The sequence below is a fragment of the Catenuloplanes indicus genome, assembly GCF_030813715.1.
Classification (GTDB): domain Bacteria; phylum Actinomycetota; class Actinomycetes; order Mycobacteriales; family Micromonosporaceae; genus Catenuloplanes; species Catenuloplanes indicus.
In genome coordinates, this window is record NZ_JAUSUZ010000001.1 from 2736585 (window position 1) to 2967270 (window position 230686).

Annotated in this window: 198 protein-coding genes, 2 pseudogenes and 1 riboswitch (2 of these 201 only partly in view); of the genes and pseudogenes, 86 read left to right on the top strand and 114 right to left on the bottom strand. The window is 72.6% G+C overall.

Features of this window, described 5'->3' with window-relative positions; all coding sequences use genetic code 11:
- Window positions 1-4077: the 3' portion of a hypothetical protein gene (locus J2S42_RS12255; protein ID WP_307238658.1), read on the top strand. Its footprint begins 336 nt before the window's first position; only the last 4077 of its 4413 coding nucleotides appear in the window; its start codon lies beyond the left edge, outside the window; its stop codon occupies window positions 4075-4077.
- A gap of 75 nt (window positions 4078-4152) precedes the next feature.
- Here the strand turns inward: J2S42_RS12255 and J2S42_RS12260 are convergent, their stop codons facing one another.
- From J2S42_RS12260 to J2S42_RS12270, 3 genes are read right to left on the bottom strand one after another with little or no spacing between them, the layout of a single operon-like run.
- Window positions 4153-4896, bottom strand: coding sequence for a succinate dehydrogenase/fumarate reductase iron-sulfur subunit (locus tag J2S42_RS12260; protein ID WP_307238659.1), 744 nt, complete (start codon window positions 4894-4896; stop codon window positions 4153-4155).
- Window positions 4896-6833, bottom strand: coding sequence for a fumarate reductase/succinate dehydrogenase flavoprotein subunit (locus tag J2S42_RS12265; RefSeq protein ID WP_307238661.1), 1938 nt, complete (start codon window positions 6831-6833; stop codon window positions 4896-4898). The genes J2S42_RS12260 and J2S42_RS12265 overlap by 1 nt, the downstream gene beginning before the upstream one ends.
- Entirely contained in the window at window positions 6833-7477 is a 645-nt protein-coding gene (locus J2S42_RS12270; RefSeq protein WP_307238663.1) for a succinate dehydrogenase cytochrome b subunit, read from the bottom strand. The genes J2S42_RS12265 and J2S42_RS12270 overlap by 1 nt, the downstream gene beginning before the upstream one ends.
- A 191-nt stretch (window positions 7478-7668) precedes the next feature.
- Here J2S42_RS12270 and J2S42_RS12275 point away from each other — a divergent pair, with 191 nt between their 5' ends.
- Complete coding sequence (locus J2S42_RS12275; protein WP_307248717.1) at window positions 7669-8619, top strand: LysR family transcriptional regulator; 951 nt, start codon at window positions 7669-7671, stop codon at window positions 8617-8619.
- 86 nt (window positions 8620-8705) lie between these two features.
- Here the strand turns inward: J2S42_RS12275 and J2S42_RS12280 are convergent, their stop codons facing one another.
- The 4 genes from J2S42_RS12280 to J2S42_RS12295 form a co-directional block, all read right to left on the bottom strand.
- A complete protein-coding gene (locus tag J2S42_RS12280; RefSeq protein WP_307238665.1) occupies window positions 8706-9512 on the bottom strand; it encodes a class I SAM-dependent methyltransferase in 807 nt (268 codons plus the stop codon).
- Window positions 9513-9606: 94 nt separating this feature from the next.
- Entirely contained in the window at window positions 9607-10506 is a 900-nt protein-coding gene (locus J2S42_RS12285; protein ID WP_307238667.1) for an AraC family transcriptional regulator, read from the bottom strand.
- Between the two features lie 17 nt (window positions 10507-10523).
- Window positions 10524-11279, bottom strand: a complete 756-nt coding sequence (gene hisF / locus J2S42_RS12290; protein ID WP_307238669.1) for an imidazole glycerol phosphate synthase subunit HisF — start codon at window positions 11277-11279, stop codon at window positions 10524-10526.
- Window positions 11276-12172 carry an EamA family transporter gene (locus J2S42_RS12295; protein ID WP_307238672.1) on the bottom strand — a complete coding sequence of 299 codons (897 nt, stop codon included), beginning with the start codon at window positions 12170-12172 and terminating at the stop codon, window positions 11276-11278. Before J2S42_RS12295 ends, hisF begins: the two co-directional genes overlap by 4 nt.
- 72 nt (window positions 12173-12244) lie before the next feature.
- Here J2S42_RS12295 and J2S42_RS12300 point away from each other — a divergent pair, with 72 nt between their 5' ends.
- Window positions 12245-13150, top strand: a complete 906-nt coding sequence (locus J2S42_RS12300; RefSeq protein WP_307238674.1) for a LysR family transcriptional regulator — start codon at window positions 12245-12247, stop codon at window positions 13148-13150.
- A gap of 11 nt (window positions 13151-13161) precedes the next feature.
- On the opposite strand, the gene J2S42_RS12305 is transcribed toward J2S42_RS12300, so the two are convergent.
- Window positions 13162-13965 carry a zinc finger protein gene (locus J2S42_RS12305; protein WP_307238676.1) on the bottom strand — a complete coding sequence of 268 codons (804 nt, stop codon included), beginning with the start codon at window positions 13963-13965 and terminating at the stop codon, window positions 13162-13164.
- 259 nt (window positions 13966-14224) lie between these two features.
- Here J2S42_RS12305 and J2S42_RS12310 point away from each other — a divergent pair, with 259 nt between their 5' ends.
- Window positions 14225-15934 carry an AbeC-like domain-containing protein gene (locus J2S42_RS12310; RefSeq protein ID WP_307238678.1) on the top strand — a complete coding sequence of 570 codons (1710 nt, stop codon included), beginning with the start codon at window positions 14225-14227 and terminating at the stop codon, window positions 15932-15934.
- A complete protein-coding gene (locus J2S42_RS12315) occupies window positions 15934-16266 on the top strand; it encodes a hypothetical protein (RefSeq protein WP_307238680.1) in 333 nt (110 codons plus the stop codon). Before J2S42_RS12310 ends, J2S42_RS12315 begins: the two co-directional genes overlap by 1 nt.
- Window positions 16267-16440: 174 nt before the next feature.
- Here the strand turns inward: J2S42_RS12315 and J2S42_RS12320 are convergent, their stop codons facing one another.
- The 8 genes from J2S42_RS12320 to hisD all read right to left on the bottom strand — a co-directional run bounded on the left by J2S42_RS12320 (window position 16441) and on the right by hisD (window position 21956).
- Window positions 16441-16977, bottom strand: a complete 537-nt coding sequence (locus J2S42_RS12320) for a hypothetical protein (protein WP_370879165.1) — start codon at window positions 16975-16977, stop codon at window positions 16441-16443.
- Between the two features lie 135 nt (window positions 16978-17112).
- Window positions 17113-17838, bottom strand: coding sequence for a bifunctional 1-(5-phosphoribosyl)-5-((5-phosphoribosylamino)methylideneamino)imidazole-4-carboxamide isomerase/phosphoribosylanthranilate isomerase PriA (gene priA / locus J2S42_RS12325; protein ID WP_307238684.1), 726 nt, complete (start codon window positions 17836-17838; stop codon window positions 17113-17115).
- A gap of 13 nt (window positions 17839-17851) precedes the next feature.
- Complete coding sequence (locus tag J2S42_RS12330) at window positions 17852-18181, bottom strand: hypothetical protein (protein WP_307238686.1); 330 nt, start codon at window positions 18179-18181, stop codon at window positions 17852-17854.
- The gene (gene hisH, locus J2S42_RS12335; RefSeq protein ID WP_307238689.1) at window positions 18178-18795 is read right to left on the bottom strand and encodes an imidazole glycerol phosphate synthase subunit HisH; all 618 of its coding nucleotides are present in this window, start codon (window positions 18793-18795) and stop codon (window positions 18178-18180) included. Before hisH ends, J2S42_RS12330 begins: the two co-directional genes overlap by 4 nt.
- Window positions 18796-18806: 11 nt before the next feature.
- On the bottom strand, window positions 18807-18962 hold the full coding sequence (locus tag J2S42_RS12340) for a CG2302 family histidine operon protein (protein ID WP_307238690.1): 156 nt from the start codon (window positions 18960-18962) through the stop codon (window positions 18807-18809).
- A complete protein-coding gene (gene hisB, locus J2S42_RS12345; RefSeq protein WP_307238692.1) occupies window positions 18959-19570 on the bottom strand; it encodes an imidazoleglycerol-phosphate dehydratase HisB in 612 nt (203 codons plus the stop codon). Before hisB ends, J2S42_RS12340 begins: the two co-directional genes overlap by 4 nt.
- Window positions 19567-20634 (bottom strand): histidinol-phosphate transaminase, encoded by a 1068-nt coding sequence (locus J2S42_RS12350; RefSeq protein WP_307238694.1) that lies wholly within the window; start codon window positions 20632-20634, stop codon window positions 19567-19569. Before J2S42_RS12350 ends, hisB begins: the two co-directional genes overlap by 4 nt.
- Window positions 20631-21956 carry a histidinol dehydrogenase gene (hisD, locus tag J2S42_RS12355; RefSeq protein WP_307238696.1) on the bottom strand — a complete coding sequence of 442 codons (1326 nt, stop codon included), beginning with the start codon at window positions 21954-21956 and terminating at the stop codon, window positions 20631-20633. Before hisD ends, J2S42_RS12350 begins: the two co-directional genes overlap by 4 nt.
- A 164-nt stretch (window positions 21957-22120) precedes the next feature.
- Here hisD and J2S42_RS12360 point away from each other — a divergent pair, with 164 nt between their 5' ends.
- Window positions 22121-22822, top strand: a complete 702-nt coding sequence (locus tag J2S42_RS12360; protein WP_307238698.1) for an LON peptidase substrate-binding domain-containing protein — start codon at window positions 22121-22123, stop codon at window positions 22820-22822.
- 205 nt (window positions 22823-23027) lie between these two features.
- Here J2S42_RS12360 and J2S42_RS12365 read toward each other — a convergent pair whose 3' ends face one another.
- The 6 genes from J2S42_RS12365 to J2S42_RS12390 all read right to left on the bottom strand — a co-directional run bounded on the left by J2S42_RS12365 (window position 23028) and on the right by J2S42_RS12390 (window position 28743).
- Complete coding sequence (locus tag J2S42_RS12365) at window positions 23028-23828, bottom strand: DUF2567 domain-containing protein (RefSeq protein ID WP_307238700.1); 801 nt, start codon at window positions 23826-23828, stop codon at window positions 23028-23030.
- Between the two features lie 47 nt (window positions 23829-23875).
- Window positions 23876-25651 carry a MinD/ParA family ATP-binding protein gene (locus tag J2S42_RS12370; protein ID WP_307238701.1) on the bottom strand — a complete coding sequence of 592 codons (1776 nt, stop codon included), beginning with the start codon at window positions 25649-25651 and terminating at the stop codon, window positions 23876-23878.
- A 246-nt stretch (window positions 25652-25897) separates the two neighbouring features.
- A complete protein-coding gene (locus tag J2S42_RS12375) occupies window positions 25898-26743 on the bottom strand; it encodes a hypothetical protein (RefSeq protein WP_307238703.1) in 846 nt (281 codons plus the stop codon).
- Window positions 26740-27681 (bottom strand): RluA family pseudouridine synthase, encoded by a 942-nt coding sequence (locus J2S42_RS12380; RefSeq protein ID WP_307238705.1) that lies wholly within the window; start codon window positions 27679-27681, stop codon window positions 26740-26742. The genes J2S42_RS12375 and J2S42_RS12380 overlap by 4 nt, the downstream gene beginning before the upstream one ends.
- Window positions 27678-28292, bottom strand: a complete 615-nt coding sequence (gene lspA / locus J2S42_RS12385; RefSeq protein ID WP_370879167.1) for a signal peptidase II — start codon at window positions 28290-28292, stop codon at window positions 27678-27680. The genes J2S42_RS12380 and lspA overlap by 4 nt, the downstream gene beginning before the upstream one ends.
- Window positions 28293-28320: 28 nt before the next feature.
- A complete protein-coding gene (locus J2S42_RS12390) occupies window positions 28321-28743 on the bottom strand; it encodes a TraR/DksA family transcriptional regulator (RefSeq protein ID WP_307238707.1) in 423 nt (140 codons plus the stop codon).
- Here J2S42_RS12390 and J2S42_RS12395 point away from each other — a divergent pair.
- Window positions 28742-29980: a hypothetical protein gene (locus J2S42_RS12395; protein ID WP_307238710.1), complete on the top strand. Its 1239-nt coding sequence runs from the start codon at window positions 28742-28744 to the stop codon at window positions 29978-29980. The two genes, J2S42_RS12390 and J2S42_RS12395, sit on opposite strands and share 2 nt — an antisense overlap.
- 76 nt (window positions 29981-30056) lie before the next feature.
- Here J2S42_RS12395 and J2S42_RS12400 read toward each other — a convergent pair whose 3' ends face one another.
- From J2S42_RS12400 to J2S42_RS12490, 19 genes are all read right to left on the bottom strand, one after another.
- Window positions 30057-31598: a potassium/proton antiporter gene (locus tag J2S42_RS12400; protein WP_307238712.1), complete on the bottom strand. Its 1542-nt coding sequence runs from the start codon at window positions 31596-31598 to the stop codon at window positions 30057-30059.
- Window positions 31595-31891 (bottom strand): DUF167 domain-containing protein, encoded by a 297-nt coding sequence (locus J2S42_RS12405; RefSeq protein WP_370879168.1) that lies wholly within the window; start codon window positions 31889-31891, stop codon window positions 31595-31597. The genes J2S42_RS12400 and J2S42_RS12405 overlap by 4 nt, the downstream gene beginning before the upstream one ends.
- 45 nt (window positions 31892-31936) lie before the next feature.
- Window positions 31937-32593, bottom strand: a complete 657-nt coding sequence (locus J2S42_RS12410; RefSeq protein ID WP_307238715.1) for a hypothetical protein — start codon at window positions 32591-32593, stop codon at window positions 31937-31939.
- A 21-nt stretch (window positions 32594-32614) separates the two neighbouring features.
- Entirely contained in the window at window positions 32615-33445 is an 831-nt protein-coding gene (locus tag J2S42_RS12415) for a DivIVA domain-containing protein (RefSeq protein ID WP_307238717.1), read from the bottom strand.
- 70 nt (window positions 33446-33515) lie between these two features.
- Window positions 33516-33815 carry a YggT family protein gene (locus tag J2S42_RS12420; protein ID WP_306826902.1) on the bottom strand — a complete coding sequence of 100 codons (300 nt, stop codon included), beginning with the start codon at window positions 33813-33815 and terminating at the stop codon, window positions 33516-33518.
- A gap of 42 nt (window positions 33816-33857) precedes the next feature.
- Complete coding sequence (locus tag J2S42_RS12425) at window positions 33858-34613, bottom strand: cell division protein SepF (protein WP_307238718.1); 756 nt, start codon at window positions 34611-34613, stop codon at window positions 33858-33860.
- Window positions 34614-34902: 289 nt separating this feature from the next.
- Window positions 34903-35601, bottom strand: a complete 699-nt coding sequence (locus J2S42_RS12430) for a YggS family pyridoxal phosphate-dependent enzyme (RefSeq protein WP_307238720.1) — start codon at window positions 35599-35601, stop codon at window positions 34903-34905.
- A gap of 58 nt (window positions 35602-35659) precedes the next feature.
- Window positions 35660-36760 (bottom strand): cell division protein FtsZ, encoded by a 1101-nt coding sequence (ftsZ, locus tag J2S42_RS12435; protein WP_307238722.1) that lies wholly within the window; start codon window positions 36758-36760, stop codon window positions 35660-35662.
- 344 nt (window positions 36761-37104) lie between these two features.
- On the bottom strand, window positions 37105-37875 hold the full coding sequence (locus J2S42_RS12440; protein WP_307238724.1) for a cell division protein FtsQ/DivIB: 771 nt from the start codon (window positions 37873-37875) through the stop codon (window positions 37105-37107).
- Window positions 37872-39296, bottom strand: coding sequence for a UDP-N-acetylmuramate--L-alanine ligase (gene murC / locus J2S42_RS12445; RefSeq protein WP_307238726.1), 1425 nt, complete (start codon window positions 39294-39296; stop codon window positions 37872-37874). The genes J2S42_RS12440 and murC overlap by 4 nt, the downstream gene beginning before the upstream one ends.
- A gap of 48 nt (window positions 39297-39344) precedes the next feature.
- Window positions 39345-40820, bottom strand: a complete 1476-nt coding sequence (locus J2S42_RS12450) for an FtsW/RodA/SpoVE family cell cycle protein (protein WP_307238728.1) — start codon at window positions 40818-40820, stop codon at window positions 39345-39347.
- A gap of 129 nt (window positions 40821-40949) precedes the next feature.
- Complete coding sequence (gene mraY / locus J2S42_RS12455; RefSeq protein WP_307238730.1) at window positions 40950-42074, bottom strand: phospho-N-acetylmuramoyl-pentapeptide-transferase; 1125 nt, start codon at window positions 42072-42074, stop codon at window positions 40950-40952.
- Window positions 42071-43504 carry a UDP-N-acetylmuramoyl-tripeptide--D-alanyl-D-alanine ligase gene (locus tag J2S42_RS12460; protein WP_307238732.1) on the bottom strand — a complete coding sequence of 478 codons (1434 nt, stop codon included), beginning with the start codon at window positions 43502-43504 and terminating at the stop codon, window positions 42071-42073. Before J2S42_RS12460 ends, mraY begins: the two co-directional genes overlap by 4 nt.
- Window positions 43501-45045, bottom strand: coding sequence for a UDP-N-acetylmuramoyl-L-alanyl-D-glutamate--2,6-diaminopimelate ligase (locus tag J2S42_RS12465; protein ID WP_370879169.1), 1545 nt, complete (start codon window positions 45043-45045; stop codon window positions 43501-43503). The genes J2S42_RS12460 and J2S42_RS12465 overlap by 4 nt, the downstream gene beginning before the upstream one ends.
- A 117-nt stretch (window positions 45046-45162) precedes the next feature.
- On the bottom strand, window positions 45163-47400 hold the full coding sequence (locus tag J2S42_RS12470; RefSeq protein ID WP_370879170.1) for a peptidoglycan D,D-transpeptidase FtsI family protein: 2238 nt from the start codon (window positions 47398-47400) through the stop codon (window positions 45163-45165).
- Window positions 47401-47403: 3 nt separating this feature from the next.
- Window positions 47404-48558 carry a cell division protein FtsL gene (gene ftsL / locus J2S42_RS12475; RefSeq protein ID WP_307238738.1) on the bottom strand — a complete coding sequence of 385 codons (1155 nt, stop codon included), beginning with the start codon at window positions 48556-48558 and terminating at the stop codon, window positions 47404-47406.
- A gap of 81 nt (window positions 48559-48639) precedes the next feature.
- Window positions 48640-49704, bottom strand: coding sequence for a 16S rRNA (cytosine(1402)-N(4))-methyltransferase RsmH (gene rsmH / locus J2S42_RS12480; protein ID WP_307238740.1), 1065 nt, complete (start codon window positions 49702-49704; stop codon window positions 48640-48642).
- Between the two features lie 181 nt (window positions 49705-49885).
- Window positions 49886-50317: a division/cell wall cluster transcriptional repressor MraZ gene (mraZ, locus tag J2S42_RS12485; RefSeq protein WP_307238742.1), complete on the bottom strand. Its 432-nt coding sequence runs from the start codon at window positions 50315-50317 to the stop codon at window positions 49886-49888.
- Between the two features lie 457 nt (window positions 50318-50774).
- Window positions 50775-51317 (bottom strand): C40 family peptidase, encoded by a 543-nt coding sequence (locus J2S42_RS12490; protein ID WP_307238744.1) that lies wholly within the window; start codon window positions 51315-51317, stop codon window positions 50775-50777.
- 5 nt (window positions 51318-51322) lie between these two features.
- Window positions 51323-51482, bottom strand: a riboswitch (cyclic di-AMP (ydaO/yuaA leader).
- Window positions 51483-51861: 379 nt separating this feature from the next.
- Between J2S42_RS12490 and J2S42_RS12495 the strand changes: the two genes are divergently transcribed.
- The 5 genes from J2S42_RS12495 to J2S42_RS12515 all read left to right on the top strand — a co-directional run bounded on the left by J2S42_RS12495 (window position 51862) and on the right by J2S42_RS12515 (window position 57347).
- Complete coding sequence (locus J2S42_RS12495) at window positions 51862-53082, top strand: MurT ligase domain-containing protein (RefSeq protein WP_307248721.1); 1221 nt, start codon at window positions 51862-51864, stop codon at window positions 53080-53082.
- Window positions 53083-53344: 262 nt separating this feature from the next.
- Window positions 53345-54052: a type 1 glutamine amidotransferase gene (locus tag J2S42_RS12500; protein WP_307248723.1), complete on the top strand. Its 708-nt coding sequence runs from the start codon at window positions 53345-53347 to the stop codon at window positions 54050-54052.
- 112 nt (window positions 54053-54164) lie between these two features.
- The gene (locus J2S42_RS12505) at window positions 54165-54974 is read left to right on the top strand and encodes a TVP38/TMEM64 family protein (RefSeq protein WP_307238746.1); all 810 of its coding nucleotides are present in this window, start codon (window positions 54165-54167) and stop codon (window positions 54972-54974) included.
- A gap of 307 nt (window positions 54975-55281) precedes the next feature.
- Entirely contained in the window at window positions 55282-55863 is a 582-nt protein-coding gene (locus tag J2S42_RS12510; protein WP_307238748.1) for an ArsR/SmtB family transcription factor, read from the top strand.
- Window positions 55860-57347, top strand: coding sequence for an MFS transporter (locus J2S42_RS12515; RefSeq protein ID WP_307238750.1), 1488 nt, complete (start codon window positions 55860-55862; stop codon window positions 57345-57347). Before J2S42_RS12510 ends, J2S42_RS12515 begins: the two co-directional genes overlap by 4 nt.
- A gap of 277 nt (window positions 57348-57624) precedes the next feature.
- On the opposite strand, the gene leuS is transcribed toward J2S42_RS12515, so the two are convergent.
- Window positions 57625-60459 (bottom strand): leucine--tRNA ligase, encoded by a 2835-nt coding sequence (gene leuS / locus J2S42_RS12520; protein ID WP_307238752.1) that lies wholly within the window; start codon window positions 60457-60459, stop codon window positions 57625-57627.
- A 371-nt stretch (window positions 60460-60830) separates the two neighbouring features.
- Here leuS and J2S42_RS12525 point away from each other — a divergent pair, with 371 nt between their 5' ends.
- The 3 genes from J2S42_RS12525 to J2S42_RS12535 are packed head-to-tail and all read left to right on the top strand — an operon-like array spanning window position 60831 to window position 65659.
- A complete protein-coding gene (locus J2S42_RS12525) occupies window positions 60831-61889 on the top strand; it encodes an AAA family ATPase (protein WP_307238754.1) in 1059 nt (352 codons plus the stop codon).
- 3 nt (window positions 61890-61892) lie between these two features.
- On the top strand, window positions 61893-63188 hold the full coding sequence (locus J2S42_RS12530) for a DUF58 domain-containing protein (RefSeq protein ID WP_307238756.1): 1296 nt from the start codon (window positions 61893-61895) through the stop codon (window positions 63186-63188).
- A complete protein-coding gene (locus tag J2S42_RS12535) occupies window positions 63185-65659 on the top strand; it encodes a transglutaminase TgpA family protein (RefSeq protein WP_307238757.1) in 2475 nt (824 codons plus the stop codon). Before J2S42_RS12530 ends, J2S42_RS12535 begins: the two co-directional genes overlap by 4 nt.
- A gap of 1093 nt (window positions 65660-66752) precedes the next feature.
- Here the strand turns inward: J2S42_RS12535 and J2S42_RS12540 are convergent.
- Window positions 66753-67136, bottom strand: a complete 384-nt coding sequence (locus J2S42_RS12540; RefSeq protein WP_307238760.1) for an SCO2097 family morphological protein — start codon at window positions 67134-67136, stop codon at window positions 66753-66755.
- A gap of 118 nt (window positions 67137-67254) precedes the next feature.
- A complete protein-coding gene (locus J2S42_RS12545) occupies window positions 67255-68514 on the bottom strand; it encodes a DNA polymerase IV (RefSeq protein WP_307238762.1) in 1260 nt (419 codons plus the stop codon).
- 115 nt (window positions 68515-68629) lie between these two features.
- On the opposite strand from J2S42_RS12545, the gene J2S42_RS12550 reads away from it, so the two are divergent.
- Entirely contained in the window at window positions 68630-69289 is a 660-nt protein-coding gene (locus J2S42_RS12550; RefSeq protein ID WP_307238763.1) for a TetR/AcrR family transcriptional regulator, read from the top strand.
- The gene (locus tag J2S42_RS12555; RefSeq protein ID WP_307238766.1) at window positions 69286-70893 is read left to right on the top strand and encodes an MDR family MFS transporter; all 1608 of its coding nucleotides are present in this window, start codon (window positions 69286-69288) and stop codon (window positions 70891-70893) included. The genes J2S42_RS12550 and J2S42_RS12555 overlap by 4 nt, the downstream gene beginning before the upstream one ends.
- A gap of 36 nt (window positions 70894-70929) precedes the next feature.
- On the opposite strand, the gene J2S42_RS12560 is transcribed toward J2S42_RS12555, so the two are convergent.
- On the bottom strand, window positions 70930-72093 hold the full coding sequence (locus tag J2S42_RS12560; protein ID WP_307238767.1) for an alkaline phosphatase family protein: 1164 nt from the start codon (window positions 72091-72093) through the stop codon (window positions 70930-70932).
- Window positions 72090-72815, bottom strand: a complete 726-nt coding sequence (locus J2S42_RS12565) for a methyltransferase domain-containing protein (RefSeq protein ID WP_307238768.1) — start codon at window positions 72813-72815, stop codon at window positions 72090-72092. The genes J2S42_RS12560 and J2S42_RS12565 overlap by 4 nt, the downstream gene beginning before the upstream one ends.
- Before the next feature lie 34 nt (window positions 72816-72849).
- Between J2S42_RS12565 and J2S42_RS12570 the strand changes: the two genes are divergently transcribed.
- Both J2S42_RS12570 and J2S42_RS12575 read left to right on the top strand, forming a co-directional pair.
- Entirely contained in the window at window positions 72850-73263 is a 414-nt protein-coding gene (locus J2S42_RS12570; RefSeq protein WP_307238770.1) for a VOC family protein, read from the top strand.
- 84 nt (window positions 73264-73347) lie between these two features.
- Window positions 73348-75279 carry an FUSC family protein gene (locus J2S42_RS12575; RefSeq protein WP_307238771.1) on the top strand — a complete coding sequence of 644 codons (1932 nt, stop codon included), beginning with the start codon at window positions 73348-73350 and terminating at the stop codon, window positions 75277-75279.
- Here J2S42_RS12575 and J2S42_RS12580 read toward each other — a convergent pair.
- Window positions 75264-75902, bottom strand: coding sequence for a hypothetical protein (locus J2S42_RS12580; RefSeq protein WP_307238772.1), 639 nt, complete (start codon window positions 75900-75902; stop codon window positions 75264-75266). The two genes, J2S42_RS12575 and J2S42_RS12580, sit on opposite strands and share 16 nt — an antisense overlap.
- A gap of 92 nt (window positions 75903-75994) precedes the next feature.
- Here J2S42_RS12580 and J2S42_RS12585 point away from each other — a divergent pair, with 92 nt between their 5' ends.
- Window positions 75995-76636, top strand: coding sequence for a Pr6Pr family membrane protein (locus J2S42_RS12585; RefSeq protein WP_307238774.1), 642 nt, complete (start codon window positions 75995-75997; stop codon window positions 76634-76636).
- Window positions 76637-76640: 4 nt separating this feature from the next.
- Window positions 76641-77165 (top strand): riboflavin biosynthesis intermediates N-glycosidase, encoded by a 525-nt coding sequence (ybiA, locus tag J2S42_RS12590; protein WP_307238777.1) that lies wholly within the window; start codon window positions 76641-76643, stop codon window positions 77163-77165.
- Window positions 77166-77207: 42 nt separating this feature from the next.
- Here ybiA and J2S42_RS12595 read toward each other — a convergent pair whose 3' ends face one another.
- The 7 genes from J2S42_RS12595 to J2S42_RS12625 form a co-directional block, all read right to left on the bottom strand.
- Window positions 77208-80375 carry a S8 family serine peptidase gene (locus J2S42_RS12595; RefSeq protein WP_307238779.1) on the bottom strand — a complete coding sequence of 1056 codons (3168 nt, stop codon included), beginning with the start codon at window positions 80373-80375 and terminating at the stop codon, window positions 77208-77210.
- Window positions 80376-80476: 101 nt separating this feature from the next.
- Window positions 80477-83701: a S8 family serine peptidase gene (locus J2S42_RS12600; RefSeq protein ID WP_307238781.1), complete on the bottom strand. Its 3225-nt coding sequence runs from the start codon at window positions 83699-83701 to the stop codon at window positions 80477-80479.
- An 82-nt stretch (window positions 83702-83783) separates the two neighbouring features.
- Window positions 83784-87113, bottom strand: a complete 3330-nt coding sequence (locus J2S42_RS12605; protein ID WP_307238783.1) for an error-prone DNA polymerase — start codon at window positions 87111-87113, stop codon at window positions 83784-83786.
- Window positions 87114-87352: 239 nt separating this feature from the next.
- On the bottom strand, window positions 87353-89365 hold the full coding sequence (locus J2S42_RS12610; RefSeq protein ID WP_307238785.1) for a DNA polymerase Y family protein: 2013 nt from the start codon (window positions 89363-89365) through the stop codon (window positions 87353-87355).
- Window positions 89362-90126 (bottom strand): DnaE2-dependent mutagenesis accessory factor ImuA', encoded by a 765-nt coding sequence (gene imuA', locus J2S42_RS12615; protein ID WP_307238787.1) that lies wholly within the window; start codon window positions 90124-90126, stop codon window positions 89362-89364. The genes J2S42_RS12610 and imuA' overlap by 4 nt, the downstream gene beginning before the upstream one ends.
- Before the next feature lie 110 nt (window positions 90127-90236).
- Window positions 90237-90689 carry an SAV_6107 family HEPN domain-containing protein gene (locus tag J2S42_RS12620; protein ID WP_307238789.1) on the bottom strand — a complete coding sequence of 151 codons (453 nt, stop codon included), beginning with the start codon at window positions 90687-90689 and terminating at the stop codon, window positions 90237-90239.
- A gap of 361 nt (window positions 90690-91050) precedes the next feature.
- The gene (locus J2S42_RS12625; RefSeq protein ID WP_307238791.1) at window positions 91051-91410 is read right to left on the bottom strand and encodes an ArsR/SmtB family transcription factor; all 360 of its coding nucleotides are present in this window, start codon (window positions 91408-91410) and stop codon (window positions 91051-91053) included.
- A gap of 155 nt (window positions 91411-91565) precedes the next feature.
- On the opposite strand from J2S42_RS12625, the gene ppgK reads away from it, so the two are divergent.
- The 8 genes from ppgK to J2S42_RS12665 all read left to right on the top strand — a co-directional run bounded on the left by ppgK (window position 91566) and on the right by J2S42_RS12665 (window position 98569).
- A complete protein-coding gene (ppgK, locus tag J2S42_RS12630; RefSeq protein WP_307238793.1) occupies window positions 91566-92300 on the top strand; it encodes a polyphosphate--glucose phosphotransferase in 735 nt (244 codons plus the stop codon).
- Window positions 92301-92310: 10 nt separating this feature from the next.
- On the top strand, window positions 92311-93357 hold the full coding sequence (locus J2S42_RS12635; RefSeq protein WP_307238794.1) for a zinc-dependent alcohol dehydrogenase family protein: 1047 nt from the start codon (window positions 92311-92313) through the stop codon (window positions 93355-93357).
- Window positions 93358-93428: 71 nt separating this feature from the next.
- Window positions 93429-94475, top strand: coding sequence for a S1C family serine protease (locus J2S42_RS12640; RefSeq protein ID WP_307238795.1), 1047 nt, complete (start codon window positions 93429-93431; stop codon window positions 94473-94475).
- A gap of 62 nt (window positions 94476-94537) precedes the next feature.
- Window positions 94538-95365 (top strand): FAD:protein FMN transferase, encoded by an 828-nt coding sequence (locus J2S42_RS12645; protein WP_307238798.1) that lies wholly within the window; start codon window positions 94538-94540, stop codon window positions 95363-95365.
- 3 nt (window positions 95366-95368) lie between these two features.
- Entirely contained in the window at window positions 95369-96088 is a 720-nt protein-coding gene (locus tag J2S42_RS12650; protein WP_307238800.1) for a monooxygenase, read from the top strand.
- On the top strand, window positions 96085-96639 hold the full coding sequence (locus J2S42_RS12655; protein ID WP_307238801.1) for a GNAT family N-acetyltransferase: 555 nt from the start codon (window positions 96085-96087) through the stop codon (window positions 96637-96639). The genes J2S42_RS12650 and J2S42_RS12655 overlap by 4 nt, the downstream gene beginning before the upstream one ends.
- Window positions 96636-97433: a carotenoid biosynthesis protein gene (locus J2S42_RS12660; protein WP_307238803.1), complete on the top strand. Its 798-nt coding sequence runs from the start codon at window positions 96636-96638 to the stop codon at window positions 97431-97433. Before J2S42_RS12655 ends, J2S42_RS12660 begins: the two co-directional genes overlap by 4 nt.
- 8 nt (window positions 97434-97441) lie before the next feature.
- Entirely contained in the window at window positions 97442-98569 is a 1128-nt protein-coding gene (locus J2S42_RS12665) for a glycosyltransferase family 2 protein (RefSeq protein ID WP_307238805.1), read from the top strand.
- On the opposite strand, the gene J2S42_RS12670 is transcribed toward J2S42_RS12665, so the two are convergent.
- Window positions 98562-98900, bottom strand: coding sequence for a hypothetical protein (locus J2S42_RS12670; RefSeq protein ID WP_307238806.1), 339 nt, complete (start codon window positions 98898-98900; stop codon window positions 98562-98564). The two genes, J2S42_RS12665 and J2S42_RS12670, sit on opposite strands and share 8 nt — an antisense overlap.
- A 46-nt stretch (window positions 98901-98946) precedes the next feature.
- Between J2S42_RS12670 and J2S42_RS12675 the strand changes: the two genes are divergently transcribed.
- Together J2S42_RS12675 and J2S42_RS12680 are read left to right on the top strand one after the other, a co-directional pair.
- Window positions 98947-99243, top strand: coding sequence for a hypothetical protein (locus J2S42_RS12675; RefSeq protein WP_307238808.1), 297 nt, complete (start codon window positions 98947-98949; stop codon window positions 99241-99243).
- 22 nt (window positions 99244-99265) lie between these two features.
- Window positions 99266-100747, top strand: coding sequence for a phytoene desaturase family protein (locus tag J2S42_RS12680; protein WP_307238810.1), 1482 nt, complete (start codon window positions 99266-99268; stop codon window positions 100745-100747).
- Here J2S42_RS12680 and J2S42_RS12685 read toward each other — a convergent pair.
- The 3 genes from J2S42_RS12685 to J2S42_RS12695 all read right to left on the bottom strand — a co-directional run bounded on the left by J2S42_RS12685 (window position 100734) and on the right by J2S42_RS12695 (window position 103444).
- Window positions 100734-101723: a glycoside hydrolase family 6 protein gene (locus J2S42_RS12685; protein ID WP_307238813.1), complete on the bottom strand. Its 990-nt coding sequence runs from the start codon at window positions 101721-101723 to the stop codon at window positions 100734-100736. The two genes, J2S42_RS12680 and J2S42_RS12685, sit on opposite strands and share 14 nt — an antisense overlap.
- 25 nt (window positions 101724-101748) lie before the next feature.
- On the bottom strand, window positions 101749-102417 hold the full coding sequence (locus J2S42_RS12690; protein ID WP_307238815.1) for a CDP-alcohol phosphatidyltransferase family protein: 669 nt from the start codon (window positions 102415-102417) through the stop codon (window positions 101749-101751).
- Window positions 102418-102499: 82 nt separating this feature from the next.
- The gene (locus tag J2S42_RS12695) at window positions 102500-103444 is read right to left on the bottom strand and encodes a DNA adenine methylase (RefSeq protein WP_307238817.1); all 945 of its coding nucleotides are present in this window, start codon (window positions 103442-103444) and stop codon (window positions 102500-102502) included.
- A 205-nt stretch (window positions 103445-103649) separates the two neighbouring features.
- Between J2S42_RS12695 and J2S42_RS12700 the strand changes: the two genes are divergently transcribed.
- Together J2S42_RS12700 and J2S42_RS12705 are read left to right on the top strand one after the other, a co-directional pair.
- On the top strand, window positions 103650-105017 hold the full coding sequence (locus tag J2S42_RS12700; protein ID WP_307238819.1) for a helix-turn-helix domain-containing protein: 1368 nt from the start codon (window positions 103650-103652) through the stop codon (window positions 105015-105017).
- A gap of 206 nt (window positions 105018-105223) precedes the next feature.
- Window positions 105224-106306, top strand: a complete 1083-nt coding sequence (locus J2S42_RS12705; RefSeq protein ID WP_307248725.1) for a polyprenyl synthetase family protein — start codon at window positions 105224-105226, stop codon at window positions 106304-106306.
- 52 nt (window positions 106307-106358) lie between these two features.
- On the opposite strand, the gene J2S42_RS12710 is transcribed toward J2S42_RS12705, so the two are convergent.
- The gene (locus tag J2S42_RS12710; protein WP_307238820.1) at window positions 106359-106727 is read right to left on the bottom strand and encodes an Rv2175c family DNA-binding protein; all 369 of its coding nucleotides are present in this window, start codon (window positions 106725-106727) and stop codon (window positions 106359-106361) included.
- A 99-nt stretch (window positions 106728-106826) separates the two neighbouring features.
- Between J2S42_RS12710 and J2S42_RS12715 the strand changes: the two genes are divergently transcribed.
- From J2S42_RS12715 to bfr, 5 genes are all read left to right on the top strand, one after another.
- Window positions 106827-107708, top strand: a complete 882-nt coding sequence (locus tag J2S42_RS12715; RefSeq protein ID WP_307238822.1) for a hypothetical protein — start codon at window positions 106827-106829, stop codon at window positions 107706-107708.
- Between the two features lie 122 nt (window positions 107709-107830).
- The gene (gene pknB / locus J2S42_RS12720; protein ID WP_307238824.1) at window positions 107831-109867 is read left to right on the top strand and encodes a Stk1 family PASTA domain-containing Ser/Thr kinase; all 2037 of its coding nucleotides are present in this window, start codon (window positions 107831-107833) and stop codon (window positions 109865-109867) included.
- A complete protein-coding gene (locus tag J2S42_RS12725) occupies window positions 109858-110727 on the top strand; it encodes a deoxyribonuclease IV (protein ID WP_307238826.1) in 870 nt (289 codons plus the stop codon). The genes pknB and J2S42_RS12725 overlap by 10 nt, the downstream gene beginning before the upstream one ends.
- Before the next feature lie 101 nt (window positions 110728-110828).
- Window positions 110829-111017: a (2Fe-2S)-binding protein gene (locus tag J2S42_RS12730; RefSeq protein ID WP_307238829.1), complete on the top strand. Its 189-nt coding sequence runs from the start codon at window positions 110829-110831 to the stop codon at window positions 111015-111017.
- 94 nt (window positions 111018-111111) lie between these two features.
- Window positions 111112-111594 (top strand): bacterioferritin, encoded by a 483-nt coding sequence (gene bfr / locus J2S42_RS12735; RefSeq protein WP_307238830.1) that lies wholly within the window; start codon window positions 111112-111114, stop codon window positions 111592-111594.
- A 54-nt stretch (window positions 111595-111648) separates the two neighbouring features.
- On the opposite strand, the gene J2S42_RS12740 is transcribed toward bfr, so the two are convergent.
- On the bottom strand, window positions 111649-112584 hold the full coding sequence (locus J2S42_RS12740; RefSeq protein WP_307238832.1) for an FKBP-type peptidyl-prolyl cis-trans isomerase: 936 nt from the start codon (window positions 112582-112584) through the stop codon (window positions 111649-111651).
- 135 nt (window positions 112585-112719) lie between these two features.
- Between J2S42_RS12740 and J2S42_RS12745 the strand changes: the two genes are divergently transcribed.
- A complete protein-coding gene (locus J2S42_RS12745) occupies window positions 112720-113307 on the top strand; it encodes a hypothetical protein (RefSeq protein ID WP_307238834.1) in 588 nt (195 codons plus the stop codon).
- A gap of 12 nt (window positions 113308-113319) precedes the next feature.
- On the opposite strand, the gene J2S42_RS12750 is transcribed toward J2S42_RS12745, so the two are convergent.
- The 4 genes from J2S42_RS12750 to J2S42_RS12765 all read right to left on the bottom strand — a co-directional run bounded on the left by J2S42_RS12750 (window position 113320) and on the right by J2S42_RS12765 (window position 119019).
- Window positions 113320-114348 carry a threonine aldolase family protein gene (locus J2S42_RS12750; protein ID WP_307238836.1) on the bottom strand — a complete coding sequence of 343 codons (1029 nt, stop codon included), beginning with the start codon at window positions 114346-114348 and terminating at the stop codon, window positions 113320-113322.
- Window positions 114341-115747, bottom strand: coding sequence for a class II 3-deoxy-7-phosphoheptulonate synthase (locus tag J2S42_RS12755; RefSeq protein ID WP_307238838.1), 1407 nt, complete (start codon window positions 115745-115747; stop codon window positions 114341-114343). Before J2S42_RS12755 ends, J2S42_RS12750 begins: the two co-directional genes overlap by 8 nt.
- 84 nt (window positions 115748-115831) lie before the next feature.
- Complete coding sequence (gene tuf / locus J2S42_RS12760) at window positions 115832-117019, bottom strand: elongation factor Tu (protein WP_307238839.1); 1188 nt, start codon at window positions 117017-117019, stop codon at window positions 115832-115834.
- 386 nt (window positions 117020-117405) lie between these two features.
- On the bottom strand, window positions 117406-119019 hold the full coding sequence (locus J2S42_RS12765) for a glycosyl hydrolase family 18 protein (RefSeq protein WP_307238841.1): 1614 nt from the start codon (window positions 119017-119019) through the stop codon (window positions 117406-117408).
- Between the two features lie 140 nt (window positions 119020-119159).
- On the opposite strand from J2S42_RS12765, the gene J2S42_RS12770 reads away from it, so the two are divergent.
- The gene (locus J2S42_RS12770; RefSeq protein WP_307238843.1) at window positions 119160-119648 is read left to right on the top strand and encodes a glutathione peroxidase; all 489 of its coding nucleotides are present in this window, start codon (window positions 119160-119162) and stop codon (window positions 119646-119648) included.
- A gap of 1890 nt (window positions 119649-121538) precedes the next feature.
- On the opposite strand, the gene J2S42_RS12775 is transcribed toward J2S42_RS12770, so the two are convergent.
- On the bottom strand, window positions 121539-121889 hold the full coding sequence (locus tag J2S42_RS12775; protein ID WP_307238845.1) for a DUF2203 domain-containing protein: 351 nt from the start codon (window positions 121887-121889) through the stop codon (window positions 121539-121541).
- A gap of 75 nt (window positions 121890-121964) precedes the next feature.
- Here J2S42_RS12775 and J2S42_RS12780 point away from each other — a divergent pair, with 75 nt between their 5' ends.
- Window positions 121965-122411, top strand: coding sequence for a hypothetical protein (locus J2S42_RS12780; protein ID WP_307238847.1), 447 nt, complete (start codon window positions 121965-121967; stop codon window positions 122409-122411).
- A gap of 21 nt (window positions 122412-122432) precedes the next feature.
- Here the strand turns inward: J2S42_RS12780 and J2S42_RS12785 are convergent, their stop codons facing one another.
- The 4 genes from J2S42_RS12785 to J2S42_RS12800 form a co-directional block, all read right to left on the bottom strand.
- Window positions 122433-122825, bottom strand: a complete 393-nt coding sequence (locus J2S42_RS12785) for a hypothetical protein (protein WP_307238848.1) — start codon at window positions 122823-122825, stop codon at window positions 122433-122435.
- 152 nt (window positions 122826-122977) lie between these two features.
- Entirely contained in the window at window positions 122978-123790 is an 813-nt protein-coding gene (gene proC, locus J2S42_RS12790; protein WP_307238850.1) for a pyrroline-5-carboxylate reductase, read from the bottom strand.
- Between the two features lie 71 nt (window positions 123791-123861).
- Window positions 123862-124890: a 6-phosphofructokinase gene (locus J2S42_RS12795; RefSeq protein WP_307238852.1), complete on the bottom strand. Its 1029-nt coding sequence runs from the start codon at window positions 124888-124890 to the stop codon at window positions 123862-123864.
- 270 nt (window positions 124891-125160) lie between these two features.
- The gene (locus tag J2S42_RS12800; RefSeq protein WP_307238853.1) at window positions 125161-125664 is read right to left on the bottom strand and encodes a polyadenylate-specific 3'-exoribonuclease AS; all 504 of its coding nucleotides are present in this window, start codon (window positions 125662-125664) and stop codon (window positions 125161-125163) included.
- 175 nt (window positions 125665-125839) lie between these two features.
- Here J2S42_RS12800 and J2S42_RS12805 point away from each other — a divergent pair, with 175 nt between their 5' ends.
- The 3 genes from J2S42_RS12805 (at window position 125840) to J2S42_RS12815 (ending at window position 132277) form a co-directional block, all read left to right on the top strand.
- Entirely contained in the window at window positions 125840-128425 is a 2586-nt protein-coding gene (locus tag J2S42_RS12805) for a carboxylate--amine ligase/circularly permuted type 2 ATP-grasp protein (protein ID WP_307238855.1), read from the top strand.
- Between the two features lie 201 nt (window positions 128426-128626).
- Window positions 128627-130399 (top strand): N-acetylglutaminylglutamine amidotransferase, encoded by a 1773-nt coding sequence (locus J2S42_RS12810; RefSeq protein WP_307238857.1) that lies wholly within the window; start codon window positions 128627-128629, stop codon window positions 130397-130399.
- Entirely contained in the window at window positions 130400-132277 is a 1878-nt protein-coding gene (locus J2S42_RS12815) for a S9 family peptidase (RefSeq protein ID WP_307238859.1), read from the top strand.
- On the opposite strand, the gene J2S42_RS12820 is transcribed toward J2S42_RS12815, so the two are convergent.
- Entirely contained in the window at window positions 132272-133024 is a 753-nt protein-coding gene (locus J2S42_RS12820; protein ID WP_307238861.1) for a phosphotransferase enzyme family protein, read from the bottom strand. The two genes, J2S42_RS12815 and J2S42_RS12820, sit on opposite strands and share 6 nt — an antisense overlap.
- A gap of 378 nt (window positions 133025-133402) precedes the next feature.
- On the opposite strand from J2S42_RS12820, the gene J2S42_RS12825 reads away from it, so the two are divergent.
- Window positions 133403-134095: a Crp/Fnr family transcriptional regulator gene (locus J2S42_RS12825; protein WP_306826808.1), complete on the top strand. Its 693-nt coding sequence runs from the start codon at window positions 133403-133405 to the stop codon at window positions 134093-134095.
- 51 nt (window positions 134096-134146) lie between these two features.
- On the opposite strand, the gene J2S42_RS12830 is transcribed toward J2S42_RS12825, so the two are convergent.
- Window positions 134147-134431 carry a hypothetical protein gene (locus J2S42_RS12830; protein WP_307238863.1) on the bottom strand — a complete coding sequence of 95 codons (285 nt, stop codon included), beginning with the start codon at window positions 134429-134431 and terminating at the stop codon, window positions 134147-134149.
- 240 nt (window positions 134432-134671) lie between these two features.
- Between J2S42_RS12830 and J2S42_RS12835 the strand changes: the two genes are divergently transcribed.
- Complete coding sequence (locus J2S42_RS12835; RefSeq protein ID WP_370879386.1) at window positions 134672-138121, top strand: AAA family ATPase; 3450 nt, start codon at window positions 134672-134674, stop codon at window positions 138119-138121.
- 108 nt (window positions 138122-138229) lie between these two features.
- On the opposite strand, the gene J2S42_RS12840 is transcribed toward J2S42_RS12835, so the two are convergent.
- Window positions 138230-138931: a lysophospholipid acyltransferase family protein gene (locus J2S42_RS12840; protein WP_307238867.1), complete on the bottom strand. Its 702-nt coding sequence runs from the start codon at window positions 138929-138931 to the stop codon at window positions 138230-138232.
- A gap of 145 nt (window positions 138932-139076) precedes the next feature.
- On the opposite strand from J2S42_RS12840, the gene J2S42_RS12845 reads away from it, so the two are divergent.
- The gene (locus tag J2S42_RS12845) at window positions 139077-139922 is read left to right on the top strand and encodes a DUF308 domain-containing protein (protein ID WP_307238869.1); all 846 of its coding nucleotides are present in this window, start codon (window positions 139077-139079) and stop codon (window positions 139920-139922) included.
- A 172-nt stretch (window positions 139923-140094) separates the two neighbouring features.
- Window positions 140095-141507: an alpha,alpha-trehalose-phosphate synthase (UDP-forming) gene (locus J2S42_RS12850; RefSeq protein ID WP_307238871.1), complete on the top strand. Its 1413-nt coding sequence runs from the start codon at window positions 140095-140097 to the stop codon at window positions 141505-141507.
- Between the two features lies 1 nt (window position 141508).
- Here the strand turns inward: J2S42_RS12850 and J2S42_RS12855 are convergent, their stop codons facing one another.
- The 6 genes from J2S42_RS12855 to J2S42_RS12880 all read right to left on the bottom strand — a co-directional run bounded on the left by J2S42_RS12855 (window position 141509) and on the right by J2S42_RS12880 (window position 147160).
- Window positions 141509-142300, bottom strand: coding sequence for an alpha/beta hydrolase (locus J2S42_RS12855; RefSeq protein ID WP_307238873.1), 792 nt, complete (start codon window positions 142298-142300; stop codon window positions 141509-141511).
- A complete protein-coding gene (locus J2S42_RS12860; protein WP_307238876.1) occupies window positions 142297-143670 on the bottom strand; it encodes a flavin-containing monooxygenase in 1374 nt (457 codons plus the stop codon). The genes J2S42_RS12855 and J2S42_RS12860 overlap by 4 nt, the downstream gene beginning before the upstream one ends.
- A gap of 149 nt (window positions 143671-143819) precedes the next feature.
- Complete coding sequence (locus J2S42_RS12865; protein WP_307238878.1) at window positions 143820-144509, bottom strand: endonuclease/exonuclease/phosphatase family protein; 690 nt, start codon at window positions 144507-144509, stop codon at window positions 143820-143822.
- 84 nt (window positions 144510-144593) lie between these two features.
- Window positions 144594-145544: an ROK family glucokinase gene (locus tag J2S42_RS12870; protein WP_307238880.1), complete on the bottom strand. Its 951-nt coding sequence runs from the start codon at window positions 145542-145544 to the stop codon at window positions 144594-144596.
- A gap of 168 nt (window positions 145545-145712) precedes the next feature.
- Window positions 145713-146684, bottom strand: a complete 972-nt coding sequence (locus J2S42_RS12875; protein ID WP_307249319.1) for a hypothetical protein — start codon at window positions 146682-146684, stop codon at window positions 145713-145715.
- Between the two features lie 23 nt (window positions 146685-146707).
- Window positions 146708-147160 (bottom strand): SRPBCC family protein, encoded by a 453-nt coding sequence (locus J2S42_RS12880; RefSeq protein WP_307238882.1) that lies wholly within the window; start codon window positions 147158-147160, stop codon window positions 146708-146710.
- 142 nt (window positions 147161-147302) lie between these two features.
- Here J2S42_RS12880 and J2S42_RS12885 point away from each other — a divergent pair, with 142 nt between their 5' ends.
- From J2S42_RS12885 to J2S42_RS12905, 5 genes are all read left to right on the top strand, one after another.
- Complete coding sequence (locus J2S42_RS12885) at window positions 147303-149096, top strand: AMP-dependent synthetase/ligase (RefSeq protein WP_307238884.1); 1794 nt, start codon at window positions 147303-147305, stop codon at window positions 149094-149096.
- Window positions 149097-149193: 97 nt separating this feature from the next.
- A complete protein-coding gene (locus J2S42_RS12890; RefSeq protein WP_370879387.1) occupies window positions 149194-150825 on the top strand; it encodes a sensor histidine kinase in 1632 nt (543 codons plus the stop codon).
- A gap of 8 nt (window positions 150826-150833) precedes the next feature.
- Window positions 150834-151502, top strand: coding sequence for a response regulator transcription factor (locus tag J2S42_RS12895; RefSeq protein WP_033341223.1), 669 nt, complete (start codon window positions 150834-150836; stop codon window positions 151500-151502).
- Window positions 151503-151731: 229 nt separating this feature from the next.
- Window positions 151732-152535 carry an SAM-dependent methyltransferase gene (locus J2S42_RS12900; RefSeq protein ID WP_307238888.1) on the top strand — a complete coding sequence of 268 codons (804 nt, stop codon included), beginning with the start codon at window positions 151732-151734 and terminating at the stop codon, window positions 152533-152535.
- A gap of 74 nt (window positions 152536-152609) precedes the next feature.
- On the top strand, window positions 152610-154250 hold the full coding sequence (locus tag J2S42_RS12905) for a putative bifunctional diguanylate cyclase/phosphodiesterase (protein ID WP_307248727.1): 1641 nt from the start codon (window positions 152610-152612) through the stop codon (window positions 154248-154250).
- Here the strand turns inward: J2S42_RS12905 and J2S42_RS12910 are convergent.
- The 5 genes from J2S42_RS12910 to J2S42_RS12930 form a co-directional block, all read right to left on the bottom strand.
- On the bottom strand, window positions 154236-156125 hold the full coding sequence (locus J2S42_RS12910) for an ABC transporter ATP-binding protein (protein WP_307238890.1): 1890 nt from the start codon (window positions 156123-156125) through the stop codon (window positions 154236-154238). The genes J2S42_RS12905 and J2S42_RS12910 overlap by 15 nt on opposite strands.
- Window positions 156126-156267: 142 nt before the next feature.
- Complete coding sequence (locus J2S42_RS12915; protein ID WP_307238892.1) at window positions 156268-157392, bottom strand: glycosyltransferase family 4 protein; 1125 nt, start codon at window positions 157390-157392, stop codon at window positions 156268-156270.
- 5 nt (window positions 157393-157397) lie between these two features.
- Window positions 157398-158654 (bottom strand): M48 family metallopeptidase, encoded by a 1257-nt coding sequence (locus J2S42_RS12920; protein WP_307238894.1) that lies wholly within the window; start codon window positions 158652-158654, stop codon window positions 157398-157400.
- Between the two features lie 23 nt (window positions 158655-158677).
- Complete coding sequence (locus J2S42_RS12925) at window positions 158678-158911, bottom strand: hypothetical protein (RefSeq protein ID WP_307238896.1); 234 nt, start codon at window positions 158909-158911, stop codon at window positions 158678-158680.
- A 59-nt stretch (window positions 158912-158970) separates the two neighbouring features.
- A complete protein-coding gene (locus J2S42_RS12930; RefSeq protein ID WP_307238898.1) occupies window positions 158971-160380 on the bottom strand; it encodes an NYN domain-containing protein in 1410 nt (469 codons plus the stop codon).
- A 186-nt stretch (window positions 160381-160566) separates the two neighbouring features.
- Between J2S42_RS12930 and J2S42_RS12935 the strand changes: the two genes are divergently transcribed.
- The 5 genes from J2S42_RS12935 (at window position 160567) to J2S42_RS12955 (ending at window position 165847) form a co-directional block, all read left to right on the top strand.
- Window positions 160567-162267: a DEDD exonuclease domain-containing protein gene (locus tag J2S42_RS12935; RefSeq protein WP_307248729.1), complete on the top strand. Its 1701-nt coding sequence runs from the start codon at window positions 160567-160569 to the stop codon at window positions 162265-162267.
- Between the two features lie 105 nt (window positions 162268-162372).
- Window positions 162373-164145: a RelA/SpoT family protein gene (locus tag J2S42_RS12940; protein WP_307238900.1), complete on the top strand. Its 1773-nt coding sequence runs from the start codon at window positions 162373-162375 to the stop codon at window positions 164143-164145.
- 16 nt (window positions 164146-164161) lie between these two features.
- Entirely contained in the window at window positions 164162-164704 is a 543-nt protein-coding gene (locus tag J2S42_RS12945) for an NUDIX hydrolase (RefSeq protein WP_307238902.1), read from the top strand.
- The gene (locus J2S42_RS12950) at window positions 164701-165528 is read left to right on the top strand and encodes an NTP transferase domain-containing protein (protein WP_307238905.1); all 828 of its coding nucleotides are present in this window, start codon (window positions 164701-164703) and stop codon (window positions 165526-165528) included. The genes J2S42_RS12945 and J2S42_RS12950 overlap by 4 nt, the downstream gene beginning before the upstream one ends.
- A 31-nt stretch (window positions 165529-165559) precedes the next feature.
- Window positions 165560-165847: an Lrp/AsnC family transcriptional regulator gene (locus tag J2S42_RS12955; protein ID WP_307238906.1), complete on the top strand. Its 288-nt coding sequence runs from the start codon at window positions 165560-165562 to the stop codon at window positions 165845-165847.
- Window positions 165848-165886: 39 nt separating this feature from the next.
- On the opposite strand, the gene J2S42_RS12960 is transcribed toward J2S42_RS12955, so the two are convergent.
- The 5 genes from J2S42_RS12960 to ctaE form a co-directional block, all read right to left on the bottom strand.
- Entirely contained in the window at window positions 165887-167428 is a 1542-nt protein-coding gene (locus J2S42_RS12960) for an alpha/beta hydrolase (protein ID WP_307238908.1), read from the bottom strand.
- 151 nt (window positions 167429-167579) lie between these two features.
- Window positions 167580-169208, bottom strand: a complete 1629-nt coding sequence (qcrB, locus tag J2S42_RS12965; RefSeq protein WP_307238910.1) for a cytochrome bc1 complex cytochrome b subunit — start codon at window positions 169206-169208, stop codon at window positions 167580-167582.
- On the bottom strand, window positions 169205-170290 hold the full coding sequence (gene qcrA / locus J2S42_RS12970; protein WP_307238912.1) for a cytochrome bc1 complex Rieske iron-sulfur subunit: 1086 nt from the start codon (window positions 170288-170290) through the stop codon (window positions 169205-169207). Before qcrA ends, qcrB begins: the two co-directional genes overlap by 4 nt.
- Window positions 170287-171153, bottom strand: coding sequence for a cytochrome bc1 complex diheme cytochrome c subunit (gene qcrC, locus J2S42_RS12975; RefSeq protein ID WP_307238914.1), 867 nt, complete (start codon window positions 171151-171153; stop codon window positions 170287-170289). Before qcrC ends, qcrA begins: the two co-directional genes overlap by 4 nt.
- Window positions 171154-171231: 78 nt before the next feature.
- The gene (gene ctaE / locus J2S42_RS12980; protein WP_307238916.1) at window positions 171232-171828 is read right to left on the bottom strand and encodes an aa3-type cytochrome oxidase subunit III; all 597 of its coding nucleotides are present in this window, start codon (window positions 171826-171828) and stop codon (window positions 171232-171234) included.
- Window positions 171829-172004: 176 nt separating this feature from the next.
- Between ctaE and J2S42_RS12985 the strand changes: the two genes are divergently transcribed.
- From J2S42_RS12985 to J2S42_RS13000, 4 genes are all read left to right on the top strand, one after another.
- Window positions 172005-172946 carry a cytochrome c oxidase assembly protein gene (locus J2S42_RS12985; RefSeq protein WP_307238918.1) on the top strand — a complete coding sequence of 314 codons (942 nt, stop codon included), beginning with the start codon at window positions 172005-172007 and terminating at the stop codon, window positions 172944-172946.
- Between the two features lie 99 nt (window positions 172947-173045).
- Window positions 173046-173477 (top strand): hypothetical protein, encoded by a 432-nt coding sequence (locus J2S42_RS12990; RefSeq protein WP_307238920.1) that lies wholly within the window; start codon window positions 173046-173048, stop codon window positions 173475-173477.
- A 41-nt stretch (window positions 173478-173518) separates the two neighbouring features.
- Entirely contained in the window at window positions 173519-174577 is a 1059-nt protein-coding gene (gene trpD, locus J2S42_RS12995) for an anthranilate phosphoribosyltransferase (RefSeq protein WP_307248731.1), read from the top strand.
- Window positions 174578-174748: 171 nt separating this feature from the next.
- The gene (locus J2S42_RS13000) at window positions 174749-174952 is read left to right on the top strand and encodes a hypothetical protein (RefSeq protein ID WP_307238922.1); all 204 of its coding nucleotides are present in this window, start codon (window positions 174749-174751) and stop codon (window positions 174950-174952) included.
- 58 nt (window positions 174953-175010) lie between these two features.
- Here the strand turns inward: J2S42_RS13000 and J2S42_RS13005 are convergent, their stop codons facing one another.
- Complete coding sequence (locus tag J2S42_RS13005; RefSeq protein WP_307238924.1) at window positions 175011-175442, bottom strand: cytochrome c oxidase subunit 4; 432 nt, start codon at window positions 175440-175442, stop codon at window positions 175011-175013.
- Between the two features lie 9 nt (window positions 175443-175451).
- Window positions 175452-176429, bottom strand: a complete 978-nt coding sequence (ctaC, locus tag J2S42_RS13010; protein ID WP_370879388.1) for an aa3-type cytochrome oxidase subunit II — start codon at window positions 176427-176429, stop codon at window positions 175452-175454.
- A gap of 214 nt (window positions 176430-176643) precedes the next feature.
- On the opposite strand from ctaC, the gene J2S42_RS13015 reads away from it, so the two are divergent.
- Window positions 176644-177795, top strand: a complete 1152-nt coding sequence (locus J2S42_RS13015) for a cysteine desulfurase family protein (RefSeq protein WP_307238928.1) — start codon at window positions 176644-176646, stop codon at window positions 177793-177795.
- Between the two features lie 43 nt (window positions 177796-177838).
- On the opposite strand, the gene J2S42_RS13020 is transcribed toward J2S42_RS13015, so the two are convergent.
- Complete coding sequence (locus J2S42_RS13020) at window positions 177839-179065, bottom strand: outer membrane protein assembly factor BamB family protein (RefSeq protein WP_307238930.1); 1227 nt, start codon at window positions 179063-179065, stop codon at window positions 177839-177841.
- Window positions 179066-179188: 123 nt separating this feature from the next.
- Between J2S42_RS13020 and J2S42_RS13025 the strand changes: the two genes are divergently transcribed.
- The gene (locus J2S42_RS13025) at window positions 179189-179767 is read left to right on the top strand and encodes a winged helix-turn-helix domain-containing protein (RefSeq protein ID WP_307238932.1); all 579 of its coding nucleotides are present in this window, start codon (window positions 179189-179191) and stop codon (window positions 179765-179767) included.
- Window positions 179764-181089, top strand: a complete 1326-nt coding sequence (locus J2S42_RS13030) for an MFS transporter (protein WP_307238934.1) — start codon at window positions 179764-179766, stop codon at window positions 181087-181089. The genes J2S42_RS13025 and J2S42_RS13030 overlap by 4 nt, the downstream gene beginning before the upstream one ends.
- Window positions 181090-181275: 186 nt before the next feature.
- Here the strand turns inward: J2S42_RS13030 and J2S42_RS13035 are convergent, their stop codons facing one another.
- The 4 genes from J2S42_RS13035 to J2S42_RS13050 all read right to left on the bottom strand — a co-directional run bounded on the left by J2S42_RS13035 (window position 181276) and on the right by J2S42_RS13050 (window position 184690).
- Entirely contained in the window at window positions 181276-181770 is a 495-nt protein-coding gene (locus J2S42_RS13035; protein WP_307238936.1) for a P-loop nucleotide/nucleoside kinase family protein, read from the bottom strand.
- Window positions 181767-182744, bottom strand: a complete 978-nt coding sequence (locus J2S42_RS13040) for a carbohydrate kinase family protein (RefSeq protein ID WP_307238938.1) — start codon at window positions 182742-182744, stop codon at window positions 181767-181769. Before J2S42_RS13040 ends, J2S42_RS13035 begins: the two co-directional genes overlap by 4 nt.
- 171 nt (window positions 182745-182915) lie before the next feature.
- A complete protein-coding gene (locus J2S42_RS13045) occupies window positions 182916-183233 on the bottom strand; it encodes a HesB/IscA family protein (protein WP_307248733.1) in 318 nt (105 codons plus the stop codon).
- Between the two features lie 287 nt (window positions 183234-183520).
- Window positions 183521-184690, bottom strand: a complete 1170-nt coding sequence (locus J2S42_RS13050; protein ID WP_307238940.1) for a glycerate kinase family protein — start codon at window positions 184688-184690, stop codon at window positions 183521-183523.
- 43 nt (window positions 184691-184733) lie between these two features.
- On the opposite strand from J2S42_RS13050, the gene nadA reads away from it, so the two are divergent.
- From nadA to J2S42_RS13065, 3 genes are all read left to right on the top strand, one after another.
- Window positions 184734-185903 (top strand): quinolinate synthase NadA, encoded by a 1170-nt coding sequence (gene nadA, locus J2S42_RS13055; protein WP_307238942.1) that lies wholly within the window; start codon window positions 184734-184736, stop codon window positions 185901-185903.
- Window positions 185904-186105: 202 nt separating this feature from the next.
- Window positions 186106-187461, top strand: a complete 1356-nt coding sequence (gene murA / locus J2S42_RS13060) for a UDP-N-acetylglucosamine 1-carboxyvinyltransferase (protein ID WP_307238944.1) — start codon at window positions 186106-186108, stop codon at window positions 187459-187461.
- 118 nt (window positions 187462-187579) lie between these two features.
- Complete coding sequence (locus J2S42_RS13065; protein ID WP_307238946.1) at window positions 187580-188191, top strand: DUF3043 domain-containing protein; 612 nt, start codon at window positions 187580-187582, stop codon at window positions 188189-188191.
- Here J2S42_RS13065 and J2S42_RS13070 read toward each other — a convergent pair whose 3' ends face one another.
- On the bottom strand, window positions 188192-188752 hold the full coding sequence (locus J2S42_RS13070; protein WP_307238948.1) for a helix-turn-helix domain-containing protein: 561 nt from the start codon (window positions 188750-188752) through the stop codon (window positions 188192-188194).
- Between the two features lie 53 nt (window positions 188753-188805).
- Here J2S42_RS13070 and J2S42_RS13075 point away from each other — a divergent pair, with 53 nt between their 5' ends.
- The gene (locus J2S42_RS13075) at window positions 188806-189654 is read left to right on the top strand and encodes an AzlC family ABC transporter permease (protein WP_307238950.1); all 849 of its coding nucleotides are present in this window, start codon (window positions 188806-188808) and stop codon (window positions 189652-189654) included.
- Window positions 189648-189956 (top strand): AzlD domain-containing protein, encoded by a 309-nt coding sequence (locus J2S42_RS13080; RefSeq protein ID WP_307238951.1) that lies wholly within the window; start codon window positions 189648-189650, stop codon window positions 189954-189956. The genes J2S42_RS13075 and J2S42_RS13080 overlap by 7 nt, the downstream gene beginning before the upstream one ends.
- Before the next feature lie 243 nt (window positions 189957-190199).
- Here the strand turns inward: J2S42_RS13080 and J2S42_RS13085 are convergent, their stop codons facing one another.
- The 3 genes from J2S42_RS13085 to J2S42_RS13095 are packed head-to-tail and all read right to left on the bottom strand — an operon-like array spanning window position 190200 to window position 192671.
- On the bottom strand, window positions 190200-191156 hold the full coding sequence (locus J2S42_RS13085; RefSeq protein WP_307238953.1) for an ABC transporter ATP-binding protein: 957 nt from the start codon (window positions 191154-191156) through the stop codon (window positions 190200-190202).
- Window positions 191153-191953, bottom strand: a complete 801-nt coding sequence (locus J2S42_RS13090; protein WP_307238955.1) for an ABC transporter permease — start codon at window positions 191951-191953, stop codon at window positions 191153-191155. Before J2S42_RS13090 ends, J2S42_RS13085 begins: the two co-directional genes overlap by 4 nt.
- Window positions 191946-192671 (bottom strand): ABC transporter permease, encoded by a 726-nt coding sequence (locus tag J2S42_RS13095; RefSeq protein ID WP_307238957.1) that lies wholly within the window; start codon window positions 192669-192671, stop codon window positions 191946-191948. The genes J2S42_RS13090 and J2S42_RS13095 overlap by 8 nt, the downstream gene beginning before the upstream one ends.
- Window positions 192672-193043: 372 nt before the next feature.
- Between J2S42_RS13095 and J2S42_RS13100 the strand changes: the two genes are divergently transcribed.
- Together J2S42_RS13100 and J2S42_RS13105 are read left to right on the top strand one after the other, a co-directional pair.
- Window positions 193044-199238: a WG repeat-containing protein gene (locus tag J2S42_RS13100; RefSeq protein ID WP_307238959.1), complete on the top strand. Its 6195-nt coding sequence runs from the start codon at window positions 193044-193046 to the stop codon at window positions 199236-199238.
- Between the two features lie 104 nt (window positions 199239-199342).
- A complete protein-coding gene (locus J2S42_RS13105; RefSeq protein WP_307238961.1) occupies window positions 199343-200338 on the top strand; it encodes an aldo/keto reductase family protein in 996 nt (331 codons plus the stop codon).
- Window positions 200339-200388: 50 nt separating this feature from the next.
- Here the strand turns inward: J2S42_RS13105 and J2S42_RS13110 are convergent, their stop codons facing one another.
- Both J2S42_RS13110 and J2S42_RS13115 read right to left on the bottom strand, forming a co-directional pair.
- Window positions 200389-201159: a site-2 protease family protein gene (locus J2S42_RS13110; RefSeq protein WP_307248735.1), complete on the bottom strand. Its 771-nt coding sequence runs from the start codon at window positions 201157-201159 to the stop codon at window positions 200389-200391.
- A 29-nt stretch (window positions 201160-201188) separates the two neighbouring features.
- Window positions 201189-201386: a hypothetical protein gene (locus J2S42_RS13115; protein WP_307238963.1), complete on the bottom strand. Its 198-nt coding sequence runs from the start codon at window positions 201384-201386 to the stop codon at window positions 201189-201191.
- A gap of 86 nt (window positions 201387-201472) precedes the next feature.
- On the opposite strand from J2S42_RS13115, the pseudogene J2S42_RS13120 reads away from it, so the two are divergent.
- Both J2S42_RS13120 and J2S42_RS13125 read left to right on the top strand, forming a co-directional pair.
- Window positions 201473-203425, top strand: a pseudogene (locus J2S42_RS13120) (bifunctional adenosylcobinamide kinase/adenosylcobinamide-phosphate guanylyltransferase); the annotation flags it as partial.
- 799 nt (window positions 203426-204224) lie between these two features.
- Complete coding sequence (locus tag J2S42_RS13125; protein WP_370879389.1) at window positions 204225-204932, top strand: adenosylcobinamide-GDP ribazoletransferase; 708 nt, start codon at window positions 204225-204227, stop codon at window positions 204930-204932.
- Between the two features lie 108 nt (window positions 204933-205040).
- Here the strand turns inward: J2S42_RS13125 and gcvT are convergent, their stop codons facing one another.
- Complete coding sequence (gene gcvT / locus J2S42_RS13130; protein ID WP_370879171.1) at window positions 205041-206129, bottom strand: glycine cleavage system aminomethyltransferase GcvT; 1089 nt, start codon at window positions 206127-206129, stop codon at window positions 205041-205043.
- Window positions 206130-206262: 133 nt separating this feature from the next.
- Here gcvT and J2S42_RS13135 point away from each other — a divergent pair, with 133 nt between their 5' ends.
- Window positions 206263-207816: a leucyl aminopeptidase gene (locus tag J2S42_RS13135; protein WP_370879172.1), complete on the top strand. Its 1554-nt coding sequence runs from the start codon at window positions 206263-206265 to the stop codon at window positions 207814-207816.
- A gap of 69 nt (window positions 207817-207885) precedes the next feature.
- Here J2S42_RS13135 and J2S42_RS13140 read toward each other — a convergent pair whose 3' ends face one another.
- Entirely contained in the window at window positions 207886-208209 is a 324-nt protein-coding gene (locus J2S42_RS13140) for a hypothetical protein (RefSeq protein ID WP_307238968.1), read from the bottom strand.
- A 131-nt stretch (window positions 208210-208340) separates the two neighbouring features.
- Between J2S42_RS13140 and lpdA the strand changes: the two genes are divergently transcribed.
- The 3 genes from lpdA (at window position 208341) to J2S42_RS13155 (ending at window position 212583) form a co-directional block, all read left to right on the top strand.
- Window positions 208341-209768, top strand: coding sequence for a dihydrolipoyl dehydrogenase (gene lpdA / locus J2S42_RS13145; protein ID WP_307238970.1), 1428 nt, complete (start codon window positions 208341-208343; stop codon window positions 209766-209768).
- 44 nt (window positions 209769-209812) lie between these two features.
- Window positions 209813-211615: a 2-oxoglutarate dehydrogenase, E2 component, dihydrolipoamide succinyltransferase gene (sucB, locus tag J2S42_RS13150; RefSeq protein ID WP_307238972.1), complete on the top strand. Its 1803-nt coding sequence runs from the start codon at window positions 209813-209815 to the stop codon at window positions 211613-211615.
- Window positions 211616-211689: 74 nt separating this feature from the next.
- Window positions 211690-212583, top strand: coding sequence for a TIGR01777 family oxidoreductase (locus J2S42_RS13155; RefSeq protein WP_307238974.1), 894 nt, complete (start codon window positions 211690-211692; stop codon window positions 212581-212583).
- 125 nt (window positions 212584-212708) lie between these two features.
- On the opposite strand, the gene J2S42_RS13160 is transcribed toward J2S42_RS13155, so the two are convergent.
- The 3 genes from J2S42_RS13160 to J2S42_RS13170 are packed head-to-tail and all read right to left on the bottom strand — an operon-like array spanning window position 212709 to window position 215144.
- Window positions 212709-213728, bottom strand: coding sequence for an LLM class flavin-dependent oxidoreductase (locus J2S42_RS13160; RefSeq protein WP_307238976.1), 1020 nt, complete (start codon window positions 213726-213728; stop codon window positions 212709-212711).
- Entirely contained in the window at window positions 213728-214123 is a 396-nt protein-coding gene (locus tag J2S42_RS13165) for an SCO5389 family protein (RefSeq protein ID WP_307238978.1), read from the bottom strand. Before J2S42_RS13165 ends, J2S42_RS13160 begins: the two co-directional genes overlap by 1 nt.
- A gap of 49 nt (window positions 214124-214172) precedes the next feature.
- Window positions 214173-215144, bottom strand: coding sequence for an ATP-binding protein (locus J2S42_RS13170; RefSeq protein WP_307238980.1), 972 nt, complete (start codon window positions 215142-215144; stop codon window positions 214173-214175).
- 368 nt (window positions 215145-215512) lie between these two features.
- On the opposite strand from J2S42_RS13170, the gene lipA reads away from it, so the two are divergent.
- The gene (gene lipA / locus J2S42_RS13175; RefSeq protein ID WP_307238982.1) at window positions 215513-216499 is read left to right on the top strand and encodes a lipoyl synthase; all 987 of its coding nucleotides are present in this window, start codon (window positions 215513-215515) and stop codon (window positions 216497-216499) included.
- 4 nt (window positions 216500-216503) lie between these two features.
- Here the strand turns inward: lipA and J2S42_RS13180 are convergent, their stop codons facing one another.
- From J2S42_RS13180 to J2S42_RS13190, 3 genes are all read right to left on the bottom strand, one after another.
- Window positions 216504-217214 (bottom strand): DnaJ domain-containing protein, encoded by a 711-nt coding sequence (locus J2S42_RS13180; protein ID WP_307238984.1) that lies wholly within the window; start codon window positions 217212-217214, stop codon window positions 216504-216506.
- A 150-nt stretch (window positions 217215-217364) separates the two neighbouring features.
- On the bottom strand, window positions 217365-220466 hold the full coding sequence (locus J2S42_RS13185) for a helix-turn-helix transcriptional regulator (protein WP_307238987.1): 3102 nt from the start codon (window positions 220464-220466) through the stop codon (window positions 217365-217367).
- A gap of 160 nt (window positions 220467-220626) precedes the next feature.
- On the bottom strand, window positions 220627-220782 hold the full coding sequence (locus J2S42_RS13190) for a hypothetical protein (protein ID WP_307238989.1): 156 nt from the start codon (window positions 220780-220782) through the stop codon (window positions 220627-220629).
- A 220-nt stretch (window positions 220783-221002) separates the two neighbouring features.
- Here J2S42_RS13190 and J2S42_RS13195 point away from each other — a divergent pair, with 220 nt between their 5' ends.
- From J2S42_RS13195 to J2S42_RS13205, 3 genes and pseudogenes are all read left to right on the top strand, one after another.
- Entirely contained in the window at window positions 221003-221695 is a 693-nt protein-coding gene (locus tag J2S42_RS13195) for a DUF4191 domain-containing protein (RefSeq protein WP_307238991.1), read from the top strand.
- A gap of 20 nt (window positions 221696-221715) precedes the next feature.
- Window positions 221716-222066, top strand: a pseudogene (locus J2S42_RS13200) (helix-turn-helix domain-containing protein); the annotation flags it as partial.
- Between the two features lie 136 nt (window positions 222067-222202).
- Window positions 222203-222823 carry a ClpP family protease gene (locus J2S42_RS13205; RefSeq protein WP_307238993.1) on the top strand — a complete coding sequence of 207 codons (621 nt, stop codon included), beginning with the start codon at window positions 222203-222205 and terminating at the stop codon, window positions 222821-222823.
- A gap of 323 nt (window positions 222824-223146) precedes the next feature.
- Here the strand turns inward: J2S42_RS13205 and J2S42_RS13210 are convergent, their stop codons facing one another.
- The gene (locus J2S42_RS13210; protein WP_307248739.1) at window positions 223147-223548 is read right to left on the bottom strand and encodes an RDD family protein; all 402 of its coding nucleotides are present in this window, start codon (window positions 223546-223548) and stop codon (window positions 223147-223149) included.
- Between the two features lie 229 nt (window positions 223549-223777).
- Between J2S42_RS13210 and glnA the strand changes: the two genes are divergently transcribed.
- Entirely contained in the window at window positions 223778-225202 is a 1425-nt protein-coding gene (gene glnA, locus J2S42_RS13215) for a type I glutamate--ammonia ligase (protein ID WP_307238995.1), read from the top strand.
- Window positions 225203-225351: 149 nt separating this feature from the next.
- Here the strand turns inward: glnA and J2S42_RS13220 are convergent, their stop codons facing one another.
- A complete protein-coding gene (locus tag J2S42_RS13220; RefSeq protein ID WP_307238997.1) occupies window positions 225352-225753 on the bottom strand; it encodes a ComEA family DNA-binding protein in 402 nt (133 codons plus the stop codon).
- Between the two features lie 110 nt (window positions 225754-225863).
- Window positions 225864-227453: a Ycf46 family AAA ATPase gene (locus J2S42_RS13225; RefSeq protein WP_307238999.1), complete on the bottom strand. Its 1590-nt coding sequence runs from the start codon at window positions 227451-227453 to the stop codon at window positions 225864-225866.
- Window positions 227454-227587: 134 nt separating this feature from the next.
- Here J2S42_RS13225 and J2S42_RS13230 point away from each other — a divergent pair, with 134 nt between their 5' ends.
- The gene (locus tag J2S42_RS13230) at window positions 227588-227815 is read left to right on the top strand and encodes a TM2 domain-containing protein (RefSeq protein ID WP_307239000.1); all 228 of its coding nucleotides are present in this window, start codon (window positions 227588-227590) and stop codon (window positions 227813-227815) included.
- A gap of 104 nt (window positions 227816-227919) precedes the next feature.
- Window positions 227920-228951 (top strand): ROK family protein, encoded by a 1032-nt coding sequence (locus J2S42_RS13235; protein ID WP_307239002.1) that lies wholly within the window; start codon window positions 227920-227922, stop codon window positions 228949-228951.
- Window positions 228952-229070: 119 nt separating this feature from the next.
- On the opposite strand, the gene J2S42_RS13240 is transcribed toward J2S42_RS13235, so the two are convergent.
- Window positions 229071-229472 carry a RidA family protein gene (locus tag J2S42_RS13240; protein WP_307239004.1) on the bottom strand — a complete coding sequence of 134 codons (402 nt, stop codon included), beginning with the start codon at window positions 229470-229472 and terminating at the stop codon, window positions 229071-229073.
- Window positions 229473-229578: 106 nt separating this feature from the next.
- Between J2S42_RS13240 and J2S42_RS13245 the strand changes: the two genes are divergently transcribed.
- The gene (locus J2S42_RS13245) at window positions 229579-230541 is read left to right on the top strand and encodes a helix-turn-helix transcriptional regulator (protein WP_307239007.1); all 963 of its coding nucleotides are present in this window, start codon (window positions 229579-229581) and stop codon (window positions 230539-230541) included.
- A gap of 14 nt (window positions 230542-230555) precedes the next feature.
- Here J2S42_RS13245 and J2S42_RS13250 read toward each other — a convergent pair whose 3' ends face one another.
- On the bottom strand, window positions 230556-230686 hold the end of the coding sequence (locus J2S42_RS13250; protein ID WP_307239009.1) for an SgcJ/EcaC family oxidoreductase. The gene runs 307 nt beyond the window's last position; 131 of the gene's 438 nt are visible here — the last part of the coding sequence; its start codon lies off the right edge, out of view — the gene reads right to left on this strand; it ends in the stop codon at window positions 230556-230558.

A 230686-nucleotide genomic window follows, 5' to 3' on the forward strand; every position in this document is an offset into this window, starting at 1 on the left:
TTCGCCCAGCTGGTCCTGGAACAGCTGGCCGCGCTGCTCAACCAACCGCTGCCGGCCGGACTGACCCCGGTCAACCGGCCGGGCCTGCTCATGCGCATGCTCGCCGACGCCGCCGCGCACTGCCGCGGGCGCAACGAGCGACTGGTGCTCGTGGTCGACGGGCTGGACGAGGATCTGGGCAACGATGCCGCGGGCGAGCCGACCATCGCCGATCTGCTGCCCGCGACGCCGGCCGACGGGCTGCGGATTATCGTCTCCAGTCGCCCCAATCCCCCGGTCGACCAGCTCGTCTCCCGTCGTCACCCGCTGAACTCCCCCGGCGTGGTGCGGGAGCTCGCCCAGTCACCGCACGCGGAGGACATCGAACGGGTCGCGGTACGAGAACTGAACCGGATCGCGTGCGGCGAGCCGCCCGGAGCCGGGATCCTGAGCCTGATAACGGCCGCGCTGGGCGGGCTGGACCCGGACGACCTGGCCGACCTGGCCCAGGTCTCCCGCGCCGAGATCACCACGTTCCTCGACAGCGTGCGCGGACGCACCTTCCTGAGCCGGCCGAGCGTCTGGTTCGCCGGGACCCGTCCCGGCTCCTACGTGCTCGGTCACCAGGAGTTGCAGCGCATGGCGGAGAGACAGCTTCGCGACCGGTTGCCGGGCGACCGCCGCCGGTTGCACGACTGGTTCGACCGCTACCAGGCCCTGGGCTGGCCGGCGGAGACGCCCGAATACCTGCTGCGCGGCTACTTCCAGATGACCAGAGCCGTCGGCGATCACGCGCGGATGCTCGCGTGCGCGATCGATCCGGTGCGCCACGACCGGATGGACAGCGTCAGCGGCGGCGACACGGCCGCGCTGGGCGAGATCGCGGCGGCGCAGGCAGTGCTGCTCGGCCGGCCGGTGCCCGACCTGGCCGCGCTGGTCCGGCTGTCCATCGCCCGCGAGCGCCTGACCAGCCGGAACACCGGCACCCCGACAAAGCTACCGGTGGCCTGGGCGAAAGCCGGGGAGCTGGGTCGGGCGGAGTCGCTCGCCTACGCGATCACCGACGTGGAGGATCGCGCGCAGGCACTGGCTGAACTGGCGGCGCATGCGGAGTCGGTCGGCGACCGGATCCGTGCGGCGCGCATGGGCGGCGAGGCGATCCGGCTGGCAGCCGTACTACCGGCGGGCCGGCTTGCGACGCTGGCCGTGCAAGCGGACACGGCCGGGCTTCTCGACTATGCCGACGCTCTGACCCGGGCCATCGGCAGCGCGCGAGAACGCATTGAGGTCCTGGAAAGGCTGGCACTCAACGGCGCCGAACGGAGCGACGTCAATCGGCACCGCACGCTGATCCTCCAGGCGGTAGCGGCCACCGAGGACGTTGCGCAGGTGCACCCGCGCAGCACCCTGACGCGCAGGCTGGTCCTGGCGGCCGGTCTCGGCTCGAATGACTCTCTGGCAGCGGATGTCAGCCAGCGGATCACCGACCCGGCCGCTCGCGCCGAAGTTCTCGCCGAGCTGGCGGGCACCCTCCACCAAAGTGGGCACACGGACCGTGCCCTCGCCATCGCGTCGGCGCTGGAGCCGGGCTCGCACCAGTCCGATCTCCTGTCCACCATCGCCGAGACCATGGATGAATCCGGTAAGCACGACGACGCGATCAGGACAGCAGAGATGATCGTTGATCCGGAAGGACGGGAGGGTGCCATCGCCAACCTAGCCGAACTGGCTCTCAAGCACGGGGATCGGGTACGCGCGATCGATCTCATCGCCAGGGTCGTCGATCCGGAGCGGCAGGAGCGTGCCGTCCGCCGGATGATGTCTAAGGCCATCAAGCGCCGCACCTTCAACTACGCGCGAAAGTTGGCCCTCGCCGTCTCCGACGCCGACCGTCGCGACGACGCCCTGGCGAGGCTGGTCGAGGAGATGGAGGAACACGGTTGGGTAGAGGAAGCGCTACAGATCGCGTTGACGATCCCCGGTCCGAAAGCTCAGGCCCGCGCGCTTGAGCATCTGATCGACGCCATGCAGCGGGACGGCCACGATGTTGAGGCCGTCGAGCTGGCCGATCGGATCCGCGATGTGAACCTCCGCGCCGACCAGTTGACCAATCTCGCTACGTCGATCGGGTCCCGTGGTGACTACGAACGTGCGCTCGAGATCGTGAACCGGGTCCGCAGCGACGACCATTCGACGCATGCCCTGTCGCAGCTCGCCAGAATCGCGGCAGCCGCACGGGACCATGACCAGGCGATCAGATTCACCGGCGCCATCATAGATGAGGCAACCAGGTCCGAGGCCCTGGCCCGGCTGGTGAGTGCAGAGATCATCCGCCACGACCAAGATCAGGCTCTGGTCTACGCCACGATGATCGACGACGAGTACACCCGCACCGGCGCAATCATCGAGGTGGTCACCGCGCTGGTCCAAGCGGGCGAGTTGGCTCGGGCCGCCACGCTGGCGGGCGGCCTTCCGGCGGGACTGTCGAAGGCGAATGCCTTGGCCATGATCGCAGCGGACCCGGCCGTCGATCCGGAGCTCCGCACAGTCCTTGCCCAAGAGTCCGAAGAATTGGCACGGCTGACGGCACTGCCTTATGCGAACCGCACCGTATTGGCGGCCATGGCGTCGGTGGCGGCGTCACGCGGTGAACGAGAGCGGGCAGCCAGCCTTGTCGCACAGGCCCGGGAGACTCTTGAGCTGGTGGCGGACGTGACAGAACGGGTGGAGACGTTGGAACGGCTCGCTCGTGCCGCCCGCGAGATCCACGACGCGCAACTGGCCGCTGCACTGGTGGCCGAAGCGGAAACCACCGCCCGGAACGCCACAACGCCGGCGGAGCGCCGCGACGCCCTCGTCCATCTCGCCCTCACCGCGTGGGCCGACGGCGAGTGGGAGCGTGCCGGGAAGCTGGTCCAGGCCGTTGATCGGGACTGGCGGGACTTCGCGCTCGATCGGCTGTTCGAGCTGGTTCTGGGCGCGCAGAACGAGGAACGCGCGACCGAGATCGCCAGGTCCATGTCCGATCCGTTTCGACGTGCCGCTGCTTTGAGCCTTCTGGCGAAGACCTCGGTCGACCGCGGCGATGTCGACCATGCCAGAAAGCTGCTGTTCGAGATCGACGCCGAGCGGCGTGACCGCGAGGTCACCGACCTAGCAGAGGCCGTCCTCGATGCCGGCGACGAGGCATCCGCGGCCGCACTGACCAGCCTGATCGAGGACGGGGAGGACCGGGATCGGGCGCTGGACCTGCTCGTCGAACGGGCGATCCGTATTGGTGACTACCGGCGTGCCGACCTGCGTGCGCGAGACATGACCCTCGGCTGGACACGGTCGTCCGCCCGTACGAAGATCGTCAAGGCCGCGATCCGGGCCGTACAGCCCGACATCGCAGCCGAGATCGTCCTCGACCTCTCGCCCGCTGAACGGGAGTTCGAGTTGGACGAGATCGCGGAGCTCGCCGTAGATCATCATCAGACCGCGCTCGCCCAGGCATGCATCGACATGGGCGACTCGAACTACTGGACCACAGCACTGCTCATCAGGCTGAGTCGCGAGGCGGTCGAGGCCGGTGACATCAGGGGGGCGGTCGGCTTCGCGGCGCAGATCACCGACTGGCGGCAGTCGGACGCGCTGAAGGAGGCCGCCGACGCTGCCGTCCACGCCGGCCAGTTCGCGATCGCGATCGAGGCAGCCGAGGCCGTCGACGACGAGTCCGACCGGAACGCCCTGACGCTCAGGCTCGTGCAGGCCGCCGTTGGAGCGGGCCGGGCCGACGAGGTCACCACGTCGGCCGGCTCCCTCTCTGACCCGGAGGAACAGGCTGTGGCCGTCATGCACCTGGTCCGCGCGCTGTCCGAGGCCGGTGAACCGGCCCGCGCGACCGACATGGTCGCGCAGATCCTGGACCCGGCGGAGCAGGCGAAGGCCTACGCATTCCTGGCCGAGAACGCCGGGGATCGCGCCGAGGCGGACCGGCTGCTCGCGCGAGCGCTGGCCGTCGCTCCCTGGACGCTCTGCCTCGACACGCTGACCAGGCTGCGCCCGGACGTGCTGCTGGACGTCTCGGACGACTACCTGGCGTTCGGCAAAGGCTGAGGGCGGCGCTCCCCACCCGTACCCCCGGAAGGGTTTGATCTGGGAGCACCGCCCTCGGCGGCGGTCGGAGCGAGGTCAGCGGCCGGAGACGGCCTTCAGGTAGTCGGCGTTGAGGCGGCCGATCAGGTTGAGCGGGATGCCCTTCGGGCAGACCGTGGTGCACTCGCCGGCGTTGGTGCAGCCGCCGAAGCCGGCCTCGTCCTGGGCCTCGATCATGCTGACCACGCGGGAGGAGCGCTCCGGCTGGCCCTGCGGGAGCAGGCCCAGGTGGGCGACCTTGGCCGCGGTGAACAGCATGGACGAGCCGTTCGGGCAGGCGGCGACGCAGGCGCCGCAGCCGATGCAGGTGGCGGCCTCGAACGCGGCGTCCGCGTCCGCCTTCGGGACCGGCGTGGCGTGTGCGTCCGGCGCGGTGCCGGTCGGCGCGGTGATGTAGCCACCGGCCTGGATGATCGTGTCCAGCGCGCCGCGGTTGACCACCAGGTCCTTGATCACCGGGAACGGTGCGGCCCGCCACGGCTCGATGGTGATCGAGTCACCGTCGTTGAAGTGGCGCATGTGCAGCTGGCAGGTGGTAGTGGCCCGCTCCGGGCCGTGCGCCACGCCGTTGATCATCATGCCGCACATGCCGCAGATGCCCTCGCGGCAGTCGTGGTCGAACGCGATCGGGTCGTCGCCCTCGAGAATCAGGCGCTCGTTGAGGACGTCGAGCATCTCCAGGAAGGAGGCGTCCGGGGAGATGTCGGTGACCTCGTACGTCACCATCCGGCCCTTGTCCTCCGGGCCCTTCTGACGCCAGACGCGCAGCTTGAGGTTCATTACTTGTAGCTCCGCTGGGTGGGGTGGACGTACTCGAAGTTGAGGTCTTCCTTGTGCAGCGTGGGCGCCGAGCCGAAGCCGACGTGCTCCCAGGCCGCGACGTACGCGAACTCGTCGTCGTGCCGCAGCGCCTCGCCGTCCTCGGTCTGGCTCTCCGCCCGGAAGTGACCGCCGCAGGACTCGGCCCGGTGCAGCGCGTCGATGCACATCAGCTCGGCCAGCTCGAAGAAGTCGGCGACGCGGCCGGCCTTCTCCAGGTTCTGGTTCAGCTCGGCCCCGACGCCCGGCACCTTGACCCGGGTCCAGAACTCCTCGCGCAGCGAGCGGATCAGCCCGATCGCCTTGGTCAGGCCCTCCTCGGTGCGCTCCATGCCGCAGTACTCCCACATGATGTGGCCGAGCTCGCGGTGGAAGGAGTCGACGGTCCGGTCGCCGTTGATGGAGAGGAACTTGCTGATCCGCTCCTCGACGTCCCGGCGTGCCTCGACAACGGCCGGGTGATCCGCCGTGACCTTGGGGTACGGCCCCGACGCCAAGTAGTTGCCGAGCGTGTTCGGCAATACGAAGTACCCGTCCGCCAGGCCCTGCATCAGCGCGGACGCGCCGAGCCGGTTCGCACCGTGGTCGGAGAAGTTCGCCTCGCCGATCACGAACAGGCCGGGGATGTTGGACTGCAGGTCGTAGTCGACCCAGAGCCCGCCCATCGTGTAGTGCACCGCCGGGTAGATGCGCATCGGCGTGACGTACGGGTCCTCGCCGGTGATCCGGGAGTACATCTCGAACAGGTTGCCGTACTTCGCCTCGACCGCCGCCCTGCCCAGCCGCTGGATCGCGTCCGCGAAGTCCAGGTAGACGCCGAGCCCGCCGGGGCCGACGCCGCGGCCCTCGTCGCACACGTTCTTCGCGGCCCGGGACGCGATGTCGCGCGGCACCAGGTTGCCGAACGCCGGGTAGATGCGCTCCAGGTAGTAGTCGCGCTCGTCCTCCGGGATGTCCGCGGCCTCACGGTGGTCACCGGCCTTCTTCGGCACCCACACCCGGCCGTCGTTGCGCAGCGACTCCGACATCAGCGTGAGCTTGCTCTGGTGCGAGCCGGACTCCGGGATGCAGGTCGGGTGGATCTGCGTGTAACACGGGTTCGCGAAGTACGCGCCCTTGCGGTGCGCGCGCCAGGTCGCGGTGACGTTGCAGCCCTTGGCGTTGGTGGAGAGGAAGAAGACGTTGCCGTAGCCGCCGGAGGCGAGCACGACCGCGTCCGCGACCTCGGTGGTGATCTCGCCGGTCACCATGTCGCGGACCACGATGCCGCGCGCCTTGCCGTCCACGATGATCAGCTCGAGCATCTCGTGCCGCTCGTGCATCTCCACGTTGCCGGCCGCGATCTGCCGCTCCAGCGCCTGGTACGCACCGAGCAGCAGCTGCTGACCGGTCTGGCCCCGGGCGTAGAACGTGCGGGACACCTGGGTGCCGCCGAACGAGCGGTTGTCCAGCAGGCCGCCGTACTCACGGGCGAACGGCACGCCCTGCGCCACGCACTGGTCGATGATGTTAACGCTGACCTGGGCCAGGCGGTACACGTTCGACTCGCGGGCGCGGAAGTCGCCGCCCTTGACCGTGTCGTAGAACAGGCGGTAGATCGAGTCGCCGTCGTTGCGGTAGTTCTTGGCCGCGTTGATGCCGCCCTGGGCCGCGATCGAGTGCGCGCGCCGCGGGCTGTCCTGGTAGCAGTAGGACTTGACGTGGTAGCCGGCCTCGCCGAGCGTGGCCGCGGCGGAGCCACCGGCCAGGCCGGTGCCGACCACGATCACGGTGAGCTTGCGGCGGTTGGCCGGGTTGACCAGCTTGGCGGAGAACTGGCGCCGCTCCCAGCGGGTCTCGACCGGGCCGTCCGGGGCCGCGGTGTCGGCGATCGGCTCGCCCTGAGTCCAGAAAGTCATCAGCCCACCAGCCCGGTCGTCACGGCGAAGGGTACGGAGAGGAAGCCGGCGGTCAGCACCAGCGCGACCACCAGCGCGACGGCCCGGGCGACACGCTGCCCGCGCGCGGACTGCTGGCCCAGCGTACGGACCGCGCTCCAGATGCCGTGCCGCAGGTGGAAGCCGACCGCGATCACCGAGACCACGTAGAACAGCGTCACGTACCACCGCTCCGGCGCGAAGTCGGCGACCACGTTGTTGTAGACCTCGCCCTCGGCGAAGTCCGGGTGCACCGTGCCGGTGGTCAGGTCCAGGATGTGATAGATCACGAAGAGCAGGATGATCACGCCGCCCCAGCGCATCGTGCGCGCGGCGTAGCTGCCCTGCACCTTGGGCCGGTGCGCGTACTTGACCGGGCGTGCCTTACGGGCCCGGATCGTCAGCAGCGTCGCGGAGACGATGTGCGCGATCACCGCGACCGTCAGGCCGATCCGCACCATCCACAGACCCCACTGGTGGGGCAGCACCGGCGCACCGAGCTCGCGCAGCCAGTGCGCGTAGTGGTCGAAGTCCGCCGCACCCACGAAGATCTTGAGGTTGCCGACCATGTGCGCGAAGAGGTAAAGGACCAGGACGGCACCGCTGACCGCCATGATGATCTTCAACGCCACAGTGGAGCGGGCGCGCGAGCGCCCGGCTGCCGGCTTGCGGGCGCCTGCGGGGCGCCCGGGGCCGGCCTTCTGCCCCGTGGCCTTCTTGGCCGGGGCTGAGGTATCTACCGCCACAAACTCGACCGTAGGAACGGCGTCGGAATTCGTCCAATGCATGGGAACGATCAACTCGATAGACATAGGCTATTCGAGTGCAGCTACAGCAGCTCCGATACTTCGTCGCAGTGGCAGAACTCCGACATTTCACCCATGCGGCTGATCAGTTGGGCGTTTCACAGCCAACGCTCAGTAAGCAGATTCACACGTTGGAAATAGCACTCGGCGCACCGTTGTTCGACCGCCACCCGGGCAACGTCCGCCTCACCACGGTCGGCGAGACGCTGCTGCCGCTGGCTCGCCGCATCGTCACGGACGCGGACGCGGCCCGGCACGCGGTCCAGGAGATCGTCGGCCTGCGGCGCGGCCGGGTCCGGCTCGGCGCCACCCCCAGCCTGTGCACGTCGCTCGTCCCCGGCGTGCTCCGGAACTTCCGGGAGCACCACCCCGAGGTGGAGCTGCACGTCGACGAGGGCGGCTCACAGGACCTGGTCGTCGACCTGATCGCGCACTCGCTGGACCTGGCCCTGATCGTGCTGCCCGACCAGGGCAGCGACCCGGCGCTGCACACCGAGCAGATCCTGCGCGAGTCGCTGGTCGTCGCGTCCGTCGCCAGCGGCCCGCCGCCCACGCTCTCCGGCCGGCTCGCGCTCGCTGAGCTGCGCGACACCCCGCTGGTCATGTTCCGCGTCGGCTACGACCTGCGCACCGCCACCATCGAGGCATGCCGCCGGGCCGGTTTCACCCCCCGCTACGCGGTCGAGGGCGGCGAGATGGACGCGGTGCTCGCGTTCGTCGAGGCCGGCCTCGGCGTCGCCCTGGTCCCCGGCATGGTGCTGGCCAACCGCCCGCTGCTGCGCGCCACGCCGCTGGCCGCGCCGGGCGTGCACCGCACGATCGCGCTCGCCCGCCGCCGCGAGTCGGTCCTCCCGCACGCGGCCACCGCGCTCCGCGAGACGCTGCTCGACTTCATCGCGGCCGGTCCGCTCCCGGCGGGGGTCACGGTCATCCAGTCGCCGCCTGCGGCGCCGAATCCCTGACTCGTCGTCCCGCTTCCGGCGTGGCCGGAGCCCGCATGCTCCCGCGGGCTCCAGCCTCCGTGTGGTCACCACGAACCCCGGGCCCGTCAGCGGCGGCCCCACAGCAAGCGGCAGGTGATCGGAATCCGGTAGCCGCCGTCCGGTTCCGCGTGCACGGCGGCGCGGGCGGTGACGCGGTCCTCCACCGCGGCCCGGTCCGCCGCGCCGAGCGTGCCGACGAAGGGCCCGTACGGACTGGTGTGCAGCACGTCGAGCAGCGCCGCCCGGCCGGCGATCCGGTAGTCGAAGGTGAACGCGGCCTCCTCGACCACCGCGAACCCGGCCTCGCGCAGCAGCCGGGCCCGACGGCCCGGCGTCGCGAGCACGTCGTACGCGAACGGGTCCGGCAGCGCCGCCGCACCCGCCAGGTCACCGACCGCGCCGTGCAGCAGCGCGATCAGTGTGTTCAGCTCGGCCCGGTCCCACACCGCCAGCGAGAACGCGCCGCCGGGCCGCAGCACCCGGGCCGCCTCGGCCAGCGACGGCCGGACGTCCCGGTGCTCCTCGTAGAGGAGCGCGAAGCGGGAGACGAGCACGTCGACGGACGCCGGCCCGGCCCCGGTGTCGCTCATCGGCCGCGTCTCGAAGGAGACGTCGCCGAGCCGCCGGGCCTTCGACCGGGCGAGTGCGATCATCGGCTCGGAGATGTCGACGCCCAGCAGCCGGGACGCCGGATACCGCGCCTTCACCGTGAGGCCGGGCTCGCCGGTGCCGCACCCCATGTCCAGCACCAGCGCGCCGTCCGGTATCCCCGGCAGCCGCTCCATGATCGCCCCGGTCACCGGTTCGCGGAGATACTCGCGGTCGTCCCACTTCCGCGCGATGGTGTCGTAGTCAGGCCGTTCCACCGTCATTGCCGTGTCCTTCCGGAGGGGTCGCGTTGCACCCCCAACCCTTCCGCCGCCCGCGGCGCACGACCATGCCGGATCGGTACGGGAACATACGCGATCAGCCGGGCCGGCCGGCCGCGTTCTGCCGGTACCGCCCCGGCGCGATCCCGAACCGCCGCCGGAACGCGGCGGCGAACGCGAACTCACCGGCGTAGCCGACCTGCCGGGCGATGACCGCGAGCGGTTCCCCGGTCGTGCGCAGCAGACCGGCCGCGTGCCCCAGCCGCTGATGGATCACCCAGGTCATCGGCGGCTCCCCCACCAGTTCGGCGAACCGCCTGGCGAACGCGGCCCGGGGCAGACCCGCGACGGCGCTGAGCCGCCCGACCGTCCACGGCCGGTCCAGCCCTGCCCGCACCGCGCGCAGCACGGCCGCGATCGCCGCGTCCGTGACCGCCGGCACCTCGGGCCGGGCCAGCCGCTCCCGGACCCACTCCAGGCCGTGCACGAGCAACAGGTCGACGACCGCGGGCAGGACCACGGCGGCGGCCCGCCGGTCCCGATGCACGTCCGTACCCACCAGGTCCACCAGCGCGCGCAGCGCCGGATCCCGGTGCAGCTCCGGGGACGACATCACCACGACCTCGGGCAGCGTGCGCAGGTAGGGGTGCACCCGGCCACGGTTCAGCAGGTAGCCGCCGCAGACGAGCTCGACGTCGGCCGGACCGGGCTCACCGGGCTCGTTCGGGTCGGCGACCGGCAGCGAGCCGACCGGCCGCGGCGTGTCGGAGAACCCGTGCTCCGCGCCGTACGGGGAGAAGACGACGTCGCCGGGTCCCACCGGCACCGGGCGCCGGTCCGCCGCGACCAGCCAGCCGGTGCCGTGCCGGACCACGTGGAAGCCGGCGCCGTCGACGGCCGGGAACCGCAGGCCCCACGGTCCCGAACGGCGGAACAGGTGCCCACCGGCGGCGCCGCTCGCCCGCATGGTGCCGACGATGTCGGTGATCACGTCCACCGGTCGTGGGTCCCTGGCTATCGGACCGGGTGGCCGGCCTCGCGGAGCGCGGTCTTGACCTCGGGGATGGAGAGCTCGCCGAAGTGGAAGACGCTGGCGGCGAGCACCGCGTCCGCACCGGCCTCGACCGCGGGCGGGAAGTGGGCCACCGCACCGGCGCCGCCGCTGGCGATCACCGGGATGTCCACCACCTCGCGGACCCGGCCGATCAGCTCCAGGTCGAAGCCGGCCTTCGTACCGTCCGCGTCCATCGAGTTCAGCAGGATCTCGCCGGCGCCCAGCTCGGCCACCCGGCGTGCCCACTCGACCGCGTCCAGGCCGGTGCCGCGGCGGCCGCCGTGCGTGGTCACCTCGAAGCCGAGTTCGGGACTGCGGCGCACGTCCAGCGAGAGCACCAGGACCTGGTTGCCGAAGCGGTGCGCGATCTCGGAGATCAGCTCGGGGCGGGCGATCGCGGCGGTGTTCACGCCGACCTTGTCCGCACCGGCCCGGAGCAGCGTGTCCACGTTCTCCACCGAGCGCACGCCGCCGCCGACGGTCAGCGGGATGAAGACCGATTCGGCGGTCCGGCGCACCACGTCCAGCATCGTGCCGCGGTCGTCGGAGCTGGCCGTCACGTCCAGGAACGTCAGCTCGTCCGCACCGGCCGCGTCGTAGGCGGCGGCCAGCTCGACCGGGTCGCCCGCGTCCCGCAGGTCGGCGAAGTTCACACCCTTGACCACCCGCCCGGCGTCCACGTCCAGACACGGGATCACGCGCACCGCCACAGTCATGCCGACGAGCCTATCGGGGCCGCGGCGACCGTCTTCGCGCGAGGCGTGACCAGGAACGGCAGCAGCACGCCGCCGATCACCAGCAGCCCGCCGAGCACGTCCGCCGGGTGCACCGGCTCGCCGAGGAAGAGCGCGGCCGACCCCATCCCGAAGAACGGCACCAGCATGGAGAACGGCGCGACCGTGGACGCGCCGTACCGCTTGATCAGCGAGCCCCACGCGCCGAAGCCGCCGAGCGTGGCGACGAACGCGATGAACAGCACCGCGCCGATCGCGGGCAGGTCAGCGTCGCGCAGCGCCGCCAGGTCCGCGGCCGGGCCGTCGGCGATCAGCGACAGCGCGAACAGCGGCACCGCGCCGAGCGCGCTCACCCAGACCATGAACCGCAGGCTGTCCGGCGGCGACGCCTTCCGGGTCGCCACGTTGGACAGGCCCCACGCCACGGCCGCGCCGATGACCAGCGCGAACGCGGCCGGTGGCCGGTCCGGGCCGATCCGGGCGGCGACCACCGCGAGCCCGGCCGCCGCGACCGCCAGCCCGGCCAGTTGCACGCCGCGCGGGCGCTCGCGCAGCAGCAGCACCGCGAACAGCGTGGTGAACACGGCCTGGCTCTGCAGCACCAGCGAGGACAGCCCGGCCGGCATGCCCGCCTCGATGCCGAAGAACAGCAGCGAGAACTTGGTGACCGCGAGCGCCAGCGCGACCGCGATCACCCACCGCCACGGCACCCGCGGACGACCCACGAAGAACAGCGCGGGTACGGCCGCGAGCCCGAACCGCAACGCGGAGAAGAGCAGCGGCGGGAAGTGGTCGAGGCCGACCGCGATGACGACGAAGTTGACGCCCCATACCGCGGCCACGGCTACGGCCAGCGCGATGTCGCGAGGTCTCATGCTCCTCATCGTGTGCGGCTCGACGCTTAAGCAACAGCGAATTGTGCTGCATCGACGATGTACCGTCACTTCATGATGGATCTGGGCCGTCTCCGCGCGCTGCACGCCCTGGCCAGCTACGGCAGCGTGCTGGCCGCCAGTTCCGCGCTGCACTGCACGCCGTCCGCGGTCTCCCAGCAGATCGGCAAGCTGGAGCGGGAGACCGGGACCACACTCGTGGAGAAGGACGGCCGCGGCGTGCGGCTCACCGAGGCCGGTCACGTGCTGGCCCGGCACGCCGAGTCGGTGCTGTCCGCGGTCGACGAGGCCGAGGCCGCGCTCGCCGCCCACCGGGACACCGTCACCGGCCGGCTGACCGTGGCATCGTTCGCGACCGCGGCCCGCGCGCTGCTCCCGCACGCGCTGCACCGGCTCGCGGCCGACCACCCCGGCCTGGCCACCGGCATCGTCGAGGGCAACCCGCACGAGGGCCTGGACGCACTGCAACGCGGCCACGTCGACCTGTGCGTGCTGGACGACTGGCCGGAGGTCGCGCTCCGCTACCCGCCCGGCGTCGCGCACCTGGAGCTGGGCCTGGACGTCGCGGACCTGATCGTGCCGAGCGGGCACCGGCTGGCCGGCCGCTCCCGGGTGCGGCTCGCGCAGACCCGCGACGAGCGGTGGATCTCCGCGCCGGCCGGCGCGATCTGCCACCAGTGGCTGCTCCGCGTGCTGCCCGGCGTCCGGCCGGACTTCCTGGTGGGCGAGTTCGAGACGCAGCTGACGCTGGTCGCCGCGGGCCTCGGCGTCGCCATGGTGCCGCGCCTGGCCCGCACCGCACTGCCGGCCGGCGTGCGCGTGGTGACCGTGACGCCGCCGCCGACCCGCCGCGTGGTGCTGGCCTGGCGCGAGGCCTCCGCGGCCCGCCCGGCGATCGGCGCGGCCGTCACGGCGCTGCGCGAGGCCTGGGCCGGGTACGCGTCCCGCACCCCGGCCTGATCGGCCCGGCGTCAGGCGCAAGGGCTGGAGGCGGCGCCGGGGGCGGTGCCGAGGATCAGCGGGTCGCCGGTCAGCCGGAAGTCGAGACGCCAGTTCGTGCAGGTCTCGCCGGGCCGCTCGGGCGGGCCGAAGCCGGGCGCCTGGCTGCTGGTGAACGACACGGTCGCCACGTCACCGTCCACGGCCAGCAGCCACACGTCGAAGTCCTGCGTGGTGGCGGTGTCCGCGTTGAACGTCGCGACGTGGCCGGCGTCGCCCGGGTCGACCACGCCGCCGGGCGCGAAGACCCGGGTGGCGACCGTCGGGTCGTGCGTGTTGATACCGGTGAAGTACGTGTCGAACAGCGTGGCGATCTCCACCACCCGCGCGTCGCCGGCGGCCGCGGGCGCGATCGAGACGAGACCGATCCGGCCGGGCGCCGGCTCCGGGAGCCCTTCGTCGAACGGCACCGGCTCCGCCACCGCGGACGGCTCCGCCACGGAGAACGACTCCGGCTGATGGGAGATCTCCGGCTCGCCGAAGGGCTCGGTGGAGACGGCCTCCGGCGAACTCGTCGTCCCGGCGGCGGGCTCCGCGCCGGTGTCCACCAGCAGGTAGCCGGCTCCGAGCAGCCCGGCCAGCACCACCAGCGCGATCGCGGCCACTCGCCACCGCCCGGCCGGTGCCGCGGCCCGGCGGCGGCGTCCGCCCGGCACGAACGTCAGCACGGCCGGGGCGCTCTCCGCCGTCGCGGGCGCGGCGCCGTCGCAGACCAGGCAGCGCGGCGCGGACGCGTCATTCGCCGTACCGCATTCGGGGCATTGCCATTCGATCATCAATTGCCTCCGGGGACGCGCACTTTTCCCGACCATTTACCAACGCAGTGAATAGCGTGGTGAGGCCGCCGGGCAACGCATTACCCAGCGATTCACCGGACCCGGTACCGAATAGGCCCGGACCGACGGCGACGCGCACCGGTCGCCGCTCCACCCGGGCCGAAGGAACACCCCGGCAAGACGAAAAGCCCATGCCACACCGGGTGCCGCCGCCGTACCGTCGGGCTCCATAAACCACTGTCGGCACTGGTGGGAGCGTATGTACGTCGAGGAAGCCAGCACCGTCACGGCCTCGGTCCCGGCCGCGCGGTTCCATCACGGCGAGCCGGGGGCGGCGGCGCACCGGGGCCCGTTGTCCGCGATCACCCGATGCCTGAGCGGCGCGGTCTATACCGTTCCCGGATTCGCCGACCGGGTGATCACGGAATTGCTCAAGGATCGACATCGCGCTGTTTCTCCGGCCGTCGACTACGACGTGGAACCGGTGCTGCGGCACGCGTTCCGGGCACGCCGGCTGTGGCTCACCCAGCACGCCGCGGTGTGCGCGGTCCTGCTGCTCGCGTTCATCATCGCGCCCGGCCCGGTGCTCGGGCTGGTCTGCTTCGGCCTGCTGCTGACCGGTGCCGCGCGGTGGATCGGCGGCAAGCGCCCGAAGGCCTGGCAGCTGGTGCTGGCCGGCCTGGTCGCGCTGCCGCTGGTCTACGCGGTCATCGGGCCGACGCTCCTCGGCCCGACGGGATACGCGGAGCCGGAGGACGACGGCTCGCCGTACCTGATGATGCTGTTGACCGGTGGTGCGGTTCTGATCGTCACGGTAGCGGTGCGGCACACGATCCTGCGCGCGCTCACGGTCGAGCTGAGTCCCGGCCACGCGGACCGGGGCGCGATCGTGCCGAGCCCGCGGGTGGAGGACCGGATCGCGCGGCTGTCACTGGCCCAGCGCGGCAACATCCTGCTGCACTCCGGCGACAACCCGTTCCTCGGCGCGGGCGGTGTGCTGCGCGCCTGGTCGATGGCGATGGAGCTGAAGCCGGACGGGGACGGGGACGGGGACCGGCCGGTCGCGGTGGACCCGGTCGCGCTGAACCGGTACGTCAAGCGGCGGCTGGCCGCGTTGCGCGCCGGTGACCTGCGCGAGGCGGAACGGATGTCCGGGCTGACGCTGCGCGACCAGATCGTCTCCGCGGGCGTCGGCGGCGAGGGCTGGCCGCTGGTCGACACGGACGCGTTGGTGCCGTACTCGCACGCGACACCGGCCGCGATGGAGTCGGTGATCCGGCATCCGCAGGCCAGCGTGCGGCACTTCCTGCGGGCCACGGTCGGCGCGAACGTGACGCCGGTGCACTCCGCGGACGGGCGCATGCTGATCCCGGGCGAGCACCACAGCATCGCGGTCTCCACGTTCACGCACATCGCGGTGGAGGGCGGCATGCTCTACGTGGAGACGGTGTCGACCGTGCTCGGCCCGCTGGGTCACCGCTACCGCCGGATCGACGGCTACCCGGCCGGTGGCGGTGTCGGCGGACGGGCGGCGCTGGAGAGCCTGCGCGACTTCGGCGAGAACCTCGCGGTGGCACCGTTGCGGATGGCGGTCACGCTCTACCGGATGGCCGTGCTGGCCCGCGGGATGCGCCGGGCGGAGACCGAGGTGACCGAGGAGGAGCTCGGCGATTTCGGCGCGCGGTTCGACCTGCGGCAGGCGACGTCCGCGGCCCACCCGGTCACCTACCTGCAGCGGCTGGACGCGGAGAAGTACACGAAGCTGATCGAGCGCCGGATCAGCGAGGCGGTGATCGGATATCTGCGCGACGCCGGCATCGACACGTCCGAGTACGAGCGGCGGATGAACGTCTACAACAACAGCAGCGTCTTCATCAGCGGCGACAACTACGGTGCCGCGGCCGCCGGCGCGGAGGCACAGGCCACGAAGCACGACGGGGACGGGGCGAAGAAGGGGAAGGACGACTGATGGGCGGCGTGCACATCCACGGCGACAATCACGGTGCCGCCGCGGCCGGTGATCACGCGCGGGCGATCGTCGGCCGGTACCGGCCGGACCCGCTCGCGCCGGTGCTGTCCGCGGCCCGCCGGCTGCACGCCGCGATCGACGCGGTCCCGGAGGCGCTGCCCGACCCGGACGCGGCGCTGCGCGACGTGAACGCGATCGCGGCCGCGACGCAGACCGAGCCACCGGACACCGCGGCCGCGATGGCCGCGGCCCACCGGCTGCTGGACCGGGTCACCGAGGCGGGCGCGTTCGTCACCGCCACCGAGAAGCTGCGCGCCGCGCTGCGGTCCTGACTCGACCACGGCGAAACGCGCAGGGAGGAGCGCCGGCGACGACCGGTGCCCGCTCCGAACATGCGGGCAGCACCACGCCGGAAGCAGGAAAGACCAAGATCTGGATCTTCTTGCCGGTACGGCAACGCGACGGCCCCGAGAGTGGCAACTCTCCGGGGCCGTCGATCGGTGACGTCACTTGAGCCAGGGGGCTTTGCCGACCAGCGGGACCTTGGCCCAGGTGGCGGCCAGGCTGTAGCGGAGGCCGGCGCCGGTGGCCGCGAGGCCCGCGATGACCAGCGCGTAGATCAGGTGATCGTCGAGGAACGGGTTGGTCGCGATCGGCAGGCTGGCCGCCCACATCAGCACCATCATCAGCACACCGGAGACCGCGGCGATCCGCATCCCGATGCCGAGGATCAACGCGACACCGATGCCGGCCAGGCCGGCCATGAACAGCCAGTCGAGCAGCACGTTCCCGGACATCGCGTTGAAGACACCGGCGAACGGCCCCTCGACACCGGCCAGGAAGCCCTTGGTCGGCTGACCACCGTTCAGCCACGCCTTCTCGGCCGGCGTCGACTTGCCGAGGCCGAACAGCTTGTCCAGGAACGCCCACAGGAAGACGAAACCCAGCCCGACGCGGGTGACGGCCCAGGTGACCTCGCCGAACGCGTGGTCGGTGACGGTCTTCGAAGCAACGGCGGTCCTGGTGTGCGCAACGGTCACCACGGTGATCCCCTCCCGGATCAGCTGACGACCGGCGGAACTCCCTCGGCGTTCCCATCCCCTGTCGTCACATTCATGCTCGCCGCCGGGAGGGGGTGCGCAGCAGGGCCGATGGTCCCAAGACCATCGGGTCCCCGGTCAGCTCTCGAACAGGACCCGCAGTGCCTCGGACACCGTGAACGCACCCGCGTAGAGCGCCTTACCGGCGATGACGCCCTCGACGCCGACCGACTCCAGCGTGGCCAGCGCGCGCAGGTCGTCCAGCGTGGACACGCCACCGCTGGCGATCACCGGCGCGGACGTGGCGGCGCAGACCTCGCGGAGCAGGTCCAGGTTCGGCCCGCGCATGGTGCCGTCCTTGGTGATGTCCGTGACGACGTAGCGCGCCGCACCGGCCTTGTCCAGACGGGCCAGCACCTCGTAGAGGTCGCCGCCGTTCCGGGTCCAGCCGCGCGCGGACAGCGTGCGGCCGCGCACGTCCAGACCGATCGCGACGCGGTCGCCGTACTCCGCGGCGACCCGGTCGCACCACTCCGGGTTCTCCAGCGCGGCCGTGCCGATGTTGACCCGGGTGGCGCCGGTGGCCAGCGCGCGCTCCAGCGACTCGTCGTCCCGGATGCCGCCGGACAGCTCCACGTTGACGTCGAGCCGGCCGACCACCTCGGCGAGCAGCTCCGCGTTCGAGCCACGGCCGAACGCGGCGTCCAGATCGACCAGGTGAATCCAGGTGGCGCCGTCGGTCTGCCAGGCCAGCGCGGCCTCGAGCGGGTCGCCGTACGCGGTCTCGCTGCCGGCCGCGCCCTGCACCAGGCGGACGGCCTGACCGTCGGCGACGTCGACGGCGGGAAGCAGTTCGAGGGTCACGGATTCTCCTTGATCATGAGTTTCTTCGGCCCAGCGCGATCACGATCAGCGCTGGTAGGGCGAGGATCAGCACCAGAACGATGATCAGGCGCATCACCAGGTCGTCCACCAGGTACCAGGTCACCATCACGGCGAGCAAGCTGAGCATCACGATCGCGGCACGCTGGGTCGCGGTGCGCCGCGGCTGGAGCCGGCCGGTGCGCCGGTCCGGCAGCTTCGGCACGATCCTGTCCGTGATGTCCTTGCGCCGCTGGCGGCGGGACGCCACGGCCGCGCGGGCGGCGCGTTTCTGCTCCGCCTCCAGCAGCCGGGCGGCCCGCCGGATGGCCCGGTCCTTGCTCACAGCCCGTCGATCCAGTTCCGGAGCAGGCGCGCGCCGGTGTCGCCGGACTTCTCCGGGTGGAACTGCGCGACGGACAACGGGCCGTGCTCGACCACGGCCGCGAACGGCTCGTCGTGCGCGGCCGTGGTCACCACCGCGTCCCGCAGCGCGTCCAGGCCGCTGGCACCGTAGGAGTGCACGAAGTAGAACCGGGCGTCGTCCGGCATGCCGTCCATCAGGCGGCTCTCCGGCGGCGCGGTCACCGTGTTCCACCCCATGTGCGGGATGCGCTCGGCCGTGAGCCGGGTCACGCCGCCGGGCAGCAGGCCGAGGCCCTTGGTGACGGTGCCGTGCTCGTCACCGTACTCGAAGAAGATCTGCATGCCGACGCAGATGCCGAGCACCGGCCGGCCGGCCGCAACCCGCTCCGCGATCATCGGGCCGGCGTCGATCGCCTCCACCCCGGCCATGCACGCGGCGAACGCGCCGACGCCCGGCACCACCAGGCCGTCCGCGTCCGCGGCCGCGGTCAGGTCCGGCGTGACGGTCACGTCCGCACCGGCCCGCTCCAGCGCGCGCTCGGCGGAGCGCAGGTTGCCGGAGCCGTAGTCCAGGATCACCACACGCTTTGTCATTGATCGCTCCCCTATTCCGGGATGAGCCAGAGGATGCCGCCCGCCGCGGCCAGCGCGGCGAGGAGCCCGGTGACGGCTATCGAGAACGTGCTCGCCTCCTGCCGGTGGAGCGAGAACGCCCCACCGGCCAGCACGCCCGCGAGAGCCAGCAGCAGGATCGAAATCACAGGGTGCCCTTGGTGGACGGGATCGCGCCCGCGTTCCGCGGGTCGATCTCCACCGCCTCGCGCAGCGCCCGGGACACGGCCTTGAACTGCGCCTCCACCACGTGGTGCGCGTCCGGGTGGCCGCCCTCGCGCGCGCCGCGCAGCACCGAGACGTGCAGCGTCATCTTCGCGGTCTGCGCGAACGACTCCCAGATGTGCCGGGTCATGCTGGTCGGGTAGACCGGCCCGATGTACGGCGTGAGCAGTGGCTCGTCGTGCACCATGTACGGCCGGCCGGACAGGTCGAGCGCGGCCCGGACCAGCACCTCGTCCATCGGGATGGTGGCCGAACCGTACCGCCGGATGCCCGCCTTGTCGCCGAGCGCCTCCGCGAACGCGGTGCCCAGCGCGAGCGCGGTGTCCTCCATCGTGTGGTGCGCGTCGATCTCCAGGTCGCCCTCGGTGTGCACGGTCAGGTCGAAGCCGCCGTGCTTGGCGATCTGGTTGAGCATGTGGTCGAAGAAGCCCACGCCGGTGTTGATGTCGCCCTTGCCGGTCCCGTCCAGGTCCAGCTCGATGCGCACCTTGGTCTCGTTCGTGGTGCGGTCGATCCGCGCCCGTCGGCTCATCGGTCAAGCTCCTTCATCGCGTTCAGGAAAGCGTCGGTCTCGTCGGGGGTGCCGGCCGTCACGCGCAGCCAGCCGGGCAGTCCGACGTCCCGGACGAGGACACCACGGTCGAGCAGCGCGCGCCAGGCGGTCTTCTGGTCGCCGCCCACCTCGAAGAGCACGAAGTTGGCGTCGCTGTCGGCGACCGTGAGACCGGCGCCGCGCAGCGTCGACACGATCCGGTCCCGCTCGGTCTTGATCGCCTCGACCGTGCTCAGCAGCGCGGCCCGGTGCGACAGCGCGGCCCGCGCCGCGGCCTGGGTGAGCGCGGACAGGTGGTACGGCAACCGGACCAGCTGCACCGCGTCCACCACGGCCGGGTGCGCGGCCAGGTAGCCCAGGCGGCCACCGGCGAACCCGAACGCCTTGCTCATCGTGCGCGTCACCACCAGCCGCGGGTGGCCGGGCAGCACCTCCAGCGCGCTCGGCGTGCCGGGCCGGGCGAACTCCGCGTACGCCTCGTCCACGATCACCATGCCGGGCGCGGCGTCCAGCACGGCCGCGATCACGGCCGGGTCCAGCGCGGTGCCGGTCGGGTTGTTCGGCGAGCAGAGGAAGACCAGGTCCGGCTGATGCTCCCGGACCTGCGCGACCGCGTGCTCCGCGTCGAGCCCGAAGTCCTCGCCGCGCCGGCCGTCCACCCAGCGGGTGCCGGTACCGACCGCGAGCAGCGGGTGCATCGAGTAGGCCGGGGTGAAGCCGAGCGCGGTCCGCCCCGGGCCCGCGAACACCTGGAGCAACTGCTGCTGGACCTCGTTCGACCCGTTCGCCGCCCAGACGTGCGCGACGGTCAGGCCGTGCCCGAGGTAGTCGGCGAGCGCGGAGCGCAGCGCCACCGCGTCCCGGTCCGGGTACCGGTTGAGGTCGCGCAGCTCGGCCTGGAGCGCCTTGCCGATCGCCTCGACGACCTCGTCCGGCACCGGGTACGAGTTCTCGTTCGTGTTCAGCCGGACCGGCACGTCCAGCTGGGGTGCGCCGTACGGGCTCAGGCCGCGCAGGTCGTCCCGGATCGGAAGGTCGATCACGCCAGGCCCCCCGGGAAACGCGCGGACACGGCCTCGCCGTGCGCGGGCAGGTCCTCCGCCGTGGCGAGCGCGACCACGTGCGCCGCGACCTCGCGCAGCGCGGGCTCGTCGTACTCCACGATGTGCACGTTCTTCAGGAACGACTGCACGGACAGGCCGGACTGGTGCCGGGCGCAGCCGCCGGTCGGCAGCACGTGGTTGGAACCGGCGCAGTAGTCGCCCAGCGACACCGGCGCGAACGCGCCCACGAAGATCGCACCGGCGTTGCGCACCCGCATCGCCCAGCTCCGCGCATCCCGCGTCTGGATCTCCAAGTGCTCGGCCGCGTACGCGTCGACCACGCGCAGGCCCTGCTCCAGGTCCTTGACCAGCACGATGCCGGACTGCTCACCGGTCAGCGACGTGCTGACCCGCTCGGAGTGCTTGGTGGCCGTCACCATCCGGGCCAGCGCGTCCTCGACCGCGTCCGCCAGCTTCTCGGAGGGCGTGACCAGCACGCTCGCGGCCAGCGGGTCGTGCTCGGCCTGGCTGATCAGGTCGGCCGCGACGTGCACCGGGTCGGCGGTGTCATCGGCCAGGATCGCAATCTCGGTCGGCCCGGCCTCCGCGTCGATGCCGACCACGCCGCGCAGCAGCCGCTTCGCCGCGGTCACCCAGATGTTGCCCGGGCCGGTGATCACGTCGACCGGCGCGCAGCCGTCGCCGTCGACCGCGCCGGTCGATCCGTAGCCCAGCATCGCGATCGCCTGTGCCCCGCCTGCGGCGTAGACCTCGTCCACCCCGAGCAGCGCGCACGCGGCGAGAACCCGCGCGTCCGGCAGGCCGCCGTTCTCCTTCTGCGGCGGGCTGGCCACGACCAGCGCGTCCACGCCGGCGATCTGCGCGGGCACCACATTCATCACCACGGTCGACGGGTACACCGCCAGGCCGCCGGGCACGTAGAGACCCACCCGGGACACCGGCAGCCAGCGCTCGGTGACCGTGCCGCCGGCCGTGACCTGCGTGGTCACGTCCCGCCGGCGCTGGTCGGCGTGCACCTTGCGGGTGCGGGCGATCGCCTCCTCCAGCGCGGCACGCACCTCCGGCTCCAGCGCGGACAGCGACGCCGCGATCGCCTCGGCCGGCACCCGCAGCCGCTCCAGACGCACGCCGTCGAACCGCTCGGTCGCCTCGCGGATGGCCGGGAACCCATGCTCCCGGACCGCCTCCACGAGCGGGCGGATGGTCTCGGTCGCGACCGAGACGTCGAGCTGGGCACGGGGCAGCAGGCCACGCGGCACCGCGGCGTCCGCCGCGCTCCGCAGGTCGATCCGGTTCAACACCCTTGGGAGTCTATTCGGCCCGCTCCGGGCGGGCAGGGGCCAGTCCGGCTGCCGGGACGATAACGCAGCGGAACCGGCCCCCGGTGCGCCACGATGACGGGGTGGCCGATGATCGGAAGAGGCGCGGGGCTCACGGGCCAGGGCGGTTCCGCTACGCTCGTGGCGTGGTGACGCGGTTGCCGGTGTTCCCGTTGGGGACGGTGCTCTTCCCCGGCCTGGTGATGCCGCTGCACATCTTCGAGGAGCGCTATCGCGAGCTGGTCCGGGACCTGGTCGCCCGCCCCGAGGAGACGCCGCGCGAGTTCGGCGTCGTCGCGATCCGCAGCGGCTGGGAGGTGCTGCCCGCCGGACCGGGCGGTCCCGACTCCGCCGCCGCCCGGGTCACGCTGCACGAGATCGGCTGCACCGCCGAGGTGCGCCAGGTCACCGAGCTGCCCGACGGGCAGTACGATCTGCTCACCGTCGGCCGCCGCCGCTTCCGGATCACCGAGGTTATGCCGGACCCGGCGCCGTACCTGGTCGCCCAGGTCGAGTGGCTCCCGGAGCCGTCCGGCGCCGAGGACGTGGCCGACCTGCTGGCCCCGCGGGTGCTCGCGACGTTCCGCGAGTACCTACAGCTGATGCGCCCCGAGTCGCCGGATACGCCGGAACAGCTCCCGGACGACCCGACCACGCTCTCCCACCTGGTCGCGGCCACCGGCGCGTTCACGGTCGAGGACCGCCAGGCGCTGCTCGCCGCGACCGACACCGCGGCCCGCCTCCGCGCCGAACTCAAGCTGCTCACCCGCGAGGCCGCACTGTTCCGCACGGTCCGCGCGGTGCCGGTCCCGCTCTCCGAATACGCCACGCCGTCCAGCCAGAACTAGACTTTCGCGCCTGCGGGAATTCATGGTCCCGCTTCCGGCGTGGGCACGTTCCGAGTGCTCCGGCGAGCACCGGTCGGCCGCCGGCGGCCTCCCTGCCGGTCCCGCCGCGGTCCCGCAACCCGCCCGCGCCCCGTCGATGCAGCCCGCGAGCTCCTGAGCGATCAAGGGCTTGTGACGCTCCCGCCCCGCCGGGCGGAGCCGTCGGCTACCTGCCGGCTTCCGGTGGGCCCTCGGTCCCGGTCTCCTCCACGTACGCCGGCCCGGCCGGCAACGGCGTGCCGGCGCCGGACGGAGGAGGGGTGAGGGCGGGGTCGTCCGGCGGATAGGTGGGCAGCGGCTCGGGGCGCAGCGACGGCCACGGGGACCAGCCGGCCAGCAGCGTGTAGGTGGCGGCGGCGGCCAGCGGGCCGGCCAGCAGGTCGCCGCGGATGCCGGGCAGGAAGCCGAGGAACAGGTGCACCTCGCCGGCGCGCAGCTCGGCGGGCTTGGTGAAGTGCTCACCGACTGCCGCGGTGGCCTTGAGCCGCTCGTACTCGCTCAGCCCGACCCGGCTGCCCACCCAGGATGCGAGCAGCGCCGCGCCGATCGTGCCCAGCGTCACCGCGGTCAGCACGATCGCGCCCCGGTAGCGGCGCAGCACGTACCAGGCCGCCACCGTGATCAGGATGCCGAACGCGATGCCCAGAAACGTGAACCACCCGTCAGCGGCCACGAACTGCTCCGGCTGCGCGGACGTGAGCAGCGGCCCGTTCTCACCCTGCACGACCGGCACGTCCGGGGCCAGCACGGCCCACAGCAGCCCGAGCGGGACGCCGAGCGCCGCGATCACCAGCGCCGCACCGGTGGACCAGGCGATCTCCCGGCCGAGCGGCGGACCTGGTGTACCGAGCCGACCCGGCGGATCCTCGGGGGCCGGCAGCTCCGGTACGGACACCGGCGACGGCTCCGGGCCTTGATCCTCGGACGGGACACCGCTGACACCGGGCTGCCGACTGGACGCGCTCACGCCCCGATCCTCTCAGGCGCCGTACGGGCGTGCCGCCGGGACCCGGATCAGCGGGCGAACGGCTCCAGCATCATCGACGTCGCGCGCAGCCACGCGTTCCGCGTCTCCGGCTGGAGCTGGTGGTACTCGATGGACGCCCCGGTCTCCAGGGCCGGGTCGTACGGCACGATCGCGACCGCGCGGGTACGCGTCTTGAAGTGCTTCTCCAGGTCGTCGAGCAGCGGCGACTTGCCCGGCGTGGGACAGGAGATGAGCGTCACCGCGTTCGACACCAGGTCGCCCATGCCGACGTCGTCGAGCAGGTCGAGCATCCAGTCCGCGGTGAACGCGGCGTCCTCCCGCGGGACCGTGGTGACCACCAGCTGGTCCGCGGCCTGCAGTACGGTCTGCCAGTTCACGCTCTCCACGTTGTTGCCGGTGTCCACGCAGATCACGTCGTGGGTACGCCGCAGCAGCTCCAGCACGCGGCGGACCGTGTGCTGGTCGAGACGCTGGGCGAAGCGCGGGTTCTCCTCACCGGCGAGCACGTCGTACGACCCGTCGGAGGCGTGCCGGAGGAAGTCGTCGAGCCGGTCGAGCAGCTCGGCACCGTGCGCGATCTCGATCTGGGCCAGCTCCGCGATCAGATGCCGGACCGTGCGCGCGTGCCGGGCGCTGCCGGCCCGCAGGCCGAGCGTGCCGCGCAGCTCGTTGTCGTCCCAGGCGAGCACGCCCTTGCCGCGCACGCTGCCGACCGCGGCCGAGGCGAGCACGGTCGCGGTGGTCTTGTGCACGCCGCCCTTGGGGTTGGCGAACGCCATCACGCGCGGGCCGCCGAGGTCGCGCTTGAGCACGCTGATCGCGCGCTCGGTCTCCACGTCCGCCGCGGGGCGGGCCGCGGCCTCGGGCGCGGCGTTGCCGAGGAAGCCGACGTTCTTCGACTGGAACCGGCCCGGCGCGGCCTGCGGCGCGGGTGGTTCGGGCGTGGGCGGCGGGGGCGGCGGCACGTACCCGGGCGGGGACAGGATCGAGTAGCGCGACGGCTGCGGGTAGTCGCGCTCGGGCGCGGCGTAGGCCTGCGGCACGCCACCGTAGGCACCGGCCGAGGGCGCCGGAGCGGACGCGGGCGGTACCGGCGGGGCCTGCGGGACCGGTGGCGCCGGCGCGGCGGCCTGCGGCACCGGTGGGGGCGCCGGAGCGGCCGCCGGTGGCGTCGACGGGCCGGACGGGTAGCGACCGGGCTGGACCGGCGAGTAGCGCGGGTCCAGCGCGGCGTAGCGGGACTCGAAGGCGCCCTCGTCCGGCGCGACCGGTGGCGGCTGCACGGACTGCCCGCCGTAGGCACCGGCGGACGGCGGGTACGGCTGGCGGCGGCCCATGCCGGGACCGTCCGGACCGGGCCGCATCGGCGGCTGCTGCGCCGGTGGCGGCTGCACCGGGTCCGGGCGCCCGTTCACGGCCGCGCCGTAGGACGGGGACGCGGGGGTGCGTTGCGGCCGGCGCGGGAGCGGGCTGTCCGGCGGCGGCACGGGGCCGTCGAACGGGTTGCCGCCGGGCGGTGCGGACTCGAGGTAGCCACGGCGGGACGACTCCGCCTCGTACCGGTTTCCGCCCTCGGGGTAGCCGTTCGACTCGGGGTAGCCGTTCGACTCGGGATAGCCGTTCGCACCGGGATGACCGTTATGCCCGTTCGCCGGGTAGCCGGGCTCACCGCGGCCCGCCCGGTCCGCGTTCACCTGGGCATGCTCCCCGGTCCGGCCACCGAGCAGGGCACGGTCAAGAAGCGCGCGCCATCGCGGCGGCGGTTCCTGCGCCCGACCCCAGTCGGTCTCGGTGCCCTCCACGGATGCATCCTCCCAGCGCCAATGGTCTGCCTGACAGGCTACGAAGGAAACCCGCTTCAGGCCACACCCGCATCCTCATCCCAATCGTCCGGCCGTCTACCCGAAACCGGACTCCGCAGACCCTAACGATGCGTGCCTGATCGTGCGGCCACCGCCCCGATCGCCGAACCTGACCGTCGGTACGGGGCTGCCGCGCTGCCGGATGGTTCAACGCGTGGGGCCGCGCCGGGATGCTGCCATTCTCCCCTATCGGCCGCCCGGCGTCACGGGTGTGCCGTTCGGAGCCATGGATTCTGTGAGACCGTCCACAGGTGGTTTGACCACGTCGTCCTGTTCCGGCAGCGGCGGCAGGAGCACGGCCCGGTCGAGGCGGGACAGCTCGCGGGCCGGATCGACGACGCGCACCTCGGGCCGTCCGGCGAGCGCGGACAGCTCCGCCGGCGTGGCCCGAATCACGGCCGCGTAGAGACACGAACACCCGTCGCGGTACGCGGTCGCCTCCGCCGCGGCGACCGTGGCACCGCTGTCGTACACGGTCCGCAACTCCGACTCCGGCGCCGAGTCACCGGTCAGCTTCGCGCTCAGCCGGCGGTAGTCCGCCGCCTCCCGGTCCTTGCGCTCGGCGATCACGCGCATGCCGCCGATCAGGTCGGCCGGCAGCCGCTGCACCGCGATCCGGACGATCTCGGTCTGCGTGCCGGGCAGCGGCACCCGGCCGACCACCACCGCGACGGCACGGCCGTCCAGCGCGGCGGCCAGCCGGTCCGGCGCGAGATACTCGGTGAACGTGACCAGCGCGAACGCGCTGTCGGTGCCGCCGAGCGCGGCCAGCTCGGCGTCGGACTCCGCCGCGTACCCCGGGATCGAACCACCCTCGGCCACGCCGACGCGCACCACGTCACCCACGGTGTCGTCGCCGGCCGGCGGTGGCCGGTCCGCGGCCCAGACCGCGGTCAGCAGCACCGCGGTGGAGGCGGCCACGGCCGCGCCGGTCAGGAACCGCAACCGGCCGGGGGTACGGCCGGCGCGCGCGAGACCCCGGCCGAGCGGCGGCAGCACCCGCTGGTCCAGCCGGCGCAGCAGTCCGGTCAACTCGCGGCGCGCAGCACGTCGAGGGCGTGCTGCAGGTCGTCCGGGTAGGGGCTGACGAACCGCACCTCCTCGTACGTACCCGGGTGCGTGAAGCTCAGCTCGCGCGCGTGCAGCCACTGCCGGTGCAGGCCGGCCCGCTGCGCGAGCGTCGGGTCGGCGCCGTAGGTGAGGTCACCCACGCACGGGTGCCGCATCGCGGACATGTGCACCCGGATCTGGTGGGTGCGCCCGGTCTCCAGCCGGATGTCGACCAGGCTGGCCGAGCGGAACGCCTCGATCGTGTCGTAGTGCGTGACGCTCGGCTTGCCGCCGGTCATCACCGCCCACTTCCAGTCCGAGGACGGGTGCCGGTCGATCGGCGCGTCGATCGTGCCGCGCAGCGGGTCGAGATGCCCCTGCACGACCGCGTGATAGCGCTTCTCCACCTCGCGCTCCTTGAACGCGCGCTTGAGCACCGTGTACGCGTGCTCACTCTTCGCCACCACCATGAGCCCGGTGGTACCCACGTCGAGCCGGTGCACAACCCCCTGACGCTCGGCGGCGCCGCTGGTCGCGATGGTGTGGCCGAGCCCGGCGAGCCCGCCGATCACGGTCGGGCCGGTCCAGCCCGGGCTCGGGTGGGCCGCGACGCCGACCGGCTTGTCGACCACCACGATGTCGTCGTCGGAGTGAACGACCCGCAGGCCCTCCACCGTCTCCGCGACCACGGTGGGCGGCGCGGCCGGTGCGGGCAGCGTCACCTCCAGCCAGGCGCCGCCGGAGACCTTGTCGGACTTGCCGCGGCGGACGCCGTCGACGTACGCGTCACCGGCCTCGACGATCGAGGCGGCCGCGGTGCGGGAGAGCCCGAACAGGCGGGAGACGGCGGCGTCGAGACGCAGGCCGTCCAGGCCGTCGGGTACGGGGAGGGATCGGGTGTCACCGGGGGGTTGCGTCACGCGCTCGTGCTGTCCTTCTCGTCACTGCTGCCGGGGGCGGGCTTCTTGCCGCCGTCCGAGGATATCCGGGAGCCGTCGCGCTGCCGGCCGGTCAGCTCCAGCAGCACCGCCAGCACCACGCCGATGCTGAGCGAGCTGTCCGCCCAGTTGAAGATCGGAAACGCACCGCCGCCGGGCTGGAACACGCTGACGAAGTCCACCACGTGCCCCTGGAACGGGGACGGCTCGCGGAAGACCCGGTCGATCAGGTTGCCGACCGCGCCGCCCAGCACCAGGCCCAGCGAGATCGCCCACGGGATCGACCGCAGCGACCGCGCCATCCAGCCGATCCAGCCGGCCACCAGGATCGCGACGATCGGGAAGATCCAGGTGTAGTCCTCGCCGAGGCTGAACGCGGCGCCGCTGTTCCGGATCAGGCTCCAGTAGAGCACGCCCGGGATCACCGTCACGTCGTCGCGGTAGTTCAGCGTCGCGAGCGCGATCTCCTTGGTCGCGAAGTCCGCCGCGACCATCACCGACGCGACCGCACCGAGGACGGTGACCGCCCGCCGGACACTGCCGGGCCTGCTCGCCCCAGCTTCTGCGGGCGGCTGCTGCGCCTCCACCGTCACCGGTCCGTCCTCCCCGGCGGCGCGGAAGTCAGCGCCGCTCCTCCAGTTGCTTGCACTTCACACACCGGGTGGCGGACGGGAACGCGGCCAGCCGCTCGACCGGGATCGGGTTCCCGCACCGCTCGCACCACCCGTAGTGTCCTTCGTCCAGCCGCTCCAGCGCACGCTCGACCTGGTTGATCCGCTCCAGGAGGTTGTTCGCGAGCGTGATCTCCTGCTCGCGCTCGAACGTCTTGGTGCCGGTGTCCGCCTGGTCGTCGCCCGCCGAGTCCCCCAGCCTCTCGCGCTGCAGGCCGGCGATCTCGATCAGGGTCTGATCGTACTCGTGGCGCAGTTCGTCCCGGCGGCCCGCGAGGGCGGCCCGGATCTTCTCGGTCTCGGCCGCGCTGCGGGCGCCCTTCGCGGGCGCGGTCTTGCGGGTCGGCGTGCTGGTCTCGGCTGCCTTCGCCATGGTCGTCGCTCCCTCGGCCGCGCTCGTCGCGGCGGTCGGCGGTGCTGTGTCTGCCCGCGTCGTGTCGATCCGTGCCGCCCGGGTGGCGGTGGTGCCGGCCCGGTTCGTCGTCGTGTTCCCGGCCGGGGCGGCGCTTCTCCCCGGGGTGGTCTTCGTGGCTTTCCCGGCTCCGGCCCGTACCGTTTCGGTGGCCTTCGCCGTTTTTTCAGCTGGTGCCGTGATCGCGTGCTTCCCGGCCGGCGCGGTTGTGGCCGCGGTCTTCACCGGCGCGGCCTTGGCCGCGGCCCGCCCCGGTGCGGCCTTGGCCGTGGTCTTCACCGGCCCTGCCTTGGCCGCCGTTCGGACCGATGTCGTCCTGCCCGCCGCCGCCCTGGCCGGCGTCACCCTGGCTGCCGCGGCTCTGGCCGCCGCGACCCCGGTCTCCGCCGCACCGGCCACTGCCGTCCCGCCGGGTGCGGTGCCGGCCGACGGCCCGGCCTTGGCCCGCACGGCCGCGGTCCCGGTCGCCGCTGTCCCGGCCGAAGCGGTCCGGGCCGAAGCTACCTTGACCGGCGCTGCCTCGGCCTGGGTGACCTTGGCCGGGCCGGCCTTGACGGAATCCACCTTCGCCGCGTTCACCTTCGCCGTGTCGCCCTTGGCCCGGGTCACCTTGGCTGGAGTGACCTTGGCTTTGACGATCTCGGCCGATGCGGTTCCGGCCGGGGCGGCTTTCGCCGCACCCGCGCGGGTGACGGGCGTCGTCGCGGCGCCGGTGGATCGGCCCGTCGTGCCGGACCGGCCCGTCGTGCCGGATAGGGACGCCGCGCCGGCCGTTGTGCCCGTCGCGGACTTCCCACCGGACGCACCGGTCCCGCCGGTCGTCTTCTTCGCTGTGCTGTTCTTCGGCGCCGCGGGGGTGCTCGACCTCGCCCCGGCCCGGCCGGCGGCCGGACCACGGTTCGGCGAGCTGACCGCCCCCGTCGCGGCGGGTCCGGCCGGTTTCGCCGCGGTACCGGCGCGTCCCCGGTTTCCCGGTTTGGCGGCCGTCGCCGTGGTCGCGGCCGTGCCGGCCCGTCCCGACACCTTACGGCCAGTGCCCTCCTGGTCGCCAGTAGTAACTTTCTTAGCCATGTCCGCCCCGCCTGACCATGGCGCCCCCCACGTGCAAAAAACGGGCGCACGGCGGACGCCGTGCACTCCGGAGGTTCGCAAGAATACGGACCGTGAGCGAATCCGACAACAGGGCGCACCGTGGTGAACCATTTTCACCACATCTGTCCGGGTAATTTATCGCAAATCCGACACAGCCCTCCTAAGATCGATCAGAGCCTGTATCACCGGTCCGGAGCCCCGCCGTCCGCGCCGTACTCGTTGAACCAGCGCGCCAGCCGACCGCGCCGGCTCACCGCGCGCAACCGCCGCTCCGCGACCTCACGGACCTCCGCGGTCGCCACGATGAGCAGACTGTCGCCGGACCGCAGCCGGGTGTCCGGCGCCGGCACGAAACCGGAGCCGTCGCGCACCACCAGCGTCACCGACGCACCGACCGGCAGCCGCAACTCGTCCACGTGCACGCCGCCCAGCCGGGACCCGGCCGGGATCGCCAGCGTCAGCAGGTCCGCGCCCATCCGGTCCAGCGGCGCGGTCTCCACCGACAGTTCGGTGGGCTCCGCGTCGGCCACCACGCCGAGGCGGCGGGCCAGCGGCGCCAGCGTGCCGCCCTGCACCAGCGTGAAGATCACCACGAGCACGAAGACCACGTCGAAGAGCCGCCGCGCACCGGGTACGGACTCGGAGAGCGGGATCGTGGCCAGCACGATCGGCACCGCGCCGCGCAGCCCGGCCCACGACAGGAACGTCTGTTCCCGCCAGCCCAGCCGGATCCGCCGGCGCAACGGCCGGAGCAGCGTGTACGGCAGCGCGGACACCAGCACCGACAGCGGGCGTGCCAGCAGCACCAGCGCGAGACCGGCGACCAGCGCCTCGTCGATCGCGCCCGGCAGCCGGTCCGGCGCCGCTAGCAGGCCGAGCAGCACGAACAGGCCGATCTGCGCGGTCCAGGCCAGCCCGTCCGCGAAGCCGAGGATCGCGGCCCGGTGCGGCAGCCGCGCGTTGCCGAGCAGCACACCGGCGACGTAGACCGCGAGAAAGCCCGACGCGTGCGCGACCGCACCGGCCGCGTACGCCAGCACGGTCAGCGCCACCGCCGCGATCGGGTACAGCCCGGCGGACGGCAGCGCGGCGTGCCGGAGCAGCCAGCGGCCGGAGACGCCCACGGCCCAGCCGATCGCGGCGCCGGCCACCAGCTCGTACCCGACGATCAGCAGCTCGTACCACCAGGGATGGGCGCCGAAGCCGGTGGTGGAGAGCAGCACCACGACTATCACCACCGGTGCGTCGTTCATGCCGGACTCGGCCTCCAGCGTGGCGACCAGCCGCGATGGCAGCCGCAGGCGGCGCAGTGTGGCGAAGACCGCCGCCGCGTCCGTGGAGGAGAGCACCGCGCCGTAGAGCAGTGCGAGCCGCCAGTCCAGGCCGAGCAGCAGGTGCACGACCACGCCGACGGTGACGATGCTGACCGCGACGCCGGCCGTGGAGAGCAGCGCGGCCAGGCCGAGCACCGGGCGCAGCGTGCTGGCCCGCGCGGTCAGGCCGCCCTCCGCGATGATCACGATGAGCGCGCAGAAGCCGAGCACCCGGGTCAGCTCCGCGTCGTCGAACCGGATGCCCAAGCCGTCCTCACCGATCAGCAGACCGATGCCGAGGTAGATCAGCAGGCTGGGGAAGCCGAAGCGGGTGGAGATGCGGACCGCGGCGACCGCGATCAGCACGACGGCGGCGCCGAGCAGCAGTGCCAGGTCTATGTCGCCGCTCACCCGCCGTCCCGCAGCTCGGTCACGGCCGCGGCCAGCGCCTCGGGCGCGTCCGCGACCAGGAAGACCTTGTCGCGGCTGGCGGCGCCGAGCCTGAGCGTGACGGACGCGGGCCGCACGCCGAGCGCGGTCGCGAGGGCCCGGCGCGCGGCCTCGGTGGCGCGGCCGTCGACCGGCGGCGCGTTCACGGCGACGACCAGCGCCGGGCCGTGCGGCCCGTCGTGCCGGCCACCGACCCGCGCGCGCGATGCACCGGGCTTGACCCGGACGGGCACGGAAACGTCCATGCCCCTCATTCTGTCGAACGCAGCTGCGGGGGCCCGGTTACGCGACTGTGAAGATCACACTCGACGAGCGTCGGCGAGCAGCGCGCTGTCCGGCTCGCACAGGCCGCAGGGGGTGAAGCCGAGTTCGGCCGCCTCGTTGACCGGGAGCGGCTCCGCCTCCTTGTCCATCAGGTGGACGCAGCCGGCCAGGTGGTATCGCGGACGGCCGTCCACCACGTAGACGTCGGCGGTCATCCGGGCGACGCGCGCGGCCTCGGCGGCAGAGACCAGCTGCGGTTCCGGCTCGTCCTCCGGGTCGTCGGCCGGCTCGCGCGGCGGCGGGACGGTGGCCTCGCGGTAGGCCGGCGCCTCCGGCTCGGCGGCGCCGTACCCCGGGTAGGCCTCGTCCCGGAACTCGGTGGAGGTGACGGTCGACGGGGTGCCCTCCCGTCGCTGCCGGCGGCCCTCGTAACCGGCGAACTCCTCGTCGAGGTACTCCTCGGCGGGCGCACCGTACTCATCGCTCTTCGAGTCGGCCTCGGCCATCACGTCCGCGTTGTCGACCATCTCGGCGCGCGCGGCGGCCGCCTGCCGCATGCCGACCACCAGGGTCACGGCAGCGAGCAGACTGCCCACGATCGAGCCGATCAGGAGCAGGCTGGACGCGCTCATCAACCCGAGCACGAGCAGCGTGATCGCGACGAGGATGAGCAACAGGCTGATGACGATCATGGCTCACCCCCGTCGCGAGGACTAGCGGCCGGACTCGATCGAGGAGCCGCTGCGACCGCCGCCGTACGACGAGGCGAGACCCGCCGCGGCGAGACCGCCGGACCCGCCCACCGCGCGGTTGCCCTCGCTGCGGGTCAGCTCCGCCTCGAGCCCCTGGCCACGGCCGTCGAGGTCGCGGAGCTGGCTCTCGAGGTACGCCTTCAGGCGGGTGCGGTACTCCCGCTCGAACTGCTTGAGCTCCTCGATGTGCTTCTGCAGCGCCGACCGCTTCGCGTCCAGGCCGCCCATGGCCTCCTGGTGACGCTGGCGGGCGTCGCGCTCCAGCGCGTCCGCCTTGGCCCGCGCCTCGCGGGTGACCTCCTCCGCCTTGGTGCGGGCGTCGGTCAGCAGCTTGTCGGCCTCGCGGCGCGCGTCGGCGACGTGGTCGTCGGCGGTGCGCTGGGCCATCATCAGGACGCGGAGCGCCTGCTGCTCACCGTCCGGGTTGGCACCGGGGCCACCCAGGCCACCGGCCGGGCCACCCTGCGCGCGCACCTGGTCGAGCTCGGCCTGCATGGCGCGAGCGGCCTGGTCGGCGGCGGCCTTGTCCCGCTGGACACGGTCGAGCTGCGCCTTGAGGTCGTTGAGCTCGGCGGCCATCCGCGGGTCGGCGCCCGGACCGGCCGGGGCGACGGGGCGACCGCCACCACGCTCGACCTGAGCGCGGAGCTCGTTGTTCTCTTCGATCAGACGGGCGAGCTCGCGCTCGACCTCGTCAAGGAAGGCGTCGACCTCCTCCTCGTCGTACCCCCGCTTGCCGATGGGGGGTTTTTTGAAGGCGACGTTGTGGACGTCGGCCGGGGTCAGCGGCATCGAAACTCCTCGGGTCAGTTGCGGCCGCGTGGCGCGCTGGTCGTCAGGTTCTCAACCCTTTGCACGTTGTTCACCTGATGATCAACGGCCGTACCACGAGTTCCATCAGCACGATCAGGATAACCAGCAGCACAAGGGAGGCCAGGTCGAAGCTCACGGTACCAATTCGCAGTGGTGGGATCACACGCCTCAACGCCTTGAGGGGTGGATCAGTGACGCTCCACACCGACTCCAGTGCCGCGGCCGCACCCCGGCTCGGCTGCCATCGCCGCCCGTACTGCAGCACCGCGCCCAGCACGAATCGTGCCAGCAGTGTCAGGAAGAACACGTACAGCAGCAGGTAGAGGACTTGCAACACGATCGACAGCACGGCGAGCGGGGCCCCTAGTAGCTCAGGTAGGACAGCGTCGGGTCAGGTCTGACTGAAAAACCCGCCCTCGGCGATCTTGGCCTTGTCCTCCGCGGTGACCTGAACGTTGGCCGGCGAGAGCAGGAAAACCCGGTTGGTCACTCGCTCGATCGTACCCCGAAGACCGAACGCCAGTCCGGCCGCGAAGTCGACGAGACGGCGGGCGTCACCCTCATCCATCTCGGTGAGATTGATGATCACGGGTACGCCGTCCCGGAAGTGCTCGCCGATCGTCCGCGCCTCCCGGTACGTCGTCGGGTGCAGCGTGGTGATCTGGTAGCGCTGCTCCTCCTCCGGCACCGTGACCCGGCTCGGGGTGGGCAGCGGCGGCGCCAGCGCCAGACTCTCCTGCGTGGGGTAGGTGAGCGCGCCGGACACCCCGCCACCCGTTCGGGTGATCGGCCGTACCGTCGCGGTCTGCTGCTCCTGCTGCTCCCGCTCGCGCTCGGCGCGCTCGGCCTCGATGCGCTCCATCTCCTCGCGCACCGAGGAGCGGGACGGCCGCTCGTGCCGCTCCCGGTCGATGCGCGAGGTCCGGTCGCGGAGGTCGGACCGGCCGCGGGTGCGGGGCACCGCGGGCGGCTCGTCGATCTCCTCGTCCTCGTCCTCGAAGTCCTCGGTGTACCGCCGGCGGTCGTGGTCACGCCCGCGGTAGCTGGACCGGTAGCCGTCGTCGCTGTAGCGCGAGTCGTCGTAGCGGGGGTCGTCGTCCTCCTCGACGAGACCGAGCCAGACACCCGCTCGGCGCAGGGCGCTCATCCGATCACCTCCGCGCCACGGAGGCGGACAGCGTGACGCAGCACCGCGAGCCCCTCCCGCGTCCGCCGAGCGTGCTCGCCGAACCCCGTACCGTTACGCCCTCTCATGCCTGCCCCCACCTCGCCTCCGCCGTGACGGCACCGCCCCCTGCCGTGCCGCTGCCCTGCGGTGGAACCTCGACATCAGTCCCTCCCCGGACCGGCGAGGGCCGGTTGATACCCCCGCTGGACCTTCGTGAATCCCCCATCGCGGTTGAATCACACTCATGTAGTTCGGTTCCGCGGTCAGGCTACCGCAGCGGTGCGCGCAAGCCGAGCAACGCGCCGCCCACCCTCACGTGTGTCGCGCCGTGCGCGATCGCGGCCTCCAGATCGCCGCTCATGCCCGCGGAGACGAGCTCCGCGCCCGGGTGCGCGGCCCGCACGCGCGCCGCCACCGCGGCCAGCCGGGCGAACGCGGCGGCCGGTTCCCAGTCCTGCGGCGCCACCGCCATCACACCGCGCAGCGTCAGCTCCGGGCGGGCCGCGATCGCGTCCGCGACCCGCTCGACGTCGTCGTCCACGGCGCCGCCGCGGTGCGCTTCGCCGTCCAGGTTGACCTGGACCAGCGCCTCGATCGGGGTGTCCCGCTGCCGGGCGGCCGCGGTGGCCAGCGCCTCGGCGAGCCGCTCGCTGTCCACCGAGTGCACGACGTCCGCGTACCGGGCGACCGAGCGGGCCTTGTTGCGCTGCAACTGCCCGATGTAGTGCCAGCGGACCGGCGCGGTGACCGCCGCCGCCTTCGGGGCGGCCTCCTGGTCCCGGTTCTCTCCCACGTCCGTGACGCCGAGCGCAGCGAGGTGCTCGACGTCCGACGCCGGGTAGGTCTTGGTCACCGCGATCAGCGTCACGCCGGCCGGGTCCCGCCCGGCCGCCGCGCACGCCGCGTCGATGCGGGCGCGCACCACGGCAAGGTTGCCGGCGATCTCGTCCCGCCGCGCGTCACTCACTATTGTCCTCCGGAGACGAACCGGCCCGGGGAGTCCCCGGGCCGGTCAATGGCACTGCTCAGGAGCCGTTCTTCAGGAAGTCCGGCACGTCGACGTCGTCGAAGAGCACCTTGCGGCGCTCCTGCGGCGGCGGCGGGAGCGGGTTGGCCGGTGCGGTCGGCAGCGGCGCCGGCTGCGGCTTGCGCACCGACTCCACCGGCTTGTACGCCGGAGCGCCGCCGTCGAAGCCGGCCGCGATCACGGTCACCCGGACCTCGTCGCCGAGCGCGTCGTCGATCACCGCGCCGAAGATGATGTTGGCGTCCGGGTGGGCCGCGTCCGTGACCAGCTGCGCCGCGTCGTTGATCTCGAACAGGCCCAGGTCGGAACCGCCGGCGATGGAGAGCAGCACGCCGCGGGCGCCGTCCATGCTCTGCTCCAGCAGCGGGCTGGAGATCGCCGCCTCGGCCGCCTCGACCGCGCGGTTGTCACCGCGGGCGCTGCCGATGCCCATCAGCGCGCTGCCCGCGCCGGACATGACGCTCTTCACGTCCGCGAAGTCGAGGTTGATCAGACCCGGCGTGGTGATCAGGTCGGTGATGCCCTGGACACCGGAGAGCAGGACCTGGTCGGCCTGGCGGAACGCGTCCATCATGCTTATTCCGCGGTCACCGAGCGCGAGCAGCCGGTCGTTCGGGATCACGATCAGCGTGTCGCATTGGTTGCGCAGCTCGTCGATGCCGGACTCGGCCTGCACCTGGCGGCGCTTGCCCTCGAACGAGAACGGCCGGGTCACCACGCCGATGGTGAGCGCGCCGAGCTTGCGCGCGATGTTCGCCACGACGGGCGCGCCACCGGTGCCGGTGCCGCCGCCCTCGCCACAGGTCACGAACACCATGTCCGCGCCCTTGAGGACCTCTTCGATCTCGTCGCGGTGGTCCTCGGCCGCGTTCTTGCCGACGTCGGGATTCGCACCCGCGCCAAGACCGCGGGTCAGCTCGCGCCCCACGTCCAGCTTCACGTCGGCGTCACTCATCAACAGCGCCTGCGCGTCGGTATTGATCGCGATGAACTCGACACCCTTGAGCCCAACCTCGATCATCCGGTTGACGGCGTTGACGCCGCCGCCACCGATACCGACGACCTTGATAACCGCCAGGTAGTTGTGCGGAGGAGTCATCGGTCTGCCTTCCCTTCCCCGAGGTTGACGGGCATCGGCGACAAAGGCCCGGTCAGGCCGTGTCGACTTATGCGCCGGAACGTTGAGGTTGAGGCGGAACCCTCACCCTCTACTAGAGGTCGAGAGTTATGTCAACCACGCAACCTCTCCGGCAACGTATGCGGACGTGAGGCCTCAACCAAGAACCGACACGGCGTGTCGTGTTTCTGGTCGTCGCTCCGCTCCTCCGGCTCGGCGCCTCAGATCCGGCCTGTAGTGGAACATTTGGGGCAAAAGAAGACTGCTTTGTCCCAAATGTTCACTACGGTCGGCGGCGCCTCACACCGCGTGTGTCGAAAGTCGCCCTATCTGAGCGACACGACCTCGGGCGCGCTGACGTCGATCGTCTTCTCCTCGCGGCCCAGCAACGCCGTGGCCACGGAAGACTTGACCGGATTCTGCGAGGAGTCGCCCCAGATGATGGTGCGCTCGTCCGCCAGGTTGAGCCGGATCCGGGCCGGCGCCTCCACCGTGACGGAGATCAACTTTGCCTTCAGCTCGGCACTGAGTGCGGCCAGCACCTCCAGCCCGGCGCGCGTGTTGACGTCGTCGGGGCCGGGCTTCGCGACCTCCAGGCGGGGCAGCTCGGCCGGGCGCTCCGGCAGCGTCCGGAACGCCACGCCCTCGTCGTCCACGACCGCGAAGGCGTCGCCATGCGGCACCGCGGCCACGCCGGTGCGCTCGATCACCTCGATCAGCAGCGTGCCGGGCCAGCGGCGGGAGACCACCGCGCGGTCCACCGGCGCCAGCGCCTCCACCCGGGCCGCGACCGCGCCGGTGTCCACCCGGGCCAGCGGCGTCAGGTCGGCCACCGCGGCTGCGTCGCGCACCCGCGGTGGGTCGAGCAGCACCGCGCCGGTCACCTCGACCCGGCGCACGCCGAGCACGCTGGTGCCGTAGATCATCCAGCCGATGCCGGACGCGACCGCGAGGATCGCCACCGCGACCGCCCAGGGCAGCGCCGCGCGGATCCGGCGCTGGCGGGCCCGGCGCATGAAGCGCCGCACGGACGGCGGGACCGCGTCCCGGTCCGCCCGCACCAGCCGCCAGCGCCGCACACCGCCCTGATCGCTCATTCCGCCGCGGCTCCGAGCGCCGCGATCAGCTCGTCGCCCAGCATCGAACTCGGCGGCGCGCCCATGGTCACCACCACGTCGCCCGGCCGGGCCCGGCGGACCACCTCGGCGGCCACGCCGTCCCAGTCCGGCACGAACACCTTGCGCTCGGCCGGCAGGTCGATCGCGGCGGTCAGCGACACGCCGCCCTCGCCCGGCAGCCTGGTCTCGCCGGGGCCGAAGACCTCCATCACCACGGCCTCGTCGGCCAGCGACAACGCCTCGGCCAGCTCGGTCTGGAAGTCGCGGGTGCGGTAGACCCGGTAGGGCTGGAACACGACGATCAGCCGGCCGGTGCCGGCCACCTCGCGCAGCGTCTCGATCGCGGCCTTGACCGGCACCGGGTGGTACGCGTACTCGTCGTACACCATGATGCCGTTGACCACGCCCTTGCGCTCGAACCGGCGGCGCACCCCCGGGAACGAGGCCAGCGCCTCGACCACCTTCTCGATCGGCAGGCCGAGGCGCAGCGCGGTGAGCACCGCGGCGGAGCTGTTCAGCCCGAGCAGCCGGCCGGGCGTGGGGAGCAGGATCTCGCCGAGCGCGAGCCCGTCCAGTTCGGCGCGGTAGCGCACACCGGCCGCGGACGAGCGGATGTCGAAGATGCGCAGGTCCGCGTCGTCGGCCTCGCCGTACGTGTAGACCGTGTGCCCCTCCGCGCGGAGCTGCGCGGCCATCCGGCGGGTGCCCTCGTTGTCCGCGCAGGCCACCACGAAGCCGTCGCCCCGCCCGTTGACCGGCGAGTCGGCCAGCCGGGCGAACTCGCCGAACGCGGCCTCCAGCCCGGCCAGGTCGCCGTACGTGTTGAGGTGGTCCTCGTCGATGTTGGTGATCAGCGCGACGTGCGGCCGGTAGCGCAGGAACGACCGGTCGCTCTCGTCCGCCTCGACCACGAAGTACGGCCCGGAGCCGTGGTGCGCGTTCGACCCCACCTCGGAGATCTCGCCGCCGATCACGAACGACGGGTCCTCGCCCGCGTGCTGCAGGATCAGCGTGATCATCGACGTGGTAGTGGTCTTGCCGTGCGTGCCGGCCACCGCGATCGCCTGCCGGCCGGTCATCGCGGCGGCCAGCGCCTCGGACCGGTGCAGCACGCGCAGCCCGCGCTTGCGCGCCTCCACCATCTCCAGGTGGTCCTGCGGGATCGCGGTGGAGTAGACGACCGTGTCGACGCCGTCGAGGTTCGACTCGGTGTGCGTCATGTGGATCGTGCCGCCGAGCGCGCGGAGCGCCGCCAGGTACGGCCACTCGCGCAGCTCGCTGCCGCTGGTCTTGATGCCGCGGGTGAGCAGCAGGCGGGCCAGGCCGCTCATGCCGACGCCGCCGACCCCGATCAGGTGGACCGAGCCCAGCTGCTCGGCAGTGAGCTCCGCGGTGTTCATATCTCGATCAACCCTCTCGCGCGCAGCCATGGTCGTCAGGCAGCCTCATCATCCTCTGCGCTCCGGCCCTCCACGCAGCCGGGTGACCCGGTCCCGGGTCGCGGCCCGGGCCAGTCGCGCGGCCTGTCGTTCCTGGCCGGCCGGCACCCTGGTGGTGGCACGCCGGGCGACCGGCGCCTCCGGTTCCCGGGCCGCCGGCGGCAGCGGGGGCAGCGGCGCCCAGAGCAGCCGCACCCAGCGGGCCGGTGGGCGGGCGTTGAGCGCGCGGGCCGCGTCCGGCTCGGCGCGGGCGAACGAGGCCAGCACTCCTATCGCGGCCAGCGTCACCACCAGCGCGGAGCCGCCGTCGGAGATGAACGGCAGCGGCAGGCCGGTGATCGGCAGGAGGCCGACCACGCCGCCCACGTTGACGATGGTCTGGATGACCAGCCAGGTGGTGATGGACGCGGCCGCCAGCCGGCGGAACGGGTCCTGCACGCGGCGGGCGATCCGGTAGCCGGTGTAGGCCAGCACGGCGAACAGCGCCAGCACCACGGCACAGCCGACCACGCCCAGCTCCTCCGCGATGACCGCGAAGATGAAGTCGTTGTGCTCGGACGGCAGCCAGCCCCACTTGAGGCTGCTCTTGCCGAGCCCGGTGCCGAACCAGCCGCCGTCCGCGATCGCGTACCGGGCCTGCATCATCTGGTAGCAGCCGGCCTGCGCGCACTCCTCCGGCGAGGCCAGGAACGAGGTGATCCGGTCCAGCCGGTAGTTGGGCGCACCCGCCTCGCCGGAGCCGGCACCCTGCGACGCGGCCGCGATCAGCAGGCCGATGCCGCCCAGCCCGACCAGGGACAGCGCGGCGAAGACGCGCAGCCGCACGCCGGCCGTCCAGAGCAGGCCGACCACGATGCCGAGCAGCGGCAGCATGGTGCCGGTGTCGTTGTAGCCGACCAGCACGAAGAGCAGGCCGACCGCGGGGCCGAGCGGCATGGACAGCTCGCGCCACCAGCCCATCGCCGCGCCCTTCCGGGCGATCATGTCGGCGCCCCACAGCACCAGGCCGAACTTGGCCAGCTCGGACGGCTGGAACTGGACCGGCCCGATGTACAGCCAGAGCAGGTTCGCGGAGACCGGGCCGATCTTCGGGGACGCGATCACGCCGAAGCCGTCCAGCACCACCAGCAGGTCCAGGATCGCGAGCAGGATCAGCGAGACCACCATCACCGGGAATCCCACCTGGCGCAGGGTGGTGGCCGGCAGGCGCTGCACGGCCCAGAACGCGATCAGGCCGATCAGTGCGAACAGCGCCTGCTTGCTGATCATCGCGAACGCGTTGCCGTTCTCCGCGTAGGCCCGCACGCTGGTCGCCGAGAACACCATGGTCAAGCCGATCACCAGCAGCAGACCGGAGCTGGCCAGCAGCAGGTAGTAGGAGGCCAGCGGCCGGGCCAGCAGCCCGCGCAGCGCGGCCAGCCCGCCGCCGAGGTCCACGCCCGCCCGCGGCGCCGCCGCCTTCGCCTCGCTCACGCCGTCCGCCATGGCCCCATCATGTGCGCCCGGCACGCCGTGGACACGCTGCCCGCCGGGCGTGTCGAGCAGAGAAAAGCTCACAAAAAACATCCGGGGGTACGGGATCAACCCGTACCCCCGGATGGGGTTCAGCAGTTTCTACGACGTGGCCGCGAGGAACTCGCTGTAGAAGATACCCAGGCCGATGGCGACGCCGATGCCCGCGACGATCCAGAAGCGGACCACGATGTTGACCTCGGACCAGCCGGCCAGCTCGAAGTGGTGCTGCAACGGCGACATCCGGAACACGCGCTTACCGGTGGTCTTGAACGAGATGATCTGGATGACGACCGACATGGTGATGATCAGGAACAGGCCGCCCAGGATCAGCACCAGCAGCATGGTCCGGCTCGCCATGGCCAGGCCGCCGATCAGGCCGCCGAGGCCGAGCGCGCCGGTGTCGCCCATGAAGATCCGGGCCGGTGAGGTGTTCCACCACAGGAATCCCACACAGGCCCCGGCGGCGGCTCCGGCGATCATCGAGATCTCCAGTGGGTCGCGCACCGAGTAGCAGTAGTCCATGGTGTAGTTCGGGTCCGCGCACCAGTGCCGGTACTGCCAGAAGCCGATGATCGAGTACGCGCCGAGCACCATCACGGACGCGCCGGTGGCCAGGCCGTCGAGGCCGTCCGTCAGGTTCACCGCGTTCGACATCGACATGATCACGAAGATGAATATGATCACCGAGCCGGCCTTGCCGACCTGCGCCCACTCGATGTCCCGGATGAACGAGATCGTCTCGCTGCCGACCGTCTCGTCGCTGATCCGCTGCCCCTCCAGGCCGACCATCGTGCTCGGGAAGTAGAGCGCGATCACGCCGAAGATGCCGCCGACCAGCATCTGGCCGATCAGCTTGCCGCGGGCGGAGAGGCCGCCGCTGTTGCGCTTGCGGACCTTGATGAAGTCGTCCAGGAAGCCGACCGCGCCGCAGAACACGAACAGGCCGAGCAGCACCAGCGCGGTGATGGTCGGCCGGTCCTGCGCGATCTGCTGGGACGGCAGCGTGGTCAGCACGGCGTGCCCGGCCACGTAGGCGATCACGGTGGCGATGATGAAGACCACGCCGCCCATGGTCGGCGTGCCCTTCTTGCCCAGGTGCGTCTGCGGGCCGATGGTCCGGATCGGCTGCCCGGCCTTCAGCGCCGTGAAGACGCGGATGCCGACCGGCGTGAGGAAGAGCGAGACCAGGAACGCGACGCCGATCGCGACGATGACTGCCCTCATGCGCCGGCATCCCCCATGGTCAACGGCACGCCGTCAGCGTCCGCCGCGCGCAATGCGTCGGCCACCTTCCACGTCCGGTAGCGGGACGCCTTGACGAGCACCACGTCGCCGGGACGGAGATCGTCCCGCAGCGCCGCGATGGCCGCCGACTGGTCGGCTAGGAGCACCGACTCTCCCTTCCACATCTGTTCGGATCGGGCGCCGTCAGCGATCGGCGCGGCTTCGGGGTCGACGACGAGCAGCCGGTCCACGCCCAGCTCGGCCGCGATCCGGCCGACCTCGGCGTGCGCGTCGCGGGAGTGCTCGCCGAGCTCCCGCATCTGGCCGAGCACCGCGATCGACCGGCGGCGGCCGTCACCGGCCAGCGTGGCCAGCGCGCGCAGCGCCGCGGCGGTCGACGACGGGTTCGCGTTGTACGAGTCGTCGATCACGGTCACGCCGTCCGCGCGATCGAAGACGTCCATCCGCCGGGTGGAGACCGTGCGCATCGCGCCGAGCGCCTCGGCCAGCGCGGTGCCGGTCAGGCCCAGCTCGCGCGCGACCGCGGCGGCGGCCAGCGAGTTGGACACCATGTGCCGGCCGGTCATGCCGAGCGACACCGGCACCCGGCCGTCCGGCGTGACCAGCGTGTACGACGCGCGGCCGCGCTCGTCCAGCGACACGTCCTCGGCGCGCACCTCGGCACGGTCGCCCTCGCCGAAGAACACCACGCGCGCCTTGGTCCGGGACGCCATCGCGGCCACCCGGGGGTCGTCCGCGTTCAGCACCGCCACGCCACCGGCCGGGAGATCCTCGACCATCTCGCCCTTGGCCTGCGCGATGCCGTCCACCGAGTCGTACCCGCCGAGGTGCGACATGCTGACGTTGAGCACGACGCCGATCCGCGGCTGCACGATCTCGTTCAGGTACCGGATGTGGCCGTGACCGCTCGCGCCCATCTCCAGCACCAGGTACTTCGTCTCCGCGGTGGCGCGCAGCGCGGTCACCGGGAAGCCCAGCTCGTTGTTGAGCGAGCCGGCCGTGGCCACGGTGGGGCCGAGCGCCGCGGCCAGCTGCGCCACCATGTCCTTGGTGGTGGTCTTGCCGGACGAGCCGGTCAGCCCCACCACGGTCAGCCCGGCCTCGATCAGCCGGCGCCCGACCAGGCGGGCCAGCGGCGCGAGCGCGTCCTGCGCGTCGTCCACCAGGATCGCCGGTACGTCCGGGCCCATGTCCCGGGTCGCCAGCACCGCGGCCGCGCCGGACGCCACCGCGCGCGCGCCGAAGTCGTGGCCGTCCACGTGCTCGCCAGGGAACGCCACGAAGAGTCCACCCGCCACGATCTCGCGGGAGTCGTACTCGGCCGGGCCGGTCACCTGCGCGGCCGGGTCGGCGTGCATCAGCCGCCCGCCCACCGCCTCGGCGATCTCGGCCAGGGTGAGCGGGATCATGCGGCCGCCACCTTTCGCAGCGCGTCGGCCAGCTCGACCCGATCGTCGAACGGCAACACCTCGCCGTTCACCTCCTGACCACGTTCGTGTCCCTTGCCGAGCACCGCGACCACGTCGCCCGGGACGGCCCGCCGGACCGCCTCGTCGATCGCGGCACGCCGCCCGGCCACCTCGATGATCTCCACACCGGCGGCGCCCGCCGCGCACGCCCCGTCCCGGACGTGCGCGCGGATCACCGCCGGATCCTCGCTGCGTGGATTGTCGTCCGTCACCACCACCAGGTCCGCGCCGCGGGCCGCGGCCGCACCCATCAGTGGCCGCTTGCCACGGTCCCGGTCGCCACCGGCACCGAGCACGCAGATCAACCGGCCACCCTGTTCCTCGCTCAGCTCACGCAGCGCGTCCAGCGCCGCCACGATCGCGTCCGTCTTGTGGGCGTAGTCGACCACACCGACGATGCCGCACGGCGCGTCCACCCGCTCCAGCCGGCCGGGCACGCCCGTGCAGGACGCGATGCCGGCCGCCGCTTCCTTCACGTCCACCCCGGCGCCGGCCAGCGCCGCGATCGCGAGCAGCGCGTTCGCCACGTTGTGCCGGCCGGGCAGCGCCACCGTCATCTCGACCGGGCCGCCCGGCCCGACCGCGGTGAAGGACTGCCGGTAGCCGGCCGCGCGCACGCCGTCGGCACGCCAGGTGGCGACCGGGTCGCCGGCCGCGGAGAAGGTCACGGTGGCATCGTGGCGCAGCGGCGCCAGCGCCGGGTCGTCGTGGTTGAGCACGTCGACCGCGCAGCGCCCGTCGAACAGCCGCGCCTTGGCCGCGAAGTAGTCCGCCGCGGTGTCGTGGAAGTCCAGGTGATCGCGGCCGAAGTTGGTGAAGCCACCGGCCGCGAACCGCACGCCGCCGACCCGGCCCAGCGACAGCGCGTGGCTGGACACCTCCATCACCACCGCGGTCACGCCGCGCTCCCGCGCCACGGCCAGTATCGCGTGCAGGTCGGTCGCCTCCGGCGTGGTCCGGGTGCTCGGCAGGGTGAGGTCGCCGAGCCGGGTCTCCACGGTGCCGAACAGCGCGGTGGTGTGCCCGGCGGCCCGCAGCCCGGCCTCGGCCAGGTACGCCGTGGAGGTCTTCCCGGCCGTGCCGGTGATGCCGATGACCAGCATGGCGGCGGACGGGTGCCCGTAGATCGCGGAGGCCAGCGTGCCGAGCACCGCGCGCGGGTCGTCGACGACCAGCGCGGGCAGCCCGGCCTCGGCCACGGCGGCGGCACCGGCCGGGTCGGTCAGCGCGGCGGACGCGCCGGCCGCGGCCGCGCGCGCCGCGAACTCGGCGCCGTGCCGGGCCGCGCCGGGCAGCGCCGCGAAGAGATCACCCGGGTACAGCGCGGAGCTGTCGTGGGTGATCCCGGTGAGAATCGGATCGGACGTGGCACCGGACTGCCGCACCTCGGTCCGCAGCACCGCGGCCAGCGAGGACAGCGTTCGTCCGGTCGGCACGACGGGCCGCGGCGGCGAGGTCGGCGGGGACGTTTTGCCGGGCACGGCGTCAGACCCTACCCGGTCCACGGGACCCGTTTACATCGGCCACAAGATTCACTAATGCCATGACAGCGCGCACACCAGTCATAACTGAAGTGCGGCCATTCGGTGGTCCGCACACTACGGAAAGACCTTGAACTCCGGCGGTTCGGTACTGCTCGGCGGGACCTTGAAGTGCCGCAGCGCGAAGCCCATGATCTCCTTGAAGGCCGGCCCGGCCACGGCGCCGCCGCCGCCCTTCGGCGTGTGCGCGAAGACCGCCACCACGAACCGCGGGTTCTCCGCCGGCGCCATGCCGATGAACGACGCCACCTCACCGGGCAGGTAGGCGCCCTCCGCGAGCCGGCTGGACGTGCCGGTCTTGCCGGCCACCCGGTAGCCATTGACCCGCGCGTCCTTGCCGCTGCCGTCCGGGATCACCATCACGGACTCCAGCAGCGTACGCAGTTCCCGCGCGCTCTTCGCGCTGATCACCTGGTGCGTCTTCACGTCCGTGTTCGGCGTGACCGTGCCGTCCGGCGCGATCGTGTCCTTGATCAGGTGCGGCTGCACGTAGACGCCGTCGTTCGCGATCGCGCCGTACGCGGCCGCCATCTGCAGCAGCGTGGCGTCGACGCTGTGACCGATCGGGACCGAGCCGTAGCCGGACCCGCTCCACTCGCCCGCCTCCAGCACCTTGCCGGACGCCTCACCGGCCACGCCCTCGTTCACCGACTGCCCGAGACCGAACCGCTTCTGGTACTCCACCACCTTCTCCGGCCCGAGCTGGTCCGCGACCTGGATCGCGGCCACGTTGGACGAGTACGCCAGCGCGCCCGCCATGGTGATCCGCGTACCCTCCGGGTGCGGGTGGGTGTCCCGGAACGTGACACCACCCTTTCGGATGGTGGGCCCCACCTGAAGGATGGTGTCCGGCGTGATCACGCCCTCCTCCAGCGCGGCACCGTAGATCAGCGCCTTGTGCACCGAGCCGGGGTCGACCACCACCGCGGACGCCACGTCCTGCCGGTCCTCCGGGTCCGCCTTGGCGAACTCCACCGGGTCGTACGTCGGATAGCTGACCTGCGCGTACACCTCACCGGTCCGCGCGTCCAGGACGACCGCGGCGCCGATGCTGGCGTCCACCTTCGCCATCTGCTCGCCGATTATGCGCTGCGCCTCGTACTGCATGTCGCGGTCGATGGTCAGCGTCAAAGAGCTGCCGTCCTTGGCCGGGGTCTGCTGCGAGTACCCGCCGGGGATCTCCTTGGCCAGGTCCGTGCCGTCCACGTACTTGCCGACCTCGAACCGGCGCTCGCCGTTGACGCCGCGGAGCAGCTCGTCGTACCGAGCCTCGATGCCCTCCAGGCCGTTCATCTCGTTGCCGGTGAAGCCGATCAGGTTCGCGGCCAGGTCGCGGCCCGGCCACTCGCGCTTCTCGTCCCGGCCGATCACGATCTCCGGCAGTTCCAGCGCCTCGACCTTCTTCGCGTCGCTGGTGCTGACCGCGCGGGCCAGCCACTCGAACCGGGACGGCCGCCCGTCCGGCCGGATCCGCTTCTGCATACGGTCCAGCAGCTCGGACTTGGACAGGCCGAGGATCGGGGCGAGCAACGACGCGGTCTGGTTCGCGTCCTTCACCACCTCCGGGTCGACCGCGATGTACCGGGCCTCCACACTGTGCGCCAGCACCGCGCCGTTCTGGTCGTAGATCGCGCCCCGGGCCGCGGGCAGCGTGACCACCTGCAGCCGGTCGTTCAGGCCCTTCCGGGCCCACTCCGGCGTGTCGCCGAACTGCAGCACCACCAGCCGTACGCCGACCGTGGCCAGCATGACCATGGCCAGCAGCGACGCCACCCGCAGCCGCCGGCCCGGATCGCCGAGCTTCGGCGGCCGGCGCGGGTGCCGCGGCTTGCGGATCGGCGCCGGCCGGCTCCGGGCCGCCGCGGTGTTCCGGGCCGCCTTCCGGCGCGGCGCGGGCACGGTGTCCCGCGCGTCGTCCCGGTCCCGCTCGCGCGCGCCGGTCCCGCGCCCCCGGCCCGAGCCGCGCCGCTCGTCCTGGCGGCCGCCGTCGAGCACGCGCAGCGCGGGCCGGTCACCCCTCGATGCGGATCCGGACCCCGCGGGGGTACGCCGTGGGCGCGGCTCGTCGGCCGGACGCTGCGGGCGCGGCATGCCCTCGCGGACCGTGCGCCCGCGCGGCGTGTAGGCCCGCGCCTCGGACATCTTGCTGTGCGCACGCGACGAGGGGGACGACGGCTGCCCGTCGTCCCCCGTGTCCCGCGTCTGACGCCGGTCCCGCGCGCCGCCGCGGCCGGAGTCGCGGTCGTCCCGCGCACCCCGGCCGCGGCGGGCGGAAGGCTGATCCCGTGGCGGCACCGCTTACCGTCCGCTCTCCTGGCTGGTGATCGCGGGCTCGCCGCCGGCCGGCTTCGGCACTCCGATGATCTTGCCGTTCGGCAGCTCGATGAAGGCCGGTTCCTCCGCCTGGACCAGGCCCAGCTTCTTCGCGTGGGCGATCAGGTAGTTCGGGGACTCGTACTCCTCGATCTGCTTCTCCAGCTCCTGCTGCTGCACGTCCAGCGCGGCCTGCTGCTTCTGCAGCTCGTCCAGCCGGAACGCGTTCTGGTTCGTCTGCGTGTTGATCAGAAGGATGCCCACCACGCCGGCCACCACCGTGACCAGGATCCCGGCGATGAACGGCGCGCGCGGCACCGCCACCGGCCGGGGCGGCGTGACGCGCAGCCGGGGCGCCGGCGGCTCCTCGTGCACCGGCTCGGCCGGCTCCACCAGGACGTGGATCTCCTCGGGCTGCAGCGCGGCACTGCCCTCGGTCTCGAACCGGCGGCCCCGCGCCGCCGACAGGTCGACCGGCTCGGACGACGACGTCGCACCGGCGCTCCGGGCCGGCGGACCGGCCTGGACGCGCGGCGACTGACCGCGCGTGGACTGACCGCGCGCACCGGACGTGCGCGGACCGGTGCCACGTGCACCGGCGGCGCGGGAGCCACCCGCGTCCCGGCTCGTGGCCCGCTCTCCACGCGGCTCACGTGCTGCCCGCTCACCCCGTGCGTCACGCTCCGCCCGCTCGTCACGCTCCGCCCGCTCGTCACGCGCCGGACGCTCGCCCCGTGCGGGACGCTCCGCCCGCAGGTCGCGCGCTGCCCGCTCGTCGCGGGCCCGGCGTGCCGGATGGTCGATCGTGGACGGCGCGGCCGCTTCCGCCGCGGCGGCCCGCTCGCGCCGCTCGATGCGCTCCAGTGAGCTCAGACGCTCGATGCGCCGCGGACCCCCCTGGTCCACGGCGTCCCGGTCCGGAACGGACGGTGCGGCGGCCCCCCGGCCGCGTGCCCCGTTGAGGCGCTCCGCGCGTCGCCCGGCCCCGATGCCGCGCACGATCGCCTCCTGGCCGCCGGATCGCGGCGCGCTCTCCGCCGGTGCCCACTGCGCCGCGGTCCGGCCCCCCGACCGCGGTGCGCGCTGCACCGTCTCGCGCCCGGTGCCGAGGTCGCCCCGGTCGCGCTTGTTGACGTTCATGTCCCTCCCCCTTGATGTCTTCGTCCCGTCGTTCCCCTGCGACGGCGGGGGCCCTGCCCGGTCCCCGCCGCCTCCGCCGTCCTAGGACGACTCCGGCGCCCCCGCGCCGGGCCGGCGTGACCTCCTGGACCGTTCGCGGACGGTCCCGGTGTCCCCACCGGCGATGCGTTCCGCGGCGCGGAGCTTGACCGAGGCGGCCCGCGGGTTCTCCGCGACCTCGTCCTCGGTGGGCGGCTCCGCACCCCGGGTGATCAGTCGCAGCGTGGGCCCGGTGCCGGGCAGCTCGACCGGGAGGTCGATCGGTCCGGTGCTCCGGGCTCGCGCCGCGAACGCCTGCTTGACGATGCGGTCCTCGAGCGACTGGTAGGACATGACGACCACGCGTCCGCCCGGTGCCAGCGCGTCGAGAGCCGCCGGTAACGCCGCTTCGAGGGCGGCGAGTTCGCCATTTACCTCGATACGCAGTGCTTGAAACGTTCTTTTGGCTGGGTTTCCGCCGGTTCGTCGGGCTGGTGCCGGAATCGAGTCCCGGACCAGCTCGGCGAGCCGGGCCGTGGACGTGATCCGGGAGCGCCCCCGCTCCCGGACGATCGCGGAGACGATGCGAGTGGCGAACTTCTCCTCGCCGTACACCCGCAGCACCCGTACCAGCGCGCCCGGTTCGTAGTCGTTGACCACGTCCTCCGCGGTGATGCCACGGTCCTGGTCCATCCGCATGTCCAGCGGAGCGTCCTGGGCGTAGGCGAACCCGCGATCGGGCGCGTCGAGCTGCAACGAGGAGACGCCGAGATCGAACAGAGCGCCGTCGATCTGCTCGTATCCGAGCCGCTCGAGCACGTCGGGCAGCTCGCTGGAGACCGCGTGCACCAGGTGGGTGCGATCGGCGAACCGGTCCAGCCGGCGGCGCGAGTGCTCCAGCGCCTCCGTGTCCCGGTCCAGGCCGATCAGCGTCAGCCGTGGGTTCGCGGTCAGGATCGCCTCGGCGTGCCCGCCGAGACCCAGGGTCGTGTCCACATAGACCGGCGCGTCGCCGGTCAGCGCGGGGGCGAGCAGTGCCAGGCACCGCTCCAGCAGCACGGGCACATGTGTGCCCCGTGCCTGCCACTCGCGACCCTCGGCCACGAGCTCCGGCTCGGGCACCCCCATGTCGACCCCCATCACCTGGTGACGATTCGTTTCACGCAATGCCCGCCAGCAGTGCGACGAAGACCGTACCGCCAGATCCCCATCCGCCCTCCTGGCGTCACCACCGTCGCGCCTGACACCGGGGAAGGGGTGCCAGGAGCGCCGAGCGGCTGGAGATCTCGCAGTACGGGTTTCCCGTCGACTACAGCCCGCCGGGCAGCACCCCCTCCCCGATGTCGGCGAAGTCGTCCTCGCTCTCCGCGAGATACGTCTCCCAGGCCTGCTTGTCCCAGATCTCCACCCGGGTGCTGGCGCCGATCACGACGAGCTCCCGGTCGAGCTGCGCGTACTCTCGCAGGAGCACCGGGATGGTGACCCGGCCCTGCCGGTCCGGCACCTCGTCGTGCGCGCTGGCGAAGAAGACCCGGCTGTAGGCCCGCGCCGCCTTGTGCGTCATCGGTGCGGCCCGCAGCTCCTCCGAGATCCGCTGGAACTCGGGCATCGGGAAGACGTAGAGGCAGCGCTCCTGCCCTTTGGTGATCACGACACCTCCCGCCAGCTCGTCCCGGAACTTGGCCGGGAGGATCAGCCGGCCCTTGTCGTCCAGGCGCGGGGTGTGCGTGCCGAGGAACATCGCGGCGTCACCCCCTCGCCCTTGCCGGCGGCATTCGCGGTGCCGCTGATCACTCGGGCCGGCGGGCTCTCCACGACCCCGCCATGTGGCCCCACTTTACTCCACTTCCCTCCACCCGCAACCGGAAACGGCGCCTAGTCAAGGGGTACGGGAGTGCAAAACAGCACGTCACAGACGGTTGCGCGAGGTGGAGGGCTTTGGCCCCGACGGGCCGTCTTCTTTCCGACATCCGTTCGGATCGACACGCATCCCGCACGTTTTATCCGGACATTTCGGGTGGTTTTTCCGGGGTGTGCAGGCGTCTGGACGATTGCGTGGAGGGAAGTGGAGGGATTGGACGCACACATGCGGTCGCCAAACGATCTCCTGCCGTCAGCGCTGTGCGACGGCTGCGAGTGCGCTGCGAAAGCGCGAAAGGGCCCCGCCGGACATCGGCGGGGCCCTTTCCGGCGGAGCGTCAGACGACCCGGCGCACCACATAGGCACGGGACCAGATCTTGTGCTTGCCCACCCGCACGCCGGGACGCGGCGCGTCGTACATGTAGCCGCCGCCCGCGTAGATCGCCGCGTGATAGCCGTGCGCGCCCTTCCGGAAGATCAGCAGATCGCCCGGGCGGGCCTGGGCCTTGGACACGGCCACCCCGGCGCGCTGCTGGCGGTTCGCGTTGTGCGGCAGCTTCTTCCCGGCCGCGGTCCGGTAGACGTACATGGTGAAGCCGGAGCAGTCGAAGCCGCCGCCCGGGCTCGCACCGCCGGCCCGGTAGCGCTTGCCGGACAGGCTCTTGGCGAGCGCGACGACCGCGGCGGCCTTGCCCGGCGCCGGCGCGGCGCCGGCGGGTGCCGGGGTGGCCAGCTGACCGGCGGCGACGCAGATGCCGATCAGGGCGGCCAGGATCGAGGCGCGCGCGGGCAGAGTGGAACGCCTGGCCCGGAGCCGGAGCGTGCTGCCCGGTCTCGGCATCGCGTTCCGGACGTCCGGGTTCTGGCTGAGGTGCTGCACGAAAGGTGTCCTTCCGGCACGCCTGCGGGGTTAGCTGTCGGGTTCGGGCGCCGAGGATGCCCGGCCCGGCACACTGCCGGGCTTCACCCCAAGGCCCGCGAGCGAGCCGTCGTGCGGATTGCGAGTGGTTCCCCCGCCCCTGCCCTCGATTGCCATGTGCTGGGTGGAATGTCGCGTCGCCCGGGACGGGCAGGGTTCGGCGTGTCCCGTGGCCGGCGCGACCGGCGGGCGGATCGCGCACCGGCTCATCGTTTGTAGCGGACCTCGGGAGCACGCCCGCGCCATCGATCGGTCACTCTCCGAGGTTGGCATGCCCGGCCCTCGCCCCCGACGTGTCGGGTGCCCGATATTCCGGCACGGCACGGCCCCGCGCACTCACTCTCCGTATATCGAACCCGGTGAAGCTTCCCACACGGGCCGGCGTCACACCGCGGATAAGACCAGCGTGATCAACACGTACTCCCGGGCAGGCCGCAAGGGGCCGAACGAGCCGATGGTGAAGCGGTACCGGTCCGGTAACCTCGCTCGGGTGACGCAAGGCAACATGCCCCTCCGCGCCAAGGTCGCGACCCAGGTCTCCCGCACCGCCGCCGCGCTCTCCCGCGCGGCTGGGCGGGGCGACGGGTCCGTGATCGGTGGCTGGATCGGTCTCAAGATCGATCCTGACCTGCTCGAGCACCTCGCCGCCGGCCGCGCCATCGCGCTGGTCTCCGGCACCAACGGCAAGACCACGACCACCCGGCTGACCGCGGCCGCGCTGGGCGTGCTCGGCCCGGTGGCGACCAACTCCTTCGGTGCCAACATGCCCACCGGGCACACCTCCGCACTGGCCAAGGCCGGTGACACGCCGTACGCGGTGCTGGAGGTGGACGAGCACTACCTGCCTCAGGTGATCGAGGAGACCCGCCCCCGGGTCATCGCGCTGCTCAACCTCTCCCGGGACCAGCTGGACCGGGCCAAGGAGGTGGCGATGATGGCCCAGCTCTGGCGCACCACGCTGGCCAAGCACCCCGAGGTCGCGATCGTCGGCAACGCGGACGACCCGATGATCGTCTGGGCGGCCGGCAACTCCCCCACGGTCTCCTGGTTCAGCGCCGGTCAGCGCTGGCAGGACGACTCCTGGGTGTGCCCGGAGTGCGGCTCCACCATCGAGCGGCAGGACGGCCAGTGGTGGTGCACCGGCTGCCCGCTGCGCCGCCCCGCGCCGCAGTGGGTGGTCGAGGACGACGGCGTGCTGGATCCGTCCGGCGCCTGGCACCTGATCCGGCTCCAGCTGCCCGGCCGGGTCAACCTGGGCAACGCGGCCACCGCGCTCGCGGTCGCGGCCGCGTTCGGCATCCGCCCGCTGCAGGCCGTGCCGACGCTCTCCTCAGTGGCGTCGGTGGCCGGCCGCTACGCGCAGGTCGACCGGGACGGGCGCAACATCCGGCTGCTCCTGGCGAAGAACCCGGCCAGCTGGCTGGAGGCGTTCGACATGGCGGACAACGCGCCCACGCTGCTCTCGATCAACGCGCGTGACCCCGACGGGCTGGACACGTCCTGGCTCTTCGACGTCGACTTCTCGCCGCTGCGCGGGCGCCAGGTGCTGATCACCGGCGACCGGGCGTACGACCTCGCGGTCCGGCTCGACGTGAACGACGTGCCGTTCCGGCACGTACAGACCTTCGGGGAGGCGATCGCGAGCGTGCCGCCGGGACGCCTGGAGGTCATCGCGAACTACACCGCCTTCCAAGACATCCGAGCGGAGCTTGACCGTGTCAATTAACCCGGAGTGGAGCCAGCAGCCTCCGGCCTACGGACAACCCCAGCAGCCGGGGTACGGGCAGCAGCCGCCCGCGTACGGCCAGCCCCAGCAGCCGCCGGTCTACGGGCAGCCGCAGCCCGGCTACGGCCAGCCCCAGCAGCCGGGGTACGGTCAGCAGGCGCCGGTCTACGGGCAGCCGCAGCCCACGGCGTACCCGCAGCAGGGTCCCGGGGGTTTCGCGCCGGGCGGGCAGCCGGCGCCGCAGGCCGCGGGCGGCGACAGCGTGGTGCGCGTGGTGTGGGTCTACCCGGACCTGCTCTCCACCTACGGCGACCGCGGCAACATGCTGATCCTGGCCAAGCGGGCCCAGCAGCGCGGCATCCCGGTCGAGACCATCGAGGTCCGCTCCGACCAGCCGCTGCCCACGCACGCGGACATCTACCTGATCGGCGGCGGTGAGGACGGCCCGCAGGCGCTCGCGGCCCAGCGGCTGAACACCGACGGCGGCCTGCACCGCGCGGTCAACCAGGGCGCCGCGGTCTTCGCGGTCTGCGCCGGTTACCAATTGCTCGGCACGTCGTTCTTCGCCAAGGGTGCGAAGTGCCAGGGGCTGGAGCTGATCGACATCTACTCGGACCGGGGCGAGAGCCGCGCGGTCGGCGAGCTCGCCGGCGACGTGGACCCGCGCCTCGGCCTGCCGCGCCTGACCGGCTTCGAGAACCACGGCGGCCGCACCCACCTCGGCCCCACCGTCTCGCCGCTGGCCCGGGTCAGCGTCGGCATCGGCAACGACGGCCAGACCGAGGGCGCGTGGCGCGGCAAGATCCTCGGTACCTACTCGCACGGCCCGGCGCTGGCCCGCAACCCGGCCATCGCCGACCTGCTGTTGCGGTGGGCCACCGGTTACGACTCGCTGCCGCCGGTCGACGACAGCTGGCACGACAACCTGCGCAACGAGCGGTTCGCCGCCGCCCGGCCGAACCCGCAGTGACGTGCCGTCCGCCGGTCGCGGTTCCGCTCAGGTACCGCGACCGGCGGACGATGGGTCTGCTTTCCGGCCCCGACGCCCAGCCCAGCCCCCGGATCCACCGATCGGAGACTGCATGACGGACGCCGCCGCTCCACTGCTGATCTGCCCGCAGACCGGCCGACGCCTCACCATGCCGCTCCAGTCCGCCCGCTCACTCCCGGGCGTACCGTCCGGTCCCGCGGCCGGGCACGCGGATGCGCCGGCGTTCGACGCCGGGGTGCCGGTCGCGCCGCGGCGCAGCCGGAAGGCACGCCTCCTGCGAGTGGCCGCGCTGGTCACCGCGGTCGCCGCGCTCGGCACCGCGGCCGCCACGCTGCCGCTGCACGAGATCCAGGACGCCGCGCGCTCGCTCGGCTGGGCCGCCGCGTTGGTGATGGCCGGCGTCGGCGCGCTGCTGCTGGCCGTGCTGGTCCCGCGTACCGCGATCTCGCTGGCCTGCGGCGCGCTCCTCGGCCCCGCGCTCGGCTTCACCGCCGCGATCACCGCCGCGATGCTCGCCGCCACCATCACCTACTTCGCCGGCCGCTGGGCCGGTCACGGCCTCCTCGCCGCCCGCGTCGGCGGCCGCCTGCACCGCCTGGACGGCTGGCTCAGCCAGCGCGGCTTCTCCGCGGTCCTGCTGGTCCGGCTGCTGCCGCTCGCCCCGTTCGGCCTGATGGGCTACGCCTACGGCACCACGTCGGTGCGCCGCCACCACTACCTGCTCGGCACGCTGGTCGCCTCGACCCCGTCCGCCTTCAGCTACTCGATCCTCGGCGCGGCCGTGATGACCCCGGGCGACGTCAACCCGATCACGTTCATCCCCGCGGTCTGCGGCGTGGTCCTCACCTCCACGATCGTCTACCGCTGGCGCCGCGCCTCGCGCCGCACCGCGGCCGACTGACGCGCGGTCCCGCCCGGCCGGAACCCGGCCTCGGCGACTTGACCGTGCTCCAAGGACACGGTTTCCACTCGGAACAGCCCTGCCGATCCGAGCCCTGAGGAACCTCTCGATGGACGCACCACGCCCCGCCACGACCTCACCACCGGCCGTCGACGCCGCCCGGCCGTTCGGCGCGCATCAACGTCGCCATGCTGGTGCTCGTCCGGCTCCGTGACCGCCGGCGCTCCGCCGCGCGCTGACCAACTGCACAAGAGTTATTGCGCAATGACTATTGCACAATAACTCTTGTGCGTGTCACGGTGGGAACATGACGATCGATGGCGTACGGAGGATCGACGACCCACGGGTCCTCGCCGCGCTCTCCCATCCGCTGCGGCGGCGGCTGATGGACGTGCTGAAGGTGGACGGGCCGGCGACCGCGAGCGTCCTCGCGAGCGCGACGGACCAGGCCGTGGGGAACGTCAGCCACCACCTGAAGGTGCTGCGCGAGTGCGGACTGATCGAGGAGGCGCCGGAGCTGGCCAAGGACCGGCGGGAGCGCTGGTGGCGGCTGGTGAGCCGGGGCCTGCGGTGGAGCACGTCCGACTTCACGGACGACCCGGCCGCCGAGGCGGTCGCGGAGGCCGCGCTGTCGATGAACCTGGACTACCACGTCTCTCGCGTCCGGGCCTGGTACGCGGCCGGTGACGAGGAGCGGGCGCACTGGGGCGAGGCGCCGTTCAGCGGTGACCAGTGGCTGCGGCTGACACCCGCGGAGCTGGCCGAGCTGGAGGCGGACCTGCTCGCGGTGATCGAGCGCTGGCGCACCCGGGAGATCCCGGACGACGGTGCCGAGCGGCGCCCGGTCTACGTCTTCGCGCACGGCGTGCCGGGGCGGCCGGGCCGATGACCAGGGATTTCCGGCTGTACTGGATCGGCCAGACGACGAGCCGCGTCGGCGGTGCGGTGACCACGGTCGCGCTGCCGCTGGCCGCGATCACGGTGCTGCAGGCGAGCACGTTCCAGGTGGCGACGCTGGCGGCCGCGGTGTGGCTGCCGTGGCTGCTGGCCGGGCTGCCGGCCGGCGTGCTGGTCGACCGGTCCCGGTCGCGGCGGCACATCATGATCGCGTGTGACCTGGTGGCGGCCGCACTCTTCATCAGCGTGCCGGTCGCTGCCTGGCTGGGCACGCTCACGATCGCCCACCTGCTGGTCGTGGCGTTGCTGACCGGCCTGGTGTCGGTGTTCGTCGAGACCGCGGGCCAGGTCTACCTGGCCGAGCTGCTGCCCGCCGAGCGACTCGCCGCCGGCAACGCCCGCCTGGTCGGCGCGGACTCCGCCGCGAAGGTGGCCGGCCCCGGCCTCGGCGGCCTGATCGCGCAGGTGTTCGGCGCGGTCGCCGGCCTGCTGGTGGACGCGCTCACGTTCGTGATCTCGGCCGCCTGCATGATCGCGGTCCGCCACCGCGAGACGCCCACGGCGCCCGCCGGGACGGTCCGCAGCCACACGCCGGCCACCTCGGGAACGGACGGCAACCCGGCCACCGGCCACAGCGCGGCCCCGAGCGGTGACTCGGCCACCGGCCGCGGCCCGGGCACCGACCGCGAGGCGGCCACCGGCCACGCACCGGCCGCGGACGGCCAGCCGGCCGCCGGGACCGGCCGGGGACCGGCCGCAGCGCGCACGACGACGGCGGCGGTCGTGGAAGGGCTGCGGTTCGTGGCGCGGGATCCGCTGCTGCGGGTGATGACGCTCTACGGTGCCGCCGCGAACCTCGCGCTGAACGGCTACAGCGCGATCCAGGTGCTGTTCCTGGTCCGGGAGAACGGTGCCGATCCCGGCCTGGCCGGGCTGCTGATGGCGCTGATCGCCGCGGGCGGCATCGCCGGTGCCGCGATCGCCGGGCCGCTCGGCCGCCGATTCGGGACCGCCCGCACGATGCTCGCGGTCCAGCTGCTGACCGCACCGTTCGCGCTGCTGGTGCCACTGGCCCGGCCCGGTGCCGGACTGGCGCTGGTGGTTGCCGGTGGCGTGGTGATGACGACCGGCATCGTGGCGAACAACGTGATCAAGGGAGCGTTCCGGCAGGCGTACGTGCCCCGGCAGCTGCTCGGTCGCGTGATCAACAGCATGCAGCTGCTGAACTACGGCGCGATCCCGGTGGGCGCGCTGATCGGCGGCGCGCTCGGCACCGCGCTCGGCCTGCGCCCCACCATGTGGATCATGTCGATCGCGATCGTCGCCGCGAGCGGCCTGCTCTTCATCGGCCCGCTCAAGCGCCTGCGCGACCTGCCCACGACACCCGGGGCGGGCATGACGTCCGCCGCGAGCGAGCCGATCGCCGCGGCCGAGACGGACGGCGACACCGAGGCCGGCCGCCTCGCCCCGGTCTGAGTGCCGCGCGCCACGCCGCACTTCGGCCGAACGGCCCGCCACCAGCCTTCTCCGCGGCGTGCGCCCCTCGCACGGCCCGCCCGTGACGCCGCGCGGTGCTCGCGCGGGACGGCCCGCCGCTGACGCCGCGCGGCACCCCGGCCGAAGCGGTGCTTGCGCCGGACCGCCCGCCGGTAACGCCGCGCGGCGCCCTCGGCCGAGAACGTAGCGCGGCGCACCGCCGGCAAGAGTTGCGCGGTGCTCGCGCCGGACAGCCCGGCGCGAGCACCGCGAAGAACTACAGCACGACGCTGACCATGCGGCCCTTCACCACGATCACCTTGCGCGGCTCCCGGCCGCCCAGGTTCTCCGCGACCGCGGCCAGCGCGGTCGACCGTACCGTGGCCTCGTCCGCGTCAGCGGCGATCTCGATCTTGCCGCGGACCTTGCCGTTGATCTGGATCGGGTACGTGACCGTCTCCGCCACCAGCAGCGCCGGGTCCGCGACCGGGAAGTCCGCGTACGCCAGCGTGCCCTCGTGCCCCAGCCGGCCCCACAGCTCCTCGGCCATGTGCGGCGCGAACGGCGACATCATCAGCACCAGTGGCTCGACCGCCTCACGGGGCACGACGCTCAGGCCGGTCAGCCCGTTCGTCAGCTCGATCAGCTTGGCGATCGCGGTGTTGAAGCGCAGCTCCTCCATGTCGCCGCGGACGCCGTCGATCACCTTGTGCAGCAGCCGCCGGGTCTTCTCGTCGGCCGGCTCGTCGCCGACCCGGACCGCGCCGGTCTCCTCGTCGATCACCAGGCGCCAGGCGCGCTGCAGGAACCGCTGCGAGCCGACCACCGCGCGGGTCTCCCAGGGACGGGAGACGTCCAGCGGCCCCATCGCCATCTCGTAGACCCGGAACGTGTCGGCGCCGTACGTCTCGCACATCTCGTCCGGCGTGACCACGTTCTTCAGCGACTTGCCCATCTTGCCGTACTCGCGGGTGACCGGCTCGCCGTTGTAGAACCACTTCCCGTCCCGCTCGACGACCTCCTCCGCGGGCACCGCGATGCCGCGGGCGTCCCGGAACGCGTACGCCTGGATGTAGCCCTGGTTGTACAGCTTGCGGAACGGCTCGAACGACGAGACGTGGCCCAGGTCGAACAGCACCTTGTGCCAGAAGCGCGCGTACAGCAGGTGCAGCACCGCGTGCTCGACGCCGCCGACGTAGAGGTCGACTCCCCCCGGGTCGCCGTCGCGCTGCGGACCCATCCAGTACGCCTCGTTGGCCGGGTCGACCAGCGCCTTGTCATTCTTCGGGTCCAGGTAGCGCAGCTCGTACCAGCAGGAACCGGCCCACTGCGGCATGGTGTTGGTCTCGCGCTTGTAGCGCTTCGGGCCGTCGCCCAGGTCCAGCTCGACCTCGACCCACTCCCTGGCGCGGGACAGCGGCGTCTCCGGCTCGGTGTCCGCGTCGTCCGGGTCGAACGTGCGCGGGGAGAAGTCGTCCACGTCCGGCAGCGCGACCGGCAGCATCGACTCGGGCAGCGCCACCGGCAGACCGGTCTCGTCGTAGACGATCGGGAACGGCTCACCCCAGTACCGCTGGCGGCTGAACAGCCAGTCCCGCAGCCGGTACGTGGTGGCGCCGGCGCCGTGGCCGCGCTCCTCCAGCCAGGCGATCATGCGCGTCTTCGCGTCCGCGACACCCAGGCCGTTCAGGTCCAGATCGCCGTCGGTACGCGCGGAGTTGATCGCCGGGCCGTCGCCGGTGAACGCGCCGCCGTCCCAGCCCTCGGTTGGCTGCACGGTCCGGATGATCTCCAGGTCGAACGCCTCGGCGAACTCCCAGTCCCGGGTGTCCTGCGCCGGCACCGCCATGATCGCGCCGGTGCCGTACCCGGCCAGCACGTAGTCCGCGATGAAGACCGGGATCTCCGCGCCGTTCACCGGGTTGATCGCGAAGGAGCCGGTGAACACACCGGTCTTCTCCTTCGCGTCCGCCTGGCGTTCCTCGTCGGTCTTCGCCGCGGCCTTGGCCCGGTAGTCCGCGACCGCCTCGGCCGGGGTGGCGTGCCCGCCGGTCCACGCGTCCTTCGTGCCGGCCGGCCAGGACGCCGCGGTCAGCGCGGGGACCAGCTCGTGCTCCGGCGCCAGCACCATGTAGGTCGCGCCGAACAGCGTGTCCGGCCGGGTGGTGAAGACCGTGATCTCGTCGCCGGCGGGCGTGCCGAACGTGACGTGCGCGCCCTGCGAGCGGCCGATCCAGTTGCGCTGCATCAGCTTGACCGGCTCCGGCCAGTCCAGCGCGTCCAGGTCCTCGATCAGCCGGTCGCCGTACGCGGTGATCCGCATCATCCACTGCTTCAGGCTGCGTTTGAAGACCGGGAAGTTGCCGCGCTCGCTGCGCCCGTCCGGCGTGACCTCCTCGTTGGCCAGCACGGTGCCCAGGCCGGGACACCAGTTGACCGGGGCCTCCGACACGTACGCCAGGCGGTGGTCGTCGATGATCTTCCGCTTTTCGACCGGGCTCAGCGAGGACCAGTCCACCCCGCGCGCACCCGTCTCGAACTCGGTGATCAGCTCGGCGATCGGCCGCGCCTTCCGCTGCGCGGTGTCGTACCACGAGTTGAAGACCTGCAGGAAGATCCACTGCGTCCAGCGGTAGTACTCGACGTCCGTGGTCGCGATCGACCGGCGGTTGTCGTAGGCCAGGCCCAGCCGGCGCAGCTGCGCGCGGTACCGCTCGACGTTCGCCTCGGTGGTGACCCGCGGGTGTGTGCCGGTCTGCACCGCGTACTGCTCCGCGGGCAGGCCGAACGCGTCGAAGCCCATCGGGTGCAGCACGTTGAAGCCGGTCATCCGCTTGTAGCGGGTGTAGCAGTCGGTGCCGATGTAGCCCAGCGGGTGGCCGACGTGCAGGCCGGAGCCGGACGGGTACGGGAACATGTCCTGGACGTGCAGCTTGGGCGCACCGGCGCGCGGGTGCGACGCGTCGGCCAGCTCGCCCACCGGGTTCGGCGCGTCGAACGTGCCGTGCGATTCCCAGAAGTCCTGCCACCGCAGCTCGATCTCGCCGGCCATCGCGGCGGTGTACCGGAACGGGGGGGTATCCGCCGCCGTGGTCTCGGCTGGCTCACTCATCGTCAGTCACCTCAGAAGTCACGAATGTCGGGAGTCATCTTCCTCGGGGCATAAAAAAGCCCCTCACGCAGGAGGGGTGGCCGTGCGATCCGGTGGTCGGATCAGCACGGCTGAGTAAGGAGCAGGAAGGTCCCGGTCATAACCGGCAGTATAGCGCCGCGACTGCCGATAGCACGCTGTAATTACGGTGTCGGCTGGGAGTCCGATAACGGGGAGGTCTCGGCGATCCGCATCGACCGGGCTAGCCTGTGTGTTGCGGGCGGACCATGTCCTCGCTCCCGCGAACCGAAATTCTTCGCGACTGCGAACCAGATTGCGGGTCCGGTGACTCTTAGGGGTCGTACGGGGCCCGTCGTTGAGGAGGATTGCCCGTGTCCGCACCTACCTGGGACGAGCTCGGTGGTCCGCTGCCGAAGAACGAGTTCAAGATTGCCAGCGAGGCGATCGTCTCCAATATCGAGCAGGTGATCGAGGGCAAGACCGCGACCGTCCGGCTCGCCTTCGCCGTGCTGCTCGCCGAGGGTCACCTGCTGATCGAGGACGTCCCCGGTGTCGGCAAGACCAAGCTGGCCAAGACGCTGGCCCGCACGATCGACTCGTCGGTGCGCCGCATCCAGTTCACGCCGGACCTGCTGCCCAGTGACGTCACCGGTGTGAGCATCTACAACCAGGAGACGCACGACTTCGAGTTCAAGCCGGGTGCGGTGTTCGCGAACCTGGTGGTCGGCGACGAGATCAACCGGGCCTCGCCGAAGACGCAGTCCGCGCTGCTGGAGTGCATGGAGGAGCACCAGGTCACGGTCGACGGCGTCACGTACGAGCTGCAGACGCCGTTCATGGTCATCGCGACCCAGAACCCGATCGAGATGGAGGGCACCTACCCCCTCCCGGAGGCGCAGCGCGACCGGTTCACCGCCCGGATCGCGATGGGCTACCCGAACGCCAAGGCCGAGCTGGCCATGCTCGACGGCCACGGCGCCCGCGACCCGCTGACCGGGCTGAAGCCGGTGGCGGACGCGGCCACGATCCGCCGCATGATCGCCACGGTACGGAACATCCACGTGGCCGACGCGGTCAAGCAGTACGCGGTCGACCTGGTCAACGCGACCCGCGAGGCGCCGGACGTGCGCCTCGGCGCCTCCCCGCGCGCCACGCTCCAGCTGCTGCGCACGGCCCGCGCCGTGGCCGCGCTGGACGGCCGCGACTTCGTGCTGCCGGACGATCTGCAGGTGCTGGCCGTGCCGGTGCTCGCGCACCGGATCATCCCGACCGCGGACGCGCAGCTCGCCCGGCGTACCACCGACGCGATCCTGGCCGACCTGGTCCGCCGGCTTCCGCTGCCGCACGACCGGGGCCGCTCGCCGTACGACACGCGTCCCCAGGTCCCCGGCGGCGACGACCGCAGCCGGTACGAACCGCGGGGGCTGTAGCTTATGCGCGAAGCCCTGCGCGGACTGACCACGCGTGGCCGCTCGTTCCTGGCGGCCGGCCTGGCCGCGGCGCTCTCCGCCGTGGTGCTCGGCGAGCGGGACCTGCTGCGGGTGGCGATCCTGCTGATAGCCCTGCCGCTGATCGCGGCCATCTACGTGGGACGCAACCGCTACCGGCTGGCCTGCACCCGCTCGCTGGACCCACAGCGCACCCCGGTCGGCGGCAACGCCCGCGTGGTGCTGCGCCTGCAGAACATGTCCCGGCTGCCCACCGGCACGCTGCTGCTGGAGGACCGGCTGCCGTACGCGCTGGGCAGCCGGCCCCGGGTGGTGCTGGAGCGGCTCGCGGCCGGCCAGGCCAGCTCGGTCGGCTATACCGTGCGCGCCGACCTGCGCGGCCGCTACCAGGTCGGCCCGCTGATCGTGCGGCTCACCGACCCGTTCGGCCTGTGCGAACTGACCCGCGCGTTCCCCAGCACCGACCGGCTCACCGTGATCCCGCAGGTCACCCCGCTGCCCGCGGTGCGCCTGACCGGGGAGTACGCGGGCACCGGCGAGAGCCGCGCCCGGTCCGTCGCGGTGCACGGCGAGGACGACGCGGCCACGCGTGAGTACCGCCGCGGCGACGATCTGCGCCGCGTGCACTGGCGCTCCACCGCGCGCAAGGGCGAGCTGATGGTCCGCCGCGAGGAGCAGCCGTGGGACAGCCGGGCCACCGTCGTGCTGGACACGCGCGCCGGCGCGTACCGGGGCGAGGGCCCGACCGCGAGCTTCGAGTTCGCGGTGTCCGCGGCCGCCAGCATCGCGCTGCACCTGCGTCAGGCCGGCTACAAGCTGCGCCTGGTGACCGGCGCGGGCGCGGACATCGACGCGTCCGAGGCGTCCGGTGACGGCGTGCTGCTCGACCATCTGGCCGAGGTCAAGCCGCAGACCGGCGACATCGCCTCACTGATCGAGAACGTACGCGGCCGCTCCGACGGCGGCCTGGTCATCGCGCTGCTCGGCTCGCTGACCGCCGGTGAGGCGGAGGTGCTGGCCCGGCTCCGGGGCAGCAACGCCACCTGCATCGGCTTCCTGGTGGACAGCTCCACCTGGGTGAACCTGCCGCCGGAGGCACGGGCCGAGGCGGACACGGCGCAGAACTCCGCCGCGCTCAGCCTGACCCGCAGCGGCTGGCGGGTGGTCGGCGTGAACCACGGCGCCAAGCTCGCCGGGCTGTGGCCGCAGATCGGCCGCGGCACGCAGGGCTTCGCCTTCCGGGCGACGATGGCCGAGACCGTGGCGGGAGGACGGCGATGAGCGGTCGGCGACGACTCGGACTGGTGGCCGCGGCGGCGACGATGATGGCCGCCGCACCGATCTCCACCATCTACGCGTCCTGGACCTGGCTGATCCAGTGCATCATCGCGGTCGGCGTGGTGTGCGGCGCGGCCACGGCGGCCCGATCGCTGCGCGCACCGGTCTGGGTGCAGGCGCTGGCGATGGCGGCCGGCCTGCTGCTGGTCACCACGTGGCTGTTCCGCAGCGGCGACGAGTTCCTCGGCCTGCTGCCCTCGCCGGAGACGTTCACGCACTTCGGCGCGCTCAGCACCCAGGCCGTGGAGGACATGCGCGGGTACGGCATCCCGGTGCCGGACCGCGACGGCCTGCTGTTCTTCACCGTGCTCGGCGTCGGCGGCGTCGCGATCGTGGTCGACCTGCTCACGGTCGGTCTGCGCCGGCCGGCGCTGGCCGGTCTGCCGATGCTGGCGATCTACTCGGTGCCGGTCGCGATCTACCCGGAGAGCGTCCCCACGCTGCCGTTCGTGATCGGCGCGGTCGGCTACCTGTGGCTGCTGGTCGCGGACAACGTGGAGCGGGTCCGGCGGTTCGGCCGCCGGTTCACCGGCGACGGCCGGGACGTGGACGTCTGGGCGCCGTCCCCGCTGGCCGCGGCCGGTCGCCGGCTCGCGGTGGTGGGCGTGGTCGCGGCCGTGGCGATCCCGCTGGCCGTACCGACGTTCAGCAGCGGCCTGCTCACCAGACTGACCCAGACCACCGGTGCGGGCCCGGGCGACGGCCTCGGTGGCGCCGGCAGCGCGGGCAAGGTCGACCTGTTCTCCGCGCTCAGCGGCCAGTTGCAGAGCACCGAGACGGTGCCCTACCTGACCGTCACCACGAACGACCCGAACCCGTACTACCTGCGGTTCGGCGTGGCGGACAACCTGACGCCGGAGGGCTTCCGCAACCAGGCGCCGAACGGCCGGCCGGCGAACACGGAGATCCAGGCGCCTCCGGTGGCCGGCTCCCGGCTGCCGCAGAACACGTACTCGGCGAGCGTGCGGGTCACCGACCGGTTCGAGATGCCGATGCTGCCGGTCTACGCGAACACCACGACCATCGCGAACATCGACTCGGCCTGGTTCTACGACCCGTCGCTGCAGATCGTCTACTCCAACCGGCGCACGGCCGAGGAGGCGGAGTACTCGTTCACGTACATCGCGGCGGAGTACACCGCGGACGCGCTGCGCCAGGCGCCCGGCCTCGCGCCGGAGAACACGATCCGGCAGCAGTACACGCAGCGGCCGGATCTCACCGCGGACCAGCAGGCCGCGGTGGAGCGCATCGTCGACGACCGGACCGAGGGCGCGACGAACCAGTACGACGCGGTGCGCGCGCTCTACGAGTACTTCGCCAAGGAGAACGGCTTCTCCTACAGCGTGCAGACCGAGACCGGCTCGACCGGCTCCGACCTGCTGGATTTCCTGAACAACAAGACCGGCTACTGCCAGCAGTACGCCACCGCGCTCGCCTGGCTGGTGCGCGAGGCGGGCATCCCGGCCCGGGTCGCGTTCGGGTTCACCCGGGGCTCGGAGTCGTCCGAGCCGGGCACGTACACGCTGACGAACCAGAACCTGCACGCCTGGACCGAGGTGTACTTCGAGGGCTTCGGCTGGGTGCCGTTCGACGCCACACCCGCCTCCGGCGTGGCCGGAGCGGCGCGCGGCGACTGGGCACCGGACGTGGACGCCACCGAGGCGCCGACCGCGTCCGCCGCGCCGGCCACCAGCACGTCCGCCGGTCCCGCGTCGAGCACCGGGCCGGGCGAGCGCGGCGACCGGGACACCGACGAGCAGGTCCCCGGCGCCGCGCCGATCACGCCGCAGGGCCCGCGCTGGCCCTGGTACACGGCCGCGGCCGTGATCGTGCTGCTGGCGCTGCTCGCGGTGCCGGCGGTACTCCGCTCGTCCACCCGCCGCCGGCGCTCCGCACCGGCGTCCGCGGCCACGGTCGCGGCTGCCACCGCCGGCGAGCCGGAACCGGGCCGGATGTCGATCCTCGGCCCGTCGCCGGAGCTGGAGAAGTCCCGGCAGGACGCGCACGCGGCCTGGGCGGAGATGCTGGACACCATGATCGACTTCCGGGTCGAGGTGAACCCGGCCGAGACACCACGCAACACGGTCGACCGGCTGACCCGCAGCGAGTCGCTGTCCCCGGAGGCCGCCTCGGCCGCCGCCGTGCTCGGCAGCGCGGAGGAACACGCCCGCTACGCCCGGACGCCCCTGACCGGCAGCGATCTGGGCGGCGCACTGGCCCAGCTGCGGCAGGGCCTGTCCGTGCACGCGGGCCGACGGGTACGCCTACAGGCCGTCCTGATGCCACCCTCCGTGCTGCGCCACTGGAAGACCGCGATCGGCGACCGGTACGCCGCCGTGGTCGCGCTCTTCGGCCGCTGGCGCGACGCCGCCCTGCGGCTCAGCCCACGCCGGCTGCTCGTCCGCTCTCGCTGAGCGACCGCGAAAGAGGGCCCGGGTCTGTTCGGCTCGGGCCCTCTTTCGTATCCGGAACTTCAGCCGCCCGTCAGCCGCGATACGCCCCCGTCCGCCACGATGATCCCGACGCCCGGCGCTGGAACCACGAAAATTCCACAGAGGGTACGACAAGGGCTCCTTGGCCACACCCGCACTCGCGACGCGGCCACCACGCGGCACCATTTCGAGCCGCCCGGTGACGGGCGTCCGCTGCGCAAGCGGGCCGCCGCCTGCGAAGCCGGCCGCCGGTCCTGCTTGGTCGGCCCGCATGGGCGCCTGGGTCAGGTGGGCCGCCGGTCTCGCTGGCTGACCTGCGCGGTGGCTCAGCCTGCCAGACCGCCGGTTTCACCGGCTGGCCGGCCACACGCTCTGCCCGGTCGGCCGCCGGCCGCGCTCATCGACCTGCCCGGTCGGCCGCCGGCCGCACCATCATCGGCCGGCCCGCACGGCCATCAACCTGATTGGCCGCCGGTTTGCGGCGCGAGCCAACGATTGTCAGGCTATACGGCAGCATTTCCGATATCGGACGCTGGAGACCGAACACCGGGAGCCTGAGCCCCAGGACCGAAACACCAGGACGCGGAGCACCAGGACGCGGAGCACCAGGACGCGGAGCACCAGGCCCCGAAGCACATAGCCCAGGAGCGCCAGGACCGAAGCACCAGGACCGAAGCACCAGCGGAGCGCCAAGCCCCCGGACACCGAGGCGGCGAACGCCAAGCCCCGGAAACCAACGCGGAGAGCGCCGGGCTCCGGACGCTGGGGCACCGGATATGTCGCGATAGACCAGACGCTTTTATGCCGAAATTTCGGGCGGAACGGCCAAGCAACGCATGCAGGCCGAGCAGGAACAAGGTGCCGCGATCAGCGTGGTTGCAGCGGTTCGGGCGATGCACGCAGCACGACGCCGACACGCGAACATGCCACGATGAACGCGGGCGTGCCGATGCCGAGCGGCCCGCTCACGCCGGCAGACCGCCGGATCCACCCACGCGGAAGCGCCCGGACAGGCGTCCGGGCCGGTTCGCACCGGCCCGGTCTTCGGTCGCCTGTGGGCGTCGTCGGGTGTCGGTCAGCGATGCCCCTCGGGGCGCTGACGCCAGCGCTCCTCCAGCCGGTCGATGAACGACAGGCGTCGTTGTCTGGTGCGCCGGCTGGCGGTGCCGCCGACGACGTGCAGATCGGGCGATTGCGACTTACGGTACGACGTCATGGCGAACGCCGCGGCACCGAGCATGACCACAAAACCGGCCACGCCGAGCAGCGGAACTTTGCTCACCGCACCATAGACAAGCAAAGCGAGCCCGGCGATGATCGCGACAGCGGCGACGATCAGACGACGTCGCGCCTGAAAGCGCGGATCGCTGGCGCGCACCGCCGAGGCGAATTTCGGGTCCTCGGCCAGCGACCGCTCGATCTGATCGAACAGCCGCTGCTCGTGCTCCGAGAGCGGCACGGCACTCCTCCCCGGTCAGCTGTGCCGGCCCGGGGTGGGCCGACAGACCGTGGCAGCCCGGCAGGGCTGCTTACCCGCCAGTCTACGAGGGGTGTCGCGATGCGGAAAGCGGGACGACTCACGGTCGGGAGGGATTTTCCGGCCGTCGCTGATCCGGGCCGCCGAGAAGACTGGCCGGGCGGATCACCGCGCCGCCGAACCGGGCCGCGACCGCATCGATCGCGGTCTCGGCCTCTCGCCACCCGTGCTCGGGTGCACCCAGCTCCGGCTGCCGGGCCGCGGACGCGCCGTCGACCAGGCCTTCGACGCGCACGCCGATCAGCCGGAGCGGCCCGGTATGCGGCATAGCAGCGTAAAGCGCCCATGCGGTATCGAAGATTTCCCGGGCGACGTCCGTCGGTGAGGTGATCGTCCGGGAGCGGCTGAGCGTCTGGAAGTCGGCGCGGCGGATCTTGATGGAGACGGTCCGGCCCGCGTGCCCGGCCGCGCGCAGCCGCGACGCGACCTTGCCGGAGAGTTCCAGCAGCGTCCGCCGGATCCCGTCCGGGTCGACGAGATCAGTGTCGAACGTCACCTCGGCCCCGATCGACTTGTCCACGTGTTCGGGCTGCACGCCGCGCGGGTCCCGCCCCCAGGACAGCTCGTGCAGGTGGGCGGCGGCGGCCTCACCGACCCCGGAGCGGAGCAGCGAGACCGGCGCATGTGCGAGATCCCCGACCGTACGCAGGCCGAGTCTTTGCAGTGTCTCCGCGGACCGCTCCCCCACGCCCCAGAGCGCGGCGACGGGCAGCGGGTGCAGGAACTCCAGCACCAGCGCGGACGGGATGACCATCAGACCGTCCGGCTTGCCCCGGGTGGAGCCGAGCTTGGCCAGGAACTTCGTCGGCGCGACGCCGACCGTGCAGGTCAGCCCGAGCTCACCGGCGACCCGGGCGCGGATCTTCGCGGCGATCTCCGCCGGGCGGCCGAGCAGCCGCCGGGCGCCGCCGACGTCGAGGAACGCCTCGTCCAGCGACAGCGGCTCGACCAGCGGCGTCGTGTCGCGCAGGATCTGCATGACGGCGCGGGAGGCGGCGGTATATGCCTCGAAGTCGGGTGACAGGAACACCGCATGCGGGCAGAGCGCACGCGCGCGGGCCATCGGCATCGCGCTGCGCACGCCGAACTCGCGGGCCTCGTAGCTGGCGGAGCTGACCACGCCGCGGTTGCCGAGGCCGCCGACGATCACCGGCTGGCCGCGCAGCGCGGGACGCCGGCGGATCTCCACGGACGGGTAGAACGCGTCCATGTCGACGTGCAGGATCGGGCAGCCGGTGTCGTCCGCGTCCGCACCGAAACGCGGGTCCCGCTCCCGGCCCACGGCCTGACTTCGCCCCATGGGCGACACGCTATCCCCACCCCCTGACATTCTGCGGCACCGCGGAACGGAGCATGTGCTCCGGTTCACTCAAAAATGCGGAGCGCTTGCTCCGGTAGGCGGCTACCGTTCTCGCGTGACCGTCCCGACCACCCGGCCGCTGCGCCGGGACGCCGTGCGCAACCGCGAGCAGATCCTGTCCGCGGCCTCCGCGGCGTTCGCCGAGCGTGGTGCCAACGTCGACGTGCGGGAGATCGCCCGCGCCGCCGGCGTCGGCATGGGCACGCTCTACCGGCACTTCGCCACGAAGGACCAGCTGCTCGGTGCCGTGATCAAGGCCGACTTCGACGCCTGGATGGACGAGGCGCTACAGGCCGCGCGGGCGAGCGAGCCCTGGGCCGGGCTGGCCGCGTTCCTGGAGGACGCGCTGGCCCGGCAGAACGCGGACCGCGCGCTGATGGACGGCGTGTTCCGCGTGCTGGCCACCACGTCGTTGCTGGACGACTGCCGGTCCCGGATGAGCGAGGTGATCAACCTGCTGCTCGACCGCGCGCACGCGGCCGGGGAGCTGCGGCCGGACGTGGGCGAGGCGGACATCGCGCTCACCATGATGGCGATCGGCAAGATCATCGAACTCACCGAGGCCGGCCGCCCGGGCCTGTGGCGGCGCCAGCTGCGGATCACGCTGGACGGCCTGCGCGCCGCCGGTCACACCCCGATCACCGAACCCCCGATCACCATCGCCGACCTCGACGCCGCGGTCTGCCACTCGATTCCGCCCCTGGAGAATTCATGACCACCGCCCCACCGGGGCCGGTCGCCAAGACCGGCGACGTGCCCGCCCCGCGCATGACGAAGCGCCAGATCAACGAGGCCCTCACCGGCCTGATGATGGGCATCTTCGTCTCGATCCTCGCCTCGACGGTGGTGGCCAACGCGCTGCCGCGGGTCATCTCCGACCTCGGCGGCGGTCAGTCCGTCTACACCTGGGTGGTCACCGCGGAGCTGCTCGCGATGACCGCGACCGTCCCGCTCTGGGGCAAGCTCGCCGACCTCTACAACCAGAAACTGCTGATCCAGGCGAGCCTGGGCCTGTTCGTGGCCGGCTCGCTGCTGGCCGGCTTCGCACCGAACCCCGAGGTGCTGATCGCCAGCCGGGTCGTGCAGGGCATCGGCGCCGGTGGCCTGACCGCGCTGGTCCAGGTCGTGATGGCCGCGATCATCCCGCCGCGTGAGCTGGGCCGCTACTCCGGCATCTTCGGCGCGGTCTTCGCCACCGGCACGGTCGCCGGTCCACTGATCGGCGGCCTGCTGGTCGACACGGACTGGCTGGGCTGGCGCTGGACGTTCTACTTCGGCGTGCCGTTCGCGCTGCTGGCGATCTTCCTGCTGCAGAAGACGCTGCGGCTGCCCACGATCGGCCGCCAGGTCAAGGTCGACTACCTCGGCGCATTCCTGATCATGGCGGGCGTCTCCACGCTGCTCATCTGGGTCACGCTGGCCGGTAACAACTTCGAGTGGCTGTCCGCGTGGACCGCGGGCCTGGTCACCGGCGGCCTGGCGCTGATCGCGCTGGCGCTGGTGGTGGAGGCCAGGGTCGCCGAACCGATCATCCCGCTGGGCATCTTCCGGTCCCGCACGGTCAGCCTGGCCACGCTCGGCAGCCTGCTGGTCGGCGTCGCGATGTTCGGCAGCACGGTCTTCCTGTCGCAGTACTTCCAGCTCTCGCTCGGCAAGTCGCCGACCGAGGCCGGCCTGCTCAGTCTGCCGATGATCTTCGGGCTGATGATCTCGTCCACGATCGCGGGCGCGATGATCACGAAGACCGGCAAGTGGAAGATGTACCTGGTCGCCGGCGCCATCATCATGATCGCCGGCCTCGGGCTGCTCAGCACGATCGGCGCGGACACCAGCCTGTGGGTGCTCGGCGCGGAGATGGCCGTGCTCGGCATCGGCGTCGGCCTGCTCATGCAGAACCTGGTGCTCGCCGCGCAGAACGACGTGCCCGCGCACGAGCTCGGCGCCGCGACGTCGGTGATCTCGTTCTTCCGCAGCCTCGGCGGCTCGGTCGGCGTCAGCGTGCTCGGCGCGATCCTGGCGAACCGGGTGACCGCGAACATGGAGGACGCGCTCGGCCCGGCCGCGGCGGCCGCGCCCGGCGGTGGCGGGCACAGCGCGGTGCCGGACCTCTCCACGCTCCCGCCGCAGCTGGTGACGGTCATCCAGAACGCGTACGGCGACGCGATCGGCGACCTGTTCCTGGTCGCGGTCCCGTTCGCGGTGCTGACGCTGCTCACGGTGATCTTCATCAAGGAGGTGCCGCTGAAGACGACGAGCGGCCTGGACCGCCTGGCCGAGGAGGGCAACACCACGCCCGCCCCGCCGTCGATGACGCACTGACGTCTCTCACCGGGGGCCGGGCGATTCGCCCGGCCCCTACTTCTTCGTGATCACGAAGAGCGGGACGGACATCTCCGCCGCGGTGTTCGCGCCGTGGAACGCGATCAGGTCCGCGATCACGCGCGGCTCATGCGCGGTGGCCAGCACCACGGCGACGTCCCGCATCGTCACCACCACGTCGCCGACCCGGGCCAGGTGCGGCTCGGTCACCGGGCCGAACCACCCGTCCGCGACCGCCTCGGCCCGGGACACCACGTCCGCGTCCGAGCCGAGCACCGCGCGCCAGGCCGCGATCACGTCGGCCGCCGCGCCCGGCTCCACGTGCAGGTAGCGGACGCGGGGCTCACCGGCCACGTATCGCACACCGGCGGACAGGCGCGGGTCGGCGTCCAGGTCGTACCGGCGGTCCGGCGGCACGTCGATCTGGCCGTGGTCCGCGGTGACCAGCAGCGCCGCGTCGTCCGGCAGGCCGTCGGCCAGGCGGGTGATCAGCGCGTCCACGTCCACGGCCGCGGCGGCCCACTCCGGTGACGTCAGCCCGTGCCGGTGACCGGCCTTGTCCAGGTCCGCGAAGTAGCCGGAGACCAGCACCGGCGGCTCGTCGCCGGAGAGCGCGCCGAGGATCTCGGTGACCAGCTCGTCCACCTCAGCCGCGCCGCGGAACACGCCACCCCGGTTCGCGGCCGTGGTCAGGCCCGAGCCCCGGAACTCCGGCCGGGTCACCGACGTCACCCGCACCCCGGCCGCGGCCGCGCGCTCCAGCTGCGTCGGCACCGGCGCGAACGTCGCCGGGTCCGGGTCGTCCTCCCAGCGCAGCACCTGCAACACCCGATCGGTCCCGGGTACGTGCAGCGAGATGCCGAGCACGCCGTGCTCCCCGGGCGGCGTGCCGGTGCCGAGCGTGACCAGGCTGGCCGGGGTCGTCGACGGGAAACCCGAGGTCAGCTGGGTGTGCCGGCCGAGACGCCCGGTGCTCAGGTCCGCGATCGTGCCGCCGATCGCGGACGCGGCCGGGAGCTGGAACGTGCCGAAGCCGTCGACCAGAAGCACGGCGACCCGGCGTACCCCCGGAAGCTGGTCCTGGAGAGCGAGCCGGTCCGGCGTGCCCGGCACGCCCAGCACCGCGAGCGCGGACGGCAGCACGTCCGCGAGGCTGGCCCGGCCGTAGGCGGGCCGGACCACGCCGAGCGGGCCGGTCATTTCCGCGCGAAGAGGTGCAGCTGGGCCGCGAGATCCCGGTACGGCGCGTGCGCGGCCGCGGCCAGCTCCAGGTCGAGCAGCGCCTGCGGGTCCGCCTCCGCGACCGCGGCCGGCAGCAGGTCGGCGAAGACCCGTACCCCGTGGATCTGCTCGACCGTCAGCCCCGCGGCCTCCAGCAGCGCGGTCGCGCTCGCCGCGTCGTACCGCCGGCGCAGTTGGTCCTTGGGGCCGGCGCAGCCGGAAGGGTCGGCCAGCACGCGAGCCGCCGCGTCCAGATGACCGTTGATCGCACGCGCCAGCACGGCCGCGGCCCGGCCCGCGACCAGCAGACTCACCGCGCCACCCGGCCGCAGCGCCGCCGCGACCGCGGCCACCACGTCGGCCGGCTGGTCGACGACCTCCAGCACCGCGTGACAGAGCACCAGGTCGGCGGACTCGTCGGCGATCAGCGACGCCAGCGCGTCACCGTCGCCCTGCACCGCGCGCACCCGGTCGGCCACGCCCGCGTCGGTGGCCCGGCGGACCAGCGTGGCCAGCGCATCCGGGCTCGCGTCCACCACGGTCACCCGGTGGCCCAGCTCGGCCAGCGGCACCGCGAACCCGCCGGTGCCACCGCCCACGTCCAGCACGGTCAGCTCGCGGCCGTCGGCCCGGCCCAGCTCACGGCGCAGCGCCTCCCAGACGGCGGCGGTGCGAGGTGTGATCGTCGGTGTGCGCTCCACCTCACCGAGCCTAGGGCACGAATACTGTGGCCCGATGACCGACCGACAGCCCGTGCGCCAGCTCCGTCTCGTCGTCACCGCATCCGACTACCAGGCGGCGCTCCGCTTCTACCGGGACACGCTGGGCCTGCCCGAACAGGCCGCGTTCTCCTCCCCCGACGGCCACGTGACCATCCTGGACGCGGGCCGCGCCACACTGGAGATCATCGATCCGGGCCACGCGGCGTACATCGACGAGGTCGAGGTCGGCCGGCGGGTGGCCGGCCACATCCGGGTCGCCTTCGAGGTAACCGACACCACCACCACGACCACCACGCTGACCGACGCCGGCGCCGAGCTGATCGCACCACCCACGATCACCCCGTGGAATTCCCTGAACGCCCGTCTCTCCGGCCCCGCCGGCCTCCAGCTGACGCTGTTCGAGGAACTGTCCGAACCCGAAGAGTGATCGTCCCGGCGGCAGGCGGTGCGGCCGGCGACGACGTCCTGGCTAGGCTGGCCCGGTGTCGCTGAAGAACCGTCCGGAGCTGCCGTGACGTCCCCCGTGAGTCCGGTCGGTGCGGTGCTGCGGGAATCGGCGCGGCTGCGGGCGGCGGATGCGGCGTGGGCGTTCGCGTTCCGGGCCGGGCTGGCGGTGGCCGTACCGGTGGTCGTGCTGGTCGCGCTCGGCGAGCCGGCATGGGCGGCGACGGCGGCGTTCGGGTCGTTCGCCGCGCTCTACGCGCGGGACGAGCTGTACCGGCCGCGGGCCCGGCAGCTCGCGCTGATCGCGGCCGGCCTGGTCGCGGCCGTCACCGCCGGGACGGTCGCGGCCGTGCTCGGTGGCGTTGCGCCGATCGTGGTGGTGGCGCTGACCGGCGGCGTCGCGACCTGGCTCTGCACGGCCTACCGGGTCGGGCCGCCGGCCGGACTGATGTTCGCGTTCGCGGCGGCGGTGGCGAGCGCGCTGCCGGCCACCGCCGGTGCGGTCGGGCGCAACGCGGCGCTCGCGGCCGGCGCGGCGGCCTGGGCGTGGCTGGTCGCGATGGCCGGCGCGGTGATCGACCGGGACGCGCCCCGGCGTCTGGCGGTGGCCCGGGCGCTGCGGGCGGTCGCGGCACTGGAGGACGTCGCGCCGCGCACGTCCGGGCTGGTGCTGCGGCATCGCGCGGCGGTCGCGGTGGAACGGGCCTGGCGCGCGCTTCCGGCCCGGCCGCCGGCCGGAGCGCGGGGTGCGCTGATCGCGGACCTGGAGGCACTCGTCGCGCACGCGGAGAGCGCGTTCGGGTCGGTGCACGTGCGGGGCGAGGCCGCCCGCCGCGCACCGTCCTGGGCCCCTGGCGGGGCCGGATCACACACCCGCGCCGAGGGTACGGACCACAGCGGCACCTCCGATAACGCCCGGAACCGGCCGGGCCGGGCCGGAGTGCCGGCGAACCACACGGATCAGGCGGACACCACGGCGAGCCGGCCGGCCCGGGTCGACGCGCCGGCGGATCACGTGGATCCGACAGACCAGCCGGATCCGGCGGACGCGTCGGTGCCGCCGGCCGACAGCGTTCCGGCACCGGTCGACTGGGCCGAACTGCGGGCGCTCGCCGCCCGGGTGGGCCGCACCGGGCCGATCCCGCGGATCCGCCGCAGCCGCGCCGAGATCGCGGAGATCGCCGGGCGGCATCTGGCCGCGGAGCTGAGTCGCCGCCCGCACTTCCTGCGCCCCGACCCGGCCGACCCGGGCAAGACCTGGCTCGGCGGCCCGGCGATCCCGGTCGCCGCGCGGGTGATGCTGGGCGCGCTGCTGGCCGGTGCGCTCGCCGTGCTGCTGACCCGGGACGCCGGGCTCGGCCACGCCTACTGGGCCGCGGTCTCCGCCGTCGCCGTGCTGCAGACGCCGAACCTGCTCGGTTCCGTGCACCGCACCATGCAGCGCGCGGTCGGCACCGTGCTGGGCGTGGTGCTGGCCGCCGGTGCGGTCCTGCTGCTGCCCGGCCAGTGGTCGCTGGTCGCCGCGATCGTGCTGCTGCAGGTGGTGGCCGAGCTGCTGGTGGTCCGCAACTACGGGCTGGCGATGCTGGCGGTCACGCCGCTGGCGGTCCTGGTCGGCGAGCTGGCCCACCCGGCGCCGGCCGGTGCGCCGGTCCGCGACCGGCTGCTGCAGACCGTCCTCGGCGCCGTGATCGGGCTGCTCTGCGCCGTGCTGATCCGCAACCGCGCGGCCGTACGCCATCTGGAGTCCGTCACCGCGGCCTGCCGCACCGCGGTCGGCGAGCTGCGCGACCGCCTGGCCGACCCGGCCACCGACCCGCTGCCGGCCGCGCGCCGGGTGGCCACGCTGCTCACCGCGGTCCGTGAGGCGCACGACGTGGTCTCCGGCGAGCCCGGCCGCACGCCGACGGACGCGGAGATGGTGCTGCGCACGGAGCAGCGCGCCCGGCACGCGCTGACCGCCGCCGCGACCCGGCTCAGCGCTCAGTCGAACGGATAGTCGATCGACGTCCCGCCGCCGAACAGCCGCTTGGCGTGCTCCCGCATGCGCGTGCCGTACACCGGGTCGTTCCGGAACACGTCGTATCCGCGGCCGGCCGGTACCGGCACCAGTTCCGCGGTCGCGGCCAGGTAGACGTCGAACCCCGGGTACATCAGCACCGCGCACGGCAGATCGTCCACGTCGACCGCGAGAACCGGGTACTCACCGGCCGCGTCCGGCTCCGTCACCACCAGCACCCGCCGCGAGTCCGAGCCGCCCGGCAGCAGGAAGCACTCCGGGAACCGGTCCGCGATCGGCGCGAACAGCGAACCCCACGGCTCGCCCAGCTCGTCGCCGGCCAACTCCGCGAGGGTCCGCGGCGCGAGCCCGCCGTCCTCGTCGAACCAGTCGTTGCGCTCCATCAGGCTCGCGTCGAACGCCAGCCACGCCCGCAGGCTCGGCGACAGCGGCCGCCCGGACGGGAACGTCAGCGGATCCGTCACCGGCCGCGGTGCGCCGCCCGCCACCCACGGCACCGTACGGTAGCTCAGCATCGACCGCCCCGGATCCGCCCGGACCGATTCGATGACGCGTCCCACCAGCGCGACACCGTGCGCGTCGCCGATCTGCATCCCACTCATCGCCACATTATGTGATCACGACCGCCCCCGATGGCCTCCTCCCGACGGCTGATCTACCGTGCGTACCACCGTGATCCGGGAAGGCGGCGGTGATGACCCTCTGGATACGCCCCGAGCTGTGGCTGCGTGTGACGATCGTCCTGGCGGCGGCGTACGGCCTGTTCTTCATGGAGAACTCGCTCACCTACTTCACCGTGCAGAGCAACCTGCTCGCGCTCGGCTACTACGTGTGGGCCGTCCACCGCATGATCACCACGCGCACGGTGACGTCACCCGCTCCCCGCCTGCGCGGCCCGGTCGTCTACTGGCTGGCGATCACCGGCCTGGTCGCGCACTTCCTGCTCAACAACGGCGCGAACCCGTTCCCCGCGCTGGTCACCGGCGACGACCTGATCCGCGAGTGGTGCGCCTTCGCGCTGCACTACCTGGTCCCCGCGCTGGCCCTGGCCGACTGGCTGCTGGTCCGCCCGTTCCGCGCCACCCCGTGGTCCCAGCTCCCGCTCTGGCTGCTCTTCCCGCTCGGCTACGGTCTCTTCGCCGAGTTCCGCGCGTTCGTCTACCCCGCCTACCCCACCCCGTACCCGTACTTCTTCCTCGACCCCACGGCCAACGGCTACGGCTGGGTCGCCCAGCAGTTCGGCATCCTCGCGCTCGAGTTCGCGATCCTCGCGGTGCTTCTGCTGGGCCTGGACCGGCTCGTGCACAGAAACGGTTCGACGGTACGCGCAGAATGATCGTGTGATCGAGGAGCTGAAGCGTCGTACGGCCGCCGGGGAGCGGGTGAAGTACGTGTTCTTCTGGGGGCATCAGCCGCGCCGGGACGGGGCCGAGTGCCTGAGTCAGTGGGCGCCGTCGCCGTTCACCGTGGGTGACGTGCGGTTCGCGACGGCCGAGCATTACATGATGTGGCGCAAGGCGATGCTGTTCGGTGACGAGCGGACCGCGGCCCGGGTGCTGGACGCCACGCATCCGAAGCAGGCCAAGGATCTCGGCCGCCAGGTGCGCGGCTTCGCCGAGCAGGCCTGGCTGGACGCGCGCTACGGCATCGTCGTCGACGGGAACCTCGCCAAGTTCCGGCAGCACCCGGCCATGGGCGACTACCTGACCGGCACGAAGGACCGCGTCCTGGTCGAGGCCAGCCCGCTGGACCGGGTCTGGGGCATCGGCCTCGCCGCGGACGACCCGCGCGCACAGGACCCGCACACCTGGCGCGGCCTGAACCTGCTCGGCTTCGCGCTGATGGACGTCCGGCGGCAGCTCTGAACGGCGGGGGAGGGCCGGGCCGGCCCTCCCCCGCACCGGACATCAGCGGATCTCGTACGCCCGGATCATGGTCTGGCTGACCGTGTTACCGGCCTGGTCGACCGCGACCGCCCGAAGCGAGACGAAACCGGCCCGGTCCGGGTGCCGCAGCTGCACGGCGCCGTCCCGCACCGGCACCCGTGCCCACGTCCTCCCGTCGTCGAACGACGCCTCCACGGTCAGCGACCGGTTCGGGGCCGCGGCCGAGCCCTCCTGCCGGTCGACCCGCACCGGCACCGCGAACGCCCGGCCCTTCGGCGCCACGCTCTCGTCGTTCACCGCCGGGGTGAACACCACCGCGGACATGGGCAGCGCCGTGAAGCCGGCCGGGTCCGTGTGCGCGGACGGGAACGTCCAGGTCGCGGCCTGCGACGTGGAGAGCCGGCCCGGCGTGCCGAGCGTGCTGGTGATCTCCACGCGGTAGTCGGCCGCGTCCGGCGGCACCGTGAACGAGCCGCCGGTGTCGTCCACCGAGCCGACCAGCTCACCGTTGCGGTAGAGCGTGGTCTTCGACGCGGTGCGCACGGCCGAGTAGCCCTCGCGGCCCGCGCCGTCGCCGTACATCGGCGGGGCGATGAACATGTCGTCGCCCTGCCTGCCGGTCTGCGGGAACCCCATGTCCGGGAAGGACGGGCCGAACACTGCCTTGTTGAACTGCTCCGTGACGGTACGGCCCGGCCGGTACCCGACCGGCGGTCCGAACTGCAGGTAGTACGGGCTGACGAAGCCGTCCTCCACGACGGCCTCCTGGAAGAACGACCCCCACCGTACGCCGTGGTCCGCGTTGTAGAACTCGGTCCGGGTGAACGGCAGCGTCCGGTATTCCTGGGAGGTGGTGAAGCTGCCGGAGACCGCGTCGTGCCGCGGTGACGCGCCCTTGACCGCCGCGTCCGCGCCGGTGCCGTGCCGCGCGTGCCGGGCCGTGACCGTGGCCAGCTCGGACTGCCGGACCGCGTGCCGGTAGCCGGTGATCATGGTGTCCTCGATCAGGTACTGCACGTCGTAGGAGAACGGGCTGTCCGTGAACGAGCCGTCCGCGTGCCGCTTCGCGAAGCTGCCGTGGACGACCGCGTGGAAGCCGTCGTAGGAGACCTTCGGCGCGATGTTGAAGCTGTACAGCGCCGCGAAGCTGCCCGCGTCCACGGAGGCGCCGTACCCCTCCCGCCATTCCGCCCCGGCCTCGGCCAGCGCGGCCTCGGCCGCCGGGTTCGGCACGGTCACCGACACCGGCTCGGCGGCCCGCGCGTCGATCGTCACCGTCCCTGTCTCGCGCACGTCGAGCAGCGGGTGCGCGCCGAACGTGGTGTCCGCCGCGCCGTTGATCGTCGCGGTGAGCGCGTACCGGCCCTTGGGCAGGCGCACAGGCTCGGTGATCGGCAGGGGGTACTCCTGCGCGGTCCGTTTGTCCAGGTCGGCGAGTGTGAGGTACCCGTCCGCGGCCGGCGCACCGGCCCGGTCACGCACGTCGAGCGTCATGTCGTAGCTCTCCACCTCGCGGTCCACGCCGAACGGCGTGCGCACCACCAGGTCACCGGCCGTGGCCGTGACGTGCCCGGCGTAGAACCGGTCGGCCATCTCCGCGCTGGTGTCCGCGGTGACGGTCACGGTCGCGGTGCCGCCGGCCGGCACGGTCACGGTGGCGGCCGACAGCGTGATCAGCCCGGACGGCGTGTCCGACACGGACAGATCAAGATCAAGAGCCGAGGTGCCCGAATTACGGTACGTGAGCGTCTGTGCGGCCGGCGCGTCGTCGGAGTGCGGCCACCGCTGCCGGCCGTAGTTCAGCGTGGCCGGCGACGCGGACACGGTCTGGGTGATCGCGCGCGCCACGTCCACCCGGCCGGCGCCCTGCGCGCCGACCGGGATCTCCGGGTTCGGCTTCGCGGAGCCGACCAGCGTGGCCTTGAGCCGTTCGGCCGTCCAGTCGTCGTGCTGCCCGGCCAGGATCGCGGCGGCACCGGCCACGTGCGGGGTGGCCATCGACGTGCCGGACATGCCGACGTGCCCGGTCGTCCCGGCCTCGGCCGCGACGATGTCCACGCCCGGCGCGGTGATCTCCGGCTTGATCGCGAAGTCGCCCCGGCGCGGGCCCCGGCTGGAGAAGACCGCGAGGTTCTCCCGCTTGTCCACCGCACCGACGGTCAGCGCCGCGTCCGCGCTGCCCGGGCTCTCCACGGTCTGGTCGCCCAGCTCACCGGAGTTGCCGGCCGCGATCACGAAGAGCGTGCCGTACTCCTCGGTGAGCGTCTGCACGGCCTCCTCGAGCGGGTCGAGGCCGGGTGTGTCCCGGCCTCCGAGGCTCATGTTGACCACGTCCGCGCCCTGCTCGGCCGCCCACTGCATGCCGGCCAGGATCCATGAGTCGCTGCAGCCGAACGTCACGCAGACCTTGCCGCTGAGCAGCGACGCGCCGGGGGCGACGCCCTGCTTGCCGGCGATCGTGGACGCGACGTGGGTGCCGTGGCCGACATGGTCGGCGTCGTCCTCCTCTCCCTCGGTGAAGTTCTGCGCGCCGGCCACCTTCCCGGCCAGGTCCGGGTGGTTGCCGTCGACGCCGGTGTCCAGCACCGCGACGGTGGCACCGGTGCCGTCCAGTCCGGCCTGCCAGGCAGCCGGTGCGCCGATCTGCGGCACGCTCTCGGTCAGCGTGGGCGTGCGGATGCCGTCCAGCCAGATCTCCGGGTTGCCGGCCCGGCGCGCGGCAGCGGCGCCGGTCAGCGACTTCCAGGTGGCGCCGGTGCGGTCGGCCTCGATCGCGGACATCCCGCCGGGCAGTGCGCGCGCGGCCCGCGCGTTGCCGGTGCCGCCGCGCACGATCAGCGGCAGCCCGGCGCGGCGGTCGTCGTAGCCGAACTCGATCAGCGTGGTCACGTCGAACAGCCGCGGGTCGACCCGCCCGGTGCCGAGCAGCGGCGCCGCGTCCGACGGGATGACGGACACGCGCCCGTCGTGCCTGGTGGTGGCGAACCGGACGTGCTCGCGGCCGGGGCCGCGCCGCACCTCCACCGAGCCCTGGTGGACCGTGACCCGGTCACCGGTGATCAGCGTGACAGACCGGCCATTGTGGACCTGGAGAGGAGGCGGGGAGGCCGTCGCCGTGCCCGGGAGCAGGGCGACGGCCGCGGTGGACGCGGACAGCGCGGCGATCGCTCGCCGAATGTGTAGTCTCACGCCCGATAGACGCACCTGCCCGCATTCCGGTGACAAATTCCCATATGAAGATTTCTGCCACGGTACGGGAGGGGGCACGCCCCCTCCCGTACCGCGCGGTGTCAGCGGATCTCGTACGCCCGGATGATCGTCTCGGTCACCGCGTTGCCGGCCCGGTCGACCGCGGTGGCCCGCAGCGAGACGAAACCGGCCCGGTTCGGGTGCCGCAGCTGCGCGGCGCCGTCCCGGACCTGCACCCGCTGCCAGGTGACGCCGTCGTCGAACGACGCCTCCACGGTCAGCGACCGGTTGCGCGCCGCAGCCGACCCCTCCTGCGCGTCCACGGTCACCGGCACGGAGACCGTCCGGCCCTTCGGCGCCACGCTGGTGGCGTCGACCGGCGGCGTGAACACCACCGCGGAGAGCGGCAGCGGCACGATCACGTCCCCGGCCGTGTTCTCCGAGGTGAACGTCCAGCTCGCGACCACGGAGGTGGAGAGCCGGTGCGGCGTGCCGCGGCTGGCCGTGGCGTCCAGGCGGTAGACCGCCTTCTCCGGCGGCACCTGGAACTCGCCGTAGGTGTCGGCGACCTCACCGATCAGCTGCCCGTTCCGGTAGAGCTCGAGCGACACGTCGCCGAGGCCCGCCAGCGTGTACCCCTCGCGGCCGGCGCCGTCGCCGAACAGCGCCGGGCCCGCGAAGAGGATGTCCTGGAACCGGCCGGCGAACGTGAACCCCGAATCCGGGAACGCGGGCCCGAACACGGCCCGGTTCCACTGCTCGCGCACCGTACGGCCCGGCTTGTACATCGTCTGCGTGCCGTACTCCTGGAACGTGGGCGTCTCGCCACCCGCGGTGGACTCGGCGAAGACCGGGATCCACGCCACGCCGCTGTCCGCGTTGTAGTACTCGGTACGGTCGAACGGCAGCGTGGAGTACGGCGTCAGCACGAAGAGGCCGCCGAACGTCGACGGGTGCAGCGGGTACGCCCCCTTCGCACCGACGTCCGCGGTGGCGGCCTGCTTCCCGTGCGAGGCCCGCACGGTGGCCAGCTCACGCTGCCGCACGGTGCGGTCGTACCCGGTGAAGAACCCGCCCTCGGTCAGGTAGAACAGCGAGTAGCTGTACGGGCTGTCCACGAACGTGCCGTTCGCGTCCTTCCGCGCGAACGACGCGGCGATGTGCGAGTTGAAGCCCTCGACCCGCTCGTCCGGCCCGAGGTCCAGCGTGTAGTTGTTCGCGAACGTGTCCGCGCCGAGCCCGAAGCCGTAGGCCGGCCCGGCCACGACGAGTTCCACGCCGGTCTCCGCGGCCTGCCGCTCCGGCACCCGGATCGAGATCGGCTTCGCCTGCCGCGCGTCGATGGTCAGCGTCTCCGCGCCGTCCACCGTGAACCGCGCGTGCGTGGCCATCGTGGTGGCCCCGGTCTCCTCGAACAGCAGCGAGATGACCGAGTAGGTGCCCTTCGGCAGTCGCGCGTCCGTGGCCGGCAGCCCGACCTCGACGCCGGACCGCCCGTCCGCGGCGATGAAGATCAGCACGCCGCTGGTGGCGGCGGCGCCGGTCCGGTCCAGCACGCTCAGGTCGACGTCGTAGCTCTCCACCTCGCGGTCCACGCCGAACGGCGTCTGCACCACCACGTCGCCGGCGGTGGCGGTGATCTCGCCGCCGTGGAACCCGTCCGGCATCTCCCGCGCCGTGTCGACCGTGACGGTCACCGGCGCGGTGCCGCCGGCCGGCACGGTCACGGTGGTGGCGGACAGCGTGACCAGCCCGTCCGGGATCGCGCCGCCGACCGGCGTGACCGCGAGGTTCAGCGTGATCGCCGCGGTGCCGCCGTTGCGGTAGACGAGCGTCTCGGTCCGCACCTCGTCGTCCGCGTGCGGCCACAGCTGGAGGCCGAAGCTGAGCGCGGCCGGCGACGCGGTCACGGTCTGGGTGATCGCGCGGGCCACGTCCACCCGGCCGGCGCCCTGCGCGGTCACCGCGATCTCCGGGTTCGGCTCCGCGGACCCGATCAGCGTGGACTTGAGCAGCTCAGCGGTCCAGTCCGGGTGCTGCCCGGCGAGGATCGCGGCCGCGCCGGCCACGTGCGGCGTGGCCATCGAGGTGCCGGACAGCGACGTGTAACCGGCGACCGGTGCGGGACCGCCGATCGAGCCGTCCGCGCTCTTCGCCGCGATGATGTCCACGCCCGGCGCGGTGATCTCCGGCTTGATCGCGGAGTCGCCGGTGCGCGGCCCACGGCTGGAGAAGTCCGCGAGCGCGTCCGTCTTGTCCACCGCGCCGACCGCGAGCGCGGAGTCCGCGCTGGCCGGGCTGCCGACGGTGCGGTCACCACCGGCGTTGCCGGCCGCGATCACGAAGAGCGTGCCGTACTCCTCGGTGAGCGTCTGCACGGCCTGCTCCAGCGGGTCGACCGCGGTCGTGTCCGTGCCGCCGAGGCTCATGTTGACCACGTCGGCGCCCTGCTCGGCAGCCCACTGCATGCCGGCCAGGATCGACGACTCCGGGCAGCCGAACGTCATGCAGACCTTGCCGTCCAGCAGCTTCGCGCCGGGCGCCACACCCTTGTAGCGGCCGCCCGAGGCCGCGCCGGTGCCGGCGATCGTGGAGGCGACGTGGGTGCCGTGGCCGACCAGGTCCCGGTCGTCCTCGTCCTCGATGAAGTTCTGCGCCGCGGCGACCTGGCCGGACAGGTCCGGGTGGGTCTCGTCGACGCCGGTGTCCAGCACGGCCACGGTGGTGCCGGTGCCGTCCAGGCCCGCCTGCCACGCGGCCGGTGCGCCGATCTGCGGCACGCTCACGTCCAGCGACGGCCGGCGGAGCCCGTCCAGCCAGATCTTGCCGCCACCGCGGCGCGCACCCTGGTCACCCGCGGTGAGCGACTTCCAGGTCTGGCCGGCCCGGTCCGCGCGCACCGCGGACATGCCGCCGGGCAGCGCCCGCGCGGCGCGGGCACCGGCCGGGCTCGCGCCCTCGACGATCAGCGGCAGGTCGGCGCGCCGGTCGTCGTAGCCGAACTCGATCAGCGTGGTGATGTCGAACAGCCGCGGGTCGAGCCGGCCGGCGCCGAGCAGCGGCACCGCGTCGGACGGGATGACGGAGGTGCGCCCGTCGACGGTGCGGGTGGCGAAGCGGATGTGCTCGCGGCCGGCGCCGCGGGTCAGCTCCAGCCGGTCTCCCCGGTGAACGGTGACCCGGTCACCGGTGATGAGCGTGACGGCCGGTGCGGCCTGGCCGGCCGTGGCCCGGACCGGAACTGCGGCTGGCGCGGCCGTCGCCGTGCTGGGTAGCACGGCGACGAACGCGGCGGACACGGACAGCGCGGCGATTACACGTCGCATGCGGTCTCCCCCGGAAGGTGGGTGGATGAGGTGCACTCACCTATATAGACCGCTCAGAGTGCGATTGTGTTGCATGTGTCGATTAACGGAAATCCCGGGATGGCGGTGAGACCGGCGCCTCCACCGCCTCCAGACGGTCCGCGACCAGGTTGATGACGCCCTCGGCCTTCTCCAGGACGCCGCGCACGAGCAGCGCCGAACTGGTCCGTGCCACCTTCCGGTAGCGCACCCACAGCCCCGGCGAGCAGGTGACGTTGAGCATGCCGGTCTCGTCCTCCAGGTTGATGAACGTGACACCACCCGCGGTCGCCGGACGCTGCCGGTGGGTGACGATGCCGCCGGCCAGCACGCGGGTGCCGGCGTCGATCCGCTTGAGCCGCACGATCGGCACCGCACCGGCCGCGGCCAGCCGCTCCCGGATGAACCGCACCGGGTGGCTCTCCGGGGACAGGCCGGTGGCCCAGACGTCCGCGTAGAGCCGGTCGACCGCTTCCATGCCGGGCAGCGGTGGCGCCTCGGGCGCGCCCATCGGCAGCCGGTCCGGCCGGTCCTGCGCAGCGGCACCGGCGGCCCAGAGCGCGGCGCGGCGATCCATCCCGAACCCGGCGAACGCGTCCGCCGTGGCCAGCGCCTCCAGATGCCCGGCGCTGAGGCCCACCCGGCGCGACAGGTCCGCGATATCGAGATAGAGCCCGTTGCGGCGGCGCTCCTCCTCGATCGCGGTGGCCACCTCGGGCGAGATCGACCGCACGCCGGACAGCCCGAGACGTATCGCGGGGCCGCCCAGGCCCCAGGAGTGCGGCGGCGCCCCCGGGCCGCCCCCGCCCCAGACCGTGCGCGGCGTGGACTCCAGCGCCGCCATCGCGCCGCTGTGGTTGATGTCCGGCCGGCGCACCTCCACGCCGTGCCGCCGCGCGTCGTCGACCAGCGACTGCGGCGAGTAGAAGCCCATCGGCTGCGCGTTCAGCAGCGCGGCGCAGAACGCGGCCGGGTGGTACCGCTTCAGCCACGCGCTCGCGTACACCAGATAGGCGAAGCTCATCGCGTGGCTCTCCGGGAAGCCGAAGCTGGCGAACGCGGACAGCTTCACGTAGAGATCGTCGGCCAGTTCGCCACCGATCCCGCGCTCGGCCATCCCCGCGTACAGCCGGGCCTTCAGCCGTTCCATCCGCTCGGCTGAGCGCTTCGAGCCCATTGCGCGCCGCAGCTGGTCGGCCTCGCCGGCGTCGAACCCGGCCACGTCGATCGCCAGCTGCATCAGCTGCTCCTGGAACAGCGGCACGCCGAGCGTCTTCTCCAGCGCGTTCCGCATCAGCGGGTGCGGATACTCGATCTTCTCCCTACCGTTCTTGCGCCGGATGTACGGGTGCACCGACCCGCCCTGGATCGGGCCCGGCCGGATCAGCGCCACCTCGATCACCAGGTCGTAGAACGTGCGCGGCTTGAGCCTGGGCAGCGTGGCCATCTGCGCGCGGCTCTCCACCTGGAACACGCCCACCGAGTCCGCGCGGCACAGCATGTCGTAGACCTCGGGGTCGTCCAGCACCATCGCGCTCAAATCAAGATCAAGTTCGATCATGTCGTACGCGTAGTGCAGCGCGGACAGCATGCCGAGCCCGAGCAGGTCGAACTTGACCAGGCCGACGCTCGCGCAGTCGTCCTTGTCCCACTGGAGCACGCTGCGGCCGGCCATCCGCCCCCACTCGACCGGGCACACCTCGATCACCGGGCGGTCGCAGATGACCATGCCGCCGGAGTGGATGCCGAGGTGCCGGGGAAACGTCTGCAGCGCGTTCGCGTACTCCACGACGTGCTCCGGGATCTCCTCCACGTCCACCGCCGCGACCGAGCCCCACCGGTCGATCTGCCGGCTCCACGCGTCCTGCTGGCCCGGCGAGAACCCGAACGCCTTCGCGACGTCCCGCACCGCGGACCGCGGCCGGTACGAGATCACGTTCGCCACCTGGGCCGCGTGCTCCCGCCCGTACTGCCGGTAGATGTACTGGATGACCTCCTCGCGCCGGTCCGACTCGATGTCCACGTCGATGTCCGGCGGCCCGTCCCGCTCCGGCGCCAGGAACCGCTCGAACAGCAGCTGCCAGCGCACCGCGTCCACGTTCGTCACCCAGAGCGCGTAGCAGACCGCCGAGTTCGCCGCCGACCCGCGCCCCTGGCAGTAGATGCCGTTGCGCCGGCAGAAGTCCACGATGTCCCAGACGATCAGGAAGTAGCCGGGGAAGTCGAGCTGCTCGATCATGTCCAGCTCGCGGTGCAACTGCACGTACGCGTCCGGCGCGGCCTCCGGCGGCCCGTACCGCCGCAGCGCGCCGCGCCAGGTCAGCTCGCGCAGCCAGCTCATCTCCGAGTGCCCGTCCGGCACCGGGAAGTCCGGCAGCTCCGGCGCCACCAGGTTCAGGTCGAACGCGAGATCCCGGGCGAAGTCCACGGTCCGCGCGACCGCACCCGGGAAGTGCCGGAACCGCGCCGCCATCTCCGCGCCGCTGCGCAGGTGCGCGGTCGCGGCCGCGGGCAGCCAGCCGTCCATCTCGTCCAGGCTGCGCCGGGCCCGCACCGCCGCCAGCGCGGTCGCCAGCCGCCGCCGCCCCGGCGTCGCGTAGTGCACGTTGTTCGTCGCCACCGTCGGCAGGCCCATCTCCGCGGCCAGCTTCGCCAGCGCCTCGTTCCGCACGCCGTCGAACGGGTCGCCGTGGTCGATCAGCTCCACCGCCACGGTGTCCGCGCCGAAGTTGCCGACCAGCCGGTCCAGCTCCCGGCGGGCCGCGTCCTCGCCGTCGTACAGCAGCGCGGACGGCACCGTGCCCTTCCGGCACCCGGTCAGCACCAGCACGTTCCCGGCCAGCTCCGCCGCCACCGACTCCAGCGAGCCGTAGTCCGGCCGCCCCTTCTCGCCGCCGCGCAGGTGCGCCCGGCTGATCGAGGCGGCGAGGCGGGCGTACCCCTCCGGCCCGTGCGCCAGCACCAGCAGGTGCTCACCGGCCGGATCCGCCTCCCCGTTCTGCGGCCCGGGCAGGTCCAGCGACAGCTCCGCACCGAAAATCGTCGGCAGTCCCAGCTCCTTCGCCGCCTCCGCGAATCGCACCACACCGTAGAACCCGTCGTGATCGGTCACCGCGAGGCCGCTCAGCCCGAGCCGTACCGCCTCCTCGGCCAGCTCCTCCGGATGACTGGCCCCGTCCAGAAAACTGAAGTTCGTGTGACAGTGCAGCTCCGCGTACCCGACCTCACCGGCCCCGCGCTCGATCCGCTCCGGCGCCTCGTAACCGGGCCGCTTCCGCGTCCACGCCGGCGAGTCCCCGCCGTCCGGCTCCACGGCCAGCGGATCCACGACGTACCCGCCGGACAACTTCCGTTCCAGCTCCGCCCACGGCACGTCCGGATTACTGAACCCCACCCGCAATTCCCTTCAAGACCGAAACCGTTTTCCCGCTTCCGGCGTGGTCGCGTTCCCAGTGCTCCCGCGGGCACCGGTCGTCGCTGGCGCTCCTCCCTGCACGTTCCGCGGTGGTCCGGAGAACCCACCGCGACGTCCGTCGCCGCCCACCGGGTCCCGCGGCAGCAGGCCTGCCGGGCGCTCCACGCCCGGAATTTCGGCTCATCGCGGTGTTCGGGAAGAGGGGCACCTGCGGAAACTCAGTCATAGCGGGCCTCCACGAACCAGCGGCCGCCGGCCAGCGAGAGAAGTAGTGCGGCGCCACCGGCCAGCGTCACCTGGAAACGGACGCGGCGGTGTGCCTCGGCCGGCGCCCACCAGCGTTCGTCCACCGGCCACGGACCGGCCCAGCCGATGATGTCGGCCGGCTCGTCACCCTCGGCGAGCAACCGGGCCGGCTCGCCGCTGAGTTCCAGCCGCCCGCTGACCCGCACGTCCTCGCCGGCCGCGTCGAGGACCCGCGCCCGCCCGGGCCGCACTGGCACCAACGCCGGCGCCGGTGCCGGCAGACTCCCCGGCCAGCCCGGCCGCGTCCGGTCCCGCACGGCTCGCCGCCGCGGTCCGGCCCCACTCCCGGTACCGGCCGGCACCGCACCGCCTCGGGCACCGGCCGTGCTCACCCCCGACCCTGACTCGGCGTTCTCCGCTCCCGGCCGCACGGCGGTAAGAGCCACCGGCTCGGTGGCGGCAACCGGCTCCGCAGCGGTCCTGCGCCGGAGCGGCACGACCTCAGCCAGGCCCTCGCCGAAAACCGATGCCGTCTCCCGGTAGTTCGGCTGGCCGATGTCGGCGGCCGCCGTCGCGCGCGGCATCGCCGCCGGTTCATCTCCAGCCACCGGCGAGCTCGCGGGCGCGTTCGGGGACGAAAGTGGTGGTGGGTGCTGCGGCAGGAGGGACTCGGGAATCGGCTGGGGTGGTGGTTTGCGGGAGCGGCGGCGGGTCGCGGCCGGTGCGGGGGTGAGCGGGCCGGGGCGGGCCGGGGTACGTTCGTCGCCCCAGGGAATCAGGGTGACGGCGTCGGACGGGGAGCGCCCGCCGGCCAGCACCGGGGTGACGACGGACTCGGGGCCGAGCAGGCCCTGGACGCGGCTGAGCGCACGGTGGGCGCGGCGGCGTTCCTCGCCGGTCTCGCCCCAGAGGCCGGGCTGCAGGCCGGCGTGGGCGAGGATGCCCTCCGGGGTCAGCGTGAGCCGGATGATGCCGGAGGTCGGGCGCGGTGGTGCGGCGCGCAGGCCGGTAGCCGGGCGGCGGCCGGTGCCGGTGAGCCAGCCGTCGAGTTGCCAGCGGACGCGTTCGGCGAGCGCGGCCGTGGTGAGCAGCCCGTCGTGGCGCCAGACCCGGTGCAGGTCCTCGCCGCGTTCGGTGACCGCGGTGATGCCGAGGCGGGTGCAGGCCAGGCCGTGCGCGGCCAGCCGGTCGTGCAGGCGTTCGGCGAGCGTGCGGGCGGCGAACGCGGCCACGTCCACCCGGTCCAGCGGCTCCTCGTAGGTGTCGGTGACCGCCAGGCCGGGCGGCGGCTGCCGGACCGCGAGCGGGCGGTGGTCGCCGCCGGCGGCGAGCCGCTGCGCCAGCGCCGCGTCGAAGCCGAAGCGGGCCAGCACGTCCGAGGCGGGCAACGCGGCGAACGCGCCGAGCGTACGGATGCCGAGCCGGCGCAGCATGTCGGTGAGCTGCGGCCGGTCGAGCGCCTCCACGCCGAGCCCGGCCAGGAACTCCGGGGTGCCGCCGGGCGGGACGATGACGCCGCGCCGGGCCGCGAGACCGGCCGCGAACGTACCGTCGGCGATGCCGGCCTGTGCCTCCACCTCGCAGGACGCGGCGACGTGCTCGACGATGAGTTCCGCGGCCCGCTCCTCACCGCCGAAGTAGCGGGCCGGGCCGCGGGCGGCGAGCGCGGCGGCGCCCGGGCGCAGCACCTCGATCCCGGCCGCCTTCTCCTCGATCGCGGCGACGACCGGCTCGAACGCGCGCGCGTCCCGCGCCGGGTCCCACTCCACCACGGTCAGGCCCGGGCAGCGGCTCTCCGCCTCCCGTTTACGCAGCCCGCGGCGTACGCCGTCGACCCGCGCGGCCTCGCTGCACGCGACCACCCGGTTGGATCTCAGCACCGCCACCCGACCGCCCACGGCCACGCCCTCCGCGATCTCGGCCGCCACCACCGGCCAGTCCGGGCACCACAGCAGCAGTGTCCGGAGCGTGTCGGCGCCGCTCACGCCGGCTCGGCCGCCGGGCCGACCAGCGTGAGCGGCGCGCGGGGTACGGCCGTGTCGGGCGGGTCGACGAGCGTGACGGTGGTGGCGCCGGGGGTGCCGGCGACGACCGCGGTGAACCGGCCGGAGGCGGCGGGGAGCCAGACGCGGATCTCCCGGGGCCGGGTGGCGGCGCCACGGCCGCGGGCGGAGATGGTGAGGCGGCGGCGGGTGAGGCGGCCGTGGCCGGGCCCGAGACCGTCCCAGGCGCCGTCGGTGATCTGCAGCGTCACGTCCGCGCCGGTCCAGGCGCCGTACGGGACGAGCACGCTGCCACGCTGCCGGGCCCGTGCCGCGAGCCGGTCGGTGACCACGGTGGAGACACCGTCCGGCGCGGCCGCGACCACCACGTCGACGCCGTCGATCAGCGCGGCGACCACGGTCGGCCACTCCGCCCCGGGGTACGGCACGAGCGCCAGCCGGTCCAGCGCGATCCCGGCCTCGGCCGCCGCGAGCAGGCCCAGCGCCGGCACGCCGACCACCGCGCACCAGGACCCGGCCCGGGACGCCTCGGCGAGCAGCGCCAGCATCAGTGAGGTACCGCCGCTCGCGGACCGGGACGTGCCGACCGCGACCGTGCTACCCCGCCGCAGCCCACGATTCGGCAGCAATCCGCCCAATTCGGGCGCCACCGGCAACAGGCGGTGCGCGCCGGACCCGTCCATCTCGCTGGCCGGCCGCACCAGCTGCGCCAGGGCAGACCCGAGCACCATCCGGCCCGCCATGTCACCCTCAGCTGTTCTTCCGCGTCGTTCCCGGACCGCACCCCGCCGGCGGCCCGCCCATGTCACCCGTCCGCGCCCGCCGCGGCGGGCGCCACCCGCCCGGCGGCGCGTCAGGCGGCGGCCAGACCGTCGAGCGAGGGCTGGTGCGCGATGCCGAGCGCCGCCTCGATCACGGCCACGAACTGCTCGGCCGAGCGCAGCAGGTCGTCCGCCTCGCGGGCGGTCACCACCCGGGGGATGCCGGCCTCGGCGGCCGCGCGCTTGGACGCGCCGAGCGCGAAGTAGGTGGCCCACTCGCCGAGCTCCGGCGCGACCAGCACCAGCAGCTCCCACACGCTGGTCACCCGGTTGCGCCGGGAGGGTGCGGGGCGGGCGCGAGCCGCGAGCATGGCCGCGGCGGCGCGCAGAGCGGCGAGGTGGGCGGCCGCGTAACGCAAGCCGTCGGGCCGGGTCTGTGCCGCCTCCGCCAGCCCGCGCCGCGCCGTCGCCAGCAGCTGTGCGGGAGTGCGGTGCGGCAGCATGTGCGCCGGGACGGTGGGCACCTGGTCTGCGTTGCTCGCCATGGGTCTGACCTCCGCGTGTAGTGACGCGACCGCTCTGCCTGCTCTCGACTGCGCACTGCCCGGTCCGGCGAGCCGGCCGGACGCGTTGCTTCCCCACACCGCGTCCGGCCGGCACCCGCGTCGGCTGGTCCGCCGCCCGGCACCCGGGGGTCGAGGGTGCTGGGCGGCGGCCCTGCCTGTGCTGCGAACCCGGCTCGCGACTTCCGGGACCGCCGCGGTCTCCGCGGGACCGCGATCGGGATCGGCGCCGCGAATCGCCTCACCCGATCAAGTTAGAACGCTTGTTCTAACTCCTTGAGACAGTACACCCTGGGTCCGACAAAAACGCAACGGTGCGGCGCCGGGCTGTTCCGGGCCGTGATCAGGCGGAAGCGCCGGCGTCCGGCCCGGCTTCGCGGCGGCGGGTGCGGCGCCCGCGGGCCAGCTCGGTGCCGAGCGCGTCCAGCCGCTGCGCCCAGAAACCACGGAAGTGCTCCAGCCACGCGTCCACCTCGCGCAGCGGCGCCGGCTCGACCGCGTAGAGCCGGCGGGTCCCCTCCGAGCGCACCCGGGCGAAGCCGTGCTCGCGCAGCACCTTCAGGTGCTGGGAGACCGCCGGCTGACTGATCCCGAACTCGGCCTGCACCACCGCGCCGATCTCACCGGCGGCCCGCTCGCCGTCCGCGAGCAGCTCCAGGATCCGGCGGCGGACCGGATCACCCAGGATGTCGAACGCGTGCACGTACCGAAAGCTAGCAAAACGCTCTTATATAAGTCCAGGTTGAAACTAAGCGGCGGGCACCGGGCGAGGTGCCAGGGAGAACTAGGCTGTGGGTTCCAGACACCGCACGGCTCGGCCCGCGCGGACCACTGACGCATCGTGGGAGACGAGTCATCGTGATCTTGGGTATCGACATCGGCGGTTCCGGCATCAAGGGTGCGCCGGTCGACATCGAGGCCGGCGCGCTGCTGGCGGACCGTTTCCGGATCGAGACCCCACAGCCCGCCGACGTCCAGCGGGTGGCCGCCACGGTCTCCGAGGTCGCCGCGAAGTTCGGCGACATCGACCGGGTCGGCGTGACGTTCCCCGGCGTGGTGGTCCGCGGCGTCACCAAGACCGCGGCGAACGTGGACAAGTCCTGGATCGGCGCGGACGCGGCCGGGCTGTTCACCGAGGCGGTCGGCCGCCCGGTCACGGTGCTCAACGACGCGGACGCGGCCGGTGTGGCCGAGATGCGCTTCGGCGCCGGCCGCGGCGTGACCGGCACCGTGCTGATGCTGACGTTCGGCACCGGCATCGGCACCGCGCTCTTCGTCGACGGCACGCTGGTGCCGAACACCGAGCTCGGCCACCTGGAGCTGGACGGCGTGGACGCGGAGACCCGCGCCGCCGACCGGGCCCGCGAGGCCGAGGACCTGTCCTGGCCGGACTGGGCCGCCCGGGTCGAGCGCTACCTGCGGCACATCGACATGCTGCTGCAGCCCGGCCTGATCATCATCGGCGGCGGCGTCAGCAAGAAGGCGGAGAAGTTCCTGCCGCTGATCGACCTGCGCACCCCGGTGGTCCCGGCCCAGCTGCTCAACAACGCGGGAATCATCGGCGCGGCCGCGCTGGCCGCCGAGTCGGTCTGACGGCACGCGCGTGCGGGCGGTCGTCTTCGAGGAGTACGGCGCGCGGCCGGCGGTGCGCGAGGTCCCCGACCCCGCGCCCCCGGCCGGCGGCGTGGTGATCCGGGTCGAGGCCACCGGCCTGTGCCGCAGCGACTGGCACGGCTGGCGCGGGCACGACCCGGACGTCCGGCTGCCGCACGTGCCCGGTCACGAGTTCGCCGGCGTGATCGCGCGGACCGGCACCGGCGTGACCGGCTGGGCGCCGGGCGACCGGGTGACCGTGCCGTTCGTCTGCGCGTGCGGCCGGTGCGCGTCCTGCCTCACCGGCGACCAGCAGGTGTGTGAGCGGCAGACACAGCCCGGCTTCACCCACTGGGGCTCGTTCGCGGAGTTCGTCGCGATCGAGAACGCGGCGATCAACCTGATCCGGCTGCCGGACGAGCTGTCCGCGAGCGCGGCCGCGTCGCTGGGCTGCCGGTTCGCCACCGCGTTCCGGGCCGTGGTCGCACAGGGCCGAGTCGCGGCCGGTGAGTGGGTCGCGGTGCACGGCTGCGGCGGCGTGGGCCTGTCCGCCGTGATGATCGCGCACGCCGCGGGCGCGCGGGTGGTGGCCGTGGACACCTCGGCCGGCGCCCGCGACCTTGCCCGGCGGCACGGCGCGGACGTGGTGCTGGAGGCGATGGCCGGTGCGGACGCGGTGGCGGCCGCGATCCGCGACCTGACCGGCGGCGGCGCGCACCTGTCGATCGACGCGGTGGGCAGCGCCGCGACCTGCGCGAGCTCGGTGCGCAGTCTGCGCCGCCGGGGCCGGCACGTGCAGGTGGGACTATTGCCGGCCGCGACCGGCGTGCCCGTCGTACCGATGGATCTGGTCATCGCTCGTGAACTGGAGTTGCGGGGCAGCCACGGGATGGCCGCACACGCCTATCCGGCGCTGCTGGAGCTGGTGACGTCCGGCACGCTGCGGCCGGATCTGCTGGTGGCGGACACGATGGGGCTGGCCGCGGCCGCGGACGCGCTCACCACGATGGATCGCCCCGCGGTGCCCGGCATCCGGTTGATCGATCCGCGATCCTAGATCAACTTTCCTCAGATTACTCACAGCGAAGACCAAGCCGGGGCAGATCCTCCGGGCGCACCGTGAATGACATGACCGACGCGATGCACCGCCCAGAGCAGCAGATCAACATCCCTCAGCGGTACGAGGGGAACGCCCACTCCTACGGCAGCGGGCTCGCCGGCACGCCCGCCTACGCGCCCGCCGCGCTGTCGCCGCTCGGGCTGCCCGCCGTTCCCCCGGCCCCGCCCGCTCCCCCGGCTCCGCCGCTGTACCCGCCGATGGGCGGCGGTCCGATCGGCGGCAACGGGCGTCCGCGCCGGCGCCGGGGCAGGCTGGCCGCCGCCGCGCTCGCGCTGGCCCTGGCGGCCGGCACCACCGGCGGCGTGATCGGCAACGCGCTCGGCACCGACGGCACGCCCACCGGCACGTCCTCGGCCACCGCGGCCACCGTGACGGCCGCGAGCGCCGAAACGATCACCACGCTCAGCGGCGTGGTGCAGGCGGTCTCGCCCAGCATCGTGACGATCAACATCCAGAGCGGGCGCAGCGCCTCGCTCGGCTCCGGCGTGATCATCAGCACCGGCGGGCTGGTGCTGACGAACAACCACGTCGTCGCGGACGGCGGCACGATCACCGTGGACCTGGCGGACGGGCGTACCGTGCCCGCCACGCTGGTCGGCACGGACGCGTCGCACGACCTCGCGGTGATCCAGCTGGCGGACGCCGCCGGCCTGACCGCGGCCGTGCTCGGCGACAGCGACTCGCTGACCGCGGGGCAGACCGTGCTCGCGTTCGGCAGCCCGCTCGGCCTGGAGGGCACGGTCACCTCCGGCATCGTCTCCGCGCTGCACCGGGAGACCAGCGAGGACACCGGCGAGCAGGAGCCGCAGAGCCCGTTCGGTGGCGTGCAGAACCAGCAGCGGACCACCACGCTCTCCGACCTGATCCAGACGGACGCGGCGATCAACTCCGGCAACTCCGGTGGTGCGCTCGTCGACACGGCCGGCCGGGTGATCGGCATCAACGTGGCGATCGCCACCACCGGCGACTCCACCGGCAACATCGGTGTCGGCTTCGCGATCCCGGTGAACACCGCGAAGACCGTGATCGCCGAGATCACCGGCACCGCGGTCTGAGGTCGCCGGATCGTGGGCGGCCCCCTGTTGTGCGGACGCCCGTGGCGCATATCGTGTGCGGGATGAGCACCAGCACCCCTCCGCGCCGTGCCTGGGTGGAAGAGATCATGGGCATGCCCGTGAGCGTCCACCTGCGCGGCCCGGGAGTGGACTCCGACGAGGTCGCCCAGCACGTGGCCGGCGTCTTCGTGGAGCTGCGGGCCGTGGACGCGATGTTCAACCCGGCGCATCCGGACAGCCAGATCGCCCGGCTCAACCGTGGCGAGATCGACTTCTCCGGCTGCCACCCGGCGATCCGGACCGTGCACGGCCTCTGCGAGGAGGCGCACACCCGCACCGACGGTTTCTTCAACCCGTGGCTGCCCGACCCGGAGGCCAAGGGCGGTTACCGGTACGACCCGTCCGGCCTGGTCAAGGGCTGGGCGGTGCAGCGGATCGCGGACCGGCTGGCCGACCTCGACGGGCACGACCTCTGCCTGAACGCCGGCGGTGACGTGGTGCTGACCACGGTGCCGGGTCACCCGGTCTGGCGGGTCGGCATCGAGGACCCGGCCGAGCCGAACCGCATGCTCCGGGTCTGCGCGATCGCCACCGGCGCGGTCGCCACCGCCGGTGCCGCGCACCGGGGCGGGCTGGTGATCAATCCGTACACCGGGCAGGACGCCACCGCGCTGCGGTCGGTGACCGTGGCCGGGCCGTCGCTGCTCTGGGCGGACGTGTTCGCGATCGCGGCGGTCGCCCGCGGCGCCGAGGGCTTCGACTGGCTGATGCGCCTGGAGGAGTACGAGGCGCTGGTCGTGGACGAGGCCGGCGCGCTGCGGACCACCGGCGGCTGGGACCGGCTGGTGCTCTCCACCAGCGACCCGAACCTCTACCCGCAGACGGCCTGAGCCTTGTCCGCGCTGACCACGCTGCACGTCTGGCGGGTGCCCCGGCGGGCGCTCGGCGGCGTGCTGACCCGGATGGCCGTGGACCGGCGCCGGCTGCGCGCGCTGCCCGGCGTCCGCTTCGCGAAGCTGCTCGGCACCGGCACCGGCACCACGTTCGGGCCGGGTGACGCCGATCTCACCCGGTGGGCCGCGGTCACCGTCTGGGACGACCCGGCCGCCGCCGCGGCCTTCGACACGTCCGCGGTCGGCCGCGCGTGGGCCCGGGTGAGCGAGTCCGCGGTCCGGGCCGATCTGCGGCCGCTGCACAGCCGGGGTACGTGGTCCGGCCGTACCCCTTTCGAACCGGAAAATGGCTCTAGAACGGACGGCCCGGTGCTGGCCCTGACCCGCGCCCGGCTCGCCCCGGCCCGCGCGCTCACGTTCTGGCGCGCGATCCCGCCGGTCACCGCCGCGCTGCACGACGCGGACGGCGTGCTCAGCAGATTCGGCATCGGCGAGGCACCGATCGGGTGGCAGGGCACCATCAGCGTGTGGCGGAGCACGGCACATCTCCTGGAATTCGCGTACCGTCACCCGCAGCACCGCGCGGCGATCGCACGGACCCCCGAGGCCCGGTGGTATGCGGAGGAGCTGTTCGCCCGCTTCGCGGTGCTGGACCTGGCCGGCGACCCCGCGGTGCTGGGATGGGCGGACGACGGCGGGAAGGGAAGCGGGGGACGATGAGGCTCGTGCCGTGGACGCCGGACGACCTGCTTCGCCGGATCGACGACGTGATCACCGTGTACGGCGACGCGATGGGCTACCGGGCGGAGCTGCTCGCGGCCCGGCGCGGTTACGTGGCGACGCATGCGCGCCGCCCCGGCTTCCGCGCGGTGGCCACGCTCACCACGGACGGGCACCTCGCCGGATTCGGCTACGGCTACACGTCCGCGTCCGGCCAGTGGTGGCACGACCAGGTGCGCGGCGCGCTCGCCGACACCGACCGCAAGACCTGGCTGGGCGACTGCTTCGAGGTGGTGGAGCTGCACGTCAGCCCGCCCGCGCAGGGCCACGGCATCGGCGCTCGCCAGCTGCGCGCGCTGCTGACCATGGCGGAGGGCGGCACCACGCTGCTCTCCACGCCCGAGGCGCCGGAGGAGGCGTCGCGCGCGTGGCGGCTCTACCGCCGGTTCGGGTACGTGGACGTGCTGCGCGACTTCCACTTCCCCGGCGACGAGCGCGCGTTCGCGGTGCTCGGCCGGGAGCTGCCGCTACCCGCCGACCAGAAGCTGTGACAGCCCGCTGGCTGCCGGTGGCCGTCCTGGTCCTGGCACAGATCTGCTATCCGCTGACGCACGGCGACGCGCGCAACGGCCTGACCATCGCCACCGTGGTGCTCGGCTTCGCGATCTCCGTCGGGCACGCGGCCGCGACCCGGGGCGCGCGGACCGCGGTGGCTCTGATCGTGATCGCGGCCGGTGGCGGGTTCCTGATCGAGGCGACCGGCGTGCACACCGGGTTCCCGTTCGGCGGGTACGACTACTCCGGTCAGCTCGGCCCGAAGGTGCTCGGCGTACCTCTGATCATTCCGCTGGCCTGGGCCTGGATGACCTGGCCGGCGTGGCTGTCCGCGGGCCGGGTGGTCTCCCGGACGGTGCCGCGGGTGCTACTGGCCGCGGCCGGGCTGGCCGCGTGGGACCTGTTCCTCGACCCGCAGATGGTCGCGGAGGGGCACTGGTCCTGGCACGACACGTCACCGGCGCTGCCCGGCGTGCCCGGGATCCCGGTGACGAACTACCTGGGCTGGCTGCTGTTCGCGCTCGTCGTGGCCGCGCTGCTGGCCGTCTCCACCGACCGGCCGGTCACGGTCGCGGACGCGCCGATGTACGCGCTGTACCTGTGGACCTACGGGTCGTCGATCCTGGCGCACGCGGTCTTCCTCGGGCTGCCGGCCTCCGCGGTCTGGGGTGGCGCGGGCATGGCGGTCCTGGCCGTTCCGCTGGCGGTCACGCTGGTTCGCGGCCGGTCCACCGCGCGCGCGACCGGCGACCTGATCGGGGCCGGCGCCGGCCCGCGGCCCCGCCACTGACACCTGCCGTGCCCGACCCGCTGCTCGCGCTCGCCGCCGCACAGGCCGTCACGGCCGGTGCGCTGACGCTGCACACGCTGGTCAACGCGCGCCTCCTGCACCGGCCGGTCCCGGCCGAGACGGCGGCTGAGCCGATCGCCGTCCTGCTCCCGCTGCGGAACGAGGCGGACCGCGTCGAGCCCTGCCTGCGCGCGCTGCTCGCCCAGCGTGGCGTCGCCGAGATCGTGATCCTCGACGACGGTTCCACCGACGGCACCGCCGGCGTGGTCCGCGCGATCGCCGGTGACGACCCCCGCGTCCGCCTGCTCACCGGCGCGCCCCCGCCGCCCGGCTGGCTCGGCAAGCCGCACGCCTGCCACCGGCTCGCCGCCGCCACGGACGCGCCGATCATCGTGTTCATCGACGCGGACGTGGTCCTGGAGCACCCGCACGCGATCACCGGCGTCGCCGCGCTGCTCCGCCGGCTCCGGGTGGACCTGCTCAGCCCGTACCCGCGGCTGGAGGCGGTGAGCCCCGGCGAACGTCTCGTCCAGCCACTGCTGCAGTGGACCTGGCTCACGTTCCTGCCGCTGCGCGCGATGGAGCACTCGCGCCGCCCGTCGCTCGCCGCCGCCGGTGGTCAGCTGCTGGTCGCGGACGCGGCCGGGTACCGCCGGAGCGGCGGCCACGAGGCGGTGCGCGCGGCGATCCTGGAGGACATCGCGCTGGCCCGCGCGGTCAAGCGGGCCGGCGGGCGGATCGCGCTGGCGGACGGCACGCCGGTGGCCCGGTGCCGGATGTACACCGGCTGGCGGGACCTCGCCGACGGGTACGGCAAGTCGCTCTGGGCCTCGCTCGGGCCGCTGCCCACGGCCGTACCGGTGCTGCTGTTCCTGCTGTTCTGCTACACGCTGCCGCCGCTTACCGCGCTCGCGGCCGCGGCCACCGGTCACCTCACCGCCGCCGGGTGCGCGCTGCTCGCCACGCTGGCCGGCGTGGCCGGACGGGTGCGGTCCGCGCACGCGACCGGCGGCCGGGCGTGGCCGGACGCGCTCGCCCACCCGGTCTCGGTCGCGCTGCTGGCCTGGCTGACGCTCCGCTCGCACGCGCTGCGCCGCCGCGGCCGGCTGAGCTGGCGCGGCCGCGCCGTCAGCTGAACGTGTTGTGCTGGGTGTTGTGGTCGCCGACCTGCACGCCGCGCGAGTCGCTGATCCGCACGCCGCCCCCGCCGCCCTCGGTCAGCTCCAGCAGCCGCCGCGCGACGGCCAGGACCGCGGCGTCGGTCGCGGCGCCGCTGCTGACCAGCTCGTCACCGATCAGCGCACGCCAGCGGCCCGGTTCGCTCTCCACCGTCTCCAGCACCTCGGCGGACGCGGACAGATAGCCGCCGAGCAGGCTCTTCAGCGCGACCCCGGCGTGCACCGCGCCGGGCGCGACCGCCGTGGCCCCCGCCGCCAGCGCCGCGGTGATCACCTCTACCCCGGACATGCGTCCATTGTGGCATCGTGTTGCCCGCACACGCGATGATGACCTGATGAGCCGGACAGTCAAGGTGATCGTGGCAGTGGTGCTGCTCGCCGCCGGGATCACCGGCTTGGTGATCGTCCTCGGCGGCGAGGGCCTGGACCGCGCCGAGAAGTGGGTGTCGATCGGCGGCGTGATCGCGTCGGTCGTGCTGAGCGCGCTCGGCGTCGCGGTCTCCTGGCTGGCCTGGCGCCGTCCCGCCGCCGTCGCGCCCGCGCCGGCTCCCGCGCCGCACCCGGGCGTCGACGTGCGCGATGCGAAGGGCGTCCAGATCGGCGACCACAACACCCAGCACAACCGCTTCTAGCCCGATGCCCTATAAAGGGCAGGTGACGGCGGTAGCGGTGATCGGAGCGGGGGTCGGTGGCCTGGCGGCCGCGGCCCGGCTGGCAGCGGCGGGGCACTCCGTCACCGTCTACGAGCGGGCCGGTACGGTCGGCGGGAAGCTGGCCCGGTACTCCCGGGACGGGTTCACGTTCGACACCGGGCCGAGCCTGTTCACGCTTCCCCAGGTCTTCGAGGAGCTGTTCGCGGACGTCGGGGCTGACCTGCACGACCACCTCGACCTGGTGCGGCTCGACCCGATCGTGCGGCACCACTTCCCGGACGGGTCCACGCTGGACTCCTGCGCCGACCCGGCCGAGTTCACGAAGCGGATCGACACCGCGTTCGGCGCGCGGGCCGCCGCGGACTGGTCCCGGCTGTGGTCCCGCGCGGAGCGCGTCTGGCACGCGTCCTGGCGCGACGTGCTGCGCAGTCCGCTCGACGGCCCGGCCGACCTCGCGAGGCTCGCCTGGCATGTCCGCGACCTGGCCGCGATCGCGCCCGGCCGCACGCTGCGCGGGCTGGGCCGGGAATACCTGCACGACGCGCGGCTGCGGATGCTGCTCGACCGGTACGCCACGTACGCCGGTGCCGATCCCCGCCGCGCCCCGGCCGCGCTGGTCGCGGTGCCGTACGCGGAGCTGGCCTTCGGCGGCTGGTACCTGCGCGGCGGTCTGGGCCGGCTGGCCGACGCGCTGCTCACGCTGTGCCTGGACCTCGGCGTGGTGGTGGAGACCGGCGCGACCGTGACCCGGATCGAGGCGACCGGCGGCCGGGTGCAGGCGATCCGGGTACGCGGCGCGCGCGGCACCGCGCACCGGGTGCCGGTGTCCACCGTGGTGGCGAACGTGGACGCGCTCACGCTCTACCGCGACCTGCTGCCGTCGCCGCGCCGGCTGGCCGCGCTGACCGACCGCAGCCTGGCCGGTTTCGTGCTGCTGCTGGGCGTGCGCGGCGAGTCCGGGCTGGCGCACCACACGGTGTTCTTCCCGCGCGACTACGACGCGGAGTTCGACGCGGTCTTCGGTGCGCCGGGCCGCGGCGTGCCGGCCCGGCCACCGGCCGACCCGACCGTGTTCGTGACCGTGGCGGACGACCCGAGCACCCGGCCGGATCGGCACGAGGCATGGTTCGTGCTGGTCAACGCGCCCCGGCACGGACTGGCGGCGGACGCGGTGGACTGGCGGCGGCCCGGGCTGGCGGACGCGTACGCGGACCGGGTCCTGGATCTGCTGGCCGCGCGCGGCGCGGACGTGCGGGACCGGCTGGTGTTCCGGGAGGTCCGCACGCCCGCGGACCTGGCCGTGTCCGCGCACGCGCCGGGCGGCGCGATCTACGGCACCGCGAACCACGCGCTGCTGCGCCCGGCGAACCGCGGTCCGGTGGGCGGCCTGCACCTGGTCGGCGGTTCCGCGCACCCGGGCGGTGGCCTGCCGATGGTCGCGCTCTCCGCCCGGATCGCGGCGGAGCAGATCATTCGGGGCTGACCGGCCGGCCGGACAGCGCCAGCGCGTACTCCGGGAACCAGGCACCGGCGGGCGGGTCGCCGCGGTCGCACTCGCCGTCGGACTCGCCCGGCCGCTTCACCCAGAGCAGCGCGTCCAGCCGCGGCACGCCGGTGTCCGTGGTCGGGTCCGCGCCGATCGCCCGGCCGGGCGGGTTGCACCAGCGCGCGACGCCGGACGCCGCGTTCGGCCCGTTGCCGTTGCGGCTGGTGTCGATCACGAAGTGAGCGCCGCCGAGCGCCTCGGACAGCCGGGTGCCGTACGTGACCGACGCCTCCGTGGTCTCGAAGTTGGAGACGTTCAGCGCGAACCCGGCGGCCCGCGCGATCCCGGCCGCGCGCAGCGCCGACGCGAGCCGGTCGCGGTCGGCGATCCAGCTGGCGTTGCCCGCGTCCAGGTAGACGCGGGCCCGCTCGTTCGCCGCGAACGCGTCCACCGCGGCCGCGAGCAGCGCGTACCGCTCGGCGGGCGGGCCGGCGCAGCCGTCGACGGCCTGGGCGACCGCGTCCGGCTCCAGCACGATCAGCACCGGCTCGCCGGCCAGCGCGGCGGCGAGCGCGCGTACCCACGTCAGGTATTCCTCCCGGCCGGCGGCGCCACCGGCCGAGAACGACCCGCAGTCCCGGCCCGGGACGTTGTAGACGGTGATCACCGGCAGCCGCCCGGCCGTCCGCGCGTCCGCCACCAGCGTGGCCGCGCGGGTCACGGTGTCCGTGGACGCGCCGGTGAACCAGACCGCGGTGGGTTGCTCGCCGATGTGCCGGATCGCGTCCGCGTCCTCGGCACGCCCGGCCGCGGCGTACTCGTCGGCCTGCCGGGTGGCCACGTTCGGCGTGGCGGCGAAGAACCGCGCGCCGGCCAGCGGGTTGACCGGCTCCGGCTCCGGTTCCGCCCCGGACGTGCAGCCGGCCAGCGCGAGCAGGCCGGCCGTGAGCAGGCAGGCTCCGATGCGGCGCATCCGCGCCCTCCGTCCCGTGGGTGGTTCAGGCCAGCGCGCGGCGCACCACGGCCAGCAGCTGGCAGAGGCCGTAACCGGCGAGGAGCACCCAGACCACCATCGCGAGCGTGGCGGTGCCGGCCGCGAGCTCCGTGGTGATCAGCGCTCCCGCGCCGGTGAACAGCAGGCCGACCAGTGCCACCGAGACCCGGCTGGGCCGCTCGCCGACCGTGACCGCGCCGATCTCGCGCATGCCGGCGACGCTGGCCCGGGCCCGGACGTACTCGTGCAGCCAGGAGAGCGCACCGGCGACCACGACGAGCCAGCCGAACGCACCGGCCGCCCAGAACGCGGCCAGCCAGGCGGCCTCGCCGAGCCGGTCGGCGACCGAGTCGTAGAGGTGGCCGATCCGGGACGCGCGCCCGGACGTGACCGCGACCGCGCCGTCCACACTGTCGGCCACACCGGCCAGCAGCACCAGCGCGGCACCGGCGAGCGGGCCCGCGGTCCGGTCGGCGAGCACGACCAGCGGCACGCAGGCGCAGATCAGCAGCCCGACGACGGTGACCGCGGTGGGCGGCACACCGAGCCGGCCGAGCGGACGGCCGAGCACGAACGCCAGCCGCAGCCAGCCGCGCACCAGGAACGAGGCACGTCTCGGGTCGAAGCCTCCGTGCAACGCCGACCAGGCCGTCGCGTACTCGTCCCAGGTCATGTTTCGTCCCAGGTCATGTTTCGTCCCAGGTCATGCGCCCTCACCCCTGCACTTTACCGGCCGCTCAGGCCGCGGCGCCGGTTCAGGCCGGGTGAACCGGCGGTCGGCCACCCGACAACCGCTCCAGCACGCGTGCGGTGCCGCCGAGCCGGTCACGCAGTGCCGGTGAGACGTACAGCGATTCCACCGTGGGCAGCGGGCATCCGTTCAGCGTGGCCTGCGCGGACGTCCCGGCCGGCACGGCCAGGGCAAGAAGATCCAGATCCGGGGGTACGGCCGGACCGTACCGTTTCCCGCCGGTGCTGCCGTCGTAGGAGAGCAGGAACGACACGCCCGCGCCGACCGCGTCCCGGAGCGCGGCGTAGAACTCGTCCCGGTGCAGCCCCCGCATGTACCGATGGTCCTTGCTCGCCGAGACGCCCTGGTAGGGCGGGTCCAGGTAGACCACGTCCGCGGCGGCGGCACCGGTCAGCGGCGCGCGGTAGTCACCGGCCGTGACGTCCGCACCGGCCAGCGCGCGCGAGGTGGCTCGGATCCGGGCCCGCATCAGCGCCGGCCGGGCGCCGAGCCGCCGCCGGTCGGCCGCCTGGTTGAACTCGCCGTGCCGGTTGTAGCGCACCGACGCCTTCACACACCGGGCCAGCAGGTAGAGCAGCAGGTGCGGCGCGTGCCCGGCGTTGAAGTCGTCGCGCGCCCGGCGGTAGAACGCGTCCGGGTCCGGCCGCTGTGCCTCCCAGAGCGCCGCGTAGTCGTCGGCGAGCGCGTCCGGCTCGTCCAGGATCCGCCGCCAGAGCGCGATGAGTGGCTCGTTGACGTCCCGCAGCCGCACCCGGCGCGGGATGCCGAGGTGGCTCGCCGCGATCGAGACCGCGGCCGACCCGGCGAACGGCTCGATCAGGTCGGCGGTCCCCTCCGGCAGCAGCGGCACGATCGCGTGGGCCAGAACCCGCTTGCTCCCCTGGTACGGAATCGCGTGCGGAACACCACGCAGCGCAGCCAACCGGGGAGCAGCCGGTAACGGGTACATGAACGCAGTCTGCCCCACGCCGTCACCCCCGCAGAACCGTCGTACCCCCAGCGTATAAATCACGGTCGAACGCACCCCGTCACCACACGCGTTCCCGCACTGGTCACCGGCCCTCCGCGACGGGCCGGGCCGATGCGGCCGAGCCCGGGCACCCGCCCGGGCGGGGGTCAGCGCCATCGGTTCCGTCCGGCAAGGGAGTGTGCACATGTCCATGTTCGATCCCCCACCCGACACCCGTCCGCTGGGCCCGCTGCTGACCGCGCTGCGCCGCGGCCTCGGCTGGAGCCAGGACCGGGTGGCGGAGCAGCTCTGCGCCGCGTCCGGCCGGCACACGATCACCCGCAATGAGATCAGCCGCTGGGAGCGCGCCGAGCGCGTGCCCAGCGCGTTCTGGCGCCGCTGGCTGGCCACCGTCCTCGGCGCCGACCCGGCCGACCTGGCCCGGTCCGCCGCCGCGGTCCGCCGCGCGCTGCCCGCCCGGCCCGGCCCGGCCGCCGCGCTCCCCGGCCGCGCCGCCGCCCACCCGGCCGGGCCCGCCGCGGCACCGGCCGCGGAGACCGCCCGGCTGCGCCGCGCCGCGCATGCCTGGCTGGCCACGCCGTCCGGCGCGGACGTGCCGGCCGCCCGGGCCGCACCGGCGCTCACCCGGCGGTTGCTGCGGCTGGCCGGCACGGTGGTGACCGCGCCGGGCGCCGCCGGACCCGCCGGGCTGCCCGGCCTGCGCCGGCTGGACGACCTGGTCGGCGGCGCCGACCTGGCCGGCACGCTGGGCCGGCGGCTGATCACCGCGCACGCCGAACCCGGCCCGGCGGGGGTGGCCGGGCTGACGTCGGTCGCCGAGGGGGCACAGCTGCTCGGCTGGGTGGCCGCGGACGCCGGCCGGTGGCGCACCGCGGTCGCGGCGCACCGGGTGGCGCTGCAGGCCGCGCACGCGGCCGGGGCCCGGCCGCTCGCCGGTTACGTGCTGTCCTCCGCGAGCCACCTGCTCACCGAGGCCGGCGATCCGGCCACCGGTCTGCTGCTGGCCCGCACCGCCTGGTCCGGCGCGGCACGCTCCGGCGGCGCGACCGGCCGGGCGCTGCTGCTGCACCGCGCCGCGCTGGCCTGCGCGCTGTCCGGCCGGCACCGCGAGGCCGATGTCGCGCTCGCCGCGGCCCGGCGCGCGGCCGACCGGGCCGACCCCGGGCACGACCCCGCCTGGCTTTACTGGCTGACCCCCGAGGAGCTGGCCGGCATGACCGGTCGCTGCCAGGCCGCGCTGGGCCGGCCGATGCGGGCGGTGGGCCCGCTGCTCCTGGCCGCGCGGGCCGCGCCCGGCCCGCGCACCGCCGCGCTGCACCGCACCTGGCTGGCCCGCGCGCTCGCGGACGGCGGCGACGTGGAGCGCGCCTGCGCGGCCGGATCGGCCGCGCTGCACGATGCGATCCGGGCCGGTTCCGTGCGGGCCGCCATCCAGGTGCGCCGCCTGCAGTCCCGCCTCTGCGCACACGCGCCGCACCCGGCCGCCCGGCGGCACCGCGACGAGTTCGCGGCCGCCCACGACCTCCTCGCGGACGTCCGGCCGGCCGCGTGACGCGCACACCCGGCCACGGTGGGCCGCCCGGCACTCGACCGGGCCGCCCACCGGGCCGGGGCCGCACCCGTGCCGAGGTGAGCGGCCGGGGCGGGGCGAGATCCGGGCGTCACCCGGGCGCGGCGGCGCGGAGGCCGGCGTACCGGTGCCGCGTGCGGTCCGGCGGCGCCGCGGCCCGGCTCCCGTTTCGGCGCAGGCGCTAGCCTCTGGTGGTGACCAGCACCGTTTCCCCGGTCGACCGCCACGGTCTGCGCGCCCGCGTCGACAAGGCCCTCGCCGCTTTCCTCGCGCACCAGCGCACCCGCCTGCACGACATCGACGACGCGCTCGACGACGTGACCGAGGCGCTGGAGGCGTTCGTGCTGCGCGGCGGCAAGCGGCTGCGGCCCGCGTTCGGCTACTGGGGTTACCGCGGCGCCGGCGGCATCGACTCGGACGCGGTGGTCACCGGCCTGTCCGCGCTCGAGCTGGTGCAGGCCAGCGCGCTGATCCACGATGACCTGATCGACCGGTCGGACACCCGGCGCGGCGAGCCGTCGGTGCACCGCCGGTTCGCGGCCCGGCACCGCGCGGCCGGCTGGCACGGCGACCCGAACGACTTCGGCGCGTCCGCCGCGATCCTGCTCGGCGACCTGTGCCTGGCCTGGTCGGACGAGATGCTGCACGGCGCCGGGCTGGACCCGGAGGTGCTGACCCGGGCGCGCGGCGCGTTCGACGAGATGCGTACCGAGGTGATGGCCGGGCAATACCTGGACGTGCTGGCGCAGAACGACGGCGACGCGTCCGCGGAGCGGGCCGCCAAGATTGCCATCTACAAGTCCGCGAAATACACGGTCGAGCGACCGCTGCTGCTCGGCGCCGCGTTGGCCGGTGCGCCCGCGCCGGTGCTGGCCGCCTACTCCGCGTACGGTCTGCCGCTCGGCGAGGCGTTCCAGTTGCGCGACGACGTGCTCGGCGTGTTCGGCGACCCGGCGCAGACCGGCAAGCCGGCCGGCGACGACCTGCGCGAGGGCAAGCGCACGTTCCTGATCGCGGCCGCGCTGCGCGAGGCCGGCCCGGCGGACCGGGCGACGCTGCTGGCCGCGCTCGGCGATCCGGCGCTGGACACGGCCGGCGTGGACCGGCTGCGCACGATCATCACGGAGACCGGAGCGCTGGCCCGGACCGAGGAGCGGATCAGCACACTGACCTCGGCCGCGCTGGCCGCGCTGAGCGCAGTGCCGCTGGAGCCGGAGGCGCAGGACACGCTCACCGCGCTGGCGGCCGCGGCCACCCGCCGCACCATCTGAGTCACCGGTGTGAGGCGTCGTTCCCGGGGCGGGAACGACGCCTCACATCCCGTCAGAAACCGGCTGCCTGGGCACGCCGCTTGACCTCGGTCGCCCGCGGCCCGGCCAGCGCCGCAGCGGGCGAACCGGGCAAAGTGTCATCTTCGGTGTAGAGCCACTCCAAAGCCTCTTGGTCGTTGTACCCAGCGTCGTGCAGCAACGTGAGGACGCCGGGGAGGTGCTTGAGCACGGTGCTATTGGCCACCAGCTCAGCGGGCACCCGCATGATGCCGTCACGACGGACCGCCAGCAGCGCACGATCTCGGATCATCTGGTGCACCTTGCTGATGCCCAGATCCAGGCGCTCGGCGACGTCCGGCAGGGTCAGCCACTCGGCGGGACCCGGGGTTTCACCGGCATTCACATCACGGGGTTCGGTCACCGCCCCACCCTCGCATGCCGCGGTCGCGGCGAGCCAGCGGATCCCCCACCGGATCGGCCGGCCGGCTCGCCCTGCCCCGGCGAAAGGAAGCAACAACACGTGAGCATCTTGCGGATCGTCCGCGACGAGGCGGCGGGCGCTTGGCGATCGCTGCGGTACGACCTCGACCGGCGCGGCACGGAGGCGCCGCGCGCCCACTACGGCTACGGCCACGAGCCGGGCGCCGAGGACCTCTCCGGGTACGGCCGGCCGCCGCGCCGCCTGCTGGCCGCGGGCGCGTTCGGCGTGCTGGCACTGGTCGGCGCCGCGGGCACCTACGTCACCGTGGCGAACAGCCTGGACTCGGTGCTGAACACGGACGCGTCCGCGCAGCGGGACCGGCCGGAGATCCCCGGCCTGCCGGCACCGGCGCCGTCCCCCGGCCCGGGCCTGCTGCCGGCCGCGCCCGCGGCGCCGGACACCGCACAGCCGTGGACCACGTCGGCGAGCCGGCCGGTGCCACCGCCGGAGGCCACCACCGCGACCGCGACCGCGCGCGGCGTCGCACCGGTCACCGCCCGTCCGGGGCGCACGGTCGAAGCCGCGCCGACACCGGACGCACCGCCGCTGACCGGCTTTCCGGGCCTTCCGGGCTCGCCCGGCGTGCCGAGCCTCCCGGGCACGCCGAGCCTGCCGGGGTCGCCGTCGACGACCGGGTCGCCCGACACGCCCGGCCTGCCGGTGCCGACCCCGACCTCGCCCCCGGACGACCGGCCACCGCACTGGGACGGGCACGAACCGGATCAGATTCCCGACTGGCCCGAATGGCCGGAACCGCCGGATTTTCCGAGCGCGCCCACGGAGGTCCCCGAGTCGATGACGCCCGCCCCGGGCGCGGACGGCACCGGGCCGGGGAGCGCGACCACGGACGGGGGCCCGCCCGGCAGTTCCGGAAATATCACGAATCAGCGGGCGAATGTGACGGGCGGCACCGGATACTAGCGGGCCGACACCGGGCATAGCGGGTCATTAATCGGGCACTCTCCGTGCGGAGGGTGCCCGTGACGTATTCGCTATGGCATCCTGGTCTGCCGGTTATACAACGACACTTAGACTTCAGGCCGATGGATACTCAGGTCGCGGACGAACTTCTGGGCTCGCTTGTCGACGGGCGCTACCGCATTCGCGGTCGTGTCGCCCGTGGTGGCATGGCGACCGTGTACACCGCTACCGACGAGCGCCTCGAGCGCACGGTGGCGCTCAAGATCATCCATCCCTCGCAGAGCCGCGACCCGCGCTTCCTGGAGCGGTTCACCGACGAGGCCAAGACGATAGCGCGGCTGACCCACCCCAACGTGGTCGCCGTCTACGACCAGGGCGTCTACCGCGGCCTGCCCTACCTGGTGATGGAGTACGTACGCGGCCGCACGCTGCGCGACATACTCGCTCAGCGGCGCCGCCTGGAGCCGGGCGAGGCGCTCACCGTCCTGGACCAGATGCTGGCCGCGGTCGCCGCCGCGCATCGCGCCGGCCTGGTGCACCGCGACGTCAAGCCGGAGAACGTGCTGGTCGCGGAGCCGCCGAGCGGCGGGCTGATGGACGCGGTGGTCAAGGTCGCCGACTTCGGCCTGGCCCGCGCGGTCGAGGCGAGCGCGGAGGACGAGTCCGGCGGCGGCCAGCTGATGGCAACCGTGGCGTACGTGGCGCCCGAGCTGGTCTCCGAGGGCAAGGCGGACACACGCACCGACGTCTACGCGTCCGGCATCGTGCTGTTCGAGATGCTCACCGGCCGCGTGCCGTACGACGGCGACCAGCCCATCGAGATCGCCTGGGCACACGTCGACAACGACGTCCCGGCACCGTCCTCCCTGGTCCCGGGCCTGCCGGCGTCGGTGGACGCGCTGGTCCGGTCCGCCACCCGGCGCGATCCGGCGGCCCGCCCGCCGGACGCCGGCCGGCTGCTCACCGCGGTGCAGGCGGTGCGCGACGAGCTGGGCAGCACGCCACCCGCGCCACCGGCCACGCCGCACCGCTCCGGCGAGGCACCGACCGCGCGGATGCGCCCGGTCACCGAGCCGACCCAGATGGTCACCCAGGTCCAGCAGCCGGTGGCGGACGACCGCCCGTCCTGGTCCCGCCTGCCCGGTCAGCCGGAGCGGGCCCGGCCGCAGACGTACTCGGCGGGCAGTTATGCGTCCACCGGCACCTACTCCTCCGGCGCCGGTGCGGCGGGCACGCCTGGCGGCAGCGCGTACGGCACGCCGCGGCGCCCGGCGCCGGTCGACAACCAGCGCATGCGCATCGCGCTGATCGCCGGCGGCCTGGTCGTCCTGACCGTGCTGCTGGTCGGCGGCTGGTGGCTCGGCTTCGGCCGGTTCACCACCGTGCCGGACTCGACCAGCCTGACCCAGGCGGACGCGCAGACCAGGCTCACCCAAGCCGGTTTCGTGGTACAGATCGGCGAGGGCCGATACGACGACGCCGTGCCGAAGGACTCCGTGGTCGCCCAGGAGCCGCCGAGCGGCAGCCGGCTGACCCAGGGCTCGGTGGTCACGCTGATCCTCTCGCTCGGCCCGGAGCGGTTCACCGTGCCGGACGTGGTCGGCAAGGACTTCGACGTGGCCAAGCTGGAGCTGGAGAATCGCGGGCTGGCCGTCGACCGCGGCTCGGACAAGTTTGACAACGCGATTCCGGAGGGCTTCGTCGTCGCGATAGACCCGAAGGAGAACGCCGAGGTCAAGCCGGGCGACCGGGTGACGGTCACGGTCAGCAAGGGCCGTGCGCCGATCACCGTGCCCAGCCTGATCGGCAAGAACGTCAACCAGGCGCGCTCCGAGCTGGCCGCGCTCGGGCTGAACCTGCTGGAGGAGCGCAAGGACGACCCGAACCGGGCACGGGACGAGGTCATCGCGCAGGACCCGGCGGACGGCACCGGCGTCGAGGAGGGTGCGGACATCCGGGTAACCGTGAGCAACGGCCCACCGCAGCTCACGCTGCCCCGCGTGGTCGACCAGCCCTGCCCGGCCGCGAAGGCGCAGCTGGAGGCGCTGGGTCTGCGGGTGCGCACCGACGTCAACCCGAACGCGACCGTACGTTTCCAGAACCCGGGCGAGAACACCCCGGTTGATCCGAACACCGAGGTCGTGCTCACGTGCTTCTGACAGACCGCCCGATCGGCGCGCACTCCCCGACCGCCGGCGGGCTGGCCAAGGCCGCGCTGCCGCACCTTGACGCGATCGGCGGCGAGGCCGTCCAGGTCTACGTGTCGAACTCGCGCGGCTGGGCGCTGCCGGCCGGTAACCCGGCGCAGGACGAGCTGTTCCGCCACGGGTGCGCCGAGCGCGGCGTGCCGGTCTTCATCCACGCGGCGCTGCTGGTCAACCTGGGTTCGCCCACGGCCGCGACCGTGGAGAAGTCGGTCGCGACGCTGGATCACGCGCTGCTGCGCGGCCGGGCGATCGGCGCCTCCGGCGTGGTGTTCCACGCCGGCAGCGCGGTCGACGCGGAATACTCCGAGACCGCGCTCAAGCAGGTGCGCGAGTCGCTGCTGCCGCTGCTGGACGCGGCCGCGGAGGTGGGCGGGCCACGGCTGCTGGTCGAGCCGAGCGCGGGCGGCGGGCGCTCGCTCGCGGCCCGGGTGGAGGACCTCGGGCCGTACCTCGCGGCGGTCGACCACCACCCGTGGCTGGGCGTCTGTTTCGACACCTGCCACGCGTGGGCGGCCGGGCACGACGTGGCCGTGCCGGGCGGCATGACCGCGACGCTGGACGCGCTGGTCGCGACCGTGGGCCCAGACCGGCTGCGGCTGGTCCACGCGAACGACTCGAAGGACCCGTGCGGCTCCACCCGCGACCGGCACGAGTCGATCGGCAAGGGCACGATCGGCGAGGAGCCGTTCGCGGAGCTGCTCCGCCACCCGGCCACCGCGGGCGTTCCGGTGGTCGTGGAGACCGCGTCCGAGGGCACCGTCGGGCACGCCGCGGACGTGGCGACGCTCAAGCGCCTGCGTACCCCGGTGTGATCTTCAGGGAATTTGAGCGCTCTCCGGGTGGTGGGCCTTGTCTGGCCTCGGTGTTTAGGGCACCCTAACCAAGGCAAGGCTTACCAGACCGGAGGACGTACGTGTTCGCGTGCATATGTAAGCGGGTTCGCGAGTGCGAGGTCCGGTCCGTGATCCAGGGCGGCGCACGGACGAAGCGCTCCGTGGCCGAGGCGTGTGGTGCTGGCACCAGCTGCGGCACCTGCGTACGCCGGATCGGTCAGCTCATCGACGAGGAGACCGGCGCGCAGGCGCTCAGCCCGGCCTCGTAACCCTGTCCTAACATAGTGTTTCCTAATAAAATGCCCTAATCGGGCATATTGCTAGGCTCCCCTCCACGGCAACGAACGTGGGGGGTATGAAGCCATGCACGGCGACGCACGCGTCATCGAATTCCTGAACGAGCAGCTCACCGCGGAGCTCACCGCGATCAACCAGTACTTCCTGCACGCCAAGATGCAGGAGAACTGGGGCTACACGGTGCTGGCCAAGCACACCAAGGCAGAGTCGATCGACGAGATGCGGCACGCGGAGGTGCTGACCGACCGGATCCTCTTCCTGGAGGGCCTGCCGAACTACCAGAAGCTCTTCGCGCTGCGGATCGGCGAGACCGTCAAGGAGCAGTTCGACTGCGACATGAAGATCGAGCGCGAGGCCGTCGATCGGCTGCGCGAGGGGGCCGCATACATGCGCTCGATCGGCGACATCACGTCCGCCAAGATCTTCGAGGACATCCTCGCGGACGAGGAGCACCACATCGACTACCTCGAGACGCAGCTGCACCTGATCTCGACGTTCGGCGAGGCGCTCTACCTGCAGAACGTCACGGAGCACCCCGAGGCCGGCTGAGACCTCGTCAACGGGTACGGGCGGGGACTCGCGCAGTCCCCGCCCGTTCGCCGTCTACTGTCCCTGCGCGTTCAGCACGTCGACCACGAACCGGAGGTCGCCGGTCGGCCGGCCACTGCCGTCGTCCTTGTCGCCGTAGGCCAGGTCCGGCGGGAGGTCCAGGATGATCCGGCTACCCACCGGCACGTTCATCAGGCCTTGCTCCCAGCCGTCGATCAGCTGGCCCATGCCGATCGTGAACTCGATCGCCTCCTGCCGGCTCCACGACGAGTCGAACTCCTCGCCGGTGCCGTACAGCACGCCCACGTAGTTCGCGGTGATCAGGTCGCCTTCCTTGGTGGCCGGGCCGGTCCCCTTGATCACGTAGGTGATCTTCGGCTTGCCCGCCTCCAGCTTGCCCTGACCCTTCTCCACCACCGGCTTGGTGCTCAGCGCCGGGTCGGCACCGGCCGGGACCGGCGGGAACGGCACGGCCGGCGGCTGCGACGGCTCCTCGGCCGGCGCGGTCGGCGTGGCGGTCGCCTCGGCCACCGGGTCCTCGGAGCGGCTGTCCGCGAAGTAGACCGCGCCGACGATCACCGCGACCACGGCGAGACCGACCACGGCGAGACCGAACGCCTGCCGGCCGGCCTTGCGCGCCCGCGCCCGCTGCGTCTGTATGCGCAGCAGCTCGCGCTTCTCCGCCTTGGTCAGCGGACGCGCCTCCTCGGCCTTCTCCCCGCCGGCGCTCTCGGCCTCGTCACCGTCGGCGGCAGCCTCAGCCTTGCCCTCGGCGTCGTCGGCCTCGCCGCCGTCGACCGCGGAAGCCTCGCCGCCGTCGACCGTAGAAGCCTCGCCGCCGTCGGCCGTAGAAGCCTCGCCGGCGCCGGTCGCGGCCTTCGTCGTACCCTCGGCCTGGTCCTTGGTCTCGTCCTTGCCCGCCGTGTCGATGACGTCCGCCTTCTTCGGCGCCGTCGTCTCGGACTTCTCCGTTCCGACCGGATCGCTCATCTGTCTGTCGACTCCCGATGGACAAGGGCGCGGCTGCGGCCCGTACGGCGAATAGCTTGAATTTCTCGGTACACCGTAATGCCTGAACCTGGACGCGACCTACCCGGGAGCACGCGGATCGGTACGGTTGGTGGCATGAGCGACCAGACCATGGTCGGTTTCGGCGCGAAACAGGCCTGGCTGGCCGTGCGCGACGCCGAAGCCGCCGAGATCATCAATGCGATGGAGCTGCGCGACCTCGGTCCGGTCCCCTGGCGTGACGGCGTCGACCTCGCCTACCTGACGGACGACCGCCTGGTGATCACGCCACCGCTGCCCGGCGCGGACGCGGCCGTCTGGACGCTGGTCACCGGCCGATGGCTGCTCACCCCGGCCGCGCGCGCCGGGCTCGACCTGGCCGACCTGTCCGAGTCGCTGGGCACCGAGGTGCAGTCGTTCGCCACCCACCGGGTCGGCGAGGTGCACTCGTGGCGCCGCGCGGTCAAGGGCACGCTGATCCGCGCGTTCGGCTACATCGGCGAGTCCGGCGACGTCACGGCCTGGCACGGTACGCCGGACGAGGCCGAGCGCGCGGCCGGGCTCCCGGCCGAGCTGGACGACGACACCACCGTGATCGTCTCCGAGCGGGACGTGCTGCGCGTCGCCGCCGCCTGGAGCATCGACCCGACCGGCCTCACCGGCCGCCGCGCCGCCGGCCCGCTCCGCGCCGCCGCCGCACCGTAGCCGCTCCGGCCGTTACCTCAGCAGGTCGTAGAGGACCTCGGCCGCGCGGTCGACGCCGGCCGGGTCCACGTCCAGATGCGTGACCAGCCGCGCCGTGCGCGGCGTGACCTCGGAGATCAGCACGCCGCGGTCGCGCGCCGCCGCGGCGAGCCCGGCCGCGTCCAGCGCGGTCTTGGTCAGGTCCAGCGGCACGATGTTGGTGCGCACCGCGTCCGCGTCGACCACGCCGGCCGGGGCCAGCGCGGTCGCCAGCCGGGCCGCGTGCGCGTGGTCCTCGGCCAGCCGCGGGATGTGGTGGCGCAGCGCGTACAGGCCACCGGCCGCGATGATGCCGGCCTGGCGCATGCCGCCGCCGAGCCGCTTGCGGATGACCCGGCCGCGGGCGATCGCCGCCCGGTTCGACACCAGCACGGAACCGACCGGCGCGCCGAGGCCCTTGGACAGGCAGACCGAGACCGAGTCGAAGAGCCGGCCGTAGACGTCCAGCGGCACGCCGGTGGCGACGTGCGCGTTCCACAGCCGGGCGCCGTCGCAGTGCAGCCCCAGGCCGTAGCGGTCGCACAGCTCGCGCAGCTGCCGGAGCGTGTCCAGCGGGATGACCGTACCCCCGCTGCGATTGTGGGTCTGCTCCACCGCGATCGCGCGGGTCGCGTTCGTGTCGTAGCCGCCCGGCACCCTGATCAGGCTCTCGACCACCGCCGGGTCGAGCGCGCCGCCGACCGCCGGCCAGGTGCGGGACGAGATCCCGCCGTAGGCCGCGGCCGCGCCCATCTCGTAGATCAGCACGTGCGCGTTCGCGTCGGTCAGCAGCTCCTCGCCGGGCGGGACGAGCAGCTGGAGGCCGATCTGGTTGGCCATCGAGCCGGACGGCGTGAACAGCCCGGCCTCGTGCCCGAGCAGCGCGGCCACCTCGTCCTGCAGCGTGTTGACCGTCGGGTCCTCGCCGTAGACGTCGTCGCCGACCTCGGCCGCGGCCATCGCGGCCCGCATCTGGGGCGTGGGCTTGGTGAACGTGTCCGACCTCAGGTCGACGTCAGCCACGCAGCATCTCCGCCACCAGGAACGCCAGCTCCAGCGACTGCTGGGTGTTCAGCCGCGGGTCGCAGGCGGTCTCGTACCGGCTGGGCAGGTCCAGGTCCGCGATGCCCTGCGCGCCGCCGAGGCACTCGGTGACGTCCTCGCCGGTCAGCTCCACGTGGATGCCGCCCGGGTGGGTGCCGAGCTGGCGGTGCACCTCGAAGTAGCCGAGCACCTCGTCGACGATCCGGTCGAACTGCCGGGTCTTGTAGCCGTTCGACGACTCGATCGTGTTGCCGTGCATCGGGTCGCACTGCCAGACGACCTTCGCGCCGGACGCGGTCACCTTGTCCACGATCGCGGGCAGCGCGTCCCGCACCTTGTGGTTGCCCATCCGGCTGATCAGCGTGAGCTTGCCGGGCACGTTGTCCGGGTTGAGCCGCTCGCACAGCTCGATCGCGGTCTCCGGCGAGGTGGTCGGGCCGAGCTTGACGCCGACCGGGTTCGCGATCCGGGAGATGAAGTCGATGTGCGCGTGGTCGAGCTGGCGGGTGCGCTCGCCGACCCAGAGGAAGTGGCCGGAGAGACAGTACGCCTTGCCGTCCGAGACGCGGGTGAGCGCGCGGTCGTACTCCAGTGCCAGCGCCTCGTGCGAACAGGCCAGGTTGACCGTGCGCAGGGCCTCGTCGTCACGCAGGCCGCAGGCGCGGATGAACGACATGGCCCGGTCGATCTCGCGGGCGATCGCCTCGTACCGCTCGCCGGCCGCGGACGACTTGACGAAGTCCTTGTTCCAGTCGTGCACCGCGTGCAGGTCGGCGAGCCCGCCGCTGAGGTAGGCGCGCAACATGTTCATCGCGGCGGCCGAGTTCGCGTACGCCCGGATCATCCGCTGCGGGTCGGCGACGCGCGCCTCCGGCGTCGCCTCCAGTGAGTTGATCATGTCGCCGCGGTAGGCCGGGAGGCCCAGCGAGTCCAGCGCGGCGGAGCGGGGCTTGGTGTACTGCCCGGCGACCCGGGCGACCTTGATCACCGGCAGCGACGCGCCGTAGGTGAGCACGACCGCCATCTGCAGCAGCGTCCGCGCGTTGGCCAGCAGGTGCGCCTCGGTGTTGTCGGAGAACGTCTCCGCGCAGTCGCCACCCTGGAGCAGGAACGCCTTGCCCTCGGCGACCAGCGCGAGCCGGGCGCGCAGGTCGTCCACCTCGTACGGCGCGACGATCGGCGGCACGGTGTCGAGGACCTTGCAGACCTCGGCGACCTCGTCCATGTCCGGCCACGGCGGCATCTGCACGCGCGGCAGCGCGCGCCAGTGGTCGAGGCCCAGCGCCTCGGCCTCCTCCGCGTCGGTGGTGGGGCGGCTGGTCTGCAGGGCGACCGAGCCGACGGCGGGATGACTGAGCTGATGCCACTCCTGGCGCATGACGACCACATTACGGCGGCCGGTTGATCATCGGAAAACGGAGGGCCGCGCTTCCTGTTGACTGGGAAGCGCGGCCCCGGCCCGCTAATCCAGCAGCTCAGTCACGGTCCCCGCGGCCACCGTCCGGTTGCCCTCGCGCACCGCGAAGCCGAGCCCGGTCGCCATCGCGACCGGCCGGTCCAGCACCACGCCGAGCGACACCGTGTCGCCCGGCATGACCATCTGCACGTCGCCGAGGTCCATCGCACCGGCCACGTCCGCGGTCCGGAAGTAGAACTGCGGGCGATAGTTGGCCAGGAACGGCGTGTGCCGTCCACCCTCGGCCGCGGTCAGCGCGTACAGCTCGGCCCGGAACCGCCGGTGCGCCCGCACCGAGCCGGGCACGGTCAGCACCTGGCCGCGGGCGACCTGGTCCCGCTTGACGCCGCGCAGCAGCACGGCCGCGTTGTCCCCGGCCTCGGCTGCGAGCAGGCTCTTTCCGAACGTCTCCATGCCGGTCGCGACCGTCTGGATCGGCTCGCCCAGCCCGACCACCTCGACCGGCTCGCCGAGGCGCAACGTGCCGCGCTCGACCGCGCCGGTGACCACGGTGCCGCGCCCGGAGATGGTGAGCACGTTCTCGATCGGCATCAGGAACGGCTCCGCCAGGTCCCGCGGTGGCTCCGGCACGTAGCCGTCGACCGCGGCCAGCAGGTCCGCGATCGACTGCGTCCAGCGCGGGTCGCCCGCAAGCGCCTGCAGCGCGGAGACGCGGACCACCGGCACCTCGTCGCCCGGGAAGCCGTACTCGGACAGCAGCTCCCGCACCTCCAGCTCGACCAGGTCCAGCAGTTCCTCGTCCTGCACCGCGTCCGCCTTGTTGATGGCGACCACCAGGTGCGGCACGCCGACCCGCCGGGCCAGCAGCACGTGCTCGCGCGTCTGCGGCATCGACCCGTCCTGCGCGGACACCACCAGGATCGCGCCGTCCACCTGCGCCGCCCCCGTGATCATGTTCTTCACGTAGTCGGCGTGGCCCGGCATGTCCACGTGCGCGTAGTGCCGCGTGGCCGTCTCGTACTCCACGTGCGCGATGTTGATGGTGATCCCGCGCTGCACCTCCTCCGGCGCCCGGTCGATCCCGTCGAACGACACGTAGCTGTTGACCTGCGGGTACCGCTCGGCCAGCACCTTCGTGATCGCCGCGGTCAGCGTGGTCTTCCCGTGGTCGACGTGGCCCATCGTCCCGATGTTGAGGTGCGGCTTCGTCCGCACGAACTGGCTCTTCGCCATGACCTTTCCCAATTCATTGGAATGCTTTTCGAAGGCGGACAGCAAAACGCGGGCGGACGCCACTCCGCGGCCATTGTGAAATAGCATGGCTCCGCGCCAGAACCGCGCGACAGAACCCCCAGGGAATCAACACCACACGGGGGTACGACGAGAGCACCCTTCTCCTCCGGTCCTGCTGGAGCGGGAGAAGGGTCAGCTATCCAGTCGTCCGGGCACGGCGGCGAGCGCGCCGGACCGGCAACCGCCGGTGCGCACCTCAAGCCCATTCATGCCGAACATGAGCAACACGATAGCGCGCGGAATCGCGCGCTGCCACCCGATAAAAGGGCCTGCCCTCACCACCGGGTGGACGGTGGTGAGGGCAGGCGTCCTTGCGAAGGGAATACCTAGTTGAGACCGTTCTTCACGGCGGTGATGAGTTCGCCGTTGGTGGTGTCGCCGGACAACTCCCAGAAGAACGCGCCACCGAGACCCTGCTGCTTCGCGTAGGTCATCTTGCCGGTCATCGTGGCCGGGGTGTCGTAGCTCCACCAGTTGCCGCCGCAGTACGCGTAGGCCGTGCCGCCGACCGTGCCCGTCGCCGGGCAGGAGTTCTTCAGCACCTTGTAGTCGTCGATGCCGGGCTCGTACTTGCCGGGCGCCGGGCCGGTCGCGGAGCCGCCGGGTGCGGCCTGGGTCACGCCGGTCCAGCCGCGACCGTAGAAGCCCACGCCGAGCAGCAGCTTGTCGGCCGGGATGCCCTTGGCCTTGAGCTTCTGGATGGCGGCGTCCGAGTTGAAGCCCGCGGTCGGGATGCCGTTGTACGCGGTCAGCGGCGAGTGCGGGGCGGTCGGGCCCTGCGCGTTGAACGCGCCGAAGTAGTCGTACGTCATCGGCATCAGCCAGTTGAGGTTGTTGATCGCGCCGGCGTAGTCGGTGGCGTCGATCTTGCCGCCGTTGCTGCCGTCCGCCGTGATCGCCGAGGTGATCAGCGCGTTCGGGCCGAACTTCGCCCGCAGCGCCGCGATCACGTTCTTGTACGCGTTCGGCCCGCTGGAGTCACAGGTGAGACCGCAGGCGTTCGGGTACTCCCAGTCGATGTCGATGCCGTCGAACACGTCCGCCCAGCGCGGGTCCTCGACCACGTTGTAGCAGGACTCGGCGAACGCGGTGGGGTTCTGCGCGGCCTGGGTGAAGCCGCCGGACCAGGTCCAGCCGCCGAACGAGTAGATCACCTTGAGGTGCGGGTACTTCGCCTTGAGCTGGCGCAGCTGGTTGAAGCTGCCGCGCAGCGGCTGGTCCCACGTGTCCGCCACGCCGCTGACGCTCTGGTCCGCGGTGTAGGACTTCTCGTACGCCGGGAACGTCTCGCCGACCGAGCAGCGGCCGCCGGTGGTGTTGCCGAACGCGTAGAGGATGTGGGTCAGCTTGGCCGCCGACCCGCTGGTGTCGATGTTCTTCACGTGGTACTGCCGGTCGTACACGCCCCACTCGGCGAAGTACCCGACGACCTTCTTGCCACCCGGGTTCGGCGGTGGCGTCGTGGGCGGCGGGGTGGTCGGCGGCTGCGTGGTCGGCGGCACGGTGGTGGGTGGCGCCGTGGTCGGCGGCGTCGTGCCACCACCGCACGACACGCCGTTGATCGTGCAGCTGGTCGGCGCCGCGAACGTGCCGGTGCCCACGTAACCCCAGGTCACCGATGCGCCGGGGGCAAGACTGCCGGCCCAGCTCTTCTTGACGGCGGTGTAGGTGTTGCCGCTCCGGGTCACGTCCGCGTCCCAGGAGCTGCTGATGGAGGTACTCGCCGGAAGCGTGAACGTGATGCTCCAGGTGGCGACGGCGGCATCGGAGCCGTTCGTCACCTTGACGGCGACCTCGTGGCCGGTCCCCCAGTCGGAGCTGGCGGTGAAGGTGGCGGCAATGCTGCCCGCGGCCATCGCGTTGACGGCCGGGACTGCGGTGGCGGCCAGGGCCGCAACGACCGCACCCGCCAGCAGCCCACGGCGGACGGATCTTCTCATGGCGTCTCCAGATCGATTAGGAAACTTTCCTAAGAGTGAAGGCCGGTGTCAGGTTTCCGTCAAGATGCCGATACATGGATTTATCAATTTCTTAGGGCAACGGACGTTCCGGACGCCTACTCGGCGTAATGTCCAGTTCCATGACCGTCTTCGACGTGGAGATCAACTCGCTCTCCGGCGACCCCGCCAACCTCGCCCGCTTCCGCGGAAGCGCCCTGCTCATCGTCAACGTCGCCTCCAAGTGCGGCTCCACCCCGCAGTACAGCGCCCTGGAGTCCCTCGCCGAGGAGTACGCCAGCCGCGGCCTGGTCGTCCTCGGCGCCCCGTGCAACCAGTTCGGCGGCCAGGAACCCGGCACCGCCGAGGAGATCGCCGAATTCTGCGCCACCACCTACGGCGTCACGTTCCCGATGACGGAGAAGGTCGAGGTCAACGGCCCCCACCGCCACCCCCTCTTCGCCGAGCTGGTCCCGGCCCCCGACCCCGACGGCGAGGCCGGCGACGTCCGCTGGAACTTCGAGAAGTTCCTCGTCACCCCCGACGGCACGGTCGCCGCCCGCTTCCGCACCGCCACCCAGCCGGACGCCCCCGAGGTCCGCGAGGCCATCGAGAAGGCACTCCCTCGCTAGCCCCGGGCGTCACCTGCCGCGCAATCGAGACGTCAGCGGCCCGCGTCGAGAATGGCAACCGCCCTGAATCCACCCTTTCGAGGACCGTTCAGGGCGGCCACGCCACCCCGACATAATGCGATACCGGCCGTCGTGACGCTACTGAAGCATCATGTGGAATTCCGCAAGGCGATCCCACGCCGGGCCCTTCTCGCCTATGACCGCTCTTACGGTAGCACTTCATCACTGCCGATATTCTCCGGCGGCAGATCGTGCCTTTCGGCGAGTTGTCGATCCCGGCGCGGCTGCGAATGGCCGATTCTCGGAATGCCCTCGTTCGGAATCACTTCCGGCAACGACGGCGGCCCGCGAGCCGGAATTACTTTCGGCAGCGGCGGCGGCCTGCGAGCAGGGCCGGGCAGCAGGAATTCCGCGCTGGCGCCGCCGATCAGGATTTGCCGAGGACTCGGCGAAGACACTGGAGGCCTTCCGGCGCCCGGAGGGCATGTGATCGCCGGCGACAAACGCGCGGCCACACGAAGACACCGGCGAAGCAGCAGCCACGCGACCATCCGAAAACACCGGCGACGCCGCCGGTGGGTGATCATCCCGAGATTCTGACGGCGTGGCAGACACGTGATCGTCCCAGGACGCCGGCGGTCTCACGGAAACGCAATCCCCAGGCGGCACCGGCAACGCGGCAAGCAGGTGATCGCTCCGGGACGCCGGCCGTTCCGCAGAAACACGACCACCGGGCGACACCGCCGGTGAGGCGTGATCACCTCGGGACACCGACGGCTTCGTAGGCAGAGGACCGCCCAGCGACACCGGCGGCGCAGGCCGCAGCTGATCCTCCCGGGACACCGGCGGATCCGCACACACACGACCACCCAGCGACACCGGCGGCACGGTCAGCAGAATGTTCCGTGAAGCGTTTCGATCCCGCATCACGGCCAATTCTGCCGACGTGAACAGCTGCATCTGGCGCACAGGGAAAGCTTTCCACGGAATAGCGATCATTGCAGACCCAGATACGGCGTCCGGCCTACATGCGATCGTGCACCATTCGCAATACGAGACCTTCCCGCCTCGCCAGGCATTTCCAGCGGCACCAGCCCGTCACTTCGACAGAATCGTTAGCGACTACAAATAGAACACAACTCACGGAAACGGCGACGGTATCGATTTTCGCTTTCGTGCACCAGCACAGACCGGCACCGCCGGGATGCACCGTCTGCCGTCGACCACCCCTGGGGTGCAGATCTTCGGCAGAGCCGCCGCACACGACGCAGCCGCAACGAAGGCACGGACGGCGCGTAGCGACGACCCTGCCGACCTAGACCAAAGCCGGCGGCCCTGCCGAAGATCTGCTCGGCTTCGCCCGGGCGACGGCAGGCGGTGCATCCCGGCCCACAGACGCAACCCATCCCACCCACGAAAAAACAGCCGGCCCCACGGACCCCGCACCCGCCGAAAGCCCCGCCATGCACCGGAGCCCGAGACCCGCCGGAGGCACCGCACTACAACGCAACCCACCACACCACAGCACCCCACGGACGCCACCGATATACCGAAATATCGGGCGCGCAGCGCCCGATCACGCCCAGCGTGAACGAGACCAAGCCGACCGCCGCTCCGGATCAAGCAATGCTGCGCAACGCACGAGAAGCAGCACGACCAGAGGAACGAGCGACGCGGAAGCAACCAGCGACGCGGAAGCAACCAGCGACGCGGAAGCAACCGGTTGACGCAGCCCGAGCCAGCCGCCGCCAAGACAAGCGGGCCACGTCAGAGAAGCCGGGCACCGCACGGCAGGACGCCCTTGTCGCCTCGGACCCCGCAGGGAGGAGCGCCGGCGACGACCGTTGCCCGCGGGAGCATGCGGAACTCACCCGGCCGGAAGCGGGCACATCACGTCGGCCGGCGGCCGGCGAAGCCGCACTCCAGCCGGTGGTACCAGTCGATGCTGCGGTCGCCTTCGAGCCAGCACCAGAGGATCGGCCGGCCGTCCAGTTCGCCAGGGAAGTCCAGTAGAACCGGGGCCAGGTTCTTGATCTGGATGCCGTGTTGTTCGAGGAGTTCGACCGTGGCGTAGATCCGGGCGTCGAGTGCCTTGATCTCGGCGACGCCGCCGAACGGGCTTTCCAGACCGTCGGCCAGGTCGGCCTTCAGCTCCGCCAGGTCGGCGCGGAGCGTGATCAGTTCGTCGATGCGGGGACGCAGGGTGGCGATCAGCTGCCGGGCCTCGGCCAGTGTGAACACGACCCTCAGTATGGGGCATTCGTTGATCAGGACATGCTCCTGCCCGATCTATCCCTCTTCTCGCCGCATCGTGTCGTGGCGGACGCGGACCTCGACGGCGTGGTCGTGCCGGGTCTGCGGGCCGAGTTTCACCGGCGGGCGGGCGCGGATGGGATCGAGTCGGTCGGCGTCTACAGCTACGCGGGCGAGACGATCTTCATGGCCTGGGGGTTCGTCGGTGAGGCGCACTGCCGGTTCACCGCGCTGCGGGACCGGTCCGGCCGGTGGGGTGTGCCGGCGCCGGGATGTCCGCCGGTTCGGGAGCACCGGGACGGCGGGCGGGTCACTGCCCTCACGGTCGGGGATCACGTGCTCCCCATGGACCTCAGTGACTCGCCCGCCGCCGACCCGTGCGGTTCCGGTCCGGATGTGCCGCCGCCGGCCACAGAGGATGTCGGCCAGTCGATGCCCAGGGACTGGCCGGCCTCCGCAGCCGACAGCGGGGTTCACTCCGGGACCCTCAATCCCGGAATTCGCCGGTGAGTGCCGGTGGCAGCCGGTCACTCACCCACGGGACGGTTCGGTCGCGGCCGCGGGGGAAGGGACGGATCCGCGCACGAACCTGATGGAACCGATGGTGAGGCCGACCGCGACGCCGAACAGCAGCAGGTGTACGGCGGGCGGCACGATCGGCAGGAACGCGATGACGGCGACCGGGATCTGGACCAGGCCGGCCAGGGCCATCAGCAGGCCCCGGCGCCGGGCACCCCAGAGGTACGCCGAGACGACGGGCGAGATCACGACGGCCAGGCTCAGCACGTCCAGCAGTGCGTGGAGGTAGGGGTTCGTGACCTTGTCGTGAGCGAACGCGGAGGCGGGGGTGGCCACCCAGAGCATCGCGGTCGTCGCGCCAAGGGCCGCCCCACCGAGGGTCAGGCTTCGTCCGGTTGCTCGCATGGTGCACCTCCCCGGTCAGCAGTCAATTACTCGCTGTCATTTGACCGTAACGGGGAGGAGTGAGGGTGCGATAGCCCTACCTGGATGAATGAATAAACGGCCCGGTGAATGGCCGTGCATCTTTCCGGTGTGCAGCTTCCACACCTACCTGATCAGGTGTTTTGCTGCGCCAGCGCGGTCGCCCGGTCACGGGCCGCACCAAGAGCATCCAGCACCGCGGCGCGCAGCCCATGGCGTTCCAGCTCGGCCAGCGCGGCGGCCGTGGTGCCGCCCGGCGACGTAACCGCCTCGCGCAGCGTGACCGGATGCTCGCCGGACTCCCGCAGCATGGTGGCGGAGCCGAGCGCGGTCTGCACGGCCAGCTCGCGTGCGGTCGCCCGAGGCAGGCCGAGCAGCACACCGGCCTCGATCATCGCCTCGACGAAGAGGTAGACGTACGCGGGACCGGAGCCGGAGACGGCGGTGACCGCGTCCTGCTGCTTCTCCGGCACCCGGAGCACGGCGCCGAGCGGCCGGAACAGCTCCTCGGCCAGCGCCACGTGCGCGTCGGCCGCATGGACACCCGGCGAGATCGCCGAGATAGCGGCACCGGCCAGCGCGGGGGTGTTGGTCATGACCCGGACCACCGGCGTGCCCTCGGGCAGTCGACGCGCGAAGAACGCGGTGGTCAGACCGGCGCAGAGGGACACGACGAGCGTGCCGGGCCGCACCGCGCCGGCGATCTCGGCCAGCAGCGCGGCCGCGTCCTGCGGTTTCACGCCGATGACCAGGACCTCGGCCTCGGCCGCGGCGGTGGCGTTGTCCACCACCCGGACGCCGTGCCGGGCGCGCAGTTCATCGGCGCGTTCCGGGCGGCGCGCGGTGGCCAGCGCACGATCGGCCGGGTGGCCGCCGCGCAGCAGGCCGGCCAGCACCAGCCCGCCCATCGTCCCGGTGCCCAGCACCGCGATGGTCCGCTCGCTCATCGGTCGCTCCCCGCAGACGGGCGTCCCCCGTGCCGGCGGACGGCACGGGGGACGCCTGAACAGATGGACAATCAGCTGCCGAAGAAGACCTCGGCCTCGGTGTAGCGCTCCAGCGGGACGGTCTTGAGCTCGCCGGTGCCCTCGATCAGCGGGATGCGCACGATGTCGGTGCCGCGCAGCGCGACCATCTTGCCGAAGTCGCCCTCGTTGACCGCGTCGATCGCGGAGAGGCCGAAGCGGGTGGAGAGCACCCGGTCGAACGCGGTCGGCGTGCCACCGCGCTGGATGTGACCGAGCACGACCGTGCGGGCCTCCTTGCCGGTCTTCGCCTCCAGCTGCTCGGCGAGCCACTGGCCGATGCCGCCGAGACGGACATGGCCGAAGCTGTCCAGCTCCTGGTTCTGCAGCACCATCTGGCCCGCGAGCGGCTGGGCGCCCTCGGCGACGACCACGATCGGCGCGTACTCGTGCTGGAAGCGCTTCTCCACGTACGCCGCTACCTGGTCGACGTCGAACTCGCGCTCCGGCAGCAGGATGACGTTGGCGCCACCGGCGAGACCGGCGTGCAGCGCGATCCAGCCCGCGTGGCGGCCCATGACCTCGACGATCAGCGTGCGGTGGTGCGACTCGGCGGTGGTGTGCAGCCGGTCGATCGCCTCCATCGCGATGTTGACCGCGGTGTCGAAGCCGAACGTGTAGTCCGTGCCGTTCAGGTCGTTGTCGATCGTCTTCGGCACGCCGACGACGTTCACGCCCAGGTCGGCCAGCTTGGTGGCGACGCCGAGCGTGTCCTCGCCGCCGATCGCGATCAGCGCGTCCACGCCGAGGTTGGCCAGGTTCTCCTTGACCCGCTCGACACCGTTCTCGATCTTGAACAGGTTGGTCCGGGACGAGCCGAGGATGGTGCCGCCGCGCGGCAGGATGCCACGGACCTGCGGGATGCCGAGCGGCATGGTCAGACCCTCGAGCGGGCCCTTCCAGCCGTCACGGAAACCCACGAACTCGTGGCCGTAGACCGTGACGCCCTTACGGACCACGCCGCGGATGACCGCGTTCAGGCCGGGGCAGTCGCCGCCACCGGTGAGCACGCCGATACGCATATTGGCTCGTCCCTCCACACAACGTGCAAGCTTTTCGGCACCGAACCCCGGAAGCCACGTTGCCGGCCGGGGGCGGGCCGTCATCGCAGACTGTAGTCGGCGTCACTTCGCACCCCCGCAGCAGACCCCGGCTACACCCCGATGTCACGCGCGCTACGCCTTTGCTTCAGCCAAAACCCGGACGCCCGGAACGCGATGCCAAAACCGGGCATCACGTCAGAAACCAAGACCAAAACCCGGACGCCCGGAACGCGATGCCAAAACCGGGCATCACGTTCCGGGCTTGGTCATCGCTCTCCACCGCGCAAGGTTGTGGCGCGCGTCGACCAGGGCGTCGTGGCGGTCGGCCTCGGCGTCGGGCAGCGGTGGGCGGCCCCTGTCGTCCCACAGCTGGCGCAGGTCCTTGGTGAAGCGCGGGATCGCTCGCGGCAGCGCCGGCATCGCGCCCCAGAGCTGGGCCAGGACCACGTGGTCGTACGCGGCGAACCAGGCCCACAGGTCGAGCTGCTCGCCGGTGCGGCCGCGGATCGGCTGGACCAGGAACTCGTAGAGCTCGTCGCGGATCCGTTCGCGTGACTTCCAGGCGGGGTCACCCGGAGAGGGGAGGCGGTCGAGGACGTTGCGGCGCACCCACGGCGTGGCCCGCGTACCGTCGAATTCCGTGGAGATCGCGTAGAACTCCCGGCCGTTCTCGTCCACCACGCCGATCGAGACCAGGTCGATCGTTCGACCATCCTCGATGAATTCACAGTCATAGAAGTAGCGGTATGTCATCGCGCACCATCCTCACCCATGCTGATGGTGGCGCCCCATCCAGGGGGTGCGTGCGGCGACCCATGATCGGGTAAAGAGGGCCAGCGGGTCGCGCACCTTAACCGGCCCGAAACACAGTCGGCATGTGCCCTGGGAACAGTTCCCGAACAGTCGGCACCACGAGGTGGGAACGAGAATGGTCGATACTCCGCAAGACGCCACGACGCTTGCCCTGCCGGACCCGAAACCGGGTTCGAACGCCCTCACGCTCGGGGTCGAGGAGGAGTTCCACGTCATCGACCTGGAGACGCGGGAGTTGGTGCCACGTGCCGGTGAACTGCTGGACCGGCTGCCGTCCGACTCCTTCACGGCCGAGCTGCAGCGCTCCGTGGTGGAGACGAACACCGCGGTCACCGGTACGCTCGACGACCTCCGCGAGGAGATCGTCCGGTTGCGCCGGCTCGCGGTCGGCGTGGCGGACGCGGCCGGCCTGGGCATCGCCGCGGCCGGCACCGTACCGCTGCTGAACGGCGACGACCTGGACATCACGCCCACCGCGCGTTTCCGGCACATGCTCGACGAGTACCAGATGCTCGCCCGCGAGCAACTGATCTGCGGCGCCCAGGTGCACGTCGGCATCGACGACCGCGACCTGGCCGTGGCCGTGGCGCAGCGGGTCCAGCCGGTGCTGCCGTCGCTGCTCGCGCTCTCCGCCAGCTCGCCGTACTGGATGGGTCAGGACAGCGGGTACGCGAGCGTGCGCTCGCTGGTCTGGCAGCGCTGGCCCACGGCCGGCGACCCCGGGCAGGTGACCAGCGCGGCCGACCACGACGCGCTGGTCCGCGAGCTGATCGCGACCGAGACGATCAGCGACCCGGCGATGATCTACTTCGACGTACGGCCGTCCGCGCACGTGCCCACGGTCGAGCTGCGGATCACCGACGCCAGCTCGGACGTGGAGACCGTGGTGCTGCTGGCCGGCCTGTTCCGGGCCGTGGTCCGGCAGGAGATCGACCGGGTGCGCGCGGGTACGCCGTACACGCCGGCCCGGCCGCCGGTGCTGCGCGCCGCGCTCTGGCGGGCCGCGCGCTCCGGCCTGGAGGGCGACCTGATCGACCTGCCGCGCGGACCGAAGCCGGTGCCCGCGGCCGAGGCGCTACGCCGGCTGACCGCCGGTCTGCGGCCCTACCTGGAGGAGACCGGCGACTGGGACCAGGTCACCCATCTGCTGGAGCGCGCGCTGCGGCAGAGCAGCGCGGCGGCCCGGCAGCGGCGCGCGTTCACCCGTCGCGGACGGCTGGCGGACGTGGTCGATCTGGTCCTGGCGGAGACGCGCGGCGGCGAGCCGGTACGCGAGGCCAGCGGCCCGGGCGCCCGGCTGGCCGACTACGCCAGCGCGGCCGACGAGATGTTCCCGGACACCGGGCCGCCCGCGGCGTACCGCGAGATCGTCGGCGCGCTGGACCGGCTCGGCGCGCAGGAGCTGCGGCAGCGCGAACAGCTGCGGGACGAGGAGCAGCGGGCGCGCGGCGTGACGTTCAGCGTGGCCGGTGAGGCCAGCACCCGGCTGTTCCCGTTCGACCTGGTGCCACGGCTGGTCGCCGCGGACGAGTGGGCGACGCTGCGCGCCGGGCTCACCCAGCGCGCCCGCGCGCTGGACGCGTTCCTGCGCGACGTCTACGACGAGCGGTGGGTGGTCAAGGACGGCATCATCCCGGCCTGGGTGGTGGACGGCTCCCCCGGCCTGAAGCCGACCGGCGCGCTGATGCGGCGGCAGTCCACCCGCGTCCAGGTGGCCGGCATGGACCTGGTCAAGGACCGGCAGACCGGCTGGCACGTGCTGGAGGACAACCTGCGGGTGCCGTCCGGCATCGGGTACGCGATCCAGAACCGCCGCCTGACCCTCTCCGTGCTGCCGGAGCTGCCGCTGCCGGACAACCTGCTGCCGGTCGACGACACACCGGCCATGCTGCGCCGCGCGCTGGTCGCGGCCGCGCCACCGGCCGCGGGCAACGACCCGTCGATCGTGGTGCTGAGCCGGGGCCCGGAGGATTCGGCCTGGTTCGAGCACCGGCTGCTGGCGCTGGAGATGGGCGTGCCCGCCGCGGTCAGCACGGACCTCCAGGTCGAGGACGGCGCGGTGTTCCTGGTCCAGCACGGCCGGCGGCAGCGGGTGGACGTGATCTACCTGCGGATGGACGAGGACGAGCTGTTGCACGCGCCCGGCGCGGACGGCATGCCGCTGGGCTGGCCGATCCTCTCCGCGGTGCACACCGGCCGGGTGGCGGTGGCGAACGCGCTGGGCAACGGCGTCGGCGACGACAAGGCGATCTACGCATACGTGCCGAAGTTCATCGAGTATTACCTGAGCGAGAAGCCGCTGCTCGCGGACGTGCCCACCTACCTGGGCGGCGTGCCGGAGCAGTGCGAGGAGATCCTCGGCCGGCTCGGCGAGCTGGTGGTCAAGCCGGTCGACGGATACGGCGGCGACCGCGTCGTGATCGGTCCGTACGCGTCGGACAGCGAGCTCACCGCGCTGCGCCGGCAGATCACGGCCGCGCCGCACCGGTGGATCGCGCAGGAGGTGGTCTCGCTCTCCACGCACCCGGTCTTCGACGGTCACCGGCTCACACCGCGCCACGTGGACCTGCGCGCGTTCGTCTTCCTCGGCGACGGCGCCGAGGTGGGCTCGGCCGCGCTGACCCGGGTGGCGCCGGAGGACAGCCTGATCGTCAACTCGTCCCGCGGCGGCGGCGCGAAGGACACCTGGCTGCTCGGATAACCATCGAGCCGGGGAGGAACAGCTCACACACCGGACTGCCGGAGCCCGGTCACGGGTAGACGAACCGTTCTGAACAGCGACAACGCTGCGCTGCGTGTTCGACCATTTACGGCACCGTCATATTCCGGTAATGCGGTCTACCCAGTCTGAACAGGTCGGCCGCACCATGACGGTGCCCATCGCTCGCATGGGAGGTCTGTCATGTGCGGAATAGGTGGCGAGTTCAGATACGACGGCACCGCGCCGGACCCCGAGGCGGTCCGGCGCATGCTGCCGTGCCTGGAGTCCCGGGGCCCGGACGGGGCGGGCCTCTGGGCCGAGGGCCCCGCCGCGCTCGGCCACCGCCGCCTCGCCATCATCGACCTGTCCGACGAGGGCGCGCAGCCGATGGTCGACGACGAGCTCGGCCTGGCCATGGTGTTCAACGGCTGCGTCTACAACTACCGGCAGCTGCGCACCGAGCTGCAGCAGGCCGGCTACACGTTCCGCTCCACCTCGGACACCGAGGTGATCATGAAGGCGTACCACCGGTGGGGTGTGCGCTGCGTCGAGCGCTTCTACGGCATGTTCGCGTTCGCGATCGTCGAGCGGGAGACCGGCACGCTGGTGCTCGGCCGCGACCGGCTCGGCATCAAGCCGCTCTACTACGCGGAGACCGCGCGCGGCCTGCGGTTCGCCTCCACGCTTCCGGCGCTGCTCGCGGCCGGTGGCGTGGACACCGAGCTGGACCCGGTGGCGCTGCACCACTACATGACGTTCCACTCGGTGGTGCCGGCGCCGATGACCATCCTGCGCGGCGTCCGGAAGCTGCCGCCGGCCACGGTCCGGGTGATCACCTCGGACGGGCGGCGCACGGACACGGTCTACTGGGAGCCGGTGCACGCCCGGACCTCGATCATGACGCCGGACGAGTGGCAGGACGCGCTGATGTCACGCCTGCGCACCGCGGTCGAGCGCCGGATGGTCGCGGACGTGCCGGTCGGCGTGCTGCTCTCCGGCGGCCTCGACTCCAGCCTGATCGTCGCGCTGCTGGCCGAGCAGGGCCAGACCGGGCTGACCACGTTCAGCATCGGCTTCGAATCGGCCGGCGGCGAGAGCGGCGACGAGTTCTTCTACTCCGACCTGATGGCACGCCGGTTCGGCACCACGCACCACAAGATCAAGATAGGTGCGGACCGGTTCCAGCCCGCGGTCCACGACACCATCGCGGCCATGAGCGAGCCGATGGTCAGCCACGACTGCGTCGCGTTCTTCCTGCTCAGCCAGGAGGTCGCGAAGCACATCAAGGTGGTCCAGTCCGGGCAGGGCGCGGACGAGATCCTGGCCGGCTACGACTGGTACCCGCCGCTCGCCGGCGTGCCCCGGGGGCAGGCCGCCGAGGCGTACGCGCGGGTGTTCTTCGACCGGCGGCACACCGAGCTGATGGAACAGCTGTCCCCCGAATGGGCGCTGGGTGCGGACGCCAGCCTGGAGTTCGTACGGTCGCACTTCGCCCGGCCCGGCGCGGAGACCGCGCTGGACGCGGCGTTGCGCCAGGACAGCACGGTCATGCTGGTGGACGATCCGGTCAAACGGGTCGACAACATGACTATGGCGTGGGGGCTGGAGGCCCGCGTACCCTTCCTGGATCACGAGGTGGTCGAACTCGCGGCGGCCATGCCGGGAGAGCTCAAGCTGGCCGACGGCGGCAAGGGCATCCTGAAGGCCGCTGCCCGGGGCGTGGTCCCGGACGAGGTGATCGACCGGCCGAAGGGTTATTTCCCGGTGCCGGCGATCCGCCACCTCTCGGGCCCCCTGCTCGACGACGTGCGGGACGCCCTCTCCGCGCCGGCCGCGCGCCAGCGGGGACTCTTCCGCAAGGAATACGTGACCGAGCTGCTCGACGCGCCGAACGAGACGCGCACGACGCTCGGCTCGAACGCGCTGTGGCAACTGGGATTGCTGGAGCTATGGCTCCAGCGGATCGGGGTGTAGATGACCGCTGAGCTCGGGGGCGCGACCACGCTGCCCGGACCCGTCGTTCCCGCATTGGCAGTGCCGCCGCCCGGCGGTCCCGCGCCGATGCCGCCCGGCTGGTCCCCGACGACCTGTGACAGCTGGTCACCGAGCCCGGCGCCGGACGGCGGCCGGGTGGTGTTCGTCTCCGATCTCAGCGGTGCGCCGCGGGTCTGGGTGCGGGACACCCGGACCGTGGGCGCGGGCCCGACACTCCTGCCCACCGGCGACGAACCCGTCGCCCGGGTCACCTGGTCGCCGGACGGCGCGTGGATCGTCTACGTGTCGAACCCGGGCGGGGCGCCGCGCGCGGAAGCGTGGGCGATCCGCCCGGACGGCAGTGACAACCACCAGATCGCCGGATTCGACGGTACGACCGTGCTGCTCGGCGACTGGGTCCCCGGCTCGTCGCGGCTGGCCGTCACGGAGACCGGCGCCACCGCGTGCGCGATGGTGCTGGACGTGGCCACCGGCGCGCGGCACGAGCTGTGCACCGGCGAGATGCTCTACCTGCTGGACGTGACCGCGGACGGGTCCCGGGCGCTGCTGCGCCGTGGGCCGCGCAGTGCCCGCTGGCTGGAGGTGCTGGACGTCGCGACCGGCAAGGCCGAGCCGCTGCCGCTGACCGGCGGCAACACCGACCGCGGGTGGTTCGCGGACGGCGGCGCGACCGTGCTGGCCCGTACCGACGCGAACTCCGATCTGGCGACGCTGGTCGCGGTGACCGGCGGCGAGGTGGTCGAGCTGGCCCGGCGCCCGGACGCGGAACTGGAGGACTTCGCGGTCACCCAGGACCGGAGCGCGGTCGCGCTCCTCTGGAACCGGTACGGCGGCGTGAGCGAGCTGGCACTGCTGGACCTGGCCACCCGTGAGCAGCGGGCGCTGCCGTCTCCGGCCGGCGACGTCTTCGAGGGCTGCGCGTTCGCCGGGGACGGCCGGCTGCTGGCGCTGGTGGTGCAGAGCGCGATCCAGCCGCGGACGATCTGGCTGCTCGACCCGGCGCTCGGCGAGGGCCACGCGCTCGGCGACGACCCGACCGCACCGGCCACGCCGGTGCCGGGCGAGCCGAGCTGGCCGGTGGTGATCGCGCCGCAGCTGTGCGACCTGCGCTCCGGCGACGGGCTGGCGATCTCCGGGTGGCTCTACCGGCCGGACGGCGACCACGACGGGCCGTGGCCGACCGTGATCAGCCTGCACGGCGGGCCGGAGTGGCAGTGGCGGCCCGGCCACAACCCGCTGTTCCAGGCGCTGCTGGCGCGCGGGCTGGCCGTGTTCGCGCCGAACGTGCGCGGGTCGACCGGGTTCGGGCGCAGCTTCGTGGACGCGGACAACCGGGCCGGCCGGTACGGCGCGATCGCGGACGTCGCGGCCTGTGTGGAGTACCTGGTGAGCAGCGGGATCGCGGACCCGGACCGGATCGGGTGCATCGGCCGGTCGTACGGCGGCTATCTCACGCTGGCCGCGCTGACCACGTTCCCGGAGCTGTTCGCGGCCGGGGTGAGCGAGTGCGGGATGTCCGACTTCGCGTCGTTCTACGAGCGCACCGAGCCGTGGATCGCGGCCGCCGCGGTCAGCAAGTACGGGCACCCGGAGCACGACCGGGAACTGCTGCGCGACCTGTCGCCGCTGCACCGGATGGACCGGCTGCGCGCGCCGCTGCTGCTGGTGCACGGCGCGAACGACACGAACGTCCCGGTGTACGAGTCGGAGCAGGTGCTGGAGGCGCTGCGCGGGCGCGACGACGTGCCGCACGACTACCTGCTGCTGCCCGGTGAGGGCCACGACTTCCTGGCCCGCACGTCCCGGTGGACCGCGATCGACGCGACGGCCCAGTGGCTGTCGACGCACCTCTCATGAGGCGCGGATGACCGGGCGCCGGGCGGCCAGCACGGCCCGGCGCAGCTCGATCAGCACCGGCAGCGCGATCTCGATCTCGTCGCGGTGCACCGGGCCGGCTCGCGCGTACGCATCGATCAGCTCGGCCCTGGCCTCCGGGCCGTCCGCGGAGAGGACCGCGGCGGCCAGGTCGTAGACGAGCGGGCCGGTGCCGGCCGGGCCCCAACCGAGCACGCCGGTCCGGCCGGTCGCCGGGTCGATCAGGAACAGCGGCGCGGACGGGTCCCGGTGCAGCACGCCGTAGGTCAGCCGGTCGGTGACACACAGACGGGTGACGGCCGCGACCGCGCGGGCCACCGCGTCCCGGGTTGCCGGTGGCAGGTGCGGCGCGCCCGGGTCCAGCCCGTGCCAGCCGGCCGGGTGGTGTTGCAGGCCGGGGTGGTCGAAGCCGTCCAGCGCCCGGTGCGCGGCGCCGAGCAGGCCGCCCCACCAGCGAGCGTCGACCGGATCGGCCGGGTGCAGCGGCCGGCCCTCGGCGCGGCGGGCCAACGCCAGCACGGTGATCGCGTTCTCGCTGGTCAGCCCGCCGTGCACGGTGCGCTCGGCCGGCCCGGTGCCGATCCCCCACTCGGCCAGCCGGTCCAGTGCGCCCAGACCGGCCTCCAGCGCGGCGCGGGCGTGCGCCGGTGCGCGGGTCAGCGTGAACCGTTCTCCCCCGGCGGTCACCTCCCAGCGGCTCGCGTGCGCACCGCGGCAGATCGCGCGCATGTCGTCGACCGGGTGGTGCCACGCACGGCGTACCGTCGTGATAAGGACTTTCGGTTTTGGCATTGCCCGCCGATCGTCCGAGGCTGCATTGGAGAATGGCACTGCGCGATTGTGTCGGCGACTGTCCTGGTTTCGACCTGAATCGCCGGGAGGTTCCCACTAAGGGGTCGTTACACACGGCGACGACGAATGCGTATACCATCCGGCGTCGACTGTGACAGCACAGTCACGAACACGGGCACAGGGGTGTACAGAGCGCGACACACAGGCCATGATCTGGGTGGCAGCGCAGCGGAAGCGTTGACCGTTTATGTCACGTCGGTCCGGCCGAGCGCGGGGTGGGCGCGACGCCGGTGCCGACCGGGGAGGGGTTGGACCGTGGAGGTTCGCCTGCCGGATCCCGGCGATGCGCTCACGGGCGTCGAGATGTTCGCCGGCCTGGAGCAGGAGGTACGACAGCGGGTGATCGCCGCGGCGGTCCCACGCACGTACCGTAAGGGTCAGATTCTGTTCGTGGAGAACGACCCCGGAGAGTCACTCATAGTGCTCAAGCGGGGCGCCGTCGCGGTCTTCCGGACCGCACCGACCGGCGAGCGGGCCGTGCTGACCGTGGTGCGGCCGCCCGACGTGCTCGGCGAGCTGTCGCTGCTGGACGGCTCGGGGCGTTCCGCCTCCGCGGAGGCGATCGAGGACTGCACCGCACTGGCGCTGTCCCGGGCCGCGTTCATGGAGCTGGTGCATTCCAATCCACGAATTCTGGACGCGGTGATGCGGGCGCTGGGGGCGTTGATCCGCCGGCTCACCGAGCAGAACGCGGATCACGTCTTCCTCGACCTGCCCGGGCGGGTGGCGAAGACGCTGGTCCGGCTGGCCGGTGAGAGCCAGGCACCGATGATCACGATCGAGCTCAACCAGAGCCAGCTGGCCGAGATGGCCGGCGGGTCGCGGCAGAGCGTGAACCAGGCGATCGGGTCCTTCGCCAGCCGGGGGTGGCTGCGCACCGAGGGGCGCCGGATCGTGGTGACCGACGTGGCCGCGCTGCGCCGCCGCGCCGGGATGGTCGACAAGTAACGCGTACGGCCCCCGTGCCCGAGGAGGGCACGGGGGCCGTAGCGTGCGATGTCACTCCACCTTGCCCGGGCCGATGTAGTCGCCCTGCGTGGCGGGCTGCTCGTCCCTGTCGACCTTGCCGGGACCGATGTAGCCGTCCTCGGCCTTCTCCGTCTTGCCAGGCCCGATGTAGCCGTCCTGCGCGGTCGCGCCCTTGCCGTCCGTCGTCTGCTCCGGGTCCACCATCTGGTGCTCCTCCAGCTCGGCGAGCGTGATCGGGTCGACGTCGACGACGTCGCCGGCACTGTGCCGTACCCCCGCTCGATCGACCCACGCGACCGTCAGCTTCACATCCACCGTCGGTCCTCCCACTCGCGTCCGTATGACTGGCGCCGACTCTAATCGGCCGGCGAGTCCTGTCAGGACAGTTGTCGCCATCTGTACAGGTCGGACAATCCGCTGGTGACGGCGGCGGATGACGGCCGGTCGGGGGTCACGTGAGGCACGGCATCCGCCACGCCCTTGCACCTCCGGACGACCGTCCGTGACGATGGGTTGCGTCGATAGCTGGAAGCATTCACGACTCGGGAGCACCCCATCGGACCCGTATGCCTCGCCTGTGGACGGGCCGCCGCGCCCGACGACCGATTCTGTGGCGGTTGCGGGGCGAGCCTTCAGACCTCCTGCGTGCACTGCGGGCGGGCGCACCAGTCCGGCGTGCTCTACTGCACCGGCTGCGGGCGGCCGCTGACCGACGCGCAGCCGGTCGTGCAGGAGGAGCGACGCCGGATCAGCGTGCTGTTCATCGACCTGGTCGGGTTCACGCCGTACACCGAGCGGATCGACCCGGAACAGGTCCGGATCATGCAGAACGACTACTTCAGCTCCGTGCGGCGGATCGTCCGGCAGTACGGCGGCGTGGTGGAGAAGTACATCGGCGACGCGGTCATGGTGCTGTTCGGCGCGCCGGTCGCCACCGAGGCCGACCCGCTGCGCAGCGTGCGCGCCGGGCTGGAGCTGCAGCGCGTGCTGCCGAAACAGGGCCGCGCCCAGCAGGCCGGCCTGCGCTTCCGGGTCGGCATCACCACCGGCGAGGCGCTGGTCAACCTGACCGCCGCGCACGACGGCGGCCAGGCGATCGTGGCCGGTGACCTGGTCAACACCGCGTCCCGGCTACAGGCCGCCGCGCCGGTCGACGGCGTGCTCACCGACGACGAGACCTACCAGGCCACCAAGAACGAGATCGAGTACGTGTCGCAGCCGACCACCACGCTGCGCGGCCGCTCCCGGCCGAGTGACGTGTGGCTGGCCGTGGCGCCGCGCCCGCCCCGCCCGGCCGGTGCGGAACGCGAGCAGACCCCGATGGTCGACCGAGAGCACGAGCTGGCGCTGCTGGTCAACGCGCTGCGGCGGACCGTGAGCAGCCGTACCCCGCAGCTGGTGACGATTTTCGGCTCGGCCGGGATCGGAAAGTCCCGGCTGCTGCGCGAACTGGCCCGGCACGCCGGGCGGATCACCGGCGAGCAGGTGTGCTGGCGGGTCGGTCAGTGCCGGCCGTTCGGCGAGAACGTCACGTACGCCGCGCTCGCCGACATCGTCAAGGCGCAGGCCGGCATCCTGGACACCGACGACGAGGCGACCGCGCGGCGGCGGCTCGGCGACGCGCTGGCCGGCCTGACCAGCACGGAGGACGCGCAGCGGCTCGCCGACGCACTCGGCCCGCTGCTCGGCCTGCCCGGCACCCGGCTCACGCCCGGCGAGTCCGAGTCCGCGTGGCGGCGGTTCATCGTCCGGTTCAGCTCCGGGCAGGCGACCGTGCTGGTCTTCGAGGACCTGCACTGGGCGGACGCGCCGATGCTCCGGTTCATCGAGTCGCTCGGCGCGGCCACCCGGCGCATCCCGCTGCTGATCGTCTGCACCGCCCGTCCCGAGCTGCGCGAACGGTACCCGCAATGGACCAGCGCGATGACCGGCACCACGTCGATCTCGCTGCCGCCGATGCGGGAGAGCGACATCAGCACGATGTACTCGCTGATGTTCGGCAAGGCCGCGTTCACGCCCGACCTGCTCGCGCCGCTGGTCGAGCTGGCCGACGGCAACCCGCTCTACGCACACGAGTACGTGCGGATGCTGGTCGACCACGGCAGCCTCCGGCCGACCGGCGGCCCCGGCTGGCGGCTCGACGCGCACGAGGCACCGCCGATGCCGGACAACGTGCGCGCCGTCATCGCGAACCGGCTCGACCTCCTCGACCCCGCGGACCGGGCCGTGCTCCAGGCCGCGGCCGTGGTCGGCATGCAGTTCTGGCCCGGCGCGGTCGCCACCGCGGTCGGCCAGCCGGTCGAGGAGGTCGAGCGCACGCTGCTCCGGCTCGAACAGCGCGACCTGGTCGAGGAGCGCGGCAACTCGAGCATGGCCGGGCAGCTGGAGTACGCGTTCCGGCACGTGCTGGTCCGCGACGTCTGCTACCAGCGGCTGCCCCGCGCCGAACGGGTCGCCCGGCACGAGCGCACCGCGGACTGGCTGGAACGCGTCTCGGCCGGCCGGCAGACCGACCTGGCCGAGGTGCTGGCCAACCACCGGTGGGCCGCGCACGAGATCGCCCGCACGCTCGGGCTCGACCCGGCGCCGTACGCCGCACCCGCGCGGGAGGCGCTGCTGCGGGCCGCGCGCCGGGCGTACTCACTGCACGCGCTGGACGCCGCGCAGGAACTGGTCCGGCGTGCCAGCTCGCTGCTGGCCGCGCCGGACCCGGCCGTCGAGCTGTTCGCGTCCGAGCTCGCGTTCTTCCGCGACGCGGACGCGTTCCTGGACGGCGGGGGCGAAGAACGGCTCACCGCCCTCGCACACGTGCTGCAGGACTCCGGCCGGCTGGACGGCGCCGGACGCGCCTGGACGCTGCTCGGCAGCGCCGCGCTGTCCCGCGCCGACCGGCCCGCCTGCCTGGCGTACCTCGCCCGGGCGATCGCGCTGTACGAGAAGCTGCCGCCGAGCGAGGAGGCCGCGCTCGCGCTGCTCGAGTACGCCCGCGTTCACATGATCGACTACGAGACCGCGACCGCGATCGCCGCGGCCGAGACCGCGGCGGAGGCGGCGAACCGGCTCGGGCTGACCGAGGTCCGGGCCAACGCGCTGATCACCTCCGCCGTGGCGCAGTACCTGCAGGGCGAGCAGGAGGGCCTGCGCCGGCTCCAGGAGATCACCCAGCACTGCCGTGAACAGCAGCTGACCAGCCTCCGGCGGGCGATCCACAACCTGGGCTTCGTCATGCAGGAGGAGGGCGACATCACCGGCTCGCAGAAGCTGATCGACGAGTTCACGCCGCTCGAGGCGGCCAGCGGGCTCACGCTCGCCACGAACTTCGTCGACGGCGCGGCCCGGGCGTACTTCGCCGGCGACTGGGCCGCGATGCTGCGCGCCGCGGACGACCACATGCGGCTGCCGACGATCGAGTGGGACCTGCACTGGGTCGCCCAGACCGGGTGGATGGGCGTGCTCCGCGAGGACTCCCCGCCGGTCGAGGACCCGGTGGAGGAGGCGGTCCGCACCGCGCGGCGCAGTGGCTTCCACAAGGTGCTGCGCTCCACGCTGGCGCACGCGGCGCTGTGCCGGGCCGTCCAGGGCCGCACGGCGGAGGCCGGCGCACTGCTGGACGAGCTGGCGGCGGACTACGGTGACTCGCGGACGCTGGCGTTCGCCGAGTGGGTGTTCGCGGCGGCGTACGCGGCGTGGCTGCTCGGCCCGGACCGTTCCCGGCAGATCCGCACACTGCTGGAACGCTCACCACGCCGGACCCCGTGGGTGGACGCCGCCATCCTGACCTGCACCGGCACGTCCGCGGCCCACCGGGCGGCACTGACCGTCCTCGACGGCATCGGCGCGGTCAGCGACCAGGCCCTGTCCCGGGCCGCCCTGGTCCGCGCGCTCCGGGCGGAGGGCGACGCGGACGGGGCCGCGGAGGCAATGGTCGCATTGACCGCTTTCAGCGATCGCAACGGCGCCCCCGGCCTGCTGCGGCTCGCCTCACCACCGTCCTCCGCCACGTGACCGGTGGAAGCCGGTGCCGGGCGCGCAGCGCCCGGTGTGCAGCCACGCCGGAACCGGTGCCCGCGGGAGCACGCCCGACGCGACCACGCCGGAAGCGGGAAGAGGAATTCAGGCTTTGATCTCCGGCGCCGCGGGCTCGGGGGTGGTCTTCAGTTTGGAGGCGTACACGTCGACGTATTCGCGGCCGCTCAGTTCCATGATCCGGTACATGATCTGGTCGGTGATGGCGCGCTCGACGTACCGGTCCCCGGCCATCCCGGCGTAGCGGGAGAACTCCAGCGGCTCGCCCACGTTGATCCTTACCCGGCGGACCTTCCACATCAGTTTGCCGGTCGGCTGGATGTCGTCCGTGTTCAGCATGGCGATCGGGATGACCGGTGCGCCGCTCTCCAGGGCCAGCCGGGCCACGCCGGTCTTGCCGCGGTAGAGGCGGCCGTCCGGGGAGCGCGTGCCCTCCGGGTAGATGCCGGCGATGTTGCCGGCCCGGAGCACGCGCAGCTGGGTGTCGAGCGCGGCACGCGCGGCGCGGCCGCCGGAGCGGTCGACCGGGATGGTGCCGGTGCCGGCGAAGAAGGCCTTCATGAACCAGCCCTTGATGCCCTTGCCGGTGAAGTATTCCGCCTTGGCGACGAACGTCACTTTCCGGCGCATGATCAGTGGCATGAAGATCGAGTCGGAGAAGGACAGGTGATTGCTCGCCAGGATGACCGGGCCGGTGGCGGGCACGTTGGCCAGTCCCTGGACGCGCGGGCGGAACACGACGCGCAGCAGCGGGCCGAGGAAGACCCATTTGAGCAGCCAGTAGAGCACCGAGGTCCTTCCGAGGGGTGCCGGCGCCGACGGTCGGTGCCGGTGCCGAGCCTACGAAGCGCGAGCGGCACGCCACAACGCACTCCCCGAACCGGCCTGCGTCGTGTCACCATTCAGAGCACGGTGAGAACAGGGGGTGAGTCTAATGTCAGCGGGTGGTGCCCGTCGCGGGCGGCGGGACAACGGACTGCACGTGGCGGAGTACGCCGTCGCGGGCGACGTCGACCCTCGGGTCGGTGAGCACCTGCTGGACGTACTCGCCGCCGGTGGCATCGCCGCCTACCTGCAGCCCTCCGCGGATCTTGATCCGGTGACGCGGACCACGAACCTGCCGTCCCGGCCGACGGACCGGCTGTTCGTGGACCGGGCTCACCTGGACCTCGCGCGGGAGTACCTGGCGAAGCTGTCCGCGGAGGCGGGCGGCGAGTCGATCACGCCGGAGGAGCCGGTCCGGAAGAAGGAGCCGGACGTCGACGCGGAGTGGGCGCGGATCGTGGCCGGCTTCGACACCGCGGTGGATCCGGCGTCGACCCCGTGGCCGGAGTCGGAGAACGTCACCGACAAGCCGCAGGAGCACAACCGCCGCAAGACGGACAAGGTGAACGGGCACGACCCGATGGCGCCGCCGCCGGAGAAGCGGCGCGGGCTGGCCTCGGCGACCGAGTTCAGCGGCGTGACCGTGCCGCGGGAGGAACCGTCGCTGCTGGACGGCCTGGACACGTTCGGCGCGGACCTGCCGGTCGACGACGACGAGCGGTACGTGCCGCCGCCCCCACCGCCGATGCCGCGCATCTCGACGCCGGCACTGCTCGGCGTACTGGGGATCTTCGCCGGTTTCGTGCTGTTCGTCTTCCCGGGCGTGCTGCCGATCCAGCGGAACTACGCGATGCTGATCGGCTTCGGCGCGATCATCGCTGGCTTCGTGACGCTGGTCTGGCGGCTGCGGACCGGCGACGACGATGACGCGCCGGGAGACGGCGCCGTCGTCTGAGTGACACAACTCACCGGCCCTTTTGCCCGGGATTCGCCGGATAGACATTGATGTCGATCAGCGTCCGGCAATAGACATGTAACCTTGCGTCAGTAGAAATACTGACACCCCTAGATCCATGCGCACAATCCGCACAGCTCCCGCGACAGTGAACGCGAAACGAGGCTCCCGGATGCGTCAAAGCTCGCTCGTGGTGGTGGCCAACCGGCTGCCGGTCGACGACAACATCGCCCCGGACGGGGCCTGCGAGTGGCGGCGAAGTCCGGGCGGGCTGGTCAGTGCGCTGCACGCGATCCTCGAGCACACGACCGCGACCTGGGTGGGCTGGGCCGGCACGACCGGCCCGGCGCCGGAGCTGCCGGACATCGGCGGTATCAGCATGCGCCCGGTCCCGCTCAGCGAGGACGATTTCGCGCACTTCTACGAGGGCTTCGCGAACTCGACGCTCTGGCCGCTGTTCCACGACGCGGTGGAGCAGCCGACCTACCACCGCAGCTGGTGGGATGCGTACCAGCGGGTCAATCGGCGCTTCGCGGAGGCCGCGGCCGAGGTCGCGGCGGAGAACGCGGTGGTCTGGGTGCAGGACTACCACCTGCAGCTGGTGCCGGCGCTGCTCCGCGAGCTGCGGCCGGACCTGCTGATCGGGTTCTTCATGCACGTGCCGTTCCCGCCGCCGGAGCTGTTCATGCAGCTGCCGCGCCGCGCGGAGCTGCTGCGCGGGCTGCTCGGCGCGGACCTGGTGGGCTTCCAGCGCGCGCAGGCCGCGCACAACTTCGCGCAGCTCTGCACGAAGGTGCTGGGCCTGCCGGCCACCGACCGGCGGATCGCGGTCGGCGAGCGTTTCGTGCGGACCGGCGCGTTCCCGGTCTCGATCGACGTGGCCGAGATGGAGGCGCTGTCCGGCCGGCCGGACGTGCAGGCCCGGGCCCGGCAGATCCGCACCGACCTGGGCGATCCGAAGTACGTGCTGCTCAGCGTGGACCGGCTGGACTACACCAAGGGTATCGAGCACCGGCTCAAGGCGTACAGCGAGCTGCTGGAGGACGGCCTGGTCAAGGTGCGGGACACCGTGATGGTGCAGGTCGCGGTGCCGAGCCGGGAGCGGGTCGAGCACTACGCGATCCTGCGCGACCGGGTGGAGCGCGAGGTCGGCCGGATCAACGGCGAGTTCGGCCGGGTCGGCGAGCCCGCGATCCACTACCTGAACCAGCAGTTCGACCGGTCCGAGCTGGCCGCGCTCTACCAGGCCGCGGACGTGATGGTGGTGACGCCGCTGCGCGACGGGATGAACCTGGTCGCGAAGGAGTACGTGGCCGCCCGGGTGGACGGCGGCGGCGTGCTGGTGCTCTCCGAGTTCGCCGGTGCGGCCGACGAACTGGACCGCGCGTTCCTGGTCAACCCGCACGACCTGGAGGGGTTGAAGCGGTCGCTGATCGACGCGATCGACTGCCCGAAGCCGGAACTGGCCGAGCGGATGAGCGCGATGCGCACCCACCTCCGCGACCACGACATCCGCGACTGGGCGCGCAACTACCTGACCGCGCTGGAGAACACCGGCACGCTGGCCGACCGGCTCACCGCCTGAACTAGTTCTTCTCCAGCCAGTCCAGGATCGCGTCGATCGGCTCGCGCCAGCGGGTGTCCAGCATCAGGTCGTGGCCCATGCCGGGGAAGAGCAGCGGTGCGCCGCCGAAACGCTGGGCGGCGCGGTTCAGCGCGGCCGGGGAGACGATCCCGTCGTGCTGACTGCCGATCACCAGCACCGGCGGCGCACCGGCCGGTGGTTCCGGCGCTCGGTGCGTGATCAGCTGGTACTGCGCGCGGCGGCTGGTGAAGCGCACCCGGGAGGCGTACTCCCGCGCGGTGGCGTCCGGCAGCTCCCGGCCGAACAGCTGGCGGCGGCTGACCCGCAGCCGGGCACCGGCCAGCGCCGGGATCGTGCCGCCCGGATTGCGGCGCAGCGCCTCGCCCAGCGTGCCCCAGCCGCCGAGCACCGGCGCGACCAGCACCGCGGCCCGCGCGGCGTAGCGGGCCAGCGCGTGCGCGACGACCAGCGCACCGGCGCCGTGCCCGATCAGCACGGCCTGGCGCGGCAGCGACGCCGCGACCTGCACCACGTCGTGGGCGTAGGCGCGCAGCCCGGCACCGGGCGCGTCGCCGGACCGGCCGTGCCCGCGCAGGCTGAGCGCGTGCGCGCCGAAGCCGCGACCGGCCGCGTGCTCCAGCCAGTGCTCGGCGAAGAGCCAGGCGCCGTGGCCGTAGCCGGGCACGAAGAGCAGCGGCGGGCGGCCCTCGTCGGTCTCCGGCGTGGCGCTGAGCACCTCGCGCCGTACCGGCGGGATCGGGTCCGCCCAGTCCGCCGAGCGGTCGATCCTCACGCCGGCACCTCCGTCTCGTCCAGCAGCCGTTGCAGGGCCGTCAGGTAGTTGCGGTAGCCGACCTCGAACCAGTGCCGCGGCGAGCCGGTGACCCGGGTCGCGGTGAGCGGCCGGTCCGCCTCGGCCTGCAGGCGCTGCCACACGCGGGCGGCCCGGTCCGGGTCGGCGGCGCGCAACCGGAGCCAGCGCGCGAACGCCACCGCCTGCCAGTGCACCAGTGGGCCCAGGCCGGAGTCCGGCTGGAGCAGCCCGGCCACCGCGAGCGTGGGATGCCGCGGCGCGAACGCGTGCAGCAGCAGGTGCGGGCGGCCGTCCGCGTCCGTGCCGGTCAGCGCCGGGTCCAGGAACTCGAACCGGGGCTGGTAGCCGGTCGCGAACACCACCAGATCCGGGTCGATCGTCCTGCCGTCGGTCAGCTCGACCTCGGTGCGGTGGAACCGGGCCACGTCCGGCACCGGCGTGATGTCGCCGTGCCCGATCGCGGGCAGCAGCTGGCCGTTGAGCACCGGGTGCGACTCGTAGGGCCGGTGGTCCGGCACCGGCAGCCCGAACCGGGCCGGGTCACCGGCCGTCTTCGTGACCAGCAGCCGGTGCAGCCACTGCCGCACCCGCAGCGGCAGGCCCTGGGTGCGCGCGTGCAGCTGGTCGGCCGGGCGGCCGAGCAGGTACTTCGGCGTGTACCAGTACCCGCGCCGGGTCGAGTGCCACGTGCGGGCGGCCTGCGCGCCGGCCTCGACCGCAAGGTCCGCGCCGGTGTTGCCGCCGCCGACCACCAGTACCTTCCGCCCGCGCAGCTCCGCCGGATCCTTGTAGCCGGACGCGTGGATGACCTTGCCGCGGTAGTCGTCCAGGCCGTCGATCCGCGGCATGCGCGGCGCCCAGTTGTGCCCGTTCGCCACCACGACCGCGAGGTAGCGGTGGGTGCGGGTGCCGCCGGCCCGGCCGGTGCTCTGTGTGGTCACGTCCCAGCGGCCGGCCTCGTCGGCGGGCCGTACGGAGACGACCTCGGTGCCGAACCAGACGTGCGGACGCAGGCCGAAGTGGTCGGCGTAGCGCTCCAGATAGGTCAGGTAGCGGGCGTGGTCCGGGTAGTCCGGCCAGTCGTCCGGCATCGGGAAGTCCGGGAACTCCGTGGTCGTCCGGGACGAGATCAGGTGCGTGCTGGCGAACATCGGGCTGCGGTCGTTCCGCCAGTTCCATGCGCCGCCGACGGTGGTCTCCCGCTCGTAGCAGTCGACGCCGAAACCGTGCTCCTTCAGGTTCTTCACGGCCGCGAGACCGCTCAGCCCGGCACCGATCACGCAGACCGTGTCGTCCCCCCGGTCGTAGACGGGACTGGACGCGCTGTCGAACTCGGTGGAGCTGGGCACCGCGAAATCCTCTCGATTTCCGCTATACCTGTCCACCCCAGGAGCAAAAAATCAAAACCATCAGCGGGTACGTCGTGCGCGTCCCTGGATGCACGGGGCGCGGCTTCGCCGCGGTCCGGTGCCTTCTGCTCGGCCGGGCGCGGTGCGGCTCACTCTGGGATGATCAGGTCCGCGATCACCGGGAAGTGGTCGCTCGCGCGCCGGGTGAGCGGCGTGTCCACCACGTCGTAGCGGGCCACCTCGATCCGCGGATCGGTGAAGATCCCGTCGATCCGGCCGGTCGGGCCGTGCAACGGGAACGTGCAGCGGTCCGTCGCGTCCGCCGCCACCGCCGCGTCGGTCAGGCCGTCCGCCAGCGTGCGCCAGGCCGCGCCGCCGGACGTCTCGTTCACGTCCGCACCGATGACGACCGGCGTCTCCACCGCGGCCAGCGCCGCGCGCAGCAGCTCGGCCTGACTGGCCCGCTCCGCCGCGTCCAGCGACAGGTGGGTGCCGGCCACCGTGAACCGCCGCCGGCCCACCGAGCACTCCGCGAACGCGGCGCCGCGCATGTGCCGGCCGGGCACCAGTGGGAACCGTGTCACCCAGGTGCGGTGCACGTGGACGCGCATGTCGGTCAGGATCAGGTTGCCCAGCGACGGCAGACCGCCGACGGCCAGCACCGCGCCGAACGCGCGGGCCAGGTTCGCGGTCCTGTTCCGCCAGCCGAACCGGCGCGGGCCCTCCTGCACGATCACCACGTCCGCGGCGACGGCCCGGACCACCTCGGCCAGCGCGGCCCGGTCGTCCCGCTGCCCGTGCACGTTGTAGGTGAGCACGCGCAGTGCGCCCTCCGTCATCGCCGACCCCTCCCTGCTGCGTTCGCTGCCTGGCACTCCGGTGATCGAGGCGGCACCGACGCCTCGATCATGGTCCGGTGCGCGCTACTCGGCCAGGCGGGCGAGGTCCGCGGCGCCGATCACACCGGCGGTGTTGCCCATCTCGGCCGGGCGCAGCTCCGCGACCGGGAAGCGGCCGCGCTGGCCGAGCGACTCCGCGTACGCCTTGCGGACCGGTGCCATCAGCAGGTCACCGGCGTCGGCCACGCCGCCGCCGACCACCAGCACCTGCGGGTCCAGCATCTGCACCAGGTCGGTCATCACGGTCCCGAGCCAGTAGCCGATCTGGCCGAACGCCTCACCGGCGACCGGGTCACCGGCCTGCGCGGCCCGGGTGACCATCGGGCCGGTGATCCGGTCGGCGTCGCCACCCGCCAGCGCGAGCAGCGCCTCCGCGCGGTGCGGGTCCTGCCGCGCGCCGGACCGGGCGAACCGGACCAGCGCGGTGCCGCTCGCGTACTGCTCGATGCAGCCGAGCCGGCCGCAGCCGCACGGGTGGCCGTCCGGGACCGCGGTCATGTGGCCCAGCTCGGCCGCGATGCCGTGGGTGCCGCGGACCAGCCGGCCGCCGGTGACCAGGCCTCCGCCGATGCCGGTGCCGACCGTGAACATCACCATCGAGGCGTCCGCGTGCCGGGCCGCGCCGAACCGGAACTCGGCCCAGGCCGCCACGTTCGCGTCGTTCTCCACCACCACGGGAAGGCCGGTCGCGTCCGAGATGTACTTCTGCAGCGGCTCGTCCCGCCAGGCCAGGTTCGGCGCGAACAGCACGGTCGAGCGGCCCGCGTCCACGAATCCGGCCGCACCGATCCCGACCGCGGTGATCGCGTGACCGGCGGCCAGCTCGCGCACCACGTCGATGATCACGTCGCGGGTCTTGGCGACGTCGTCCGCCGGCGTGTCCCGGCGCGTCTGGGCCAGCACCTCGCCGTGGGGATCGACGACCCCACCGGCCACCTTCGTGCCGCCGATGTCGACTCCGATGGTCAGCGTCACCGCCGCCGCTCCCCTCATAACCGTCCGTACCGGGTGTATTACCCAGTACGCGCTCGCGCCATCCCGGACACGTGCGACCGGCGGACGCCCCTCGGCGCCCGCTTGATCACTACCTGACCCCATCCTCCGCCGACGCGCGGCGCGCCGGGTTGAGACCGCGTCATCCCGTCAGACGCCGTCGCGGGACTCCCGCTCATGATCGCCGGTGCCCCGCGCGCCACTGCTGCCGGGGTCACCACCGCCGTTGCCCGCGGCTGCGGCGCGGGTCGCGGCGGACCACGGGTCCTCCCCCGGCCAGCCGGTGCCGGAGTCCTCGTGCGGCGCCTTCTCCCCGGACTTCGCCGCGGTCCCCGCGCTGGCGCGGGTCGCGGTACCGGCGGCAGCGGACCGGGCCGGGCCGGACCAGGTGGCGGGGTCGGCCGCGGCGGTGGAGAACGCGCGGAGCAGGCCGGCGACACCGGCGGCGAGGTCACCCGCGCTGGTGGCCAGCTGCTCGGCGAACTCGGGCGTGGGGTTGCGGACCATGGTGATCGCGCGGCAGACCGGGCAGACGCAGCACTCCGCGCTGCCGGTGGCCCACCCGGCGTGCGCGGCACCGCCCTGCGAGTCGCCGGCCGAGAATCCGCGGCCGTCCCGCACGCCGCCGGGCACGAAGTCGCGGTCCGCCCGCGGGCCGCCGTCCGGGAACGCGCGGCCGTCGCCGGCCGGGGAGTCGTGGTCGTCGCCCGGCCGGTCAGTGGCCGATCCCGGGTCGGCCTGAGGCCCGTCGCCGGGCGTGGCGGGCCGCGTGCCGGGCGCGTCGGCCCGAGGAGCTGCCGCGGTCGTGGCCGGGCCGGAGGGGCCGGCGGGTTCCCGCGGTGGCCGGGCCGCGGGGCGGGCGCCGGCCGTACCCTCGGAATGTCTGTGCAGGTCCTCGCTGAAGCCGGAGGCGGTCTTCGCGACGCCGCGCAACGCGTCGCCGAGCAGGCCGAGGCCCGCACCGGTGGTCTCGTGGCCGGAGGCGCGGGCGGCGAACTTCGCGCCCTGCGCCATCCACGCGGCCTGGCTCGCGCCCTGCGACGCGCGGGCGAGCACGGCCGCGACCAGGCGCTCCGCCTCCTCGCGTGCCGAGCCGGTGCCGGACGGGTCCGGAGTCGCCATGATCAAGCCCCCTGTGCGGTGTGTCAGCCGGCCGGCAGGCTCTCCACCCGCCGCTTGAGCTCCTTGAGCGCCGTATCCATGATGCGCTTCTCCGCCTTGCGCCGGATCATGCCGATCGTGGTGATCGACAGATCCACCTCCAGCGTGTACGTCACGGTGGTGCCGCCGTCCGCGTTCGGCGTGATGTCGTAGGAGCCGCGCTGTGCCTTCTGCATCTTCGACGGTGCGACCAGGTGCCACTCGATGCGGGACAGGTCGTCGGCGTACTCGTACTGCAGGGTGTACTCGTCGGCCAGCACGCCCGCGTCGATGACGAACCGGACCTGGCTGGCATATCCGTCCTCGTACTCCTCGAGGACCTCGACCTGCTTGAACGCGTCGGCCCACTCGGGGTAGCTGCCGAAGTCGGAGACGACCTCGGCCACACGCTCGGCCGGCGCGGCGATAACGATCGACTGGGTGGAGGAGTCCGCCATGCGGGCAGGCTACCGCGCGGGTGCGACAGTCCCGGCGGGGGTTGGCGACGGGGACCGGATGTGTCGGCGAACCGTCACGGGCGGTACGTTTCTGCTGTATCAGGGCCGTGACACGGGGCCCCACAGTCCGAGGAGCTGTCAGGTGCGCGAGTTCTCCGTCCCTCCGGTCGTCACGATCGCCGACACCACGACCCTTACCGATGCGATCTGGGACAACGCGCGCATCGCACCGCAGAACGTGTCGTTCCTCCGCCGCACCGACGCCACCACCTGGTCGCCGGTGACCGCGGCCGAGTTCCACGCCGAGGTGGTCGCGGTGGCCCGGGGCCTGATCGGCGCCGGTGTCCAGCCCGGCGACCGGGTCGCCCTGATGAGCCGGACGCGGTACGAGTGGACCCTGATCGACTACGCCATCTGGGCGGCCGGCGCGGTCACCGTGCCGATCTACGAGACGTCCAGCGCGGAGCAGGTCTCCTGGATCCTCTCCGACTCCGGCGCGGTCGCCGTGTTCGTCGAGACGAACGCGCACGCGCTGCTCGTGTCCGGCCTGCGCGAGGACCTGGCGGACCTGCGCGAGCTGTGGCAGATCGACGCCGGCGGCCTGGCCACGGTGACCGCCGCGGGCGAGCCGGTCGGCGCGGAGGCGGTCGAGGAGCGCCGCCGGGCCGCTCGCGCCGCGGACGTCGCCACGATCATCTACACCAGCGGCACCACCGGGCGGCCGAAGGGCTGCTCGCTGACCCACCGCAACCTGCTGGCCGAGGTGCTGAACGCGGTGGTCGCGTTCGACCACATGTTCAAGGGCGAGTCCCGCACGCTGCTGTTCCTGCCGCTGGCGCACGCGTTCGCCCGGCTGATCCAGATCGCGGTGGTGACCACCCGGGCCACGCTGGCGCACTCGCCGGACACCCGCACGCTGCTGCCCGACCTGGCCGCGGTGAAGCCGACGTTCCTGCTCTCCGTGCCGCGCGTGTTCGAGAAGGTCTACACCGGCGCGAAGACGAAGGCGGAGGCCGGCGGCAAGGGCGCGATCTTCACACGCGCCGAGGCGACCGCGATCGCGTACAGCGAGGCGCTCGACAACGGCGGCCCGGGCCTGCTGCTGCGTGCCCGGCACGCGCTGTTCGACCGGCTGGTCTACGGCAAGCTGCGCGCCGCGATGGGCGGCCGGTGCACGGACGCGGTCTCCGGCGGCGCGCCGCTCGGCGCCCGGCTGGCGCACTTCTTCCGCGGCGTCGGCGTGCTGGTGATGGAGGGCTACGGCCTGACCGAGACGTCGCCGGCCGTGGCGGCGAACATCCCGAGCGCGATCCGGATCGGCTCGGTCGGGCGGCCGCTGCCCGGCGTCACGATCCGGATCGCGGACGACGGCGAGATCCTGGTGCAGGGCGACATCGTGTTCGGCGGGTACTGGAACAACCCGGACGCGTCCCGCGAGGTGCTGGAGGACGGCTGGTTCCGCACCGGCGACCTGGGCGCGCTGGACGACGACGGCTACCTGACGATCACCGGCCGGAAGAAGGAGATCATCGTGACCGCGGGCGGCAAGAACGTCGCCCCGGCCGTGCTCGAGGACCGGCTCCGCGCGCACCCGCTGGTCAGCCAGAGCGTGCTGGTCGGCGACCGGCAGCCGTTCATCGCCGCGCTGATCACGATCGACGAGGAGGCCTGGCCGGGCTGGCTCGCGGCGAACGGTCGGGATGCCGACAGCACGGTGGCCGCGCTGGCCGCCGACCCGGCGCTGCGGGCCGAGATCCAGAAGGCGGTGGACGAGGCGAACAAGGCCGTGTCCAGCGCGGAGGCCATCAAGGTGTTCCGGATCCTGGGCCGCGACTTCACCGAGGCGACCGGCGAGCTGACCCCGTCGCTCAAGGTCAAGCGCAACGTGGTGCACAAGACGTACGCGGACGACATCGCTGCCATCTACACCAAGTGACGGCGGGACTCCGGGCAGGCGATAGCATCCCGGAGTGGCCGCCTCACCCCCCGTCGCACCACGTCCGCACCCGTTGGCGGTCGCGGCTCGCTTCGTGATGCTGGCGCTCGTCGCGCTGCTCACGCTCATCGCGACCCGGGACCCGGACCGCCTCTGGTGGATCGTGGTCCTGCTGTTCCTGAGCATCCCGGGCGTGGTCGCGCCCCGGCATCCGGTCCTCGCGCCCGCCGCCCGGTTCGCCGAGGTGGTCGTGGTCGGCCTGGCCGCCAGCGACGTGGCCGCGGCGGCCAGCGCGGTCGGCAGCCTGGGGCTGGGCGTCGGGGCCGAGGTGATCCTGCCGTACCTGGCGGTGCCGCTCACGGTCGCGGCGCTGCAACGGCGGTCCCGCGAGGGCGCGGTGCTGCTCGGCGCGGCCGCGGGCACGCTGCTGGCCAGCGGCGCGGTCACCATGACGTCGGGCGGCCCGCAGATCATGCAGATCGGGTACCTCGCGGTGTGCGCGCAGTGGCTGATCCTGGGCGGGCTCGGCACGTTCGCGGCGGACACGCTGCGGCGATGGATGCTGGTGCGGGAGACGAAACCCCAGCCGTACGCGGAGGCGACGCGCCTGCTCACCCAGCTGCGCAGCGTCGCCCGTCAGCTGCCCGGTGCCACGCTGGACCCGGGCGGCATCGCGGAGCACCTGCTGGAGGAGCTGCGCGCGGTCGCACCGGCGGACCGCGCCGCGGTGCTCACCGCCAGCGGCGGCGGGCGGCTGGTGGTGCTGGCCCAATCCGCGATGGAGCGCGTCGACTGGGAGACCACGCTGGACGCGGACTCCGCGATCGCGGACGCGTGGGCCAGCCAGCAGCCGGCCACGGCCAGCCGCTCGCAGTCCCGTTCGCACCGTGGCGCGGAGGTGTCCGCGCTGGTGGTGCCGCTGGTCGCGGGCGTGCGGTCGATCGGGCTGGTGGTGGTGGAGAGCAACACCAGCCTGGCGTACCCGGCGCCGGTGGTGGCGAAGGTGACCTCGGTGACCGGCCCGGCCGCGCTGCGGCTGGAGGCCGCGCTGCTGTTCGACGAGGTGCGCTCGCTGGCCACCAACGAGGAGCGGCAGCGCCTGGCCCGGGAGATCCACGACGGCGTCGCGCAGGAGCTGGTGATGGTCGGCTACGGCATCGACAATGCGCTGGCCACGCTGCCGGAGGACGCGAAGGAGACCGCGGAGGAGCTGCGCACGCTGCGCGGCGAGGTCACCCGCGTGATCACCGAGCTACGGTTGTCCCTGTTCGAGCTGCGTTCCGAGGTCGACCGGCACGGCGGCCTGGCCGGTGCGATCGCGGAGTACGCGCGGACCGTCGGCTCGGCCGCGGGCCTGCGCGTGCACTACACGCTGGACGAGTCCACGGCCCGGCTGCCGGCCGCGACCGAGGCGGAGCTGCTGCGCATCGCGCAGGAGGCGATCACGAACGCGCGCAAGCACGCCGGCGCCTCGAACCTGTGGGTCACCTGCGAGGTGGACCCCCCTTACGCCCGCATCGAGGTGACGGACGATGGTCAGGGAATGGCGGATAAGCGACCGGATGGCCGTTACGGTCTTGCGATCATGAATGAGAGAGCGGAACGTATCCGTGGCCGCCTGGAGATTAGGCCGCGGAATCCGAGTGGAACGACGGTGGCGGTGGTGCTCGGAGCCTCGCCCCGACGCGATAGCGTGCGCGATAGCGGCAACGCATTAGAAGGGGAGTAAACCGAGCTATGTCGACCAGCCCTGCGCCGACGACGCGCACCAAGGTCCTTCTTGTCGACGATCACGACCTGATCCGAAAGGGACTGCGGCACGCATTCGAGCGCGACCGGCAGTTCGAGGTGGTCGGTGAGGCCGCCACGGCCGCCGAGGCGGTCCGTCAGGCCGGCGCGCTCCAGCCCGACGTGGTGATCATGGATCTTCGCCTGCCGGACGGCAGCGGCCTGGAGGCCACCCGGGCACTGCGGAAGAACAGCTCCACCATGGGCATCGTGGTCCTGACCATGTATGCGGGGGACGACCAGCTGTTCGGCGCGCTGGAGGCGGGCGCCTCCGCGTTCGTGCCGAAGACCGCACCGGCCGACGAGGTGGTGGCCGCCGCGCGGCACGCCGCGTCCGCGCCGAGCGCGTTCACCGCGGCCGATCTGGCCGAGGCGATGAAGCGGCGGCTCGCGCCGTCCGGCCCACAGCTGTCTCCGCGCGAGGGTCAGGTGCTGCGCCTCCTGGCGGACGGCATGAGCGTCGCCGGCATCGCGAAGCAGCTGTTCGTCAGCGAGTCCACGGCCAAGACGCACATTTCCAAGCTGTACGAGAAGCTCGGCGCGGCAAATCGCGCCCAGGCACTGATGACCGCGCTCCGGCTCGGCCTTCTCGAGGCGCCGGACGCACCGAAGTTCTGACCATTCTCTTTCCGGCGGGCGCTCCTTTCCCATGAGGAGCGCTCGCCTTTTTGGTGCCACCTTTCAGCCGATCGGTGGATGTCCTTTGTGTTCACCCGCGCCGACCTGCCCCCGGGCGCACCGTGTTGATCTTCGCTGGAAGGGATATTCCGTACGGTCTGGATAGCCGGGCACGGAACGGGCAGAATAGCAGCGGCCTTGACCCAGCCATCGTCATTGAGGGGCGTGCATGCATCGGCCCGAGTGGGCACCGGAGACCATCGACATCGAACGGCCCAGCGTCGCCCGGATGTACGACTACTACCTCGGCGGGTCGCACAACTTCGCGGTGGACCGCTCCGCCGCGCAGGCGATGATCGCGGCCGTTCCCGAGGCGCCGCTGATGGCCCAGGCGAACCGCGCGTTCATGCGCCGCGCCGTGCGCTACCTGGCCGCCCAGGGCGTGCGGCAGTTCCTGGACATCGGCTCCGGCATCCCGACCGTGGGCAACGTGCACGAGATCGCGCCGGCCGGTGCCCGGGTGGCCTACGTGGACATCGACCCGATCGCGGTGGCGCACGCACGGGAGATCCTGGCCGGCAACGACCGCACCGTGGTCGTCCAGGCCGACCTGCGCGAGCCGGAGAGGATCGTGCACGACCCGGGCATCCGCGCGCTGCTCGACTTCGACGCGCCGATCGCGGTGCTGATCGTCGCGGTCACCCACTTCATCCCGGACACGGACGACCCCGCCGGCCTGATCGCCCGGCTCCGGGACGCACTCGCACCCGGCAGTTACCTGGTGCTCTCCCAGGCCAGCGACGAGGGCCGCACGGACGAGGAGCGGGCCGAGGGCCAGGCGGTCTACCGGCAGACCGACAACCCGCTGAGCGCGCGCGACCGGGCCACGCTGCTGCCCTGGTTCGACGGCTTCGAGCTGATCCACCCGGGGCTGGTCTGGGTGCCGCTGTGGCGCCCCGACCCGACGGACGACATCGAGGACGCGGAGCGCGTGGTCTTCCTCGGCGGCGTGGGCAGACTGGGGCCCGCGTGACCGAGCCGGACAGGGGGGTCGCCGCGTTCGCCCGCGCCTGGGCCAAGGCGATCTCCGGGACGAGTTACATCCCGATGAGCCAGGGCGAGCTGGAGGAGCGCCTCTGCGCGCTCACGCTGGAGCTGCGCGACGCGCTGCTGGCCGAGCCGTTCAGCCTGCGGCGCGGCTACCGGGTCGGCGGCGCGCTGGTCCGCGCGCACGTGGTCTCCGCGGAAGGGCTCGGCCGTACCGTCGAGGTCCTCGAACAGCGCTTCGTGCGCGACCTCGGCCTGACCGACACCGGCGGGCGGCTGGCCCGGCTGCTCGGCACGGTCGCGACCGGCTACGCCCGCGCCCTGCGCGACCGCACACTGGACGAGCAGGAGTCGATACGGCGGGCCGCGATGGTCTCCCGGGAGGAGGCCGAGGCCGCGCTGCGGGAGAGCGAGTCACGGTTCCGGCACCAGGCCACGCACGACTCGCTGACCAGCCTGCCGAACCGGGCGCTGTTCACCGACCGGCTGCACACCGCGTTCGCCGGTGCGCCGCAACGGCTGGCGGTCTGCTTCGTGGACCTGGACGGCTTCAAGATGGTCAACGACTCGCTCGGCCATCACGCCGGCGACCTGCTGCTGGTCGAGGTGGCCCGGCGGTTGCGGCGCAGCGTCGCCGAGCACCTGGTGGCGCGGCTGGGCGGCGACGAGTTCGTCATCCTGGTCGAGGGCACCACCTGCACCGAGGACGCGGTCAAGGTCGCGGACGCGGCGCTGAACGCGATCAACGAGCCGGTCGAGGTGGACGGCCAGCGGCTGGCCGTCTCCGCCAGCATCGGCATCGTGGAACGGGAGACCGGCGGCTCCTCCCCCAGCGACGTGATGCGCGCGGCCGACATCACGCTGCACTGGGCCAAGGAGAGCGGCAAGCGGCGCTGGGCGCTCTACGACGAGGACCGCAACGCCACCGAGATCGCGCGGTACACGCTGGCCGCGTCGATGCCGGCCGCGCTGGAACGCGGCGAGTTCTTCGTCGACTACCAGCCGCTGGTCGCGCTGGACGGCGGCCGGCTGCGTGGCGTGGAGGCGCTGGTCCGGTGGCGGCACCCGAGCCTCGGCGTGCTGCGGCCGGACCGGTTCGTCGGGCTCGCCGAGGAGACCGGGCTGATCGTCCGGCTCGGCGCCTGGGTGCTCGGCGAGGCGTGCGCGCAGGCCCGCCGCTGGCTGGACGCCAGCCCGGACGCGCCGTTCGTCAGCGTCAACCTGGCCGTCCGGCAGGTCGGCGATCCCGGCCTGATCGCCGAGGTGGCCGAGATCCTGGAGCGCACCGGGCTACCGCCGGACCGGTTGCAGCTGGAGATCACCGAGAGCGACGCGATGGCCGGTGTGGACGTCGGCGTGCTCGACGCGCTCGCCTCGATGGGCGTCCGGCTGGCGATCGACGACTTCGGCACCGGCTACTCCAACCTGGCCTACCTGCGGCACCTGCCGGTGCGCGAGCTGAAGGTGGCCGGCGCGTTCGTCGAGGGGCTGCGCACCGGCGACTCCCCGGTCGACGAGAAGATCATGGCGACGCTGGTGACGCTGGCGCACACGCTGGACCTGACCGTCACCGCGGAGAACGTGGAGACCGCCGGTCAGGCCGCCCGGCTGCGCGCGATCGGCTGCGACTCCGCGCAGGGCTGGCACTTCGGCCACCCCGGCCCGCCCTCCGCGATCGACGACCATCTAGGAGCGGCGTGAGTACGCCTCCGCCTGCAGCGTGAACAGCTCCGCGTAACGGCCGGCGCGGGCCATCAGCTCGTCGTGGTCGCCCTGCTCGGCCAGCGCGCCGTGATCGAAGACCAGGATCAGGTCGGCGTTGCGGACGCTGGCCAGGCGGTGGGTGATCAGCACGACCGTGCGCCCCTCGGCCAGCTCGCGCAGCCGCTGATACACGTCGTGTTCCGCGCGCGCGTCCAGGTTCGCCGTGGGCTCGTCGCAGATCAGCAGCGACGCGTCGCGGAAGAACGCGCGGCTCACCGCGAGCCGCTGCCACTGGCCGCCGGACAGATCCACGCCGTCCGTGAAGTGCCGGGACAGCAGCGTCCCGTACTTCCGCGGCAGCTCGACGATGAACTCGTGCGCGTCACCGGCCCGGGCGGCTCGCTCCACGTCCTCCGGGCCGGCCCGCCGGTCGTACCGTCCGATGGTGATGTTCTCCCGCGCGGTCAGCGGCCAGTGCGTCGGCTCCTGCATCACCACCGCGACTCCCTCCCGCACGCTGTCCGTCCGGTAGTCGTCGAGCACCACGCCGTCCCAGCTCACCGTGCCGCTCTCCGGCCGGTAGAGGCCGGCCAGGATCTTCGCCAGCGTGGACTTGCCGGAGCCGTTCTCGCCGACCAGCGCGACCGTCTGGCCGCGCTTGACGGTCAGGCTGACGCGGTCGACCGCGAGCTTGTCCGCGCCCGGGTATCGGAAGCTCACGTTCTCCAGCCGCAATTCCTCGAAGCCGCGCGGCGCCGCCCGGGCGCGCTCCGGCTCCGCGTGCTCCCGGGCCAGCGCGCAGAACGCCTGGTAGTCCGCGAAGTACAGGCCCTCCTCGTAGAGGTGCCGGACGGTGAACGCGACCTGGGAGAGCGCGCCGATCCCGGTGCCGATCGCGTAGGCCGCGGCACCACCGACCGCCAGCTCCATCCGGCCGGTCATCAACAGCCAGATCATCACCGCGTACGTGACACCGGTGGCCGCGGCGCCGAGCGCGGTGCCGAGGAGCGTGGTCCACACCTGCCGTTCCATCACCCGGATGTGCGCCCGGGTCTCCGCGTCGAGTAGCCGCCGCACCTCGGCCAGCAGGAACTCGCGCAGCGTGAACGCGCGCAGCTCCGGCGCCGCGTCCCGGTCGGCGAGCAGGTCGGACAGCATGTACCGGCGACGGTAGAGCGAGGTCAGCCTCAGCCGCTGCCGGTAGCCCAGCCGGGCCGAGCGGACCGCGGCCCACGCGGTCGGCACCACGGCCAGCACCAGCAGCGGCAGCAGCACCGGGTGCAGCACGGCCAGCACACCGGCCGCGGCGACCAGCGAGATCACGTTCGTGCCGAGCGTGATCGCCTGATCCACCAGCGACTGGGACGCGAACGTGCCCCGGTCCCGCGCCCGGTACATGGTGTCCCGCCAGGCCGCGTCGTCGAACACGGCCAGGTCCGCGCGCGTGGTCAGCTCCAGTAAGCGCAGCTCCGCGGCGCGGCTGACCAGCGGCGACAGCCGGCCGTGCGCGGCCGTGGCGGCGGACGACAGCAGCGTGCGGGCCGCGCTCGCGCCCGCGAACACCAGCACGGACGGGATCGCGGCCCGGACCCGTTCCGGGGTCGGGCCGGCCGCCAGCAGCCCGTCCAGCACGCCGACCACGCTGACCAGCCCGACCGCGCCGACCGCGCCGCCGGCGAGCTGGAGGAACACCACGGCCAGCGTGATCCGCGGGCTGCTCTCCCAGGCCAGCCGCCAGGCCTGCGCGAGCAGGCTCGGCAGCCGGCGCAGCATGCGCCAGAAACCGGCGCTGGCCGCCTCGGCGCTGCTCTTCAGCCAGTAGGGGACGTCGAGTTCCGGCTCGGTCTCATCGGAGTCATCGGCGCTCGCCACGCTTACCAGTACGACACATGGACATGCGTCGCGCCATGGCGCTCACCTACCCGTTCACGCAGCCCGCTCGGCCACCGCGACACCGGTGCCCGCTCCGAGCAGCCCGAACGTGACCTCGCCGGACGCGGGAAAGAGAGGGTTTCTAGGGTTCGAGCAGTGCGCTCAGGCGGGCGGCCTGCTGCTCCCAGCGCCACTCCTTCGCCACCCAGTCGCGGCCCGCGGTGCCGAGCCGGCGTGCGAGGTCGCGGTCGGTCAGCAGCGTGACCGCGCGCTCGGTCAGCGCGGTGACGTCCAGGCCGGGCACGACGTAGCCGGTCTCGCCCTGGAGCACCGCGTCCGGCGCGCCCCCGGAGTCACCCGCGATGACCGGCAGGCCGGTGGCGGACGCCTCCAGGTAGACGATGCCGAGGCCCTCCACGTCGAGCCCGCGGTTGCGGGTGCGGCACGGCATGGCGTAGACGTCACCGGCCGCGTAGTGCGCGGGCAGCTCCGCCCAGGACACGCTGCCGGTGAAGACCACGTCCCGCGCGACGCCGTGCTCGCGGGCGAGCCGTTCCAGCACCGGCCGGTACGGCCCGCCGCCGACCAGCAGCAGCGCCGCGTCCGGCACCCGGCGGCGGATCTCGGGGAACGCGCGGATCAGCGTGTCCTGCCCCTTGCGCGCGACCAGCCGGGACACGCAGACCAGCACCGGGCGGCCGGTGAGCCCGTGCCGGGCGCGGATCTCGTCGCCGCCGGCCTCCGGGTGGTAGGCGTCGACGTCGACGCCGGGCGCGAGCCGCTGCAGGTCGGTGAGGCCGTGCAACGCGCGGTTCAGCCGGGTGCGGGTGTACTCCCCCAGATAGGTGATCACGTCGTTGCCGCGGGCGATGCGGCGGAGCAGGCCCCGCGCGCCGGGCAGCGCGGCCCAGCCGACCTCGTGGCCGTGGGTCAGCGCGACCGCGCGGCCGATCCCGGCCCGGCGGCGCAGCCCGTCGGCGAGCAGGCCGAGCGGTGCCGCCGCGCCGAACCAGACCGTGTCGCAGTCGTGCGCGCGGGCCAGCTCGGCGGCGCGGCGCGCGACCGCGGGCGTGGGCAGCAGCACGGACGTGTCCTCGCGGATCACCGGGAACGGCTGGGCGGCGTCGAACTCGGGCGTGCCCTTCCACCGGGACGCGTAGACGACCACGCTGCCGGCCGGCTGGCGGACCGCGAGATTGTGCACGAACGACTGGATGCCGCCCGGCCGGGGCGGGAAGTCGTTCGTGATCAGCAGGGTCCTGGTCAACGCGGTCAGCGCTCCCCTCGTGCGTACGCGCGGGCCGCGGCCATCCGCTCCACGGTGGAAGGATGGGTGGCGCCGTAGAGATATTCCCAGCGTGGCGGGTCCGGGTCGCCGAGGTTGACCGTGGACAGCCGGGCCTGCATGGCCTCGAACGTGGCCGGGTCGCCGGTGAGCGCGAGCGCGTGCGCGTCCGCCCGGGCCTCGATGCGCCGGCTGACGAACGCCTGGAACGGCGACGTGACCAGGCCGGCGACCGCGACCACGGCCAGCACCAGCGCGATCGCGCGCGGCTCACCGATGTCACCGGCACCGGCCGCGCGGAGCAGGCCGGTCCACGCGCCGAGCAGGTAGAGCGCGACGACCGCGGCGGCGGTGCCGAGCGCGCCCAGCGCGGTGCCGATCAGGACGTCGTTGTCCCTGGCGTGACCGAGCTCGTGGGCGACGACGGAGGTGACCTCGCCGGGCGTGGCCTCCTCGAGCAGCGTGTCGTAGACCACGATGCGACGGGTCGGGCCGAGACCGGACACGTACGCGTTCACCGCGCGGGTACGCCGGGATGCGTCCGCGACCAGCACCTCCCGCACCGGGACACCGTCGCGCGCGGCGAGCTGCATCAGCTCGGTGCGCAGCGGGCCGCCGGCCATCGGGGTGAACCGGTTGAAGACCGGCTCGACCAGCACCGGCACCACGAACGAGAGCAGCACGACGAGTGTGGCCGCACCGGCCGCGCCGAACGCCCACCACCACTGCGGCGCGAACCGGGTCAGCGCGTAGAAGCCGAGCAGCACCAGGCCGCCGATCACGGCGCTCACCGCGTACGACCTCGCGAGGTCGGCGGCCCAGCCGGCCCAGCCCTGGGTGGAGAGGCCGTAGCGGACCAGCACGGTGTGCCGCCAGGCCGCGATCGGCAGCGTGAACACGTCGGCGACCAGGACCACGGCGAAGCCGCCGAGCAGCGCCTGCGCGACCCAGTGACCGTCGAACGGGCGGCCGCACAGCTCGACCAGGCGGGCGCCGAGCGGGGTCAGGCCGAGCAGCAGCGCCACGACCAGGCCCAGCGCCAGGCCGCCCCAGGTGGCCGGGCGCAGCGTGGACCGGAACTCACGGGCCTGCGCCACCCGGTCCTGGGGCAGCGTGGCGAGCGCGTCGACCTGGTCGGCGCGCGGCGCGGGCGGGCGCTGCCACGGGATCACCAGCAGCGCGACGGCGAGCAGTGCCACGGCGAGGACGCCGAGCGTGAGCACGGCCCACCAGCGAGGGGTCATGGCGACCCATCCTAGGCGGGTGGTCAGGCCACGTCGCGGCGGAGCGGGACCAGGCGCAGCGGCGTGCGTGGGACGACGGCCTCGTCCGGCACCTCGACGACCTCGGGCTCGAGGCCGGCGCGGGCGAACATCTCGATGGCGTTGATCTCGTCGGGGGTGAGCCGCTCGATCTCCGGCGGGGTGTGGAACAGGACGTGGATGGCGCAGTCGGCACAGCCGGTGCCACGGACGGCACAGGTGTCGCAGTCGACGATCATCGCTCCTCCTCACGGATACCACGTACACGCTAGGTGAGGGGTATGACAAAAACCGGCGTCTATGATCTCGAGAGGCGTCGCAGCAGCGAATCCGCAGCCAGCGGGTAGGCGCCGTGCCGCCGGACGCCGTCCGCCACCTCCCGGTCCGAGGAGATGACGATCACCGGGCGTCCGGACGGCTCCGCCCGGACCAGGCGGCGGATCACCTCGTCCGCGGTCTCGCCCTTGCGGGAGAAGAGCACGCGCACGCCGCGCGGCGCCGGTGGCAGCCCGTGCTGCCGCTCCGCGCCGTCGAAGACGCAGGTGACCTCGTCGCCGGTCTGCGCCGCTATCCCGCCGAGGCCGGTGATGAGGCGTTTGCGCTGGTGTTCCAGCGACATCTCGGACCAGCCGCGCTTGGTGACGTTGTAACCGTCCACGATCAGGTGCGCCTTCGGCAGCGCGAGCAGCTGGTCGAGGCGGGCCGGGTCATCGTTGTCGGTGGCGCGCGCGCCGACCCGGTCCGGCGCCTCCGGACGGTCCGCGGTGGCGTCCGCGACCAGGTCGGCCGGGAGCCGGTCGGCCGGGCCGATCGCCAGCTCGCGGCGCAGCCCGTTGGCGGCCTGCCCGATCGTCTCCAGCAGCAGCCAGAGCCGGGCGTCGTCGGCCGTGCGGGAGTCGCGGACCGCGGACCGGGCGCCGCTCGCCGCCGCCTCCGCGTCGGCCAGCTTGGACCGGAGTTTGCGCAGCTCCTGGTCGTGCCGGTCGGCCGCGCTCTTGGCCCGGCCCTTCTCGGTGGCGAGCATCTCCGCCGCCTTCCGCTCGCGGGCCTGCGTCTCGCGCAGTGCGCGGGCCGTGGTGCGGTGCTCCTCGCGGAGCTGGCCGAGCTCCTCACGGACCCGGGCCAGCTCGTCGCGAAGCTTGTCCGCCTCGACGCGGGCGACCGCGCGATCGTGCTCGGCGCGGGCCGCACGCTGCTCGGCCGCGCGCACGGCCTCGCTGACCGCGGCGCTGTCCGCCTCCGCCCGGACCGCCTCGCCGGCGGCCGCGACCAGGTCGAACCAGCCGGCCGGGCGGACCAGGTAGGCCAGCGCGGCCACTTCGACCGGGTCGGCCGCGCCCACGGCCGTGCCCTCGGCGATCGCGGTGCCCAGGTCACCGGCCTCGGCCGAGGCCTTGCGGCCGATCCGCTGGCGGAACAGCGGGTCCGCGGCGAGCTGGGTGGCTATCGCGGTGCCGCCGAGCCGGGCACGCCGGTTCGGCGCGAACCGGGCCACCTTGCGCAGCACGTCGGGGATCTCGTCGTACGGCAGCCCCGGCAGCAGCGCGGCGGTGAGCTGGATCACCCGCTGGCGGACCTGCTCCGGCAGGATCGGCTCGGCCGATTCGCCCAGGTCATGGGACTCGACGGAGTCGGGGAGCCGAATGATCGCAGGGTACGGCGCCGCTTCCCCGGGGGAGCGGTCGTCGGGCGGCGCCGGTACGGACATACGTCAAGTCTCCCACTGTCCGGCCCCCGACCGCGCGACAGCGGCTTTTGATCTCTCCTGGTCCGCCCAGGCTACTCCTGGGTCACCCGGTGCAGAAGTGTCGGACCCTCCGCCTACCGTGCCCTGGTGGCACAAACCGAAAACTTCGTCCAGGGCCTGCTGCTCGACGACGACGACCCCGGGTCCATGCCGCTGTCCGGGGTGACGTTCGTGGTGGTGGACCTGGAGACGACCGGCGGCGCCCCGGCCAAGCCGGACGGCAGCAACGCCATCGGCATCACCGAGATCGGCGCGGTGAAGGTGCGTGGCGGCGAGGAGCTGGGCGTCTTCGGCACGCTGGTCAACCCGGGCGAGGCGATCCCGCCGTTCATCACGGTGCTGACCGGCATCACCGAGGCGATGCTGGCACCGGCGCCGCCGATCGAGGAGGTGCTGCCCGCGTTCCTGGAGTTCGTCCGGGGCGCCGTGCTGGTCGCGCACAACGCGCCGTACGACGTGGGTTTCCTGAAGGCCGCCTGCGCCCGGCTCGGCTACGACTGGCCGCCGGTGAAGGTGCTGGACACGGCCGCACTGGCCCGGCGCGCGCTGACCCGCGACGAGGTGCCGAACCGGAAACTCGGCACGCTGGCCGCGTTCTTCCGTGCGCAGACCACGCCGACGCACCGTGCGCTGGACGACGCACGCGCCACCGTGGAGGTCCTGCACGGCCTGTTCGACCGGATGGGCAGCCACAACGTGTCCACGCTGGGCGAGGCGATCGAGTTCGGGAAGGCGGTGACGCCCACCCAGCGCCGCAAGAAGCATCTGGCCGAGGACCTGCCCAAGGTCCCGGGGGTGTACGTGTTCCGCGCCGCCGACGACCGCCCGCTCTACGTCGGCACCTCGGTGGACATCGCGACCCGGGTGCGCAGCTACTTCACGGCCGCGGAGAAGCGTGCGCGGATGTCCGAGATGCTCAACGCGGCGGTCCGGGTCGAGGCGATCGAGTGCGCGCACGGGCTGGAGGCGGAGGTGCGCGAGCTGCGGCTGATCGCGGCGCACGCCCCGCCGTACAACCGGCGGTCGAAGTTCCCCGAACGGGTGGTCTGGCTGAAGCTGACCACGGAGGTGTTCCCGCGGCTGTCCATGGTCCGCGCGCTGGCCGACGACGGCGGCACCTACCTCGGCCCGTTCTCGTCACGGCGGGCCGCGGAGCTGGCCGCGTCCGGCGTCTACGACGCGATCCCGGTCCGGCAGTGCGGGCACAAGCTCTCGGTGCGCGTCCCGATGCCCGCCTGCGCGCTGGCCGAGCTGGGCAAATGCCCGGCGCCGTGCGAGCACCGGGTCACCGTGGACGAGTACGACGCGATGGCCGCCACGCCGTTCCGGACCGCGGTCACCGGCGACCCCGGCCCGCTGATCACCGCGCTGATGACCAGGATCGAGAATTTCTCCAGCGCCCAGCGGTACGAGGAGGCCGCCGTGCTGCGGGGCCGGATGGCCGCGCTGCTGCGCGCGCTGATCCGCATGCAGCGGCTGTCCGGCCTCACCTCGCAGGCCGAGCTGGTCGCGGCCCGGCCGCACGCCGGCGGCGGCTGGGACCTGGCGATCGTCCGGCACGGACGGCTGGCCGCGGCCGGGGTGTCGCCGCCCCGGGTGCACCCGCGGCCGACGATCGAGTCGTTGCGGCTGACCGCGGAGACGGTGCTGCCCGGCCCGGGGCCGACCCCGGCCGCGACCGCCGAGGAGTCGGAGCGCATCCTTGCGTGGCTGGAACGCCCGGAGACCCGGTTGGTGGAGATGACGGACACGTGGTCGTCTCCGGTACGGGGCGCCGCGCGCTTCGGCGAGCTCCTGGCCAGGGCGGAAGGGGCCTTGTCGGCAAATAACTCAGCCGTTCGGTCATAGGCAAGTAACCATTCGCATGACGAAGCCTCGCATAGGCTGTAGAGCAACACTGTTCCGGGCCGCGCTCGTTTTAGGGCAGAAGCGGCTTATTGAGGAGGTGTCCGGGTGGACGTCGACGCCGGCCACGGCGCCGCACTGGGACGTGCACTGCCCTCCCCCGACGTGCCCTTGACCCGGAGGCTGCGTGCGCTGCTCTCCTGGCAGCCACCGGAGAACGACCCGGTCACCAAGCTGGTCAAGTTGCACAAGTCGGTCCATCCGTCCGGCGACATCGCGGTTCTGCGGCACGCCTACCGGGTCGCGGACAACTGTCACCGGGGGCAGATGCGCAAGAGCGGCGATCCGTACATCACGCATCCGCTCGCGGTCGCGGAGATCCTGGCCGAGATGGGCATGGACACGACCACGCTGATCGCGGCGCTGCTGCACGACACGGTCGAGGACACGTCGTACACGCTGGAGGCGCTGCGGGGTGACTTCGGCGACGAGGTGGCCCATCTGGTCGACGGCGTGACCAAGTTCGACAAGTCGTTCTACGGCAAGGCCGCGGAGTCGGAGACGATCCGCAAGATGATCGTGGCGGCCGGCAAGGACGTCCGGGTGCTGATCATCAAGCTGGCCGACCGGGTGCACAACATGCGCACGCTGGGCGCGCGCTCCAACGCGTCCCGCGAGCGGATCGCCAAGGCCACGCTGGACGTGCTGGTACCGCTCTGCGACAAGCTCGGCATCCAGTGGCTCAAGCGCGAGCTGGACGACGTGGTGCTGCTGCACCTCCAGCCGGACGCGCACGAGCGCATCTCGGCGTACGTGGCCAACCGCCGCGGCTGGGACGACTACCTCGACGACGTGGTCAAGCAGTCCCGGACCGCGCTGCGCCGGCAGCGGGTGACCGCCTCGGTCTCGCCCCGGCCCCGGCATCTCTACTCGATCTGGAAGGACACGGTCCGCGGGGAGTACGCGGAGCCGTTCGACCTGCCCCGGATCGCGATCGTGGTGGACGGCACGGACACCGACTGCTACATGGCGCTCGGCGCGATCCACACGAAGTGGCGCCCGGTGGCCGGCCGGTTCAAGGACTTCATCGCCTCGCCGAAGAACAACCTCTACCGCTCGCTGCACACCACGGTCACCGGGCCGCACGGGCGCACGGTGGAGGTACTGATCCGGACCGAGGCGATGCACCGGCTGGCCGAGTTCGGCGTGGCCGCGCCGTACCGGTTCCCCAAGCTCGTCGCGCACGGCGAGGGGGCGGAGCAGCTGGACTGGCTGCATCGCGTGCTCGACTGGGAGCCCGAGGCGAAGGACGCCGCGGTCTTCCTCGACTCGCTCCGATGTGAGCTGGCCGAGTCACAGATCCAGGTTTTCTGCGAGGGGCGGCCGGTGGTGCTGCCCCTCGGTGCTACCTCCGTCGACCTGGCCTACGAGGTGGGCACGGACGCGGGCGAGCGCTGCGTGGCCGTGACGATCAACGGGCGTACCGCGCCGATGCTCTCCGAGCTGGCCGAGGGCGACGTGGTCGAGCTGTTCCTCGACGACGACGGCGACTCCGACCCGCTGCACCGCGGCCCGCACCGCGACTGGTTGCAGTACGTCAAGACGTCGCACGCGCAGTTGCAGCTCAACCGCCGGTTCGCGGAGAAGGACGCGCCCGGCATGACGATCACGGACAAGGTACGGCTGGGCCGCGCCACGATCGGGCTGACGCTGCTGCGCAAGCACAACCGCGGGCTGGCCAGCGAGCGCCCGCTGCTGCGCCTGGCCGAGCAGCTCGGCTACCCCGACCTGGAGACGCTGCTGGTGGCGGTCTTCGATCGGACGCTCGACCCGGACGACCTCGCACAGAAGCTGGTCGCCTCGGTCGATCATCCTGACTGAGGCTAGCCTTGCAAATGTGAATCTCCGCCACTCCACCGCGCTCCGTGCCGTCGCCTACGGCACGTTCTACCGGCTGCCGCTGGTCCTCCGACGCCGCATCGTGCGCGCGGTCGTGCCGAAGTACGTCGTCGGTTCCGTGGTGTTCGTGCACGACTCCGAGGCGCCCGCACCCGGCCGCCTGCTGCTGCTCCGCCAGCCCCCAGGCGTGAGCTGGACGCTGCCGGCCGGCCTGTTGCAGCGGAGGGAGGCGCCGATCGACGGCGCGCTGCGCGAGCTGCACGAGGAGACCGGCCTGAAGCTCTCCCGTGCCGACCTGGTCCCGGCCACGCCGAACGCGATCGTGCACGCGAAGGGCTGGGTGGACATGTGCTACCACGCGTTCGTGCCCGCCTCGACCGCGCCGGTGCGCGCGGACGGCGCGGAGGTGCTGGAACTGCGCTGGTTCGCGCTGGACGACCTGCCGAAGCTCTCCCCCGCGACCGGCCGGCTGCTCGGCATGTTCGGCATCGGCCCGGCCGCCGCGCCCGGCGCGGTCCCGGCGATCCCGGCCCGCGGATGAGCGACATAGCCGCGGTCATCCTGGCCGCCGGAGAGGGACAGCGCCTGCGCCCGCTGACGCTGAACGTGCCGAAGGCGCTCTGCCCGGTCGGCAACGTCCCGCTGCTGGACCGTGCGCTGGCCCGGGTGGACGCGCTCGGCCTGCCGGCCGCCGTGAACGCCGCATACCTGGGCGAGGCGGTGGCCCGGCACGCGGAGGGCCGCGCACACGTCTCGGTGGAGCCGGACGGCCCGCTCGGCACCGGCGGCGGCCTGGCCCGGCTGCGGTCCTGGGTGGACGGCCGTGGCGTGCTGCTCGGCAACGCGGACGCGTACCTGCACGATCCGGTGCTGGGCCCGGGGCCGGACATCGCCGCGCTGATCGACGGCTGGGACGGCACGTCCGTGCGCATGCTGGGCCGCCCGGCCGCGTCCGGCAAGGGCGAGTTCGGGGACTACGACTTCGCCGGCTTCTCGCTGATCCCGTGGCGGTTCGTGGCGTCGCTGCCGGACGAGAAGCACGAGGTGGTGCGCTCGGTGTGGCGCCCGGCCGAGCGAGAGGGCGCGCTCACCGTGGTGCCCTACGCCGGAACGTACCTGGACACCGGTACGCCGTCGCTCTACCTGGCCGCGAACCTGCACGCGGCCGGCGGCGCGAGCCTCGTCGCACCGGACGCGACCGTGCGCGGCACGGTGGAACGCGCGGTCGTCGGCGCCGGCGCGCGCATCGACGGCGATGTCCGCGACGCCGTGGTCTGGCCGGGCGGGCGGGTGCACGCCGGTGAGACGCTGACGTCCGCGATCCGGGTCGGCGACGACCTCACCGTCCCGGCTAGCATGAGCTGACCCGATTTCCGCTGATCAAGGGAGCCGTCCGGTGATCACCGCGATCGTCCTCATCGACTGTGCCACCGACTCGATCCCGGAGGTGGCCGAGACGCTGGCCGCGCTGCCGGGCGTCAGCGAGGTCTACTCCACCGCCGGCCACGTCGACCTGATCGCGATCATCCGCGTCCGGCAGTTCGAGCAGATCGCCGAGGTGATCGCGGGCGGCATCTCCAAGGTCCCCGGCGTGCTCAACACGGAGTCGCACATCGCCTTCCGGGCCTACTCCCAGCACGACCTCGAGGAGGCGTTCGCGATCGGCCTGCCGGAGACGGACTGAGCACGGGGTGGGCGGCCGGGCCGCCCACCCCGCGGCCCGTCAGCGCGGGGAAGAGAGCGGGTAGGACAGCCGGTCGAGCGTGTCCGCCCGGCGCTGCTGCGACCGCGCGTCCAGCGCCCGCGCACCGGCACCGCAGTGCGTGTCCCGGGGCAGAACACCGCTGATCAGGTACTCGGTGGCCACGGTCAGCGCGCAGGCGTTGTCGCCGTAGACGTAGACGCCGTGGCCGCTGCCGTCCACGGTCAGCAGCGACGAGCGCTTGCCGAAGTCGGACCGGATCATCTCGCCGCCCCGGAGCGGCGTGGCCGGGTCACGCTCGTTCTGAATGACCAGCACGTTGCGCGGGCCGTTACGGTTGATCTTCACGGTCGGCTCGGACTGCTCGTACGGCCAGAACGCGCACGGCGTGATGTTGGCGGACGCGGCGCCGAACAGCGGGTACCGCTTCCGGTCCTGCGCCACCGCCCGCCGGTACGTCGCCACATCCTCGGCCCAGTCGGTGTCGTTGCAGGTCACGGCCAGGAACGCGGAGAAGAAGTTGTCGCTCGGGATCGGTTCCGCGGCGGTGGCCGCCAGCCGGGTGACCGCGGCCTCGTCCGCGTTCTGCAGCGCCTGCCACAGCTGAGCGGCCGCCGCGTAGCGGGCCTCGGTGTAGAGCGTGCCGAAGATGACCGCCCGGAACATCCAGCCGCTGAAGCCGTCCACCGGTGTCGCGTCGAGCCGCTCCGCCAGCGTGACGTAGTTCCGCCGCACCTCCGCCGCGGTCCGCCCGATGCCGTAGGCGCCGTGCCGCGCCGCCGCCCAGGTCGCGAAGTCCGGGAATGTCTGCTCCATGCCCAGGCCGAACCGCCGGAGCGCGTCCCGGTCGATCGCGGTGGTGCCGAGGTTGCTGTCGATGATGATCCGGTCCGTGGTGTGCGGGAACATCGATGCGTACGCCGCGCCCAGTGCGGTGCCGTAGGACAGGCCGAAGAAGCTGGCCTTGGTCTCGCCGAGCGCGGCCCGGATCGAGTCCAGGTCGCGTGACGTGTTCGCGGTGGTCATGTGCGCCATCCGGCCGTCCGGGTCGTTGGCCGCGCACCGCTCCGCGACCGACCGCGCAACCGCGGCGTGTGCGTCGACCGCGGCCTCGTCCACCGCGTACGGCGGGATGTTCGACAGGTAGCCCAGGTCCGCCGTGATCCCGCAGTGCACCGGTGCGGAATGGCCGACGCCACGCGGATCCATGCCGATGATGTCGTACATGTCCAGCAGCGACGACGGGATGCCCAGGTTGGCCAGGTCCGCCGGCATGGACAGCCCGGAGCCGCCCGGACCGCCCGGATTGGTCAGCAGGATGCCGTGCCGCTTCGCCGGGGCCGTGCTGGCCAGGCGGGACACCATGATCTCGATCTGGGTGCCCTCGGGGTCGCGGTAGTCCAGCGGCACCGGCACGGTCCCGCACTCCAGCACGACCGGCGCGGTCACCGCGCCCACGTCGTCCGGGCAGTCCGCCCACGCCACCCGGGACACGGGCGCCGCCACCCCGGCCGGCGCCGCCAGCAGCGACGCGGTCACCGCGGTGACGAGCGACAGGGCCACCAGACCCAGGCTCCGACTTCGATTCATACCGACCCTCCCGGTTGGTGAGTTTCACCCCCATCCCAAACCGTGTGCTTACGGCACAGTCAACCCGGAGGACGAAAAGCCCGCCGGCCTCCACAGAGACCGGCGGGCTTTCGGGACGCGTACGTCAGTGGCTGCTGCCGACTTCCTCGCGCTTGGCGGCGGGGTCGACCGGCGGGTGACCGGGCGAGACCGGGGCCTCGACCGGCTTCTCGATCGGGAAGAAGAAGCCCTTGATCGCCGGCCCGAGCGCGCCGACCCGGTTCATCTTCTTCGGCACGACCCAGCCCGTGTACTCCAGGTGGGTGTGGCCGTGCTCGTCCGGCGCCGCCAGCGGCTGGTGCACCTCGACGAACCGGCCGTCCGGCAGGCGCTTGATGATGCCGGTCTCGACACCGTGCGCCAGCACCTCGCGGTCGTGCTGCTGGAGGCCCAGGCAGATGCGGTACGTCACCCAGTACGCGATCGGCGGGACGATCAGCAGACCGATGCGGCCCACCCAGGTCATCGCGTTCAGGCTGATGTGGAACTTGTCCGCCACCACGTCGTTGCCGCCGGAGATGGTGGCGATGATGTAGAACGAGACCGCCATCATGCCGAGCGCGGTGCGGTGCGGGTTGTCGCGCGGGCGCTCCAGCAGATTGTGGATGCGCTTGTCGCCGGTCAGCCGCGCCTCGATCGCCGGGTACAGCATCGGCAGCACGATCAGCACGCCGAGCAGCACACCGGCCGGCCAGAACATCGGCGGGATGACGTAGCCCTCACCACCGCCGATCTTCAGCGGGATGAAGATGTCCCAGTCCGGCATCAGGCGGACCAGGCCGTCCATGAACATGACGTACCAGTCCGGCTGGGAGGCCGAGGAGACCTCGGACGCCCGGTACGGCCCGAACAGCCAGATCGGGTTGATCTGGAAGGCACCGGCCATGAACGCGATGACACCGAAGACGGCCATGAAGAAGCCGCCCTGCTTCATCGCGTAGCGCGGGAACATCCGCTCGCCGACCACGTTCTCGTTGGTCCGGCCCGGGCCCGGCCACTGCGTGTGCTTCTGCGCGAAGACCAGGCCGAGGTGCGCGGCGATCAGGCCGAGCAGCAGCGCCGGGATGATCAGCACGTGCGCGATGAAGAACCGCGGGATGATCAGCATGCCCGGGAACTCGCCGCCGAACACGGAGCTGGACAGCCACGAGCCGATGACCGGGAAGGACAGCATGATCGCCGAGGCGATGCGGAGACCGGTGCCGGAGAGGCCGTCGTCCGGGAGCGAGTAGCCGGTGAAGCCGGCGAAGAAGCCCAGGAGGAACAGCGTCACGCCGATGACCCAGTTGGTCTCGCGCGGCTTGCGGAACGCACCGGTGAAGAACACCCGGAACATGTGGATGACGATCGCGGCCATGAACATGAGCGCGGCCCAGTGGTGCATCTGCCGCATGATCAGGCCACCGCGGACGTCGAACGAGATGTCCAGCGACGACGCGTACGCCGCGGACATCATCTGCCCGCGCAGGCCCGGGTAGGAGCCGTTGTAGACGACCTCGCGCATCGACGGGTCGAAGAAGAGGGTCAGGAACACGCCGGTCAGCAGCAGGACGACGAACGAGAACAGCGCGATCTCGCCCAGCAGGAACGACCAGTGGTCCGGGAAGACCTTGTTCAGCAGGCCGCGCAGAGGCGTGGAGGCCTGCAGGCGCTCATCGGCACCGCGTGCCACGTTGCCGGGCACGGCGCCGAGGTCAAGCTTCCGGCGTTTCATGGCCGCTCCCAGAAGTCCGGCCCGACGGTCTCCTTGTAGTCCGACTTCGCCACGAAGAAGCCCTCGCTGTCGACGTCGATCGGCAGCATCGCGAGCCGCTTGTGCGCGGGGCCGAACACTGGCCGGGCGTTGTCAATGATAAGGAACTGCGACTGGTGGCAGGGGCACAGCAGCCGATTTGTCTGCTGCTCGTAGAGGCTGGCAGGGCAGCCGGCGTGCGAACAGATCTTGGTAAAAGCGACATAGTTCCCGTAGTACGCACCACGGTTGATCTCGTCGGCGTCGGCCGCGGCCGCCGCCTTCCGCGCGTCGTCCTCACGCAGGTGGATCAGCAGCGTGGGCGAGTCGGCCCACTCGTTCGTGTTGCCGTGCGCGATGCCCGGGAAGACCGTGATCTGACCGCCGGCGCTGACGTCCTCCGGGCGGACCGGCGAGCCGTCCAGCTGGACCAGCCGGACCAGGTTGCCGTCGTTGTAGACCGGGTTGAACCCGGTCTTGTACATCGACTGGCGCTCCTCGCCGTGCGGGTCCTTGATCAGGCCGCCGATCAGCGGCGCGGCCGCGACCACGGCGACCGGTGCGAGACCGAGCCCGATCGCGCCCTTCAGCAGCGGGCGGCGCTTGAGACCCAGCTCGTCGAGCATGTAGAGCGCGGTCTCGCCGGTCAGCTTCTGCGACTCCGGGTCCGTGCCGACGTGCCGGTCCTGCACCGAGATCTCGTGCGGGAGCAGCTTCTTGGCCCAGGTCAGGATGCCGAAGCCGATGCCGAGCAGTGCGATGCCGAGCGTGACGCCGAGCAGCGGCGTGTAGAACTTGCTCAGCGTGTACGCGCCGTGCTCGTACTCCCAGGGCCAGAAGATGAAGACGCCGAGGAACGCGAGCGAGGCGACACCGGTGATCAGGAAGAACGTGGCGACGATCCGGACCATCCGCTTCTCGGCCTTGCTGCCGGGCGGAAACTGCGGCTCGTAGTGCACGATCTCGATGTCGTCCCGCCGTGCACCCTCTCGGATGATCTCGAAGCGGGAGAGCTTCGGGTCGTTGATGTCCACCGCTTCCGTGGACGGAGTCTTAGTGCTCACGACTTACCCGCAATCCAGAGGCACGTGAAGACCAGCGCCGTGATGCCGACCAGGAAGATGGCCAGCCCCTCGGTGATCGGGCCGAAGCGGCCGAGGTTGAAGCCGCCCGGGTCGCCGCCGTCCTGCAGCTGGCCGGTGATGTAGGTGATGATGTCCCGCTTCTCGTCCGGCGTCAGCTGGTTGTCACCGAAGACCGGCATGTTCTGCGGGCCGGAGAGCATGGCCGCGTAGATGTGCCGCTCACTGACGTCGGTGAGCGCCGGCGCGAACTTGCCGGACGAGAGCGCTCCGCCACCGCCGCCGAAGCCGTGGCAGGAGGTGCAGTTGAGCCGGAACAGCTCGCCACCGCGGGAGAGCGCGTCCGGGTCCGCGTCGATGTCGTGGGTCAGCGGGCCGTCCGGGATCTCCGGACCGCCGCCGAGCTCCTGGATGTACTGCGCGAGCTGCTGCGCCTGCTCGTCGTTGAACTGCGGCATCTTCTCCTCGGCCTGCGCCTCCTGGCGGACCATGGGCATGCGCCCGGTCTCCACCTGGAACTCGACGGAGGCGGAGCCGACGCCGATCAGGCTCGGGCCGCGGCCCTCGATGCCCTGGGCGTTGCGGCCGTGGCAGGTGATGCAGCTGTTGTCGAAGATCTCCTTGCCCTGCGCAGCCGCGGTGGAGAGCGCGACGTCCTCCTGCGCCTGGGCGCTCGGCGCGAGAAGCGTGTACACGCCTCCGGCCAGCATCAGCGCGGCGACCATCCGCACCGCGGCACCGGCGCGGCGCCGGAGCTTGCTCGGCGGCGAGTTACGCCCACGGCGCCACCGCGAGCGGAAGCCGCCGCCGCGGCCCGCACGCCGGGCGGGGGAATCAGAAGTCATGGCAAGGAGTCCTTACGCGGTGGTAGACCGTTCGTGCTCAAGGGACGGGGCGGTGGCCCGGAATGTGACGCTGGAGATCTACTGGATCCAGTAGATCATCCCGAACAGGGCGATCCACACGACGTCGACGAAGTGCCAGTAGTAGGACACGACGATCGCGGCGGTGGCCTGCGCGGGGGTGAAGCGGCCCATGGTGGTGCGGATCATGAAGATGATGAACGCGATCAGACCGCCGGTGACGTGCAGGCCGTGGAAGCCCGTGGTCAGGTAGAACATCGAGCCGTACCCGTCAGCGTTGATCTTGATGCCGTGGCCGACGAGCGTGATGTACTCGTTCACCTGGCCGAGCACGAAGACCAGGCCCATCACAAAGGTAATGGTGAACCAGCGCCGCAGCGAGTGCACGTCGCCCCGCTCCGCCGCGAACACGCCCATCTGGCACGTGATCGACGACAGGACCAGGATCACGGTGAACGTCGTCGCGTACGGGATGTTCAGCTCCGCGGTGTGGTGTTCCCACTGCTCGGGCGCCGCGGCCCGGATGGAGAAGTACATCGCGAAGAGGGCCGCGAAGAACATCAGTTCGCTGGAGAGCCACACGATCGTGCCGACGCTGACCATGTTGGGTCGGGTCAGCGAATGGATCCGGCTCTTGTCAATGGCTGCCGCAGTCACGCCGTCATTATTGCCCTATACGTGGGGCGAAGAACGCCGGGGTGGCAATCTTGGGGCGTGTCGACCAGTTCCCCGGGCCGGAGGACGCTGCTCAGAGCGCTGGGCATAGCCTCGATGACGTGCCTGGAGTCGATCGGAATCCCCTCGCCACCTCGGCTTCCCCGATAGCATCGGGTGTGGAGCCGCTGACCGGGAGCAAGTTCTTCACCGAGGCCAGCGTGGACAGCTGGCTCGCCGCGGGCCTGGTCGTGGGCGCGGCGCTCTACCTCTACGGCGTGTACCGGCTGCGCCTGCGCGGCGACCACTGGCCGGCGCTGCGTACGTTCTGCTTCCTCGTGCTCGGCTTCGGCTCGGTCGCGGTGGTGACGCTGAGCGGCCTGCACGCGTACGACACCTCGGTCATCTCGGTCCACATGATTCAGCACATGGTGCTGTCGATGGTGGCGCCGATCTTCCTGGCGCTGGGCGCGCCGGTCACGCTGGCGCTGCGGGTGCTGCCCAAGCGGCCCAAGGCCACGCTGCTGTCCGTGCTGCACAGCCGGTTCGCGAGGGTGGTGACGCACCCGCTCTACGCGTACGCGATCTTCGTGATCAACCCGTTCGTCCTGTACTTCACCGGGCTCTACCGGGTCAGCCTGGAGAACTCGTTCGTCCACGAGCTGGTCCACCTGCACTTCCTGGCGACCGGCTGCCTTTTCTTCTGGCCGCTGCTGGGGCTGGACCCGCTGCCGAACCGCTGGCCGTACCCGGGACGCGCGCTGCTGATGCTGCTCTCCGTGCCGTTCCACACCGTGCTCGGGCTGACGATCATGCAGAGCACCACGCTGCTGGGCGGCGACTGGTACCCGAACCGGGGCCTGACCTGGATCGATCCGTACACGGACCAGAAGACGGCCGGCGGCATCCTGTGGGCCGGCGGCGAGATCGTCAGCGTCACCATGCTCGGCGTGCTGATCCTGCAGTGGATCCGCCAGCAGGAGCGTGAGGCCCGCCGAGTGGACCGGCAGCTCGACCGCGAGGAGGCCGCGGCGGCCCGGGCCGGCCAAGATCAAGATCAGGAACCGGCCGAGGGTACGGGCGAGATCAGGCGTGCCGGGGCATCCCCTTCCGGCGGCTGACGAGTAGCATCCGCACGACGGCTGCGACGCACCTCACAGGCGCCGCCGCCGCAGTGCACCTGCACCCGGACCATGGCACGGAGCGGAGCGGAGCGGATCATGAGTAGTGGCGAGAGCAACCCGCAGGCGGGCACCTACACGGTGCTGCTCTACAGCGACGACCAGAAGGTGCGCGACCACATGCGCCTCGCGATCGGCACCCGCCCCGCGCCCGGCCTGACCGTCGAGTTCGCGGACGCGGCCAGCTGGGAGGAGTGCCGCCGGCTGGTCGACGACTACGAGATCAGCCTGATGGTGCTGGACGGCGAGGCCAGCCCGGCCGGTGGTCTCGGCATCGCCCGGCAGGTCAAGGACGAGTACAAGACTCCCCCGCCGGTGATCGTCGTGATCGCCCGCGCGGCGGACCGATGGCTGGCCGCGTTCGCCGAGGTGGACGCCACCCTGGTGCACCCGCTCGACCCGGTGGAGACCGGCCGGGCCGTGGCGGCGATGCTCCGCTCCGGCAAGGCGCCGCAGGTCACCAGCGCGTAAGAACCGACATAACCCCCTAGATGACCCTCGGGAGGCCCACGATGGGCGAACGGACCTGGCCGAATCTGCTCTCCGCACTGCTGCGAGCCGACGAGCTGTCCACCGAGGACACCTGGTGGGCGATGAACGAGATCGTCACGGGGAACGCGACGCCCGCGCAGGTGGCCGGCTTCGCCGTGGCGCTGCGGGCCAAGGGTGAGACGCCGGCCGAGCTGTCCGGCCTGGTCGACGCGATGCTGGCGAACGCGGTGCCGGTGACGCTGCCGGAGGAGATCAGGACCGGCGCGGTGGATATCGTCGGCACCGGCGGCGACCGCGCGCACACGGTGAACATCTCGACGATGGCCGCGGTCGTGGTGGCCGCGGCCGGTGTGCCGGTGGTCAAGCACGGCAACCGGGCCGCCTCCTCCTCGTGCGGCGCGGCCGACCTGCTGGAACACCTCGGCATCCCGCTCGACCTGGGGCCGGCCGGCGTGGCCCGGACCGTGCGCGAGGCCGGCATCGGCTTCTGCTTCGCGGCCCGGTTCCACCCCGGTTTCCGGTTCGTCGGCCCGCCGCGGCGTGAGCTGGGCGTGCCGACCGCGTTCAACTTCCTCGGCCCGCTGACCAACCCGGCGCGGCCGACCGCGGGCGCGGTGGGCTGCTTCGACACCCGGATGGCGCCGGTGATGGCCGGGGTGTTCGCCGCACGCGGCGACTCGGTGCTGGTCATGCGCGGCGAGGACGGGCTGGACGAGTTCAGCACCGCCGCGCCGACCCGGGTCTGGGTCGCGGCCGGCGGCACCGTCACCGAGCAGGTCATCGACGCGGTGGAGCTGGGCCTGCCCCGCTCCGGCCCGGGCGACCTGCGCGGCGGCGACGTGGCGTTCAACGGTGCGGCCGCGCGGCGCTTCTTCGCCGGTGAGACCGGCCCGGTCAGGGACGCCGTGCTGCTCAACGCGGCCGCGGGCCTGGCCGCCCGCACCGTGGGGGCCGGTGACGTGCGGGAGGCGCTCAGCGAGGGCCTGAAGCGGGCCGCCGAGGCCGTCGACTCCGGCGCCACCGAGTCCTTGCTGGCCAAGTGGGTCGACGCCGCCACCACTGCCAAGGCCGCCGAATAAACCTCACAGAATCAAAATCACACGGGGGTACGGCGTGAGATACGTCGTACCCCCGCCTTTTTGTCCGTTTTGTTGTGACACGCCGGGCGGATGTCCCACTCTTTCGTGACCGGCAGTGGCACTTTGGAATCACATTCGGGTAATTCCCCACCCTTCCCCGAGGAGGTACCCGTGGAGGACCGTGAGATGCACTGCGTCATCTGCCAGCGAGAGATGACGTTCGAGGTCCCGCCGTGCGAGGACGATCACGAGGACTGCCCCGAGCTGGTCTGCACCGGCTGCGGGGCCGCCATCGTGCTCCAGCCGATCACCATGCGGGTCTGGCGGCGGACACCCGGCAACCGGGTCGCGCCCATGCAGCGCCGCGCTGCCTGAGTCAGGAGACAGCGAAGCGCCGCACCCCGGCGGGGTGCGGCGCTCGCTCGTGCGAAACCTAGAACTCGACCGGCCGGCGGGTACCGGAGTAGTACTCGAACAGCAGGCCGCACGCGGAGAAGATCACCGCGATCAGGCCGATGCCGATCAGCCACCACATGAAGAAGACCAGGCCCAGCGCGGTCAGCGCGCAGGAGAGCGCCAGGCCGAACGGCCAGTAGCTGCCCGGGCTGAAGAAGCCGACCTCGCCCGCGCCCTCGGCGATCTCCGCGTCCGCCCGGTCCTCCGGGCGCGGGTCGATGCGCCGCGAGACGAACCAGAAGAAGCCGGCGCACATCGAGCAGAGCAGGCCGGAGAGGATCAGCGCGACCGTGCCGACCCACTCCAGCTGGCCCGCGTCCGAGTCGCCCTGGGTCCAGAACCCGTAGAGCGCGGCCGCGAAGAAGAGGAAGAGGGCGACACCGCCGAACATCCGATATTCAGCCTTCATGGCTTACCCCTACCTTCCTTCGCCCTCGGCCTGCGAGCCGTTGAAGTTGTTGTTGTCGCGCTTGGTCTCGAACGGGAACGTCGTGATCGCGAACCGGTCGTCCCCGGTGAAGCCGATCGTGGCCATCGCCTCGGGCGTCGACTGACCGGCCTGCTTCGCGGCCAGGAACTGCTGGTAGCGCTCGGGCGAGACGGAGACCAGCTCGAAGTTCATCATCGAGTGGTACGTGCCGCACAGCTCGGCGCACCGGCCGACGTACCGGCCCTCGGTGTCGATCGTGACCTCGAAGACGTTGCGCGCGCTGCCCGGGAGCACGTCGCGCTTGAACAGCAGCTCCGGCACCCAGAACGAGTGGATCACGTCGCGGCTGGTCTCCTCGAACCGGATCTTCTGCCCGGTCGGCAGGACCAGCAGCGGGATCTCGTCGGTCGAGCCGATCGTGGAGGCGAGCACCTCGGCGTCCTCACCCGGCTCGGCCAGGTAGTTGAACTGCCAGTTCCACTTGAACGCGACGACCTCGACGGTGACGTCCGGGTCCTTGGAGAGCCGGTCCACATCGGTCTGCACGATGGCGGTGTAGTAGAAGAGCACGCACACCACGAGCACCGGCGTGACCGTGTAGAGCACCTCCATCGGCATGTTGAACCGCGTCTGCGGAGGCAGCTCCTCGCCACGCTTCCGGTAACGAATGACGCACCAGAAGATCAGGCCCCACACGAAGACGCCGACCACCAGGGCCGCGACCACGGAACCGATCCACAGGTCGTACATCCGCTCGCTCTGGGGCGTGATCCCGCCCTGCGGCCAGCCGAAGCCGCCGAAGGCCGCACCGACGTCACAGCCGCTCAGCAGGGCGACCAGCAACACGCCGCCGAAGCCGAGTCCGGCGATCCGCCGGTTGCGGGAGCCGTTGTCCCGTCCCGTGTCCGAGGCGCGCACGCCCGAACCCTTTGCGACCACTGCTCCTGCCTCTCCTTCGCGGTACATGTTGCTCATTCGCGCACCATGCCTCACCGCCGTGTGATACAACCGGCCGCGTCGGTCTGTTAGGCCCCGTGGCCGGTCCCGCATGTCAGGTGCCACCGTTGAGGCCGCACCATCGACCGCAGATTACTCGACCTGGCCTCGGTGCAAGCCCCAGGGGTCCGCGTGTCCGGCGCTTTGTGATCACGGCGAACATCTGGACGATACCGTTTGGCACGTGTCCTCAACCGCGCAACCCGGACCTTCGACGGCATACCTCGACGCCGCCTCCGCGGTTCCCCTGCATCCGGTCGCCAAACAGGCGATGATGGCCGCGCTCGCCGACGGCTGGGCCGACCCCGGCAAGCTCTACAGCCAGTCCCGCAAGGCCCGGCAGCTGGTGGAGGCCGCGCGCGCCACCGTCGCGGAGTGCCTCTCGGTCCGCCGCGAGGAACTCTTCTTCACCTCCAGCGGTACGACCGCGGCGCACGCGGCCGTGCTGGGCGGCCTGGCCGGGCGGCGCCGGGCCGGGCAGACCTTTGTGCACTCCGCGATCGAGCACTCCGCGGTGCTGCACGCCGCGACGTCCGCGGGCGCGCCCACGTCGAGCGTCGGCGTCTCGATGACCGGCCGGCTGGACCTGGCCGCCTGGGAGGCCGCGGTGCGCGCACCGGGCGTGGCGCTGGCCGCGCTGATCAGCGCCTCGCACGAGGCCGGGACCGTGCAGCCGGTCTCCGCGGCCGCGGAGATCTGCGCGGAGTCGGGCGTGCCGCTCTACGTGGACGCGGCGCAGTCGATCGGGCGGATGGGCGTGCCGCCGGGCTGGTCGCTGCTGTCCGGCAGCGCGCGCAAGTGGGGCGGGCCGTCCGGCGTGGGCGTGCTGGCGATCCGGAAGAGCATGCGCTGGGTGTCGCCCTATCCGGAGGACGAGCGGGCCTATGCCCGTACCCCCGGCGCCATTGATCTTCCGGCCATCGTCGGTGCCGCGGCCGCGCTGCGCGCGGTGACCACGGACGCGACCGCGGAGGCGAAGCGGCAGTCCGCGCTGGTCGACCGGATCCGGACCGAGGTGCCGCGGCTGGTGCCGGACGTGGAGGTGGTCGGCGACCCGGTCGAGCGGCTGCCCCACCTGGTCACGTTCTCCTGTCTCTACGTGGACGGTGAGGCGCTGCTGCACGCGCTGGACCGGCGCGGCTTCGCGGTCTCGTCCGGCTCGTCGTGCACCTCGTCCACGCTGCGGCCGAGCCACGTCCTGGAGGCGATGGGCGTGCTGTCGCACGGCAACGTGCGGGTGTCGCTGCACCGCGACACCACCGCGGCGGACGTGGACCGCTTCCTGGCCGAGTTGCCCGGCATCATCGCCGGCCTGCGCGCGGAGACCGGCCTATGACCGCCGGCGACCGGGTCTCCGGTCACCGGCGGTGCGGGCGGGCTCAGCGGAACGCGGCGACCGTGTCGCTGCCGCGGAGCAGGAAGACGCGGCCGACGCCGAGCGCGACCGCGCCGGCGCTGAACTCGCCGAGCGGCAGCCGGCGCAGCTCACGGCCGTCGCCGGCGCGCAGCCCGAGCAGGTACGTGACCGGCATGTCGGTGTTGCTCTGCAGCCAGACGACGCCGTTGCCGACCGTGATCGGGCCGTACGGGTGCGCCCCCGGCGCGGTCCACAGCCGCCGGCCGGTCCGCGCGTCGAACGCCGCGACGCGGTGGTCGTCCGGCACCGTCAGGTCGTCGACGCCCGCGTAGACCCGGCCGTCCACCGCGGTCAGATGGTGGTGACGGTGGGTCTTCGGCGCGCACCAGAGCCGCTTGCCGTCCCGGGTCCGGTAGGCGCAGAACCGCTCACCCGCCACGTGCACCGCCCGCGCGTCCGCGGCCAGGTCGCCGCCGTCCCGGACCGGCTTCTGCCAGACCCGCCGGCCGGCCGGCGTGAGCACGGTGACCAGCGACGGTGAGTCGTCGACGAAGGACGGCGCCTCCTGCCCGGGCGGGACGACGTCGTCGCCGTAGAGGTCGTCGTCGTCCTGCCGGGTGCGGATCGCGATCCGGTTCCCGGCCACGGCCGAGGCCGGGCTGCCGCCGGCGATCTCGCTGGTCCAGGCCGGGCGGCCGGTACCGGCCCGGAACGCGTGCAGCACGGTCCGCTCGCACACGTCACCCTCGTGGTGACCGCACCGGAACTCGGCCGCGGCCAGCACCAGGCCGCCGGTCGCCAGCACCCAGGAGGCGCGCTGGTCTCCGGGGAGCGCCGCGGTCCACCGTGGCCGGCCGTCCGGGCGGTAGGCGCGCACCGTACCGTCGCCCGGCGTGATCGTGAAGACCGAGTCGCCGTCGGTCACCGGTGTGGCGATGTCGAAGCCGGGCACGGCCCGGCCCGCGAACGGCAGCCGCCGGCCGGTGCCGGTGTCCCGGCGGACCAGGCCGACCCGGTCCGCGCCGCCGACCCGCGTCTCCGCGTGGTAGACCGCGCCGGCGAAGTAGAGCGCGTCGCCGGTGACGGTGCCGGCCGGCACGGTCCAGGCGGGCACGAGCCGCGCGGCCTGGGCCACGGTCGGGCCGTCCGTGTCGCTGACCGGCGGCGGCAGCGGCGGCGGCACCGGGTCGACCGGCACGGCGGCCGCGGGACCGGCGGGCAGCACCACGAGCGCGGCTGCGAGCACCATCTTTCGCATTGAGAGCCTTTCGTCGGATTTGCGGCCTCAGTATCCGCCCCTTCGGCCGCCGAATCCGGCCTTCTCGTACACAGAAATTGTGCATAGGTCTTGTGCACATTTACTGTGCAAGGCATGACCGAAGCTTCCTGGACCGGCGTCCGGATCGACGCGCGGCAGCTGAAGGTGCTGGCTCACCCGCTGCGCGCCCGGCTGCTCGCGGCGCTGCGCGTGGACGGCGCCGCGACCGCGACCCGGCTCGCCGAGCGGCTCGGCACGAACACCGGCGCCACCAGCTACCACCTGCGGCAACTCGCCGGGGCCGGGCTGGTGTTCGAGGAGGACCGGCCCGGCTCCGGCAAGCAGCGCTGGTGGCGGGCCGCGCAGGACCGGCACAGCATCATCGCCGGCGACTTCCGGCCGGACGACGCGGACGCACAGGCCGCGCTGGAGTGGCTGGGCGAGTTCTACCGCACCGAGCACGCCCGGTGGACCGCGCGCTGGCGGGCCGAGGAGAAGCAGTGGCCGGCCGCCTGGCGGGACGCGGTCACCACCAACGACTACCTGCTCGAGCTGACGCCGGATCAGGTCCGCGCACTGAACCGTGAGGTCGACGACCTGATGGCGCGATACCGGTCGCTGCCGGCCGAGGCGGGCGCGGAGACCGTGGTCGTCCTCTACGAGAACCACCCGATGCCGCGGGACCGGCGATGACGGTCACCACGCGCTACCTCGTCCTCGGCGCCCTGCGCTGGCTGCCGGCCGGGCTGATGATCCCGGTGACCGTGCTGCTGGCGCAGCAGCGCGGGCTGTCGCTCGCCCAGATCGGCATGGTCACGGCCGTGCAGGGGTTCGTCGTACTGGGGCTGGAACTGCCCACCGGCGGCCTGGCCGACACGGCCGGCCGCCGCCCGGTGCTGCTGGCCGCCGCCGTGCTCCACCTGGCCTCGCTGCTGCTGCTCGTGGGCGCGACCTCATTCTGGATGTTCGCGCTGGTCTTCGCGCTCCAAGGGGTGTTCCGCGCGCTGGACAGCGGCCCGCTCGACTCCTGGTACGTGGACGCCGCGCTGGCCGCGGACCCGGACGCACGCTACGAGGCCGGGCTGAGCCGGTCCGGCGTGGTGGCCGGCTGCGCGATCGGCGGCGGCGCGCTGCTGGCCGGTGGGCTGGTCGCGCTGGACCCGTTCCCGGCGGTGAGCGCGCTCACCGCGCCGCTGGTCACGGCCGCGGCGCTGCAGGCGGTGACCGTGCTCGCCATCGCGGTACTGCTCCGCGAGCCCCGGACGCCCACGGCGCACCGGCCGCGCCTCGCCGCCACGCTCCGCGGCGTACCCGCCGTGATCGCGGACGCGGCCCGCCTGCTGCGCCGTTCCCGCGTGCTGGCCGCGCTGGTCGCGGTCGAACTGTTCTGGGCGTTCGGGATGATGACCTTCGAACTTCTCTTCCCGGTACGGCTGGCCGAGCTGATCGGCTCCCCGGACACGGCCGGCACGATCATGGGGCCGGTGGGCTCGGTCGCCTGGCTCGCGTCCGCGGCCGGGGCCGCGTTGGTGCCGATGCTGGTCCGGCGGCTCGGCCCGGCCCGGTCCGGCGTGACGCTGCAACTCGGGCAGGCGCTCGCGGTGGTGGCGATGGGGCTGTTCGCCGGGCCGGCCGGGGCGGTCATGGCCTTCCTGGTCTGCTACGCGCTGCACGGTGCGGTGAATCCGGTCTACAAGGGCCTGCTGCACCGGCAGTCACACGCCGGCAACCGGACCACGGTGGCGTCGCTCGCGTCGATGGCGGCGCAGCCGGCGGGCGCGGCCGGCAGCATCGTGCTGACCTCGATCGCGGACGCGGCCGGTGTGCGGACCGCGATCCTGGTCGGCGCGATCCCGCTGGCGGTGGCGGCGTTCTTCTACCTGGCGGCCCGCCGTACTCCCCCGGCCACCGCACCGGGTCACTCGGACGAGCCGGCGGGCACCTCCGGCGGGCCGGCGGACACGTCGAGCGAGCCGGAGCGGGCGGTGGGAACGCCGGCGGCAGCCATGCCGTGACAAGCGGAGATGTCGGGCACGGAGTGTCCGGTCAGCGGCCGACCCGCGGCAACGGCTGATTTCGGGGACGGACGGGCCCGGGGGAACGGCCAACCCGCGGGCACGGCCGCCCACACGGAGACGGCCGGTTCCGGAGACGGCCGAGCGCACGAGGCCGGATTCGGCCACGCCTGCTCCGGTCGGCGGTCAGGGGCTCAGGTAGTCGAGCAGCGACTGGAGCGGGTCGCCCGGGACCGTGGTGTCGACCACCACGCGGCGGCCGACGTAGGGCTGGTACTCCGCGCGGCGCTCCAGCACCCGGACCCAGTCGACGTCCGCGTACGCCGGGTCGGCGGTGCGGCGGGCCTCGATCCGGCGGCGGTGTTCCGCCTCGTCCGCGCACCAGACCTCGATCACGCGCAGCGGGACCTTGGCGCGGTCCGCCAGGTCGAGCCACAGCTCGCGGGACTCGGCGACCGGGTTGACCGCGTCCACGATCACCGACAGGCCGAGGTCCAGCTGCAGCTCGGCCAGACCGGCCACGGCCCGGTAGGCCTGCGGGCCGGTGGAGCCGTAGGCGCGCTCGATCGGATCGACCGGAAGGACCGGGGCCGGCAGCGCGGCGCCCACCCGGCGGGCGAGCGTGCTCTTGCCGACCCCCGGCAGCCCGGCGAAGACGATCAGCACCGGGCCGGTGCTCACGGGATCAGGTGCGGGCGCACGTCCTCGGCCGCCGCGTCGCCGTAGGCCTCGCCGAGCGCCTTGACGAACTGGTCGGGACGGATCTCGTACTCCTGGGTGCCGACGGTCTCCAGCACGTACGTCGCGACCAGCGAGCCGATCTGCGCGGACCGCTCCAGGCCGAGACCCCAGGTGAGGCCCGCGAAGAAGCCGGACCGGAACGCGTCGCCGCCGCCGGTCGGGTCGTACGCCGCGACCTCACGGGCGACCGGCACGTGGATCGGCTCGATGTCGCGGCCGGTGATCCGGGCGCCGTCCTTGCCGAGCGTGGTGACCTGGATCGCGACCCGGTCCAGCACCTGCGCCTCGGTCAGCCCGGTCTTGCTCTCCAGCAGCGACTTCTCGTACTCGTTGGTGAACAGGAACTCGGCGCCGTCGATCAGTTTCAGCACGTCGGCACCCTCGACCCGGGCGAGCTGCTGCGACGGGTCCGCGGCGAACCGGATGCCGCGCTCCCGGCACTCCTCGGAGTGACGGACCATGGCGGCCGGGTCGTTCGCGCCGACCAGCACCAGGTCGATGCCGTCGTGGCGCTCCGCGACCGGGGCCAGCTCGATGTTGCGGGCCTCGGCCATCGCGCCCGCGTAGAACGACGCGATCTGGTTCATCTCGGTGTCGGTGGTGCAGACGAAGCGCGCGGTGTGCGCGACCTCGCTGATGTAGACGGAGCCGCAGTCGACGCCGTGCCGCTCCAGCCACGAGCGGTAGTCGGCGAAATCCGCACCGACCGCGCCGACCAGGATCGGGCGCAGGCCCAGCTGGCCCATGCCGAACGCGATGTTGGCGGCCACACCACCGCGGCGCACCACGAGGTCGTCCACCAGGAACGACAGCGACACCTTGTGCAGCTGGTCGGCCAGGAGCTGGTCGGCGAACCGTCCCGGGAAGTGCATCAGATGGTCGGTGGCGATCGAGCCGGTAACGGCGATCTTCATGTCGGCCCTCAGGTGGTCGGCGGCATAAGCGCGAACAGCCTACCGGCAGTCCGGCGGCTGGAAGCTCTCCCGTCAGGTCGGCTTCACCTGACGGTAACGCCGCACCCCCCGGCGCACAAAAACACAGCAGCGGGGGTACGCCGTGCGTACCCCCGCTGCTGTGCAGATCTCTCAGTGGAAGCTGTCGCCGCAGGCGCAGGAACCGCCCGCGTTCGGGTTGTCGATGGTGAAGCCCTGGGCGTCGATGCGGTCGGCGAAGTCGATGGTCGCGCCGGTCAGGTACGGCGCGCTCATCCGGTCGACCACGACCTCGACGCCGCCGAAGTCGTCGACGATGTCACCGTCGAGCGAGCGCTCGTCGAAGAAGAGCTGGTAGCGGAGGCCGGAGCAGCCGCCGGGCTGCACCGCCACGCGCAGCCGCAGGTCGTCACGGCCCTCCTGCTCAAGCAGGTTCTTCACCTTCACGGCAGCCACGTCCGTCAGGAGAATCGTGGTCGCGGCCTTGGCCGGCGCCGACTCGGTGCCGGACTCGTAGCCCTCGTCGACGAAATCGGTGGCGCCCTGCGCTGAAGTCGCGGCCTTGGCCGGCGCCGACTCGGTATCGGACTCGTAGCCCTCGTCGATCAGATCGGTGGCGCCCTGCGCTGAAGTGGTCACTTGGAAGTCTCCCTGCGCTGTGCGGATTTTATTCCGACTGTGGCCAACGCATGTCCGCTGACCGTGCATTCCCACCCAGTCTAAAACTTCTCCCGGTCAGCGGCCGTGCGCCGTTGGTCTCACCGGCTGTACTGCCCGGCCAGCCGCCCGGCGAGCGCGGCCAGCCCGTCCGCCGGCCGGGCCATCGCCGCCTGCTCGTCGCCGTCGAAGAAGTCCACCAGCGAGTACGTCTCGGTGACCCCGGCCGCCGCCGCCTCCCGGCGCCCGGTGCTGACCCGGCCGGCCAGCACCACACACGGCAGGCCGCGGTCGCGGGCACCGGCGGCGACGCCCGCGACCACCTTGCCGCGCAGCGACTGGTGGTCGAACGAGCCCTCGCCGGTGACCACCAGTTCGGCCGCGTCCAGCGCCTCGGGCAGGCCGGTGAGGCGCGTCACCAGCCCGATGCCGGACTCGCAGTGGCCGCCGAGCGCGAGGATCGCGGCGCCGATCCCGCCGGCCGCGCCCGCACCGGGCAACGCGGCCAGGCCCGGCGGCGCGGTGGGCAGGCCCTGGAGCAGCGTGCCGAACCGTTCCAGCGCGCGGTCGAGCAGGAACACGTCCTCGCGGTCGGCGCCCTTCTGCGGGCCGTAGACCGCGGACGCGCCGTGCAGGCCGGTGAGCGGGTTGTCGACGTCGGTGGCCGCGATCAGCTCGGCACCTCGGATCCGGGGCGTGCCGGTGAGGCCCTCGGCCGCGGTGAGCGCGGCGCCGCCGTACGGGAGCGCGTAGCCGGCCGCGTCCAGCGGGGCGGCGTCCAGCGCGGCCAGCATGCCGGCGCCGGCGTCGTTGACGGCGGAGCCGCCGAGGCCGATCACCACGCGGGTGGCGCCGTGCTCGATCGCGGCGAGGATCAACAGGCCGAGACCGTACGAGGTGGTGCGCTTCGGATCACGGTCGGACGGGGCGAGGAGGTGCAGGCCGCACGCGTGCGCGCTCTCCACGTACCCGGTGGAGCCTTTGACGTGGATTGTGGCTTTTGCCGGGCGGCCGAGTGGATCGACCGTGTCGACAATCACGTCGCGGCCGTTCAGGGCGGACGCGAGCACGTCGACGAACCCGGGGCCTCCGTCCGACAGCGGCCGCTCGACCAGGTCGTCCGCCGGGTTCGTGGCCCGCCAGCCGGACGCGATGGCCCGGGCGGCCGGCACCGCGTCGATGCTCCCGGCAAACTTATCCGGACAAATCAGGATTCGCACCGCTGTGTACCTCCCACTATTCCCCTGTCCGGACCATTCTCGGGGATGCATGGATCACATCTGCGGGCCGGTCTCACTGTGAGACAATCTTGCTGTGACATCGACCTGGGTAGAGCCGTCCAACACCGCAACCGCCCTGCTTCTGCTGGGCAGGGGCACCGACCCGGCCTCCGAGGCCGGCGTCGACTGTCCCGGAGATCTTCCGTCGCCGAGCGACCCGGACCTGGTCGCCCGCGCGATGGCCGCCAAGCTCGCGCTGGGCGATCGCGTCTTCGTCCTCGGGCACCACTACCAGCGGGACGAGGTGATCCAGTTCGCCGACGTGACCGGCGACTCGTTCAAGCTCGCCCGCGAGGCCGCGGCCCGGCCGGACGCGGAGTTCATCGTGTTCTGCGGCGTGCACTTCATGGCCGAGAGCGCGGACATCCTCACCACCGACGCGCAGAAGGTCATCCTGCCGGACCTCGCGGCCGGCTGCTCGATGGCGGACATGGCCGTGCTGTCGCAGGTCGAGACCGCGTGGGAGCTGTTCGAGGACCTGGGCATCGCCGGTGACGTGGTACCGGTCACGTACATGAACTCGTCCGCCGACATCAAGGGCTTCGTCGGGCGCAACAAGGGCGTGGTGTGCACCTCGTCCAACGCCAAGCGCGCGCTGGACTGGGCGTTCGAGCAGGGCTCCAAGGTGTTCTTCCTGCCCGACCAGCACCTCGGCCGGAACACGGCGGTGCTGGAGATGGGCTACTCGCTGGACGACTGCGTGCTCTACGACCCGCACAAGCCGCACGGCGGGCTCACCCCGGAGCAGTTGCGGGACGCCAAGATGATCCTCTGGCGCGGGCACTGCTCGGTGCACGGGCGGTTCACGCTGTCCTGTGTGGAGGAGGTTCGCGAGCGGGTTCCCGGGGTAAACGTGCTCGTGCACCCGGAATGCCGGCACGAGGTGGTGACGGCGGCCGACTACGTGGGCTCGACGGAGTACATCATCAAGACCGTCGAGGCCGCTCCGGCCGGGTCCGCGTGGGCGATCGGCACCGAGCTGAACCTCGTGCGCCGGCTCGCGAACGCGCACCCGGACAAGCAGATCATGTTCCTCGACCGTACTGTGTGTTACTGCTCGACTATGAATCGCATCGATCTGCCGCATCTGGTCTGGGCTCTGGAAGAACTTGTCGCCGGCCGGACACCGAACCAGATTACGGTCGATCCGGACACTTCGGCATATGCACGATCCGCGCTCGATCAGATGCTTGCGCTGCCATAACAGGCTTCCGAGGCATCCGTAAGATCCCCGACAGAACCACCGCCGCTCCTCCCGGTTTCGCGCCAGGACGAGCGGTGTGTGGGTTCTTGTCTTGGTAACCGAGCGCTATGCTTCCCCGGCGACAAGCGCCAGCCCCCCGCTCGTTGATTCGCACGAACGAGAACCGGCGCCCATCCCCCTTACGCAAGCGCTGGAGGTTGCGTTGACCGACGACGTGCTGGCCGTACACGGTGGTACACCGCTGAACGGCCGGGTCCGGGTCCGCGGCGCCAAGAACCTCGTCTCCAAGGCGATGGTGGCGTCCCTGCTCGGCGACAGCCCGAGCACGCTCTACGACGTCCCCGCCATCCGCGACGTGGAGGTCGTCACCGGCCTGCTGGAACTGCACGGCGTCCGGGTCAGCCGGGGCGAGTCCGACGGCGAGCTCATCTTCGACCCGTCGAACGTCGAGTCCGCCTCGACCGACGAGATCAACGTGCACGCCGGGTCCAGCCGGATCCCGATCCTGTTCTGCGGCCCGCTGCTCCACCGGCTGGGCCACGCGTTCATCCCCGACCTGGGCGGCTGCCACATCGGCCCGCGCCCGATCGACTTCCACATCCAGGCGCTGCGCCAGTTCGGCGCGATCGTGGACAAGGCGCCCGAGGGCATGCACCTCACCGCGCCGAACGGGCTGCACGGCACGAAGTTCGAGCTGCCGTACCCGAGCGTCGGCGCCACCGAGCAGGTGCTGCTCACCGCGGTGCTGGCCGAGGGCGTCACCGAGCTGCGCAACGCCGCGGTCGAGCCGGAGATCATGGACCTCATCTGCGTGCTGCAGAAGATGGGCGCGATCATCACGGTGCACACCGACCGGGTCATCGAGATCAAGGGCGTGAAGCGGCTCGGCGGCTACTCGCACCGGCCGATCCCGGACCGGATCGAGGCGGCGTCCTGGGCCGCGGCCGCGCTGGCCACCCGCGGCGACATCACGGTGCTCGGCGCGCAGCAGGCCGACATGGGCACGTTCCTGAACGTGTTCCGGTCGATCGGCGGCCAGTTCGAGGTCACCGACACACTCCCGCCGAACGAGACCCGGCCTGGTCGCGAGGGCGGCATCCGGTTCTGGCACCCCGGCACCGAGCTGACCGCGGTCGCGCTGGAGACGGACGTGCACCCGGGCTTCGCCACCGACTGGCAGCAGCCGCTGGTGGTCGCGCTCACCCAGGCGCGCGGCATCTCGATCGTCCACGAGACCGTGTACGAGCAGCGGCTCGGCTACACGGAGGCGCTCAACAGCATGGGTGCGACGATCCAGACGTACCGCGACTGCCTCGGCGGTACGCCGTGCCGCTTCGGCCGGCGTAACTTCCACCACTCCGCGGTCATCGCCGGCCCGTCCAAGCTGCACGCGGCCGACCTGGTCATCCCGGACCTGCGGGCCGGGTTCAGCCACCTGATCGCGGCGCTGGCGGCCGAGGGCACCTCCCGGGTGTACGGCGTGAACCTGATCAAGCGCGGTTACGAGAACTTCGAGACGAAGCTGGCCGAGCTCGGCGCGAACGTCGAGCGCGTCTGATCTCCCGATCGTCCTGCGAGGCCGGAACCTTAACGGTTCCGGCCTCGTTCTTTCGGGTGAGTGTCTTGCGGACGGTGGCCGGTTTCGTCGCGTGTCGTCGTTTGGCTACCCTTGCCACGTGCCGCTGTTTCGTCGTAAGTCCGCCGATCTCGTCGAGGACCAGGTCTCCGAGGTCGAGACGCCCGAGGGCGTGACCACCGCCACCCGGGGTCACACCCCGAGCAAGCGTGAGCTGGGTGTCACCACGCCGAAGCGGCCGAGCACCCAGCGGCGGCCCGGTGGCGCCGCGGTGGTCAGCAAGACGCCGCTGACCAAGCAGGAGGCGAAGGAGCAGCGCCGGCTGGCGCGGCAGCGCGAGTCCGAGCGGTTCCGCCGCGAGGGCGGCCCGCGTGACCGCGGCCCGGAGCGTCAGCTGGTCCGCAACATCATCGACTCCCGGCGTACCGTCGGGTCGTTCTTCCTGGGCGGCGCGTTCGTGGTGCTGATCGGCGCCAGCGTGCCGGACACCCGGGTGCAGGCGATCGCGAACATCCTGTGGCTGGCGCTCGCGCTCGCCGTGATCGTGGACAGCTTCCTGATCAGCCGCCGAATCAGGAAGCTGGTCCAGGAGCGCTTCCCGAAGACGTCGGAGCGGATGGGCTCGCTGTACTTCTACGGCATCTCCCGCTCGCTCAGCTTCCGCCGCATGCGGGTGCCGACGCCCGCGATCGGGGTCGGCGACAAGTTCTGATCATGGGTGCTCCATGATCAGAACAGCCCAGCTGCCGGGCTCCAGCCCCTCGTAGACGTGCGGTGCGTCGCCCGGGTAGGACACGTAGTCGCCCGGGTGCAGCTCCACCGGCTCGTCCGCCGGGCCGATCCGGACCCGGCCGGCCGCCACGATCGCGTGCTCCACCGTGCCGGGCAGGTGCGGTTCCGCCCGCCGGACCGCGCCCGGCTCGGACTCGATGATGTAGACGTCCCGCCGTGCGCGGCCGTCACCGGCCGTGAGCAGCGACCCGGAGTAGAACGCCTGCTCGCTCGTGACGCGCGGGTTCTCCCCCGCCCTAATCACCCGCACCTTCGGCGCCGGCGGCTCGATCAGCCTGCTCAGCGGCACGTCCAGCGCGTTGCCCAGCGACCAGAGCGTCTCCACGCTGGGGTTCCCGCTGCCCGCCTCCAGCTGCGAGAGCGTGGACTTGGCCACGCCGGCGCGGCGGGCCAGCTCGGCCAGGGACAGGCCGGCGCGCTCCCGCTCCCGCTTGAGGGCGGCGGCGATAACGGCGATCGGCGGCTCAGGCGTTCGTTTCATCGGACCCTTCGTTCGATTTGACATACCCGGCGGTACGTTCGATATTCCATGACGTGCGTTCATTAAATCGAACGATCCTGCGGGACGCGTTCGCGATCGCGGTGGCGACCGGTGCCGTCGCGATCTCGTTCGGCGCGATCGCCGCCGGAAGCGGCCTCCCGCCCTGGTCGGTGGTGGTCATGTCGGTCTTCATCTTCGCGGGCGGCGCCCAATTCATGGCGGTAGGGCTGCTCGCCGCCGGAAACCCGCTGGCCGCGCTCCTCGGCGGCCTGCTGATCAACGCCCGCCACCTGCCGTTCGGCCTGGTGGTGTCGGACGCGATCGGCACCCGGTGGTGGCAACGGCTGCTCGGCAGCCACCTGGTGATCGACGAGTCGGTGGCGTTCGCGCTCGCCCGCACCGACCCGCGGGAACGCCGCGAGGCGTTCTGGGCCACCGGCGCGATGCTCTTCGTCTGCTGGAACCTCGGCACGGTGGCCGGCATCGCACTCGGCACCGCGGTCGGTGACCCGGCCGTGCTGGGCCTGGACGCGGCGTTCCCGGCCGGCCTGATCGCGCTGATCCTGCCGTCGCTGACCGACCGCGCAACCCGCGAGGTCACGCTGACCGGCGCCGCCCTGGCCGTCCTCACCACCCCGTTCCTCCCGGCCGGCCTCCCGGTCCTGCTGTCCCTCGCCGGCCTCCTGACCCTGCTCCTCCCCCGCCGCCGGACCCCATCGCCCGGCATCGCCACCGGGGCCACCGGAGACAGCGCGTCGAACATCACCGGCCCCGGCACCACGGACACCGCCGCCGGCAGAGCCGGTGGCGTGGGAAGAGCAGGGGCGGCGCACGCGGGCGACGCCGGCGAGCGGCCGGAGAACGGCCGTCGCTCCGGCCGGACCGAGGAGGCGACATGCTGATCGCGGTGATCGTGGGGCTGGCCATGGGGACCTACGGTTTCCGGGTCGCCGGTGTGGTGCTGCGCGACCGGCTGGAGATGCCGGCAAGCGTCCGCCGGCTCCTGCCGCTTGCCGCGGCGGCGCTGCTCGGCTCGCTCGCAGCCACGGCCGCGCTGACCGAGGGCGGCGCGCTGACCGGCGTGGCACGGCCGGTCGGCGTCCTGGCCGGTGTGCTGCTGGCCTGGCGCCGAGCGCCGTTCATCCTGGTGGTGGTCGCCGCCGCGGCAACCACCGCCCTCCTCCGCCTGCTCGGTGTTCCCTGAGTCCGGGCGGAGCGCGCCGGCTACGCCGGAGTCGGCCGGCCTCGGCGGGCCGGCAACGCCCGCAGCTCGCGCCGCCGCCTCACGGCGACATCTCGGCGCGAAGAGGGCGGCAGGGGTTGTGGTGGCCGGGACCGGCTCCGTCGCGACGGGCGAACGGAGCGCTAGCGGAGTTGAGCCCGGCGGCGCGGTTGGCCCGCGGGAGCACGCCCGGAGTGACCACGCCGGAAGCGGGAATATCCGCCTTTATCGGTTCTTGTAGAGCCTGGCGATCACGTCCTCGATCTCGGGTTCGAGGACGGAGATGTCGCGGATCGCGGCGGTGCGGGCGATCTGGATGACGAGTTCGCCCGCGGTGGCGGTGGTGAGGCGGTAGGTGAGGCGGCGGCCGTCGAGGTCGGTGGCGTCCAGGTCGGCGCCGGTGACGGTGAGCGGTGTGGCCGAGGGTTCGTCGAGGTCGACGACGACGCGGCGGCGGGAGTCGAAGCGGGCGTGCAGCGCGTCGAGGGTGCCGTCGTGGACGACGTGGCCGTGGTCGATGACGACGAGGCGGCGGCAGAGGCGCTCGATGTCGGCGAGGTCGTGCGTGGTGAGCATGACGGTGGTGTCGCCGCGGGCGCCCAGTTCGGTGAGGAACGCACGGACCGCCTGCTTGCTGACCACGTCCAGGCCGATCGTGGGCTCGTCCAGGAACAGGACCTCGGGGCCGTGCAGCAGCGCGGCGGTGAGCTCGCCGCGCATGCGCTGACCGAGCGAGAGCTGGCGGACCGGCGTGTCCACGAACTCGTCGAGCTCCAGCATGGCGCGGCAGCGGGTCAGGCGGGCGCCGTGGTCGGCGGGCGGGACCCGGTAGATGTGCCGGAGCAGGTCGAACGACTCGCGCAGCGGCAGGTCCCACCAGAGCTGGGAACGCTGGCCGAAGACCACGCCGATCCGCAGCGCGAGCCGGATGCGCTGCTTGACCGGGACCAGGCCGCAGACGGTGACCGTACCGCCGGACGGCATCAGTACACCGGTCATCATCTTGAGCGTGGTGGACTTGCCGGCGCCGTTCGGGCCGATGTAACCGACCATCTCGCCGCGCGCCACGGTGAGGTCGACGCCGTCGACCGCGGCGGTCTCCCGGCGCTCTCGGCGGAACCGGCCCTTCTTGACCGAGACCGTGAAGGTCTTGCTGAGATCGCGGGCCTCGATGACGTTCATGATCCGGTGCTCCGGTAGTGGCGGATGCCGGTGCGCCAGATCAGGCCGGCGACGAGCGCGGCCGGGACGCACACGAGCGGGGCGGCCCAGCCGGCCCAGGCGGGCAGGCCGAGCGGGTCGGCGCGGCCGAGCAGGGCCAGCGCCGGCTGGTAGGCGACGAAACCGAAGCCGAGACCGTACGCGAAGAGATGCCGGAACGCGCCGTCGAAGACCGTGATCGGGTACGTGGTGAAGTCGCGCCCGCCGTAGGTGAACGCGTTGCCGATCTCGCCGGACTCGATCCACCAGAACGCCACGGACGCGGTCCCGATGAAGATCGACGCGAAGAACGCGGTGCCGCCGATCAGCGTGGCGGCGACCAGCGCGGCCCGGCCCGGGGTCCAGTCGATGCCGGCCCGGGCCAGCGCGACGGTCAGCACCAGCACGGCGAGCAGGACCCGGGAGAGCTTGCGCAGCGGTACGTCCATGGCGAGCAGCTGGCCGAGCGGCCCGAGCGGCCGGATCAGCACGGTGTCCAGCAGGCCGGTCCGGACGTAGACGCGGATCCGCTCGATGTAGCCGACCAGCATGTCCGCCAGCGTGAACGCGACCTGGGCCAGACCGACCATGACCATCGTCTCGCCGAGCCGGAAGCCACCGATCGCGGTGGTCACGCCGTAGAGCACGAAGACGGTGAGCACGTCCAGCGCGGTGGCGCCGATGTTGCTGACCAGGTCGATCGCGAACGACACCCGGTAGCTGAGCTGGGACCGGGCCTGGGCGCGGAGCAGATGCCCGTACGCGCGGAGCTCACCCACCCTGGATCACCAGCCGCCGTTCGGCGCGGGTCTGCACGTACCGGCAGAGCAGCAGCATGATCACCGTCCAGGCCGCCTGGACGCCGACGATGCCGAGCTGGACCGGCGTGGCGTCCCGCTCGATCAGCACGTCCAGCGGCGCCTGGAACAGGCTGGGCAGCGGCGTGAGCAGCCAGAGCGCCAGCAGCGCGGGCTCGGGCAGGAAACGCAGCGGGAAGTAGAGGCCGGAGATCACGCCGGAGCCGAGCGTCCACAGCATGATCGGGCCGCGGACGTCGAGCAGCCAATAGCCGGTCGCGTTGATCAGGAAGCGGCAGCAGAACGTGATGACGATCGCAAAAAGGACGGAGAGGACGAACAGCGGCCCGGTGTGCCAGCGGACCGGGAGATAGGGCTCAAAGAAGATCAAACCGGTGAGTACGGGAGGAACGCACCTGGTCAGCACCGCGTGCCAGGCACGGCCGAGGTCGGTGGCGAGCATGCTGGTGACCGGGTGGACAGGGCGCAGCAGGTCGGCGACGACCTCGCCGGTGCGGATCCGGTCGGCCAGCTCGGGCGGGCCCCAGAGCAGCACCACGGCGAGCAGACCCTGGGCCACCCAGACGTACGTGACCAGCTGTTCCGGGGTGTAACCGGCCACCGCCGCACCGCCGGCGACGGCCAGGAAGAGGTAGCAGCGGAGGAAGCCGAAAACCGTGTTGGTGAACGCCCCGGCCACGGTCGCCTGGCGGTAGGTGGAGTACCGACGGAAACCTGAAACCGCTATAACCCAGAATGTCGTGATTTGTCCGACGAGTTTTTGTTGCGGCATGGTGTGCACGGTGGCGTCGAACAAGGCCACGCCGTTACCCTCCTTTCCGCGGACTCTGCTGCGCCGAGCCGGGTGACTTTACCCGGGGACCACGGCTGCCCAGCGATAGATTTCCCATGAGGTGAGCCGGCGTGACCATGCGACGCCCGTCAGCGTTTCCGCTGGCACGCGTCACAGTCCGCCGCCGCCGGGCCCAGGGCGGGAGCGCACAGCGAAATGGGGTGAACCGTGGCGCCGGAACGTAGGGATCGACGCGGTTCACAGCTGCCCGCATGGGCGGTGGAGACCACCGACGAGTGGATGGAGGTCCCGGGGCAGGCGTACCCCGGAGACCCCGGCCCGTCCGTGCAGGCGCGCAGCAGCGCGGTGTACCGCTCCTCCGTGCGTCCGGACCCGGACGGGGACGTCGCGCCGACACCGGCCAGCGGGCGCCCGGCCCGGCCGGCCTCCGGGCGTGCCAGGCCACCGGCGCCGGGGCGGCGGGGGAACGACGGGTTCGACTACGAGGAGGACCACTTCCGGGACGACGCCCGGACACGCGGGCGCGAGGTCCGGGTCTACGGGGCCCCGGCGCGCGCGACCGGGGACGATCGCGGGCGTGGGCCGGCGGACGAGTGGGACGACGAGCCGCGCGGGCCGGGGCGGTCGCGGGACGGTGACTTCGACGCGCGGGTGACTCGCGGAGGCGCCACGGCGGGGCGGGGTGGGCAGCGGGCCGACTTCGACTACGAGCCGCGGGGGCGCGGTGGGCGCGATCCGGATCTCGATCTCGATCTCGACCTCGACGAGGGTGAATCGTGGGACGGAGACCCGCGCGGGCGGCGTGGCGGGGATGCGCGCGGCCGGGTGGCGGATCCGCGGGAGCGGGGTGGGCGCGGTAACGGCCTGAATCCGCGCGAGCGGGTGGGGCGTGATGCCGACCCGCGCGACGCCGACCCCCGTGGGCGCGGCGCCGGGTCTCGTGATCTTGACCCGCGTGACCGTGGTGGACGGGGTGCTGATCCGCGTGAGCGGGGCATCGGCCCGCGGGACGCCGGCCCGCGGGACGCCGACCCGCGTGGCACCGGTCCGCGTGACGCGTACGCGCGTGACGCTGCCCCGCGTGAGCGGGGCGGGCGGGGTGCGGGACCGCGCGACGCCGGTCCGCGTGGGCGCGGTGCGGATCCGCGCGACCCGGATTCGCGTGGCTACGACCCGCGCGACGCGGACCAGCGGGAGCGGAACGGGCGCGGAGCTGGCCGGCGCGACTTCGATCCGCGCGACGCGGACCCGCGCGAGCGTGGCGGGCGTGCGGGCGGTCCACGCGACCGTGATCCACGCGACCTGGACCCGCGGAACCTGGATGGGCGTGACAGCGACAGGCGTGCGGCCGGTCCGCGCGATCTGGATCCACGCGAGCGCGGTGGGCGCGACCTCGACCCGCGCGACCTCGACCCGCGCGACCTCGACCCGCGCGACCTCGACCCGCGCGACCTCGACCCGCGCGACGCCGGCTCGCGGGAACGCGGTGGGCGCGGCGGCGATCCGCGGGACTTCGATCCTCGGGACGTGGACCCGCGGGACCGGGTCCGCCGGGGTGCCGATCCGCGCGACGGCGACTTCGACGACGACCCGCGTGCGCGTGGCGACCGTGGCCGCGAGGGTGGCCGCTACGGCGGTGGACGACCCGCGGAGCAGGACTGGCGCACCGGGGATCCCGGCCGTCAGCCGCGCCGGCCGGCACGCCACCCGGACGCCGCCCCCGGCGACGTGCGCCCGGCCGCCCAGGCCGGAGGGCCCGACCGTGGCCGCCGGCCCGGCTGGGACCAGGAGGCCGACTGGCAGCAGGCCCGCACCGGCCGCCGCGACGTGCCGCGCGGCGACCAGCCGTGGCGCCGCCGCGAGGTGGTCCAGGACTGGAGCGAGCCGCTGCCCGCGGACGCCGGCTACGACGACGCCCAGCCCGGCCACCGCGGCGAGCCCGGCCGCGGACCGGCCCGCCCCGGCGACCGCCCGGACCAGCAGGGACGCCCACCGGTACGCGAGAGCGACCCGGCCCGCCGGGAGCAGCCCGACGACGTGCGGAGCGGCGACCCGTGGCGGCCCGCACCGCCCGACCGCCCCGCCGATCCGGCCGCCGGTGGCGATCCGGCACGCCGTGGCGAGCGCACCTGGATCAAGCCCGGCCAGCGCAACGTGCCCCACCCCGACCCGACCCGCCCGGACGAGCCCACCCGCGGCGACGAGGCCGCACGCCGCGGCGAACCGGTCCGCGGGGACGAGCCCGGGCGTACCCGGGAGCCGGTTCGCGGTGACGAGCCGGTACGCCGGGGCGAGCCCGGCCGGGGCGACCAGCCGCCGCTGGCGCCGGTGGTGCCGATCCGCCGTGAGACGGAACGACGCGACGAGCCGCGGCGTGAGCGAGAGCCGGCGGCGGCCTGGGATCCGGACTCCGGCGATGTGGCCCATGGCGAGCCGCGGACGGCGGGCGAGCCCGCGCGCCGCGACGCCGGGCCGGGTCGCCTCACGCCCGTGGCGGCCGGGACGGCCCCCGTGTTCACGGCCGGGACGGCCCCCGGACTCACGGCCGGGACGGCGCCCGGGTTCGACGACGCGGAGCGGTCCGGATATCCGCGTCGCGACGTGCCCGGGGCGGAGCCGCGCCCCGGCTGGGACGGCGACCGTGGACGGACGGCCGGACAGCCGGTGGCGCCCGCCGCGTCGGCGGGCGCGCCGGTGGCACCGCCGCGTCCGGGATACGCGGACGGTCCCGGCAGCTCCGGTGGACACGTGCGTCCCGGCGTGGCGCGCCCGGACGTGCCCGGACGATCCGGTCCGGTCCGGGGCGGCGGTTCGTCACAGCCGCCGTCCGCACCGCCACGTCCCGGTCAGGTACCGTCCGAAGGCCCGTGGGGGCCGCAGGACCGGCCGGTCAGCCCGGCTGCCTCCTACCCGCCGGGGGTGGGCGCTCCGGCGCGTCCAGGGCCGCTGGACCCGGCGTGGGCGGATGCCACGGACCAGACCCGGCAGCTCGGTGACCCGTCCGAGCAGACCCGTCGCCTCGGTGGCGAAGCGCTGGATCCGTCGCGGCCGGTCAGCGCGGCTCCGTTCGACCGGACCCAGCCGGTCAGCGGCGTGCCGTTCGACCGGACCCAGCCGATCGACGGTGGACCCGGCCGGGCGCGGTCCGACGAGGAATTCGATCAGGCGCGGCCGGCCAGTGCCGCCCGCTACGACCAGAACCAGCCGGTCAGCGGCATCCCGACGGACCGCACCCAGCCGATCAACGGTGGCTTCGATCGGGGGCGGCCGGTCAGCGGGGTGCCCTATGGGCACGAGTGGGCGCCGGGGGCGTCCGCGCCGACCAGCGGGGCGCCCTACGGGCCGGCTCGGCCGGGACCGGCGCCGGAGCCGCAGCGGCCGGCGGCCGGGCCTGCCCGTGGGCAGGAGTGGGCGCCGGGGGCGGCACAGCCGGGTGGCCGGGTTCCGCAGGAGCCGTCACGGCCGGACGTGGGCAACGACACGCAGCGACCGGTCAGTGGCGTGCCCTACGGTCACGAATGGGCGCCGGGGGCGAGCGGGCCGGTCAGCGGCGCTCCCACCGACCCGCGGACCGGCACGCCGGTTGACCCGCGCAGCATCGATCCGCGTAGCGGCACGCCGGCTGGACCCCGTGGCATCGATCCGCGGACCGGTGCTCCCGTTGATCCGCGTGGTGGGGTGCCCACGGGCGAGCGGCGTGGCGTGCCGCCGGAGGCGGTCGGGCCGCAGACCAGCGGGGCGTTTCCGCAGGCGCGTCCGGATATTCCGGTCATGCCCGGTCAGGGGCCGGACGAGCGCACCGCGCGGCCGGACCAGCCGGCGGCACGAGACCAGCAGCGGCAGGACACGCGTCCGGTCAGCGGCGTGCCGTATCCCCAGGATCGCCCGGTCAGCGCCGCGCCCTACGCAGCGGACCGCCCGGTCAGCGCCACGCCCTACTCGCACGACCACCCGGTCAGCGCGGCGCCGTACACGCAGGATCAACCGGTCAGCGCGGCGCCCTATCAGGGTGATCATCCTTACCGGGATGCCGATGGTGGGCAGATCGCTGCCACCGCCGACCGGCGTGGACTGGAGGAGGCGGACTCCGCGGACGCCGGTTACCGGCGGCCGGGCGGGTCGGTGCAGCCGCCGCCGGTCGAGCCGGCGCCGTTCGACCTCCGTCCGCAGCAGCCGACGCAGCGGGAGCGGCCGCGCGAAGAGCAACCGGCGCACCCACCGGCAGCGCAGACGCCGGCCGCACAGACGCCGGCAGCACATACACCGGCAGCACAGACACCGGCAGCACAGCCACCGCTTGCGCAGACCCCGGCGGCACAGCCGCCAGCAGCGCAGACGCCCACAGCGCAGTCCGCGCCCCGGACGGCGACGCAGACGCCCGCGGCACAGACGGCGGGGGCCGAGGCGGCGGCGCAGGCGTCGGCGGCGCAGCCGGTCGATGAGCAAGCGCGGCAGGGTGAGCGGCGTGAGGTGGGCGAGGCGGTCGGCGTACCCGCTGATGATCGTCCTTCGCTCGGTGAGCTGCTCAAGGCGAGCGGTGCCGAGACGCGATCGGTGCCGTCGCCCGCCGAGAATCTGGCGGAGAAGCAGGGCGTGCCGTCGCGGCCGGATTCCGGCTGGTTCGGTTCGTCCGCCAAGCCGGCCGCCCCCCAGCCCGCCGAGCCTCAGCCCGCCGAGTCTCAGTCCGCCGAGTCTCAGTCCGCCGAGCCTCAGCCCGCCGAGCCCGGCGCGACCCAGCCCACCGCGGCCGAGCCGAACACAGCCGCACCCACGTCGGCCGCCCGCACGTCGGCCGGCTCCGCGCGGGGCAAGAAGGCGGGCGACGAAGAACTGGGCGACGAAAACCGGACGGACGCAACGGCCTCGGACGAAGAGCCGGCGGACGAGACGCAGCCCTCCGCGCCGGAGCCCACGCCCGGCGACGACACCCCGGCGGAGCCGCCCGTCACGGCCAGCCCGGACACCGTGCTCCCAGGCCCCGCCGGGCCGGCCGCCGGCGCGGCGACCGCGTTGCGCGCGCCCACGATGATCACGCCGATCGTCACCCCCGACGAGGCGGCCGCCGAGGAGCAGCACGCACCCGAGGACGAGCAGCACCCCGACCGGACCGCACCGGTCGAGGAGGAGCCGCAGCGCCCGGCCGATCCGGAGCAGGTGCTCGCCACCTACCACTGGCGGTTCCACCACGAGACGCTGCGTGAGCTGGTCGACGATCCGGACGAGCTGCGGCAGGTGCGCGAGCGCCTGACCGAGAAACTGGCCGGCGCCACCGACAACGCCACCCGCGCCCGCCTGCTGAGCCTCCGCGCGGTCGTCTCCCGGATCCTCGGCGATCTCGGCCCGGCGCTGCACGACGGCCGGATGGGTCTGGAGCACGCGGAGCTGACCGGCCACTTCCGGCGGATCGCGATCGCCCAGGCGCGGCTGGCGCACGTGCTGCAGTGGCGCGGCGACTTCATCGAGGCGGACCGGCTGTTCGCGGAGGCGAACTCGTCGGAGCTGCCGGATCGGCTGCGGGCCACGATGCACGAGCACGCCGGGCGGTCCGCGTACGACCAGGGCCGGTTCATGGAGGCGCTGCACCACTTCGAGCGGGCGCTGGAACTGCGCAAGGTGGAGGACCCGGATCTGATCTCGCGTACCGAGCTCGCGCTGGACGCCGTGTTCGCGAAGGTGGCGGCGAACGGCTGGGGGCCGTACCCGCGGAGCGAGGACGAGATCCGGCAGGTGCACCGCCCGCCGCAGCCGATGTTCTCCGAGCGTGTGCAGCGCTGGGGTTACGAGGACGCCGGGAACGAACCGGTGATCGCGGCCAGCTACGCGGACGTGCAGCCGTTCCGGGACGGTGTGGCGTGGGTGCGGCGGCCGGAGGCGCAGCACTGGGAGCTGATCGACGAGTCCGGTGAGCTGCTGATCCCGGCGGACGCGGGCTACTACGGCGTGGGCTCGTTCTCGGACGGGCTGGCCTGGGTGTCCCGGGACGGCAACGGCGGCTGGGTCGCGATCGACAAGGCCAACAGGGTCGTGATCGGCCAGCCGTACGAGGACGTGCGCCCGTTCCGGCGCGGCATCGCGGCGGTCCGGCGGAAGAGCGGCTGGGGCGCGGTGGACACGTCCGGGACCGTGGTGGTGCCGACGCAGTACAGCGGTTTCGCGACCGCGCTGACCGACGGCCGGTACGTGGACGGTTTCACCGACGAGGGCCTGGCGATCGTGGACCTGAACGGCCGCAAGGGCGTGGTGGACCGGTCCGGCACCGTGGTGGTGGCGCCCACGTACCCGGCGATGGTGATCCACCCGGTGGCGTTCCTGATCGGGGCGGGCGCGGGCACCGGACGGTGGGGTGCGGTGGACCGCCGCGGCGAGCCGCTGATCGACCCGGTGCACGCGTCCCGCGCGGACGTGATGGACGAGATCGACCGCCTGCTCGCGGACACCAAACCGGTGCTGTAGCGGGAAGGACCGGCCCGGAGAAGCGGACGGCAAACCGGGCCGGCTCCCCACACCATAGGCCCCGAACCACAGGGGCAGCTCGGGAAACCGGTTAGGGTCGGCGGATGGAATATCGTCACCTCGGCCGTTCCGGCCTGCTGGTCAGTGAGATCTCCTACGGCAACTGGATCACCCACGGGTCCCAGGTGGAGGAGGACGCCGCGGTCGCCTGTGTGCGCGCCGCGCTGGAGGTGGGGATCAGCACGTTCGACACCGCGGACGCATACGCGGGCGGCCGTGCCGAGGAGGTGCTCGGCCGCGCGCTGAAGGGCGAGCGGCGGGAGAGCGTGGAGATCCTCACCAAGGTCTTCTGGCGCACCGGCCCGGGCCCGAACGAGAGCGGCCTGTCCCGCAAGCACATCCGCGAGTCGATCGACGCCTCACTGCGCCGGTTGCAGACCGACCACGTGGACGTCCTCCAGGCACACCGGTACGACTTCCACACGCCGCTGGAGGAGACCATGTCCGCGTTCGCGGACGTGGTGCACTCCGGCAAGGCGCACTACATCGGCGTCTCCGAGTGGACCGCGGACCAGTTGCGGGCCGGGCACGCGCTGGCCAAGGAGCTGAAGGTCGGCCTGATCTCGAACCAGCCGCAGTACTCGGCTCTGCACCGGATCATCGAGGCCCAGGTGGTGCCGGCCTCGCAGGAGCTCGGGATCAGCCAGATCGTCTTCTCGCCGATCGCGCAGGGCGCGCTGACCGGCAAGTACCTGCCGGGTCAGGCGCCGCCGGCCGGCTCGCGGGCCACGGACGAGTCCGGCTCGAAGACGATCGCGCGGTTCATGAACGACGAGACGCTCACCGCCGTGCAGGGCCTGAAGCCGCTGGCCGAGTCGGCCGGGCTGAGCATGGCGCAGCTCGCGCTGGCGTGGGTGCTGCAGAACCGGAACGTGGCCAGCGCGATCGTCGGCGCGTCCCGGCCGGAGCAGGTGCACGACAACGCGAGGGCCGCCGGTGTGCGGCTGGAGGACGACCTGCTCAAGCAGATCGACGAGGCGCTCGGCGACCTGCCGGAGCGTGACCCGGCGAAGACCCAGTCCCCGGCCGACCGGCCGTAGGGGCAGGCAGAAGCCGCGCGGGTACGGCGTACCCGCGCGGCTTCTCGATCTCAGTTCGTGGTGTAGTTCCAGAAGCGGAGCAGCGCGAAGCCGTCGCCGTAGAGGTAGGACGGCATGCCGATCAGGTCGCCGAGCGTGAAGACCACGTCGAAGAACGCGCCGCCGATCGTCGGGTTCCACAGCAGCGCGAACAGCATGATGAAGCCGAACGGGGCGATCACGTCCCAGGTGCGCTTCCACGAGTACGGCAGCCACGGCCGGGCGATGTTGCCGCCGTCCAGGCCCGGCACCGGGATCAGGTTCAGCACGGCCGCGGTGAGCTGCAGGAACCCGAGCAGCGCGAGACCCGCCCAGAACTCGGTGTGCGTCTCGCCGGTCACGCCGAACACGAACGGCAGCGCCAGCACGATCGCGAACACCAGGTTCGTCGCCGGGCCGGCCAGGCTGACCAGCGACGACCGCAGCCGGCTGCGCAGCGCGCCGTGGTTGACCCAGACCGCGCCGCCGGGCAGGCCGATGCCGCCGAGCACCACCACGATCACCGGCAGCACGATCGACAGCAGCGGGTGGCTGTACTTCAACGGATTCAGCGTCAGGTAGCCGCGGTGCGCCGCGTCGATGTCCCCGGACCGGAACGCGACCAGCGCGTGCGCGTACTCGTGCAGGCACAGCGAGATCAGCCAGCCGGTCACCACCAGCAGGAACACGTCGAACGCGACGTTGCCGAAGCCGTTCCACGCCATCACGCCGGCGGTCACGAACAGCGCGACCAGCCCGAGGAAGATCGGGCTGGGCCGGAACGCCTCCTTCGGCACCCCCATGACGAGGTTGCCGCCACCGATCCGGTCGCTCACTCCCGCGGCGCCAGACTCATGGTGTATTCCACCCGGTCGTCCTCGACCAGCACGACCGAACCGACCCCGTTGCCCTGCAGCTCACGCCAGGTCTGCCCGATCCACGACTCCGCATCGGCCTGGCTGGAGAACGCCTCCGACGGGCCCTCCACCGGCTTGCCGTCCGAGTCCTCGTAGCGCCAGTTCCACGGCATGCGTGTCTCCCCTCCGAAGCCTACGGCCAAGCCTAGTCGCCCGGCCCGGCTGACCGCGCACAGCGGATCGCTCTAAGGTACGGGCTATGTCCGTTGACGGGTGGAACACCCTTCTCGTGCTCGGCGGCATCCGATCCGGCAAGTCGGAGTTCGCCGAGTCCCTCGTGTCCGGCGCGACCAGCCTGCGCTACCTCGCCACGTCCGCATCGCCCGCCGAGGAGGACCCGGAGTGGCAGGAGCGCATCGCCGCACACCGCGACCGCCGGCCCGAGACCTGGGTGACGGAGGAGACGGCCGCGGATCCGGGCCGGCTGATCGCCACCCTGGTCGATGCGAAGCCGGACGAGACGCTGCTCGTCGACGACCTCGGCGGCTGGGTCGGCGTGCTGCTCGACCCGGCACACCAGCCGTCCGACGACGGCAGGACCATTCAAGAACTCGCCGCCGCGGTACGGGGATGCGCCGCGCGACTGGTCCTGGTCAGCCCGGAGGTCGGGCTGTCGCTGGTGCCGGCCACCACGCTGGGACGCGCGTTCGCGGACGCGCTCGGCACGGTCAACCAAGCGGTGGCCGCGGCGGTGGACGCGGTGGTGCTGGTGGTGGCCGGCCAGCCGACGTGGCTGAAGGGTGACGCGGCCCGCTCCGCGGCGTCGTCGCTGGTGCCGTCGTCGGCACCGGCCGCGGCCCCGGAGGCGGTGCTGGCGGACGTGCCGGCGCCGATCGTGCTGCCCGAGGTGATCACCCCGGTCGCGGCTCCGCTGGCGCCGTCCGCCGCTGCCGCCGGCGCCACGGCTGCCGCGGGTGCCGGCGCCGGGGATGCGCTGCGTGGGCCGACGCAGGCGTTGCCGATGGTGCGGACCGGCCTGGTCATCCAGCCGAACATGGAACTGCCGCTGCCGGACGAGGAGACCGGCCCGGCCGCGCTCGACCGTCTGGGCACACTGGACATCGCCGGCACCGGCCTCGGCGAGCTGGCCGACGTGGTGCGGTTCGCCGCCGCCACCCAGGGCACCGACACGCCGCGGCCCTGGCAGTCCGTGCGCGTCCTGCTGGTCCAGGGCGACCACGCCGGTGGCGCGTCCGCGGGCACGCCGGCCGGCGAGTCCGCCCGCCGCGCCGCGCAGGCCCGCCTCGGCGTCGGCGCGCTCGCCCAGCTCACCGCGGCCGCCGGCGCCACGCTCCAGATCGTCGACGCACCCGCCGCCGCGGCGGTCGAGGACGGTCCCGCGCTCACGCTCGACGAGGTCGACGACGCGCTCCGGCTCGGCTGGCGGCTCGCCGAGGAGGCCGCGGAGAACGGCTCCGACCTGCTCGTCATCGCCGCCGGTGGATCCGGCACCCCGGCCGCCGCGGCCGCCGTACTGGCCGCGACCGCCGGTGCCGAACCGTCCGCCGTGCTGCCGCCGGTGCGCACGCCGGACGGCGACTACGACGACAACGCCTGGATGGCCCGGTGCGCCGCGGTCCGGGACGCGATGCAGCGCGTACGCAAGGGCTCCCGCGAGGCCAAGGACGTGCTGGCCGCGGTCGGTGGCGGCGACATCGCGGTGGTGACCGGCATCCTGCTCGGTGCCACCGCCCGCCGTACCCCCGTGCTCCTCGACGGCCCGGTCGGCGTGGCCGCCGCCCTGGTCAGCCGCGACCTCGCCGGCCAGGCCCGGCACTGGTGCCTGCTCCCCGACCACGGCGGCGACCCGGGCGTGAAGCTCGCCGCGGACGTCCTCGGCCTCACCCCGGTCCTGAACATGCGCCTCGGCCTGGGCGAGGGCACGACCGCGCTGGCCGCGCTGCCGCTGCTGCGCTCCGCGATCGCGCTCGCCGCCTCCATCCCGCCCCGGACCGACGCGTCGTCCACGCCGGACTCCGCCGCCGGGACGTCCTGGCCGGCGGACGGACTGGACGCCACGGACGCCGCCGGAGCCGCATCGGCCGGCGCCGCCGGTCTGCTGGCCGAGGCCGCCGTCTCCGCCTCCACCACCACGGCCGTCTCCACCACCGACGATCCCGCTCCCGTCCCGGCGACCGGCACCACCGACGACACGGCCGTCGCTCTGGCCAGCGCGGTCGGCGTGGTCGCCGGCGATGCGGCCGGCGGTGTGACCGCTGACCGTGCCGAGGACTCCGGCTCCGGGTTCGGCGCCACCTACACCGGCTCGGGCGACACGACCACGGTCATCACCAGCGTCGGTGACCCGGATGCCGACCGGACGACCGTCATCAGCGGCGCCGGCGGGCCGGATGCCGACCGGACCACGGTCATCACCGGTGCGGGCGGGCCGGATGCGGACACGACGACCGTCATCAGCGGTGCCGGTGACTCGGATGCTGACGCGACCGCTGTCATCCGGCTTCCCGGCGCCGGGACCGCCGGTGGCGCGGGCACGGGCGGCGGCGAGGCCGGCAACACGAGCGCCGCGCCGGTGCCGGATGCCGCGGAGGACGAGGCGGAGCGCACCGCCGTCCTCTCCGTCGTTCCGCCGGCCGGCGATTCTCCGGCCGACACGGTCCGGGCACCGTCCACGGACGACCCGGAGGCCACCACCGTCATCCGCGCCACCGGTACCGAGGCGGACGAGGACTCGCACTCCTGGCTGCCGGGATTCGGCAACCCGCGTCGGTCCGGCGACCCGGACTCCCCGGCCACCCGCTGACCCGTTGCCGGCCCCGCACACCGATCCAGCGCCCAGGCCCGCCGCGGACCCGTCCGCCGGCGGGCCTGCCGCACCCGCGCGCGCGGCGCACGCCACCGGCGAACCGGCCACGGTGGTACCGGCCGGGCGGTGGGCGGTGCTGCGGGACGGGTTGCGGCTTGCGGTGACCACGCTGACGGTCGTACCGATGCGGGTGGGGATCGTGGACCGCCGCACCGCCGCCGTCGCGATGTCGGTCGCACCCGTGGTGGGCATCCCGCTCGGCGCGCTGCTCGCGGCCGTGTTCGTCCTGCTCGGCACGGCCGGCGCACCCACGCTGCTCGCCGCGTCCGTCACGCTTGGCGCCGGCACGCTGCTGACCCGCGCGCTGCACCTGGACGGCCTGGCCGACACCGTCGACGCGCTCGGCTCCTACCGCGCCGGTGAGGCGGGCCTGGCCGTGATGAAGAAGCCGGACATCGGCCCGTTCGGCGTGGCCACGCTGGTCCTCACGCTACTCACCCAGACCGCGGCGCTGACCTCGCTCGCCGGCACCGCACCCACCGCCGCGGCCGCCACCGTGATCACCGCCTGGGTCACCGGCCGTCTGGCGATCTCCTGGGCGTGCCGCCGCGGGATTCCCGCCGCCCGGCCCACCGGCCTCGGAGCGCTGGTGGCCGACTCGGTCCCGCCGCTCCCGTTGGCCGTCACCACCGCCGCCACCGCCGCCGTCTCGGTCGCCGCGGTCCCGGCCCGCCCCTGGCAGGGCCCGCTCGCCGTGCTCCTGGCCCTGACCGCCACCCTGCTGCTGCTACGCCAGTGCCGCCGCCGTTTCGGTGGCATCACCGGCGACATCCTCGGCGCCTGCCTCGAACTCGCCACCACCATCGCCCTGATCACCCTCGCACTCCGCTGAGCCCACACTCAGTCGTACGAGAGGACGGCCCACTCCTCGGCATGGAGCGGCCGCTTCTTCGGGGCGAGTGCCCGGCCCGCGGCTCGACGCCGGGGGCCGGGGCTCGGGTCAGCGCACCGAGGTGGTGACGAACGGGGGCTTGACGATGGTCATCGGGGTGCGGCGGCCGCGGATGTCGACGTGGACGGTGTCGCCGAGCGAGGTGCCGGGGACGGTGTCGAGGAGCGCGAGCGCGATGCCGGTCTTGCGGGTCGGGGAGAACGTGCCGCTGGTGACCTCGCCGACCAGGGCGTCGCCCGCGTAGACCTGCATGTGGGCGCGCGGGATGCCGCGGCCCTGGGCCTCCAGGCCGACCAGGACGCGGCGCGGGCCGGCCTCCTTCTCGGCGAGCAGCACGTCGCGGCCCCAGAACGCGGGCTTGGACCAGCCGACGGCCCAGCCGGAACGGGCCTGGACCGGGGTGATCTCCATGGAGAGGTCCTGGCCGTGCAGCGGGTAGCCCATCTCGGTGCGGAGCGTGTCGCGTGCGCCGAGGCCGCACGGCTTGAGCGTGGGGTCGGCGTCGAAGAGCGCGTCCCAGACCGCGGTGGCGGAGGCCGCCGGTACGACCAGCTCGTAACCGATCTCGCCGGTGTAGCCGGTGCGGCAGACGATGATGTCCGCGCCGGCCAGCGTGGCGGTGGCGAAGCTCATGTACTGGTGACCGGTGTCCAGGCCGAGCTTGGCCAGCAGCGCCGGCGAGGCCGGCCCCTGGACGGCGAGCACCGCGAACGCGTCGTGCTCGTTGGTCACGGTGACGCCGGCCGGTGCCGCCTCGGTGAGCCGGCGCACCACCTCGGTGGTGTTGGCCGCGTTCGGGATCAGGAAGACGTGGTCGTCGCCGTGCAGGTAGGCGATGATGTCGTCGACCACGCCGCCGGTCGCGTCGTCGCAGCACAGCGTGTACTGCGCGCGGCCGGGACCGATCCGGCCCAGGTCGTTGCTCAGGCACGCGTTGACGAACGCGGCGGCCCCGGGGCCGGTGATGCGGGCCTTGCCGAGGTGGGACACGTCGAAGACGCCGACGTTCTCGCGGACCGCGGTGTGCTCCGCGATGACGCCGCCGTCCGCGTACTCCAGAGGCATCTCCCAGCCTCCGAACGGCGCGAACTTCGCACCCCGGGAGACGTGCCGGTCGTGCAGGGGAGATCTCTTCATGGGTGGCAACTTACCGCCAACCGGCCCGCTGGTTAGCATCGGCGGGACATGATGTTGTCCAGCGGGTACACCTCGCAGACGACCACACCGCCGGATGCGCACCAGCATGCGGCCCACAAGTCGGAGTAGCCGAGTGACTCAGCTCAATCCCTCCCTGCACCTGGTGGACAGCGACCCCGCCGAGCTTGCCGTCGACGCCGTCGTGATCGGCGTGCACAGCCGCGACGACGAGCCGTCCGGTCTGCTGATCGCCAGTGGCGCGGAGAGCGTCACGGCCGCGTTCGACGGCCGGCTGGCGGAGACGCTGCGGCTGCTCGGCGCGAGCGGTGCCGCCGGTGAGGTGACCAAGATCGCAACGCTGGGCACGGTGTCCGCGCCGGTCGTCGCGGCCGTCGGCCTGGGCCCGGAGCCGTCCGGCGCCGCGCCGGAGCCGGAGGTGCTGCGCCGCGCGGCCGGTACCGCGGTCCGCGCGCTGGCCGGTGCCGGCACGGTGGCACTGGCGCTGCCGTTGCCGGACGACGCGGACGGCCCGGCCGCGCTGACCGCGGTGGCCGAGGGCGCGGTGCTCGGCTCGTACCGGTTCGCCGGGTACAAGACGAAGCCGCAGCCGGGCCGCCGGGAGCCGGTCGGGACCGTGCAGGTCGTGGTGCCGGACGCGGCCGAGCCCGGCCTGGTCGCGGCGCTGGCGCGGGCGTCCGCGGTGGCGGCCTCGGTGGTGCGCACCCGCGACTGGGTGAACACCGCGCCGAATGAGCTGCGCCCGCCGCGGTTCGCCGAGCAGGTCGCGGCCGCGGGCCGGGAGGCCGGGCTCGAGGTCGAGGTGCTGGACGAGCACGCGCTGGCCGAGGGCGGGTACGGCGGCATCATCGCGGTCGGCCAGGGCTCGGAGGCCCCGCCGCGCCTGGTGAAGCTGAGCTACACGCCGGAGAACCCGGTCGACGGCGCGAAGCGGGTGGCGCTGGTCGGCAAGGGCATCACGTTCGACACCGGCGGCGTCTCGATCAAGCCGGCCGCGGGCATGTGGGAGATGAAGTCGGACATGGCCGGCGCGGCCGCGGTCGCGGCCACGCTGCTGGCGGTGGCGGCGCTGAAGCCGGGCGTGCCGGTGACCGGTTATCTGGCGATCGCGGAGAACATGCCGTCCGGTTCGGCGTACCGCCCGGGTGACGTGATCACGATGTTCAACGGCAAGCGGGTCGAGGTGCTGAACACCGACGCCGAGGGCCGCATGGTGCTCGGCGACGCGATGGCGCGGGCCTGCGCGGACGGCACCGACTACCTGTTCGAGACGTCCACGCTGACCGGTGGCCAGGTGATCGCGCTGGGCAAGCGGATCGCCGGGGTGATGGGCACGCCGGAGCTGCTGGAGCGGGTCAAGGTCGCGGGCGAGCTGGTCGGCGAGCCGGCCTGGCCGATGCCGCTGCCGGACGACGTGCGCAAGGGCATGGACTCCGACGTCGCGGACATCTCGCAGGTCAATGCCGGGATGGACCGGGCCGGGCACATGCTGCAGGGCGGCGTGTTCCTGCGCGAGTTCGTCACCGAGGACGTGGCCTGGGCGCACATCGACATCGCGGGCCCGAGCTACCACACCGGCGAGCCGACCGGTTACTGGACCAAGGGCGGCACCGGCGTGCCGGTGCGCACGCTGGTCGCGCTGATCGACGACGTCGTCGCGAACGGCTAGGAAACGAATCAGCCGGAAAGCGAATCAGGGCGTCCCGTCACCGGGACGCCCTGATCGGCGGTAGATTTTCTATGAGGACGCGCGCTTGCGACGCTCGTTGTAATCGCGCATTCGCTGTGGATAGCCGACCAGCTGGATGTCGTAGACGGGAATCGCCATCCTGTGGGCGAACCGGCGGGCGCCCTCCGGTGAGTCGACGCGCCGGCGGGTCCACTCGCCGTCGTGAGCTATGAGAATGACCGTGGTCTCGGTCACGGTCGTCTTCGGCTCGATGAAGACCTCGACACCGGTTCGCGAGGTCACGAAAGCCGTGAGGTGCTCCAGGGCTTCGTTGTGCGCCGCGCGGGCGACCGAGCCTCCACTCGCCTTCTTCTGCCGCCTGAACCAGGCCACCGTGTTCGTCCCCCATATCCGCAACCGTCACGGCAAGGGTACTGCCACGGGACGTGTTCCTGGGCACCTCCCTACGCGGGCCCCTTCCACAAGTGACAGGATGGGCACGGCACCATGCACGTTACGACAGTGTGACCGTCGTATGCAGCGACGCGACTTGGGAGTTGACTGTGAGCCAGCCGAACGGCGAAACCTTCGACATCGTCATTCTCGGCGCCGGCAGCGGTGGCTACGCCACGGCGCTCCGCGCGGTTCAGCTGGGCCTGACCGTGGCCCTGATCGAGAAGGACAAGCTGGGCGGCACCTGCCTGCACGTCGGCTGCATCCCGACGAAGGCGCTGCTGCACGCGGCCGAGGTCGCGGACGAGACCCGCGAGTCCGAGCAGTTCGGCGTGAAGGCCGAGTTCCACGGCATCGACATGGCCGGGGTGAACTCGTACAAGGACGGTGTCATCTCCCGGCTGTACAAGGGCCTGTCCGGCATGCTGAACGGCAACAAGTCGATCACCGTGGTCGAGGGCGAGGGCAAGCTCGTCGCGCCGAACACGGTCGAGGTGAACGGCAACCGCTACGTCGGCCGCAACGTCGTGCTGGCCTCCGGCTCGTTCTCCCGTAGCCTGCCCGGCCTGGACGTGGACGGCGAGAAGATCATCACCAGCGAGCACGCGCTGAAGCTGGACCGCGTGCCCAAGTCGGTGATCGTGCTCGGCGGCGGCGTGATCGGCGTCGAGTTCGCCAGCGTGTGGAGCTCGTTCGGCGCCGAGGTCACCATCATCGAGGCGCTGCCCCGCCTGGTCGCCGCGGAGGACGCGGAGGTCTCCAAGGCGGTCGAGCGCGCGTTCCGCAAGCGGAAGATCAACTTCAAGGTCGGCAAGCCGTTCGAGAAGGTCGAGAAGACCGAGAACGGGGTACGCGCCACCATCCAGGGCGGCGAGGTCGTCGAGGCCGAGCTGCTGCTGGTCGCGGTCGGCCGCGGCCCGCGCACCCAGGGCCTGGGCTACGAGGAGCAGGGCATCAAGATGGAGCGCGGCTTCGTCCTCACCGACGAGCGCCTGCGCACCAACGTGCCGAACGTGTTCGCGGTCGGCGACATCGTGCCCGGCCTGCAGCTCGCGCACCGCGGCTTCCAGCAGGGCATCTTCGTCGCCGAGGAAATCGCGGGCCAGAACCCGGCGGTCATCGACGAGCTGGGCATCCCGCGGGTCACCTACTCCAACCCGGAGATCGCGTCCGTCGGCCTGACCGAGGCGAAGGCCCGCGAGCAGTACGGCGACAAGGTGAAGACCTACAACTACAACCTGGGCGGCAACGGCAAGAGCCAGATCCTCAAGACCACCGGCTTCATCAAGCTGGTGGGTGTGGAGGACGGCCCGGTCGTCGGCGTCCACATGGTCGGTGCGCGCGTCGGTGAGCTGATCGGCGAGGCGCAGCTGATCTACAACTGGGAGGCGTTCCCGGGCGAGGTGGCTCAGCTCGTCCACGCGCACCCCACCCAGAACGAGGCGCTGGGCGAGGCACACCTGGCCCTGGCGGGCAAGCCGCTGCACGCACACGCCTGATTGTGAACATACCGTTGCGGTTGCTTGTTAAGGAGTCTTGAGACATGCCGGTATCGGTCACCATGCCCCGGCTCGGCGAGAGCGTCACCGAGGGCACCGTCACGCGCTGGCTGAAGCAGGTCGGCGACACGGTCGAGGCGGACGAGCCGCTGCTCGAGGTCTCCACCGACAAGGTCGACACCGAGATCCCGTCCCCCGCGTCCGGCGTGCTGACCAGCATCCTGGTGAACGAGGACGAGACCGCCGAGGTCGGCAGCGAGCTGGCGGTCATCGGTGGCGAGGGTGACGCCCCCGCCGCGGCGCCGGCGCCGGACGCCGGGCAGCAGGACACGGACGACGCGGCCGTCGAGGCGCGCACCGAGCAGTCCACCTCGGAGGACACCCCGGAGAACCTGGAGACCCCGGCGCCGTCGTCGGGCTCCGGCGCGAGCGGGGGCGACGCCGAGGGCACGGTCGTGACCATGCCGGCGCTGGGTGAGAGCGTCACCGAGGGCACGGTCACCCGCTGGCTCAAGGAGGTCGGCGACACGGTCGAGGTCGACGAGCCGCTGCTCGAGGTCTCCACCGACAAGGTCGACACCGAGATCCCGTCGCCGGCCGCCGGCACGCTGCTGGAGATCAAGGTCCAGCAGGACGACACCGCGGAGGTCGGCGCGGCCCTGGCCGTGATCGGCGCCGCCGGTGGTGCCGCGCCGAAGACGGAGAAGGCCCCGGAGCCCGGCCCGGCCGCTCCGGCCCAGCCGGCCGCCGAGTCGTACGCGACGCCGTCCCCGGCCGCCGAGGCCCCCGCCTCCACGCCCGCCGCGGCGCCCAAGGCGGAGGCTCCCAAGCAGGCCGAGGCCCCGAAGGTGGAGTCGAAGCCGGCCCCGGCCGTCTCCGCCAACGGCGCGGTCGAGGAGGGCGAGGCCGCCTACGTGACCCCGCTGGTCCGCAAGCTGGCCGCGGAGCACAACGTCAACCTCGGCTCGCTGACCGGCACCGGCGTCGGTGGCCGCATCCGCAAGCAGGACGTGCTCGACGCCGCCGAGAAGGCGAAGGCGGCGGCCGCCACGCCCGCACCGGCCGCCGCGCCGGCCAAGAGCGAGAGCGGCAAGGCACCGGCCGCGAAGCCGGCGCCGAGCCCGCTGCGTGGCCGCACCGAGAAGATGACCCGCACCCGCGCCACGATCGCGAAGCGCATGGTCGAGTCGCTGCAGATCTCGGCGCAGCTCACCACCGTGGTCGAGGTCGACATGACCAAGGTCGCGAAGCTGCGGGCCCAGGTGAAGGACGCGTTCCAGCAGCGGCACGGCGTGAAGCTGTCGTTCATGCCGTTCCTGGCGCTGGCCACGGTCGAGGCGCTGCAGCAGCACCCGGCCGTGAACTCGCGGATCGACCAGGAGGCCGGCACGGTCACCTACTTCGACGCCGAGCACCTGGCGATCGCGGTGGACACGCCGAAGGGCCTGATCGTCCCGGTGATCAAGGACGCGGGTGACCTGAACCTGGGCGGCCTGGCCAAGCGCATCGCGGACGTGGCCGAGCGCACCCGGAACAACAAGATCGGTCCGGACGAGATCTCCGGCGGCACGTTCACGCTGACCAACACGGGCAGCCGCGGCGCGCTGTTCGACACGCCGATCATCAACCAGCCGCAGGTCGGCATCCTCGGCACCGGCGCGATCGTGAAGCGCGCCGTGGTCGTGGACGACCCGGAGCTGGGCGAGATCATCGTGCCGCGCTCCATGATGTACCTGGCGCTCTCCTACGACCACCGGATCGTGGACGGCGCGGACGCGGCCCGCTTCCTCACCACCATGAAGGAGCGGCTGGAGGCCGGCAACTTCGAGGGCGAACTCGGCCTGTAAAAGATCACATCCGAGGGCGGATCCCGGCCGCGTGCCGGGGTTCGCCCTCGATCTTTTCCGGGAAAGATGTACCCATGAGGATTCTGCTGGCCGGGGCATCAGGCTTCTTGGGTACGGCACTGCGCGAGCACCTGCGGGCGGACGGGCACGATCTACGGCAACTGGTCCGGCGCACACCGGAGAACGGCGATCAGATCCCGTGGAAGCCGTCGTCCGGCCACCTCGACCCGGCCGCGCTGCGCGGCGTGGACGCGGTGATCAACCTGGCCGGTGCCAGCATCGGCGGCCAGCGCTGGACCGCGTCGTACAAGCGCAAGCTGCGCAGCAGCCGGGTGGACACCACAGCCACGCTGGCCCGCGCGATCGCCGGTCTGCCCGAGGGCGAGCGGCCGAAGGTCCTGCTGAACGGTTCCGCGAAGGGCTGGTACGGCGACACCGGCGACACCCCGGTGGAGGAGGACGCACCGCCCGGCGAGGGTTTCCTGTCCGACCTGTGCCGGGTGTGGGAGGCCGCGGCCCGCCCGGCCGAGGACGCCGGTGTCCGGGTCGTCTACCTGCGCTCCGGGCTGCCGCTGGACAAGCGCGGCGGTCTGTTGCAGCCGCTGGTGCTGCTGTTCAAGGCCGGGCTCGGCGGCCGGATCGGCAGCGGACGGCAATACATCCCGTGGATGTCGCTGGCCGACTGGGTGGGCGCGACCGTATTCCTGCTGGAGCGCGACGACATCGCCGGGCCGGTCAACATGAACGGGCCGGCGCCGGCCACGAACGCGGAGTTCACCAGGGAGCTGGCCGCCGCGCTGCACCGCCCGGCGATCGTGCCGGTGCCGGGCTTCGTGATCCAGGCCGCGCTGGGCGAGTTCTCCACCGAGATCCTGACCGGCACCCGGTCGCTGCCCGGCGTGCTGAACCGGACCGGCTACCCGTGGCTGCACCCGACACTGCCGGCCGCGATCAAGGCCGCGCTGTAGCCGTCCAGCAGAACCACGCCACGGGCCGCCAGCAGAACCACGCCACGGGCCGCCAGCAGAACCACGCCGCGGGCGGCCCGTAGAACCGCGCCGCAGGCGGGTCATCAGGCCCCCTGCGGGCCGGCTCAAAGCCGCGCGGCCGCCTCCGCTCCGGACCGCACGCCAGGCCCGGCCTCGGACCGCGCAACCGGCTCCCCCGCAGGACGCGCAACCGGCTGCGGGCGTGCCTCGGGCCGGAGTCGGGAGATCGTGTCGCGGACCGCGTCGAGCGAACCGGCGGCCTCGACGAAGAGCAGCGTGCGGCGTACCCCCGGAATGGGCTCGATCGTCTCGTGGATCCGGCGCAGCCGGGCCGCGTAGGCGTCCAGGTCGCGATGCGCGGGCGGCGAGCCGTCGATGCGCACGTAGTCGCGAGTGCGTTCGAGCAGCGACTCCAGCAGCGGCGCCGGCCCCGGGGCCAGATGCACCGACACGTGGTCGGCGTCCGCCGGGTCGTGGCCGTGCGCGGCCGCCACCGACGCCCAGTGCGCCAGCATGCCGGTCTTCTCCGCGGCATCGGCGTGCATGCCGAGCAGCAGCGGCAGGCCGCGCCGGGCCGCCTCGGCCGCGGTGCCGGGCGAGGTGGCCGCGACCCAGATCGGCATGGTCACCCGCGGCGACACCGTGACCTCGCGAAACCGGAAAAGATCACGATCGGAGCCGACCCGGTACGCACCGGAGAGCCACGATCGGAGCAGGTCCAGCGATTCGGGGAAGCCCTCGTCGCGCCGGGGCAGCCCGGTGCCGAACACCTCCAGGTCCACCCACGGCCCGCCGCGCGCCACGCCGAGCCGGAAGCGCCCGCCGGAGAGCTCGTGCAGCAGCGCCGCCTCCTCCCCCAGCGCCACCGGGTGCCGGGCCGGCAGCACGCACGCGGCCGTGCCGACCTCGATCCGCCGGGTGGCGCCGAGCGCGTGCCCGGCCGCCACGGTCGCGGACGGCAGCGTGCCGTACGCGGTGAAGTGGTGCTCGGCCAGCCACACGTCGTCCAGCCCGGCGTCCTCGGCCGCGCGTGCCAGCACCGGGATGGACGCGGGCCCGTGCGCGCCGAGCAGGAAGAGGCCGAGCCGCCGGCGGACCGGCGACCCGGCATCGGGTGGGACCATCAGCAGTCGCGCAGCTCGGGGCTCTGGTTGGCGATCTGCGCGGTCGGCGAGATGAACCGCTGGTACGTCTCGCCGCCGACCGCCGAGAGCTTGAACGCGGCGACCCGGTGGCAGTTCTGGAACGCGAGCTTCACGCCGAAGTGACGCTCCAGCCCGCCGCGGATCGAGTCGCTGGCGAGCGCGCGCAGCAGCTGGCCGCGCTCCTGCTCGCTGGGCGGCGGCACGGCGTGGTCCTCGAACTCGCCGTCACTCGCGGCGGACCGGGACGCCACCTCGGACACGATCATCCAGGCGTACGGCAGGGACTGGCGCACGACGTCGACGAACTCGGCGTCGTTGACGACCTCGCCACGCTCGACCCGGTCGAGCAGGGCGGTGGGTACGTCGAGGGACATACGGTTCTCCTCACGTGTTGCCCGTGGATCAATTACCCACGGGAGTCTATTAACTCCGGAGAGCTACGTCGATGCCTGCGGGATTGATAATGAAATCCGGATCGATCTGCTCCGTGAGGTCCGCGCCGACCCGGTCACTGGCCCACGCGGCCGCGTTGCGCCGGTGGAACTCCGCGGCCTGCCGCGCATAGGTCGCCCAGTCCTTGCCGCACGCGTCCACCCGGGTCCGCATGTCCGCCAGCACCGCGCGGTTCTCCGGCTCCAGCACGTCGATCGGCTGGAACCGGCCGCGCTCCGCCGCCTTCACGAACGCGGACCGGCCGATCCAGCCGACCAGGTCGTCGCCGACCTCGGCACGCAGGAACTCCACGTCCGACGCGTCGTCGACCTTGTTGCCGATCACCTTCACGCGCACGCCGAAGTCCCGGGCGTAGCCGGTGTACTGCCGGTAGACGCCGACGCTGCGCACGGTCGGCTCGCAGACCAGGAACGTCAGGTCGAAGCGGGTGAACAGGCCGGACGCGAACGAGTCCGCGCCCGCGGTCATGTCCACCACCGCATACTCGCCCGGGCCGTCGGCCATGTGGTTCAGCAGCAGCTCCACCGCGCCGACCTTGGAGTGGTAGCAGGCCACGCCCAGATCCTCGGACGCGAACGGGCCGGTCACCGCGAGCCGTACGCCGTTGACGTCGCGGACCAGCGTGTCGTAGAGCGGGTTCGGCCGGTCCACGCCGATCAGCCGGGAGCCGCGGCCGGGCGGCGTGGTCTTGACCATCGCGGCCGCCGACTCGATGCGCGGGTTGTCGCCGCGCAGGTACTCCTTGATCTCGCCGAGGTGGTCGCCGAGCGCGGGCAGCAGTACCGCCTCGTCGTCCGTGGCGCCGAGCGCGGCGGCCAGGTGCTGGTTGATGTCGGCGTCCAGCGCGAGCACCGGCGCACCGGCGGCGGCCAGGTGGCGCGCGAAGAGCCCGGCGAGCGTGGTCTTACCGCTGCCACCCTTACCGACAAAAGCTACTTTCACGAAATTTCCCCTACACGACGATGTGTACTTGAAAGCGGAGTGCGTGACCTACCTCCAATACTGATAGTCATTTTCAATAGCCACGTCAAGCGCGCCGTCACCCGGCCGTGGCACGACGCGCCACGCGTGCCCCCGGTGCCGTTGCGGTGGGTGGCAGCTCCCGGCCGTACCGTGCGGCCTGCTGACTTTTTCTGTGCGGTTTTATCGGTTTCTGTGCGCTCGTTTTCGGGCCTGCGATGCCGGAACGAAGATTGCCATTGGGTAACCGGTTGTTTGCCGTTTGTGGTGAGCGCCGTCACACGCGATCGGGCGTGAGCCACGTCGCGGTGGACCTGTGAGGGCGCAATGCCCGGCGTAGGCTGAGTTTCGTGACGATCGAGCGCTCCGTGCCGCCGACGGCGACCGCGATTCCCAGCAGCAGCCACCCCGCCCCCGAGGGCCGGCGGATGTTGCGCATCGAAGCGCGCAACGCGAGTACGCCGATCGAACGCAAGCCACCGTGGATCAAGGTCAAGGCCAAGATGGGCCCGGAGTACACGGAGCTGCGCGGCCTCGTCTCGCGCGAGGGCCTGCACACCGTGTGCCAGGAGGCCGGCTGTCCCAACATCTACGAGTGCTGGGAGGACCGCGAGGCCACGTTCCTCATCGGCGGCGACCAGTGCACGCGGCGGTGCGACTTCTGCCAGATCGACACGGGCAAGCCCGCCGAGTTCGACGCGGACGAGCCGCGCCGGGTCGGCGAGTCCGTCGCCACCATGGGCCTGCGCTACGCGACCGTGACCGGCGTGGCGCGCGACGACCTGCCGGACGGCGGTGCCTGGCTGTACGCGGAGACGGTCCGGCAGATCCACAAGCTCCAGCCGGGCTGTGGCGTCGAGCTGCTGATCCCGGACTTCAACGCGAACCCGGAGCAGCTCGCCGAGGTCTTCGACGCCCGGCCCGAGGTGCTCGCGCACAACGTGGAGACCGTGCCGCGCATCTTCAAGCGGATCCGGCCCGCGTTCCGCTACGAGCGCTCGCTCGACGTGATCACCCAGGCCCGCGCGGCCGGGCTGGTCACCAAGTCCAACCTGATCCTGGGTCTGGGCGAGGAGCGTGAGGAGGTCAGCCAGGCACTGCGCGACCTGCACGAGGCCGGCTGCGAGCTGATCACCATCACGCAGTACCTGCGGCCGACGCCGCGGCACCACCCGGTCGAGCGCTGGGTCAAGCCGGAGGAGTTCATCGAGCTGCAGGCCGAGGCCGAGCGGATCGGTTTCGCCGGTGTGATGAGCGGGCCGCTCGTGCGTTCGTCGTACCGGGCCGGCCGGCTCTACAAGCAGGCGCTCGACGCCCGCTCCGCCGCCGTCGCCTGACCGGTCAGCGGGCAATCACCGGGCCGCGGGTGCCGATGACGTAGCCGCTGGTGAGCGCGATCGTGAGGACGCCGACCAGGATGAGCGCGGTGATCGCCAAGCCGCGGCCCTGCGCGCCGGTACGCCGTATCCGGAACAGCGCGATCGGCGCGGTGACCAGCGCGGCCGGTGCGAACACGATGGCCAGCACCAGCGAGACGATGGCCAGGTTGTCGTAGCCGACCGGGCGCGCGGTGGAGACGAAGTCACGGCGTGGGTCGGCCTGGCGCGGCGCTGACCATGCGCCGGACGGTGCCGCGGCCTCGTGGCGCGGCGTCTCCGGCTCGGACTCGAAGCGGTGCTGCGCGGCGTCCTCGGCGTCCCAGCGGTCCCACCCGTCGGGCTCGTCGTCCGGCTCCTGCACCGGCGGTGACCGCCAGGCCTTCGGCGGCCGGTGCGCCGGTGCCTCGGGCGGCGGCTCGGGCGCGGGCGCGGCGCCGACCAGCAGGACCGTGCGCCGGTACCGGTCGTACTCGCCGCGCAGCGCCGGGTCGGAGAGCGTGTCGTAGGCGACGTTCAGCAGGGACTGGACGTTGTCGCTGCCGCCGACGTCCGCGTGGTGCAGCCGGGACATGGCCCGCCAGGCACGCTTGATCTGCTGCGCGTCCGCGCCCTCGTCCAGACCGAGCAACGCGTACGCGTCGCGGCCGCCCAGCTCGCGAAAATCACGGCTCATGCCGGGTCCGGCGGGCTGGCGTACAGGAAGCAGGCAAAGCCCCTCCACGCGGCGTGAACCACTCCTTCCGGCCGAAGGAGTGGGTAACGCGAACGTTACCCAAGGCGATCCTAGATCGCCGCCCATCCACGCGGTCGCTTTCCCGTCGCATTACCCGGCGGCGGCCCCGGGCCGGTCCAGCAGGCCCAGGCGGTGCGCGACCGCAGCGGCCTCCACCCGGTTCGCCACCTCCAGCTTCGCGATGATCCGGGAGACGTGCACGCTGGCCGTCTTCGGCGAGATGTAGAGCTCGGCCGCGATCCGCGCGTTGCTCAGCCCGGCCGCGACCAGGCGCAGCACCTCGCGCTCCCGGTCGGTCAGCGACGCCACACCGGGGGCCGCGATCGCGGTGCTGAGGCCGGCGACGGTGCCGCGCAGCCCGAGCCGGCGCGCGAGCGTGCCGGCCGCGACGGACAGCGGCGTGGCGCCCAGCGCACCGGCCAGCGCCGCGGCCTCCTCCAGCGCGGCGCCCGCGGCCTCCCGCTCACCGGCCGCAGCCGCGGCCTCGGCCAGGTTCACCAGCGCACACCCCAGGTTGTACGGCCGCCCGTCCCGCCGCCAGGCCGCCACCGCGACCCGCCAGGCCGCCGGCGCCGCAGCTGGATCGGCATCCGCCGGCCCGTCCGGCTTCGCGGCCGGATCGGCGCCCGGCTTCGCGGCCGGGCCGGTGGGCTCGCCGGGGAAGCCGTGCGGCGGGAGGCCTGCGGACGCGAGCGGGGAGAACGCGACGCCGGTGCCCGGCGACCGGGACGCCACCGGGGCCAGGCCGGTGAGCAACGCGCGCAGCTCGGCCGCGTAGGCCTGCTGCGGTGGGTAGGTGGCCGGCCAGCCCGCCGTCAGCGACACCACCCGCGCGGCCAGGCCGGCATCGGCGGCGTCACGCGCGGCGGCGGCGATCGCGGCGGCCAGCGGCCAGTCGTAGCGGGGGTAGTCGCCGAGGCGCGGGTCGGCCGCGGCGAGGTGGGCCGCGGCCAGCGACGCACCGGCGTCGCCGCGCACCCGCGGCGCCGTGACGGACAGCTCCAGCAGCGGCAGCCGGAGCTGGTCCTCCAGATAGGGCCGGCCGAGGAAGGCGAGCGCCTTGGCCACCGCGTCGTCCGCGCCGGGCAGGCCGCGGGCCAGCCACAGTTGCGCGCGCAGCGTGGACCAGTGCGCACCCAGGTTCCCGACCGGGTCGAGGCGCGCGGTGTCGGCGCAGCGCGCGTCCGCCTCGTCCCACCGGCCGAGCGCGATCAGCGCCTCCGCCGTGTTCGAGATCAGGTAGAGGCCGACGGAACGGCTGATGCCGGCCCGTTTCGCCTCGGCCATGCCCTCCTCCGCGGTCCGCGCGCTGGCCGCCCAGTCGCCGATCTCGAACAGCGCGTCCGAGTAGTTCAGGATCGCCTTGACCAGGTTGGCCAGGTCACCGGCCGCACGGGCCATGGTGATCGCGCGGCGCTGTTCCGCGATGCCCGCGTCCACCGTGTCGATCCGGCACGCTATGCGGGCCAGCGCGAGCGTGGCGGCGACCTGGGCGGACGGGTCCGTGGTGTCCTCCGCGGCGGCCCGGACCAGTGCGGCGGTCGCGAGTCCCCGCTCCCGCTTGGTCTTGGTCAGGTGGCCGGAGATGTCGGCCAGCAGGTGCACCCGCGCGACCGACGGCGGGCAGCGCATCGCCAGCTCCAGCGCCCGTTCCAGCTCCTCGCCGCCGTCGCCCTTGCCGAGCGTGCGCAGCAGGTGGCTGCGGCGCTCCAGCAGGCGGGCCGCGCGCAGCGGCTCCGCGTCCTGGTCGGCCTCGGCCAGCGCGGCCCGGGTCAGGCTGACGCCGCGGTGGTAGTCACCGGCCGCGACGACCGCGCCCAGCGCCTCCTCCAGCAGGTCGAGGTGGGTCATGCCGAGGCGGGCGGGCGCGTCCGGCACCTGCTCCCAGAGGTCGAGCATGCGCTCCAGCAGTCGGCTCTGCTCCGCGTAGGCGTACCGCTTGCAGGCGGCGTTCGCGGCCGCGTACGCCGTGACCAGCGCGCGCGGGTGGTCGTGCGCGACGAACCAGTGGTGGGCGATCTCGGCCGGCGCGCGGGACGAGCCGACCAGCGACGCCTCCGCCTCGATGATGGCGGCGTAGCGCGCGTGCAGCCGCGCGCGCTCACCGGGCAGCAGGTCGTCGTGCACCGCCTCGCGGACCAGCGCGTGCCGGAACTCGTAGCCGCCGTCCGGGTCCGCGACCATCAGCTGTGCCGCGATCGCGGCGCGCAGCGCGACCTCCAGCTGCTCGGTGGGCAGCTCCGCCGCCTCGACGAGCAGGTCGTGGCCGACCTGGGTGCCACCGGCCGACGCGATGCGCAGCAGCCGCTGCGCCGCGTCCGGCAGCCGGTCGACGCGGGCCAGCAGCAGGTCGCGCAGCGTCTCCGGGATGACCGCGCAGCCGGCCGGGTCACCGGTCGCGGCCAGCTCCTCGATGAAGAACGGGTTGCCCTGCGCGCGGCCGTGGATGTCGTCCACCGCGCGGGCGGTGGGCTCGGCGCCGAACAGGTGGGTGAGGATCCGGGCGGTGGCGTCCCGGTCCAGGCGGTCCAGCTCGCGGCGCTCGACGCCGCGCACCCGGTCGAGCTCGGCCAGATAGGACCGCAGCGGGTGCCCGCGGTGCAGCTCGTCCGACCGGTAGGTGCAGATGAGCAGCACCCGGGCCGCCCGCGCGGACCGGATCAGGAACGCGATCAGGTCGCGAGTGGACCGATCGGCCCAGTGCAGGTCCTCGATCAGCAGCACCAGCGGCCGCTCCGCCGCCAGCCGCGCGAACAGGCCGGCCACCAGGTCGAACAGGTAGCCGCGGCTGGCCTCGGACTCGCCGGGATGGCCCAGCTCGGGCAGCAGCACCCCGAACTCCCGCTCGTGCCCGGCGAACAGCGGCGTGCCGCCCCGGCGCAGCACCTCGCGCAGCACGGCGGCGAACGGCGCGAACGGCAGGCCCTCCTCGCCCAGCTCCAGGCACTGGCCGGTGAGCAGCTGCACGCCGTCGCCGGCCGCCCGGGCGCCGAACTCCTCGCACAGCCGGGTCTTGCCGACACCCGCCTCGCCGCCGATCAGCATCACGGCGGTCTCGCCGCCGCGGGCCCGCTCGAGCGCGTCGCTCAGCGCGGCCAGATCGGCGTCGCGGCCGACGAACGTGCTCGCCGGGTCACTGGGCTCGGCGTGCACCGGGGTCATCGGTGAGCGGCCGGGGCGGTAGCTGGGCACGGCAAGGAGCATGCCACGCGGGTGCGCCGGATTCATCGACGATTTCCGCGGCGGCACCAGGGCCAGCACGGGCCGGGCGGCCGTCTCCGGCGCCCGGCCCGTGTTCCCCCGTGCCGACCCCTCAGCGGTTCCGGGGTGGTCCATCATCCGATACGCCGGTTCACGGCTGCATCGGGGCAGGTCCTGGACGGCGTGGATGCCATCGCGCGACCCTGCGGCGGGCCCGGGCGGCGACCGAGTCCGCGCGTGCGGCGCGGATCAGGTCGGCCTCGCGGGAGCGGTGCAGCGCCAGGATCAGGTCCGAGTTCGAGAACATGGTGTCCGCCTTCCGTCGTGGTGCGCCGGTGTGCTGACGTCCACGTTTCTCGGGAAGGCACCAGCCGCGCATGGGGCGGACGCCGCATTCGTGGGCGATATCGGCGCCTTAGGCATGTCTTAGCCGGGCTGAGTAAGGGCCGTATTCGCTGTAAGGTACTTACGAAGCCGCGGCCCGGACGGGCGCGCGAAGCGCTGGCGCGGCACCGTAGACTCGACCCATGGCAAAGCCCCAGGAGAAGGTCTCGTTCGGCCAGCGGCTGAAGCAGATCGGGATGGTGTTCCAGTTCACCGCGAAGCACGACAAGTGGTTCGCGCCGCTGCTCGCGGCCGCGCTGGTGATCCCGATCGCGCTCGCCGTGCTGGCCATCCTGCTCGGCTGGGGCGTCTTCACGGTCATCCTGCTGTTCCTGCTCGCACCGCTGGCCGCGCTGGTCGTGCTGAGCGTCCGGTCGAACAGCGCGATGATGACCGCGGCCGAGGGCCAGCCCGGCGCCGCCGCGTCGATCCTGGAGCAGATGCGCGGCGACTGGCGGGTGCGCCCGGCGGCCAGCTCCACCACCAGCTTCGACATGGTGCACATCGTGATCGGCCGGCCCGGCGTGATCCTGGTCGGCGAGGGCGACCCGGCCAAGGTCCGCGGCCTGCTCGGCGCGGAGAAGCGGCGCCTGTCGAAGGTGATCGGCAACGCACCGCTGCACGACTACGTCATCGGCACCGGCGAGGGTGAGCTGTCCATCCGCAAGCTGCGGATGACGCTGCTGCGCCTGCCGCGCGACATCTCCGGCGCCGAGGTCAACGCGCTCGACAAGCGGCTCGCGGCGCTGTTCGCCCGCCCGCAGATGCCGAAGGGCGCGATCCCGAAGAACATGCGTCCCAGCAAGGGCCAGTTCCGCCAGACGCGCGGCCGCTGACAGGCATCGGGAGGTTCGCAGTGCCGCTGTTGCGCCGCATCATCGGGTCCGTCCTGCGCCGGCTCCGGCTCGCTCAGGGCCGCACGCTGCAGGACGTGGCTCGCGACGCCGACGTCTCCCTGCCGTACCTCTCGGAGATCGAGCGCGGCCGCAAGGAGGCCTCGTCGGAGATCCTGGCCGCGATCTGCCGTGCGCTCGGCATCGGCCTCGGCGACCTGCTCGACGAGGCCCGCCGCGAGCTGGCCCGCACCGACCCGCGCCGCATCGCGCCCCGCGCCTCGGCCGGTTCCGCGCCCCGTGCGATGGCCTCGGTCCATGGATCCGCCGGTGCGCCGCGCAGTGCCGCTCGGCTCTGCGGCGGCAACGCCGGGCGGCTGCGCGTCTCCGTTGCGCTGGAAGCGATTCTCCGCTCAGGAGAAACCTTCGAGGGTACGGGGATGAGCGCCGCACGCTGAACGAAAGCGACCGGGTGGGCCCGTCCCACCCCCGGACTTTCGGGAGCGTGCCATGCACTCCGTCCATCCCCAGCCGGTCTCCAAGAGCGCCGAGACCACGGGACCGGGCCTGTTCGAGGGCCAGGTCTTCGAGCGCCTCCTGCGCGAGCGGATCATCTTCCTCGGCCGTGAGGTCGACGACGCCATCGCCAACACGATCTGCGCACAGATGCTGCTGCTCTCCGCGGACGACCCGGAGCGCGACATCGTGCTCTACATCAACTCCCCCGGTGGCTCGGTCAGCGCCGGCATGGCCGTCTACGACACCATGCGTTTCATCCGCAACGACGTGGCCACGGTCGCGCTCGGCATGACCGCGTCGATGGGCCAGTTCCTGCTCTGCGCCGGTACGGCCGGCAAGCGCTACGCGCTGCCACACGCGCGGATCATGATGCATCAGGTGGCCGGCGGCATCGGCGGCACCAGCGCGGACATCGCCATCCAGGCACAGAGCATGCTGCACGTCCGCCGCACCCAGCTGGAACTGACCGCGAAGCACACCGGCCAGACCCCGGAGCAGATCGCCCAGGACTGGGACCGCGACCGCTGGTTCACCGCCGAGCAGGCCCGCGAGTACGGCATGGTCGACCACGTCGTCACCACCGCCGACCAGCTCACCGCCGCCGGCCGCTGATCCCTCGCGCCACTCACACGCGCCGCCGCGATCCCGGCCTCCGTCACACCGGCGAACGCTCGACGGAGGCCGGGATCACCGGCCCGCCGCGGTGCACACAGGCACCTCGGCGCACCCGGGCAGCGCAAACAGGCCCGCGCGCCGCGGTGCCCCGAGGGCACGTTCGGGCACCATGGGCATCGCAGCGCCCCGCGCGCGTGCAGCCGCCGCGGACACCTGGGTTTCGTCGGCCACGGCGGGGCCGGCAGGGAGGAGCGCCAGCGACGACCGGTGCCCGCGGGAGCATGCGGGCCGCACCACGCCGGAAGCGGGTATATCCGCCTTTACAGGGTTTTCTTCGGTGCCGGTAGGACGATCGAGCGAGCCAGGCGGTCGTGCAGGCCGCGGCGGCGGTCGTCGAGCACGAGCATCGGCAGGACCAGGCAGATCAGGACGCCGCGGAGCAGGCCGCGGAGCGGGCCGATCGGGCCGCCGCGGTCGACGTCGACCACCGCGATGCGGGTCAGGGCCATGCCGGGGGTCTGTGCGAAGAAGCCGGCGAAGACCGTGTAGATGAAGATCAGTGCGACGACCGGGGACCAGCCGTCGCGGGTCGGTTCACCGTAGAGATTCGCGACGAGAAGACAGAGCGCCCAGTCGATGGCGAGGGCGCCGAATCGACGGCCGAGCGTCGGAAGTTCGATTTCACCGTTCGACGGATCATTCGACTTTCCTTGCTTATTCACAGGGTTCGCGGCCACAACTCCGAGGTTAACCGTCAGTATTCGGGAGCCGTGACACGGGGCGGCGGGTGACCTGTATGGTCCGTTCAGGCCGTGACCGAGCGGCTGTTCGGGCCATAATCCGGCAGTACACGGTCGTAACATGGCAGAAACAATCGAGACATGCTCGGGCAACCCGGTAGCCATACGGTCGCGACCAGCCTAGCCAAAAGTGGACGTGCCAGGAGGACGTGTGTTCGCCAATTCCGAGGAGCTCCTGCGATACCTCAAGGATGAGGACGTTAAGTTCGTCGATATCCGTTTTTGTGACCTGCCGGGCGTGATGCAGCACTTCACGGTCCCGGTGGAGTCCTTCGACGACTCCGTCTTCTCCGACGGCCTCGCCTTCGACGGGTCCTCGATCCGCGGGTTCCAGGCCATCCACGAGTCCGACATGCTGCTGCTGCCGGACGTCGCCTCCGCCTTCATCGACCCGTTCCGGATCGCGAAGACGGTCGCGCTGAACTTCTTCATCCACGACCCGTTCACGCGCGAGCCGTACTCGCGCGACCCGCGCAACGTCGCCAAGAAGGCCGAGGCCTACCTCGCCTCCTCCGGCATCGCGGACACGGCGTACTTCGGCGCCGAGGCGGAGTTCTACATCTTCGACTCGATCCGCCACAGCACCTCCGCGAACGAGGCGTTCTACCACATCGACTCGATCGAGGGTTGGTGGAACTCCGGCAAGGAGGAGCCGGGCGGCAACCGCGGTTACAAGACCGCGTACAAGGGCGGCTACTTCCCGGTCCCGCCGGTCGACCACTACGCCGACCTGCGCGACAAGATGGTCACCAACCTGATCGGCTCGGGCTTCACCATCGAGCGGGCGCACCACGAGGTCGGCACCGCCGGCCAGGCCGAGATCAACTACAAGTTCTCGACGCTGCTGCACTCCGGTGACCAGGTCCAGCTGTTCAAGTACATCGTGAAGAACACGGCGTGGGCCGAGGGCAAGACCGCCACGTTCATGCCGAAGCCGCTGTTCGGCGACAACGGCTCGGGCATGCACACCCACCAGTCGCTGTGGGCGAACGGCGAGCCGCTGTTCTACGACGAGACCGGCTACGGCGGCCTCTCCGACACGGCCCGGTGGTACATCGGCGGTCTGCTGACCCACGCGCCGTCGCTGCTCGCGTTCACCAACCCGACGGTCAACTCGTACCGTCGCCTGGTGCCCGGCTTCGAGGCGCCGGTCAACCTGGTCTACTCGGCGCGTAACCGGTCCGCCTGCACCCGCATCCCGGTCACCGGCACCAACCCGAAGGCCAAGCGCGTCGAGTTCCGCGTGCCGGACCCGTCGAGCAACCCGTACCTGGCGTTCTCCGCCATGCTGCTGGCCGGCCTGGACGGCATCAAGAACAAGATCGAGCCGCCGGCCCCGATCGACAAGGACCTCTACGACCTGCCGCCGGAGGAGGTCGCCAACGTCAAGCAGGTGCCGGGCTCCCTCGACGCCGTGCTCGACAAGCTGGAGTCCGACCACGAGTACCTCACCGCGGGCGGCGTCTTCACCGAGGACCTGATCGAGACCTGGATCGACTACAAGCGCGCCAACGAGGTCGACGCGGTCCGCCTGCGCCCGACCCCGCACGAGTTCGCGATGTACTACGACTGCTGATCCAGGCCACGCCTGAGCAGCTGAACGGTGAAGGCCGAGCCCTGGAGGGCTCGGCCTTCACCCGTTTCGGAGCATGGTCGGCCCATCACTCCCCACCGGGGATTCATTCACGTACGGCAGTATTGCGATCAGCCGGTACCCGCCGGGAGTCAGACGTCCAGGATGCGGGTCTCCGGGACGTACGGCGCGCTGCGGTCGTACGGCCGGTGTGGTGGGTGGCAGGCGAGCAGGCCCCGCAGGCGGGGCTGGCCGGCCGGGTCGACGCCGGCGGCCGTGAAGAACTCGTCCACGTCGGTGAACGGGCCGCCGAGTTCGCGCAGGTCGACGGCGCGGGCCACGCCGGTGGGGGTGAGGCCGGGCAGGACGGTGAGTTCGTCGGCGGTCGCGGCGTTGACGTCCACCCGGTCGACGAACGTGGGCGGGCGGGTGCCGGGCGGCATCGGCGGCAGCACCAGCTGGTCGTCGGCGGCGGGTGAGGACGCGGCGGGCAGCCCGGGCGAGGGCGCGGACGGGGGCGCCGGCACCGGGCGGGCCGGGCGCGGCGCGGCCATCGGCCAGAACGACGGTGACTCGTCATGACGGGGTGGTGGGGCTTCGGACCCGGTAAAACGCTGCCACCAACTCACCGCGACGACCCTCCGAGACGCAGACCGGCCAGAGATCAGAACTCTACGGCGCGGCCGTTGCCGGTGCCCATGTCCCAGTCCTCCGGCGCGGTCGCGGCGACCGCGCGGTCCGCGGCCCAGGAGCGGATCGCGGTTATCCGTTCCGCCTGCGTCACGCTGAGCGGCACCGTGTTGGTGACCGCGCGCACCAGGTCCTCGCGCTCCAGCGGACGTCGCTGCGCGAACGCGTCGTAGAGCGCGGACACCACGGCCTGCTCGATCTCGGCGCCGGAGAAGCCGTCGGTGAGCTTGGTCAGCTCGGTCAGCAGCGCCGGCGTGAGGTCGAGGCGGCCGGCGACGGCCGGGCGGCTGAGGCGGCGGTTCAGGTGGACGGTCCAGATCGCGGTGCGTTCCGGGCCGGTGGGCAGGTCGACGAAGAAGATCTCGTCGAAGCGTCCCTTGCGGAGCAGTTCGGCGGGGAGGCGGGCGATGTCGTTCGCGGTGGCCATCACGAAGACCGGGCGGGTCTTCTCCTGCAGCCAGGTGAGGAACGTGCCGAACACCCGCGCGCCGGTGCCGGTGTTGTCGCCGGAGCCGGAACCCGAGCCGGACGCGGCGAGCCCTTTCTCGATCTCGTCGACCCAGAGCACACACGGCGACGTGGCCTCGGCCGCGCGGATCGCGGTGCGCATGTTCTGCTCGGACGAGCCGACCAGGCCGCTGAACACGCGTCCCATGTCCAGGCGGAGCAGCGGCAGGCCCCAGCCGGCCGCGACCGCCTTCGCGGTGAGCGACTTGCCGCAGCCGGGCACGCCGGTGATCAGCACGCCGCGCGGCGCGGGCAGGCCCCAGGCGGCGGCCTCGTCGAGCCAGGTGCCGTCGCGGCGCAGCAGCCAGCGCTTCAGGTTCTCCAGGCCGCCGACGTCGGCCAGCCCGGTGTGCGGCTCGACGAACTCCAGCAGGCCGGACTTGCGTACCGCCTGGCGCTTCTCCTCGTGGACGACCGCGAGGTCGGCCGGGGCCAGCACCGCGTCGTCCACCATGGCGCGGGCGAACGCGTTCTCCGCCTCGTGCAGCGTGAGGCCGAGCGCGGCCTTCGCGAAGCGCTCCCGGTCGCCGGGGGTGAGCGTGACCGTGATCCGCCCGGTGGCCACGTTGTCGTCGATCATGCGGTCCAGCAGTGCCCGGATCTCGGTCTCGGCCGGGAGCGGGAAGTCCAGGATGGAGACCTCCTTCTCCAGGTCGTGCGGGATGTGCAGGGCCGGGGCCAGGATGATCAGCGTGCGTGGGACCGGGCCGGCCCGGAACGCGACCGCGACGTCGCGGAGCAGCCGGACGACCGCGGGGCCGAGCGTGCCGTGCAGGTCGCAGAAGACGAAGACGCTGGGTTCCTCGGTGCGCAGCGCGGCGACGAGCGCGTCCTCCGGATCGATCGCGCCGCGCCGGGCGGTGCCGTCCGGCTGGATCAGTCCGCTCGTCGGCGACCAGGTCAGCAATGCCCGCGGGGTACGGACCAGTTCCGGGTCCCGGGCGACCGCGGCGATTTCGGCGAGCGCGCGATGTTCCTCGTAGGACTCGACGTAGAGAATCGGGATTCTGGCGCGGAATGCCTGGGAGAGGTCGCCCCTGAATCCGACGGACGCCATCGATTCGCCTCCCCCGCGCATTGCCGACCGGCAGAACATTAGCAATGAGCCGAAGACCTGTTGCCGATGAGCACCCGGTCCCGTTATTGTGCATCGATTTTCCAGGGAACTTTCAGCTAGGAGATACCAGAATCATGTCCACCACCCCCGTCGCCGCCGGTCAGAAGTCCTGGGTCGTCGCCCTGCTGCTCGAGATCTTCCTCGGCACGCTGGGCATCCACCGGTTCTACGTTGGCAAGATCGGCACCGGCATCCTGATGCTGATCACCCTCGGTGGCTTTGGCCTCTGGTGGCTGATCGACCTGATCCTGATCGTCACCGGCAAGTTCACGGACAAGCAGGGCCTCCCGCTCGCCCGCTGAGCCACGCGATCGGCCCCCGGTCATCCCGGGGGCCGATCGGTCTCCGCCGGGGAAGATCGTCGGTACGATGCGGGCAGGGTTCCGGCGCGCGGGCGGAGGCGACGATGGTGTTGGTGAACGGACCGGTGGTCGTCGGGCTCGACAACGGCGGCACCGCGAACAACGCGACCATCCTGACCGCGGCCGGCGAGTTCCTGGTCGACCGGATGGTGGAGATCCCCAGCCGGGTCAAGGAAGGCCCGGAGCAGGCCGTCACCGCGCTCTCCGACGCGCTCGACAACATCCTGGCCGTCACCGGCGTCCAGCGCGAGGCGGTCGTCGCGGTCGGCCTGGACACGCCCGGCCCCGCCACCGCGGACGGCGTGATCTCGCAGAAGGGCTCGACGAACTTCTCCGAGCCCGCCTGGCACGGCTTCGACATCCGCGGCGCGCTCGAGGCCCGGCTCGGCCTGCCGGTCGTCTACAACAACGACGGCAACGCGGCCGCGCTCTACGCCCACCACGTCTACTTCGGCGCCGCCGCCGCGGACACCTCGTCCATCTCCGCGATCGTCGGAACCGGCCTCGGCGGCGGCGTGGTCGAGAACGGCCAGGTCGTCAAGGGCGCCGCGGGCATGGCCGGCGAGCTCGGCCACGTCACGATCCCGCTGCACGGCCTGATCGAGGACGACCAGCCGCTACCGCTCTGCAACTGCGGTTTCACCGGCGACTCGGAGAGCATCGCGTCACTCACCGGCATCGCCCAGAACCTCCTCCCGTACTGGCTGTCCCGCTACCCGGACCATCCGCTGCACGCCGAACCGTCCATCCTGGCCGCCGCGAAGAAGCTGCGCGGCCTGGCCGAGGCCGGCGACGAGATGGCGCTGCGCGTCTTCGCCCAGCAGGCCACCGCGATCGGCCGCCTCTTCACGGTCGCCGCGAACTTCACCGACCCGCACGCCTACTTCGTCGGCGGCGGCGTGGTCGAGACCCAGCCGCACTTCCGCGAGTGGTTCATCAAGACCGTCCGCGAACACACGCTGCTCCGCGCCGAACAGGCCGCGGTCGCGACCTTCGCGCTGGTCCCGGACCTGGACATGGCCGGCGCCCGGGGCGCCGCGATCGCCGCGCTGGAGCGGCACGTACCGGTCCAATAGAACTTCGAAGATTTTCCCGCTTCCGGCGGGGTGCGGCCCGTATGCTCCCGCGGGCCCCGGTCGTCGCTGGCGCTCCTCCCTGCCGGTGCCGATGCCGATTCCGAAGAACCGCACGCCGCTCAGGCGACGGCGGTGCCCTCCAGTTCGACCAGCTGCCCCGGGATCGCCAGCCGAGTCACGCCGAGCATCGTCGTGGCCGGTGCCACCCCGGCGGCGGCCAGCCGTGCCGCCAGCACGCCGTAGTGCGGGAACAGCAGATCGACGTCCGTGGTGTAGACGGTGAGCCGGACCAGGTTCGCCAGCGACATACCGGCCCCGTCCAGCACCGCCTCCAGGTTGTCCAGGCTGAGCGCGAGCTGCGCCGCCATGTCACCGTCGTGCCGCGGCCGGCCGTCGGCGTCCATCGCGGTCTGCCCGGAGCAGTACAGCGTCCGGGTCTGTCCGGAGACCATCTCGCCCTGGTTGAACCCGAGTTCCGCCGACCACGTCACCGGGTTGACCGCCACGCGTTCCACTGCCACATCGACTCCGTCCGTCCATCGGCGCGACATCCGCCGCCGCCGTCCGAAATGCAGCCTGCCGGTAAATCACGCCATCCTCTGTCACATATCTCGGTAGAGTCGCCCGATGCGCGCCGATCGACTCGTCTCGCTGATCCTGCTGCTGCGCCGGCACGGCCGGATGACCGCGGACGCGCTGGCCCGCGAGCTTGAGGTGTCCACCCGCACCGTGCTGCGCGACATCGAGGCACTCTCCACCGCCGGTGTCCCGGTCTACGCCGAGCGCGGCCGGCACGGCGGCTACGCGCTGCTGCCCGGCTTCCGGACCGAGCTGACCGGGCTCAATCACGACGAGACGCTCGCGCTGCTGGCCGCTGGATCAGGCCGCCGCGAGCGAGCGTTCGGCCTCGGCCCGGCGCTCGCCTCGGCCGTGCGCAAGGTGGTCGACGCGCTGCCCGACGGCCACCTGGCCACCGCCGGCGAGGCGGCCCGGCGTTTCCTGGTCGAGCCGGAGACGGACCTGCTCTCCCGCCGCCCGGTCACCGAGGACGTGCCGGACACGGCGATGGCCGAGGTGCGGCGCGCGGTGCTGGCCGGGCGCCGGTTGCGTCTGTGGTACGCGGCCGCCGGCGAGACGCCCCGGTGGCGCACCGTGGACCCTGTCGGCCTGGTCACCGTGCGCGACCGCGCCTACCTGCTGGCCATCAGATCCGGCAACGACCGCACGTACCGGATGTCCCGGGTGCGGGCCGCCGAATGTCTTCCCGAACCGGCGGAACGACCGGAGCACGTCGACCTGGACCGGCTCTGGCGCGACCGCTGCGCCCGGTTCCTCGCCGACGGCCACCTCACCGTGCTGGTCCGCGTCGACCCGGCACACCGCGAGGCCCTGGTGAGCACCGCGGTGGCCGTCCGCGCCGAACAACCCGGCGTCGATGGCTGGCCACACCTCGAACTGACCTACCAGGACTCCTGGCACGCCGAGTGGGCGCTGTGGCAACTCGGCACACACGCCGAAGCCCTGTCCCCGCCGTCGCTGCGCACCGCCCTGCACACCCGCGCCACCACGATCGCCAGCCGGTACGCGTAACGCCGGCGGACCGGTCACGGAGCGGTGAGCTCGGCGGTGTGTGACTCGGCGAGGTCGGGGCGCTCGTGGTACTGGGCGGGTGTGTTCTGGAGCAGCGCGATGCGCCAGCCCGCGGGGTCGTGGACGGCGAGCAGGGACTGGACCG

Bases quoted from the DNA above. Each gene is read 5' to 3' on its own strand.
- J2S42_RS12260 (WP_307238659.1), bottom strand. From the start codon at position 4,896: ATGAACCTCAAGCTGCGCGTCTGGCGTCAGAAGGGCCCGGAGGACAAG.
- J2S42_RS12265 (WP_307238661.1), bottom strand. From the start codon at position 6,833: ATGACTTTCTGGACTCAGGGCGAGCCGATCGCCGACACCGCGGCCCCG.
- J2S42_RS12280 (WP_307238665.1), bottom strand. From the start codon at position 9,512: ATGACGGTGGAACGGCCTGACTACGACACCATCGCGCGGAAGTGGGAC.
- hisF (WP_307238669.1), bottom strand. From the start codon at position 11,279: ATGACTGTGGCGGTGCGCGTGATCCCGTGTCTGGACGTGGACGCCGGG.
- J2S42_RS12295 (WP_307238672.1), bottom strand. From the start codon at position 12,172: ATGAGACCTCGCGACATCGCGCTGGCCGTAGCCGTGGCCGCGGTATGG.
- J2S42_RS12300 (WP_307238674.1), top strand. From the start codon at position 12,245: ATGATGGATCTGGGCCGTCTCCGCGCGCTGCACGCCCTGGCCAGCTAC.
- J2S42_RS12305 (WP_307238676.1), bottom strand. From the start codon at position 13,965: ATGATCGAATGGCAATGCCCCGAATGCGGTACGGCGAATGACGCGTCC.
- J2S42_RS12310 (WP_307238678.1), top strand. From the start codon at position 14,225: ATGTACGTCGAGGAAGCCAGCACCGTCACGGCCTCGGTCCCGGCCGCG.
- J2S42_RS12315 (WP_307238680.1), top strand. From the start codon at position 15,934: ATGGGCGGCGTGCACATCCACGGCGACAATCACGGTGCCGCCGCGGCC.
- hisH (WP_307238689.1), bottom strand. From the start codon at position 18,795: ATGACAAAGCGTGTGGTGATCCTGGACTACGGCTCCGGCAACCTGCGC.
- hisB (WP_307238692.1), bottom strand. From the start codon at position 19,570: ATGAGCCGACGGGCGCGGATCGACCGCACCACGAACGAGACCAAGGTG.
- J2S42_RS12395 (WP_307238710.1), top strand. From the start codon at position 28,742: ATGGTCGTCGCTCCCTCGGCCGCGCTCGTCGCGGCGGTCGGCGGTGCT.
- J2S42_RS12390 (WP_307238707.1), bottom strand. From the start codon at position 28,743: ATGGCGAAGGCAGCCGAGACCAGCACGCCGACCCGCAAGACCGCGCCC.
- J2S42_RS12405 (WP_370879168.1), bottom strand. From the start codon at position 31,891: ATGAGGGGCATGGACGTTTCCGTGCCCGTCCGGGTCAAGCCCGGTGCA.
- J2S42_RS12410 (WP_307238715.1), bottom strand. From the start codon at position 32,593: ATGATCGTCATCAGCCTGTTGCTCATCCTCGTCGCGATCACGCTGCTC.
- J2S42_RS12415 (WP_307238717.1), bottom strand. From the start codon at position 33,445: ATGCCGCTGACCCCGGCCGACGTCCACAACGTCGCCTTCAAAAAACCC.
- J2S42_RS12425 (WP_307238718.1), bottom strand. From the start codon at position 34,613: ATGAGCGCCCTGCGCCGAGCGGGTGTCTGGCTCGGTCTCGTCGAGGAG.
- ftsZ (WP_307238722.1), bottom strand. From the start codon at position 36,760: ATGACTCCTCCGCACAACTACCTGGCGGTTATCAAGGTCGTCGGTATC.
- J2S42_RS12440 (WP_307238724.1), bottom strand. From the start codon at position 37,875: ATGAGCGATCAGGGCGGTGTGCGGCGCTGGCGGCTGGTGCGGGCGGAC.
- murC (WP_307238726.1), bottom strand. From the start codon at position 39,296: ATGAACACCGCGGAGCTCACTGCCGAGCAGCTGGGCTCGGTCCACCTG.
- J2S42_RS12450 (WP_307238728.1), bottom strand. From the start codon at position 40,820: ATGGCGGACGGCGTGAGCGAGGCGAAGGCGGCGGCGCCGCGGGCGGGC.
- mraY (WP_307238730.1), bottom strand. From the start codon at position 42,074: ATGAGGGCAGTCATCGTCGCGATCGGCGTCGCGTTCCTGGTCTCGCTC.
- J2S42_RS12460 (WP_307238732.1), bottom strand. From the start codon at position 43,504: ATGATCCCGCTCACCCTGGCCGAGATCGCCGAGGCGGTGGGCGGGCGG.
- ftsL (WP_307238738.1), bottom strand. From the start codon at position 48,558: ATGAACGTCAACAAGCGCGACCGGGGCGACCTCGGCACCGGGCGCGAG.
- rsmH (WP_307238740.1), bottom strand. From the start codon at position 49,704: ATGGGGGTGCCCGAGCCGGAGCTCGTGGCCGAGGGTCGCGAGTGGCAG.
- mraZ (WP_307238742.1), bottom strand. From the start codon at position 50,317: ATGTTCCTCGGCACGCACACCCCGCGCCTGGACGACAAGGGCCGGCTG.
- J2S42_RS12495 (WP_307248721.1), top strand. From the start codon at position 51,862: ATGCCCCTCCGCGCCAAGGTCGCGACCCAGGTCTCCCGCACCGCCGCC.
- J2S42_RS12505 (WP_307238746.1), top strand. From the start codon at position 54,165: ATGACGGACGCCGCCGCTCCACTGCTGATCTGCCCGCAGACCGGCCGA.
- J2S42_RS12510 (WP_307238748.1), top strand. From the start codon at position 55,282: ATGACGATCGATGGCGTACGGAGGATCGACGACCCACGGGTCCTCGCC.
- J2S42_RS12515 (WP_307238750.1), top strand. From the start codon at position 55,860: ATGACCAGGGATTTCCGGCTGTACTGGATCGGCCAGACGACGAGCCGC.
- leuS (WP_307238752.1), bottom strand. From the start codon at position 60,459: ATGAGTGAGCCAGCCGAGACCACGGCGGCGGATACCCCCCCGTTCCGG.
- J2S42_RS12530 (WP_307238756.1), top strand. From the start codon at position 61,893: ATGCGCGAAGCCCTGCGCGGACTGACCACGCGTGGCCGCTCGTTCCTG.
- J2S42_RS12535 (WP_307238757.1), top strand. From the start codon at position 63,185: ATGAGCGGTCGGCGACGACTCGGACTGGTGGCCGCGGCGGCGACGATG.
- J2S42_RS12545 (WP_307238762.1), bottom strand. From the start codon at position 68,514: ATGGGGCGAAGTCAGGCCGTGGGCCGGGAGCGGGACCCGCGTTTCGGT.
- J2S42_RS12555 (WP_307238766.1), top strand. From the start codon at position 69,286: ATGACCACCGCCCCACCGGGGCCGGTCGCCAAGACCGGCGACGTGCCC.
- J2S42_RS12560 (WP_307238767.1), bottom strand. From the start codon at position 72,093: ATGACCGGCCCGCTCGGCGTGGTCCGGCCCGCCTACGGCCGGGCCAGC.
- J2S42_RS12570 (WP_307238770.1), top strand. From the start codon at position 72,850: ATGACCGACCGACAGCCCGTGCGCCAGCTCCGTCTCGTCGTCACCGCA.
- J2S42_RS12580 (WP_307238772.1), bottom strand. From the start codon at position 75,902: ATGAGTGGGATGCAGATCGGCGACGCGCACGGTGTCGCGCTGGTGGGA.
- J2S42_RS12585 (WP_307238774.1), top strand. From the start codon at position 75,995: ATGACCCTCTGGATACGCCCCGAGCTGTGGCTGCGTGTGACGATCGTC.
- J2S42_RS12600 (WP_307238781.1), bottom strand. From the start codon at position 83,701: ATGCGACGTGTAATCGCCGCGCTGTCCGTGTCCGCCGCGTTCGTCGCC.
- imuA' (WP_307238787.1), bottom strand. From the start codon at position 90,126: ATGGCGGGCCGGATGGTGCTCGGGTCTGCCCTGGCGCAGCTGGTGCGG.
- J2S42_RS12620 (WP_307238789.1), bottom strand. From the start codon at position 90,689: ATGGCGAGCAACGCAGACCAGGTGCCCACCGTCCCGGCGCACATGCTG.
- J2S42_RS12640 (WP_307238795.1), top strand. From the start codon at position 93,429: ATGACCGACGCGATGCACCGCCCAGAGCAGCAGATCAACATCCCTCAG.
- J2S42_RS12645 (WP_307238798.1), top strand. From the start codon at position 94,538: ATGAGCACCAGCACCCCTCCGCGCCGTGCCTGGGTGGAAGAGATCATG.
- J2S42_RS12655 (WP_307238801.1), top strand. From the start codon at position 96,085: ATGAGGCTCGTGCCGTGGACGCCGGACGACCTGCTTCGCCGGATCGAC.
- J2S42_RS12670 (WP_307238806.1), bottom strand. From the start codon at position 98,900: ATGTCCGGGGTAGAGGTGATCACCGCGGCGCTGGCGGCGGGGGCCACG.
- J2S42_RS12675 (WP_307238808.1), top strand. From the start codon at position 98,947: ATGAGCCGGACAGTCAAGGTGATCGTGGCAGTGGTGCTGCTCGCCGCC.
- J2S42_RS12685 (WP_307238813.1), bottom strand. From the start codon at position 101,723: ATGCGCCGCATCGGAGCCTGCCTGCTCACGGCCGGCCTGCTCGCGCTG.
- J2S42_RS12690 (WP_307238815.1), bottom strand. From the start codon at position 102,417: ATGACCTGGGACGAGTACGCGACGGCCTGGTCGGCGTTGCACGGAGGC.
- J2S42_RS12695 (WP_307238817.1), bottom strand. From the start codon at position 103,444: ATGTACCCGTTACCGGCTGCTCCCCGGTTGGCTGCGCTGCGTGGTGTT.
- J2S42_RS12700 (WP_307238819.1), top strand. From the start codon at position 103,650: ATGTCCATGTTCGATCCCCCACCCGACACCCGTCCGCTGGGCCCGCTG.
- pknB (WP_307238824.1), top strand. From the start codon at position 107,831: ATGGATACTCAGGTCGCGGACGAACTTCTGGGCTCGCTTGTCGACGGG.
- bfr (WP_307238830.1), top strand. From the start codon at position 111,112: ATGCACGGCGACGCACGCGTCATCGAATTCCTGAACGAGCAGCTCACC.
- J2S42_RS12740 (WP_307238832.1), bottom strand. From the start codon at position 112,584: ATGAGCGATCCGGTCGGAACGGAGAAGTCCGAGACGACGGCGCCGAAG.
- J2S42_RS12745 (WP_307238834.1), top strand. From the start codon at position 112,720: ATGAGCGACCAGACCATGGTCGGTTTCGGCGCGAAACAGGCCTGGCTG.
- J2S42_RS12755 (WP_307238838.1), bottom strand. From the start codon at position 115,747: ATGCGCCAGGAGTGGCATCAGCTCAGTCATCCCGCCGTCGGCTCGGTC.
- tuf (WP_307238839.1), bottom strand. From the start codon at position 117,019: ATGGCGAAGAGCCAGTTCGTGCGGACGAAGCCGCACCTCAACATCGGG.
- J2S42_RS12765 (WP_307238841.1), bottom strand. From the start codon at position 119,019: ATGAGAAGATCCGTCCGCCGTGGGCTGCTGGCGGGTGCGGTCGTTGCG.
- J2S42_RS12770 (WP_307238843.1), top strand. From the start codon at position 119,160: ATGACCGTCTTCGACGTGGAGATCAACTCGCTCTCCGGCGACCCCGCC.
- J2S42_RS12785 (WP_307238848.1), bottom strand. From the start codon at position 122,825: ATGCGAGCAACCGGACGAAGCCTGACCCTCGGTGGGGCGGCCCTTGGC.
- proC (WP_307238850.1), bottom strand. From the start codon at position 123,790: ATGAGCGAGCGGACCATCGCGGTGCTGGGCACCGGGACGATGGGCGGG.
- J2S42_RS12795 (WP_307238852.1), bottom strand. From the start codon at position 124,890: ATGCGTATCGGCGTGCTCACCGGTGGCGGCGACTGCCCCGGCCTGAAC.
- J2S42_RS12800 (WP_307238853.1), bottom strand. From the start codon at position 125,664: ATGACATACCGCTACTTCTATGACTGTGAATTCATCGAGGATGGTCGA.
- J2S42_RS12805 (WP_307238855.1), top strand. From the start codon at position 125,840: ATGGTCGATACTCCGCAAGACGCCACGACGCTTGCCCTGCCGGACCCG.
- J2S42_RS12810 (WP_307238857.1), top strand. From the start codon at position 128,627: ATGTGCGGAATAGGTGGCGAGTTCAGATACGACGGCACCGCGCCGGAC.
- J2S42_RS12815 (WP_307238859.1), top strand. From the start codon at position 130,400: ATGACCGCTGAGCTCGGGGGCGCGACCACGCTGCCCGGACCCGTCGTT.
- J2S42_RS12820 (WP_307238861.1), bottom strand. From the start codon at position 133,024: ATGCGCGCGATCTGCCGCGGTGCGCACGCGAGCCGCTGGGAGGTGACC.
- J2S42_RS12845 (WP_307238869.1), top strand. From the start codon at position 139,077: ATGTCAGCGGGTGGTGCCCGTCGCGGGCGGCGGGACAACGGACTGCAC.
- J2S42_RS12850 (WP_307238871.1), top strand. From the start codon at position 140,095: ATGCGTCAAAGCTCGCTCGTGGTGGTGGCCAACCGGCTGCCGGTCGAC.
- J2S42_RS12865 (WP_307238878.1), bottom strand. From the start codon at position 144,509: ATGACGGAGGGCGCACTGCGCGTGCTCACCTACAACGTGCACGGGCAG.
- J2S42_RS12875 (WP_307249319.1), bottom strand. From the start codon at position 146,684: ATGGCGACTCCGGACCCGTCCGGCACCGGCTCGGCACGCGAGGAGGCG.
- J2S42_RS12880 (WP_307238882.1), bottom strand. From the start codon at position 147,160: ATGGCGGACTCCTCCACCCAGTCGATCGTTATCGCCGCGCCGGCCGAG.
- J2S42_RS12890 (WP_370879387.1), top strand. From the start codon at position 149,194: ATGCTGGCGCTCGTCGCGCTGCTCACGCTCATCGCGACCCGGGACCCG.
- J2S42_RS12895 (WP_033341223.1), top strand. From the start codon at position 150,834: ATGTCGACCAGCCCTGCGCCGACGACGCGCACCAAGGTCCTTCTTGTC.
- J2S42_RS12900 (WP_307238888.1), top strand. From the start codon at position 151,732: ATGCATCGGCCCGAGTGGGCACCGGAGACCATCGACATCGAACGGCCC.
- J2S42_RS12905 (WP_307248727.1), top strand. From the start codon at position 152,610: ATGAGCCAGGGCGAGCTGGAGGAGCGCCTCTGCGCGCTCACGCTGGAG.
- J2S42_RS12920 (WP_307238894.1), bottom strand. From the start codon at position 158,654: ATGACCCCTCGCTGGTGGGCCGTGCTCACGCTCGGCGTCCTCGCCGTG.
- J2S42_RS12925 (WP_307238896.1), bottom strand. From the start codon at position 158,911: ATGATCGTCGACTGCGACACCTGTGCCGTCCGTGGCACCGGCTGTGCC.
- J2S42_RS12930 (WP_307238898.1), bottom strand. From the start codon at position 160,380: ATGTCCGTACCGGCGCCGCCCGACGACCGCTCCCCCGGGGAAGCGGCG.
- J2S42_RS12935 (WP_307248729.1), top strand. From the start codon at position 160,567: ATGCCGCTGTCCGGGGTGACGTTCGTGGTGGTGGACCTGGAGACGACC.
- J2S42_RS12950 (WP_307238905.1), top strand. From the start codon at position 164,701: ATGAGCGACATAGCCGCGGTCATCCTGGCCGCCGGAGAGGGACAGCGC.
- qcrB (WP_307238910.1), bottom strand. From the start codon at position 169,208: ATGAAACGCCGGAAGCTTGACCTCGGCGCCGTGCCCGGCAACGTGGCA.
- qcrC (WP_307238914.1), bottom strand. From the start codon at position 171,153: ATGACTTCTGATTCCCCCGCCCGGCGTGCGGGCCGCGGCGGCGGCTTC.
- J2S42_RS12990 (WP_307238920.1), top strand. From the start codon at position 173,046: ATGAGTAGTGGCGAGAGCAACCCGCAGGCGGGCACCTACACGGTGCTG.
- trpD (WP_307248731.1), top strand. From the start codon at position 173,519: ATGGGCGAACGGACCTGGCCGAATCTGCTCTCCGCACTGCTGCGAGCC.
- J2S42_RS13005 (WP_307238924.1), bottom strand. From the start codon at position 175,442: ATGAAGGCTGAATATCGGATGTTCGGCGGTGTCGCCCTCTTCCTCTTC.
- ctaC (WP_370879388.1), bottom strand. From the start codon at position 176,429: ATGTACCGCGAAGGAGAGGCAGGAGCAGTGGTCGCAAAGGGTTCGGGC.
- J2S42_RS13020 (WP_307238930.1), bottom strand. From the start codon at position 179,065: ATGGTGCTCGCAGCCGCGCTCGTGGTGCTGCCCGCCGGTCCCGCGGCC.
- J2S42_RS13025 (WP_307238932.1), top strand. From the start codon at position 179,189: ATGACCGAAGCTTCCTGGACCGGCGTCCGGATCGACGCGCGGCAGCTG.
- J2S42_RS13030 (WP_307238934.1), top strand. From the start codon at position 179,764: ATGACGGTCACCACGCGCTACCTCGTCCTCGGCGCCCTGCGCTGGCTG.
- J2S42_RS13040 (WP_307238938.1), bottom strand. From the start codon at position 182,744: ATGAAGATCGCCGTTACCGGCTCGATCGCCACCGACCATCTGATGCAC.
- J2S42_RS13050 (WP_307238940.1), bottom strand. From the start codon at position 184,690: ATGCATCCCCGAGAATGGTCCGGACAGGGGAATAGTGGGAGGTACACA.
- J2S42_RS13070 (WP_307238948.1), bottom strand. From the start codon at position 188,752: ATGAAACGAACGCCTGAGCCGCCGATCGCCGTTATCGCCGCCGCCCTC.
- J2S42_RS13080 (WP_307238951.1), top strand. From the start codon at position 189,648: ATGCTGATCGCGGTGATCGTGGGGCTGGCCATGGGGACCTACGGTTTC.
- J2S42_RS13085 (WP_307238953.1), bottom strand. From the start codon at position 191,156: ATGAACGTCATCGAGGCCCGCGATCTCAGCAAGACCTTCACGGTCTCG.
- J2S42_RS13105 (WP_307238961.1), top strand. From the start codon at position 199,343: ATGGAATATCGTCACCTCGGCCGTTCCGGCCTGCTGGTCAGTGAGATC.
- J2S42_RS13110 (WP_307248735.1), bottom strand. From the start codon at position 201,159: ATGGGGGTGCCGAAGGAGGCGTTCCGGCCCAGCCCGATCTTCCTCGGG.
- J2S42_RS13115 (WP_307238963.1), bottom strand. From the start codon at position 201,386: ATGCCGTGGAACTGGCGCTACGAGGACTCGGACGGCAAGCCGGTGGAG.
- J2S42_RS13125 (WP_370879389.1), top strand. From the start codon at position 204,225: ATGCGGGTGGGGATCGTGGACCGCCGCACCGCCGCCGTCGCGATGTCG.
- gcvT (WP_370879171.1), bottom strand. From the start codon at position 206,129: ATGAAGAGATCTCCCCTGCACGACCGGCACGTCTCCCGGGGTGCGAAG.
- sucB (WP_307238972.1), top strand. From the start codon at position 209,813: ATGCCGGTATCGGTCACCATGCCCCGGCTCGGCGAGAGCGTCACCGAG.
- J2S42_RS13155 (WP_307238974.1), top strand. From the start codon at position 211,690: ATGAGGATTCTGCTGGCCGGGGCATCAGGCTTCTTGGGTACGGCACTG.
- J2S42_RS13160 (WP_307238976.1), bottom strand. From the start codon at position 213,728: ATGGTCCCACCCGATGCCGGGTCGCCGGTCCGCCGGCGGCTCGGCCTC.
- J2S42_RS13165 (WP_307238978.1), bottom strand. From the start codon at position 214,123: ATGTCCCTCGACGTACCCACCGCCCTGCTCGACCGGGTCGAGCGTGGC.
- J2S42_RS13180 (WP_307238984.1), bottom strand. From the start codon at position 217,214: ATGAGCCGTGATTTTCGCGAGCTGGGCGGCCGCGACGCGTACGCGTTG.
- J2S42_RS13190 (WP_307238989.1), bottom strand. From the start codon at position 220,782: ATGTTCTCGAACTCGGACCTGATCCTGGCGCTGCACCGCTCCCGCGAG.
- J2S42_RS13195 (WP_307238991.1), top strand. From the start codon at position 221,003: ATGGCAAAGCCCCAGGAGAAGGTCTCGTTCGGCCAGCGGCTGAAGCAG.
- J2S42_RS13205 (WP_307238993.1), top strand. From the start codon at position 222,203: ATGCACTCCGTCCATCCCCAGCCGGTCTCCAAGAGCGCCGAGACCACG.
- J2S42_RS13220 (WP_307238997.1), bottom strand. From the start codon at position 225,753: ATGGCCGCGCCGCGCCCGGCCCGCCCGGTGCCGGCGCCCCCGTCCGCG.
- J2S42_RS13225 (WP_307238999.1), bottom strand. From the start codon at position 227,453: ATGGCGTCCGTCGGATTCAGGGGCGACCTCTCCCAGGCATTCCGCGCC.
- J2S42_RS13230 (WP_307239000.1), top strand. From the start codon at position 227,588: ATGTCCACCACCCCCGTCGCCGCCGGTCAGAAGTCCTGGGTCGTCGCC.
- J2S42_RS13235 (WP_307239002.1), top strand. From the start codon at position 227,920: ATGGTGTTGGTGAACGGACCGGTGGTCGTCGGGCTCGACAACGGCGGC.
- J2S42_RS13245 (WP_307239007.1), top strand. From the start codon at position 229,579: ATGCGCGCCGATCGACTCGTCTCGCTGATCCTGCTGCTGCGCCGGCAC.